The 227085-nt window shown below is 62.8% G+C and carries 211 protein-coding genes, 4 tRNA genes and 7 pseudogenes (1 of these 222 only partly in view); 125 read left to right on the top strand and 97 right to left on the bottom strand.

All coding sequences use genetic code 11. The features are described 5' to 3' along the window. On the bottom strand, positions 1 to 484 hold the beginning of the coding sequence (locus tag A9D13_RS03805) for a 2-hydroxyacid dehydrogenase (RefSeq protein ID WP_066770331.1). Its footprint begins 545 nt before the window's first position; only the first 484 of its 1029 coding nucleotides appear in the window; the start codon lies at positions 482 to 484; the stop codon falls past the left edge of the window. Between the two features lie 169 nt (positions 485 to 653). Between A9D13_RS03805 and A9D13_RS03800 the strand changes: the two genes are divergently transcribed. From A9D13_RS03800 to A9D13_RS03700, 23 genes are all read left to right on the top strand, one after another. Beyond that, positions 654 to 1145, top strand: a complete 492-nt coding sequence (locus A9D13_RS03800; RefSeq protein WP_066770328.1) for an SH3 domain-containing protein — start codon at positions 654 to 656, stop codon at positions 1143 to 1145. After that, a complete protein-coding gene (locus tag A9D13_RS03795) occupies positions 1124 to 2026 on the top strand; it encodes a prepilin peptidase (protein ID WP_066770325.1) in 903 nt (300 codons plus the stop codon). Before A9D13_RS03800 ends, A9D13_RS03795 begins: the two co-directional genes overlap by 22 nt. Before the next feature lie 126 nt (positions 2027 to 2152). Beyond that, positions 2153 to 2527, top strand: coding sequence for an NADH-quinone oxidoreductase subunit A (gene ndhC, locus A9D13_RS03790; RefSeq protein WP_066770319.1), 375 nt, complete (start codon positions 2153 to 2155; stop codon positions 2525 to 2527). Next, on the top strand, positions 2518 to 3069 hold the full coding sequence (locus A9D13_RS03785; protein ID WP_066770317.1) for a NuoB/complex I 20 kDa subunit family protein: 552 nt from the start codon (positions 2518 to 2520) through the stop codon (positions 3067 to 3069). The genes ndhC and A9D13_RS03785 overlap by 10 nt, the downstream gene beginning before the upstream one ends. Continuing rightward, positions 3069 to 3944, top strand: coding sequence for an NADH-quinone oxidoreductase subunit C (locus tag A9D13_RS03780; protein ID WP_066770314.1), 876 nt, complete (start codon positions 3069 to 3071; stop codon positions 3942 to 3944). The genes A9D13_RS03785 and A9D13_RS03780 overlap by 1 nt, the downstream gene beginning before the upstream one ends. Further along, entirely contained in the window at positions 3941 to 5152 is a 1212-nt protein-coding gene (locus A9D13_RS03775) for an NADH-quinone oxidoreductase subunit D (protein ID WP_066770311.1), read from the top strand. Before A9D13_RS03780 ends, A9D13_RS03775 begins: the two co-directional genes overlap by 4 nt. Further along, positions 5149 to 5499, top strand: a complete 351-nt coding sequence (locus tag A9D13_RS03770; protein WP_066770496.1) for a nuclear transport factor 2 family protein — start codon at positions 5149 to 5151, stop codon at positions 5497 to 5499. The genes A9D13_RS03775 and A9D13_RS03770 overlap by 4 nt, the downstream gene beginning before the upstream one ends. Beyond that, on the top strand, positions 5499 to 6167 hold the full coding sequence (locus A9D13_RS03765) for a complex I 24 kDa subunit family protein (protein WP_066770307.1): 669 nt from the start codon (positions 5499 to 5501) through the stop codon (positions 6165 to 6167). Before A9D13_RS03770 ends, A9D13_RS03765 begins: the two co-directional genes overlap by 1 nt. Then, positions 6167 to 6343 (top strand): hypothetical protein, encoded by a 177-nt coding sequence (locus A9D13_RS20410; RefSeq protein WP_156521907.1) that lies wholly within the window; start codon positions 6167 to 6169, stop codon positions 6341 to 6343. The genes A9D13_RS03765 and A9D13_RS20410 overlap by 1 nt, the downstream gene beginning before the upstream one ends. Further along, positions 6343 to 6477 (top strand): hypothetical protein, encoded by a 135-nt coding sequence (locus A9D13_RS21235; protein WP_268235850.1) that lies wholly within the window; start codon positions 6343 to 6345, stop codon positions 6475 to 6477. The genes A9D13_RS20410 and A9D13_RS21235 overlap by 1 nt, the downstream gene beginning before the upstream one ends. A gap of 3 nt (positions 6478 to 6480) precedes the next feature. Further along, positions 6481 to 7770, top strand: coding sequence for an NADH-quinone oxidoreductase subunit NuoF (nuoF, locus tag A9D13_RS03760; protein ID WP_066770304.1), 1290 nt, complete (start codon positions 6481 to 6483; stop codon positions 7768 to 7770). Beyond that, a complete protein-coding gene (gene nuoG / locus A9D13_RS03755) occupies positions 7770 to 9776 on the top strand; it encodes an NADH-quinone oxidoreductase subunit NuoG (protein ID WP_066770299.1) in 2007 nt (668 codons plus the stop codon). Before nuoF ends, nuoG begins: the two co-directional genes overlap by 1 nt. After that, complete coding sequence (gene nuoH / locus A9D13_RS03750) at positions 9773 to 10819, top strand: NADH-quinone oxidoreductase subunit NuoH (RefSeq protein WP_066770296.1); 1047 nt, start codon at positions 9773 to 9775, stop codon at positions 10817 to 10819. Before nuoG ends, nuoH begins: the two co-directional genes overlap by 4 nt. Next, positions 10816 to 11301 (top strand): NADH-quinone oxidoreductase subunit NuoI, encoded by a 486-nt coding sequence (gene nuoI, locus A9D13_RS03745; RefSeq protein ID WP_066770289.1) that lies wholly within the window; start codon positions 10816 to 10818, stop codon positions 11299 to 11301. The genes nuoH and nuoI overlap by 4 nt, the downstream gene beginning before the upstream one ends. Before the next feature lie 27 nt (positions 11302 to 11328). Next, complete coding sequence (locus A9D13_RS03740; RefSeq protein WP_066770286.1) at positions 11329 to 11946, top strand: NADH-quinone oxidoreductase subunit J; 618 nt, start codon at positions 11329 to 11331, stop codon at positions 11944 to 11946. A gap of 13 nt (positions 11947 to 11959) precedes the next feature. Continuing rightward, positions 11960 to 12265, top strand: coding sequence for an NADH-quinone oxidoreductase subunit NuoK (gene nuoK, locus A9D13_RS03735; protein WP_066770283.1), 306 nt, complete (start codon positions 11960 to 11962; stop codon positions 12263 to 12265). 15 nt (positions 12266 to 12280) lie between these two features. Next, entirely contained in the window at positions 12281 to 14278 is a 1998-nt protein-coding gene (gene nuoL / locus A9D13_RS03730) for an NADH-quinone oxidoreductase subunit L (protein WP_066770280.1), read from the top strand. A 1-nt stretch (position 14279) separates the two neighbouring features. Further along, positions 14280 to 15833 (top strand): NADH-quinone oxidoreductase subunit M, encoded by a 1554-nt coding sequence (locus A9D13_RS03725; protein ID WP_066770277.1) that lies wholly within the window; start codon positions 14280 to 14282, stop codon positions 15831 to 15833. Next, entirely contained in the window at positions 15833 to 17317 is a 1485-nt protein-coding gene (gene nuoN, locus A9D13_RS03720; protein ID WP_066770274.1) for an NADH-quinone oxidoreductase subunit NuoN, read from the top strand. The genes A9D13_RS03725 and nuoN overlap by 1 nt, the downstream gene beginning before the upstream one ends. Before the next feature lie 40 nt (positions 17318 to 17357). Next, positions 17358 to 18062 carry a biotin--[acetyl-CoA-carboxylase] ligase gene (locus tag A9D13_RS03715; protein ID WP_229665515.1) on the top strand — a complete coding sequence of 235 codons (705 nt, stop codon included), beginning with the start codon at positions 17358 to 17360 and terminating at the stop codon, positions 18060 to 18062. A 3-nt stretch (positions 18063 to 18065) separates the two neighbouring features. After that, positions 18066 to 18860, top strand: a complete 795-nt coding sequence (locus A9D13_RS03710; protein ID WP_066770258.1) for a type III pantothenate kinase — start codon at positions 18066 to 18068, stop codon at positions 18858 to 18860. After that, entirely contained in the window at positions 18850 to 20505 is a 1656-nt protein-coding gene (locus A9D13_RS03705) for a ribonuclease J (RefSeq protein ID WP_066770256.1), read from the top strand. Before A9D13_RS03710 ends, A9D13_RS03705 begins: the two co-directional genes overlap by 11 nt. Before the next feature lie 62 nt (positions 20506 to 20567). After that, entirely contained in the window at positions 20568 to 20867 is a 300-nt protein-coding gene (locus tag A9D13_RS03700) for a DUF1467 family protein (protein WP_066770247.1), read from the top strand. Between the two features lie 75 nt (positions 20868 to 20942). Here A9D13_RS03700 and A9D13_RS03695 read toward each other — a convergent pair whose 3' ends face one another. Further along, positions 20943 to 24386 (bottom strand): coiled-coil domain-containing protein, encoded by a 3444-nt coding sequence (locus tag A9D13_RS03695; protein WP_066770245.1) that lies wholly within the window; start codon positions 24384 to 24386, stop codon positions 20943 to 20945. A 289-nt stretch (positions 24387 to 24675) separates the two neighbouring features. On the opposite strand from A9D13_RS03695, the gene A9D13_RS03690 reads away from it, so the two are divergent. The 3 genes from A9D13_RS03690 to A9D13_RS03680 all read left to right on the top strand — a co-directional run bounded on the left by A9D13_RS03690 (position 24676) and on the right by A9D13_RS03680 (position 28292). Beyond that, positions 24676 to 25905, top strand: coding sequence for a hypothetical protein (locus A9D13_RS03690; RefSeq protein ID WP_156521906.1), 1230 nt, complete (start codon positions 24676 to 24678; stop codon positions 25903 to 25905). 62 nt (positions 25906 to 25967) lie between these two features. Further along, positions 25968 to 26924: a hypothetical protein gene (locus A9D13_RS03685; RefSeq protein WP_066770240.1), complete on the top strand. Its 957-nt coding sequence runs from the start codon at positions 25968 to 25970 to the stop codon at positions 26922 to 26924. Positions 26925 to 26933: 9 nt separating this feature from the next. After that, a complete protein-coding gene (locus A9D13_RS03680; RefSeq protein WP_156521905.1) occupies positions 26934 to 28292 on the top strand; it encodes a sensor histidine kinase in 1359 nt (452 codons plus the stop codon). 21 nt (positions 28293 to 28313) lie between these two features. On the opposite strand, the gene A9D13_RS03675 is transcribed toward A9D13_RS03680, so the two are convergent. Genes A9D13_RS03675 through gltX form a run of 3 tightly spaced genes read right to left on the bottom strand, consistent with a single transcriptional unit; the run spans position 28314 to position 31365 of the window. After that, positions 28314 to 28517, bottom strand: a complete 204-nt coding sequence (locus A9D13_RS03675) for a hypothetical protein (protein ID WP_216635482.1) — start codon at positions 28515 to 28517, stop codon at positions 28314 to 28316. Between the two features lie 18 nt (positions 28518 to 28535). Next, a complete protein-coding gene (locus A9D13_RS03670) occupies positions 28536 to 29819 on the bottom strand; it encodes a citrate synthase (protein WP_066770236.1) in 1284 nt (427 codons plus the stop codon). Positions 29820 to 29850: 31 nt separating this feature from the next. Continuing rightward, positions 29851 to 31365, bottom strand: coding sequence for a glutamate--tRNA ligase (gene gltX, locus A9D13_RS03665; RefSeq protein WP_066770234.1), 1515 nt, complete (start codon positions 31363 to 31365; stop codon positions 29851 to 29853). A 189-nt stretch (positions 31366 to 31554) separates the two neighbouring features. On the opposite strand from gltX, the gene A9D13_RS03660 reads away from it, so the two are divergent. Beyond that, a complete protein-coding gene (locus tag A9D13_RS03660) occupies positions 31555 to 33624 on the top strand; it encodes a ComEC/Rec2 family competence protein (protein WP_172808088.1) in 2070 nt (689 codons plus the stop codon). A gap of 27 nt (positions 33625 to 33651) precedes the next feature. On the opposite strand, the gene lexA is transcribed toward A9D13_RS03660, so the two are convergent. The 8 genes from lexA to A9D13_RS03620 form a co-directional block, all read right to left on the bottom strand. Continuing rightward, positions 33652 to 34353: a transcriptional repressor LexA gene (gene lexA / locus A9D13_RS03655; protein ID WP_066770232.1), complete on the bottom strand. Its 702-nt coding sequence runs from the start codon at positions 34351 to 34353 to the stop codon at positions 33652 to 33654. A gap of 136 nt (positions 34354 to 34489) precedes the next feature. Further along, a complete protein-coding gene (locus A9D13_RS03650; protein WP_066770230.1) occupies positions 34490 to 35692 on the bottom strand; it encodes a molybdopterin molybdotransferase MoeA in 1203 nt (400 codons plus the stop codon). After that, a complete protein-coding gene (gene moaC, locus A9D13_RS03645) occupies positions 35689 to 36183 on the bottom strand; it encodes a cyclic pyranopterin monophosphate synthase MoaC (protein WP_066770228.1) in 495 nt (164 codons plus the stop codon). Before moaC ends, A9D13_RS03650 begins: the two co-directional genes overlap by 4 nt. Beyond that, positions 36183 to 36998, bottom strand: a complete 816-nt coding sequence (trpC, locus tag A9D13_RS03640; protein WP_066770222.1) for an indole-3-glycerol phosphate synthase TrpC — start codon at positions 36996 to 36998, stop codon at positions 36183 to 36185. The genes moaC and trpC overlap by 1 nt, the downstream gene beginning before the upstream one ends. Beyond that, positions 36995 to 37984, bottom strand: coding sequence for an anthranilate phosphoribosyltransferase (gene trpD / locus A9D13_RS03635; protein WP_066770220.1), 990 nt, complete (start codon positions 37982 to 37984; stop codon positions 36995 to 36997). Before trpD ends, trpC begins: the two co-directional genes overlap by 4 nt. Beyond that, positions 37981 to 38598, bottom strand: a complete 618-nt coding sequence (locus A9D13_RS03630; RefSeq protein WP_066770217.1) for an anthranilate synthase component II — start codon at positions 38596 to 38598, stop codon at positions 37981 to 37983. The genes trpD and A9D13_RS03630 overlap by 4 nt, the downstream gene beginning before the upstream one ends. A gap of 71 nt (positions 38599 to 38669) precedes the next feature. Further along, positions 38670 to 40211: an anthranilate synthase component I gene (trpE, locus tag A9D13_RS03625; RefSeq protein WP_066770213.1), complete on the bottom strand. Its 1542-nt coding sequence runs from the start codon at positions 40209 to 40211 to the stop codon at positions 38670 to 38672. A gap of 28 nt (positions 40212 to 40239) precedes the next feature. After that, positions 40240 to 42177, bottom strand: coding sequence for a peptidylprolyl isomerase (locus A9D13_RS03620; protein ID WP_066770211.1), 1938 nt, complete (start codon positions 42175 to 42177; stop codon positions 40240 to 40242). Between the two features lie 317 nt (positions 42178 to 42494). Here A9D13_RS03620 and tpiA point away from each other — a divergent pair, with 317 nt between their 5' ends. From tpiA to A9D13_RS03605, 3 genes are all read left to right on the top strand, one after another. After that, complete coding sequence (gene tpiA, locus A9D13_RS03615; protein ID WP_066770202.1) at positions 42495 to 43241, top strand: triose-phosphate isomerase; 747 nt, start codon at positions 42495 to 42497, stop codon at positions 43239 to 43241. 135 nt (positions 43242 to 43376) lie between these two features. Next, the gene (gene secG, locus A9D13_RS03610) at positions 43377 to 43745 is read left to right on the top strand and encodes a preprotein translocase subunit SecG (protein WP_066770201.1); all 369 of its coding nucleotides are present in this window, start codon (positions 43377 to 43379) and stop codon (positions 43743 to 43745) included. A 113-nt stretch (positions 43746 to 43858) separates the two neighbouring features. Then, complete coding sequence (locus A9D13_RS03605; protein WP_066770199.1) at positions 43859 to 45490, top strand: CTP synthase; 1632 nt, start codon at positions 43859 to 43861, stop codon at positions 45488 to 45490. Positions 45491 to 46060: 570 nt separating this feature from the next. Here A9D13_RS03605 and radC read toward each other — a convergent pair. Then, on the bottom strand, positions 46061 to 46828 hold the full coding sequence (radC, locus tag A9D13_RS03600) for a RadC family protein (RefSeq protein WP_082922072.1): 768 nt from the start codon (positions 46826 to 46828) through the stop codon (positions 46061 to 46063). A gap of 141 nt (positions 46829 to 46969) precedes the next feature. On the opposite strand from radC, the gene A9D13_RS03595 reads away from it, so the two are divergent. The 9 genes from A9D13_RS03595 to A9D13_RS03555 all read left to right on the top strand — a co-directional run bounded on the left by A9D13_RS03595 (position 46970) and on the right by A9D13_RS03555 (position 54662). After that, complete coding sequence (locus A9D13_RS03595) at positions 46970 to 50260, top strand: intermembrane phospholipid transport YdbH family protein (RefSeq protein WP_082922071.1); 3291 nt, start codon at positions 46970 to 46972, stop codon at positions 50258 to 50260. 92 nt (positions 50261 to 50352) lie between these two features. Next, positions 50353 to 50526, top strand: coding sequence for a YnbE family lipoprotein (locus A9D13_RS03590; RefSeq protein ID WP_066770196.1), 174 nt, complete (start codon positions 50353 to 50355; stop codon positions 50524 to 50526). Continuing rightward, entirely contained in the window at positions 50526 to 50924 is a 399-nt protein-coding gene (locus A9D13_RS03585) for a YdbL family probable chaperone protein (protein WP_229665512.1), read from the top strand. The genes A9D13_RS03590 and A9D13_RS03585 overlap by 1 nt, the downstream gene beginning before the upstream one ends. Before the next feature lie 184 nt (positions 50925 to 51108). Then, positions 51109 to 51426: an AtpZ/AtpI family protein gene (locus A9D13_RS03580; RefSeq protein ID WP_066770189.1), complete on the top strand. Its 318-nt coding sequence runs from the start codon at positions 51109 to 51111 to the stop codon at positions 51424 to 51426. Positions 51427 to 51533: 107 nt separating this feature from the next. Continuing rightward, positions 51534 to 52319 (top strand): F0F1 ATP synthase subunit A, encoded by a 786-nt coding sequence (locus tag A9D13_RS03575; protein WP_066770187.1) that lies wholly within the window; start codon positions 51534 to 51536, stop codon positions 52317 to 52319. 42 nt (positions 52320 to 52361) lie between these two features. Beyond that, entirely contained in the window at positions 52362 to 52589 is a 228-nt protein-coding gene (locus A9D13_RS03570) for a F0F1 ATP synthase subunit C (RefSeq protein WP_066770184.1), read from the top strand. A 77-nt stretch (positions 52590 to 52666) separates the two neighbouring features. Next, positions 52667 to 53155 carry a F0F1 ATP synthase subunit B family protein gene (locus tag A9D13_RS03565; protein ID WP_066770181.1) on the top strand — a complete coding sequence of 163 codons (489 nt, stop codon included), beginning with the start codon at positions 52667 to 52669 and terminating at the stop codon, positions 53153 to 53155. Continuing rightward, entirely contained in the window at positions 53155 to 53760 is a 606-nt protein-coding gene (locus A9D13_RS03560; RefSeq protein WP_373288765.1) for a F0F1 ATP synthase subunit B, read from the top strand. Before A9D13_RS03565 ends, A9D13_RS03560 begins: the two co-directional genes overlap by 1 nt. A 248-nt stretch (positions 53761 to 54008) precedes the next feature. Continuing rightward, positions 54009 to 54662, top strand: a complete 654-nt coding sequence (locus A9D13_RS03555; protein ID WP_066770178.1) for a YoaK family protein — start codon at positions 54009 to 54011, stop codon at positions 54660 to 54662. Positions 54663 to 54675: 13 nt separating this feature from the next. Here the strand turns inward: A9D13_RS03555 and gloB are convergent, their stop codons facing one another. The 6 genes from gloB to aroA form a co-directional block, all read right to left on the bottom strand. Further along, positions 54676 to 55434 (bottom strand): hydroxyacylglutathione hydrolase, encoded by a 759-nt coding sequence (gloB, locus tag A9D13_RS03550; protein WP_066770170.1) that lies wholly within the window; start codon positions 55432 to 55434, stop codon positions 54676 to 54678. A 142-nt stretch (positions 55435 to 55576) separates the two neighbouring features. Then, positions 55577 to 57274 (bottom strand): 30S ribosomal protein S1, encoded by a 1698-nt coding sequence (rpsA, locus tag A9D13_RS03545; protein WP_066770168.1) that lies wholly within the window; start codon positions 57272 to 57274, stop codon positions 55577 to 55579. A gap of 384 nt (positions 57275 to 57658) precedes the next feature. Beyond that, positions 57659 to 58297, bottom strand: a complete 639-nt coding sequence (locus tag A9D13_RS03540) for a YSC84-related protein (protein WP_172808087.1) — start codon at positions 58295 to 58297, stop codon at positions 57659 to 57661. Between the two features lie 138 nt (positions 58298 to 58435). After that, entirely contained in the window at positions 58436 to 59065 is a 630-nt protein-coding gene (locus tag A9D13_RS03535) for a (d)CMP kinase (RefSeq protein ID WP_066770470.1), read from the bottom strand. 58 nt (positions 59066 to 59123) lie between these two features. Next, on the bottom strand, positions 59124 to 59564 hold the full coding sequence (locus A9D13_RS03530; RefSeq protein WP_066770162.1) for a nucleoside deaminase: 441 nt from the start codon (positions 59562 to 59564) through the stop codon (positions 59124 to 59126). Continuing rightward, a complete protein-coding gene (gene aroA, locus A9D13_RS03525) occupies positions 59561 to 60934 on the bottom strand; it encodes a 3-phosphoshikimate 1-carboxyvinyltransferase (protein ID WP_066770468.1) in 1374 nt (457 codons plus the stop codon). Before aroA ends, A9D13_RS03530 begins: the two co-directional genes overlap by 4 nt. Before the next feature lie 186 nt (positions 60935 to 61120). On the opposite strand from aroA, the gene A9D13_RS03520 reads away from it, so the two are divergent. The 4 genes from A9D13_RS03520 to A9D13_RS03505 all read left to right on the top strand — a co-directional run bounded on the left by A9D13_RS03520 (position 61121) and on the right by A9D13_RS03505 (position 62653). Beyond that, on the top strand, positions 61121 to 61444 hold the full coding sequence (locus A9D13_RS03520) for an FYDLN acid domain-containing protein (protein WP_066770466.1): 324 nt from the start codon (positions 61121 to 61123) through the stop codon (positions 61442 to 61444). Between the two features lie 189 nt (positions 61445 to 61633). Further along, positions 61634 to 61709, top strand: a tRNA-Ala gene (locus tag A9D13_RS03515). 57 nt (positions 61710 to 61766) lie between these two features. Continuing rightward, positions 61767 to 62195 carry an EVE domain-containing protein gene (locus A9D13_RS03510; protein WP_066770159.1) on the top strand — a complete coding sequence of 143 codons (429 nt, stop codon included), beginning with the start codon at positions 61767 to 61769 and terminating at the stop codon, positions 62193 to 62195. A 218-nt stretch (positions 62196 to 62413) separates the two neighbouring features. Further along, positions 62414 to 62653, top strand: a complete 240-nt coding sequence (locus tag A9D13_RS03505) for a hypothetical protein (protein ID WP_066770158.1) — start codon at positions 62414 to 62416, stop codon at positions 62651 to 62653. Between the two features lie 15 nt (positions 62654 to 62668). On the opposite strand, the gene A9D13_RS03500 is transcribed toward A9D13_RS03505, so the two are convergent. Next, entirely contained in the window at positions 62669 to 63973 is a 1305-nt protein-coding gene (locus A9D13_RS03500) for an MFS transporter (RefSeq protein WP_066770157.1), read from the bottom strand. Positions 63974 to 64135: 162 nt separating this feature from the next. Between A9D13_RS03500 and pgsA the strand changes: the two genes are divergently transcribed. The 6 genes from pgsA (at position 64136) to A9D13_RS03470 (ending at position 70770) form a co-directional block, all read left to right on the top strand. Next, complete coding sequence (gene pgsA, locus A9D13_RS03495; protein ID WP_066770154.1) at positions 64136 to 64702, top strand: CDP-diacylglycerol--glycerol-3-phosphate 3-phosphatidyltransferase; 567 nt, start codon at positions 64136 to 64138, stop codon at positions 64700 to 64702. A gap of 4 nt (positions 64703 to 64706) precedes the next feature. Further along, positions 64707 to 65453: a tRNA (guanosine(37)-N1)-methyltransferase TrmD gene (gene trmD / locus A9D13_RS03490; RefSeq protein ID WP_066770152.1), complete on the top strand. Its 747-nt coding sequence runs from the start codon at positions 64707 to 64709 to the stop codon at positions 65451 to 65453. Further along, complete coding sequence (rplS, locus tag A9D13_RS03485) at positions 65450 to 65818, top strand: 50S ribosomal protein L19 (protein ID WP_066770149.1); 369 nt, start codon at positions 65450 to 65452, stop codon at positions 65816 to 65818. Before trmD ends, rplS begins: the two co-directional genes overlap by 4 nt. Before the next feature lie 124 nt (positions 65819 to 65942). Further along, positions 65943 to 67142: an APC family permease gene (locus A9D13_RS03480; protein WP_229665510.1), complete on the top strand. Its 1200-nt coding sequence runs from the start codon at positions 65943 to 65945 to the stop codon at positions 67140 to 67142. 168 nt (positions 67143 to 67310) lie between these two features. After that, on the top strand, positions 67311 to 69524 hold the full coding sequence (locus A9D13_RS03475; RefSeq protein ID WP_066770464.1) for a S9 family peptidase: 2214 nt from the start codon (positions 67311 to 67313) through the stop codon (positions 69522 to 69524). 142 nt (positions 69525 to 69666) lie between these two features. After that, entirely contained in the window at positions 69667 to 70770 is a 1104-nt protein-coding gene (locus A9D13_RS03470) for a branched-chain amino acid aminotransferase (RefSeq protein ID WP_066770140.1), read from the top strand. Between the two features lie 37 nt (positions 70771 to 70807). Here the strand turns inward: A9D13_RS03470 and A9D13_RS03465 are convergent, their stop codons facing one another. Together A9D13_RS03465 and A9D13_RS03460 are read right to left on the bottom strand one after the other, a co-directional pair. Further along, complete coding sequence (locus A9D13_RS03465) at positions 70808 to 71338, bottom strand: hypothetical protein (RefSeq protein ID WP_066770137.1); 531 nt, start codon at positions 71336 to 71338, stop codon at positions 70808 to 70810. A 99-nt stretch (positions 71339 to 71437) separates the two neighbouring features. Then, complete coding sequence (locus tag A9D13_RS03460; protein ID WP_066770134.1) at positions 71438 to 72490, bottom strand: DNA topoisomerase IB; 1053 nt, start codon at positions 72488 to 72490, stop codon at positions 71438 to 71440. Positions 72491 to 72618: 128 nt separating this feature from the next. On the opposite strand from A9D13_RS03460, the gene A9D13_RS03455 reads away from it, so the two are divergent. The 3 genes from A9D13_RS03455 to A9D13_RS03445 all read left to right on the top strand — a co-directional run bounded on the left by A9D13_RS03455 (position 72619) and on the right by A9D13_RS03445 (position 75207). After that, positions 72619 to 72693 (top strand) — tRNA-Gln (locus A9D13_RS03455). 286 nt (positions 72694 to 72979) lie between these two features. Further along, positions 72980 to 74686 (top strand): cation:proton antiporter domain-containing protein, encoded by a 1707-nt coding sequence (locus A9D13_RS03450; RefSeq protein WP_066770458.1) that lies wholly within the window; start codon positions 72980 to 72982, stop codon positions 74684 to 74686. Positions 74687 to 74769: 83 nt separating this feature from the next. Then, positions 74770 to 75207 (top strand): CBS domain-containing protein, encoded by a 438-nt coding sequence (locus A9D13_RS03445; RefSeq protein WP_066770132.1) that lies wholly within the window; start codon positions 74770 to 74772, stop codon positions 75205 to 75207. 27 nt (positions 75208 to 75234) lie between these two features. Here the strand turns inward: A9D13_RS03445 and A9D13_RS03440 are convergent, their stop codons facing one another. After that, positions 75235 to 75891, bottom strand: a complete 657-nt coding sequence (locus A9D13_RS03440; RefSeq protein WP_066770129.1) for a (d)CMP kinase — start codon at positions 75889 to 75891, stop codon at positions 75235 to 75237. 438 nt (positions 75892 to 76329) lie between these two features. Here A9D13_RS03440 and A9D13_RS03435 point away from each other — a divergent pair, with 438 nt between their 5' ends. The 5 genes from A9D13_RS03435 to A9D13_RS03415 all read left to right on the top strand — a co-directional run bounded on the left by A9D13_RS03435 (position 76330) and on the right by A9D13_RS03415 (position 84888). Next, positions 76330 to 77415, top strand: coding sequence for a LuxR C-terminal-related transcriptional regulator (locus A9D13_RS03435; protein ID WP_066770126.1), 1086 nt, complete (start codon positions 76330 to 76332; stop codon positions 77413 to 77415). Positions 77416 to 77493: 78 nt separating this feature from the next. Next, a complete protein-coding gene (locus tag A9D13_RS03430; RefSeq protein WP_244884879.1) occupies positions 77494 to 80799 on the top strand; it encodes a hypothetical protein in 3306 nt (1101 codons plus the stop codon). Beyond that, positions 80799 to 81695 carry a mechanosensitive ion channel family protein gene (locus A9D13_RS03425; protein WP_066770112.1) on the top strand — a complete coding sequence of 299 codons (897 nt, stop codon included), beginning with the start codon at positions 80799 to 80801 and terminating at the stop codon, positions 81693 to 81695. Before A9D13_RS03430 ends, A9D13_RS03425 begins: the two co-directional genes overlap by 1 nt. Before the next feature lie 49 nt (positions 81696 to 81744). Beyond that, on the top strand, positions 81745 to 83613 hold the full coding sequence (locus A9D13_RS03420) for an ABC-F family ATP-binding cassette domain-containing protein (protein WP_066770109.1): 1869 nt from the start codon (positions 81745 to 81747) through the stop codon (positions 83611 to 83613). A gap of 51 nt (positions 83614 to 83664) precedes the next feature. Further along, positions 83665 to 84888 (top strand): MFS transporter, encoded by a 1224-nt coding sequence (locus A9D13_RS03415; protein ID WP_156521903.1) that lies wholly within the window; start codon positions 83665 to 83667, stop codon positions 84886 to 84888. Here the strand turns inward: A9D13_RS03415 and A9D13_RS03410 are convergent. After that, complete coding sequence (locus A9D13_RS03410; RefSeq protein ID WP_066770106.1) at positions 84880 to 86844, bottom strand: tetratricopeptide repeat-containing sulfotransferase family protein; 1965 nt, start codon at positions 86842 to 86844, stop codon at positions 84880 to 84882. The two genes, A9D13_RS03415 and A9D13_RS03410, sit on opposite strands and share 9 nt — an antisense overlap. Positions 86845 to 86925: 81 nt before the next feature. Next, positions 86926 to 89595, bottom strand: a complete 2670-nt coding sequence (locus tag A9D13_RS03405) for a TonB-dependent receptor (RefSeq protein ID WP_066770103.1) — start codon at positions 89593 to 89595, stop codon at positions 86926 to 86928. Positions 89596 to 90001: 406 nt separating this feature from the next. Here A9D13_RS03405 and A9D13_RS03400 point away from each other — a divergent pair, with 406 nt between their 5' ends. The 3 genes from A9D13_RS03400 (at position 90002) to A9D13_RS03390 (ending at position 94363) form a co-directional block, all read left to right on the top strand. After that, on the top strand, positions 90002 to 91567 hold the full coding sequence (locus tag A9D13_RS03400; protein WP_066770099.1) for a BCCT family transporter: 1566 nt from the start codon (positions 90002 to 90004) through the stop codon (positions 91565 to 91567). A gap of 173 nt (positions 91568 to 91740) precedes the next feature. Then, positions 91741 to 93090 carry an MFS transporter gene (locus tag A9D13_RS03395; RefSeq protein ID WP_229665507.1) on the top strand — a complete coding sequence of 450 codons (1350 nt, stop codon included), beginning with the start codon at positions 91741 to 91743 and terminating at the stop codon, positions 93088 to 93090. A gap of 55 nt (positions 93091 to 93145) precedes the next feature. Continuing rightward, a complete protein-coding gene (locus tag A9D13_RS03390) occupies positions 93146 to 94363 on the top strand; it encodes an MFS transporter (protein ID WP_229665505.1) in 1218 nt (405 codons plus the stop codon). A 7-nt stretch (positions 94364 to 94370) separates the two neighbouring features. On the opposite strand, the gene trxC is transcribed toward A9D13_RS03390, so the two are convergent. After that, positions 94371 to 94817, bottom strand: a complete 447-nt coding sequence (gene trxC / locus A9D13_RS03385; protein WP_066770080.1) for a thioredoxin TrxC — start codon at positions 94815 to 94817, stop codon at positions 94371 to 94373. Between the two features lie 73 nt (positions 94818 to 94890). Beyond that, complete coding sequence (locus tag A9D13_RS03380; RefSeq protein WP_172808086.1) at positions 94891 to 95097, bottom strand: hypothetical protein; 207 nt, start codon at positions 95095 to 95097, stop codon at positions 94891 to 94893. Positions 95098 to 95324: 227 nt separating this feature from the next. Here A9D13_RS03380 and A9D13_RS03375 point away from each other — a divergent pair, with 227 nt between their 5' ends. Beyond that, positions 95325 to 96593 (top strand): cation:proton antiporter, encoded by a 1269-nt coding sequence (locus A9D13_RS03375; protein WP_229665500.1) that lies wholly within the window; start codon positions 95325 to 95327, stop codon positions 96591 to 96593. Between the two features lie 7 nt (positions 96594 to 96600). Here A9D13_RS03375 and A9D13_RS03370 read toward each other — a convergent pair whose 3' ends face one another. The 6 genes from A9D13_RS03370 to A9D13_RS03345 all read right to left on the bottom strand — a co-directional run bounded on the left by A9D13_RS03370 (position 96601) and on the right by A9D13_RS03345 (position 103145). Continuing rightward, positions 96601 to 96957, bottom strand: coding sequence for a PilZ domain-containing protein (locus tag A9D13_RS03370; protein WP_066770074.1), 357 nt, complete (start codon positions 96955 to 96957; stop codon positions 96601 to 96603). Positions 96958 to 97091: 134 nt separating this feature from the next. Next, positions 97092 to 97391, bottom strand: a complete 300-nt coding sequence (locus tag A9D13_RS03365; protein ID WP_066770072.1) for a polyhydroxyalkanoic acid system family protein — start codon at positions 97389 to 97391, stop codon at positions 97092 to 97094. Positions 97392 to 97415: 24 nt separating this feature from the next. Further along, the gene (locus tag A9D13_RS03360) at positions 97416 to 97889 is read right to left on the bottom strand and encodes a PaaI family thioesterase (protein WP_229665498.1); all 474 of its coding nucleotides are present in this window, start codon (positions 97887 to 97889) and stop codon (positions 97416 to 97418) included. After that, positions 97879 to 99669 carry an acyl-CoA dehydrogenase C-terminal domain-containing protein gene (locus A9D13_RS03355; protein ID WP_066770070.1) on the bottom strand — a complete coding sequence of 597 codons (1791 nt, stop codon included), beginning with the start codon at positions 99667 to 99669 and terminating at the stop codon, positions 97879 to 97881. The genes A9D13_RS03360 and A9D13_RS03355 overlap by 11 nt, the downstream gene beginning before the upstream one ends. 24 nt (positions 99670 to 99693) lie before the next feature. Continuing rightward, positions 99694 to 102012 carry a 3-hydroxyacyl-CoA dehydrogenase/enoyl-CoA hydratase family protein gene (locus A9D13_RS03350; RefSeq protein WP_066770068.1) on the bottom strand — a complete coding sequence of 773 codons (2319 nt, stop codon included), beginning with the start codon at positions 102010 to 102012 and terminating at the stop codon, positions 99694 to 99696. After that, the gene (locus A9D13_RS03345) at positions 102012 to 103145 is read right to left on the bottom strand and encodes a thiolase family protein (RefSeq protein ID WP_066770066.1); all 1134 of its coding nucleotides are present in this window, start codon (positions 103143 to 103145) and stop codon (positions 102012 to 102014) included. The genes A9D13_RS03350 and A9D13_RS03345 overlap by 1 nt, the downstream gene beginning before the upstream one ends. Positions 103146 to 103449: 304 nt before the next feature. Here A9D13_RS03345 and A9D13_RS03340 point away from each other — a divergent pair, with 304 nt between their 5' ends. The 6 genes from A9D13_RS03340 (at position 103450) to A9D13_RS03315 (ending at position 109670) form a co-directional block, all read left to right on the top strand. Beyond that, positions 103450 to 103854 carry a DUF2147 domain-containing protein gene (locus tag A9D13_RS03340; protein ID WP_066770063.1) on the top strand — a complete coding sequence of 135 codons (405 nt, stop codon included), beginning with the start codon at positions 103450 to 103452 and terminating at the stop codon, positions 103852 to 103854. A 47-nt stretch (positions 103855 to 103901) separates the two neighbouring features. Then, the gene (locus tag A9D13_RS03335) at positions 103902 to 105200 is read left to right on the top strand and encodes an OmpP1/FadL family transporter (protein WP_066770059.1); all 1299 of its coding nucleotides are present in this window, start codon (positions 103902 to 103904) and stop codon (positions 105198 to 105200) included. A gap of 17 nt (positions 105201 to 105217) precedes the next feature. Continuing rightward, a complete protein-coding gene (locus tag A9D13_RS03330; RefSeq protein WP_172808085.1) occupies positions 105218 to 106882 on the top strand; it encodes a long-chain-fatty-acid--CoA ligase in 1665 nt (554 codons plus the stop codon). A 152-nt stretch (positions 106883 to 107034) separates the two neighbouring features. After that, a complete protein-coding gene (locus A9D13_RS03325) occupies positions 107035 to 107397 on the top strand; it encodes a MerR family transcriptional regulator (RefSeq protein ID WP_066770444.1) in 363 nt (120 codons plus the stop codon). A gap of 113 nt (positions 107398 to 107510) precedes the next feature. Next, positions 107511 to 108548, top strand: coding sequence for a sodium:calcium antiporter (locus A9D13_RS03320; RefSeq protein WP_066770054.1), 1038 nt, complete (start codon positions 107511 to 107513; stop codon positions 108546 to 108548). Between the two features lie 321 nt (positions 108549 to 108869). After that, entirely contained in the window at positions 108870 to 109670 is an 801-nt protein-coding gene (locus tag A9D13_RS03315; protein WP_066770052.1) for a universal stress protein, read from the top strand. Between the two features lie 75 nt (positions 109671 to 109745). Here the strand turns inward: A9D13_RS03315 and A9D13_RS03310 are convergent, their stop codons facing one another. From A9D13_RS03310 to A9D13_RS03275, 8 genes are all read right to left on the bottom strand, one after another. Beyond that, positions 109746 to 110429: a response regulator transcription factor gene (locus A9D13_RS03310; RefSeq protein ID WP_066770051.1), complete on the bottom strand. Its 684-nt coding sequence runs from the start codon at positions 110427 to 110429 to the stop codon at positions 109746 to 109748. Beyond that, positions 110419 to 112308, bottom strand: a complete 1890-nt coding sequence (locus tag A9D13_RS03305; protein ID WP_172808084.1) for a PAS domain-containing sensor histidine kinase — start codon at positions 112306 to 112308, stop codon at positions 110419 to 110421. The genes A9D13_RS03310 and A9D13_RS03305 overlap by 11 nt, the downstream gene beginning before the upstream one ends. A 316-nt stretch (positions 112309 to 112624) precedes the next feature. After that, complete coding sequence (locus A9D13_RS03300; RefSeq protein ID WP_066770043.1) at positions 112625 to 113305, bottom strand: phosphoribosyltransferase; 681 nt, start codon at positions 113303 to 113305, stop codon at positions 112625 to 112627. Further along, entirely contained in the window at positions 113302 to 113961 is a 660-nt protein-coding gene (locus A9D13_RS03295; RefSeq protein ID WP_156521902.1) for a dienelactone hydrolase family protein, read from the bottom strand. Before A9D13_RS03295 ends, A9D13_RS03300 begins: the two co-directional genes overlap by 4 nt. Positions 113962 to 113964: 3 nt before the next feature. Beyond that, positions 113965 to 115302, bottom strand: a complete 1338-nt coding sequence (locus A9D13_RS03290) for an erythromycin esterase family protein (protein ID WP_066770041.1) — start codon at positions 115300 to 115302, stop codon at positions 113965 to 113967. 340 nt (positions 115303 to 115642) lie between these two features. Further along, positions 115643 to 116923: an OmpP1/FadL family transporter gene (locus A9D13_RS03285; protein ID WP_082922063.1), complete on the bottom strand. Its 1281-nt coding sequence runs from the start codon at positions 116921 to 116923 to the stop codon at positions 115643 to 115645. 151 nt (positions 116924 to 117074) lie between these two features. Continuing rightward, on the bottom strand, positions 117075 to 117527 hold the full coding sequence (locus A9D13_RS03280) for a tRNA (cytidine(34)-2'-O)-methyltransferase (protein ID WP_066770038.1): 453 nt from the start codon (positions 117525 to 117527) through the stop codon (positions 117075 to 117077). Between the two features lie 98 nt (positions 117528 to 117625). Beyond that, on the bottom strand, positions 117626 to 117943 hold the full coding sequence (locus tag A9D13_RS03275; RefSeq protein ID WP_066770035.1) for a phasin family protein: 318 nt from the start codon (positions 117941 to 117943) through the stop codon (positions 117626 to 117628). Between the two features lie 268 nt (positions 117944 to 118211). Here A9D13_RS03275 and A9D13_RS03270 point away from each other — a divergent pair, with 268 nt between their 5' ends. Beyond that, complete coding sequence (locus A9D13_RS03270) at positions 118212 to 119327, top strand: DUF5671 domain-containing protein (protein ID WP_066770032.1); 1116 nt, start codon at positions 118212 to 118214, stop codon at positions 119325 to 119327. Positions 119328 to 119352: 25 nt separating this feature from the next. On the opposite strand, the gene A9D13_RS03265 is transcribed toward A9D13_RS03270, so the two are convergent. Next, positions 119353 to 119442, bottom strand: a tRNA-Ser gene (locus tag A9D13_RS03265). Positions 119443 to 119581: 139 nt separating this feature from the next. Between A9D13_RS03265 and A9D13_RS03260 the strand changes: the two genes are divergently transcribed. Genes A9D13_RS03260 through mazG form a run of 9 tightly spaced genes read left to right on the top strand, consistent with a single transcriptional unit; the run spans position 119582 to position 127642 of the window. Then, positions 119582 to 120622: a lytic murein transglycosylase gene (locus A9D13_RS03260; protein WP_066770434.1), complete on the top strand. Its 1041-nt coding sequence runs from the start codon at positions 119582 to 119584 to the stop codon at positions 120620 to 120622. A gap of 37 nt (positions 120623 to 120659) precedes the next feature. Next, entirely contained in the window at positions 120660 to 121856 is a 1197-nt protein-coding gene (locus A9D13_RS03255) for a D-alanyl-D-alanine carboxypeptidase family protein (protein WP_172808083.1), read from the top strand. A gap of 1 nt (position 121857) precedes the next feature. Further along, positions 121858 to 122493 carry a dTMP kinase gene (gene tmk / locus A9D13_RS03250; protein WP_066770030.1) on the top strand — a complete coding sequence of 212 codons (636 nt, stop codon included), beginning with the start codon at positions 121858 to 121860 and terminating at the stop codon, positions 122491 to 122493. Then, complete coding sequence (locus tag A9D13_RS03245; protein WP_066770027.1) at positions 122490 to 123455, top strand: DNA polymerase III subunit delta'; 966 nt, start codon at positions 122490 to 122492, stop codon at positions 123453 to 123455. The genes tmk and A9D13_RS03245 overlap by 4 nt, the downstream gene beginning before the upstream one ends. Positions 123456 to 123513: 58 nt before the next feature. After that, positions 123514 to 125079, top strand: a complete 1566-nt coding sequence (metG, locus tag A9D13_RS03240) for a methionine--tRNA ligase (RefSeq protein WP_066770024.1) — start codon at positions 123514 to 123516, stop codon at positions 125077 to 125079. Then, entirely contained in the window at positions 125079 to 125855 is a 777-nt protein-coding gene (locus A9D13_RS03235) for a TatD family hydrolase (protein WP_066770020.1), read from the top strand. The genes metG and A9D13_RS03235 overlap by 1 nt, the downstream gene beginning before the upstream one ends. Next, complete coding sequence (locus tag A9D13_RS03230) at positions 125852 to 126619, top strand: MBL fold metallo-hydrolase (RefSeq protein ID WP_066770017.1); 768 nt, start codon at positions 125852 to 125854, stop codon at positions 126617 to 126619. Before A9D13_RS03235 ends, A9D13_RS03230 begins: the two co-directional genes overlap by 4 nt. Then, positions 126616 to 126789, top strand: a complete 174-nt coding sequence (locus A9D13_RS20405; protein ID WP_156521901.1) for a hypothetical protein — start codon at positions 126616 to 126618, stop codon at positions 126787 to 126789. Before A9D13_RS03230 ends, A9D13_RS20405 begins: the two co-directional genes overlap by 4 nt. A 58-nt stretch (positions 126790 to 126847) precedes the next feature. Further along, positions 126848 to 127642: a nucleoside triphosphate pyrophosphohydrolase gene (gene mazG, locus A9D13_RS03225; protein ID WP_066770013.1), complete on the top strand. Its 795-nt coding sequence runs from the start codon at positions 126848 to 126850 to the stop codon at positions 127640 to 127642. On the opposite strand, the gene hflX is transcribed toward mazG, so the two are convergent. The 7 genes from hflX to dusB form a co-directional block, all read right to left on the bottom strand. Continuing rightward, positions 127639 to 128916 (bottom strand): GTPase HflX, encoded by a 1278-nt coding sequence (hflX, locus tag A9D13_RS03220; protein ID WP_229665494.1) that lies wholly within the window; start codon positions 128914 to 128916, stop codon positions 127639 to 127641. The two genes, mazG and hflX, sit on opposite strands and share 4 nt — an antisense overlap. Positions 128917 to 128997: 81 nt before the next feature. Next, positions 128998 to 129660 carry an RNA chaperone Hfq gene (gene hfq, locus A9D13_RS03215; RefSeq protein ID WP_172808082.1) on the bottom strand — a complete coding sequence of 221 codons (663 nt, stop codon included), beginning with the start codon at positions 129658 to 129660 and terminating at the stop codon, positions 128998 to 129000. Positions 129661 to 129842: 182 nt separating this feature from the next. Then, positions 129843 to 131225 (bottom strand): nitrogen assimilation response regulator NtrX, encoded by a 1383-nt coding sequence (ntrX, locus tag A9D13_RS03210; RefSeq protein WP_066770003.1) that lies wholly within the window; start codon positions 131223 to 131225, stop codon positions 129843 to 129845. Between the two features lie 40 nt (positions 131226 to 131265). After that, positions 131266 to 133527, bottom strand: a complete 2262-nt coding sequence (locus A9D13_RS03205) for a sensor histidine kinase (RefSeq protein ID WP_082922061.1) — start codon at positions 133525 to 133527, stop codon at positions 131266 to 131268. Positions 133528 to 133629: 102 nt separating this feature from the next. Then, positions 133630 to 135078, bottom strand: a complete 1449-nt coding sequence (locus tag A9D13_RS03200) for a sigma-54-dependent transcriptional regulator (RefSeq protein ID WP_066770000.1) — start codon at positions 135076 to 135078, stop codon at positions 133630 to 133632. Beyond that, complete coding sequence (locus A9D13_RS03195) at positions 135075 to 136235, bottom strand: two-component system sensor histidine kinase NtrB (RefSeq protein WP_229665492.1); 1161 nt, start codon at positions 136233 to 136235, stop codon at positions 135075 to 135077. The genes A9D13_RS03200 and A9D13_RS03195 overlap by 4 nt, the downstream gene beginning before the upstream one ends. Then, positions 136232 to 137284 (bottom strand): tRNA dihydrouridine synthase DusB, encoded by a 1053-nt coding sequence (dusB, locus tag A9D13_RS03190; protein WP_066769998.1) that lies wholly within the window; start codon positions 137282 to 137284, stop codon positions 136232 to 136234. Before dusB ends, A9D13_RS03195 begins: the two co-directional genes overlap by 4 nt. Positions 137285 to 137357: 73 nt before the next feature. Between dusB and A9D13_RS03185 the strand changes: the two genes are divergently transcribed. Next, positions 137358 to 138542 carry a bifunctional 2-C-methyl-D-erythritol 4-phosphate cytidylyltransferase/2-C-methyl-D-erythritol 2,4-cyclodiphosphate synthase gene (locus A9D13_RS03185; protein WP_066769995.1) on the top strand — a complete coding sequence of 395 codons (1185 nt, stop codon included), beginning with the start codon at positions 137358 to 137360 and terminating at the stop codon, positions 138540 to 138542. Positions 138543 to 138596: 54 nt separating this feature from the next. Next, positions 138597 to 139100, top strand: coding sequence for a CinA family protein (locus A9D13_RS03180; protein ID WP_066769992.1), 504 nt, complete (start codon positions 138597 to 138599; stop codon positions 139098 to 139100). Here the strand turns inward: A9D13_RS03180 and A9D13_RS03175 are convergent. Continuing rightward, entirely contained in the window at positions 139061 to 139522 is a 462-nt protein-coding gene (locus tag A9D13_RS03175) for a type II toxin-antitoxin system RatA family toxin (RefSeq protein ID WP_066769990.1), read from the bottom strand. The genes A9D13_RS03180 and A9D13_RS03175 overlap by 40 nt on opposite strands. A gap of 1 nt (position 139523) precedes the next feature. Next, a complete protein-coding gene (gene lipA / locus A9D13_RS03170) occupies positions 139524 to 140510 on the bottom strand; it encodes a lipoyl synthase (RefSeq protein ID WP_082922060.1) in 987 nt (328 codons plus the stop codon). Positions 140511 to 140657: 147 nt separating this feature from the next. Between lipA and A9D13_RS03165 the strand changes: the two genes are divergently transcribed. From A9D13_RS03165 to cysK, 3 genes are read left to right on the top strand one after another with little or no spacing between them, the layout of a single operon-like run. Further along, on the top strand, positions 140658 to 141305 hold the full coding sequence (locus A9D13_RS03165) for a carbonic anhydrase (RefSeq protein WP_066769987.1): 648 nt from the start codon (positions 140658 to 140660) through the stop codon (positions 141303 to 141305). A gap of 28 nt (positions 141306 to 141333) precedes the next feature. After that, positions 141334 to 142650, top strand: a complete 1317-nt coding sequence (locus tag A9D13_RS03160; protein WP_066769980.1) for an MFS transporter — start codon at positions 141334 to 141336, stop codon at positions 142648 to 142650. Continuing rightward, positions 142647 to 143564: a cysteine synthase A gene (cysK, locus tag A9D13_RS03155; protein ID WP_066769978.1), complete on the top strand. Its 918-nt coding sequence runs from the start codon at positions 142647 to 142649 to the stop codon at positions 143562 to 143564. Before A9D13_RS03160 ends, cysK begins: the two co-directional genes overlap by 4 nt. Positions 143565 to 143603: 39 nt before the next feature. Here the strand turns inward: cysK and A9D13_RS03150 are convergent, their stop codons facing one another. The 3 genes from A9D13_RS03150 to A9D13_RS03140 all read right to left on the bottom strand — a co-directional run bounded on the left by A9D13_RS03150 (position 143604) and on the right by A9D13_RS03140 (position 147004). Next, positions 143604 to 145406: an acyl-CoA dehydrogenase C-terminal domain-containing protein gene (locus tag A9D13_RS03150; protein ID WP_066769976.1), complete on the bottom strand. Its 1803-nt coding sequence runs from the start codon at positions 145404 to 145406 to the stop codon at positions 143604 to 143606. A gap of 70 nt (positions 145407 to 145476) precedes the next feature. After that, the gene (gene hisI, locus A9D13_RS03145; RefSeq protein WP_066769974.1) at positions 145477 to 145851 is read right to left on the bottom strand and encodes a phosphoribosyl-AMP cyclohydrolase; all 375 of its coding nucleotides are present in this window, start codon (positions 145849 to 145851) and stop codon (positions 145477 to 145479) included. Positions 145852 to 146230: 379 nt separating this feature from the next. Then, positions 146231 to 147004 carry a ComF family protein gene (locus A9D13_RS03140; RefSeq protein ID WP_066769971.1) on the bottom strand — a complete coding sequence of 258 codons (774 nt, stop codon included), beginning with the start codon at positions 147002 to 147004 and terminating at the stop codon, positions 146231 to 146233. Between the two features lie 172 nt (positions 147005 to 147176). Here A9D13_RS03140 and A9D13_RS03135 point away from each other — a divergent pair, with 172 nt between their 5' ends. Next, the gene (locus tag A9D13_RS03135; RefSeq protein ID WP_244884878.1) at positions 147177 to 147872 is read left to right on the top strand and encodes a methyltransferase domain-containing protein; all 696 of its coding nucleotides are present in this window, start codon (positions 147177 to 147179) and stop codon (positions 147870 to 147872) included. 29 nt (positions 147873 to 147901) lie between these two features. Here A9D13_RS03135 and ppdK read toward each other — a convergent pair whose 3' ends face one another. The 3 genes from ppdK to A9D13_RS03120 all read right to left on the bottom strand — a co-directional run bounded on the left by ppdK (position 147902) and on the right by A9D13_RS03120 (position 153725). After that, positions 147902 to 150568, bottom strand: coding sequence for a pyruvate, phosphate dikinase (gene ppdK / locus A9D13_RS03130; RefSeq protein WP_066769967.1), 2667 nt, complete (start codon positions 150566 to 150568; stop codon positions 147902 to 147904). Between the two features lie 116 nt (positions 150569 to 150684). Continuing rightward, a complete protein-coding gene (gene glyS / locus A9D13_RS03125; RefSeq protein WP_066769964.1) occupies positions 150685 to 152829 on the bottom strand; it encodes a glycine--tRNA ligase subunit beta in 2145 nt (714 codons plus the stop codon). After that, positions 152826 to 153725: a glycine--tRNA ligase subunit alpha gene (locus A9D13_RS03120; protein ID WP_066769962.1), complete on the bottom strand. Its 900-nt coding sequence runs from the start codon at positions 153723 to 153725 to the stop codon at positions 152826 to 152828. The genes glyS and A9D13_RS03120 overlap by 4 nt, the downstream gene beginning before the upstream one ends. A gap of 203 nt (positions 153726 to 153928) precedes the next feature. Between A9D13_RS03120 and A9D13_RS03115 the strand changes: the two genes are divergently transcribed. The 8 genes from A9D13_RS03115 to A9D13_RS03080 all read left to right on the top strand — a co-directional run bounded on the left by A9D13_RS03115 (position 153929) and on the right by A9D13_RS03080 (position 160321). Beyond that, positions 153929 to 154852: a TraB/GumN family protein gene (locus tag A9D13_RS03115; protein ID WP_066769960.1), complete on the top strand. Its 924-nt coding sequence runs from the start codon at positions 153929 to 153931 to the stop codon at positions 154850 to 154852. 83 nt (positions 154853 to 154935) lie between these two features. Beyond that, positions 154936 to 155766 (top strand): TraB/GumN family protein, encoded by an 831-nt coding sequence (locus A9D13_RS03110; protein WP_172808081.1) that lies wholly within the window; start codon positions 154936 to 154938, stop codon positions 155764 to 155766. 137 nt (positions 155767 to 155903) lie between these two features. Next, positions 155904 to 156551 (top strand): 50S ribosomal protein L25/general stress protein Ctc, encoded by a 648-nt coding sequence (locus A9D13_RS03105; RefSeq protein ID WP_066769954.1) that lies wholly within the window; start codon positions 155904 to 155906, stop codon positions 156549 to 156551. A gap of 95 nt (positions 156552 to 156646) precedes the next feature. After that, positions 156647 to 157213 (top strand): aminoacyl-tRNA hydrolase, encoded by a 567-nt coding sequence (pth, locus tag A9D13_RS03100; protein ID WP_066769951.1) that lies wholly within the window; start codon positions 156647 to 156649, stop codon positions 157211 to 157213. Continuing rightward, positions 157210 to 157632 carry a GNAT family acetyltransferase gene (locus A9D13_RS03095; RefSeq protein WP_066769948.1) on the top strand — a complete coding sequence of 141 codons (423 nt, stop codon included), beginning with the start codon at positions 157210 to 157212 and terminating at the stop codon, positions 157630 to 157632. The genes pth and A9D13_RS03095 overlap by 4 nt, the downstream gene beginning before the upstream one ends. 127 nt (positions 157633 to 157759) lie before the next feature. After that, positions 157760 to 158149 (top strand): VOC family protein, encoded by a 390-nt coding sequence (locus tag A9D13_RS03090; RefSeq protein ID WP_066769945.1) that lies wholly within the window; start codon positions 157760 to 157762, stop codon positions 158147 to 158149. Between the two features lie 183 nt (positions 158150 to 158332). Next, positions 158333 to 159433 (top strand): redox-regulated ATPase YchF, encoded by a 1101-nt coding sequence (gene ychF, locus A9D13_RS03085; protein ID WP_066769935.1) that lies wholly within the window; start codon positions 158333 to 158335, stop codon positions 159431 to 159433. An 87-nt stretch (positions 159434 to 159520) separates the two neighbouring features. Next, positions 159521 to 160321: a DUF1206 domain-containing protein gene (locus A9D13_RS03080; RefSeq protein WP_066769933.1), complete on the top strand. Its 801-nt coding sequence runs from the start codon at positions 159521 to 159523 to the stop codon at positions 160319 to 160321. An 18-nt stretch (positions 160322 to 160339) separates the two neighbouring features. On the opposite strand, the gene A9D13_RS03075 is transcribed toward A9D13_RS03080, so the two are convergent. After that, entirely contained in the window at positions 160340 to 160837 is a 498-nt protein-coding gene (locus A9D13_RS03075; protein WP_172808080.1) for a hypothetical protein, read from the bottom strand. 57 nt (positions 160838 to 160894) lie between these two features. Continuing rightward, positions 160895 to 162742, bottom strand: coding sequence for a DNA mismatch repair endonuclease MutL (gene mutL / locus A9D13_RS03070; RefSeq protein ID WP_066769930.1), 1848 nt, complete (start codon positions 162740 to 162742; stop codon positions 160895 to 160897). 224 nt (positions 162743 to 162966) lie between these two features. Between mutL and A9D13_RS03065 the strand changes: the two genes are divergently transcribed. The 6 genes from A9D13_RS03065 (at position 162967) to A9D13_RS03040 (ending at position 168960) form a co-directional block, all read left to right on the top strand. Beyond that, positions 162967 to 164013 (top strand): rod shape-determining protein, encoded by a 1047-nt coding sequence (locus tag A9D13_RS03065; protein WP_066769924.1) that lies wholly within the window; start codon positions 162967 to 162969, stop codon positions 164011 to 164013. Between the two features lie 48 nt (positions 164014 to 164061). After that, positions 164062 to 164931: a rod shape-determining protein MreC gene (locus tag A9D13_RS03060; RefSeq protein WP_066769920.1), complete on the top strand. Its 870-nt coding sequence runs from the start codon at positions 164062 to 164064 to the stop codon at positions 164929 to 164931. Positions 164932 to 164986: 55 nt separating this feature from the next. Further along, entirely contained in the window at positions 164987 to 165544 is a 558-nt protein-coding gene (locus A9D13_RS03055) for a rod shape-determining protein MreD (protein WP_066769918.1), read from the top strand. Then, positions 165544 to 167610 (top strand): penicillin-binding protein 2, encoded by a 2067-nt coding sequence (gene mrdA, locus A9D13_RS03050; protein ID WP_082922057.1) that lies wholly within the window; start codon positions 165544 to 165546, stop codon positions 167608 to 167610. The genes A9D13_RS03055 and mrdA overlap by 1 nt, the downstream gene beginning before the upstream one ends. Beyond that, on the top strand, positions 167607 to 168725 hold the full coding sequence (gene rodA, locus A9D13_RS03045; protein WP_066769909.1) for a rod shape-determining protein RodA: 1119 nt from the start codon (positions 167607 to 167609) through the stop codon (positions 168723 to 168725). Before mrdA ends, rodA begins: the two co-directional genes overlap by 4 nt. 159 nt (positions 168726 to 168884) lie before the next feature. Further along, positions 168885 to 168960, top strand: a tRNA-Lys gene (locus A9D13_RS03040). A gap of 77 nt (positions 168961 to 169037) precedes the next feature. Here A9D13_RS03040 and A9D13_RS21405 read toward each other — a convergent pair. The 7 genes and pseudogenes from A9D13_RS21405 to A9D13_RS03025 form a co-directional block, all read right to left on the bottom strand. After that, entirely contained in the window at positions 169038 to 169478 is a 441-nt protein-coding gene (locus tag A9D13_RS21405; RefSeq protein WP_373288764.1) for a transposase, read from the bottom strand. 4 nt (positions 169479 to 169482) lie between these two features. After that, positions 169483 to 169731: pseudogene (locus A9D13_RS21400) on the bottom strand (transposase); the annotation flags it as partial. Positions 169732 to 170121: 390 nt separating this feature from the next. Continuing rightward, positions 170122 to 171126 carry an NADP-dependent oxidoreductase gene (locus A9D13_RS03035; protein ID WP_066769906.1) on the bottom strand — a complete coding sequence of 335 codons (1005 nt, stop codon included), beginning with the start codon at positions 171124 to 171126 and terminating at the stop codon, positions 170122 to 170124. Positions 171127 to 171361: 235 nt separating this feature from the next. Next, positions 171362 to 171556 (bottom strand): annotated as a pseudogene (locus A9D13_RS21395) (integrase core domain-containing protein); the annotation flags it as partial. A gap of 232 nt (positions 171557 to 171788) precedes the next feature. Then, a pseudogene (locus A9D13_RS20000) lies at positions 171789 to 172171 on the bottom strand (transposase); the annotation flags it as partial. 67 nt (positions 172172 to 172238) lie between these two features. Next, a complete protein-coding gene (gene ltrA, locus A9D13_RS03030) occupies positions 172239 to 173684 on the bottom strand; it encodes a group II intron reverse transcriptase/maturase (RefSeq protein ID WP_268235851.1) in 1446 nt (481 codons plus the stop codon). A 700-nt stretch (positions 173685 to 174384) separates the two neighbouring features. Continuing rightward, positions 174385 to 174940 (bottom strand): annotated as a pseudogene (locus tag A9D13_RS03025) (IS3 family transposase); the annotation flags it as partial. Between the two features lie 107 nt (positions 174941 to 175047). Between A9D13_RS03025 and A9D13_RS20395 the strand changes: the two are divergent. After that, the gene (locus tag A9D13_RS20395) at positions 175048 to 175356 is read left to right on the top strand and encodes a hypothetical protein (protein ID WP_156521899.1); all 309 of its coding nucleotides are present in this window, start codon (positions 175048 to 175050) and stop codon (positions 175354 to 175356) included. 53 nt (positions 175357 to 175409) lie between these two features. On the opposite strand, the gene A9D13_RS03020 is transcribed toward A9D13_RS20395, so the two are convergent. From A9D13_RS03020 to ligK, 3 genes are read right to left on the bottom strand one after another with little or no spacing between them, the layout of a single operon-like run. Beyond that, positions 175410 to 176300 (bottom strand): amidohydrolase family protein, encoded by an 891-nt coding sequence (locus A9D13_RS03020; RefSeq protein WP_066769904.1) that lies wholly within the window; start codon positions 176298 to 176300, stop codon positions 175410 to 175412. Next, positions 176293 to 177354, bottom strand: coding sequence for a 4-oxalomesaconate tautomerase (locus tag A9D13_RS03015; protein WP_066769898.1), 1062 nt, complete (start codon positions 177352 to 177354; stop codon positions 176293 to 176295). Before A9D13_RS03015 ends, A9D13_RS03020 begins: the two co-directional genes overlap by 8 nt. Beyond that, a complete protein-coding gene (ligK, locus tag A9D13_RS03010) occupies positions 177354 to 178028 on the bottom strand; it encodes a 4-carboxy-4-hydroxy-2-oxoadipate aldolase/oxaloacetate decarboxylase (protein ID WP_066770420.1) in 675 nt (224 codons plus the stop codon). Before ligK ends, A9D13_RS03015 begins: the two co-directional genes overlap by 1 nt. Before the next feature lie 92 nt (positions 178029 to 178120). Between ligK and A9D13_RS03005 the strand changes: the two genes are divergently transcribed. From A9D13_RS03005 to A9D13_RS02970, 8 genes are all read left to right on the top strand, one after another. Then, positions 178121 to 179272 carry a LysR family transcriptional regulator gene (locus tag A9D13_RS03005; protein WP_066769896.1) on the top strand — a complete coding sequence of 384 codons (1152 nt, stop codon included), beginning with the start codon at positions 178121 to 178123 and terminating at the stop codon, positions 179270 to 179272. Positions 179273 to 179336: 64 nt separating this feature from the next. Beyond that, on the top strand, positions 179337 to 180197 hold the full coding sequence (locus A9D13_RS03000) for an NAD(P)-dependent oxidoreductase (protein ID WP_066769894.1): 861 nt from the start codon (positions 179337 to 179339) through the stop codon (positions 180195 to 180197). 4 nt (positions 180198 to 180201) lie between these two features. Then, entirely contained in the window at positions 180202 to 181227 is a 1026-nt protein-coding gene (locus A9D13_RS02995; protein ID WP_066769884.1) for an amidohydrolase family protein, read from the top strand. Next, a complete protein-coding gene (gene ligA, locus A9D13_RS02990) occupies positions 181224 to 181640 on the top strand; it encodes a protocatechuate 4,5-dioxygenase subunit alpha (protein WP_066769882.1) in 417 nt (138 codons plus the stop codon). Before A9D13_RS02995 ends, ligA begins: the two co-directional genes overlap by 4 nt. Before the next feature lies 1 nt (position 181641). After that, the gene (locus tag A9D13_RS02985; protein ID WP_066769880.1) at positions 181642 to 182487 is read left to right on the top strand and encodes a class III extradiol dioxygenase subunit beta; all 846 of its coding nucleotides are present in this window, start codon (positions 181642 to 181644) and stop codon (positions 182485 to 182487) included. A gap of 44 nt (positions 182488 to 182531) precedes the next feature. Beyond that, complete coding sequence (locus A9D13_RS02980; protein ID WP_172808079.1) at positions 182532 to 182879, top strand: hypothetical protein; 348 nt, start codon at positions 182532 to 182534, stop codon at positions 182877 to 182879. A gap of 31 nt (positions 182880 to 182910) precedes the next feature. After that, positions 182911 to 183867, top strand: a complete 957-nt coding sequence (locus tag A9D13_RS02975; protein ID WP_066769875.1) for a Gfo/Idh/MocA family oxidoreductase — start codon at positions 182911 to 182913, stop codon at positions 183865 to 183867. A gap of 3 nt (positions 183868 to 183870) precedes the next feature. Continuing rightward, entirely contained in the window at positions 183871 to 184854 is a 984-nt protein-coding gene (locus A9D13_RS02970; RefSeq protein WP_066769872.1) for an aldo/keto reductase, read from the top strand. Between the two features lie 58 nt (positions 184855 to 184912). Here A9D13_RS02970 and A9D13_RS02965 read toward each other — a convergent pair whose 3' ends face one another. The 4 genes and pseudogenes from A9D13_RS02965 to A9D13_RS02955 all read right to left on the bottom strand — a co-directional run. Continuing rightward, positions 184913 to 186100, bottom strand: a complete 1188-nt coding sequence (locus tag A9D13_RS02965) for an acetyl-CoA C-acyltransferase family protein (RefSeq protein WP_066769869.1) — start codon at positions 186098 to 186100, stop codon at positions 184913 to 184915. A gap of 53 nt (positions 186101 to 186153) precedes the next feature. Further along, on the bottom strand, positions 186154 to 187023 hold the full coding sequence (mmsB, locus tag A9D13_RS02960) for a 3-hydroxyisobutyrate dehydrogenase (RefSeq protein ID WP_066769866.1): 870 nt from the start codon (positions 187021 to 187023) through the stop codon (positions 186154 to 186156). Positions 187024 to 187026: 3 nt separating this feature from the next. Further along, positions 187027 to 187200, bottom strand: a pseudogene (locus A9D13_RS20940) (enoyl-CoA hydratase); the annotation flags it as partial. Then, positions 187195 to 187611 (bottom strand): annotated as a pseudogene (locus A9D13_RS02955) (aldehyde dehydrogenase family protein); the annotation flags it as partial. The pseudogenes A9D13_RS02955 and A9D13_RS20940, both read right to left, overlap by 6 nt. A gap of 87 nt (positions 187612 to 187698) precedes the next feature. Here A9D13_RS02955 and A9D13_RS21335 point away from each other — a divergent pair. Then, positions 187699 to 187881: a helix-turn-helix domain-containing protein gene (locus tag A9D13_RS21335; RefSeq protein ID WP_342341738.1), complete on the top strand. Its 183-nt coding sequence runs from the start codon at positions 187699 to 187701 to the stop codon at positions 187879 to 187881. Beyond that, positions 187848 to 188603 carry a LysR substrate-binding domain-containing protein gene (locus A9D13_RS02950; RefSeq protein WP_308420401.1) on the top strand — a complete coding sequence of 252 codons (756 nt, stop codon included), beginning with the start codon at positions 187848 to 187850 and terminating at the stop codon, positions 188601 to 188603. The genes A9D13_RS21335 and A9D13_RS02950 overlap by 34 nt, the downstream gene beginning before the upstream one ends. A 30-nt stretch (positions 188604 to 188633) precedes the next feature. Here the strand turns inward: A9D13_RS02950 and A9D13_RS02945 are convergent, their stop codons facing one another. The 5 genes from A9D13_RS02945 to A9D13_RS02925 are packed head-to-tail and all read right to left on the bottom strand — an operon-like array spanning position 188634 to position 193875. Further along, positions 188634 to 190082 carry an MFS transporter gene (locus A9D13_RS02945; RefSeq protein ID WP_156521898.1) on the bottom strand — a complete coding sequence of 483 codons (1449 nt, stop codon included), beginning with the start codon at positions 190080 to 190082 and terminating at the stop codon, positions 188634 to 188636. Positions 190083 to 190084: 2 nt separating this feature from the next. Continuing rightward, positions 190085 to 191089 (bottom strand): MDR family NADP-dependent oxidoreductase, encoded by a 1005-nt coding sequence (locus tag A9D13_RS02940; protein WP_156521897.1) that lies wholly within the window; start codon positions 191087 to 191089, stop codon positions 190085 to 190087. Positions 191090 to 191106: 17 nt separating this feature from the next. Further along, complete coding sequence (locus tag A9D13_RS02935) at positions 191107 to 191637, bottom strand: DUF1993 family protein (RefSeq protein ID WP_066769862.1); 531 nt, start codon at positions 191635 to 191637, stop codon at positions 191107 to 191109. Between the two features lie 37 nt (positions 191638 to 191674). Next, a complete protein-coding gene (nadC, locus tag A9D13_RS02930; protein ID WP_066769860.1) occupies positions 191675 to 192541 on the bottom strand; it encodes a carboxylating nicotinate-nucleotide diphosphorylase in 867 nt (288 codons plus the stop codon). Continuing rightward, on the bottom strand, positions 192538 to 193875 hold the full coding sequence (locus A9D13_RS02925; RefSeq protein ID WP_066769850.1) for a Rieske 2Fe-2S domain-containing protein: 1338 nt from the start codon (positions 193873 to 193875) through the stop codon (positions 192538 to 192540). Before A9D13_RS02925 ends, nadC begins: the two co-directional genes overlap by 4 nt. A 141-nt stretch (positions 193876 to 194016) precedes the next feature. Here A9D13_RS02925 and A9D13_RS02920 point away from each other — a divergent pair, with 141 nt between their 5' ends. Together A9D13_RS02920 and A9D13_RS02915 are read left to right on the top strand one after the other, a co-directional pair. After that, the gene (locus tag A9D13_RS02920) at positions 194017 to 195204 is read left to right on the top strand and encodes a Gfo/Idh/MocA family protein (protein ID WP_066769848.1); all 1188 of its coding nucleotides are present in this window, start codon (positions 194017 to 194019) and stop codon (positions 195202 to 195204) included. Further along, the gene (locus A9D13_RS02915) at positions 195201 to 196193 is read left to right on the top strand and encodes a substrate-binding domain-containing protein (protein ID WP_066769846.1); all 993 of its coding nucleotides are present in this window, start codon (positions 195201 to 195203) and stop codon (positions 196191 to 196193) included. The genes A9D13_RS02920 and A9D13_RS02915 overlap by 4 nt, the downstream gene beginning before the upstream one ends. 63 nt (positions 196194 to 196256) lie before the next feature. Here the strand turns inward: A9D13_RS02915 and A9D13_RS02910 are convergent, their stop codons facing one another. After that, positions 196257 to 197315, bottom strand: a complete 1059-nt coding sequence (locus A9D13_RS02910; protein WP_066769841.1) for an alcohol dehydrogenase catalytic domain-containing protein — start codon at positions 197313 to 197315, stop codon at positions 196257 to 196259. A gap of 224 nt (positions 197316 to 197539) precedes the next feature. On the opposite strand from A9D13_RS02910, the gene A9D13_RS02905 reads away from it, so the two are divergent. Beyond that, positions 197540 to 198076: a TetR/AcrR family transcriptional regulator gene (locus A9D13_RS02905; RefSeq protein WP_172808078.1), complete on the top strand. Its 537-nt coding sequence runs from the start codon at positions 197540 to 197542 to the stop codon at positions 198074 to 198076. Between the two features lie 7 nt (positions 198077 to 198083). Here A9D13_RS02905 and A9D13_RS02900 read toward each other — a convergent pair whose 3' ends face one another. The 5 genes from A9D13_RS02900 to A9D13_RS19995 form a co-directional block, all read right to left on the bottom strand. Next, the gene (locus A9D13_RS02900) at positions 198084 to 198833 is read right to left on the bottom strand and encodes a glutathione S-transferase N-terminal domain-containing protein (protein ID WP_229665487.1); all 750 of its coding nucleotides are present in this window, start codon (positions 198831 to 198833) and stop codon (positions 198084 to 198086) included. A 16-nt stretch (positions 198834 to 198849) separates the two neighbouring features. Beyond that, entirely contained in the window at positions 198850 to 199614 is a 765-nt protein-coding gene (locus A9D13_RS02895) for an SDR family NAD(P)-dependent oxidoreductase (RefSeq protein ID WP_066769835.1), read from the bottom strand. A gap of 80 nt (positions 199615 to 199694) precedes the next feature. Then, positions 199695 to 200072, bottom strand: coding sequence for a nuclear transport factor 2 family protein (locus A9D13_RS02890; protein WP_066769829.1), 378 nt, complete (start codon positions 200070 to 200072; stop codon positions 199695 to 199697). Between the two features lie 68 nt (positions 200073 to 200140). Next, on the bottom strand, positions 200141 to 201781 hold the full coding sequence (locus A9D13_RS02885; protein ID WP_082922053.1) for a TonB-dependent receptor: 1641 nt from the start codon (positions 201779 to 201781) through the stop codon (positions 200141 to 200143). 63 nt (positions 201782 to 201844) lie between these two features. Further along, the gene (locus tag A9D13_RS19995; RefSeq protein ID WP_172808077.1) at positions 201845 to 202474 is read right to left on the bottom strand and encodes a TonB-dependent receptor plug domain-containing protein; all 630 of its coding nucleotides are present in this window, start codon (positions 202472 to 202474) and stop codon (positions 201845 to 201847) included. Positions 202475 to 202736: 262 nt separating this feature from the next. Here A9D13_RS19995 and A9D13_RS02875 point away from each other — a divergent pair, with 262 nt between their 5' ends. From A9D13_RS02875 to A9D13_RS02860, 4 genes are all read left to right on the top strand, one after another. Then, the gene (locus tag A9D13_RS02875; RefSeq protein ID WP_229665485.1) at positions 202737 to 203840 is read left to right on the top strand and encodes an NADP-dependent oxidoreductase; all 1104 of its coding nucleotides are present in this window, start codon (positions 202737 to 202739) and stop codon (positions 203838 to 203840) included. A 94-nt stretch (positions 203841 to 203934) separates the two neighbouring features. After that, a complete protein-coding gene (locus tag A9D13_RS02870; RefSeq protein WP_066769821.1) occupies positions 203935 to 204360 on the top strand; it encodes an organic hydroperoxide resistance protein in 426 nt (141 codons plus the stop codon). Positions 204361 to 204366: 6 nt separating this feature from the next. Further along, positions 204367 to 204867, top strand: coding sequence for a MarR family winged helix-turn-helix transcriptional regulator (locus tag A9D13_RS02865; protein ID WP_066769819.1), 501 nt, complete (start codon positions 204367 to 204369; stop codon positions 204865 to 204867). Positions 204868 to 204997: 130 nt separating this feature from the next. Continuing rightward, a complete protein-coding gene (locus A9D13_RS02860) occupies positions 204998 to 205717 on the top strand; it encodes a TetR/AcrR family transcriptional regulator (protein WP_066769818.1) in 720 nt (239 codons plus the stop codon). Positions 205718 to 205780: 63 nt separating this feature from the next. Here A9D13_RS02860 and A9D13_RS02855 read toward each other — a convergent pair whose 3' ends face one another. After that, the gene (locus A9D13_RS02855) at positions 205781 to 207688 is read right to left on the bottom strand and encodes an FAD-dependent monooxygenase (protein WP_066769816.1); all 1908 of its coding nucleotides are present in this window, start codon (positions 207686 to 207688) and stop codon (positions 205781 to 205783) included. Positions 207689 to 207831: 143 nt separating this feature from the next. On the opposite strand from A9D13_RS02855, the gene A9D13_RS02850 reads away from it, so the two are divergent. Next, the gene (locus tag A9D13_RS02850; protein ID WP_066769813.1) at positions 207832 to 208263 is read left to right on the top strand and encodes a MarR family winged helix-turn-helix transcriptional regulator; all 432 of its coding nucleotides are present in this window, start codon (positions 207832 to 207834) and stop codon (positions 208261 to 208263) included. A gap of 44 nt (positions 208264 to 208307) precedes the next feature. On the opposite strand, the gene kce is transcribed toward A9D13_RS02850, so the two are convergent. The 4 genes from kce to A9D13_RS02830 all read right to left on the bottom strand — a co-directional run bounded on the left by kce (position 208308) and on the right by A9D13_RS02830 (position 210815). Then, a complete protein-coding gene (gene kce, locus A9D13_RS02845) occupies positions 208308 to 209234 on the bottom strand; it encodes a 3,5-dioxohexanoate:acetyl-CoA acetone transferase (RefSeq protein ID WP_066769811.1) in 927 nt (308 codons plus the stop codon). A 93-nt stretch (positions 209235 to 209327) separates the two neighbouring features. After that, a complete protein-coding gene (locus A9D13_RS02840) occupies positions 209328 to 209954 on the bottom strand; it encodes an FMN-dependent NADH-azoreductase (protein WP_229665483.1) in 627 nt (208 codons plus the stop codon). A 62-nt stretch (positions 209955 to 210016) separates the two neighbouring features. Further along, positions 210017 to 210418 (bottom strand): nuclear transport factor 2 family protein, encoded by a 402-nt coding sequence (locus A9D13_RS02835; protein ID WP_066769805.1) that lies wholly within the window; start codon positions 210416 to 210418, stop codon positions 210017 to 210019. Continuing rightward, the gene (locus A9D13_RS02830; protein ID WP_066769804.1) at positions 210408 to 210815 is read right to left on the bottom strand and encodes a VOC family protein; all 408 of its coding nucleotides are present in this window, start codon (positions 210813 to 210815) and stop codon (positions 210408 to 210410) included. The genes A9D13_RS02835 and A9D13_RS02830 overlap by 11 nt, the downstream gene beginning before the upstream one ends. A 97-nt stretch (positions 210816 to 210912) precedes the next feature. Here A9D13_RS02830 and A9D13_RS02820 point away from each other — a divergent pair. Further along, positions 210913 to 212273 (top strand): IS3 family transposase gene (locus A9D13_RS02820; RefSeq protein ID WP_145206737.1). Its coding sequence is split into 2 segments (ribosomal slippage): positions 210913 to 211257 and positions 211260 to 212273, totalling 1359 coding nucleotides; the frame shifts between segments, so codons are not numbered across the junction. 210 nt (positions 212274 to 212483) lie between these two features. On the opposite strand, the gene A9D13_RS02815 is transcribed toward A9D13_RS02820, so the two are convergent. Next, positions 212484 to 213431: an NmrA family NAD(P)-binding protein gene (locus A9D13_RS02815; RefSeq protein WP_066769802.1), complete on the bottom strand. Its 948-nt coding sequence runs from the start codon at positions 213429 to 213431 to the stop codon at positions 212484 to 212486. A 13-nt stretch (positions 213432 to 213444) separates the two neighbouring features. Next, a complete protein-coding gene (locus A9D13_RS02810; RefSeq protein ID WP_066769801.1) occupies positions 213445 to 214419 on the bottom strand; it encodes a 3-keto-5-aminohexanoate cleavage protein in 975 nt (324 codons plus the stop codon). Between the two features lie 226 nt (positions 214420 to 214645). Between A9D13_RS02810 and A9D13_RS02805 the strand changes: the two genes are divergently transcribed. The 6 genes and pseudogenes from A9D13_RS02805 (at position 214646) to A9D13_RS02785 (ending at position 218363) form a co-directional block, all read left to right on the top strand. Then, entirely contained in the window at positions 214646 to 215104 is a 459-nt protein-coding gene (locus A9D13_RS02805; RefSeq protein ID WP_066769800.1) for a MarR family winged helix-turn-helix transcriptional regulator, read from the top strand. Positions 215105 to 215339: 235 nt separating this feature from the next. After that, positions 215340 to 216071, top strand: coding sequence for a class II aldolase/adducin family protein (locus A9D13_RS02800; RefSeq protein WP_066769792.1), 732 nt, complete (start codon positions 215340 to 215342; stop codon positions 216069 to 216071). A gap of 98 nt (positions 216072 to 216169) precedes the next feature. Next, positions 216170 to 216904, top strand: coding sequence for an SDR family NAD(P)-dependent oxidoreductase (locus A9D13_RS02795; protein ID WP_066769791.1), 735 nt, complete (start codon positions 216170 to 216172; stop codon positions 216902 to 216904). 120 nt (positions 216905 to 217024) lie between these two features. After that, positions 217025 to 217204 (top strand): annotated as a pseudogene (locus A9D13_RS21390) (TetR/AcrR family transcriptional regulator); the annotation flags it as partial. A gap of 24 nt (positions 217205 to 217228) precedes the next feature. Further along, complete coding sequence (locus tag A9D13_RS02790; RefSeq protein WP_229665481.1) at positions 217229 to 217615, top strand: hypothetical protein; 387 nt, start codon at positions 217229 to 217231, stop codon at positions 217613 to 217615. Between the two features lie 37 nt (positions 217616 to 217652). After that, a complete protein-coding gene (locus A9D13_RS02785) occupies positions 217653 to 218363 on the top strand; it encodes a glutathione S-transferase family protein (protein WP_156521896.1) in 711 nt (236 codons plus the stop codon). Positions 218364 to 218387: 24 nt separating this feature from the next. Here the strand turns inward: A9D13_RS02785 and A9D13_RS02780 are convergent, their stop codons facing one another. The 5 genes from A9D13_RS02780 to A9D13_RS02760 form a co-directional block, all read right to left on the bottom strand. Further along, positions 218388 to 219248 (bottom strand): pirin family protein, encoded by an 861-nt coding sequence (locus tag A9D13_RS02780; protein ID WP_082922049.1) that lies wholly within the window; start codon positions 219246 to 219248, stop codon positions 218388 to 218390. A gap of 42 nt (positions 219249 to 219290) precedes the next feature. Continuing rightward, a complete protein-coding gene (locus A9D13_RS02775; protein WP_066769781.1) occupies positions 219291 to 220076 on the bottom strand; it encodes an SDR family oxidoreductase in 786 nt (261 codons plus the stop codon). A gap of 31 nt (positions 220077 to 220107) precedes the next feature. Beyond that, a complete protein-coding gene (locus tag A9D13_RS02770; RefSeq protein WP_172808076.1) occupies positions 220108 to 220671 on the bottom strand; it encodes a YceI family protein in 564 nt (187 codons plus the stop codon). 174 nt (positions 220672 to 220845) lie between these two features. After that, positions 220846 to 222114 carry an MFS transporter gene (locus A9D13_RS02765; RefSeq protein ID WP_066769769.1) on the bottom strand — a complete coding sequence of 423 codons (1269 nt, stop codon included), beginning with the start codon at positions 222112 to 222114 and terminating at the stop codon, positions 220846 to 220848. Between the two features lie 2 nt (positions 222115 to 222116). Then, a complete protein-coding gene (locus tag A9D13_RS02760) occupies positions 222117 to 224471 on the bottom strand; it encodes a TonB-dependent receptor (RefSeq protein WP_066769768.1) in 2355 nt (784 codons plus the stop codon). 232 nt (positions 224472 to 224703) lie between these two features. Between A9D13_RS02760 and istA the strand changes: the two genes are divergently transcribed. Together istA and istB are read left to right on the top strand one after the other, a co-directional pair. Next, a complete protein-coding gene (istA, locus tag A9D13_RS02755) occupies positions 224704 to 226197 on the top strand; it encodes an IS21 family transposase (RefSeq protein WP_011950768.1) in 1494 nt (497 codons plus the stop codon). Beyond that, positions 226194 to 226961, top strand: a complete 768-nt coding sequence (gene istB / locus A9D13_RS02750; RefSeq protein WP_007686288.1) for an IS21-like element ISSsp5 family helper ATPase IstB — start codon at positions 226194 to 226196, stop codon at positions 226959 to 226961. Before istA ends, istB begins: the two co-directional genes overlap by 4 nt. The last annotated feature ends 124 nt before the right edge of the window (positions 226962 to 227085 follow it).

Genomic DNA, 227085 nt, shown 5'->3' with positions numbered 1-227085 from the left:
TGGAGCGGCCCAGCATGCCCGTCGGAGTCCAGCCGCCCCATTCGCCGTGGCGCACGATCCGCGTCCCTTCACGCATGCGGCGCATCACGCCGATAATCAGAGCCATGGCGAGATCGGCGGTATCGTCGGTGAAAACGCCGGGCGTATTGGTCACGACGATCCGGCGGGCCCGGGCCGCGGCAAGGGCGATGTGATCGGTGCCCGCGCCGAAATTGGCCAGCAGTTTTAGCCGGTCGCCTGCCTTTTCCAGCAGGTCGGGGTCGATATTGTCAGTCACGGTCGGCACCAGCACGTCGCAATCCTTCACCGCTGCCGCCATCTCCTCGTCCGAAAAAGGATGGTCGTCGGAGTTGAGTACCGCGTCGAAAAGCTCGCTCATGCGGCTCTCGATTTCGGGCATCAGGCGGCGGGTGACGATGACGCGGGGCTTGCCCTCGATCCGGCGGGTTGTGGCCGCGGTGGTCATGGAAGGCGAAGTCGGCATCAGGTCTCTCTCAGCATTCGGGGGTGGCAGCCGCGACAGCATTGGCGCTACGCTGCGCGAGGGCGCACGGTCAACCGTTCAATTGGCTAACTGCTGCGCGCATATTGGATGTGCGTTAGCGTGCTGGCACTGCTTGGCGAGGCGGCCCGCCGGGGGTATGGCATAAGGCATGAAGACGCTTCGCTTCCTCTTCCTCCTGCTTGCGCCCGCTGCCATGCTGGCCGCACCTTCGGCGCCTGCGCAGGACACGGACGACGTGCCTTATTGGGCCTCGCTTACCACCGATAAGGCGAACATGCGCGTGGGGCCAGGCGGCAGCTACAGGATCGTCTGGGTATATCAGCGCAAGGGGCTGCCCCTCAAAGTCGTTCGCCGCCTTTCGGGCTGGCGCATGGTGGAGGATCCCGACGGCGAAAGAAGCTGGGTCGTCTCGCGCTTCCTCAGCCGCGAGCGCACCGCTTTCGTGATGGGGGAGGGCAATGCCGAGATGCGGGCCGAGGGCAGCGAATCGGCCAAGCTTCTCTGGAAGCTTGAGCCGGGCGTGACGGGGCGGCTTGGAGATTGTGGCAATGGTTGGTGCCGTTTCTCGGTCGGGGAAGAGGATGCGGCGCGACGCGGCTTTGTGCGCGAGGAACGTCTTTGGGGCGCGGGCGAGCCCTGAGCTACGCCACCGACGATTTCGGCATGCCGTTCTGGTCGCCGCACTGGCCGGTCTATCTGGCATTCGCGGTCGTCGGCGCGGTCATCGGGAGTTTCGCCGGCGCTGCCGCGATCCGCATGGCGCGCGGCGAGGGGGTGGCCCTCGAACGATCGCACTGCGATTCGTGCGGGCGCGTGCTGGGTGTGGCGGAGCTGGTGCCGCTGCTTTCCTTTATTCTGTTGCGTGGTGCGTGCCGGGAATGCGGAGCGCGGATCGACCGCTGGCAGCCGTTCGCGGAAATTGTCGGGACGGGAATCGGCCTTGTCGCCGTCTGGGCCGCAGGCGATTTGCGCGAAGCGGTTCTGCTGACGATCTTCGGGTGGCAATTGCTGGTGCTCGGCCTGTCGGATGCGCGCAGTTTCCACCTGCCGCCTGTTGCCATCGCCGTACTGGCCCTTTGCGCGGCGATCGTGCCGATTTCCGCGCCGCTTGGTGCGAATGACGTTCTGCCCCTGTCGCTGCAGCAGGCGATGGGTGGCTCATTGGGTTTCCTGATGCTCGCCGTGCCCGCATTGGCTTATCGCGCAGTGCGCAAGGCAGAGGGAATGGGTAGCGCCGACCCTGCGCTGTTTGCAGCGATCGGCCTGTGGCTCGGCCCGCTGGGCGTGTGCATCACATTGCTGCTCGCGGCAGGTAGCGGGATCGCGCTTGCGCTGGCATGGCGGCGGCTTCGTGCAGGAAATGATGCAGTGGCGGATCCGGAGTCGGAATCAGTAGCCAATGAATCGGGAAAAGGGGTGGAAACCGGCTTGCCGGACGGGGCGCTGCCACTGGGCGCGCTGCTTTGCCCTTGCGCTTTTCTCACGGCAGTTGCAGGATTTTCAACGTTCAGTGCCGTTTGATCGTCACCTTACCCCATCAGCCCCCTTGCGCATATTAACGCCAGTGCCTAGGGCGCTCTTCGCGGATGCAACGATGTATTCGCATCCTTTCAGTCCGTCGTTTCCGGCGAAGCCAGAGAGGGCCTTTTGGTCGAGCTGTCACAATATCTGCCGATCTTCATTTTCATGGTGATCGCGCTGGGGCTTTCAGCCCTCTTCGTCTTCCTTCCCATGGGTGTCGCCCGATTGACAGGCGCGCATAATCCGGATGCGGAAAAGCTTTCGGAATATGAGTGCGGTTTCCCCGCGTTCGAGGATCCGCGCAGCCAGTTTGACGTGCGCTTCTATCTCGTGGCGATCCTGTTCATCATCTTCGACCTGGAAGCGGCTTTCCTCTTCCCGTGGGCGGTGAGCCTGGACCTGACCGGATGGCCGGGCTGGATCACGATGATGGTGTTCCTGTTCGAACTCATCATCGGTTTTGCCTATGCGTGGAAAAAGGGAGCGCTGGAATGGGAGTGAACGAAACTCTTCCGGCGGCTGCACAGCCCGGAGAAGTCCGCCAGCCGGACGCAGATTATTTCAACGCGCTTCAGACCGAAGTGAACGACAAGGGCTTCCTGCTGACCAGCACGGAAGAGCTGTTCCAGTGGGCCCGCACCGGTTCGCTGTGGTGGATGACCTTCGGCCTTGCCTGCTGCGCGGTGGAGATGATCCACGTGAACATGCCGCGCTATGACATGGAGCGTTTCGGCGCTGCCCCGCGCGCTTCGCCGCGCCAGAGCGACGTGATGATCGTCGCGGGCACGCTGTGCAACAAGATGGCCCCTGCGCTCCGCAAGGTCTATGACCAGATGTCGGATCCGAAATATGTGATCTCGATGGGGTCGTGCGCGAACGGTGGCGGCTATTATCACTATTCCTATTCGGTCGTGCGCGGCTGCGACCGGATCGTTCCGGTCGACATCTATGTTCCCGGCTGCCCTCCCACGGCTGAGGCGCTGCTTTACGGCGTCATGCAGTTGCAGCGGAAGATCCGCCGCGAAGGTACGGTGAAGCGCTGATGGCTGTCGTTCATTCCGCCCCGAAATTCACGTCGAACGACGGTGTGAAGGATGCGCTGTCCGCAGCGCTGGGTTCCATGCTGGTCTCCGCCACGGAAGAGCATGGCGAGGTGCATCTGCGCGTCGTCCGTTCCGAGCTGAATGCCGCGCTGCGCCTGCTTCGCGACGCGCATGAATACCAGCAGCTGATGGAAATCGCGGGCGTCGACTATCCCTCGCGCGCGGAGCGTTTCGAGGTGTGCTACTGCCTCCTGTCGCTGACCAAGAACCATCGCATCGTGGTCAAGACCTCGACCGATGAGGCGACGCCGGTTCCGACCGTGACCGACATCTGGCCAGTCGCAGGCTGGCTGGAGCGTGAGGTCTTCGACATGTTCGGCGTGCTGTTCGCAGGCAATCCCGATCTTCGCCGCATCCTCACCGACTACGGCTTCGAAGGGCATCCTTTCCGTAAGGATTTCCCGCTGTCCGGCCATGTCGAGCTGCGCTATTCCGAAGAAGACAAGCGCGTCGTCTACCAGCCGGTTACGCTGGCGCAGGATTTCCGCAGCTTTGACTTCATGAGCCCGTGGGAAGGTGCCGATTACGTGCTGCCGGGTGACGAGAAGGCAGCCGAAACGCCCGCTCCGCCGCCGGTGGACAAACCGCAGACCACTGACAGTCCCAAGGAAACCGGCGCTGGCGCCAAGACCGACGCGAAGGCTGCGGACAAGGCTCCCGAAGGTGACGCAGGCAAGGATGCCGATGCTCCGGCCCCGACCGAGAGCCGCGACGATCAGCCCAAGCGCGAAGGCAAGACGGCCGACACCGAAGGCGCGACCGAGATCGACAAGAGCGATCCTGACGCTGACGGCAAGGAAGGTAAGGACGCATGAGCATGCAGCTCGAAGAGTCGCCGACCACTGGCGACGAGGTCATCACCAACTACACGATCAACTTCGGTCCGCAGCACCCTGCGGCGCACGGCGTTCTGCGCATGGTGATGGAGCTTGATGGTGAGCTCATCGAGCGTATCGACCCGCATGTCGGCCTGCTTCACCGCGGGACCGAAAAGCTGATCGAGTACAAGACCTATCTGCAGGCGCTGCCGTATTTCGACCGGCTCGACTATTGCTCGCCGCTCTGCATGGAGCACAGCTATGTGCTGGCGGTCGAAAAGCTGCTGAACGTCGAAGTCCCGATCCGCGCGCAGTACCTGCGCGTGCTGTTCGCGGAACTGACGCGCATCTGCAATCACATGCTCAACATCGGCTCCCACGTCATGGACGTTGGCGCGATGACTCCGAACCTGTGGGTGTTCGAACTGCGCGAGGATTGCCTCAACTTCTTCGAACGTGCCTCGGGCGCGCGCATGCACAGCGCCTGGTTCCGCCCCGGCGGCGTGCACCAGGACGTGCCGCTAAAGCTCCTCACCGACATTGGTGACTGGATCGACAAGCGCCTGCCCGAACTGTTCGGCGATGCCATGAGCCTTGTCATGGACAACCGCATTTTCAAGCAGCGCAATGTCGATATCGCCATCGTGTCGAAGGAAGACGCGGTGAAGTGGGGCTTTTCCGGTCCGCTGATCCGCGGCAGCGGCATCGAATGGGATCTGCGCAAGTCGCAGCCTTACGATGTCTATGACCGCATGGACTTCGAAATTCCGGTTGGCACCAATGGCGATTGCTATGATCGCTTCATGGTCCGCGTGGAAGAGGTCTATCAGTCGGCCAAGATCATCAAGCAGTGCATCGCCGAGATGCCGGGTGGTCCGATCTGCTCCGACGACCGCAAGGTTTCGCCGCCCAAGCGCGGTGAGATGAAGCAGTCGATGGAAGCGCTGATCCACCACTTCAAGCTCTACACCGAAGGCTTCCACGTTCCCGCGGGCGAGGTTTACGTGGCGACCGAAAGCCCGAAGGGTGAATTCGGCGTCTATCTCGTCTCCGACGGCAGCAACAAGCCCTATCGCTGCAAGATCCGCCCGACGGCGTTCTCGCACCTGCAGGCGATGGACATGATGAGCAAGGGCCACATGCTGCCCGACGCAACCGCCATTCTGGGCGCGATCGACGTGGTGTTCGGGGAGTGCGACCGGTGAGCAACCTCGCAACCGCCGAGGCCATGATCGCGGCCTATAATGCCCAGGATGTCGACGCCTATGTGTCGTACATGACCGACGATGCCTGCGAAGCGGGCTATCGCGGCGATGTGGTGCGCGAAGGCAAGGAAGGCACGCGCTCGGGCCTTGCCGCCGCTTTCGCCAAATGGCCGCAGAACCACGCCGAGATTGTCGATAAGCAGGCAGTCGGCGATTACGTCATCTTCCGCGAACATGTCACGCGCGGCCCGGCCTCGGACGGATCCGAGCTGGTCGAGCCGTTCGACGTGGTCGCCATCTACAGCTTCGAGGGCGACAAGTGCTCTCGCGTGGAGTTCGTCCGCTAATGGCCGACCGTTATATCGAACCCGAAACCCCCGAAATGCGTGAGCGTTGGGGCAGCTTCACGTTCAATGAAACGTGGGATGCCAAGGCGAAGGCCGCGATCGCGCGCTATCCCGACGGGCGGCAGAAGTCGGCCGTGATGGCGCTGCTCGACTTCGCGCAGCGGCAGGTGGGTGAAGAGACCGATACGCAGGGCTGGCTGCCGATCCCGGTGATGGAATATGTCGCTGTCTATCTCGACATGCCGGTGATCCGCGTGGTCGAGGTCGCGACCTTCTACACGATGTACAACCTCGTTCCCGTGGGCAAGTTCCACGTCCAGCTGTGCGGCACCACGCCGTGCTGGCTGCGCGGCAGCGACGAGATCATGGAGCGTTGCAAGGCGCGCGGCATGAAGAAGGGCCATACGACCGAAGACGGCCTGTGGACGCTGACCGAGGTCGAGTGCATGGGCAATTGCTCCAGCGCGCCCATGGTCCAGATCAATGACGGCAATTACGAGGATCTGACGGCAGAGCGTTTCGACGCCGTGCTCGACGCGCTCGCCAAGGGCGAGACGCCCAAGGAAGGCACGCAGGATCCCGACCGCCACACCGTGGAGCCTGTTGGCGGCCCGACTACGCTGACCGCGATGGTCGGCGAAAATCACGACTATCGGGGTGAGTGGTGATGGCTGCGCAGGATACCCGCAATTACCGCTTTGCCGGCATCGCGTTTCTCGCGGTGGCGCTGATGTTTTTCTACACGAAGAACGCGGCCATGGGCGCGACCTTCCTGGCGTTGGGCGCGGTCTTCGTCGCGCTCTCCCAAAAAGGGGCGCAAAAGGGGAAGAAGGATGGCGAGTGATGGAGCCGTTCATCCCGATCATCGTCGCGCTTGTTGGTGTGATCATCGCGTGGAAAGTCCTCAAAGGCCTCGTGAAGACAATCGCGCTCGTCGCGATACTCGCCGTCGCCGCAATTTTCGTATTCGGAGTATGATCCATGCTTGAAGACAAGGATCGCATCTTCACCAATGTCTACGGCTACCAGCCGTGGAACCTCGACGCGGCGAAAAAGCGCGGCGACTGGGACAACACCAAGGACATTCTTGCCAAGGGGCAGGACGCGATCATCGAGGAGGTCAAAGCCTCGGGCCTGCGCGGCCGGGGTGGTGCGGGTTTCCCGACCGGACTGAAATGGTCGTTCATGCCCAAGGAAAGCAAAGACGGTCGTCCCAGCTTCCTGGTGATCAACGCCGACGAATCCGAACCCGGTTCCTGCAAGGACCGCGAGATCATGCGCCACGATCCGCACAAGCTGATCGAAGGCGCGCTGGTCGCGGGTTTCGCGATGCGCGCACGCGCTGCCTATATCTACATCCGCGGTGAATACATCCGTGAAGCCGAAGTGCTCTTCGCCGCCGTTCAGGAGGCGTATGACGCTGGCCTGATCGGCAAGAACGCGTCCGGCTCGGGCTATGATTTCGATGTCTTCGTTCACCGAGGCGCAGGCGCCTATATCTGCGGCGAAGAAACCGCGATGATCGAAAGCCTTGAGGGCAAGAAGGGCCAGCCCCGCCTCAAGCCTCCGTTCCCGGCAGGGGCGGGCCTTTACGGCTGCCCGACGACCGTGAACAATGTGGAATCGATCGCGGTCACGCCCACGATCATGCGCCGCGGCGGGGCATGGTTCTCCAGCTTTGGGCGCGAAAACAACAAGGGCACCAAGCTCTTCCAGATCTCGGGCCATGTGAACAAGCCCTGCGTCGTCGAGGAAGCCATGGGCATCCCCTTCGGCGAGCTGATCGAAAAGCACTGCGGCGGCATTCGCGGCGGCAAGGACAATCTCCTCGCCGTGATCCCCGGCGGTTCGTCGGTTCCGCTGGTTCCGGCTGAGCAGATCTGGGACGCGCCGATGGATTTCGACGGCCTCAAGGCAGTTGGGTCTGGTCTGGGTACGGCAGCGGTGATCGTGATGGACAAGTCCACCGACATCGTGAAGGCGATCAGCCGGATCAGCTATTTCTACAAGCATGAGAGCTGCGGCCAGTGCACCCCCTGCCGCGAAGGCACCGGGTGGATGTGGCGCGTGATGGAACGCCTGCGCACCGGCGATGCCAATGTCGAGGAGATCGACATGCTTTTCCAGGTGACCAAGCAGGTCGAAGGCCACACCATCTGCGCCCTTGGCGACGCGGCCGCATGGCCGATCCAGGGCCTGATCAAGCATTTCCGGCCCGAACTGGAGCGCCGGATCAAGGAAGCCGGTAACATGGCAGAGGCGGCGGAATAATGCCCAAGGTAACCGTAGACGGACAGGAAATCGAGGTCCCCGCAGGGGCTACCGTGCTGCAAGCGTGTGAGCTTGCCGGCAAGGAGATCCCGCGTTTCTGCTATCACGAGCGGCTTTCGATTGCCGGGAACTGCCGCATGTGCCTCGTCGAGGTGAAGCCGGGACCGCCGAAGCCGCAGGCTTCGTGCGCGCTTCCGGCCACTGACGGCCAGGAAATCCGCACCGATTCCGAAATGGTGAAAAAGGCGCGGGAAGGGGTGATGGAGTTTCTCCTCATCAACCATCCGCTCGATTGCCCGATCTGCGACCAGGGCGGCGAATGCGATCTGCAGGACCAGTCGGTGGCCTATGGCCGCGGCGCCACGCGCTATGAGGAAAACAAGCGTGCGGTGACCGAAAAATACATGGGTCCGCTCATCAAGACGACGATGACGCGCTGCATCCACTGCACCCGCTGCGTACGCTTTTCCGAAGAGATCGCGGGCGTGGACGAGATCGGCGCGCTCTATCGCGGCGAGAACATGCAGATCACCACCTACCTTGAGCATGCGGCCAAGCATGAACTCTCGGCCAATGTGATCGATCTGTGCCCGGTGGGCGCACTGACCAGCCGCCCTTATGCGTTCGAAGCGCGTCCGTGGGAGCTGAAGAAGACGCTGGGCATCGACGTGATGGACGCGGTTGGCGCGAATATCCGCATCGACAGCCGTGGCCGCGAAGTGCTGCGCATCCAGCCGCGCATCAACGATGACGTCAACGAGGAATGGATCGCCGACAAGTCGCGTTACGCGGTCGATGGCCTGACGCGTCGCCGTCTGGACAAGGTCTGGATCCGCAAGCGCGGCAAGCTGGAGGCATCGAGCTGGGACGAAGCCTTCAAGAAGATCAAGGCTGCCAAGGCCGGCGACGCGATTGCTGCCGTCTATGGCGATCTCGTCGATTGCGAGACCATGTTCGCAGCCAAGGCGTTGCTGAAGGCCTGCGGCTCGACTTTGATGGAAGGCCGTCAGACCGGTCTGGTCTATGACACTTCCAGCCTGCCTGCGGTGAACTTCAACACCACGCTGGCAGAGATCGAGAACGCCGATGCCGTGCTGGTGATCGGCAGCCAGATCCGTCATGAGGCTCCGCTCCTCAACGTGCGCCTGCGCAAGGCTGCGAAGAAGGGCGCGAAGTTCTTCCATGTCGGTCCGGAATACGACACGACCTATCCGGCGACCTTCCTTGGCAACGATCTGTCGGTGCTGAATTCGCTTTCCAGCGAAGTGGTCGACGCGATGAAGGGGGCGGAGCGCCCCGCGATCATCGTCGGCGGTGCCGCGCTGGGGCGCGGCGCGCTGAACAAGGCGTTGGCGCTGGCAGCGGAATTCAACGTCGTGAAGGACGGCTGGAACGGGTTCAACTCGCTCCACTTCTCGCCCTCGCGCATGGGCGGGCTGCTGCTCGGCCTCGCGCAGAAGGGCGGCATGGCGGACATCGTGGCGGCAAAGCCGAAAGTCCTGCTGTCGCTTGGCGCGGACGAGATGGACTTCACAGTGTTCCCCGATGCGCTCAAGGTCTATATCGGCCACCACGGCGACAAGGGCGCGCATGCGGCAGACATCATCCTGCCGGCCGCCGCTTTCCCTGAAAAGGCGGGCACTTACGTCAATATCGAGGGCCGCGTGCAGCGTAGCGAGAAGGCGGTATTCGCCCCCGGCGACGCTCGCGAAGACTGGACGATCCTGCGCGCGCTTGCCGATGCGCTGGGCGTTTCGGTCGGCTTCGACAGTTACAATGAACTGCGCGCTGCCATGTTCGCCGATACGCCGGCATTGGCGAATGAAGGGCTTGCCGTTAGCGGCGGCACGCTTCCGGCAGGCGGCGGCGATGCTTCGGGCGTAATCGGGAACTACCCGATTGCCGACCCCTATCTTACCAATCCGATCCTCCGCGCCAGCCCGACGATGCAGCGTTGCTCTGCCGAACTCTGGCATGGTGAGGAAATCGCGGAGGCCGCGGAATGACCGACTTCTTCGTCAATCTTGGCATGAGCTATGAGTGGGCGTGGTTTGTCGCGACCGTTTGCGGCATCCTGCTCATCGCCCTCCCGCTGATGCTGGGCGTGGCCATGATCATCTATGCCGACCGCAAGATCTGGGCCGCCATGGCATTGCGCCGCGGGCCCAACGTGGTCGGGCCGTTCGGCCTGCTCCAGTCGTTTGCTGACGGTCTGAAGGTGTTCCTGCAGGAAACCATCGTCCCGACCGCCGCGAACAAGGGTCTGTTCCTGATCGCGCCGATCATAACCTTTACCGTCGCGCTGATGGCCTGGGCGGTGATCCCGTTCAATTCGGGCGCGATCCTTGCCGACATCAATATCGGCCTCCTCTACATCCTCGCGATCAGCTCGCTGGGTGTTTATGGTGTCGTGATCTCGGGCTGGGCCTCGAACTCGAAATATCCGTTCTTCTCGGCCATGCGCGCTGCCGCGCAGATGATCAGCTACGAAGTCTCGATCGGCTTCATCCTTGTGTGCGTGATCCTCTATGCCGGGTCGAGCAACATGTACCAGATCGTCGAGGCGCAGCGCGGCTTTGGCCTTGGCATCGTCAACGGCTTTTTCTTCAACATCCTGCTGTTCCCGATCTTCGTGATGTTCCTCATCTCCTCGCTGGCTGAAACCGCGCGCGCGCCGTTCGACCTGACCGAGGCGGAAAGCGAGCTGGTGGCAGGCTATCAGACCGAATATTCCTCGATGAGCTTCGCGCTGTTCTGGCTGGGCGAATATGCCAACGTGCTGCTGATGTGCACGTTGAACGCGGTGCTGTTTTTCGGTGGCTATCTGCCGCCGCTCGACATCGGGTTCCTCTATGTGATCCCGGGCTTCGTGTGGCTTCTGCTCAAGATCCTGTTCTTCTTCTTCGTCTTCTCCTGGGTGAAGGCGACCGTCCCCCGCTTCCGCTATGACCAGCTGATGCGTCTTGGCTGGAAGGTGTTCCTTCCCCTGTCGCTGCTGTTCGTCGTGCTGACCAGCGGGTGGCTCATGTTCACGAGGTTCGCAGCATGACTGCCGCACAGCTCATAAAATCGTTCACCCTCTGGGAGTTCGTGAAGGCGCACGCGCTGACGCTGAAGTATTTCTTCAAGCCCAAGGCGACGATCAACTATCCGTTCGAAAAGAACCCGCTGTCCCCGCGTTTCCGCGGCGAACATGCGCTGCGTCGCTATCCGAACGGTGAGGAACGCTGCATCGCGTGCAAATTGTGCGAAGCGGTGTGCCCGGCGCAGGCCATCACGATCGAGGCCGAACCGCGCGAGGACGGCAGCCGCCGCACCACGCGCTACGACATCGACATGACCAAGTGCATCTTCTGCGGCTTTTGCCAGGAAGCATGTCCGGTCGACGCCGTCGTCGAGGGGCCGAATTTCGAATACGCGACCGAAACGCGTGAGGAACTGCTCTATGACAAGGCGAAACTGCTGGCCAACGGGGACAAGTGGGAGCGTGCCATCGCCGCGAACCTTGAAGCCGATGCGCCCTATCGCTAGGGGCGCGCACGCGGGATATCCGAAGCCATGATCCAGACCATCACCTTCTACCTCTTCTCGGCCCTCGTGATCGCATCGGCCTGCTTCGTCATCATGGCGAGGAACCCGGTGCATTCCGTGCTGTGGCTGATCCTCGCCTTCTTCAACGCGGCCGCCCTGATGGTGCTCGTGGGGGCGGAGTTCATCGCCATGCTGCTGGTCATCGTCTATGTGGGCGCGGTCGCCGTGCTCTTCCTCTTCGTGGTCATGATGCTCGACATCGACTTTTCGGAGCTGCGGGCAGGGTTCATCAAGAATGCCCCGCTGGGTGCGCTGATCGCGCTTGTCCTCTTCGTCGAGCTGTTTGTCGGCCTCGTCGCATGGAACGCGGGCGGCGTGACGCTTGGCACGCCCGACGGCACGTCGGCTGCGGTTGAGGGCGCAAGCAACATCCAGTCCATCGGTGCGCTGCTTTACGGCAAGTATCTGTTCCTGTTCGAAGCTGCTGGCGTAATCCTGCTGGTCGCCATGGTCGGCGCCATCGTGCTGACCCTGCGCCACCGCCCGAATCCGCGCAGCCAGAACATTGCAAAGCAGGTTTCGCGCCGTCCGGAGGACGCCACCATCAACACCCGCCCCGAAGTGGGCGCGGGCGTGAAACTTTGAGGAAGGACGACCGATGATCGGTATCGAACACTACCTCGTCGTCAGCTCGATCCTGTTCGTGCTGGGCGTGCTGGGGATCTTCCTCAACCGTAAGAATGTCATCGTCATCCTGATGGCGATCGAACTCATCCTGCTTGCGGTAAACCTCAATCTCGTCGCGTTCAGCGCCTTCCTCGGCGATCTGACGGGGCAGGTCTTCGCGATGTTCGTGCTGACCGTTGCTGCTGGCGAAGCGGCGATCGGTCTTGCGATCCTCGTTATCTACTTCCGTGGCCGCGGCACGATCGCGGTGGACGATATCCACCGGATGAAGGGTTAAGGGCGGCTCCTCGACATGATCCAGATACTCGTATTCCTGCCCCTTCTGGCGGCGATCGTTGCAGGGCTGTTCAATCGGCAGCTCGGCAATCTTCCGGCCAAGATCATCACGACGGGCGCTCTGTTCATCTCCTGCGCGCTGGCGTGGCCGATCTTCATCGGCTTCCTCACCGGCAGCGCTGAGGCCTATGTCGCACCCGTGCTGAAATGGGTGCAGTCGGGCGACATGAGCTTTGACTGGGCGCTACGCGTCGATACGCTGACCGCGGTCATGCTGGTTGTCATCACCAGCGTCTCGGCTCTCGTCCACCTCTATAGTTGGGGCTATATGGACGAAGAGCCCGATCAGGCGCGGTTCTTCGCCTATCTCTCGCTCTTCACTTTCGCCATGCTGATGCTGGTGACTGCCGACAACCTCGTCCAGATGTTCTTCGGTTGGGAAGGGGTGGGCCTTGCCTCCTACCTCCTCATCGGGTTCTGGTTCCGTAAGCCCAGCGCCAATGCGGCCGCGATGAAGGCATTTGTCGTCAACCGCGTCGGTGACCTTGGCTTCATGCTCGGCATCTTCGGCACGTTCCTCGTCTTCGGCACGACCTCGATTTCCGAGATCCTGTCGGCAGCGCCCGGCATGGCCGGCTCGTCGATCACCTTCATGTCGATGCGCCTGCAGACGATGGATATACTGTGCCTGCTGTTGTTCGTCGGCGCGATGGGCAAATCGGCGCAGCTCGGCCTTCACACCTGGCTGCCCGACGCGATGGAAGGCCCGACCCCGGTGTCGGCGCTGATCCACGCGGCGACCATGGTGACCGCAGGCGTGTTCATGGTGTGCCGCCTCTCGCCGATGTTCGAAGCGGCTCCGGTCGCGCTGGCCTTCGTCACCTTCATCGGTGCAGCGACCTGTTTCTTTGCCGCGACGATCGGCACAACGCAGACCGACATCAAGCGCGTGATCGCCTATTCGACCTGTTCGCAGCTCGGTTACATGTTCTTCGCGGCGGGCGTCGGCGCGTATAACGCGGCGATGTTCCACCTGTTTACCCACGCTTTCTTCAAGGCACTGCTGTTCCTCGGTGCGGGCTCGGTGATCCACGCGATGCACCACGAACAGGACATGCGTTACTATGGCGGCCTGCGTAAGAAGATCCCGCTGACCTTCTGGGCGATGATGGCGGGTACGCTTGCCATCACCGGCGTCGGTCTCTGGTTCGCGCATGCCGGTTTCGCAGGCTTCCATTCGAAGGACGCGATCCTCGAATCCGCCTTCGCAAAGGGTACCGAACTGTCGCAGTTTGCCTTCTTCATGGGCATCGTCGCGGCGCTGCTCACCAGCTTCTACAGCTGGCGCCTGATGTTCCTCACCTTCTGGGGCAAGCCGCGCTGGATCGAGAGCGAGCACATCCAGCACAGCGTCCACAAGACGCCGGAAGAAGCGGGCGAGGATACGACGGGCGGCTATCACCCGCATGAAAGCCCGCTGGTCATGCTGATCCCGCTGATCGTCCTGTCGATCGGCGCCGTGTTCGCAGGCTTTGCCTTCACGCACAGCTTCCTGGATAGCTCGGATTTCTGGGACAACTCGCTGTTCTATAACGAACATCTGGTGCATGCGATGCATGAGGTTCCAACTTGGGTGAAACTGGCTCCCGGCATTGTGATGCTCATCGGTCTCGCCATCGCGTGGAACAACTATATTCGCGATCCGGGCGCACCGGCGCGTTTCGTGGGCCAGTTTGGCTTCGTGTACACGTTCCTCAAGAACAAGTGGTACTTCGACGAGCTGTATCACACCATCTTCGTGAAGCCGGCTTTCTGGCTGGGCCGCAAGTTCTGGAAGATCGGCGATGTCGGTATCATCGACCGCTTCGGCCCGAACGGCGCGGCCTGGGTCGTCGCAGCCAGCTCGCGATTCGCGAGCAAGGTGCAGACCGGTTATCTCTATTCCTACGCCTTGATCATGCTGCTCGGCCTTGTCGCCGCGGTCAGCTGGATCATCGCAACCGCGGGGCAGTAAGTTGGACGGCTTTCCCATCCTTTCGTTGATGCTTCTCGTGCCGCTTGTCGGCGCGGTGGCATGCTATTTCGTGTCGGCCAATGCGGCGCGGATGATCGCCTTGATCACCACTCTGATTGAGCTTGTCCTTGGCGTTGTGCTCTGGGTCAATTTCGACATCGGCGGCGCGCAGTGGCAGTTCATGGAGCGGGCCGACCTGTTCGCAGGCTTCCGCTATGCGCTGGGCATCGATGGCATCGCGCTGATGCTGATCATGCTGACCGTGTTCCTCATGCCGATCTGCATCGGCGCCAGCTGGAATTCGATCAACAAGCGTGTCGGCGAATACATGGCGGCGTTCCTCCTCATGGAACTCCTCATGGTCGGCGTGTTCGCGGCGCAGGATCTGTTCCTGTTTTACATCTTCTTCGAAGCCGGCCTCATCCCGATGTATCTGATCATCGGCATCTGGGGCGGGGACAACCGCATCTACGCCGCGTACAAGTTCTTCCTCTACACGCTGATCGGCTCGGTGCTGATGCTGATCGCGATGTTCTGGATGGTGCGCGAAGCGGGTACGACCGATATCCCGACGCTGATGAACTATGACTTCCCGGCGGATGCTCAAAAGCTGCTTTGGCTTGCTTTCTTCGCCAGCTTCGCGGTGAAGATGCCGATGTGGCCGGTTCACACCTGGCTGCCCGATGCGCACGTCCAGGCGCCGACGGCGGGTTCGGTCATTCTGGCCGGCGTCCTGCTCAAAATGGGCGGTTACGGCTTCATCCGCTTCTCGATCCCGATGCTGCCCGAAGCGTCCGTCTATTTCGCATGGCTCGTCTTTGCGATGTCGATGATCGCGGTGGTCGTCACCAGCCTGATCGCGCTGGTGCAGTCCGACATGAAGAAGCTGATCGCCTATTCCTCGGTTGCCCACATGGCGATCGTGACCGCAGCGCTCTTTGCTTTCAACGTGCAGGGCTTCGAAGGCGCGATGATGGTGATGCTGGGCCACGGCCTCGTGTCGGGAGCGTTGTTCCTGTGCGTCGGCGTGATCTATGACCGCCTGCACACGCGTGAGATTGCGCGCTATGGCGGCATCGCGATCAATATGCCGAAATACGCGACTTTCTTCCTGCTGTTCACCATGGCCTCTATCGGCCTGCCGGGGACCAGCAACTTCATCGGCGAATTCCTGGGCCTTGCCGGGATCTACCAGGCGTCGAGCTGGGTGGCGTTCGTCTGCACCACGGGCATCATTCTGGGTGCGGCCTACATGCTCTATCTCTATCGCCGGGTCGCTTTCGGCGAGCAGAAGAACGAGGACGCGGCGGCCATGCCCGACATGGACGCGCGGGAGTGGATCATGATGATCGCGCTTGCCGCAGGTACGCTGTGGATGGGTATCTATCCCGAAAGCTTCCTTGCGCCGATGCGCACGGATATCGAATGGCTCGACCAGCGGCTTGAGGCCGTTGCCCCGGCGGGCGACGCGCATCTCGCCATGCCGAGCGCGGAAGAGCAGGCGGCCGCCGCAGCCGCTGCCGAACACCATGATGCGGGTGAGGGTGCCCACTGATGACCGATTTCTCTCACTCCCTTGCGCTGATCGTCGCCGAGGAAGTCCTCACTGTTGTGGGCCTCGTCCTGCTGCTGGCTTCGGCCTGGCTGGGCGACAAGGCTTCCCGCGGAATTTCCATCGTCGCGGTTGCCGCGCTGGTCGCTTGCGCCTTTCTGGCGGCACCGACGCTGGCAGGCGGGCTGATGGGCCCGGATCGGCTTGCCTTTGGCGGCCAGTATATCGGCGATGCCTTTTCGGCTTTCGCCAAGATCCTGATCTATGTCTCCGCCGCGGTGACGCTGATTTTCGCGCCCAATTTCCTGAACCGCTTCGTCGTGAACGGGCAGGGGGCGATGCGGGCCGAATTCCCGGTCCTCGTGCTCTTCGCCGTGGTCGGCATGAACCTGATGGTCTCGGCCGGCGATTTCATGACACTGTATATCGGTCTCGAGCTCAATTCGCTCTCGGCCTATGTCCTTGCCGCGTTCCTGCGCACGGATGAGCGCTCTGCCGAAGCGGGCCTCAAATATTTCGTGCTGGGCGCGCTTGCCAGCGGCATCATCCTGTTTGGCATGAGCCTGACTTATGGCTTTGCGGGCAGCACCGACTTCATGGCCGTTCGCGGCGCGATGGCGGGTGAGCTTGCTACTGGCGCAATCTTCGGTCTCGTGTTCGTGCTGGCAGGTCTTGCGTTCAAGATCAGCGCCGTGCCGTTCCACATGTGGACGCCCGATGTTTACGAAGGCGCGCCGACACCTGTCACCACCTTCTTCGCCACCGCGCCCAAGGTTGCGGCGCTGGCGCTGACCATGCGTGTCGCGCTGGGTGCGTTTGGCGGTGCGGTAGATGCGTGGCAGCAGATCGTGATCTTCGTGGCGCTGGCTTCGATCATCGTCGGCGCATTGGGCGCCATCGGTCAGTCAAACATCAAGCGACTGCTCGCTTTCTCCTCGATCAACAACATCGGCTTCCTGCTGATCGGCCTTGCCGCCGCGACGGAGCAGGGTGCTGCAGCCATGCTGGTTTATCTCTTCATCTATGTCTTCATGAGCATCGCCGGTTTCGCCGTCATCCTCATGCTGCGCGATGTCGATGGCAATCCGGTCGAGGCGATTGCCGATCTCGCGGGCCTCAGCTCGGTTCGCCCGGCGATGGCATGGGCGCTCTTGGCCGTGATGTTCAGCCTTGCGGGCATTCCGCCGCTGTTCGGCTTTTACGGCAAGTTCGTGGTGTTTCAGGCCGCGGTCGATGCCGACATGATTGCGCTTGCCGCGATCGGTATCGCTGCCAGCGTCATTGGTGCGTTCTACTACATCAAGGTCGTGAAGATCGCATTCTTCGATGAACCCAGCGGCCGTATCGTACCGGAAACCGGACCGATCTCGCACAAGATCGTGCTGCTGGTCGCCTGCCTGATCATCTCGCCGCTTGGCTATTTGCTCGGCCCGTGGCTTGGCGGGCTGACTGAAAAGGCAGCGGCTTCGCTGTTCCTGATCGGCTGATCGGCAGATGGCTTCCGGGCCATCCCCTTATCTTGAATGCGTGGCCAGCATCGCCTCCACCAATGGAGAGATGCTGGCCCGACTTTCACGCGGCGAAACCGTGGGCGAAGGCGCTTGGCTGATCGCCGATCGTCAGACTGCCGGGCGTGGCCGATTGGGTCGCAACTGGCAGGATGGCGCGGGTAATTTCATGGGGTCGACCGTGGTGGCTCTGCGTGGGAGCGATCCGGTGCCGCATACGCTCGCGCTCGTGGCCGGTGTCGCGGTCCATTCGGCTGTCGCCGGGTTGGCACCGGATGCGATGCTCAAATGGCCCAATGATCTGCTGGTCGGTGGAGCAAAGCTGGCCGGGCTTTTGCTGGAACGTCAGGGTGATTGCATCGTGATCGGTGTCGGGGTCAATCTGGCCAGTGCGCCCGAATTGCCGGACCGCGCGACGGTTTCACTGGCAGAACTGGGGGTTGCGGTCGAACGCGACGCATTCGCTGCGGATCTCGCTTCGCGGCTCGCCGCCGAACTGGCGATCTGGCGCAGTGCCGGCCTCACCGAAACTTTGGCGCGCTGGACGGCCCGGGGTCCACGGATCGGCGCGCGCATCGCGGCCAATCCCCATGGCGATGAGCGGCTGACAGGGACCTATCGGGGCCTCGATCCCGAAGGCGGTCTGTTGATGCGCTTGGACACCGGGGCCATCCGTGCCATTCACGCGGGCGAGGTCGAACTTGTCCGGCCCGAGGAGGACTGACGCATGCTGCTCGCCTGCGATGTCGGCAATACCAATATCGTCTTTGCCCTGCTTGAGGGGCGGGAAACCCGCGCGCGCTGGCGGATCGCGACCGATGCACGGCGCACAGCGGACGAATATGCCGTGTGGCTGATGCAGCTCTTCACGCTGGAGGGGCTGCAGTTCGGTGATGTGGACACGATGATCATCTCCACCGTGGTCCCGCGCGCACGCCATAACCTGACGGTGCTGGGCGAAAAATATTTCGGTGGCACGCCATTGTTTGCAGGGGAGCATCCGGCAAGTTTCGGCATTACGGCCGATGTGGATGAGCCGCAGTCGCTGGGCGCGGACCGGGCGGTCAACATGGTCGCTGCCTTCGATCGCTTTCAGGGCGACCAGATCATCGTCGATTTCGGGACGGCTACGACGTTCGACGTTCTCGACTTCTCCGGTGCCTATAAGGGCGGGATCATCGCGCCGGGGATCAACCTGTCGCTGGACGCGCTGGTCAGTGCAGCTGCCAAATTGCCGCGGATCGCCATCGAATCTCCGGGTGATGACCGTTCGGTGATCGGGAAAAACACCGAATCCCAGATGCATATTGGTGTTTTCTGGGGCTACGTGGCAATGATCGAAGGGCTTGTGGCGCGGCTGCGGGCAGAGGTTGGTCGACCTGTGAAAGTGGTGGCGACCGGCGGGCTGGCCGTCCTGTTCGACGAATGCAGCGATATTTTTGACGAGATCGATGTGGATCTCACCATAAGAGGTCTCGCAATATTGGCTGCGCGTGCCGATATGGGCCCCGATGAAACCTGAAAACGAACTTATCTTCCTGGCCCTGGGCGGGTCGGGAGAGATTGGCATGAACGTCAACCTCTACGGCACCGGCGGCAAATGGCTGATGGTCGATCTTGGCATGAGCTTTGCCGATCCGGCCTATCCGGGCGTCGATCTCGTGTTCGCGGACCTCGACTTCATCGAGGAGCGCGCCGACGATCTCGTCGGTATCGTGCTGACCCATGCGCATGAAGATCACATCGGCGCGGTCCCCTATTTTGCCGCCGATCTCGGCGTGCCGCTTTATGCGACGCCTTTCACGGCTGCGCTGGTCAAGGAAAAGCTGATCGAGGCCGGTGTCGAGAATGACGTTGAGCTCAATGTCATCGACCATCTCGATAGTTTCCGGCCCGGCGGCTCGGCATCGCCGTTCCACGTGCGCTATCTCCCGCTTGCTCATTCGATTGCAGAAGGCAATGCGGTGCTGATCGAGACGCCTTTTGGCCGCGTATTCCATACCGGCGACTGGAAGCTCGACGACGATCCGCAGATTGGTGAGCCCACGACATCCGAAGAGCTGACCGAAATTGGCGATGAGGGCGTTCTCGCGCTGGTCTGCGATTCGACCAATGTGTTCAATCCTAATCCCTCGGGCAGCGAAGGTGCGGTGCGGGCGGCGCTCGATGCCGAGATCGCGCGGCATCAGGATAAGCGCGTCGTCGTCACGACCTTCGCCTCCAACGTGGCTCGGCTTCAGACCTTGGGCCAGGCTGCGCGCGATACCGGGCGTCAGCTTTGCGTCGCCGGACGTTCGCTCGACCGCATCATCGGTGCGGCGCAGGCAAACGGATATCTGCAGGATTTTCCCGAAACGGTCGATTTCGACACCGCCATGCGTCTGCCGCGCGGCGAAGTGCTGATCATCGCCACCGGCGGGCAGGGCGAACCGCGTGCGGCGCTGGCCCGCATCGCGGCGGAAAACCACCCGATCGAGCTTGTCGCAGGCGATGTCGTGCTGTTCTCCAGCCGCCAGATCCCCGGTAACGAACTCGCCATTGGCCGCATCATGAACCAGTTGGCGGCGCGCCGGATCGAAATGGTAACCGACCGGCAGGAACTGATCCACGTCTCCGGCCATCCGGGCCGGCCCGAACTGGAAGCGCTCTATGGCTGGTTGAGGCCCGAAATCCTTGTCCCCGTGCATGGCGAGATGCGACACATGGCCGAGCAGGCGCGTGTGGGGAAGGCTGCAGGCATCCGCAGGCAGGTGGTGCAAAAGAACGGCGACATCATCCGCCTCGCACCCGGCAAGCCTGGCAAGATTGGCGAGAGCAGGGCAGGGCGGCTCGTCCTCGATGGCGATATCATCGTGCCTGCGGATGGCGATTCCATCGTCGAGCGTCGGCGCCTTGCGCATAACGGTCATATCACGGTTATCCTGCCGCCTTCGGATTCGGATGCCGATATCCTCATCAGCGCGATCGGCCTGCCGCTGGTGGAGGATATGGAAGACTTCCTCGAAGAGGCTAAGGACGACATTTCCAGCGCGATCGCCCGGTTGAAGGGCCGCGCCCGCACACCCGAGGCGGTGCAAGAAGCGGCAAGGCTGGCGGTGCGCCGCGCTGCCCGGCGCTGGTCGGGCAAGAACCCGCAGGTCGCCGTATTGGCGATGGATGCGGCCTGAGTCTTCGCATGGGGCAATTCGCCGCCTTTTCTTGAAGGCGCGCAGCGGCTAGGGCGGCGGTCATGCAACTGACCTCCGCTATCGCGATCTATTTCCTGCTCTGGATCTTCAGCGCCTTCGTGGTGATGCCTTTTACCGTGCGCACCCATGACGATGTCGGCACGACGCCGGAAATCGGCCATGCCGACAGCGCGCCGGTCAATTTCCAGCCCTGGCGGATCGTGGGCTTTACCACCCTGGTGGCGACAGTGCTCTTCGTGCTGTTCTATCTGAACTATAGCTATGACTGGATCGGGATCGAGGATCTGGACATCATCCCGCTCCCAGATGATCTCGCCAATCAAAAGATGCCCGGCGAATAGAGAAGCGGACGGACCAGAAAAAAAGGGCCGGAGCGACTATGCTCCGGCCCCTTTTTCGTGTCGGCACTCGCGCGGTCAGCGGCGCAGGCGCTCGATCGATTGGGCCATGGCGACATAAAGCTTGCCCATGTCGCTCGACAGCATGGTGACGGCTAGCGTGTTGCCTTCGCGCGTTGCCAGCAGATTGCGCAGCATCGCCTCGAAGTCGTGGATGTAGCGGTTCACATGCTCCCGGAATTCGCCATCGGCTTCGTAATGGTCGACGATAGTGCGCGCATCCGAATTGTCGACCAGACGCACAGCACGGCGCGTGAAGATCCCGCGCTCGCCCTTAAGGTAAGCCTGCCACGCGCTGTCGCTGACCTCGGCGGAAAGCACCTTGTCGATGTCGATCGCGGTGGAATTCAGCGATTCGGTGATCTGCGCGACGCGGCGGGCGAAGTGGTCGTCAATGTCCTCTTCGGCGCGGCGGCGTGCCTCGGCGATGCGATATTCGAGGTGGCCGGTGATCTCGTTCACCTTGTTGAGGTGATCCTCCAGTTCTCCGGCCGCGTCGCGGGCCGCACCGGTCGCGCGCGAAACCGCGGCGTCGAGGTTTTCCAGCGTCTCACGCGTGCTTGCCTCGACAGCCTCGCGAACAACGGTGCCGCTTTCGGTCGCCAGCTTTTCGGCAATGGCGCGCACGGCATCAGATGACGTGCCCTCGATATTGGCGACCGCCTCGCGGCTAGCCTCGGCGAGCTTGGCGATAGCGCCGCCCAGCGTGGCTTCTGCAGCTTCGGCCATGGCCTCGCTGTCGTTGCGGGCCTGCGCCAGCACTTCGCGCAAGGATCCGATCTGCTCGGCATGCTCACTGCCGCGGGCCTTCAGCGTATCGTGCAGGGCGACGATATCCTCCAGCGTGCCGCGCGTGGTGCTGCGGGCGGCTTCCACCGCTTCATCCAGCGACTTGCTGTTCTCGCCAGCCTCGCGCATCGCGTCGCCCAGACGGTCCATGCGCTCGGTCACTGCGGTCAGCTTGCCTTCGGCTTCGCCGATCGCTTCGGGCAGCGCCTCGCGCGTATGGCGGGAGCTGGCCTCGATCAGTTCGAGCAGGCGGACCGAGCTGTCGGTCAATGCCAGCACGGCCTTGTCGGTGCCCGAAAGCGCATCGCGGCTCTCGGTCAGCTTTGCCGACAATGCGGCAAGGCTGGCGCCGACCATCGCTTCGGCATCGCGGCCGCTGTCGGCCACTTCTTCCATTTTCTTGGCGTAATCGGCGACGCGGCCCGAAATGATCTCGGCATGGCGGGCAAGCGATTCGCTGGTCGCCTGCTGGCGGCGGCGGCGCTCGTCCAGATCGGCGTCGATTTCCTCAAGCTGGGTGGCAAGTGCGGCAATGCCTTCCTGACCCAGCGCGATGCGGGCAGCGGCACGTTCGTCCATGGCGCGGTCGATCGCGGCGATGCGTTCGTCCACTTCGCTGACGATCTGCTCGCCGGCGGCAATGCGGGCGGCAGCACGTTCGGCGATGGCGCGGTCGATATGCGACAGCCGGTCGTCGACATCGCTGACGGCCTTTTCACCGGCAGCAATACGGGCTGCGGTGCGATCCTCGATCTCGCGGTCGAAACGGGCAAGGCGCTCGTCGATGTCGGAAACGGTCTGCTCGCCAGCGGCGATGCGGGCGGCGCGGCGCTCGTCAAAGCTGCGGTCGATGGCGTCGAGCTGCTCGGCAACGGCCTCGTTCAGCTCACGGCCTGCGGCCAGCTGGCGGATGCGGCGTTCCTCGAACGCTTCCTCGATCGCGGCGAATTGTTGCGCGACCTTTTCGCCAAACTCGCGCTCGATATCGAGATAGGCCTGGCGGCGCTGGGCGATGCGGTCGTCGACCTCGTCCAGCTGGGCGGCCAGCGATTCGGTAAGCGCGCGGCCCGCAGCCTCGTTCTTCTGCCGGCGCTGATCGATTTCGCCGTCCAGAGCCTCAAGCCCTGCCGACAGGCGCTCACCCAGCGTGCGAGCGGCGGTTTCGCTGCGCTCGATCCGCTCGGCGATCTCGCTTTCCAGATTCTCGCCGTGCTGGAGGAGTTCACCGTGCAGGCGGCCGATTTCCATCGAAAGCGTGGCAACGCGCGAACCCACGGTTTCCAGCGTCTCCTCGCTCTTGCGATCAAGGCCAGAGAACATGGAGGCCGCCTCGCGCCCGCTTTCGGACATGCGCTCCCGCCAGCCGGTCACGGCATCGCCGCCGATCTCGGTAAAGCGGGTCATCAGCGAATCCGCCTCATCATTGGCGGCGGACAGGCGGTCGCGCCAACCGGCAAGCGCGGAATCGCCCGAAGTGCCGAAGGCTGCGAAAACGCGCTCCGCCTCATCGCCAAGAGCGGCAAGATTGGTGCGCAGGCTGAGCAGCGCATCGGCCTCACCGCGAGCGACGCGGCCCGCGATATCGCCGCTTTCGTCTTCCAGCTTGGCAAGACGGTCGCGCATGGCGTTGATGGCGAAATTCTCGGCATCGGCCATCTTCGCACGTGAACTTTCGAGCATGCGCTCGACTTCCTCGGCCCGGTCGCGGACCGCGGCAAGCGCCTCGATTTCCTGCTGGTCAAGCCGTTCGCGCAGGGCTTCGCCTTCGGCGTCCAGCGCCGCGAAACGGTCGGAAGCGATGGTGCCAAGCTGATCGGCACAGCGCTCGAACTCGGTCAGAGCCTCGTTCACGCGGGCGCGCATTTCATCGACCTTAAGCGTCGACATTTCGCCCGCTTCGCCAATGCGGCCAAAGCCTTCGCGCAGACGTTCGATCTGGGTCTGCGCACCATCGCCCGCCCGACCGATCGAATTGACGAGATCGCGCGCGGCGTTGGTGACAACCGGCAGCTGACCGCGGATCTTCTCCATATTGTCGAGCGCGGCAGAGGACACGCCATGCAGGCGGTCGACCTGTTCGCCATTATGGCCGATCAGTTCCTGCAGGCGGCCCGCATTCTCCGACAGGCGCTCGCTCGCCACGCGGCCCAGCGATTCGAGATCGCGGCCCTGCGAGGTCAGGAATTCGCGCGCGATCGACAGTTCGGCATTCACCTTGGACAGGCGATCTTCCAGCGCGATCGATTCATTGCGGAGCGAGGCGGCGGCATCGGCAAAGCGGCCAGCCTCTGCGCGGCTGTGACGCAGCGCCAGCATCCACAGGGCGATGATCAGTGCGGCGGGCATCGACCACTGGCCTATCAGCGCAGCCCATTCGGCGGGGCCTGCGGGCAGGGAGAGGGCGGTGCCATCATAGAAATTGGCCCAGGCGAAAAACCCGGTCCAGCCAGCCAGCGCGGTTATGGCAAGGCCCGGTACGACCCAGCCCCGGCGGCTTTGGGGCATGTCTTCGTAAGCCATCTCGTCGCTCAACTCGTAATGCGAGGGTGCGTCAGGCTCGTGGCCCTGCGCCCCGTACTGCGCCCCGTACTGCGCAGAGTCCTGCGTTTCGTCGTGCTGTTCGACAGGTTCGCCGTCCTGCCCGAAGCGGATGATATTGCGCCGTCTTTCCATTATTTTCGCCCGTCACCGTCCTGAACGGAATCCTCTAACACGAAATCCATTATCAAACAGGCCCGCAGGAGTGATTTTTCGCGTGTGCGAGCGGGTAAAGACGGTGGATAATCCGTTGATGAATCCCCAGCCTCGGCAGGGATGGGGCAAAATCCCCTGCGAACATCGCCCAAGGGTCCCTTGCCGGACCCCCGGCGAAGGCTGCATGAACGCTCTGCCGCCATTCCTGCACATGTCTGCGCCGGAAGGCTCTGCATCAGCGTCTAACCGGGAAATCAGGTCCAGCCCCTTGCGTATTGCCGTCATCTCCATGCTCGACACGGTCGAGGGCGTTGTCCCCGGTCGGGCGACCCTGCGCCCATCGGCATCGCTGCGCATCGCGGGCGAACAGGTCGCAAGGCACCAGATCGAACTGGCCGCCGCTGCCGGGGCTGCCCGCGTACTGGTGCTGGGCGACAAGGCGGACGACCGGGTGGAAGCGATGCTGGGCGCAGGAAGGGCGGCGGGACTCCCGGCCAAGATCGTGCGCGACGCCCCCGAACTTTGCGCCGAAGTGACGGCGGCCGACGAATTGCTGGTGATCGCCGATTCGCTGATGGTCGATCCCGCCACCGCGCTGGCGCAGCTGGGCGGGCAAGGCATCGCGACGCTGCCTGTCGAAAAGGGCATCGCCGCCGGGTTCGAACGGATTGATGCCGATCATGCATGGGCGGGCATCATGCTGGTACCGGGAAGCCATGCCGAACGCCTGCGCGAACTGCCACGCGATGTCGACACGGCCTCAGCCTTGCTGCGTATCGCATTGATGACGCGGCTGAATATTCGCCGGGTCGACCCGGCTGCATTGTCCGACGGGCGCTGGGTTCTGGTGCGAACCGACGAAACCGCGCAGGCCGTGGAGACGGCCCGGCTCGAACGTTCAATCCGTAAGGCGAGCGGCGTCACGCCGGGGCCCCGTATTGCCGGTTTCGCGGCGCGCCGCTTCGGCGGGCGGCTTTTGGAAAGCGATCACGGAGATCTGCTCGTCGGCACGATGGCGGTGTTGCTGGCCGGGGCGGCGCTGGCCGCGACGGGGTTCCAGCAGGGCTGGCTCGCCTTTGTCTTCATGGGGCTGTGCTGGATGGCTTTGCGTGGGCAGCGCGTGTTGCAGGCGGTGCGCAGGCAGGGCCGACTGCGGCGGCGCGGGCGCGATCTGGGGCAGGTGCTGCTGCTTGCCTATGACGTATTGCTGGTCGCAATCATCGCGGTGAATGGCGGGCCGGGATTCGCGCAGCCATCGCAATGGTTTGCAGCCTTGATGCTGGTCGCGATGCTCAGGCTGGGTGCGCAGCAGTATCCCTATCACCCGATTCGCCCCTGGCTCGAAGATCGCCCGCTGTTGTGCGCTGGCCTAGCCCTTTCGGCATTCTGGGCATGGCCGGTAACGCTTTCGATGCTCCTCGCAGGAGTGCTTGCCCTTACATGGATCGGCTTTACGTTTCAGTCCGGAACGGGGGCCACGAAACTAACGCGCCCTTAACCACACGGTGATAGTCCGAACCCATGGGCGATTTGGAAAAAACAGGCGGAATAGCCTCTGCCATGCGTTCCGAGCTGAAGCGCGGTGATCGTGTGCTGGGTGCACGCGGGGTTGTCCTGCGCCACATCATCGGTAGCGAAGACAGGGCGATGTTCTCGGATTCGATTGTGGCGCGCGTGCGTGGCCTCGCATCGGATCTTGCGGCGCAACTGGCTGTAAAGCTTGCAGAAGCTGCCGGGGAGAAAGACCCCGAAGCGTGGGTTCCGCATCTTTCCGATCCACTGTCGGGCGCTCTGATCGACGAACCGATGCTGCTGGAACATCTGCATTCCGTGGCGATGGAATGGCAGCTGACTGAAAGCCTTGAGCGGCGAATCGGTATGGACCCGGCGCTTTCGCCGCTGCTTCAGGCGCTTATCAGTGCCGATGACCCGAATGCATCGACTCTGGCAATGGATCTTTTGACGGGGCAGGCCAGTTTCGTGCGCCACATGCAGCGCATGACCCTGCCGATCATCGAGCTTCCAGCCGAAGTTCTGTTCGCCGTGCTCAACACGCTGCGCTCCGCCGTGGCCGGCGACATGAATTTCGAAGAGCATGCGCGCACCGCCGAACATGCGATTCGCCGCGATTATGATGAGGCGCAGACCCGCATCGCCACGGCGAACCGGCTGGTCGGCGCCTTGGGTGCGGGCGCATTCGCCGCGCTTTCGGTTACCCATGCGGGTGTTGCCGTGTTCCTCTCGGCGCTTGCCGCGACCTCGGGGGAAACCCGCGACAATGTCGCTTCCTCGACCGGGGAGAGCCAGCTTGCTCGCCTTGCACTGTCGCTGCGCGCAGCGGGGCTGGGCGACAAGGAGATCGAGCGCGAATTCTTTGCCATTCATCCCGATATCACTCTGCCCGATAATTTCGCGGCCCTGCGCGGAAATGATGCGCAGGCCCTGTTGACCGGCACCGCCCCGGCACTGGATGGCCCACAGTCGGGCCGCCCGCAGACCAAAGAATACGGGACGTAGGGACGGGCCGTGGGGGACACAGTCGCAATCACCGGGGCCAAGGCGCCATTGATCGCTCGCAGCGACGCGGCGGATCGCATGGTCGAGGCGGATGATCGCCTTGCCGCGCTTCAGCGCGCGTGCGGCGGTGACATTCCCGGCATGATCGCCGTTCCCGAACTGCTGCAGCTGGTGCGCAAGGCGCGCGGCTACAACATGAAGCTGGGCCGTTCGCTGACGATGATCCATCCGGCAGGCTCGCTTTCGGGCTGGGCGGAAATCGAGCCGGGCGAAAATGGCTGCACCATCCGCCTGTCTGACTGGACTGCGGCCGAGAATGAGGCCGAACCGGCCCATGCCCCCAGTGACGAGGCCGCCGAAACGCGCCTTGCCATCGAACAATTGCTGGCCGAGGCCGTGCTGTGGCTCGACGAGCGGCAGAATATCGTCGCGCTGGAGACCGAATGCGTGGAGCTTTCGCCACTGGTCGGCAAGGCGCGGCAGATGCGTGGGCAGAACTGGGCGAGCCTTTTCGAACTCGATGGCGGCAAGCCCCCGCAATGGGGTGTGCGTAGCGGTATCGTCGGCGGGATCGAGGGATCGCAGCGGCGCTGGCACCTGATGATGGCAGGCGGCGCGGGGCAGGGCGGTAACCAGCTCTTGATCCGCCGGCATGAGGAAGTGATCGCCAGCGAACCCGCCAATGACGAGGATCTGCTTCCCGACAAGCTGCTCGCCGATCAGCTGGCGCCCGCGCTCGATGCGCCGGTCCGGCGGATCATCCGCAATGGAGAGATCATGCGTGACCGGCTCGCCGGGCCATTGGCGCGCGAATATGTGAGCTATGCAGGGGATATCGTCAGCGCCGGGCAGCATCTTGCCGGTCTGGCGCAGGCGCTGGTCGATGGGGATGAGGCGCCGGAGCCGGAACTGACCACGCTTGACCTGTGCGAAATCGCCGAAGGCGCCTGCCGCCTGCTGACAACGCGCGCGGCGCGCAGGCAGGCGCGTTTCGCCCTGCGATTCCACCCGGCGCATGCCCAGGGTGACAGGCGCTGGTGCATGCAGATCCTGCTGAACCTTTTGGGCAATGCCGTGAATTACGGGCCGAAGGGCGGCGAAATCTTTATCGACTGTTCGGTTGAGGGTAACCGGGCACGCGTCAGCATCACCGATCAGGGCACGACTCTGTCAGCGCAGGAGCGTGAGCTGATATTCGGCAAATACGAACGCCTGGGCCGCGAAGAGGGCGGGACCGGGTTGGGCCTGCATATTTCCCGCCGTCTGTCCGAAGCGATGGGCGGGACGCTGGAAGTCACGCCTGCTGATGGTGGCGGTAATTGCTTTACCCTCCGCCTGCCGGTGGCGGGCAAGGAAAGCCAGACATAAAAAAAGGGCCTCTACAGCCCTTTAGCTTCCATTCTTGCGGCGCCGTGCCAGCCAGATCAATATGACCCCGACTGCCATGGTGATGACGCCATAGGTGGCCCATTGTCTCTGCCCCAGCATGAAGCTTGAGGCGGGCCACATGACGAGCCCCAGCCCCTGAAGGGTCCAGAGCCCGCCCATGACGAGGACGACGACGCCGATGATGGTGAAAACCGTCCGCAGCATCGTCGCCCCCTTATCCGCTTAGCGCTGGCCGATCGGCACGTAATCGCGCTGCGCCGGGCCAGTGTAGAGCTGACGCGGACGACCGATGCGCTGGCCGGGATCGGAGATCATTTCGTTCCACTGCGCGACCCAGCCCACGGTGCGGGCAAGGGCGAAGAGCGCGGTGAACATCTCGGTCGGGAAGCCGATCGCCGAGAGGATGACGCCCGAGTAGAAATCGACGTTCGGGAACAGCTTCTTGTCGACGAAATAAGGATCGTTGAGAGCCATTTCCTCAAGCTGCAGCGCCACGTCGAATACGGGGTCGGTGACCTTCAGCGCGTCGAACACTTCGCGCACGGTCTTCTGCATGACGGTCGCACGCGGGTCGTAGTTCTTGTAGACGCGGTGACCGAAGCCCATCAGGCGGAACGGATCGTCCTTGTTCTTGGCGCGGGCGATATATTCCGGAATGCGGTCGGGGGTGCCGATCTCGCGCAGCATGTTGAGCGCCGCCTCGTTGGCGCCGCCATGTGCCGGGCCCCACAGGCAGGCGATGCCCGCCGCGATGCAGGCAAACGGGTTCGCGCCCGAGGAACCGGCCAGACGCACGGTCGAGGTCGACGCGTTCTGTTCGTGGTCGGCATGCAGGATGAAGATGCGGTCCATCGCCTTTTCAACGGCGGGGATCACCTCATATTCCTCGGCCGGAACGCCAAAGGTCATGCGCAGGAAATTGCCGGTGTAGGACAGCGAGTTGTCCGGCTGCATCATCGGCTGACCGATCGAATACTTATAGGCCGCTGCCGCGATGGTCGGCATTTTCGCGATCAGGCGGTGCGAGCTGATTTTGCGGTGATCAGGGTCCGAGATGTCGGTGCTGTCGTGATAGAATGCCGACAGCGCGCCGACGACGCCGCACATGATCGCCATGGGGTGCGCATCGCGGCGGAAGCCCTGGTAGAATTGGCGCAGCTGGTCGTGCAGCATGGTGTGGCGGGTGATGGTGAACTCGAAATCGTCAAGCTCAGTCTTGTTCGGCAGTTCACCATTCAGCAGCAGGTAGCTGACTTCCATGAAGCTCGAATCCTCGGCCAGCTGGCCGATGGGATAGCCGCGGTGCAAAAGCACGCCTTCTTCGCCATCGATGAAGGTCAGGCCCGAATCGCAGCTCGCCGTGGAGGTGAAGCCCGGGTCATAGGTGAACATGCCCGATTGGCCGTAGAGCTTGCCGATGTCGACGACATCGGGTCCCAGGGTCCCGCTCTTGACGGGAAATTCGTATTCATCGCCCCCTGCGGTCAGTTTCGCGGTATCGCCCACTTAGTCACTCCTTCAGATCGGGTTTTCTTGCTTATTGTCCTGCCAGCGCGTCCGTGTCGAGCGCGTCGGCACCGGTGCAATGCGCGATGCGCGCAAGGGATTCCTCGCGGCCCAGCAGCACCAGAACGTCGAAAATGCCGGGGGAGGTTGCCTGCCCCGTCAACGCCGCACGCAGCGGCTGTGCAATCTTGCCAAGGCCCAGCTCGCGTTCCTCGGCCATGGATTTGAGGTCCGCTTCCAAAAGCTCGGCATTCCAGTCCGGCGCGGCGGCAAGGCGCGCGGCGGCATCGGACAGGATCTGCCCGGCGCCCTCGGCCTCCAGCAACTTTTGCGCCTTTTCGTCCATGGGCAGCGGCCGCTGGCGGAACAGGAAAAGCGCGCCTGCGGCCAGCTCGTCCATGTTCTTCGCGCGCGCCTTCAATGACGGCATTGCGTCGATCAGCAGCGTCATGTGCTTGCCCGCATCGAACTGCGGCTCCAGCGCGGCGATGCGCGGGGCGGCCAGCTTCGCGAGATGGGCGTTGTCCGCCTCACGCATGTACTGGCCGTTCATGTTCGCGAGCTTCTTGAAATCGAAGCGCGAGGGGCCCTTGCCCACGGCGGGCAGGTCGAACAATGCGACCGCTTCCTCGCGGCTGAAGATTTCCTGATCGCCATGGCCCCAACCCAGACGCAGCAGGTAATTCACCACCGCTTCGGGCAGCAGGCCCATCTCGTCGCGATAGGCATCAACGCCCATCGCGCCGTGGCGTTTGGACAGCTTGGCGCCATCGGCGCCGTGGATCAGCGGGATATGCGCATAGACCGGCGCTTCCCAGCCATCCTCGATCGTCTGCATCGCCTTGTAGATCGGAAGCTGGCGGAAGGCGTTGTTAAGATGATCGTCGCCGCGGATCACATGGGTCACGCCCATGTCGGCATCGTCGACCACCACGGCCAGCATATAGGTCGGCGACCCATCGCTACGAAGCAGGATGTAATCGTCGACCTCGGAATTCTTGACCTTCACCGTGCCCTGAACCGCGTCATCGATCTCGGTCACGCCCTCGGTCGGGGTCTTGAGGCGGACGACGAAGGGCGCGCCTTCGGGAGCCTCTGACGGATCGCGGTCGCGCCAGCGATTGTCATAGCGCAGCGGCTTTTTCGCGGCGCGCTGCTCGGCGCGCATCTGCTCCAGTTCCTCGGCCGTGGCATAGCAGCGATAGGCGTGGCCCGCTTCCAGCAGCTTGTTCGCGACTTCAGCATGGCGTTCGGCGCGGGCGGACTGGAACACCGGCTCTTCATCATAATCGAAGCCGAGCCAGCCCAGACCATCGAGAATCGCGTCGATCGCTTCCTGCGTCGAACGCGCCTTGTCCGTATCTTCGATGCGAAGCAGCGCCTTGCCGCCATGATGGCGAGCGTAAAGCCAGTTGAACAGCGCCGTGCGCGCACCGCCGATGTGGAGAAATCCGGTGGGGGAAGGCGCGAACCGCGTTACGACCGGCCGATTTGCGGAAGTCTTTGCTCCGCTTTCGTTTTTGCCGTTATCGTCGCCGCTTGCCATCTGCGCGTGCTTCCTCTTTCTTGCATGTCATGAGCGAGCCACCAGAACCGGACTACGAACTTTATGGCTGACTCGCGCCGGGCCGCAGGTCGCGCCCTTGCCAGTGAAGTCGCCGTTCCGTTCGGGGCCGGGGGTGAGGGTGATTCCCACCCCCCTTCGCGGGTGCGGAAATGGGGTACGAAAGCCCATTTGTCCAGTGCCCCCGCCGGATTAGAGCAGTTCCTGGCCGAACGAGGCTTCGAACGCATGCCGTGGCTGGCGGTCGCGATGCTGGCCGGGATCGGGTTGTGGTTCGCATTACCGGGGCCGGGGGACTGGCTGATCGCACTGGGTCTGTGCGGTTTCGTCGCCGGGGGCGCGCTGATCTGGCGGGGCGGAGACGATGCGCCGCTGCTGAGGGGAGCGGTCATCGGGGTGGCCTTGATGGTGGCGGCAGGGCTGTCGCTGATATGGGCGCGATCGGCCCTGCTTGGCACGACACCGATTTCGGGGCCGCGCGTCGCCGTGGTCGCGGCGCATGTGCTGGAGCGTGAGGAACAGCCGGCGCGCGAAAGGGCGCGTTTGATCGTCGCCACCCGCGATCCGCGGGATGGCAGGGCGATCCGCGCTCGGCTGAATGTGCCCGACAAGTTCGACGCTCCGTTCCTGCAACCGGGCATGCAGTTTCGCGCCAAGGCCCGCCTCGCGCCGCCGCAGCGCGCCGCGGTGCCCGGCGGTTACGATTTCGCGCGCTCGGCATGGTTCGATGGGCTTGCCGCCAGCGGATCGTTGCTCGAACGGCCCCGGACCTCTGGCATGACGGACGATACCGGCAATGGCGCCAGCTGGCGGACCAGGCTTGCGAGGCACGTCAGAGAGAAAGCCGGAGCATTCGGAGGCGATGCCTCTGCCGCCATCGCGGCGACACTGGTGACCGGAGACAGGGGCGCGCTTGCCCATGATGACGCGCAGGCGATGCGCGACGCCGGGCTGGCGCATATGCTCTCCATCAGCGGCATGCATGTGGGGGCGGTCATCGCGATCTGCTGGTTCCTGGTCATGAAGCTGGGCGGCCTGTGGCCATGGCTTGCGCTGCGCGTCCGGTTGCCATTGGTGGCGGCCAGCGGGGGCGCATTGGCCGGCATCGGCTATACCGTGCTGACCGGTGCTGCCCTTCCGACCATCAGGGCCTGTATCGCCGCACTGCTGGTGCTGGGGGCGATGGCGCTGGGGCGGCAGGCGCTGTCGTTGCGGCTGATCGCGCTGGCGGCGATCGCGGTGATGCTGTTCTGGCCCGAAGCTGCGGTCGGGGCCTCGTTTCAGCTGAGTTTCGCGGCTGTCGTCGCGATCGTCGCGCTGCTCGACAGTGATTTCGGTCGCGAACTGGCCAAAAGGCGCGGAACCACGCGGTGGCAACGCTGGCGGCATGCGCTGCTTATCCTTTTGCTGACGGGCATCGTGGTCGAAGCGACGCTTAGTCCGCTGGTCCTCTATCACTTCCAGCGGTCGGGCATTTTTGGATGGATGGCTAATCTTGTGGCGATCCCCTTGATGACCGTGGTGATCCTGCCTGCACTGATCGCCGCGCTCGTGGCTGACCTGATCGGCCTTGGCGCGCCCTTCTGGTGGCTGGCGGCGCGCTCGCTGGACCTGATCGTGGGGCTGGCGCATGGCGTGTCGGGGTTACCGGGCGCGGTCTTGCAGTTGCCGCAACTGCGGCTTTGGGCAATTCTGGCCTGCGTTGGTGGAGCATTCTGGCTGGCGCTATGGCGCGGTCGGCTGCGGCTTTTCGGCCTTTCGGCGGTTGCCGTGGGCACCCTTGGCATCGCCATGGCAAGGCCTGCCGATCTGCTCATCCTGGCCGATGGTCGCAACGCCGCGCTTAGTGCCGGGGGCGGGCTTTACCTGCTGCGTGACAGCAGCAGCTTTGGAACGGAGGCAATGATCGAGGCTGCCGGCATGGAAGCGGGCGATCCGGCGATCATGACATTTCCGGATTGGCCCGGTGCCAATTGCAACGCCAGCTTTTGCGAAGTGCAGGCAGAGGGGCGCACGATATTGGCGGCGCGCCGCCGTTTCAGCGGTGATTACGCGGCACTGGCAAGGGCATGCGCGCGTGTCGACATCGTCATCGCACAGCAGCGCCTGCCTGCCGATTGCCGCCCCGCGTTGCTCAAGGCCGATGCCAGCCTGCTGTCCCGTCGGGGCGGAATGGCGGTAAATCTTGAAAGCGGCAATATCCGCGCCGTGCGCGAGGCGGGCGACCAGCACGGCTGGTGACCTGCCCCGCGTTCATGCCAAGCGCGATCAGTGATAGCGACGCAGCAGTCCCGCCAGCTTACCCTGCACCTTTACTTCGGCAGGATCATAGACCTGCGCTTCATACATGGCATTGGCGGGGTCGAGGCGGACCTTCCCATTTTCCCGGCGCAGATATTTGAGCGTCGCCTCCTCACCGCGAACCAGCGCCACGATGATTTCGCCATCGCGAGCGGTATCGGTGCGGCGTACCAGCGCGAAGTCGCCATCGAAAATCCCGGCTTCGATCATGGAATCGCCTGAAACTTCCAAGGCATAATGGTCGCCAGCGCCCAGCAGGGCGGCGGGCACGGGCAGCGTTTGCGTGTCTTCCATCGCCTCGATCGGGACACCGGCAGCAATGCGGCCATGCAGAGGAATTTCGATCACGTCATTGGCCGGAGCACGAGCGGGCGCGGTCGGCTTCTTGAACTCGACGACATTGTCGCTCTTCGCCGGAACATCCTTGGCCGCAGGCTTGCCGCCGCTGACCACGTCGTCGGGCTGGCGCAACACTTCCAGCGCGCGGGCGCGATTGGGAAGACGGCGGATGAAACCGCGTTCCTCTAGCGCAGAGATCAGGCGATGCACGCCCGATTTCGACTTGAGGTCAAGCGCCTCCTTCATCTCCTCAAACGAGGGGGAGATGCCGGTCTCTTCCAGCTTCTTCTGAATGAAGAGGAGCAATTCGTGCTGTTTGCGCGTAAGCATTGGCGTAGTCCTGTTCCGCTTGCACCGGTCCCGCCTGGGACCAGTCGTGAACGAATAAGGAACAATTAAGAAACATTTCGTGCCTCGTCAAGCACGGGCAATTGCGTAACCCACAGGCCCAAATCCACGGGGCTCTCTAACTTCGGTTGCGAGGAGCCAGCGGCAAAACGCGCACGACGTCGCCTGCCTTGGCGGCAGGGCTGTTCGCAAGGCGAAAGACCAGTGCATCTGCCGCAGCGAGGGGTGAAAGCGCGCCGCTATCCTGCAGGCGGATTGGCATGACGCCCTCGCTGGTAAATTCGGCACGCAGGAATTCGCTTCGGCGACCGGTTGCGGGAAGGTCGGCCATCAGGAAAGCGGGCTGCAGGGCAGGGAGCGGTGCCGCATCTCCCATCAGCGCCCGCGCGAAGGGCATGGCGAAAAGATGCGCCGTGACGAAGCTGGAAACGGGATTTCCAGGCAGGCCGATGACCGTGGCATTGCCCAGCTTTGCGACCAGCAAGGGCTTCCCTGGCTTTATCGCAACGCGCCAGAAATCGATCTCGGCGCCCATTTCCTCCAGCACCGGCAGCACCAGGTCGTGATCTCCGACCGACGCACCGCCGCTGGTGACGATCAGCTGCGACGCTGTCGCCTCCTCGAACGCAGCGCGCAAGGCTTCGCGGCGATCGGGCACGGGGCCGCGGCGCGTCACCTTGCAGCCGAGATCGCCGAATAGTGCCGCCAGCATCGCGCCATTGCTTGCGGGAATCGCGCCCGGTTGCAGTGCTTCACCCGGTGCGCGTAATTCATCGCCGCCTTCGATCACGGTGACATGGGCCGTCTCGCGCACGGGGGCGCTGCCATGGCCCGCCGTGATCGCCAGCGCCAGCCGGGCCGGGGTCAACCGCTCGCCGGCGCGAGCGACCATTGCCCCTTCGCTGAAATCAAGGCCACGCGGGCGGATATGCCGATCGAGGGGGCGGGGCGGCTCACCTTCGAAATGAAGCGTGTCGCCATCGCGGCGGCAGTCTTCCTGCACGGCGACCATGTCGGTGCCAGCGGGAACGACCCCGCCGGTGGCGATGCGCACGGCTTCTCCGGCGCCGACGGTGCCGGGAAACGGATGGCCCGCCGCGCTTTCGCCGATGATGGCCCATGGGCCGGGCATGTCGGCCTGTCGCACGGCCCAGCCGTCCATTGCGGACATGGGCTGCGGCGGCTGCGTCCGCAGGGCGAGGAGATCACGGGCCAGCCAGCGACCGGCGGCCTGCTCGATGGGAAGCGAAACCTCGGGCAGGGGGGTGGCGAGGGCGAGCAGCCGCGCCTGCGCTTCATCAAGCCCCAGCAGCGGTTTCAAACCTCGAAATCTCCATATCCCTCGGCGCGCCAGCTGCCCGATTTACCGCCTTCCTTCGCGATGAGACGGATGCCGCCGATCTCCATGCCCTTGTCCAGCGCCTTGGCCATGTCATAGATCGTGACCAGCGCGACCGAGACGGCGGTGATCGCTTCCATCTCGATCCCGGTCTTGGCCGAGATGGTGGCGATGGCCGTAACGCGGATGGCACCATTTTCGAATCCGAAATCGACATTGACCGCATCCAGCGCCAGCGGGTGGCACAGGGGGATGAGATCGCCGGTCTTCTTTGCCGCCATGATCCCGGCGATGCGCGCGGTGCCAAGGACGTCGCCCTTTTGCACATTGCCTGCGCGGATGGCGTCCAGTGCCTCGCCGCTCATCTCGATGCGGCCGGTGGCGACAGCGGTGCGTTTCGTCACCTGCTTGGGGGAGACGTCCACCATGCGCGCATTGCCCGCATCGTCGATGTGGGTGAGCCTCTCCGGCATCAGTTGGTTTCTCCGCGTTCCGGCATCGTCAGGCCCAGCAGCGTGCGGGTTGCGGCGGTGACATCGGGCTGGCGCATCAGGCTTTCACCCACGAGGAAATTGCGCACCCCCGACTTTGCCAGCAGTTTCAGATCGTCGTGCGAATTGATGCCGCTTTCGCCCACCAGCAGCGCGCCTTCGGGTGCGAGCGGGGCAAGGCGGGTCGTATTCGACAGATCGGTGACGAATGTGCGCAGGTCGCGGTTGTTCACGCCGATCAGTCGAGATTTCAGCCTGTGGGCGCGCTCCATCTCGGCCTCGTCATGTACTTCGACCAATACGTCCATGTGCTGTTCGATGGCGGCGGCCTCGATCTCTGCCGCAAGCGTGTCGTCCAGCGCGGCGACGATGATCAGGATCGCATCGGCACCGATGGCGCGCGATTCCAGCACCTGCCATGGATCGACCATGAAATCCTTGCGCAGCACCGGCAGGGTGCACGCGGCGCGTGCGGCGACCAGATAATCCTCATGCCCCTGAAAATGGGGTGCGTCGGTCAGGACCGACAGGCAGGTCGCGCCGCCTGCGGCATATTCACGAGCATGCTCAGGCGGATCGAAATCGTCGCGGATCAGGCCCTTGGATGGCGAAGCTTTCTTGATTTCCGCGATAAGGCCATAGCCCTTGGCCGACGCTTGCTTGAGGCGCTTCAAGAACCCGCGTGGCGGTTCCTGTGCGCGGGCGAGCACCTGAAGGTCGGAAATCGTGCGCTGCGATTTGCGGGCGGAGACTTCCTCGCGCTTTACGTCGCAGATCTGAATGAGGCGATTGCTCATGATTTTACCGTGTCGATCCAGCAGTCCAGCAGGGCTTTGGCCAGCCCCTTGTCGATGGCTTCGCGCGCTTCCTCGGCCCCTTCGCGCAGGGTGGCCGCTTCGCCTGCCACGACCAGCGCGGCGGCAGCATTCAGCACCACCGCGTCGCGATAGGCGCCATTGTCGCCCAGATCCTCACCCCGCAAAAGGGCGCGCAGGGCATTGGCGTTATGCTCTGGATCACCGCCGCGGATGGCTTCCAGCGAATGGCGTGGCAATCCTGCATCCTCAGGCACGATCTCTTTCGGGAAATCGAAGCCGATGGCTTCCACCCGGCTCGGCCCGGCGATCGAAATCTCGTCCAGCCCTTCCATACCCGAAACGATCATGGCCCGTTCGATGGCGAGCATGCGCATGGCATCGGCAATGAGCGGAACGAGTTCGGGACTGGCAACGCCAGCCAGCTGCCGCGTGACGCGGGCCGGATTGGCCAGCGGGCCGGTGAGATTGAAGATCGTCCTGCGACCCAGCGATTTGCGGATCGGTGCCATGCGGGCCAGAGCGGGATGATGCGCCTGCGCGAAGAGAAATGCGATATGCATGTCGCCCAAGGTCGCTTCGGCCTTTGCGCCTGCGCCTGCCAGGTCAAGGCCCAGCTTCTCCAGCGTATCGGCACCGCCTGCCTTCGAACTTGCTGCCCGATTGCCATGCTTTGCGACGGGAACCCCGCATGCGGCCACGACCAGCGCCACGGCGGTCGAGACATTGAGCGAATGCTGCCCGTCGCCGCCGGTGCCGCAGACGTCAATGGCGTTTTCGGGCGCCGCCACCGGCTTCATCCGGGCGCGCATCGCCCGCACCGCGCCAGCCACCTCCGCCGCAGTCTCTCCGCGATCGGCCATGGCGACAAGCTCCGCAGCGATGGCTTCGTCGGCCATTCCGCCATCGAGCATGCTGCCGAACAGCGCCTCGGCTTCCGAAAGGGAAAGACTGGCCGTTGAAGTCATACGGCAAGGCCCTGATGTTCGGGGATACGCGCGTTCACGCCGCAAAGCGCGAGGAAGTTCGCCAGCATCGCGTGGCCATGTTCGGTCGCAATGCTTTCGGGATGGAACTGCACGCCATGGATCGGCAGGCTTTCATGGCGAAAGCCCATCGCATGGGTGCCTTCCTCGTTCGGCATCGGGGTCGTGGCGTTGACCAGCAGGCAATCGGGCACATTCTCGACCACAAGGCTGTGATAACGCGTCGCGATGAAGGGCGAGGGCAGGCCCGCGAACACGCCGGTCCCGTCATGATCGACCGGCGATGTCTTGCCATGCATCAGCCCGCCGCGCACGACGCGGCCGCCGAAATACTGCCCGATCGACTGGTGGCCAAGACATACGCCCAGCAGCGGCTTCTTCGCTTCGGCGCAGGCGCCGACAAGATCGAGGCTGACGCCAGCCTCCGAAGGGGTGCACGGACCGGGTGAGATAAGAAACCCGCTTGCCCCGGTTGCCAGCGCCTCTTTTGCAGTGATGGCATCATTGCGCACGACTTCGACCTTTGCGCCCATTTCCATCAGGTAATGGACGAGGTTCCAGGTAAAGCTGTCGTAATTGTCGATGACAAGGATCATGGCGCTGCCTTTGCGCTTTTGCGGGTCGCGATCAAGTAATTCATGGCACGAACAGCGCCAATTCCGGTCAGTTATTGTCCGTAACCCGGTTCGCTTGCCTGTCGAAACGCTTCCTTTGCCGCTGCCAGCAATGCGCCAGCCTTTGCCTCGCACTCGCGCTGTTCATAGGCGGGCTCGCTGTCGGCGACGATGCCCGCACCTGCCTGCACATGCATGGTGCCGTCTTTCACCACCGCGGTTCGAAGCACGATGCAGCTGTCGACCGAACCGTCGGGCGCGAAATAGCCGACGCCGCCCGCATAGGCGCCGCGCGTTTCCGGCTCCAGCTCGGCAATGATCTGACAGGCGCGGACCTTGGGCGCACCCGAAACCGTGCCTGCCGGAAAGCCAGCGAACATGGCGTCGACGGCGTCGGCCTGTGACGAAAGCTTGCCCACAACGTTCGACACGATGTGCATGACATGACTGTAGTTCTCGACCGTGTAGCTCTCGGTCACCTTTACCGTCCCAGCCTCCGCCACGCGGCCCACATCGTTGCGGCCAAGGTCGAGGAGCATCAGGTGCTCGGCGCGTTCCTTGGGATCTGCCAGCAGGCTTTCCCGGTTTGCCTCGTCCTCCGCCGCGTCCTTGCCCCGCGGGCGGGTGCCCGCGATCGGGCGAATGGTGACTTCGCCATCACGAACCCGCACGAGGATTTCGGGACTGGACCCCGTCAGCGCGAAGCCAGGGAGGTCGAGGAAATACAGGAATGGCGAGGGGTTCACCCGCCGAAGCGCGCGATAGAGCGACAAGGGCGCAAGCGGGAACGGGCAGGTAAATCGCTGCGCCAGCACGACCTGAAAAATGTCGCCTGCAGTGATGTAGTCCTTCGCCTTCAAAACCATTTCGCTATAGCGCCCGTCGGGCAGCTGCGGCGTGAGCGCGGGGTTTTCAGGCAGTTCGGGGATCGGCTCGCCGCTCGAAAGCCTCGCTCCTGACAGCTTGGCAAGGCATGCCTCGATCCGCTCTCCTGCCGCGTCCACTGCCTGCGCCGGGTCGGCATCCGAGGGCCAGACCGGCGCGACGCAGAACAGCATGTCCTTCAGCCGGTCGAAGACGAGGATCAGCGTCGGACGCGCAAAACACATGTCAGGCAGGTCGAGCGGATTGGGCGCTGGGCGCGGGATCTTCTCGACCAGGCCGATGGTCTCATAACCGAAATAGCCGACGAGGCAGGCCAGCGCCGGGGGCAGTTCGGCAGGCACCTCGAACCGGCAGGAATCGGCCAGCTGGCGCAACGCGGTCAGCGGTTCGGCGTCGACAGGCTCGAACGCGTCCCGGTCGCGGCGCCAATTGCGATTGACCTCTGCCGTGGTGCCGCGCGCGCGGAACAGCAGATCGGGATCGAGGCCGACCAGCGAATAACGCCCACGGATCTCTCCGCCCTCAACCGATTCGAGCAGGAAATCGCCGCGACCCGGTTCGATCAGCTTGACCGCGGCGGCCACCGGGGTTTCGCAATCCGCGATGACGCGGCGCCAGACCACGCCCGCACGCCCGGCCTGAAGTTCGGCAATGGCGCGGGAGTCGCGTTCGCGCTCCTCAGCTGGGCGAAGGGTCGTGGTGTCGCTCACCGGCGGGTTTCCTCGGCTTTCCTGAAATTTAGTTCTGGCTGGGGTTCAGCTGCTGGCGCACCACTTCGATCGCGGTTTCGTTCCTGCTGACCGGCACGCTTTCGGTAATGGCAAGGCGCAGCTGGTCCTGCAATTCCTGCCCGCGCAGACGCGCCAGTTCCTGCGCGGTCTGGGCGATGGTCGGATCCTCGTCGGTCACTTCCGGCACGTCGATGCTGTCCAGAGAGATCACGAAATAGCCAAGGCCCTGCGGCGCCTCCAGCATCTTCGCGGTCTTGGGCGCCATGGTGAACATCAGTGCGAGCGGCGGCGGCACGCCCTGCTGCTGGCGCGAGGCCATCAGCTGGCGGCGCGTCAGGTCGATATTGTCGACAGGGGGCGTACGGATGTCGAGATCGGCCAGCGCCTCGGTCAGCGACTTGCCGCCCTCGACCGCCTTCATCACCTTGTTGGCCGCGGTCTTGGCCTGCTTGGCCCCCTCGGCGATCTTGTAGTCGCGGGTGAGGCGCTCCTTCAGCTCGGCAAAGGGCGGGGGTGCGGATGCGGTGACCGTGCCGGGGGCATAGACCACATAGGTTTCGCCATCGCTGCCCGCAGTGATCTGCGCATCGCCATTGGGGCTCATCGCAAAAACCGCTCCTGCAAGGCGGGCGACTTCGGGGCCGACTTCGCTGCCGTCATAGGCGCTGCCGTCTTCCAGCAGGGCGGCGCTGGTCTGCACTGCGACGCCCAGCGATTTCGCGGTGTCGGCAATGCTCTGGCCTGCCTGCAGATTTTCCTCGATCGCGGACGCCTTGTCAGCAAGCGCGGTGCGGGTCTTTTCGGCGACGATCTGGCCGGCCAGCGTATCGCGCACCGAAGCCAGCGTCGTGGCCGGGATGGCGCTGACATCGGCAATGCGCACCAGATACCAGCCGAGCGGGCCGCGCACCGGACCGACGATATTGCCCTCGCTGCCTTCGTAAACCGCCTGCGCCACGGCAGAGGAGGTGGATGAAGCGAGCGCGGCGCGGCTGTTCGCCGTGGCGGTGTTGGTCTCAAGCCCCGTATCGCGCGCAGCCGCTGCGAGCGAGCTGCCGGCATTCGCCTTTTCCAGCACGGCATTGGCGGCGGCCTCGGTCGGCAGGATCAGCTGCTCGATGGTGCGCTCTTCACGGGCGGCATATTGCGCGGCGTTCTGCTGGAAACGGGCTTCGATCTCCGCATCGGTCGCGGTGATTTCGTCGCCCAGGGCATCGACGCCAAAGCGGGCGTAGCGCACGGTGCGGCGTTCGGGCAGCGTATAGCGGGCGCGATTCTCGGCGAGATATTTCTTCAGCGTATCATCGCTCACCTCCTTGTCATCGACGAAGGAAGGGCTGGGAATAAGCGTGATGCCGCCATGGCGCGTTTCATTAAGAAGCGCGGTGTAACGCTTGGCGATCTTGTTAGGGGCGATGTCCCCGCTGGTCGTCGGCACCAGCAGCATGCGCGCGACCAGGCCCTGCGAGATATCCTCGCGCACCAGCTTGTCCGAGAGGCCGCGCCGGGTGAGGGCGGTATTGTAGAGTTCCTGGCTGAACTTGCCATCGGGCCCCTGAAATGCGGCCATCTGCGACAATTCGCTGCCGATCAGCGATTCGCCGATCCGAATCCCATGGTCCAGACCGAACTGATACAATGCGTTGCGCTCGATCTGCTGGTCGAGCAGTCCCTCGGCAGCGCCTGCCTCAAGGAAGTCGGCCATGGTCAAAGAAGGGTTATCGGCGCGCGCATTTTCGTAGGAACCGTTGATGGTGGTGCGCAGATCGGATGTGGAAATCCGCTGGTCGCCCACGGTCGCGACCCGTTCGGACCCGCCGATGCCGCCAAAGCTTCCGCCCGTGATATCGGCGCTGGCAAAGGCGAGCGCGATCAACGCCACAAAGCCCAGCGTCAGCGCCAGCCCGATAGGCGATTGAAAAATCTTACGAAATCCCTGGATCATGACTTTATAAATTCCGTTAGGCGTGTCCCGCGACCGATAAAGGCATGCGCGGCGGGTCTTGTTATCGGGCCCGGCTTTAGGCGGGTGATGGCGAGGCTGCAACACTATCGCCGCAAAGCGGGCACGAAGCATCCGCTACCGTTTTGACACAGGGCCAAGCTTGGGCTAGCCGCCGCCCGCCGGTGTCGCTAGCCCGGCACCGGTGCGCAAGCGGCCCGACAAGGGCGGCATGGGGTTCCGCACGGGTTCGAATTCTTCTGGACGGGTCGGTCCGCATCGGATCGACCGGTCTCATGTACAGGGGCGAAAGCAGTACCATGGCGCAACGTTGCTATATCGTGGGCAACTGGAAGATGAACGGCATGCGCAGCGACCTGAGCGAAGCGCGCGCCATTGATCGCGCGTCCTCGCGCTTGCCGAAGGTCGAGGTGGCGCTGGCGCCGCCCTCGACCCTGATCCTCGCCATGCGCGATGCGGTAAACCATATCGGCGTGGGCGCGCAGAACTGCCATGCGGCGGACAAGGGCGCGCATACGGGTGACGTGTCGGCCAACATGCTGCGCGAGGCGGGGGCCGATTTCGTGATCGTGGGCCACTCCGAACGCCGCGCCGACCATGGCGAGACGAACGAGGACGTGAAAGCCAAGGCCGAGTCTGCACAGGCGATCGACATGGGCGTCATCCTTTGCGTCGGCGAAAGCGAAGCCGAACGCGATTCGGGCGAGGCCGAGGAAATCGTCGCGCGCCAGCTGGCCGCTTCGCTTCCCGATAGCTGCGCCCGCCTGTCGGTCGCATATGAACCGATCTGGGCGATTGGCACGGGCCGCGTACCCTCGGTGCAAGATGTCGGCACCATGCACAAATGGCTGCGTGCCGTTCTGGTCGACCGCTATGGCGAGGATGGCCGCGAAGTGCGCATACTTTACGGCGGTTCGGTCAAGGGTGAGAACGCGGCCGAACTGCTGGCGGCCCCGGAAGTGGGCGGCGCGCTGGTTGGCGGCGCCAGCCTTTCGGCGGATGGCTTCGTGCCGATCATCGTCGCTGCATCGCAACTCGACGACTAACCGGATCGCGGGGCCGGGCTGCTTGCCAGCCGGGCAAGCTGCGGTTAAGAGGCGCGGCGATAGAGGGGCGCGGACTTGAGCGCGTCCCCGCGCAACCCATCTGACTACTAACGCAAGACTGGCTGGATCTACTTCATGTCGCTTTTCCTGTTTCTCACCATCGTCGAGGCGCTTGTCGGCGCGGCGCTGGTCGGCGTGATCCTGATGCAGCAGTCCGAAGGTGGCGGTCTTGGCGTGGGCGGCAGCCCGTCGGGCCTGATGAGCGCGCGTGGCGCAGCCAATTTCATGACCCGCGCGACCGGCATTCTGGCATTCCTGTTCGTCGTGCTCGCCATCGTGCTTGCCGCCGTGTCGGTGGAGCAGTCATCGGTCAGCGAGATCGACACGTCGCTGGATCGCACGATCCCGGCAAATAATGATCCGCTGGCTCCCGCTGCAGCGCCTGCCGCTCCGGCGGCGCCCGCAGACGCTCCGGCCGATCCGCTAGCCGGCAGCGCCGAATAATTCGCCGCGCCGCCGAAATGGGGCGGCGCATCATCAAAATCTGTGAAAATCGGGTGCGCTGCGTCACGCGGCGCTTGCCCATTTTCGATTCGTTCGATTAAGGCCCGACTCCCATGGCGCGGTTCATTTTCATCACCGGCGGCGTGGTCTCCTCGCTTGGCAAAGGTCTCATGGCGGCATCGCTTGCCGCTCTCCTGCAGGCGCGTGGCTACAAGGTCCGCATCCGCAAGTTCGATCCCTATCTGAACGTCGACCCGGGAACGATGTCGCCGTATCAGCACGGCGAGGTTTTCGTGACCGACGACGGGGCCGAGACCGACCTCGATCTCGGGCACTACGAACGCTTCACCGGCGTGTCGGCGCATCAGGGCGACAACATCACCTCTGGCCGGATCTACCAGTCGATCATCGCCAAGGAACGCCGCGGCGACTATCTGGGCGCGACGGTTCAGGTGATCCCCCACGTGACCGACGCGATCAAGGAATTCGCGCTGGCCGATACCGAGGGGCTCGACTTCGTGCTCTGCGAATTCGGCGGCACGGTCGGCGACATCGAAGGCCTGCCCTTCATCGAAGCGATCCGCCAGCTCAGGAATGAACTGCCGCGCGAACAGACCGCCGCGATCCACGTCACGCTGGTCCCCTTCATCAAGGCCGCGGGCGAGCTGAAGACCAAGCCGACGCAGCACTCGGTGCGCGAGCTGACTTCGCTGGGCGTGCAGCCCGACATTCTGCTGACCCGCTGCGAACATCCGCTGCCCGACAGCGAACGCCGCAAGATCGCGCAGTTCTGTAACGTGCGGACAGAGGCGGTCATCCCCGCTTTGGACGCCAGCAGCATTTATGCCGTGCCGCTGCAATATCATGCCGAGGGGCTGGACGCCGAAGTGCTCCGCCACTTCCGCATGGACGCGCCCGCGCCCGAGCTTTCGACCTGGCACGACATCGTCGACCGGTTCGAAAATCCGGAAGGCGAGGTCACCATCGGCGTTGTCGGCAAATATGTCGGCCTGCCCGATGCGTATAAGTCGCTGAACGAGGCGCTGGTCCACGGCGGCATGGCCAACCGGACCAAGGTCAACGTCAAGTGGATCGACGCTGAACTCTTCGAGCAGGACGAATCCGACATCGTCGCCGCGTTGGAGCCGATGCACGGCATTCTCGTCCCCGGCGGTTTTGGCGAGCGTGGGAGCGAGGGCAAGATCTCGTCCGTCCGCTTTGCGCGCGAACGCAATGTGCCGTTCCTCGGCATTTGCCTCGGCATGCAGATGGCCTGCATCGAGGGTGCCCGGAACACCGCCGGGATCGACGCTGCCAGCTCAACCGAATTTGGTGAGACCAGCGAGCCGGTCGTGGGCATCATCACCGAATGGATGACCAAGGAAGGCCTTGAGACCCGCGCCGAGGGCGGCGATCTGGGCGGCACCATGCGGCTTGGCGCCTATGACGCGAAGCTGGCAGGCAACAGCCGCGTGGCATCCATGTACGAAGCAACCGAAATTTCGGAACGCCACCGTCATCGCTACGAGGTGAACGCAGCTTACAAGGATGCGCTGGAAGAGGGCGGGCTGATGTTCTCGGGGATGTCGCCCGACGGCCTGCTGCCCGAAATCGTGGAGCGGCCCGAGCATCCCTGGTTCATCGGGGTGCAGTTCCACCCCGAATACAAGAGCCGTCCGTTTGCTCCCCATCCGCTGTTCGCAGGGTTCATCAAGGCCGCGCTGGAACAATCGCGCCTGGTCTGATCGACAGTCAGCTGACTGCCCCGGCACCTGATCGGCGCTGGGGAACGGTCTGCCGCAGAAAAAAGCGCCCCATGTCCGATTTTCGGACGTGGGGCGTCGTGCTTTGATTTACCGTGTTTTTTAAGCGCATATCCCGTATTCGTTGCGGTGATGCCCTTGCCATTGATTAAGATTTTCCTTGCTTTCGCGTGCGATGAAGCGTTAGCCAATACATGAAATGATACAGGCCAGTCGCCATACCAAAGGACTGGTTGGCGAATTCGGGCCTGACGGGTTGGGGATGGTCTGGAAAGCGGTTCTTCCGCTCCGCCATGTTGATGGGTCGTCTCGCAATTCTGCACCTTTGGTGCGGTTCGTGCGGTCGCAGCTCTCCACATGGTATCCGATCCTCCCGACCCATGGGGTTTCGCAGTGCAAGCCTGCGGAGCCGACAGAAATTGAGCTTGCCGATGGAATGACTGTCTTTCTGCGACCCGGATGGTCATTATCAAAGGCAAGGCGGCGGTGACGCCGCGGGGGCGGACAGTTTCCGATGTCCGCCCCCGAATGATTCCAGGGCGCTGACTTCTCTCAGATCAAACCCTTCGACCGCAGCGAAACATGGCTGCCGCGCCCGACGATGATGTGGTCGTGGACGGTAATGCCCAGCAATCGCCCGGCTTCGGCAATGCGATTGGTGATCTGGATGTCGGCGCGGCTCGGTTCTGGATTACCGCTGGGATGGTTGTGGACAAGGATCAGCGCCGCCGCGCCCAGATCCATCGCCCGTTTGATGACCTCGCGCGGGTGGATCGCGGCTTCGTCCAGCGAACCGTCGCCGACGTGTTCGTCGCGGATCAGCCGGTTCTGCGCGTTGAGGTAAAGGACGCGCACGCGCTCCACCGTCAGATGCGCCATGTCGATGGACAGATAATCGATCAGCGCCTGCCAGCTGCCCAGCACCGGCTGATCCTGCACCTGCGCACGCGCCATGCGGCGGGCGGCGACACCCACGATCTTCAGCGCCGCGGCACTGGTCTCACCCATGCCGGGATGATCGGCCAGCGCCTTCCGGTCGGCGTTGAACACGCCGGGAAGCCCGCCGAACCGCTGCAGCAGCGTGCGCGCGATGGGCTTTACGTCCTTTCGCGGGATTGCGGTCATCAGCAGATATTCGACGACCTCGTGATCGCCCAGCGCGTCGATGCCGCCCGACAACAGCCTTTCACGCAATCGCGCGCGGTGGCCGCGGGGGTCATTGCCCGCGTCCGGTTTCTGCCTGTCCGCCGTCGGCTCCGCGCTTTCCGGTGCGCCGAGCGGCAGATCGTCCTGATTACTGGACCTTGGCCCTTGCGCCATCAATCTTGCGTCCCTTTGCGGCAGGGTGCGCCAAATTCCGCCCTGCGGCACAAGTCATTGCCTTTCGCGGGCTTGTTGCGCAAGCATGGGCGTGAAACTCCGGTAGCCGCTGCGGCTCTTTCAGGATAATGCGTGAGCGGCATGAGCGACAGCGAGTACGAGACGGGAAGCGGGGAGGCCGCAGAGGTGCCGCCGCGCGTGGCCCGTTCCGCTCGGCGTCGCTGGCGTAAAAGGCGTCTTGCCGCCGATATCGCGCTGGTCTGCTTCGCGGTTTCGCTGGGCATCATGGCGGGCCTTTATGTCACCCGCGAACGGCTCGCCACCGATCTGATCGAATCGTCGCTCGACGATTATGGCGTGCCCGCCCAATATGACATTGCCTCGATCGGCCCGCAGGAGCAGGTGATCGAGAATATCGTAGTTGGCGATCCGGCATCGCCCGATCTCACCGTAAAGCGCGCGATCATCGCGGTCCGATATCGTTTCGGTACGCCCACCATCGGCGGCATCACGCTGGAAGAGCCGCGCCTCTATGGCCGATGGGCCGATGGGCAGGTCAGCTTCGGTTCGCTCGACAGCGTTATCCATGGCGGTGACAGCACCGAGCCGATGAGCCTTCCCGATCTTGCGCTTACCATCAATGACGGGCGGGCGCTGGTAATGACGCCTGCGGGCGATATCGGCGCAAAGATCCAGGGCGGGGGCAATCTCGCGGATGGGTTCAGCGGCGTCATGGGCGCTGTCATGCCTGATCTTGCCATGGCGTCGTGCCGGGGTGAGGGCGGCAGCCTTTACGGCAGGCTTGCCAGTGAAAAGGGCACGATCAGCTTTACCGGGCCGCTGCGCCTTGCCGCGATGGCGTGCGACGGCGCGACCATGGGGGCAAGCGCACTGCAACTGCGCGTGACCAGCAGCGATTTTGCCAGCTTCCGCCTTCGCGGCAAGCTGGATGCGCAGCGACTGGCCAGCGGCGAAGCGAAGATCGACAGGCTGCTGGGCGACCTCGCGCTGACCCGCGATGCAGAGGACGAGACGCTGGTCAGCAATTTCGACCTCGTCGCCAGCAAGGCGCAAGCGATGGGGGCGGATGCTTCGCGGCTGCGTTTCAGCGGCCGGGTGCGTTCGGGTGAGAATCTGTCCCGCCTTGCCTTCAATGGAGAGCTGGAGGGCGAGGGGCTGCGCCCGGGCAGCGGCATCGACGCCATGCTGGCAGGCTGGCAGCAGGCGAGCGGCGGCACCATGGCAGAGCCCTTGCTGGCCCGCATGCGCAAGGGGCTGCGCGAGGAGGGGGAGAACAGCACGCTTCTGGCAGAGCTGCAGGCGCGCGGATCGGTAGATGGCCGCATGACGCTTACCATCCCCAGCGCGCGCTGGCGCGGAAGCGAGCGCGACACGCTCTTGTCGCTGTCGCGCATGCAGATCAGCATGGGCGGCGATGCGCCGATGCAGATGACAGGCAATTTCGCGACCGGGGGCAGGGATCTGCCGCGGATCACCGGCCAGATGGAGGATGGGCCGAACGGTTCGCGCCGCATGCGACTGGTGATGGCCGAATATGGCGCTGGCGATGCGCGGCTCTCCATCCCTGAACTGCGCCTGCGGCAGAATGCCTCTGGCGGGATCGCGATGGATGGCACTCTGCGCGCCAGCGGCGCATTTCCCGGCGGCACGGTTGAAGATCTCGTCCTGCCCGTCACTGGCGGCCTGTCGCCGGGCGGCACGTTCGCCCTTGGCACGCGCTGCATGGACGCCAGCTTTGCCCGAATGACGGTGGCAAGTCTTGTCATGCAGGAACAATCGCTGCGACTATGCCCGCCGTCCGACGGAGCCATGCTGGTCAGCCGCGCGGGCGATACCCGCATCGCGGCCGGCACGCCTTCGCTGGACCTTGCCGGCATGCTGGGGGAAACGGCAGTCAAGGCAAGCGGCGGCCCGGTCGCCATCGCGTTCCCCGGCGTTGTCGTCGCGCGCGACATGGCGGTCCAGCTGGGTGAGGGCGAGGCCGCCACCAATTACCTGTTGAGCGAGCTGACGGTCGAGACAACGGGCGAATTGCGCGGCAGCTTCGACGATACCGAGATGCGGATGGTGGCCGTGCCGCTCGACGTGACGCGGGCTTCGGGTGACTGGGTTTACGAAAATGACGCGCTGACGGTCAGCGATATCGCCATGCGCGTGACTGACCGGCAGACAACAACCGGTGATGGCGCGCGCTTCAACCCGATGGTCGCCAGTGGCGCGACGGTGACGCTGGCCGAAAATCGTATCGTGGTCGATGCCGATCTGGCCGAGGAGACGACCGGTCGGAAAGTCAGCGATGTCGCCATCGTGCATGATCTGCCCAGCGGAATTGGTCATGCGGATTTCGATATCGCCAATCTCGAATTCGGCGACGAATTGCAGCCGACCGACCTTTCACCCCTGGCGCTGGGCAACATCGCCAATGCCGAAGGCGTGGTGACGGGCGATGGGCGGATCGACTGGTCCCCTGCTGCCGTCACCTCGACAGGCACGTTCACGACCGATTCGCTCGATTTCGCGGCTGCCTTCGGGCCGGTGAAGGGCATGGCCGGGACGATTCGCTTCACCGATCTGCTGGGCATGGTGACCGCGCCGAATCAAAAGCTGACGGTGCAGGAGATCAATCCCGGTATCCCGGTCGAGAACGGCGTGATCGACATCGCACTAGAACCCGGTTTCGTGCTGGCCTTCAACGAGGGGAAATGGCCTTTCCTTGGCGGTACGCTGGAGATGCGGCCGGTGAAGCTAACGATCGGTGCGGATGAAACGCGGCGCTATGAATTCGTTATCGACGGGCTGGATGCTGCCAAGTTTCTCGCCCGGATGGACATGGCCAACCTGTCGGCGACCGGCACGTTCGACGGCACGATCCCTGTTATCTTCGACGCCAAGGGCGGGCGGATCGAGGGCGGTTTCCTGCAGTCGCGCGCTCCGGGCGGCAATCTTTCCTATGTCGGGGCGCTGACTTATGAGGACATGCCCGCCATGGCCAATTTCGCCTTCGATGCGCTGAAATCCATGGATTACGACAGCATGACCATCGCCATGGACGGCAGCCTTGAAGGACAGATCGTCACCCGCGTTACCATGGACGGCGTCAGCCAGGGCGAGGGGGCCTCGAAGAACATCCTCACGCGCCGGATCGCCAGCCTGCCGATCCGCTTCAAGGTGAATATCCGCGCGCCTTTCTATCAGCTGCTGACCAGCCTCAAGTCGCTCTACGATCCGGCAGCGGTGCGCGATCCGCGCACGCTGGGCCTGCTGGATGCCGAAGATGGCGCGCTGGTGCCGAATCCGGATGCGCCGGATGCACCCGTTTCCACAACCGATCTGCCGCCTGTAACCCTTCGACAAGAGGTTACGGGCGATGAACCCGCCATTCAGACTGCCGAAAGCGAGATTGATCCATGATCCCTCACAGATTGACGCGGATGCGCCGTGGTGCGACTGCCCCGTTCATGGAGGATATGAGTTCTCTTTGGGAAACTTTGGGGGAGGCAGCGATGCGACGGATTGCCGTGCTGGCAGGGTTTATGGCCCTGTCCGCCTGCATAAACGTGAACGCGCCGGCCGAGCCGATCGTGATCGAGCTCAATATCAACATCAAGCAGGAAGTGCTCTACCGCCTGGTCGATTCCGCCGAACAGAACATAGAGGCCAATCCGGAGATCTTCTGATGACCGCCCATATGCTGACAAAAACCGCCATCTCGCTGGCTGCCGCCGCGATGATCGTCGCCCCTGCCGCTGCCAGTGTGCAGCGCGACCCGGCCTATGCCGCGGCGCGCGCCAATGGCACGATCGGGGAAAAGATCGACGGTTATCTGGGCTTTGTCGGCTCGCCCGACGGTTCGCTGCGCGCCAAGATCGACGACATCAACATCCGCCGCAAGGCGAGCTATGCCGAACGCGCCCGCGCCGAGGGCGTCACGATCGAGGAATTCGCTTTCGCACAGGGCTGCATCCTGATTGCCCGCACCTCGCCGGGAGAGAAGTACCAGGCGCCCGATGGCAGCTGGCAGACGCGCGGCAGCGGCGCCGCCCGGCTCGATCCGCGATGCCCCAGCGTCGGGTGATCGCAGCCACGGTATTCCAGCAGGGGCGAAGGCGCAGGCTTTCGCCCCTTTTCATATCACCAACAAGTATAAGGCCGATTGGCGGTTTGGCTGTGTTGACTTGCCCAAACCCCTTTCCTAAAGGGTCCGCGCCCTCGACGGGCAGCTTTGCCGCTTGTGACGGGGACTTTTAGGGGAGCCTGGCATGAGCGAAGAGCAGTCCGGACGGGAGCCACTGGGCGAAGATGAACGCATCGACGCGCTCGACAAGCGGCTGAAAGCCGCGAAAGAGCGTGAAGAGGCGCGTAATCGTTCGCAGGTGCAGGGGACCGACGAAAACTATCGTATGGGCTCCCGCGTGCTTGCGGATCTGCTGGGTGGGCTTGTTGGCGGCACGGTGATCGGTCTTGTGATAGATCGATTCGCCGATACGGCGCCCTGGGGTCTGTTGGTGATGCTCGGTCTCGGGATCGTGGTCGCCTTCAGGAACATCATTCGGACCGCGAACCGGCGCCCCGACTGAACCTTTAGGTGGGTTCGCAAAGGGGCGTTATTCGCATCAAGGTCGCAGAACACGCAAACCGTCCCGATGGGGCAACACCCCGTTTGGGGCATGAGGGATTTCAGAACGTGGCAGCTGAAGCCAAAGTCGATCCGATGCACCAGTTCACCATCCAGCCGATGTTCGGCACGGATGCATGGAATGTCGGCGGCTACAACCTCGCTTTCACCAATAGCGCGCTGTGGATGGCGATCTCGATGGTCGTCCTCTGGGTCTTCGTCGCCGGCGGCATGAAGCGTCAGCTGGTGCCCGGTCGCTGGCAGATGGCGGTGGAAAGCTTCACCGGCTTTATCGACGACATGCTGGAAGCGAACATCGGCAAGGGCGGGCGCAAATACGTGCCCTATATCTTCTCGCTGTTCATGTTCATCCTGTTCGCCAACATCCTCGGCCTGCTGCCGCTGGGCGTGATCGGCCTGCATCCCTTTACCTTCACCAGCCATTTTACCGTTACGGGCGTGCTGGCGATCATTTCCTTCTCGATCGTGCTGATCGTCGGCTTTGCCAAGCACGGCCTGCACTTCTTCTCGCTGTTCGTGCCGCATGGCACGCCGGTTCCCATGATCCCCGTGATCTTCGTGGTCGAACTGATCAGCTTCATGGTGCGCCCCTTCAGCCTCGGCCTGCGTCTTTTCGTGGCCATGATGGCAGGGCACGTCCTTCTCGAAGTGCTGTCGAGCTTCGTGATCGGTTCGGGCAATTACAGCGCGGGCATCTTCGCTCTCGCCGGTATCCCGAGCTTCATCCTCATGGTGGGCATTTGCGCTCTGGAAATCCTGGTTGCCGGGATCCAGGCCTATGTGTTCGCCCTGCTGACCAGCGTCTATCTCAACGACGCCGAAAATCTTCACTGATCCATCAATCGCTTAATCAAGTTTTCCAAAGGAGTTTTTGAAATGGACGCAGAAGCCGCAAAGCTGCTCGGTGCCGGTCTCGCCGCTCTGGGTGCGGGCCTCGCCTCGATCGGCGTGGGTAACGTTTTCGCCAAGTTCCTCGAAGGCGCGCTGCGCAATCCGGGCGCTGCCGACGGCCAGCAGGGCCGCCTCTTCATCGGCTTCGCCGGTGCTGAGCTTCTCGGCCTGCTTTCGTTCGTCGTCGCGATGATCCTGATCTTTGTCGCCTGATCGAACTTGCTGAATTACGCCCGGCTGCATTCCGGCAGCCGGGCGACCAGATTTTGATCCGTCGTTAGGGCCCCGCCATGCCTCAGATATCCCAGCTAGCCGCTACTTATGCGAGCCAGGTCTTCTGGCTGCTGATCTTCTTCGGCCTGACCTATTTCGTCATCGGCCGCGGCATGGTGCCCAAGGTGATGGATACCGTCGCCAAGCGCGACAAGCAGATCTCGGACGATCTTGCTGCCGCCGAAGCTGCCCGCACGGCAGCGGACGAGCAGGAAGAGGCGTGGCGCAAGCGCGAGAATGAAAATCGCGCGCGTGCCCATGACCTGATCGCCGAGGCCAAGAACAAGGCCGCGCTCGAAACCGAGGCTCGCCTCGCGACCGCGCAGACCGGCATTGATGCCAAACTGGAAGAAGCCGAGGCCCGCATCGCCGATGCGCGCGCCAAGGCCGCTGCCGAGATCGAGGACGTTGCCGCCGAGGCGACCCAGTCGATCGTGGCGCGTATCGCCGGCCTCAACATCGACGACGCGGCTGCCCGCAACGCCGTTCGCAAGGAACTGGTGTGATGGCCGCTGCTGTCGAAACCGCCGGCGCCGAAGCGCTGCCGCCTGCATCGCAGGCCGTGGAGGAACATTTGGAACACGCAGCCACCACCGAGGGCATGGCCGAAGAGCATCACGCAGAGCCGCTGCTCTGGGGCATCGCGCCTCCGGCTGCGGTCGTCAGCTCGGCCATGATCGTGCTGCTCGCCATCGCATTCCTCTATGCGAAGGCGCACAAGAAGATCGCAGGCGGCCTTGATGGTCGCATCGCCGAGATCAAGCATCAGCTTGACGAGGCGAAGAAGCTGCGTGCCGAGGCTGAAGCCCTTCGCAAGGAATATGCCGACAAGATCGCTGGCGCCGAAAAGGACGCCGAGGCGATGCTCGAGCATGCCCGCACCGAAGCTGCGACCATCGTCGAAAAGGCCGAGGCCGACACGGCAACGATGATCACGCGCCGCGAAAAGATGGCCGAGGACAAGATCGCCGCTGCCGAGCGCGGTGCGATCGACGAACTGCGCCGCAAGGCTGCTGCCGCATCGGCTGCTGCTTCGGCTGACCTGATCGCCAGCAATCACGGCGCTGCCGCTGACAAGTCGCTGGTCGATCAGACCATCACAGGTCTCTGATCGGGCATTAGGATCGGACCGGTTTTATGTCCGGTCCGTTGCCTGTCGCAATTGAAAGGGCGCACCGATGGTGCGCCCTTTGGCGTTTGGAGGTGGATGGCCCTTATTGGTTTGCGATGCGGCCCTCTCGACGATCAGCGCCGCCAACGCTAGCCTTGCCACCTTGGCGGAACGCTCATCTTGCGGGTGAGGATATGAGGGCGGGTCTCATTTGCATTTCTGACGCCTGGAAACGGTAGCGTAGACAGATGCATCGCCATGACCAGCGTTCGCAGTGGCTTGCCATGGCCCTTTCGGCATTGGCGGGAATGGTCGATGCGGTCGGCTTCCTCGGCTCGGGCGGGTTTTTCGTTTCCTTCATGAGCGGCAATACCACGCGGCTTGGCGTGGGGCTGGGCCGGGCGAACTGGGCTGATGGCGCGCTCTTTGCCCTGATGGTAATTACCGTCTTCGTTTGCGGTGTCGTGCTGGGGACGCTGGCGAAACGTCGCATTCGCCTGTTCGCGAACGCGAGCGCGATCCTGATCGCGGTTGCCGTGCTGTTGACGCTTGCAGCCTTGTTAACTCAGCTTTCGGAACCGGACCTTGGCGTTTTTGCGCTTCTGGCGTTTTCGATGGGGGCGATGAACCTCGTCTTTGAAGACAAGGGAGAGGTCCGGATCGGTGTCACCTACATGACCGGTGCGCTCGTGAAGCTTGGCAGCCATATAGCCGATGCCCTGCTTGGCACGGCCGAGCGGAACTGGCTGCCGTTCCTGTTGCTTTGGCTTGCGCTCGCCATGGGGGCAGGGGTGGGCACGCTGCTGTTCGTATATCTGTCGCTTGGCGCGCTATGGGTCGTGGCGGGTCTTGGCTGGCTGGCTGCCGCCGCATCCTTGATGCGGCGGGACGGATTGGGCTGAGAGTGGCCAGAAGCTAGAAATTGTCCTTCGCGCTGCGCAACGCGGCAAATGTCGCAATGGCGTCACCGCCGCCCCACCGAGCCTGCATCGCCGGGTCGTCGGCGCGTAGAAACGGGTTGGTAGCCAGCTCAAGTTCCAGCTTGGTCGGCACGGTGGGCTGATGCGCGGCGCGGCGTTTCGCGATATCGTTCGCATATTGAGCCAGCGTGGTATTGTCAGGATCGGCATGCAGCGCGAATTCAGCGTTGGCTGCCGTATACTCATGCGCGCAATAGAGCATGGTCGGTCCGGGAAGCGCCTTGATGCGCTTCAGGCTCGCCCAGAACTGGTCTGCTGTGCCCTCGAACATGCGACCGCACCCCAATGCGAAAACGCTGTCGCCCACGAACGCCATCTCGGCATCGGGCAGGTAAAAGGCGATATGGCCCATGGTATGCCCGCCGACGTCGATCACATGTGCATCGACGTTGCCGATCATCACGACATCGCCGCCTTTCACCTTGCGGTCGATTCCCGCGATCTTCGGGGCATCGACCTCAGGCGCGGTGACCGTGCAGCCGGTGGCCGCCTTGATCGCCTCGTTTCCGCCTGCGTGATCGGGGTGCCAGTGGGTGTTCCAGATCTGCGTGATCTGCCAACCCTTGTTGGCGGCCTCCCGCATATAGGTGTCCGCATCGGGTGTATCGATGCACACCGTTTCCTCGCTGTCGGTATCGTGGAGAAGATAGCCGTAATTGTCTGACAGGCAGGGAAACTGGTGGACTTCGATCATGGGGCTCTCCTTGAGAGGAGAGATAGGGATTGAGAACGCGGAAAGCAAAAGGCCCGCACCGGTATTGCCGGGCGGGCCTTTCGTTTTTGTCTGGCTCTGCGCCGGTGAGCCGTCACGGGAGTAAATCCCGTGACGTCGCGGCTCAGCGGTTCTTCAGAGCTTCGCCGAGGATGTCGCCCAGCGATGCGCCCGAATCGGACGAACCGTACTGCTCGACAGCCTGCTTCTCTTCGGCGATCTGACGCGCCTTGATCGAGAAGTTCGGCTTCTTGGTGCGGTCGAAACCGGTGACCATCGCGTCGACCTTCTGGCCGGTCTGGAAGCGGTCGGGACGCTGTTCGTCACGATCGCGGCCCAGGTCCGAACGCTTGATGAAGCCGGTCGCGCCATCTTCGCCGACCTGAACCTCGAGGCCGCCATCGCGGACTTCGAGAACGGTGACGGTGACGACGTCGCCACGCTTGAGGCCCGAAGCCGACGGCGCGCCGCCAACTGCCGGTGCACCCTTTTCAAGCTGCTTCATGCCGAGGCTGATGCGCTCCTTCTCGATGTCGACATCGAGAACGACGGCTTCGACTTCTTCGCCCTTGCGGTGCAGGGCCAGCGCGTCTTCGCCCGAGATGCCCCATGCGATGTCCGACATGTGAACCATGCCGTCGACGTCGCCCGGAAGGCCGATGAACAGACCGAATTCGGTCGCGTTCTTGACTTCGCCGGTGACGGTCGAGCCGACCGGGAACTTCTCTGCGAAATCGTCCCAGGGGTTCGACTGGGCCTGCTTGAGGCCGAGGCTGATGCGGCGCTTGTCGGCGTCGACTTCCAGCACCATGACTTCGACTTCCTGCGAGGTCGAAACGATCTTGCCGGGGTGGACGTTCTTCTTCGTCCACGACATTTCCGAAACGTGGACCAGGCCTTCGATGCCCGGCTCCAGCTCGACGAAGGCGCCGTATTCGGTGATGTTGGTGACAGTGCCGTTCAGCTTCATGCCGACCGGGTACTTGGCGGCAACGCCATCCCACGGATCGCTCTCAAGCTGCTTCATGCCAAGGCTGATGCGCTGCGTGTCCTGGTTGATGCGGACGATCTGCACCGTGACGGTCTGGCCGATCTCGACAACTTCCGAAGGGTGGTTGACGCGCTTGTAGCTCATGTCGGTGACATGCAGCAGGCCGTCGATACCGCCCAGGTCCACGAACGCACCGTAATCGGTGATGTTCTTGACCACGCCGTCGATGACCTGACCTTCGGCCAGCTCGCTGATCAGCTCCTGGCGCTGTTCGGCGCGGGTCTCTTCCAGAACGGCGCGACGCGACACGACGATATTGCCGCGGCGACGATCCATCTTGAGGATCTGGAACGGCTGCGGAATGCCCATCAGCGGGGTGATGTCGCGAACCGGACGGATGTCGACCTGCGAACCGGGCAGGAAGGCCACGGCGCCGTCGAGGTCGACGGTGAAGCCGCCCTTGACGCGGCCGAAGATCTGGCCCTCGACGCGCTTGCCTTCGCCGAACTCGCTCTCAAGGCGGTCCCATGCGGCTTCGCGGCGGGCGCGGTCGCGCGACAGCATCGCTTCGCCGTCGGCGTTTTCGACGCGGTCGACGTAAACTTCGACTTCGTCACCAACCGACAGGCCGTGCTCGTCCGAATTGCGGGCGAACTCGGAAAGGCGCACGCGGCCTTCGCTCTTCAGGCCAACGTCGATGACGGCCTTGTCGTTTTCGATTGCGGTGACGGTGCCCTTGACGACGCGGCCTTCGAAGCCGCCATCGGCCTCGCTGCCCAGCATGTCGTCGAGCATTTTCGCGAAATCATCGCGAGTGGGGTTACTTGCCATTGGGTGTATATTCCCGTTCATCGATTTTTTCCGGCCAGGCGGTTTTTCCGCCGGTCTTCCTCCGCCTCCGCACCATTGCATCGACGGGCCAAAAGGGCCGAACTGCCCGCGGGGCCGAACGCCGCCACGAGCGTCTTTCGGATAATGTCAGGAGCGGGACGGCCAGAAGCCATCCGTGATCGATCCATTCAAAACCCGTCAGACGGGCGCGCGACTAGGCCAGATACCGGCAAAACGCAAGGAATAAGCGGCATAGGGGCCAGGTGAAACTTTCTCGCAGTCGCCACATCGCGGCAGCACATCGCGGCAGGTCCTTGATACAGGAGCGGCCGACATCCGCGGGTGGAAGCCGGCCGTTCGCTGTCACTAGATGGTGTAGGCCGATTACATGGCCGTATCGGTCGTGTCGGTGGCGGTCATGTCGGTGCTGGCATTGCCGCCCGTCGCCACCTCGTTCGTGCGCCAGATCTTCATCGCGTCGATCGAGGCATCGGCCATCAGGCCTTCGGCGTTGAAGATATAGGCCATCGATTCCTCGCTGTCGCCGGTGGCATTGGCGTCGGCCTGGGCGATGGTGATGCCGCTGTCGGCGCCGATGCTCCATTCGCCGCTGTCGGTGTACTGCTTCAGCGTAGCGGCATCGGGGACCTTGAAGACATAGGAGGCAGCCTGCACGCCTGCTTGCAGGCCGACGCTGCCTTCGCCCATGCGCCAATAGCTGACGATCTGGCCGTTCTGCACCAGCGCGCCGTCACCGCCGCCGCCGCCAACGCCCAGCGCCACTTCGGTCACGTCGGGGAACACGAGATAGCCGGCCGGATCGCCGGTGCCGCAGCTTTCCTGCGTCTGCTGGCACTGTTCAAGCGCGGCCATGACCTTTGCGTCAAGATCGGCGGCGACCGGGTTCTGCTCGCCATCGGTTGCGGCAGCAGCTTCGGTGTCGGCCTCGGCAGCCGGTTCCTGCGAACAGGCGGCAAGGGCAAGCGAAATCACGCCAAGGGCGACGGGGGTACGAAACTTCATCATGTAGACGGACTTTCTATTCTGCGTTTCACGGCCTCTGGCTTGAGGGGCGGGCCGTTTGTGGCAGAACGGGGGCATGCCGCTCGTGTTCCTGTAAAGATGGAGCTTTCAGGTGGCCTGTCGTGCGTGATGAACGCTTCAGCCTGCTCGTTCGCGGGCCTCTTCGACCAGCGCGATGGCAGCTTCCAGCGATTCCGCGGGCGTCAGCTGCGAATTGTCGAGCAGCAGTGCATCGCTTGCCTGCACCAGCGGCGCTTCGGCGCGATTGCGGTCACGTTCGTCGCGGGCGGCAAGGTCGTCGGTGACCTGCTCCAGCGTGACATCGTCGCCGCGCTTGATGCTCTCGGCATAGCGGCGGCGGGCGCGGGCGGGCAGGCTGGCGGTGACGAAGAGCTTTACCGGGGCGTCCGGCACGATGACCGTGCCGATGTCGCGCCCGTCGAGCACTGCGCCGCCTGCCTGCGCCGCGAATGCGCGCTGCCGTTCGAGGAGGGCTGCGCGGACGCGCTTGTGCACCGAAACGCGGCTAGCCAGCGCGCCCACGGCTTCGCTGCGCAGGTCCGGTTCTTCCAGCAGTTCGTCGGGAAATCCCGTCGCACGGGCTGCGTCCAGCGGATCGTCGGGGTCGCCGCCCGACAGGCGTACCTGCTTGCCCACGGCGCGATAGAGGAGGCCGGTGTCGAGATGCGGCAGGCCATAATGTTTCGCGAGGCCCCGGGCGATGGTCCCCTTGCCGCTGGCGGTGGGGCCGTCGACGGCGATGATCAGGGCTTTGGTCATGGATGCAGGATACTCTCGGATTGTTACGTCAGGCAGGCGATCGCTGTCATTCGGCGATGTCCTCGTCCCACAGCGCGGGCTGCTCTTCAATAAAGCGGGCCATCATGTCCACGAAGCGCTGTTCGTTCAGCACCTCGACCGTGACGCCGCGTTCGATCAGGAATTGTTCGTTCCCGCCAAAGTTCAGGTTTTCGCATATGACGACGCGCGGGATCTTGAACTGCACGATCGTGCCCGCGCACATCATGCAGGGCGAAAGAGAGGTATAGAGCACTGTGTCGCGGTAGCTTTCCTGACGCCCCGCATCGCGAAGCGCATCCATCTCGCCATGCAGGATCGGATTCCCTTGCTGTACCCGGCGATTATGGCCGCGCCCGATGATTTTGTCGCCGCGAGCGAGCACCGATCCGATCGGAAGCCCGCCTTCGCCCCGGCTTTCCATCGCCAGATCGAAACAGGCATCGATGCAGGCTGTGTGGATGCTCATTCGGCGGTGTCGGCTTCCTGCGCCTGCTCCAGCAACGCCATGAAATTGGGGAAGCTGGTAGCGATAGGGCTGATATCGTCGATGTCGACCCCGTCCTTGCTGGCCAGGCCTGCGACCGCCATGCTCATGGCGATACGGTGATCGAGATGGGTCGTGACATGGCTGTTCGCCGTGCCGCGCAGCGGTTCGCCGCCGGTGCCGGTGATGATCAGCCCGTCCTCGCGCTCCTCGATAGTCGCGCCAGCCGATGTAAGCGCCTCGGCCATGGCGTTCAGACGGTCCGATTCCTTGACGCGCAGCTCTTCCAGCCCCGTAGTGACGGTGCGCCCCTTTGCCAGAGAGGCTGCGACGAACAGCACGGGGAATTCATCGATCATGGCGGGGGCGAGGGCGGGATCGACCTCCACGCCGGTCAGCTGCGAATGACGCACCCGCAGGTCGGCGACCGGCTCACCACCGATTTCGCGGCGGCCCAGTTCCTCGATGCTGCCGCCCATCTGGCGAAGCACGGTGAAAAGCGCGGCGCGGGTGGGGTTGAGGCCGACGTTTTCGATAATGAGATCGCTGCCCTCGACCAGCAGGGCGGCGACTACGAAGAAGGCGGCTGAAGACGGATCGCCCGGAACGGTGATGTCCTGCGCGATCAATTCCGCTTCGCCGCGAATCGAAATGATGCGCTCGCCGTCCACCTCTTCGACTTCCAGCTCCGCGCCGAAGCCTGTCAGCATGCGTTCGGTATGGTCGCGGGTGGCGACAGGTTCGATCACGCGGGTAATGCCCGGCGTGTTGAGGCCGGCGAGCAGCACCGCGCTTTTAACCTGCGCGGATGCGACCGGCAGGCGATATTCGATCGGCACGGCGGGATAGGCGCCGCGCATCGTCAGCGGCAGCGTCTGCGCGCCTTTTGCGCCGGGGGTGGCAGTGAACTCGGCGCCCATCAGCGTGAGCGGATCGATCACGCGCCCCATGGGGCGTTTTGACAGGCTGGCATCGCCGATAAAGGTCGCAGTGATCGCATGGCTCGCCACCAGCCCCATCAGCAGGCGCGTGGATGTGCCCGAATTGCCCATGTCCAGCGCGGTTTCAGGCTGCATAAGCGCGCCGACGCCGGTACCTCGGACCAGATATTCCTCACCCTCTGCCGTGGCGCGGGTGGTGATATGCGCGCCCATCGCGGTCAGCGCGCGGCCCGTCGCCATCACGTCCTCGCCCTCCAGCAATCCGCGCACGCGGGTCTCGCCGCTCGCCAGCGCGCCGAACATCAGCGATCGGTGGCTGATCGATTTGTCGCCGGGCACGCGGATGCGACCGGTAAGGGGGGCGCCTGCCTTGAAAAGGCGCGGCGAAGGGGCAAGATTAGCGTGGCTCACGTGGTCAATGTCCATTGGGATCGGCGCGGGGCTTTTGACAGCGCGCAAGCCCTATGGCAAGGCGCGCGGCTCCTGCCGGGGCTGCGGGGTGGTTTTCCCATCCGATTCTGTTCCGGCACACGGTTTTCTATTCAAGGTAATGGCGCTGCTGGGATTGTTCCCATGGCGCACAGCGACGAGGTTTTCATGGTCAAGCCCGAATGGGGTGCCAAGCACACCTGCCCGAAATGCGGCACCCGCTTCTACGATCTCGGCAAGGACGATCCGGTTCACTGCATCGAATGCGGTAACGAATGGACGCCCGAGCCCGTGCTGAAGTCCAAGCAGCCAATTCCCTATGAGGAGGCGAAGGACAAGAAGCAGGAGAACGACGAGGATCTGGGTGACGACGATCTCGACATCGATGTCGACGATGACGACGATTCGCCCGACAATGACGTTGATCTCGGCGGCGACGACGATCTTGGCGTGACCAAGGCGAGCGACGACGACGACGACCGCGACAACTGATCCTTCGCGGGATCGGGCGGCTCTCGAAAAGGATTTTCGCCACAGTGCATTTTGCACTTGCAAGCTGCGAAAGGCCTGACTAGAGAGCCGCTCTCCGCACCGGACACCACGTTCGAAACGCGGAAAAAACATCGGCATCCCCCCACGGATGCCTGCCACGCCGAAAGGCGGCGGCGCGATGGAAAGAATGGGGCCGTAGCTCAGCTGGGAGAGCGCTACAATGGCATTGTAGAGGTCAGGGGTTCGATCCCCCTCGGCTCCACCATCGCTTCTTTTCAGGCCGATCCGGCCACCCGATCATGACCCGCAGGGAGACGCCCCGATGGCAAAGCGCTACTGGCTGATGAAGTCGGAGCCCAATGTCTATTCATGGGATGACATGGTCGAAGAGGGCGAGGGCACCTGGGACGGGGTGCGCAATTATCGCGCCCGCAACAACCTTCAGGCGATGAAGAAGGGCGAGAAGTTCTTCTTCTACCACTCCAACATCGGGCTTGAGATCGTCGGTATCGGCGAGATTAGCGAGGCGGGCATCGGCGATCCCACCGATGACACCGGCAAGTGGGCCGCGGTCAAGGTGAAGCCGGTCGAGAAGCTGCCTGCACCGGTGACGCTGAAGGAGATCAAGGCCGAGGATTCGCTGGAAGAGATGGAATTGCGCAAGCTCATGCGCCTCTCCGTCTGCGAAGTCCGGCCCGATGAGTGGAAAAAAATTCTCTCCATGTCCAAGGCGAACGCCAAGAAGGGCTGATCTTCGGCGCAGGGCCGGTCCGGACTGCGTGTAATTCCGTGCATCATAATGGTTAACGCTGGCCCCGGTGCGCCCATGTCCCGGTTCGGGGCAGTGGAGGCATAACCCCTTCGCGTGCTTGCCCGTTAAGCTTGGTTAAGGAAACGTTACCGCCGTGGCTCGTTGTGAAGGGCGAGACGCGAGGGAACGAGTTCAAGCCAAGAGGTCGAGTGCCAGCCATGATCCATGCCGCCACCCCCGCCATTCGCGTTCCGCTTCGCATGCCGCTCAATCAGCCGCTGGCGCGTCGCAGGGCTGCCGTGCAGGGCTGGTTCGGTCGTAAGATCGCGCCGCATCTTCCTGAAATCAAACAGGAAGAGCCACAGGAGCTGTTCTGGGGCATCAATACCAACGATGCGAAAGATTTCCTGATGGCCTATTGCGCTTGCTTCATGGCGGTGATCGGCTTCTTCGCCTGATCCCACCTTAAGGCATTACGCAGGGGCGAGCCGCAGCTCCGCCTTGTGCAGCACCCAGCCGAGCCATGCCGACACGATGCACATGGCCGCTGCCAGAAGCAGCTGGTCGACAATGCTGATGCCGATGAAGTTGAGACCGATGGCAACGCCCGATCCGCCCACCATCGCGAAGCTGTTCACGAAATTATTTGCCGCCACCGCGCGCGCGGTCTGCGATTTGTCGACCACGGTCGTCAGGAAGGCATAGAGCGGCACCACGAACATGCCGCCAGCGATCGAGATACCCAGCAGGCTGAGCAGCAAAGGCGCGGCCAGCGGAAGCTGGATGAATTCCATCACGCCATAAAGCCTGTCATGCGGCACCCACGCCTTACACACCAGATGAAAGGCGACGACGAACGCGCCCATGGCCAGCACCGAAATCGGTGCAAAGCGGGCTGACACGTCGCCTTTCAGCAGCGCGTTGATCGAGACCGAGCCGATGGCGACCCCGATCGAGAACACGACAAGGAACAGGCTCGCCACTTCCTTGCTGGCGGTCAGCACGTTCTTGGCCAGTGGCGGGAATTCGATGAACAATACCGCGCCGATGGTCCAGAACAGGCTGATGGCGAGAATGGCGTAATAGACTCGCGCATCCTCCATCGAACCCTTCACCACGTTGATGGAGGAGCGGATGATGTTGAAGTCGATCTTCTCCACCGCGCCCTGCGCCGGGGCGGGGGGGACCTGCCTGCCGGTCGCATAGCCGACCATGGCCAGCAGGATGACGAGGATTGCGGCGACCTCTGCCGAGATCCAGCCCGCAAGGATCGTGCCGCCCAGCACCGCGAGATAGGTCCCGGCCTCGACCAGTCCGGTGCCTGCCAGCACTTCGCTGCGGTCGAGATGCTGCGGCAGGATCGCATATTTGATCGGGCCGAAAAACGTGGAGTGCAGGCCCATGGCGAATAGCGCGAGCAGCAGCAGCGGAATGGCGATGGCATGGACGCCGATCCCCAATGTCGCGAGCACAAGGCCGGTTGCGCCGACGCTCATGATCCCGATCTCCGCGATCTTGACCCAGCGGATGATCATCGCCTTGTCGCGCATGTCCGCGAGCTGGCCCGAAAGCGCCGAGAACAGCACGAAGGGCAAGGTGAACAATGCCTGCGCGATGGCCGAGAACCAGAACTCCTGCTCTGCGCTGGAGTACACTGCGTACACCACGAACAGCACCATCGCGTTCTTGTACAGATTGTCGTTGAACGCCCCCAGAACCTGGGTGACGAACAACGGCAGAAAACGGCGCCGGCGCAGAAGATCGGTGGAAGTGAGCATGATGAACTTGTCGCGTCGTCCTTAACCGTGATGCCCGCCGGCACAAGCCCAAGCGTGCCGGGTTGGCCCTAAAAAGCGGTATTTACCCAGAAAGCGGTTAAGGAGGCGTCGCGTTCCCTTTGGCACGGCGAGCGGCGTGCGCTACATGCTGGCGCGACTCTTATGCTGACACTTCCGAACCTTCTCACGCTCTCGCGCATTTTTGCCGTCCCCTTTTTTGTCGCGCTGCTGTGGTGGCCCGACTGGGTGCTGGGGCACGCCATCGCTTTCGTGCTCTATGCGCTGGCGGCGATAACCGATTATTTTGACGGTTATCTGGCACGCGCCAGTGGGCGGGTGAGCCGTCTGGGCATCTTTCTCGATCCGATCGCGGACAAGCTGATGGTCGGCGCGGTGATCCTCGTGCTCGCATTGAAGGGCGGAATGTCGGGCCCCTATGTCGGCGATCTTCACGCGCTGGCCGGATTGGTGATCCTGTTGCGAGAGATCGCGGTGTCGGGCCTTCGCGAGTTCCTTGCAGGCGTGCAGGTATCGGTTCCGGTGTCGAAGCTGGCGAAATGGAAGACCACGGCGCAGCTGATCGCGCTGGGCGCGCTGATCCTTGCAGGCGCGCTCCCGCATCTGGAATGGGTGCGATTGACCGGGCTCGCGTGCCTGTGGACGGCAGCGGCGCTGACGGTGATAACCGGTTGGGATTACCTGCGCGTCGGCCTCAAGCACATGGATTGAAGCCATGGCTTTCGCTGCCACCGTATTGACTCTCTACCCCGACATGTTTCCGGGTCCGCTGGGCCACAGCCTAGCGGGCCGCGCGCTGGGCGAGGGCGCATGGTCGATGGATGCGGTGCAGATCCGCGATTTCGCGACCGACAAGCATCGCACCGTCGACGATACGCCTGCAGGCGGCGGCGCGGGCATGGTGCTGAAGGCCGATGTACTGGCCGCCGCGATCGACCATGCGCGCAGCACGAACCCCGATAGCCCGGTGCTGGCGATGACGCCGCGCGGCAAGCCGATCACGCAGGCCCGCGTGCGCGAACTGGCCGCAGGGCCGGGCGCGATCATCCTGTGCGGACGGTTCGAGGGTTTCGACGAGCGCATCTTCGAGGGGCGCGACGTGGAAGAGGTGTCGATGGGCGACATCATCCTGTCGGGCGGCGAATGCGGCGCGCTGATGCTTCTCGACGCTTGCATTCGGCTCATTCCCGGCGTAATGGGCGCCGCTTCTAGCGGAGTCGAGGAATCGTTCGAGAACGGCCTCCTCGAATATCCGCATTACACCCGGCCCGCTGAATGGGAAGGGCGCACGATCCCTGAAGTGCTGCGATCGGGGGATCATGCGAAGATCGCTGCTTGGCGAAAGCAGAGAAGCGAAGACGATACACGGTTACGCAGGCCGGACCTTTGGGAACGTCATGGTGACGTTCGGGGCCAGCCTGCCTCTGGCGCGCGGCAAAAAGATGAAGGCACAGGCAAATGAACCTGATCCAGCAGCTTGAAGCTGAAGCCATCCAGGCTCTCGGCAAGGATATTCCGGAATTTCGTGCGGGTGACACCGTGCGCGTCGGCGTGCGCGTCGTGGAAGGCACGCGTGAGCGTGTGCAGAACTACGAAGGCGTGGTGATCGCGCGTTCGAACCGCGGCATGGGTTCCAACTTCACCGTTCGCAAGATGTCGTTCGGCGAAGGCGTGGAGCGTGTTTTCCCGCTGTACTCGCCCAACATCGACAGCATCACCGTGGTCCGCCGCGGTGTCGTGCGTCGTGCCAAGCTGTATTATCTGCGCGGTCGTACCGGCAAGCGCGCTCGCATCGCCGAGCGCAAGACGGTGCGCGAGGAGGCATAAGCCTCTTTCGTTTCGCGGGCCCCTTGGTCCTGCGCAACGAGCGACTAGATTGAGGGCGGCTCCCGGCAGGGGGCCGCCCTTTTTCTTTGCCCGGATGCCGGGCGCGTATTTCCCGGAGTTTCGCGTGACCGACCAGTCCACCAACCGCACCGGGGGCGTCCTCGGTTTCGGAGGCGCATGGGCGATGGCGGTGGGCGGCATGATCGGTGGCGGAATCTTTTCGACGCTTGGCGTCGTGATCTCGGTCGCGGGGCGCTATGCGGCGATTTCCTTCCTGATCGGCGGGCTGATCGCATTCGGCACGGGCCATAGCTACTCACGGCTGACGGTGGCGAGGGACGCGCCCGGTGGCTCTTACGGTTTCCTTCGCGATCTTGGCCATGTGCGGCTTGCCCGCGCAGTGGTGTGGACGCTGATCGCGGGCTATGTGCTGACGGTCGCGGTCTATGGCTTCACCTTCGGCGCCTATGCCGCGAACGCATTCGGCGCACCCGCCTGGGCAGCCAAAGCGGCCTCGATTGCGGCCATCGCGATCATCGCAGGCGTTAATCTCCTGGGCGCGCGGCAGGCCACCATCGTCGAACTCGTCGCGGTCTGGGCGAAGCTTCTCATCCTTCTCGGCCTTGCAGGGCTGGGCCTCTGGCACTGGGCGCCCGAACGGCTCGCGCTGCCTGCCCACGAAGCGGTTGGCCCGCTGGGTGCGCTGGCAGGCGTAGGCGTGGTTTTCATGGCTTATGAAGGGTTTCAGCTCCTTTCCTACGACTATGACGAAATGAAGGACCCGCCCAGAACGATCAGCCGCGCCATGGCTTGGTCAATCGCGGCGACGACGCTCACCTATATCCTTGTCGCCATTGGCGCGCCCATGCTGGCCGGCGCGGACCAGATCGTCGCGCGCGAGGAGATCGCCCTGGCAGAGGCAGGGCAGGCTGCCCTGGGCGCGTTGGGCTTCGTTCTCGTCACTATCGCCGCGGTATTTTCCACCGCCAGCGCCATCAATGCGACCGTTTTTGCCACCGCGCGCCTTGCGGGCGGGGCAGCGAAGGATGGCGAACTGCCTGCTGCATTTGCCCGCACTTCGGGCAGCGGGGTGCCGCATGTTGGCGTTCTGGTCATTTCCGCGCTCGCGATGGTGCTGGCCATCATCGGTGGGATCGAACAGCTGGTGGAGGGCGCGAGCTTTGTATTCCTGCTTGTCTTTGCGCTGGTGAACGGCATCGCGTGGCGGCAGCGCGTGGCGCACAGATGGATGAGCGGGGCTGCCTGTATGGCCGCGATCGCTTCAGCTGTGGTTCTGGTTCTCTATGTCACAGGGGGCATCTGATCATGGCGTATGTCGATAGACGAACTATGGTTGCAATTGGTACCAATCGCGTCAAGAAAGCGCCAATCCCTCAAGCAAGTACACGGTTTCCCCCACATGCTCGGTTTCAAGAATGCATTTCCCATCGTTTCTGCAATCGCCCTCGGGGCTAGTCTGGTGAGCCCTGCCATGGCGCAAGATTACAAGATTCCCGGTACCGCCGAAGCGCCGATGCCGGTGCCCGATGTCCCGCAAAAGGAGCTGACGCTGGAGCGTATCGCGGGCAGCCCGTCGCTGAACGGTGCGTCGCCGCGTTCGATGCGCCTGTCACCCGACGGCCGCTACCTCACGCTGCTGCGCCCGCGCGACGATGATCGGTATCGCTACGATCTGTGGGCCTATGATCGCGAAAGCGGCGAATGGTCGATGCTGGTCGATTCCGAAAAATTCGGCACAGGCCGCGAATTGTCCGAAGCCGAAAAGATGCAGCGCGAACGTGGGCGCATCGGATCGCTGAAGGGGATCGTCTCGTACAGCTGGGCCGACGATGCGAAATCCATCCTCGTGCCGCTTGATGGCGATCTGTTTCTGGCCAAGCTCGATGGCACCGTCACCCGCCTGACCGATAGCGAGGAGGGGGAACTCAACCCCGTCATTTCGCCCGACAGCAAGCACGTCTCCTTCGTGCGCGAAGGCCGCCTTTATGTCGCGCCGATCGGCGGCGAACCGGTCGCCGTAACGCCAGAGGAAACAAGCGACACCGTCCACTGGGGCGAGGCCGAATTCGTCGCGCAAGAGGAAATGGACCGCGACTACGGTTACAAGTGGAGCCCGGATGGCAGCCGCATCGCGGTGCTGCGCTATGACGAGGCGCCGGTGAATATCGTCACCCGCACTTCGATCGGCGCTGGCAGCACGCGCACCTATGATCAGCGTTACCCGGCCGCGGGCACGCCCAATGTGCTGATCGACCTGTATGTCATGGATCCCGATGGCAGCGATCTTGTAAAGGTCGACATCGGCACCGATCCCGACATCTATGTCACCCGCGTCGACTGGGCACCGGGCGGCGTGCTTTACCTCCAGCGCGTGAACCGCGCGCAGGACACGCAGGACATGCTCAAGATCGACCCTGCCACTGGCAAGAGCGAGGTGATCTTCAGCGAAAAGGCGGCGGAAGGGCACTGGATCAACCGGACCTCCAATTACAAGTTCCTCAAGGACGGTTCGGTCATCTGGTGGTCGGAGCGTAGCGGTTTTGGCCATCTCTACCGCTTTGCCAATGGCAAGATGACCCAGCTGACCAAGGGCGACTGGGTCGTCACCGATCTTGTCGGCGTGGATGAAAAGGCGGGCACGCTCTGGTTCGAAGGGCGCATGGACGGCCCGCTCCAGAACCAGCTCTACAAGCTCGACTATGCGAACAAGGGCAAGCCCGACCGCCTGAGCGAGCTGGGCTGGAACTATGGCGTTTCCATGGACGGCGAGGCGCGCACGATGGTCGTGGCGCGGTCCAACACCAACCAGCCCACGCAATATTTCCTGGCCGATAATCAGGGCAAGCCCATCACCTGGCTGCTGGAAAACAAGATCGACGCGGCCCACCCCTATGCGCCCTATGCCGCCAGCCACGCGGCCGCGCATTTCGGCACGCTCAAGGCCGAGGATGGGTCGACGCTCTATTGGAAGATGCTGGTGCCCCCGATGGAGGAGGGCAAGAAATACCCGGTCATGTTCCATCACTATGGCGGCCCGCACGCGCAGGACGTGACCAAGGCATGGGCCAGCTCTGCCGAGCAGTTCTGGGTCGACAAGGGCTATATCTATTTCGAGATCGACAATCGCGGCTCGAACAATCGCGGCGTCGAATTCGAAAAGCAGATCCGCGAAGCCATGGGCACGGTGGAGGTTGCCGACCAGAAGACCGGCGGCACCTTCCTCAAGTCGCTGGCCTTCGTCGATCCTGACCGGATCGCGATCTATGGCGGCAGCTATGGCGGTTACATGACCTTGAAGATGCTGGAGGCCGATCCCGGCTTTTACGCCGCGGGCATCGCGGCCAGCTCTGTCACCAAGTGGGAAATGTACGACACCAATTACACCGAACGCTATATGGGCGATCCGCGTAAGGTGCCCGAGGCTTACAAGGCCTCGAACACGATAGAGGACGCGGGCAAGATCAGCGACCCGCTGCTGATCACCCACGGCATGAGTGACGACAATGTGGTGATGGACAACACCACTGCCATGGTTGCCGCCATGCAGGAAGAGAACGTGTCGTTCGAGATGATGCTTTATCCCGGTTTCGGCCACGCGGTCGGCGGGCCGGTCATCACTCAGCACGTGCTGGGCACGATCCTGCGATTCCTTGAACAGAACGGAGTTCCGCCGGGCGGTCGCTGATACAAGATTGCGCAATTTAAATTGCGCGCAAAAACAGTTGGGTGAATTAATATTTCTTCGTTGCTTACGCGCGGGCTTGCCAGAGCCCGCGCGTGGGCCTAACCGGCTGCGTCCGCAATTTAAGACAGGAATCAGGTGAATTATGGCGAGTGAAGCCGCCGCGCAGATGAATTTCCAGACCATGGAACATCCTGCACCCATGCCTATCGATCAGCGCACGCAGGTGCTGCTGACGCCGGGCTTCGGCACGCAGTTCACCGACCACATGGTATCCATCGAATGGAGCGACACGCGCGGATGGCACAATGGCGTCATTGGCCCGCGCCATCCGATCCAGCTCGATCCCGCCGCTGCGGTCCTGCATTACGCGCAGGAAATATTCGAAGGTCTCAAGGCCTATCGCCACCCCGACGGCACCGCCGCGCTGTTCCGCCCCGAGGCGAATGCGAAGCGGTTCAACGATTCCGCCCGCCGCATGGCGATGCCCGAATTGCCTGAGGAGATGTTCCTGGAAGCGATCCGCCTGCTGGTCGAAAAGGACAATGGCTGGATCCCGGAGGAGGAGGGCTCCTCGCTCTATCTGCGCCCCTTCATGTTCGCGTCAGAGGCTTTCCTCGGCGTGCGTCCGGCCAAGCGTTACAAGTTCCTCGTGATCGCCAGCCCTGCGGGCAATTACTTCAAGTCGGGCGCGCCCGCCGTCTCGATCTGGGTGTCGAGCGATTATACTCGTGCAGCCCCCGGCGGTACCGGCGCTGCCAAATGCGGGGGCAATTACGCCGCCAGCCTTGTCCCCCAGGCCGAAGCGATCGAGCGCGGGCATGACCAGGTGGTCTTTCTCGACGCGGCAGAGCGGAAATGGATCGAGGAGCTGGGCGGCATGAACCTGTTCTTCGTCTTTGATGACGGGCGCGTGCTGACGCCCGCGCTGACCGGCACGATCCTGCCGGGCATCACGCGCAACTCGCTCATCACCCTGCTGCGTGAAGAGGGGCTGACGGTCGAGGAAGGCCGCTACAGCCTTGAACAGTGGCGCGAGGATGCGACGACCGGGAAATTGGTCGAGACCTTCGCCTGCGGTACGGCAGCGGTCGTCACCGCGGTCGGCAGGGTTTCGGGCCATGATGGCGAATTCACGATCGGCACCGGCGGCCCCGGCCAACTCACGCAGAAGATGAAGGACCGCCTGACGGGCATTCAGCGCGGGCTGGTGGCCGATAGCCATGGCTGGGTGAAGAAGCTGGGCTAGCCGCGCGCACAAGGCAGGGCGGGGCGCTGTCAGCGTATTACCCTTCGCCCCGCAGTGATGGTTCGGGGTGACGGCGGTTCGCGAGTGAGAGCAGGTCGCCCGAATTGGCAAGGTAACGCTCGAACTCAAGCTCCCGATCACCGCTGAACGACAGGGTCACGCTGGTCGACAGCGCCGGTGCGCGTATCGCCACAAGGTCGGACATATCGACGCGCGCCTCACCGCCGGCATCGCGCAGTACGATGGCGTCCATGGACCATGCGACGACGCGTTCATAAAGCTGGTCATGAAAATCATGCGCCCAGATGGCGCAGGCCAATGCCGTGATAAGGGCGCCAAGGTTGCGGATGAACGCGCCGTCCTGCCCCCAGCCGCCTGCCAGCAGAAAGCCCGCCATGGTCGCCGTAACGATGCACATGACGGATAGAACGAAGCGGCCGATCATGCCCGGTTGCAGGCAGTCATATCCGCCGAGGCCCTGTCGCATGGCGCGATGCCGCCTTTCACCCCGCACGATCAGGGCTACGGCGATGGCAAAACCGAAAAGGGAGAAATAGGCGGCGATCATTAGGTGTCGGTCAGATAGCATTCTTCAAATTAAAGATAAATCCGCCGGAATCCCAATTCCGACCATTCCGGATGAAGTCTGCTTCAGGCCCGACCGCGTTCAGGCTGCCAGCAATTCGGCGGCGCTGGGGCTTTCTTCCAGCAACGCGATCAGCGCGCGTTCCTCGCGGGTCTGCCAGCGGGTCTTGCGCGGCAGCTTCAACGCCGCGCGCCATCGCTGCTGCCTGTCGACAAGAGCGATCACGGCGGGATGGATATAGGCCTTACGGGTGACCGCAGGGGTGTTACCCAGCCTTGTCGACACTTCTTCGAGCAGGGTTTTGATCGGGACCCGCCCGGTCGCGCCCGCCAAGGCGCCAAAGGCGAGCACGCTGCCATGAAAGGTCCGGAAATCCTTGGCCGAGAAATCGTCGCCCATGGCTTCGCGCAGATATTCGTTCACGTCGCTTGAACAGACCTTATGGGCGTTGCCGTCGTCATCGACATAGCCAAACAGGTGCTGCCCGGGCAGTTCGTGCATTTCCTCGACCACTTGGGCAAGGCTGCGGTCGGTCAGCGTCACTTCGCGCTCCTGTCCCGACTTTCCCTTGAAGTGCAGGACGAGACGCTTGCCTTTTACCTCGGCATGGCGATTGCGAAGAGTCGTGGCGCCAAAGCTCCGATTGCGCTTGGCATAAGCCTCGTTCCCGACCCGCAACCGACCGAGGTCGAGCAGGCGAACGACGCTGGCCACCGCGCGTTCGCGTGTAAGCCCCTGCGTCGCAAGATCGTCGGCGACACGCTTCCTGACCAGCGGCAGCGCCTTGCCAAAGGCGAGGCAGCGGTCGAATTTCTCTCCGTCCTGGTGACTGCGGAAATCGGGGTGATAACGATATTGCTTTCGGCCGCGTGCATCGATCCCGGTTGCCAGAATGTGGCCATTGGGAGCCGGGCAGAACCAGCCGTCGGTATAGGCGGGGGGCAGGGCGATGGCGTTCAGTCGGTCGATCTCGTCCCGGTCCTCGATGCGATCGCCTTTGGCATCGTAATAGGCCCATCCGCGTCCGCAGCGACGGCGAGAAATTCCCGGCAGGTCGTCATCGACGAAGATAAGCTTGGCAAGCCCGGCATTTCCCCCGGCATGTCCCTGAGATGGTTGTGTTCTACTTGCCATTATGGCCGTTGGAACGTTGATGTGGGGCGAGGGGTTCCACAGCAGTTGTGCTTTTCACGCCCGGAGGCCTTTTCAAAGCGGTCAAAGGGTTTATATGGCGGCCCCTGCAACCCATCGCGTTGCTCTGCTGGGGCGTAGCCAAGCGGTAAGGCACCGGTTTTTGGTACCGGCATGCGCAGGTTCGAATCCTGCCGCCCCAGCCAGCACAGTCTTCAGGCAGGGTTTTCTGCGGGTTTCGGGCGTTTACGTCCCAGCCAGCCCCTGTGTGCCGACAGACCGTACCGGCAATCTGTATAAATTCTCTGTCCCGGTCAGGTGTGAGCCCTGGCCTCAATCTCTGAAGCGGGGGGCGATCCCGGCGGGCATCGGATTGGCGTGCTACAGTCGGGAGCGCGACTCTATTCGCCTGATGAGGGCAGGCCTCGCCCCATTTCCCAGTCGACGGCAATCGCGTAAACTGCCCTGACGCACGTGGCCACGGAGAAAGCGGTGCATGCCACCATCCCCTATCTGCGCGAGATCCTGATCTTCCTTGCCGCAGCCGGATTGATCATGCCGGTTGCGCGCAAGATGCGGATCAGCCCGGTGCTCGGTTTTCTTTGCATCGGCTTTCTCGTGGGGCCCTATGGCCTCGGACGGCTCACATCGCAGTTGCCGGGTCTCAGCCTTGTCGTCATCACTGATATCGAGGGGGTCGAGGCGATTGGCGAATTGGGGGTGATTTTCCTCCTCTTCAGCATCGGGCTGGAAATGTCATTTCAGCGTATCTGGTCGATGCGGCGCGACGTTTTCGGGCTTGGGCTCTCGCAGATCATGGTCAGCGCTTTCGGGATCGGCGCTGCCGTGCTCTGGCTGGGGGGCAATGCCGAGAGTGCGATCCTGCTGGGCCTGTGCCTTGCGCTCTCTTCCACCGCGATCGTCATGCAGCTGTTGTCGGAGCAATTGCGGCTCAGCTCCTCTGCCGGCAAGGTGTCTTTCAGCGTATTGCTGATGCAGGATCTGGCAGTCGTGCCGATCCTGTTCCTGATAGGCCTGTTTTCCGGCCGGTCTGATGCAGCTTTTGCCGAAGCGATGCTGGCATTGGCGGAGGCCGCCGGTGTCATCCTCGCCATTTTCCTCGCCGGACGGTTTCTCGTACGCCCCCTGCTGCGCTTTGTCGGCGGAAGCGGGAGCCAGGAACTGTTCATGGCCTGCGTCCTGCTGCTGATAATCGGAACCTCGGCACTTACCGCGCTCGCAGGGCTTTCAATGGCACTGGGCGCATTTCTGGCCGGTCTGCTTTTTGCCGCGACCGAATATCGCCATCAGGTCCATAATGACATCGAGCCGTTCAAGGGGCTCTTGCTCGCGCTATTCTTCATATCGGTCGGCATGCGGCTTGACGTGGTTTCGATCTGGGATGACATCGGCCTGATCCTGCTGGCCGCTCTCGCACTGATCGTGTTCAAGGCCGCCGTCCTGTTCATCCTGGCGCGTTTGTTCCGACATTCGCGCGCGGTTTCTGCCGAAACCGCGATCCTGCTGGGGGAGGGCGGGGAATTCGCCCTGATCGCGGTGTCGGCGGCAACGGTCGCGGCGGTCATCCCGATGTCGATCGCCTATTTCGTCATTCCGGTCGTGGTGGTCAGCATGTTTGCGGCGCCGCTTCTGGCGGTCATCGGCAGGCGTGTCGCCCGCATCTTGTCGGTACGGGAAGCGGGCAGCGCAACCGGCAGCGATGGCGAGACCGCCGAGGGCCGGGTCATCATCGGGGGCTTTGGCCGGGTGGGCCGCGCCATCGGACGCATTCTCGAAGACCAGCAGATCCCCTATCTCGCCATTGATTGCGATCCCGATCTGGTGATGCGCCACCGCAATGCGGGCATCCCCATCCATTTCGGCAATGCCAATAACGATCGGTTCCTGCACCAGATCGGCATCGAAAAGGCGATCGCGTTCATTTCCACCATGGATGAACGCGACGGCGCAGCCGCAGTGGTAGAGGATCTTCATCGCTTTCACCCGCATCTACCCATCCTCGCCCGGGCGCGCGATCCGGCCCATGCGCGAGCTTTAAGGAACAAGGGGGCAGAACTTGCCATCCCGGAAACCACGGAGACCGGACTGCAACTGACCGAGGCAGTTCTGCAGGCCAGCGGCTTTCCGGACGAGCTCGCGCGATCGATTATCGAGAAGGAGCGTTCGAGCAGCGCATGAATTTTTCGGGAACTGTCGGCGGCTAAACTCGTTATTCAAGGTAAGGGTCGCGTTAGTGGCATCTGGGATGCCGGGCATTGGCCATGACAAGCGCACTCGAAATCATCACGAACAAAGGCAACGAAATCTGGTCCATCTCGGCTGGCGAGATGGTGCTGGAGGCGCTGAAACGGATGGCGCAGCACGACATTGGCGCGCTGATCGTTATGGAGGACAGCAAGCCGATCGGCCTGTTCACCGAACGACACTATGCCCGCAATGTTTTCCTGAAGGGACGTTCCTCTCCAGAAACGCCAGTCCGCGACGCGATGCGCGAGGGGTTTATCCATGTCCGTCCCGATCAGGACATTGACGAATGCATGGCCCTGATGACGCGTTGCAAGGTTCGGCACCTGTTGGTGATGGACGGGGATCGCCTGCTCGGCGTGCTTTCGATCGGCGACCTTGTCAAAAGCACCATCGCCGATCGCGAATTCACCATTGAGCAGCTTTCCAATTACATTTCGGGCAATGCTGCCTAAACGCCAAGGGCCGCCTGACCGGCACGGTCAGGCGCCAACCTCCAGCCCCTGCCGGGGTGGGGGCCATGCCAGCAGCCCCTCGACGATGCGCAAAGCGGCCTGATTGGCTTCCTCGTCATCCAGGTGGGACGTGTCGAGCAGCACGGCGTCGACAGCCTGCCGCAGCGGCGATGCCTCGCGCATGGTGTCGCGATCGTCGCGCAGGCTGATGTCGATGGCCACCTCCTTGATGCTGAGCGGATCCTCGCGCATGCGATAGCGCCGGTTGATGCGCCGCAGCCGCGCGTCGAAATCGGCGGCGAGGAAAAGCTTGGCGTCGGCGTCTGGCGCGATGGCCGTGCCGATGTCACGCCCATCCATGATGCAGCCGCCGGGGCGATGGGCAAATCTCCACTGGCGCTCGAACAATGTCTTGCGCACGCGCGGGTGCACGGCGATGCGGCTGGCCAGTCCGCCGATATATTCGGCTTGAAGTTCAGGCTCTTCCAGCATCAGTGGGTCAAAGTCGCATGCGGCCAGGGCATCCGCTTCGCTGTCGGCATCGCCCTCGATCTGCATGAGCTGGAAAGCTACCGCGCGATACAAGAGGCCGCTGCTGAGGTGAGGCAGGCTGAAATGGCGCGCCAGAAAGAGCGCGATTCCTTTCTTTCCCGATCCGATGGGGCCGTCGATTGCAATGATCATGTCACCACCGCTCCTTTCCGCCGATCCGGCGGGCGCTGTCGCGGCCTTGTGATGGTGGCGTGGCGCTTTTCCGCCCCGTCGCCAGAGCGCCAGGTCGGACCAGCGCCTTGTCCACGGACCATAGCATAAGTTGGCGCAGAACCCAATCAAAACAGGGAGATGCCTGTCATCGCCGGGGGATGCGAATGTTTCCCACCGTCTTATGGATTGCAAGTATTGGCATGAAGCCTCGTGCGTCACGAATGTGCGGATATTTAATCAACAGGCCCAAACGACCTTCATTTTTTGCCCATTTTTTGTAATAATGTAACAAGGTCGAGAGGACTTATTGGATTGAAGATATTATTTTTCCGAAATGACCTCATCTACCCTTGTAAAAAGAGCAGGAACCGGGTCACGTCCCAGTAATGGACCTTCATCGCGAAGCAGGACAAGCTTTTGGATATCATCGACCAAATCTATGACGCACTGGACGATGATGCCGTTTTCGCAAACCTCCCCGATGTCATCTGCAGAGAGATCGGGGCCCGAAGCTGCACCCTGCAGATCTTTGCGCCGGACGGGGCGATCATTCATCAGGCGATCAATTATTTCCCGGAAGAGATGGGGCGATACTACCTCGAACACGGCTTCGACAAGATGGATGCGTGGGCCGATGTCATGACGCCCGTGTCGCTGAGCACGGGCAGGGCCTGCCGGGCGAGCGACATGATGAAGCCGCAGGAATTCATGGATTCCCGGATGTTCAATGACTTTCTCCGAGCCTTTGGCGACGATAGCCTGTGGTGCGTGGGCACGATGGGGAAGCTGCGCGATGGCAGCCTGTTCCTGATCGGCAGCCACCGCGGCAAAGACGACGCCGATTTCGATGATGAGGCGATTGCCCGGATCGACCGCCTCGCTCCGCATTACCGGCGGATGATCAACGCGCGAAGCCGTCTGATCGAAGCCGAGCAGTCCGCAGCCATCGCGCAGAGCGGTCTGCATGCGGTGGGCGTGGCGATGCTCCTGCTCGACCATTGCGGGCGCATATGTTTCATGAACGAAACGGCTGCCTCTTTCGCCAAGAGCGGTTTTCTGTTCACGGCCACTGGCGGACGGATCGGATTTCCGGCGCCTGGTGTCCATTCGGCGTGGGAGCGTACCTTGCGCAGCGCGACGACGCGCACGGGAATGCGCGGCGGATCCTTCCTTGCCGACGACATGAATGGAGAGCGCTGGCACGTGCATCTCCAGCCCCGGCTGGTGGAAGGGCGCAGCCTTACCATGGCGATCATGGAGCGGGGAGCGATCGCACAGGATGCAGGCGTGATGCTGGCGGAAATGTATGAGCTGACCGATGCGGAAGTGCGGGTGGCCGTTGCCGTGGCGAAAGGCATGAGTGCCAAGCATATCGCGCAGGAGCTGGATGTGCGCGAACCCACCGTGCGGACCCATACGGCGCATATTTATGCCAAGATGAACATCAACAAGGCGAGCGATCTTGTCCGCCTGATAGCGGGGCTTCCGCTGCTGCGCAGATAAGCGCGGCGACATCTTCGCCAGACAGCATGTGAAGAAGGCGGAGGATCATTGTGCGCTTCCTGTTGCAGCGCCAGCAAGTTGATTGCATCATCCACCGCGATGAAGCCGCTTCGTTTCCTGCTTGCGCCCGCGCTTGCCGCAGCGGCGACGATCTTTTCGGTGATGCCCATATCGCCCGCCATGGCGCAGGGGCAGGGCGCTGCGCCATCCGCACCGGCGGGTGAGGCCGATACGCCGGCGCGACGGGCGGCGCGGATACGCGCTCTGGCCGATGGCGATCTTTCCCCTGCGATCGCAGCGCCGGACCTGTTTCGCTATTCACTCGGCGGGCCCGATGTGCTGCGGCTTCGCGCGGTTAAGCGGATGGTGGCGGAAAAATCCGTATTCGATGCCGCTGCCGCCGACCCGACCGCTCTTACCACGCTGTCGCCCGAACAGGCCGCGCTTGCCGTGGCCGAGGCATCGTTTCTGCGTCTGCCCGAGGCACGGCGCGAGCAATTGCTGGAGCAGCACGCACAAAAGCATGCCGCGTTCCAGCGCGAGCAGGACGAGGGCCGCAGCGATACGCGCGAAATCGAGGCGCTGACGCAGCAGCTTGGCGAATTGAGGGCGTTTCTAGATGGCAGGCCGACCAATCCGCTGGTGCTGAACGTCAATCCGCTGGCCGACGGACGAAGCGTGCTGGCAGGCGAGGCACCTGACGATGTGCCGCAGCCGGGCGAAAATGCCTCTGCCGATGATCGCATCGCCTGGCTGAAGGACCAGATCGTCCTCGCCAAGCGGCGCATCCTGCAATTGCCCCCTGAAAGGCTGGCGATGCTGGCCGCTGCATCCGGGATCAATTCCGGGGCTGGCGACGCGATCGCCCTTGCCGAAGCGCAGCTCGACCGCGCGCGCATGCAATTGAGCGATGCGCAGCTTGCCGCCATCAATGCCGCGAGCGAGCACGAACGCCTGATCGCGGGCGAGCATGCACGACTCTTGAAAGTGAAACAGGCGCAGGCGCAGTTCCGCTCCGATCTGGCGCGCAGCGTCAATCGCCCCGATGCGATCATGGAGGAAGCCTATAGCTGGCGCCGCCGCTCGCAGGACGCGGCCAGCGGGGTCGAGACCGGGGCCGATACGCTATACGGTGAGCTGGTGGCGGAATTGACGCAGGTCCGCCGCGACCTGCGCGCCGCCTTGAATGCGCCCGACATTCCCGCTTCGGCGCAACTCGATCCCCCTTCGCTTGATCCCGCGCTGCTGCCCGATGCCCCTGAAACGCGGGCTCTGCGCGGAGAGGTTGCCGGGCTCGTCGCCGATGCGGCCAAGCTTCGTGCCGCCTATCTGGAGCAGCTATGGGAACGGCGCGAGGCGCTGCGCAATTCGATGAACCTGCTCAACGATGCGCGGTTGACGCTGCTCACCTCGCTAAGCGTGGGCAAGCGCGCGCGGGTTACCGGATTCGGCGCGGAAGGCGTGGCGCAGGTCCGGCGCGAGATTTCCGAAATCGTGCTCGAATTGCGCTTCAACCTGCAGTCATGGCGGCGCACGCTCATGGACCTCGCCGACCGGGTGGCAACGCCCAGCCCCGGTTTCGTCCTGGCGATGCTGCGGATATTCGTGCTGCTGCTGTTTTTCGCATGGTGGCGCAGGCGCGGCGATGTCATCCTTACGCGGGCTGAGGTGGAGGCGGCGCGAAAGCGTCCGCGGACCATGGCACTGTCACTTCAGACTGCGGCGCTGCGGCATTGGCGCGGCATTCGCGGTCCTCTCGACTGGCTGATTTTGACAGCACTGCTCTGGTGGCTCTGGCCAGACGAGCTGGTCGTATCGGGCCTGCGCTTTGTCTGGATCGTGCTGTTCTGGTCGCTGGCGACGGTGGTGCTGGTGCGGCTCGTCAATGAATTGGCAAGCGGGCGGCGGCGCGAAGATCCGCGCGCGGCGCTGCGCTGGCGGTCGCTGAAGCTGTTGGCGGGCTCGCTTCTGGTGATCGGCCTGATGCTCAACCTGACGCGCGCGGTCGTCGGGCGCGGGGCAATCTATAACTGGGTGGTGACGGCGGCGTGGCTGCTGGTGCCGGTCGTCGCGGTCCTGCTGGCCCATTGGTGGCGCGAACGCATCGTGCGGCTTGCCGATGCGCAGGCAAGCGATAGCGCGCTGCTGCGCTGGGTGGCGCGCGATCCAGGCGGCATTACCGGCAATCTGGGGCGGATCGCCGTGGGGCTGCTCCTGCTTTTAAAAGGCATGCGGCTGATCATTGCGCGCCGCATTCGCGACGTCGCGCTGGTGCGCGAAATGCTGGATCAGCGTTCACGCCTTGCTGCGGAAAAGCAGGTCGCGCAGGACAAGGCGAGCGGTCGGTTCCACCGCCTGCCGCCGGAAACGCTGGCGGTATTCGAACCGCATCGCCTACCCGCAAAGCTGCGCACGGGCCGCGAGAGGCCGGGGCAAAACCCGCTGCCGCAGGTTAAGGCGGGATCGCTGACGCTGGTGATTGGCGAACGCGGGCTTGGCAAATCTTCTTTCCTGCACGACCTTGCCGAGAATTGCGGTGAGGAATGCCGGATCATCTCGCTCGAAATTCCGCAATGTCCGGGGCCTGATGCGCTTGACGCCCTGCTGGCAGATGCAGGCGTGGGCGCGGGTTTCATCTCGGGTGAGGGCGAGCATCTGTTCATCATGGTCGATGACATCCAGCGCCTGATCGTGCCCGCGATTGGCGGGCTGTCGGAACTGGACCGGCTGATCACGCTGGCCCGCGCCAGCGGACCGCGCTGCCGCTGGGTGTTCACGATCTCCGAAGCGTCGTGGCGTTTCCTCCAGCGCGCGCGCAGCGACCGGATCCTGTTCGACACCATGATCGAATTGCCGCACTGGTCTGCAGCCGAGCTGCGTTCCCTGATCGAACGGCGGACGGCGCAAGCCGGGATCGACCCCGATTTTTCCGACATGATCGACGATGGCGTCTTTGAATTCGGTGAGGACGTGTCCCCCATCGAACGCCGCAAACGCGGCTATTTCGAGCGTTTGACCGATTATGTCAGCGGCAACCCGGCGATCGCGCTGGACACATGGCGGCGATCCCTGTTCGTGGATGGCCGCGACCAAAGGGTGACGGTGCGGACCTTCGACACGCCGCCGGTCGATACGCTGGCGGCGCTTCCCATGCCTGCGCTATTCGTGCTGCGCGTGATCCTGCAAATGGATTTCGCCGATGTGCGCGCCATTCGCGCCAGTACCGACCTGCCCGACATGATGGTCAGTGACGCTTTGCGCAGGTTGGAACGCATGGGCGTCGCCGTGGAAACCGACGGCGGTTACCAGATCGCGCTGCACTGGTGGATCGAGGTGGTGCGCCTGCTTGCCCGCCAGAACCTGATCGTCAGGGAGAAAAGGTGATGGTGAAACAATCCCTTCGCCGCATCGCGTGCGCCTTTGCCGGACTGGCCGCGATCTGGGCGGTACCGGCGCTGGCGCAGGAAGATATCGACGTCAATACGATCAACCGGCTGGCCGATGTGGTGCGCTGGGGCGGGGTCATCAGCTCTGTCTTCGTAATCGCGGGCGCGTGGGCGCTGCTGCGCCTGCTTTCGCGCTTCGTCACGGCATTTGGCTCGGAATTCTCTTCCCGCCGCCTGACGCTGCACAAGGTTTCGACCATCGGGCAGTTCATCGTCTATGTCGCGACGACGGTTATCGTCCTTCTGCTCTCGTTCCGGTTCGATGAAACGACGCTGGCCCTGATCGGCGGTACGGTCGCGGTGGCGGTAGGTTTCGCGATGAAGGATCTGGTGGCATCGTTCATCGCGGGCGTCATCGTCATGCTCGACCGTCCGTTTCAGGTGGGCGACCGGGTCAATTTTGGCGGCGAATATGGCGACATCACCGCCATCGGCCTGCGTTCCGTGCGCATGCAGACTTTGGACGACAACACCGTCACCATCCCCAACAGCAAGTTCCTGTCCGATGTGACATCGTCGGGCAATTACGGCGCGCTCGACATGCAGGTGGTGATGGACTTTCTTATCGCCGCCGATCAGGACATTGAAAGAGCAAGGGAAATCGTGAACGAGGCCGTGTTGTCGAGCCGGTTCGTATTCCTTGCAAAACCGGTCGTTATCCTCGTCAATCAATGGTCGACGACGCATCTTGTCGGGGTGCGCCTGCGGCTCAAGGCCTATGTCCTCGACACGCGGTTTGAAAAGGCGTTCGAATCCGATGTGAACCTGCGCGTGCTCCGCGCTTTCCAGCAAGAGGGCATCGCCACCCCCGGAAGTGCGGTGATTTCGGCCTGATGGCGCTTCCGCTGTTTCGCAGTCGCGAAAGCACTGCTATCGGGCCGCGATGCTTACGATTGATGCCATTACCGTCCGGCTTGGCGGCCGACCGATTATCGAGGGGGCGAGCGCCTCGATCCCGCAGGGCGCGCGCGTCGGTCTGATCGGGCGCAATGGCGCGGGTAAGTCCACGCTGATGAAGACGCTGATCGGAGAGCTTGAGCCGGACGAGGGCGAGATCTCGAAGCCCAATCGCGCCCGTCTTGGCTATATCGCGCAGGAAGCGCCCGCCGGACAGGCCACGCCCGAAGAGGTTGTGCTGGCCGCCGATACCGAACGCGCCGCGCTGCTGGAGGAATCCGAAACCTGCACCGACCCGAACCGTCTGGGCGATGTGCACGAACGTCTTCTCGCCATCGATGCGTATAGCGCCCCGGCTCGCGCGGCGAAGATTTTGAGCGGTCTGGGTTTCGACGAAGAGATGCAGAAGCGTCCGCTCGATAGCTTTTCGGGCGGGTGGAAGATGCGCGTTGCCCTTGGCGCGCTGCTGTTTTCCGAACCCGATGTGCTGCTGCTCGATGAACCGTCGAACCACCTCGACCTCGAGGCGACGCTCTGGCTTGAGAATTTCCTGAAAAGCTATCCCGCGACGCTGCTGGTGATCAGCCACGAACGCGACCTGCTCAACAAGGTCGTCGACCATATCCTGCATCTGCAGGGCGGCAAGCTGACGCTCTATTCGGGCGGCTATGACGCGTTTGAAAAACAGCGGGCCGAACGCGCCGCGCAGCTTGAGGCAGCGCGTGCATCGCAGGAAGCGCAGCGCAAGAAGCTGCAGGATTACGTCGCCCGCAATTCGGCGCGTGCATCGACTGCGAAACAGGCGCAGTCGCGTGCCAAGATGCTCGCAAAAATGCAGCCGATTGCGGCACTTGCCGATGATCCTTCGCTCAGCTTCGATTTTCCGTCGCCGGGTGAATTGCGGTCCCCGATGATCAATCTGGATGGCGCGGCTGTCGGCTATGGCGATGCGCCGCCGGTATTGAAGCGGCTCAATCTTCGCATCGATGCGGATGACCGCATCGCGCTGCTGGGCCGCAACGGCAATGGCAAGACGACGCTGGCGCGCCTGCTGGCATCGCAGCTTGCGCCGGCAGAAGGGGAGATCAATGCGCCCGGCAAGATGAAGGCAGGCTATTTCACCCAGTATCAGGTGGAGGAACTGGCGAGCGACGAGACCCCGCTGCAGCTCATGACCCGCGCGATGGAAGGCAAGACGCCCGCCGCGGTGCGCGGGCAGCTCGGCCGCTTCGGCTTTTCCGGGCCAAGGGCGGAGCAGAAGGTCGAAAAGCTGTCGGGCGGCGAACGCGCGCGTCTGGCGCTTGCCATCATCACCCGCGATGCGCCTCATCTCCTCATCCTCGACGAGCCGACGAACCACCTCGACGTCGATGCGCGTGAGGCCTTGATCCAGGCGCTGAACGATTATTCGGGCGCGGTTATCCTCATCAGCCACGATCGCCACATGGTCGAACTGACCGCCGACCGGCTCGTGCTGGTCGATGAAGGCACGGCGCGCGAGTATGCGGGCAGCATGGATGATTACATCGACTTCGTGCTGGGCCGGAACCAGCCGAAGGCCGATAAAAAGGCGCCTGCGAAAAAGCCTGCTGGCAACACCGCAAAATCGCGTGCGAAGGCGCGCTTCGTCAAATCCGAGCTGTCGAAGGTCGAGAAGGCGATGCAAAAGCTCCAGTCCGAAATCAAGGAACTGGACCGCGCCATGTACGAACCGGCCAGCGCCGACCCGTCGCTTTCGGGCATGAAGATGAGCGATCTACTCTCGCGCCGCGCGCAAAAGGCCGAAAAGCTGGAAGCGGTCGAGATCGAATGGCTTGGCCTTGGCGAAGAGCTTGAGGAAATCGAGGGCGAATAAGGGGCGCGACTGTCCTTGCCCCATGGCAAGGCGGTTTATAAAGGGGCCGCCGTGCGTAACCCGGTGATCGATATTCGCGGGCTGTTGTTCGCCGTCCTCGTGCTGATGACGGGCAATGGCTTCATGCCAACGCTTCTGGCCGTCAGGCTGGAAGGGGCAGGCGCAGCCGCGCCGCTGATCGGCGTGATGGCGTCTGCCTATTTCCTCGGCCTTGTCGTCGGATCGATCCGCATGCCGCGGCTTGTGCGAGAGGTCGGGCATATCCGCCTGTTTGCGACGGTGGTGACGGTGCTGTCGGCCAGCACGCTGATCTATGCGTTGTGGCAGAACGTGGCGCTTTGGACGATGCTCCGGCTTGTCGACGGCATGTGCGTTGCCGGTGTGTTCATCTGCATCGAAAGCTGGCTCAACCATCGCGCCGATGCGACGACGCGCGGCAGTATCCTCGCTGCATATATGATCGCGGTCTATGCCGGTCAGGCGGCGGGGCAGTTCCTGCTTAAGCTGGAGGGCGGGCCCATGCTGCCCTTCATCGTGTCATCCGTGCTGGTGTCGCTGTCTGCCGTGCCCGTTCTGCTGACGAAGATCTCCGGCCCGCCAATCCATGAACCCGTGCCGTTTTCGATTTTCGCGCTCTATCGCGCGTCGCCGCTGGGCACGGTTGGCGTGGCGATTACCGGGCTGGTGCTGGGGGCTTTCTATGGCCTTGGCGCGGTGTTTGCGCGTCGGTCGGGCTTTTCCTTTACCGACGTGGCGTTGTTCGTTTCGGTCGTCATTGCCGGAGGGGTGGCGCTCCAATGGCCGCTGGGGCGGCTTTCGGATCGGTTCGATCGGCGGCTTGTCATTACCTTCGTGCTGGCGGGGCTGGCCGTCGTGTCGGTGCTGCTGGCCTTTGCCAGCGGGCGGCTGCCGGTATTGGCGCTGAGCGGGCTGTTTGGCGGGCTGGCGTTCTCACTCTATCCGCTATGCGTCGCCCATGCGAACGACCGACTGACGGTCGAGGAGCAGCTGAGCGCGAGCAGTGTGCTGATCCTCGCCTATTCCGCCGGAGCGGCGGCGGGGCCGTTGCTGGGCTCTGCAGTGATCGCCGGGCTTGGGGCAGGGGGATTGTTCCTGTTCACCGGCGCATTGGGCGCAGGCGGTCTGGCCTTTGCCTTGTGGCGCATGGCGCGGGCCGAGGCCGTGCCCGAGGACGAGCAGCAGCCCTATCAGATCCTGCCGCGCACCACGCCGGTGGCATCGGCGCTCGAACCGGCGTCCGAGACTTCAGACTAGCGGCCCAAGCGCCGTTTTCATTTCGCCAAGCCATGGTTCGAAAGGCTTCCACGCGCCCTGGCCGCTGCGGTTGATCGGGCGGCGGACCTGTTCGGAACTGGCGGTGCGCACGGCGCGATCGGTCTGGTGGAAAGCGAGGCATTGCTCCTCGAACTCCAGCCCGAGGTAATCGAGCATGCGGCGCACCTGTCCCTCCAGATCGTCGAGCACGTCCTCATGGCTCACGCGCAGCACCTTGCCCGGCAGCACGCGGTCCCAATGCTCCATCAGATCGACGTAATCGGCATAATAGCGCCCGATCTCGGTCTGGCCGTAGGTGAATTCCTGTCCCTCTGCGAACAGTTGCTTATAGCCTGAAAAGCAGCAATCCATTGGCGCGCGGCGCGCATCAATGATTTTCGCATTTGGCAGGACCATGTGGATCAGCCCGACATGACGGAAATTGTTCGGCATCTTGTCGATGAAGAAGGGTGCGCCCTGCCGGTGGATGCGCGTGTTCTCAATATAGTCACGGCCGAATTTCTCCCGCTGCTGCGGGGTCAGTCGGTGCAGGACCTGCGGATATTCCGACACCCCGGCGCGCCGTCCACGCAGGCGATGGGCCAGCGCCAGCATGTCCGGCAGTTCCAGGGTTCCGTCTATTTTCGAATGGCTTGCAAGGATTTGTTCAAGCAAGGTCGAGCCGGCACGAGGCAGCCCGACGATGAAGATAGGATCGGGCGCGGCGTGGCCTGAATGCTGGTCATTGGCGAAAAGCTGTGCCGGGCAGGCCTCTTTCTGCCTCGCCAGTTCCTCGCTCATCGCATCGGCGCTGTAGCGGGTCTGCTGGCGCTTAAGCAGATTACCGGTTTCGTAATGGCGGAAGGCGGCTTCGTATTCACCGCGCTCCTCCTGCGCCTTGGCCAGCGCGAAGCTGATGTGCACGCGGTCCATCAGCGCCATGCCGGGCTGATCCAGCGCGGATTGCATGGCGGCAAGATCGGCGTCTTCGAACCTGACCGTCTTCAGATTGGCGAGCGCGTACCAGGCATCGCCCTTCATCGGCTCAGCGGCAATGGCAGAGCGATAGGAGGCGATGGCATCATTCTGTTTGCCATAGGTTTTCAGGGCGTGCCCGCGTGATGTCAGCGTCGCGGCATCGCCGGGAAGTTTCGCCAGTACATCATCGAACAGATCAAAGGCCCGCTCATAATCGCCGGTCTGCATGCTCTCGATGGCGAGGTGCGATGCGAACAGCGGGCTTTCGGGATCGCGGGCGTAAAGCGCCTCGGCCTCTTCGCGCGCCTTGGCGAATTTCTGCCGCTTCCTCAGCGCCTGGATGTAGTCGAGCCGCAGCTGGATATTGTCTGGCTCGAACGCGACCGCGCTTTCCAGCAGAAATTCGGCATCGTCGGTAATGCCGAGCCGGCTGCCAATGTCGGCCAAGAGGCGCATCGCCTCGACATCCTTCGGGCTGCGGCGCAGATAATGGCGGCAGATCTCCTCGGCGCGGATCAGGCGGCCTTCGTGAAGATGGTTCGTCACCGCCAGCAATTCGCGGGGCAGGGTGCGCAGCCTCTCCGCTTGCGCCAGAGCGGCCTGCGCCTCGCCAGCACGCCCGGCTTCGGTCAGGAGTTCCGCCTGCGCCCGCCAGCTTGCCTCAAGCGCGGGGTTGAAACGCACGGCGCGGGCATAGGCGTCGATCGCAGCGTCCAAATGGCCGCGTGCACGCAGCAGGTGCCCCTGTTCCTGCCAGCCGCGTCCATATTCGGGCATGGCGGCATTCAGGCGGTCAAGGAAGCCCTGTGCATCGTCATATCGCTTGAGGTATCGGCAGGCGACGGCGGCGATATAGAGCGCGTCGCTGTCCTCCTCATCCTGAGTCAGCAGGGCCTTTGCCGCCACAAGTCCCTCGGCAAAGCGGGTTTCGCGAAGCGCGTCCTGCGCTGATTTGAGGATGTCGGACCGTTCAGCCATGCCGTCCCTCGTTGCAGAAAAGCGAAGCGGCGGGCAAGCCAACTGGCCTGCCCGCCGCCCTTTTTTGCGGTGTCAGTCCGGTCAGTAGTCGAACTTGACGCGCATGCCGACCGTCAACGGACGGTTGGTGGTGATGCGCGCGCGGTCGTAATTGAAGCTACCCGCGATCTGCGCACGGGTGTCGGACAGGTTCTCGCCAAAGATTTCAGCCGACCACATGTCGCCTGCGATACCGGCAGTCGCGCTAAAGGTGGTGTAGCTGTCGAGCTTCAGGCGGTTGATGCGGATGATGTCGGAATACTTCGACGCCGAATGCGTCATCTGCGGCATCACATGCGCGGTGAGGTTGGAATTGAGATCCCACTCATAGCGCACCCGCAGATTGCCCTGGAACTTCGGCGCATAGGCAAGCTCGTCGCCCTTCACCACGTCGTCGGTCGGGGTCAGCACCTTGGTGATCTTCGTATCGAGGAACGAGAAGGCGCCCGCGACGGTCAGGCCCGGTACCGAATAGGGTGCGAAGGTCAGATCGCCTTCCACGCCCATGATCCGTGCATCGGCCGCATTGTCCGAGAAGAACAGATTGGTGATCGAGGGATCGAAGATCGTGGTCTGCAGGTTCGAGATGTCGACATAGAACGCGCTGCCGTTGAAGCGCACCTGGCGATCGAACAACTCGGTCTTCCAGCCGATCTCGTAGTTCTTGACCTCGTCGGTCTCAAGCTCGAACGGCACGGTGTAACCCGATCCGTTGGTCGCGCCGCCGGGGCGGTTGAGGAGGCCGGGGCGGAAGCCTTCGGAATAGGTGGCATAAAGCATCACGTCCTCGACCGGGGTCAAGGTGACGGTGCCCTTGAGGATCACGCCATCGGTCTTGGCCTTGTCGGGCGCGGACAGGGCGTTGAACACCTGGATCGCCTGAGCTTCGGAAAGACCGGTGGCCATGATGTCATCGACGCTGTCGCCTTCGTTGAAGGTCTGGCGCAGATCGGCATTGCACGAGTTGATGAAAGTGTACTGCCCATCGCCGTTGTAAAGGTCGCTGATGTTGGTGCCGTAGGCATTGGCATCTTCCGCCGCGCCAGAGTTACAGAACGAACCATTGGCGCTGCCGGTGAAATCGACTTCGACATTGTAATAGCGCGCGCCCGCCGTGACGGTCAGCAGGTCAGGAACAACGTCGAAGCTGGCTTCGCCGAAGATGCCGAACTGCTTGTCGGTGCGCTTGATGTCGTTCCGGAAGATCGTGCCATAGGGATAGGCCTCGCGGGTCGACGCCCATGCGGTCGGCTGCGAGTAATTATCCGCGAACGGGCCGAACGGCTCTGCAATCTCGCTGCCGAGATAGTTGAAGTCGTTCCGCTCTTTCAGCGTCAGATCCGAGAAGAAACCGCCCACGGTTGCCCGGATCGGCTCGTAATCGGGGGTGGAAACGCGCAGTTCGTGCGTCATCACCTTGGTCGAACCGGTCGAGGTCACATTGGCGTAAGGCGCCTGACAGGTGCCGCTGGGGGCCGCGTCGCCCGGATAGGTTACCGAACCGTCGCAGATGTAATACGGCAGGTATTGCCCGGCGAACATGTAATCGGTGTAATCGATCTTCTGATCGGTCTGGCGATCGGTATAGGCGCCGGTGTAAACGATATCGAGCATGGCGAGGCGGCCTTCGACCGTCCATGCCGTGTTCGAGAAATCGTCCTCCAGCCGGTCGTCCTGATAACGCTGGATCTCAAGGTCATCGAGGCCGTCGAGTTCCGGATCGGCAAAGAACACGCCGTCCGACTCCACGCTCTGACGCATGTGGGTGACGGTCAGCTTCCAGTCGGCGTTGAATTCATACAGCGCGCCGACGCGGAAACCGGCATATTGCGTGTCGTTGAAATCGTTCTGGACGAGCGGATCGTTGTCAGCCGCGATGAAGTTGACGCCCGACAGGTCCGATGTGCTCTGGAAACCGGCACGCGATGCGCTGACCGGAACGCCATTGGAGCGGACCGTGCCCTCGGGGCGGAAGCGGGCGCTTTCCTCCAGCGTGCGGGTGCCCGCGACATTGTCGACATAGCCGCCCTGATCGTCGAGGAAGCCGACGACGCGCAGCGCCAGCTTGTCCGTCACCGGGAAGTTCAGCATCGCCTCGCCCTTGTAGCTGGCTTCGCCGCCCTTGGTGAAGCTGGTCTCCAGCTTGGCCGATGCGTCGAACCCGGCAAGGCTCGGCTTGTTGGTGATGAGGCGGACGACGCCTGCCTGCGACGATGCACCGAAGAGCGTGCCCTGCGGTCCGCCCAGCACCTCGATACGTTCAAGGTCTGCTGCATAGACGTCGAGGTTGCGGCCCGGCTGCGCCAGCGGCTGTTCGTCGAGATACATCGCGACATTGGGCGCAAGCCCCGCAACGCCTGCCGTAGTCAGGTTCGGCGTGGTGGAGGCGAGACCGCGAATGTAGATCGTGCTCTGCCCCGGGCCCGAACCGCCAGCGGTCACGCTCGGCAGCTGGTCGAGATAGTCGCCAAAGGTGTCGACGCCGAGGTTGTCGAGCTCTTCGGAGCCCAGCGCGTTAACGGCGACCGCGACATCCTGCAGGCTTTCGGTGCGCTTGGTCGCGGTGACGATGATGTCGGCAACACCGCCCTTGCGCGGAGACGTGGCCTGCTGCGCGTCGGCGCCTGAAGCGGGAGCTTCCTGTGCCTGTGCGGTGACGGCCAATGCCATGGAGAGGGCGCCTAGAGACGCGGCGCTACCCAGCTTCAACATGCTATATTTCCTGTTCCCGGGCGTGTTCATGGTCCCAACGCACCTGTCGGCCAGCCCGGGAGGGCGCGCGGCGCGGCGCGGGGAGGGTGGACTTGTAGGAGCGACCGCTTGCGAATGGCTAAGTAAGCGATCTGATAAACGAGGTCCCCACCCCGAATGCCGGGCAGCTAAGGTTCGATGAACGCGATTTCCACCCCCGTATCGGCAAATGGCACCAAAGAATGATAATCGCGTTGCATAAACAGCACACACGCCATATTCGGTTGTTCTATATCCGACACATTCACGGGAAAGACCGACAATTTTTGTCGAATGTGCCATAACAATATAAGATCAAATATGTTCGATAGTAATATTAAATATAGAGCGACTATTGGGCTTGATAAACTTTACGGAGTAAATTGGTTTGGCAAGTCAAGCAGGTGACCCGACAAGTTCGGACGCCAATTTTAAACCCAGCGTCTTTTTTGGCGCGATCGCAGCGATCGGCGGGCTTATCGTTTTCGCGGTCCTCGATTCCGGAACAGCGAGCGAGGATTTCGGCGCCGTCCAGTCCTTTGTTACCCATAATTTCGGTTGGCTTCTGGTACTTACCGCAAACATCATGCTGATATGCTGCGCGTGGCTGGCTTTCACGCGGGCAGGGCACATCAGGCTTGGCGGCACCGATGCAAAGCCGCACTACAGCCTGCCGACATGGTTCGCGATGCTGTTCAGCGCAGGCATGGGAATCGGGCTTTTGTTCTATGGCGTTGCCGAACCGATCACCCATTTCGCCAATCCGCCGTCATCGGCCTTTTCCAATCCCGATGCTGCACTGCCGCGCGGCATTGCCGGCAATGCGCAGCATGCGATGGGGCTGGTGTTTCTGCATTGGGGCCTGCACGCATGGTCGATCTATGCGATCATCGGGCTGGCGCTGGCCTATGTCGCATTCAACCGGAACCGGCCGCTCAGCCTTGGCGCGTTTCTCGAACTCGCTTTCCCGAAGCTGCCGTCCTTTCTTGTCGACCTTATCGACATTCTCGCCATTACCGCCACGGTCTGCGGCGTGGCGGCGTCGCTGGGCTTTGGCGCTTCGCAGATCAATGCCGGGCTCGAACTGCTGCTGGGTGTTCCCGATACCGGCATGGTCAAGGCGATCCTGATCGTCGTCATCACGGCGCTTGCCACGCTGTCGGTGGCGCTGGGCCTCGACAAGGGTATCCGCCGCCTGTCGGAAGTGAACATGGGGCTGGCGGTGATGCTGGCGATCTTCGTGCTGATCGCCGGGCCGACGGTATTCCTGCTCGACGCATTCGTGCAGAACATCGGCTATTACCTTCAGCGTTTCCTGTATCTGTCCACCTGGACCGAAACCTATTCGCGCGGTGACTGGCAGAGCAACTGGACGATCTTCTATTATGCGTGGTGGGTCAGCTGGTCGCCCTTTGTCGGCATCTTCATCGCCCGCATCTCCTATGGCCGGACGATCCGCGAATTCATTGCCGGCGTGCTGCTGGTGCCCACACTCTTCACCTTCGCGTGGATGACCATCTTCGGCGATAGCGCGCTATATATCGAGCTGTTCGGCGCAGGCGGCCTGTCCGAAGCGGTTCAGCAATCCATGCCCGATGCGCTGTTCGCCTTCCTCGCGCACTATCCGCTTTCGCAGCTTTTCAGCGGCCTTGCCGTCGTCATCATCGCGACTTTCTTCGTGACCTCTGCCGATTCCGGCGCGCTGGTGACCGCGATGATCGCATCGGGTGGGCATCATCATGCAGGCTTCGTGCCGCGCGTCACATGGGCGATCGCGATCGGTGTGTTGGCCGGCGCGTTGCTTTGGTCCGGCGGTCTGGGTGCGCTACAAACCGCAGCCATCGTCACGGGTCTGCCATTCGCGCTGGTGTTGCTGTCGATGACATGGGGTCTGCTGCGGCTTGTCGCGGAAGAAAAGCCGACCAAGCAGGAAGTCCTCGACATGGGCAAGTAAACATGCCGGAACCCGCCCCTGTCCGGCGGTGTTCGGGCAGGGCATCCGGCGTCTGGAGCCGTTAACGACGGAGCATCGCCATCGCATCTTCATCCGGTCCCGCCAGTTCGATCCAATCCAATTCAATCCACCACCGCCTCGATCGCCTGCCGTGGAGCCGATTCCACTGGCTGGTGGTCATCGGTCTTGGCATCACCTGGATCCTTGATGGGCTGGAAGTCACCATTGCCGGTTCCGTGGCAGGTGCGTTGCGCGAAAGCCCGGTGTTGCAATTCAGTGCTTCAGATGTGGGGCTGGCCAATTCGGCCTATCTGGTTGGCGCGGTGCTGGGGGCGCTGTTTTTCGGCTGGTTGACCGATCGCTGGGGGCGCAAAAAGCTCTTTTCGATCACGCTGGGCCTGTATCTGCTGGCAACGGCGGGCACTGCCTTCAGCTGGGACCTTACCAGCTTTGCCACGATGCGCTTTCTGACAGGCGCGGGTATCGGCGGTGAATATTCCGCCATCAATTCCGCTATACAGGAACTGATCCCCGCTCGCCGCAGGGGCTGGACCGATCTTGCCATCAACGGCAGCTTTTGGGTGGGTGCCGCGCTTGCCAGCGGGGCCTCTCTGCTGCTGCTCAATCCCGCGATCATCGACCCGGAAATCGGCTGGCGCATTGCCTTTTTCGGCGGCGCGGCGATCGGCCTCGTCATTCTTGGCCTGCGTCGCTTCCTGCCCGAAAGCCCGCGCTGGCTGGCAACCCATGGGCGGGAGGACGAGGCCGAACAGGTAATCGAGAGCATCGAGCAGCGCATAATGGATGAAGGGCATCACCTGCCCGATCCGCCCCAGGCAGGTTCCCATATCAATCCACGCCGCGCGACCCCGCTGGGCGAGGTATTCATCACGCTCTTGCGCGTCTATCCGCGCCGCACCGCATTCTGCATCATGCTGATGGCGGCGCAGGCTTTCTTCTACAACGCGATCTTCTTTACCTATGCCATGATGCTTACCGATTTTTATGGCATCGCATCGGGCGCGGTGGGGTTATATATCCTGCCGTTTGCCGCCGGAAACGTTCTGGGGCCGCTGCTGCTGGGGCGGCTGTTCGACAGCTGGGGGCGGCGTCCCATGATCATGCTGACCTATGCGATGTCGGGCATATTGCTGATCGCGACGGGGCTTTTGTTCAAGGCAGGCCTCCTCACCGCCACAACGCAGACATTGTGCTGGAGCGTGACCTTTTTCTTCGCATCCGCTGCTGCCAGTGCGGCCTATCTGACCGCGGCGGAGAGTTTTCCGCTGGAGATCAGGGCGCTGGCCATCGCGATATTCTATGCCCTGGGAACATTGCTGGGGGCCGCGGCGCCATGGTTTTTCAGCCATCTGATTGAGAGCGGCTCGCGCGGGCAGGTGCTGATCGGCTATCTGGTCGGGGCGGGGCTGATGATCGCGGCGGCCATCGCGGCCTTTTTCTTCGGCATCGCGGCCGAACGAAAATCGCTTGAGGATGTCGCCCGGCCTCTAAGCTGGGATTGAGCGCGAAGGGCAAATTCAGTTGGTGAGGGCGGGGCCATCGTCTAACGCTCGCGGCATGGAGAGTGATGACGGGCACGGCGCAATTCGCGGCGCGATGACGGGTGGCAGGCAAAGCGTGCGCTTTCTTGCGCTCTATGCGCTTGCGGCGGCGGGAGGCTCGGTGTCCTATGCCCCCTTTCTCAGCCTGTTGTTTCCCGCGCGGGTTGCTGCCGAATGGGGCGATCAGGGACTTCAGGTCCTCTCGCTCACCGCTTTCGTTGGCGCGATTTCGGCCAGTCTTGCCAATATCGCGTTCGGCTGGCTCAGCGATCGCACGGGCGGGCGGCGCGGGTGGATCTTTGCCGGGGTCATTCTGTCTGGCATCCTGCTGGTTGCAATCCAGATGGTGCAGGATCTTACCGCCATCATCGCGATGATCGTGATCTGGCAGGTGGCGCTCAACATGATGCTCGCTCCGCTGGCCGCATGGGCAGGCGATTGCGTCCCGCATGAACAGAAGGGCACGCTGGGCGGGCTATTGTCCATGTCGCCCGCGATGGGGGCGGTCATGGGGGCGATCGCGACGGTGCCGGGCTTCCTTTCTGTTGAGATGCGGCCCGCGTTCATCGCTGCCTGCGTCGCGGTCATGGTGCTGCCGGTGGTGTTGCTTGGCCGCCCGCGCCCGATGCCGCAGCTGATGATCGACCTGCCCGAGGACGAGCGGATGAGCGATGGCCACTCGCACACGCAGGTCGTGCGCATGTGGATCGCGCGCCTTCTGGTCCAGATCGCGGAGGCGGCCTTGTTCGCTTTTCAGCTGTTCTGGTTCCGCAGCATTGCCGAGGATTTCACCGAAAACGACACCGCGCTTGTCTTTGTCCTCGTGCTATCGGGGTCGGTGCCGATGGCGCTGTTGGCGGGGCGATGGTCGGACAGGATCCGCCGCCCGGTACTGCCACTGGAAATCGCTGCAGGCTGCAGCGCTGTCGGGCTCCTGTTCATGGGTCTGTCGGCAGACATCATGTCGGGCGTTATCAGCTATGTTTTCTTCGGCATTTCGAGCGGGGTCTTCCTCGCTCTCCATTCCAGCCAGACGTTGCGGGTTCTGCCACGGCCTTCGACGCGCGGGCGCGATCTGGGCCTGTTCAACCTGACCAACACCGTGCCATCGCTGATCATGCCATGGTTGGCATTGGCTCTGGTGCCCGTATTCGGTTTCGACGCCCTGTTCCTGGTGCTAGGCGGCCTGTGTGCGCTCGCCTGCCTGCTGCTGCTGACGATGCGAAGGCTTTAAAGCGGGGTCAGCCGCCCACCGACTGCCGCGCCCACTGCACGATGACATTGGGCGGCATGACGCCGGACTGGCGGGCAATCTCCCGCCCTTTGCGCAGCAGGATCATGGTCGGGATGGACCGGATGCCATAGCGCCCCGCAATGGCCTGCTCCGCTTCTGTGTCCAGCTTGCCAAGGCGCATGTGCGGTTCAAGCTGGGTTGCCGCGGCGGCGAAGGCGGGGGCCATCTGACGGCATGGGCCGCACCAGCTGGCCCAGAAATCGACGAGCAGCGGCAGATCGCCCTTCGCCGCATGGGCGTCGAAACTGGCGGTGGTGAGATCGAGCGGCTTGCCCGTGAACAAGGGCGAGCCGCATTTGCCGCACGTGCCGCCTGCACCCAGCCTGGCCACAGGCACACGGTTCAGTGCAGTGCATGACGGGCAGACGACGATGCGGCTTTCGGTGGTGGTCATTTCACGCTCTTTGTGGCCATGCGACCGATATGGAGAGCGCGCCTCAGGCGATCAAGCCGGATGAATGTCGACCCTATCGCGCAAAGCGCGCATCGGCCCGCCATTCGGCGAACAGCAATACGTGGCAAAGCAGGCCGATGACAGCCATCAGCCCCAGCACGCCCATGTCCGCATCGACACGCTTCATCGCTTCAAGGATCATCGCAAAGGCGAATTGTCCGGCGGCCAGATAGGCCAGGGCTTTGAGGGTGCGGCGCAGGTTTTCGTACATGAGCGACAATGCTCCGGTTTTTGGGGGTAAAACGATCCGCTGTTCGCACTAGCAGCAAAAAATGAACATCACCCAAAGATCAGCCTATTAATCCCCTCATATCGGATCAGCCGTGCTGGTGTGGCGACAGGACGCGGCCGGGTTCGGGAACCGATCTAGAAATGCGTGCCTGGCAAGGGGCTTCTCGGCCCGGATACCCCTCTTGCGCCTCAGATGCGTGTTGCAGGGGCGGGGCGGTGACCTATCTCGGCGCCATGCATGAAACCGCCGCGTCTCTGTCCGCATTCGATATCGCCGCCATCCTTGTCGTTGCGACCGCAGTATTCGGCTGGTTCAACCACCATTTCCTGAAGCTGCCCCATGTCATAGGGCTGACGGTCATCGGGGCGGTCACGGCGATCGGCGTGCTCCTGCTCAATTCCTTCGTTCCCGCGATTACGCTGGACGATAAGGTGGCAAGGCTGCTCGGCGAGCTGAATTTCACCGACACGCTTTTGCAAGGGATGCTGAGCTTCCTGCTGTTTGCCGGCGCTCTTCACGTCGATCTCAAGCGGCTGCGCGCAGACTGGCTGCCCGTGCTGCTGCTCTCCACTATCGGCGTGCTTATTTCGACCGTGGCTGTCAGCTTGGGTGCATGGGGCGTGGGGCTGCTGATCGGTATCGATATCGCACCCATCTGGTATTTCGTTTTCGGCGCGCTAATCGCGCCGACCGATCCGGTCTCGGTCCTCGGCGTGCTGAAAGAAGAAAAGGTGGATGAAGGGCTGCAGGCATCGGTCGCGGGGGAAAGTCTGTTCAACGACGGCGTGGGCATCGTCGTATTTACCATGCTGCTGGGCGTTGCCGTCACCGGCAAGGACTTCACGATCGCCGAAGGGCTGGAGATGTTCGCACTTGAAGCGGGCGGCGGCATATTGATCGGGCTGGCCTGCGGCTATGTCGCGTTTCGCGCGATGCGATCGATGGATGAATATGCGCTCGAGGTGATGATCACGCTCGCCGTGGTGATGGGCGGTTATGCACTGTGTTCATACCTCCATGTCTCGGGCCCGCTGGCCATGGCGATGGCGGGGCTGCTGATCGGCAATCAGGGCATGGCCTATGCGATGAGCGACACAACGCGCGATTATGTCGTCAAGTTCTGGGAGCTGGTCGACGACCTTCTGAATTCAGTCCTGTTCCTGCTGATCGGGCTGGAGATGATCGCGCTGGTGCCGGGGATCAGCCATGCGCTCATGGCCCTCGCGGCCATCCCGGTCACGCTGCTCGCCCGCGCATTGTCGGTGTGGATCTCCACCCGCATCGTGCCTGCGGCCAAGCCCAAGGCCCAAGGTGCGGGCAGAGTGCTGTGGTGGGGCGGACTGCGCGGCGGCATCTCGATTGCGCTGGCGCTGTCCTTGCCAGAAGGGGCGACGCGCAACCTGCTGCTGGCAGCCACGTTCGGGGCGGTATTGTTCAGCGTGCTGGTCCAGCGTTCGACGCTCAGCCATTTCATCAAGCGGTAAGGGCGTTTCAGACGCGCAAGACCATCGGCTGGCGCGGGCGATGAATGCCATGCGGTCCGGCAAACGGGTCCGGCATGCCGCGCAGGTCGGACAGCAGCCGGTGGAACACCGATTGCATGAGGGGCAGGTCGAACTGAAGCCCCGCCGCCTCGCCCTTTCTGACCCATCGGACCGTGGCGGGCAGGGGAGCAAGATCGCAAATCGTGACCCTTATCCGATCGCCGCAGCGCAGGCTTCTCGGGATACAGGTCAGCAGGCACCCGCCCGCCGTAAGATCCTCTATCAGGACCGGCCATGCGACGCCCGCCCGCGTGCGAAAGCGACACAGGGCCTCGACAACTTCCCTGTTCTCACGCGCTTTCATCGGCTTACCGTCTATCGGGATTGACGCATAAGCCTCTGCCAGCCCGGAATTTGAGCGCGGTTAACGCAAAATCCCGTTTGTTTTCGTGGTCTTGGGCGAGGATGCTGTTAACCATCCCCGCCGCGCCACCGCCTTCAGCCGCTGGCGAGCATCTTTTCCGCACTGAGCCGGACGAAATCGCCGATCTGCCCCGACATCATCTTGAGGAAGGGCGGAATGGTGACATGAGTGTCGAGCCGGTCGTCCAGCACATGGATTATCACCGGCACCTTTTGCCCCATTGCCTTGATCTCCATCGCAAGTTCGGTTTCGGTCTTCCATTCGGCATCCAGCGATCCGCCGCCGGGGATATGCTGTTCCAGCTTGGGCAGGCCATTCTCGATCCGGCGGCGCGCTTCTGCAGCGCCAAGGTCGTGGGGTATCTCGATATCCATTGATTAGCTCCTCAGACGCCGATGTCAGCCGCTGTTGGCCTGCTTGCGATCGGTCAGCAGCAAGGTCGATGTCGCGCTGGCATAGATGCGATCGTTCTCGTCCACCAGCCTTGCTTCGGTGTGGGCGACGCGGCGGCCCATGCTGACCACCGTGCCGATCGCGCGCACCTTGCCCGTCGCGTCGTGCATCGGCGCGTGATAGCTGACCTTCAGCTCCAGCGTGATGCAGGCGGTCGGTACCTTCGTCGCAGAGTTGGCGGCCAGCCCGCAGGCACTGTCGAGCAATGTCGCCGCATAGCCGCCATGCACGATGCCCAGCGGATTGTAGTGTGATGCGCTGGGCGTGCCGGTAAATACGACACGCCCCTCGCTCACCTCGGCCAGATCGAGGCCAAGAAGGTCCATCATAGGCGGCTTGATGCCGCGCGCGATCATGGCCCTGATCTCGTCCAGACCATTCATGGCCGCCTGTTCGCTGGGCGCTGCCTCAGAACTCATCGTCGGCCAGCGCCATCATCGATTTCTTGCCCGACTTGATGGCAAGGAAACTGGCCGTCGCCTGCGGCAGGATGCGTTCGAAGTAGAAAGTCGCGGTCTTGATCTTCGCTTCGTAAAAAGCCTTGTCCTCGGTCCCGAAGAACAGTTGCAGCCCCGCTACCTTGGTCGCCTTGGCAAAGCAGTAGCCCATGGCGACAAGACCCATGAGGCGCAGGTAATCGGTCGCGGCTGCGCCCGCTTCTTCCGGATCGGCAAGGCCCTTTTGCGCGATGGTCGCGGTCGAAAGCTGCAGTGCGCCAAATGCGCGCTCCAGTCCCTCGATCATCTTTTCCATCGGGCCATCGCCCTTGCTCTCCTCGATAAACTCGGAGACCGGGTGGAAGAAGCTGCGCAGGTTGCGCCCGAAATGAGCGCCCATCTTGCGCCCGACAAGATCGAGTGCCTGAATGCCGTTGGTGCCTTCATAGATCTGGCAGATACGGGCATCGCGGGCATATTGCTCCACCCCGCTTTCGCGGATGTAGCCGTGGCCGCCATAGACCTGCACCGCCAGATTCGCGCTCTCACTGGCGAGGTCGGTGAAAAGCGCCTTCACAACCGGCGTCATCAGCGCAGTGAAGTCCTCCGCTTTCGCGCGCACATCCGCGTCGGGCGAATGCTTCTGCGCATCCAATGCGCGCGACACCCATGCCGAGAGCATGCGGCACCCCTCGTTATAGGCGCGCATCGTCATCAGCATGCGGCGCACATCGGGGTGGACGATGATCGGATCGGCGGCCTTCTCGGGATATTTCGTGCCCGACAGGCTGCGGCCCTGCACGCGGTCCTTCGCGTACCAGACGGCGGACTGATAGGCCGCTTCGCCGACGCCCAGGCCCTGGATGCCTACCGAGACGCGCTCGGTGTTCATCATCGTGAACATAGCGGCCATGCCCTTGTTCGGCTCACCCACCAGCCAGCCGGTGGACCCGTCGAAATTCATCTGGCAGGTGGCAGATGCCTTCAGGCCCATCTTATGCTCGATCGCCGCGCAATTGACGCCATTGGCATCGCCCGGTTCAAAATCCGCGTTCGGCAGGAATTTCGGCACGAGGAAAAGGCTGATGCCTTTCACGCCCTTGGGCGCGTCCGGCATGCGTGCCAGCACGAGGTGAACGATGTTCGGCGTCAAATCATGATCGCCCGAAGAAATGAAGATCTTCGAGCCCGTGATCTTGAAACTGCCATCCTCCTGCGGCTCCGCTTTTGTGCGCAGCATGCCGAGGTCGGTGCCGCAATGCGGTTCGGTCAGGCACATGGTGCCGGCCCATTCGCCGCTCACCATCTTGGGCAGCCATTTCTGCTTCAGCTCGTCCGAGCCATGACCCTCGATCGCGGTGGTGCCGCCATGGGTCAGGCCGGGATAGAGGCTGAATGACAGGTTGGCCGAACAGATCATCTCCTCGACCAGCTTGTTCACCGCCTCGGGCAGGCCCTGTCCGCCCCATTCGGGATCGGAGGCGAGGGCGGCCCAGCCTGCTTCGGTGAACTGGTCATAGGCTTCCCTGAAGCCCTTGGGCGTACGGACGGCACCATTTTCATGGGTGCAGCCTTCCTCGTCGCCCGAACGGTTCAGCGGCAACAGCACCTCGCGGCAGAACTTGCTTGCTTCTTCGAGGATGGCGTCGGTCAGGTCGGGGGTGAACTCCTCGAAAGCGGGGAGATCGCCAAAGCCGTCGTCATTGTGCAGCTCGTTCAAGACAAAGCGCATGTCGCGCAGCGGAGCATCATAGACTTGCATGTTCTTATCCTCTCTGGCGCGTGATCAGTTGCGGAGCGGCTTGCCGGTTTCGAGCATGTGCTCGACCCGGGCCTGCGTGCGCGGGTCATGGACCCGTTCCATGAACGCCTTGCGCTCCAGCGCCAGCATGTCCTCTTCGGTCACGGTGTCGGTGATGTCGGCATCGCCGCCGGTCAGCACTTCGGCCAGGGCTTCGGACACGACCACGTCGTAATCGGTCGCCTTGCCCTGCTTGTGGAAGGTCTCCACCGCCAGCATCAGCGCAGCCTTGCCGCTGGGGCCGGGCAGGGTGAATTCGGGCGGCTCGGGCGGGCTATAGCCATCGACCAGCGACAGCGCCTTTGCCTTGGCATCGGCCAGCAGACGGTCGCGGTTCATGGTGATGCCGTCGCTTGCGCGCAGGAAGCCATAGCCCTGCGCTTCGGCAGCCGATTTCGCGACCGTGGCGGTCGAGACGATCTCGAACACCTTGGCGACCGCGGGCATCGGTCCCTGCGGTCGCTTTGGCATTTTCTTCCAGCGGTCCACCATTTCACCGCAGCCGCCCCAGCCGGGGACGAGGCCGACGCCGCATTCGACAAGGCCGACATAGCTTTCGGCATGCGCCTGGATCGCATCGGAATGGAGCAGGATCTCACACCCGCCGCCCAGCGCCATCCCGGCCGGAGCCGACACGACAGGGAAGGGGGCGTATTTCAGCGCCTTGTACGCTTCCTGCCCACCCTTAACGAGCTTCTCGATCTCGCTCCATGCCGCGATATTCAGCGCGAACATGGCAAGGCCGAGATTGGCGCCGGCGGAGAAATTGCTGCCTTCGTTATAGACGACCAGCGCCTTGAACTTTTCCGCCACCAGCGGAACGGCCTTGCCGATCAGCTTCATGACTTCGCCATCGAGCGCATTCATCTTGCCAGTGAATTCGAGGCAGGCGACGCCATCGCCCACATCCCACAAAGCGGCGGAAGCGTTCTTGATGATCGGCTCGGCACCCAGTTTCACATCCGCCAGCATCAGAACGCCGTCGGCACGCACCACATCGTGATATTCGCCATCAAGGCCAAGATACTGCCGCGTGCCGCCTTCCACCCGGTAGAACGGGCGGTCGCCTGCGGTCTTCAGGATGGCGGGCACATCGCGGCCTTCGGCTTCCAGCCGCTCGGCAAGCTTACCGGGGCCGAGCCGGTCGATCAGTTCGAACGGACCATATTTCCAGTTGTAGCCAAGCTTCATCGCATCATCGATGGCGACGATGTCGTCAGCCGCTTTGCCCACCAGCATGGCGGAATAGCTCAGCACCTTGCCGAGAACTTCCCATGCAAAGGGGCCGACCTTGCCGGACGCGGTGGTCAGCGCATGCAAATCGCCTTCCGCGCGCGGCGGGAGGCGTTCAGGCTTGATGGGGTCGCGGTATTCGCCGGTGTTGAGGTCGATGCCGCGCTTCGTTCGCGTCTTTTTGTCGAAGGCGTAGAAGCCCGACCCGGCCTTGCGGCCCGTGCGGCCCTCGGCGATCATCCGGTCGATCAGCGGCAGGTCGCGCACCGTGTCGAAATAAGGGTCGCCCTCCGGAAGATTCTGCGTGAGGCTCTGCGAGAGCAGCGGCATCAAATCGACACCGACAAGGTCGATGAGGCCGAAAATGCCGGTCTTGGGAATGCCCATCGGACGCCCGCCGATCTGATCGGCTTCCTCGATGGTCAGGCCCTGGTCCATCGCCGCATTGATCGCCACCGCCAGCCAGTATGTGCCGATGCGATTGGCGATGAAGCCGGGTGTGTCCTTGGTCGGCACGACGCGCTTGCCGAGCTTGCGGTCGACGAAATCCTCGACCCTGTCAGCAACGGCGCTGTCGGTGTGCGGCCCACGCACGATTTCGATCAGCCGCATATAGCGCGGCGGATTGAAGAAATGCGTGATGAGGAAGTCGCTGCGGAACTGTTCGCTGCGGCCCTCGACCAGCTTTTCGAGCGGGATCGTGGACGTGTTCGACGACACCGCCGTGCCGGGGCGCTTCAGCTCTTCCAGCTTCGCATAAAGCGACTGCTTGATATCGAGCCTTTCGACAATCGCCTCGATCACCCAGTCGCATTCGGCTACGCGGGACAAATGATCGTCGATATTGCCGGTCTCGACCAGCTTGGCCGCCTGCTTCGACATGAAGGGAGCGGGGTCGGTCTTGAGCATTTTTGCGACCGCGCCCTTGGCTACTGCATCGCGGTCGGAACCTTCCTTGGGCAGGATGTCTAGCAGCAGCACCGGGATGCCGGCATTGGCAACCTGCGCCGCAATGCCCGCACCCATCGTGCCCGCGCCGATCACGCAGACTTTCTGGATTGCGTCAGTCATTACACAGCCTCCAGTACCGTGGCGATGCCCTGACCGCCGCCGATGCACTGAGTGGCGAGAGCATATTTCCCGCCCTCGCGCCTCAGCAGCGATGCGGCCTTGCCGACGATGCGCGCACCGGTCGCGCCAAGCGGGTGGCCGATCGCGATGGCGCCGCCGTCGATGTTGATCTTCGCTACATCAAGGCCAAGGTCGCGGATCGATGCCAGCGACTGGCTGGAAAAAGCCTCGTTCAATTCGACCACGTCAAGCTGGTCGGCGGTGATCCCGGCGCGCTCCAGGGCCTTGCGGCTCGACTGGATCGGGCCAAGGCCCATGACCGAAGGTTCGCAGCCCGAAATCGCGACCGACTTGATGCGCGCATAGATGGTGAGACCTTGCTCCTTGGCGTAGTCCTCGCTCGTCACCAGAACAGCGCTGGCGCCATCGGTGAGGGGGGAGGCGGTACCTGCCGTTACCGTCCCGGCGGCATCGAAGGCCGGCTTCAACCCGGCCAGCGTTTCCGCCGTTGTGCCGGGGCGAGGAGTGCCGTCCTTGTCGACAACGCCGTCCTTGGTCTTGATTGGGATAATCTCGTCATCGAAGTGACCGGCGGCCACGGCTGCCGCGGCCTTTTCCTGGCTCTTAACGGCGAAGGCTTCCTGCGCCTCCCGGCTGATCTCGTATTGCTTCGCCACGTTTTCCGCCGTCTCGCCCATGCTCATGTAAGCGGCGCTCTTTTCGGCAAGTTTCGGATTCGGCATCGGGTTGAAGCCGGTCATTGGCACGCGGCTCATGCTCTCGATCCCGGCGCAGATGAAGGCTTCGCCCGCGCCCAGCTGAATCTGCCCTGCGGCGTAATGGATCGCGCTCATCGACGAACCGCAGAAACGGTTCACGGTCATGCCGCCGACCGAAAGCGGCAGATCGGCCAGCAGGCCGACAAGGCGTGCAATGTTGAAGCCCTGCTCACCCTCGGGAAAGGCGCATCCCATCACGATATCCTCGACGGTTTCGGCTTTCACGCCGGTGCGATCGACAAGGCCGCGAATGGTCTGGGCAGCAAGATCATCGGGTCGGACCCGCGCAAGCGCGCCCTTGCCTGCAAGGGTGAAGGGTGAACGGGCATAACCCGCGATGACGACATTACGCATGAATATGGACCTCTCCGGTTCAGCTCGGGAATCAGTTATTTCCCTTAAGGTATTCCAAATGACCTATACGTCAAGCGGTGTTGAAGCGTTCTATTATCCCAACGAGCGAAGCGCACTTGGGTTGCGCTTGAATTTGCGCCGGATCGTGCAGCCGGAACGATTAAGAGACCACGGTGACGCAATGAGCGCTTGACTAACCTATAGGTCATCTTGATTTTGAGCGTGGGTCGAATCGGCACTTCCTTCGCCGAACCGTCCCCCATGCGACGCACGAAAAGACGGCGCGCGAAAGGAGAGGAATTTCATGTCCATCATGCTTGCCCTGCTGGCAGCTGGCCCCGCGCTGGGCGCCAATGACGTCATCGGGCGCTGGAAAACCGAAAGCCGCGGTGGCGTTGTCGAGATCACGCGCTGCGGTGAATCCATCTGCGGAAAGCTCGTCTCCTCCGAGGGGCTCAAGAGCAACCCGCAACTGACGGATCAAAACAACAAGGACGAGGCGCTGCGCAATCGCCGCCTCATGAACCTCACCATACTCAAGGGCTTCGACTGGAAGAAGAACAGCTGGTCGGGTGGCACGATCTATAACGCCCAGGACGGCGGCACCTACAAGGCGACGGTCACGCTGGAGGACAAGGATCACCTCAAGCTCAAGGGGTGCATCGTATGGCCGCTGTGCAAGACGCAGGAATGGACCCGCATCCGCTGAAGAGCGTTCAACCCATAAGAACAACAGAATTTTTTGGAGAGAGTTCAGTGCATCACGGCCTGAAAAACTTTGTCGCAATTTCCGCCCTTGCCGCCGGCATCGGCCTTCCCACTGCCGCCCACGCAGGCGGTTTCTATCTGCAGGAACAGTCCGTGCGCGGCGCAGGTCGTGCCTTTTCGGGCGAGGTCGCCGATACTGGCGCGCCTTCGCTATGGTGGAACCCCGCCGCCATCGGCGGTCTGGATGAGATCGAGGGGCACTTCGCCATCAGCGCGATCCGGCCCAAGGGCGATATCGAGAATATCAATACGCTGATCGTGCGCCCCGCGCAGGAACCGGCGCCGGTGGGCGGCCAGCAGAGCAGCGCCGATCCGATCGAGAACGGCGTGCTCCCCTCGGGCGCGATCGCAGCGCCTATTAACGAGCGCCTGTCGGTCGGCCTAGCCGTGACCTCGCCCTACAGCTTCACCACAAATTACGATGCCGACAGCTGGGTCCGCTATACCGCGGACAAGACCAAGCTGCGCACCTATGACATCCAGCCTTCGGTCGCCTACATGATCACGCCGGAACTGTCGGTCGGCGCGGCGCTCAACATCGAATATGCCGATGCTTCGCTTTCGAACGCGCTGCCGAACCTGTCGCCGCTGCTGCCTGACGGGCATCAGGAGCTGAAGGGCAATGGCTGGGACATCGGATGGTCGGCGGGCATGCAGTATCGCTCCGGCCCGGTTACGTTGGGCGCGGCCTACAAATCGGCGATCGACCATGATTTGTCGGGTACCCTGACTACGACGGGGCTGGTGGCGCCGCTCGATACACAGAATGGCGAGATCAAGACCAACGCGACCTTCAGCACTCCGTGGCAGGCGAGCGTGGGTGCACGCGTCGCGGTCACCCCGCGGCTGACGCTGAACGCGCAGGCCGTTCGTTTCGGCTGGTCGGAATTCGACGCGATCCGCCTTGGCGATCCGATCAACGCTGCGATTCCCGAAAACTATCGGGATACCTGGAGCTTTGCCGGCGGTTTCGATTACGCCGTTTCGCCGAAGTGGACCGTCCGCGGCGGCATTCAGCATGACCAGACACCGACCCGCAATGACGAGCGCGACGCCCGTGTGCCCGATTCCAATCGCTGGAACTTCGCGGCAGGCACCAGCTACGCCGTTTCGCCCGGTTTCACCGTGGATGCGGCGTTCAACTATATCGCCTTCAAGGATGCTCCGATCAACCGCACCACGGCAGCCTATGCCGGGACTGGGGCGCAGACACCGATCCTCGTCGACGGCGAGGTCCGCAATGCCAGCGCGATGGTCTTCTCGCTTGGCGGTCGCTTCAAGTTCTGATTGGGGAGGATAGTCACGTGCCGCACAGCGGGGGAGAGACGCAGAAATTGACCGATGGGCCGCTCGTGCATGAGCGGCTCATCACCGACCTCCTCGACCGGGCGGTCGAGCGCTGGCCCGAAAGGACCGCGATCGACTTCCTGGGAAGGACATGGACCTATTCCCAGATCGGCGATCTCGTCACCCGCGCGGCACGCGGGCTTCAGGATGCGGGGTTGAAGCCGGGCGACCGGTTTGGCCTGTGCCTCCCCAACTGCCCCTATTTCGTCGTGCTCTATTTCGCGGCGCTAAAAGCAGGGGCGGTCATCGTCAATTTCAACCCGCTCTATACGGAAAGCGAGCTTACTCATCAGATCCGGGATTCGGGCACGCGCTTCATGGCGGTGCCCGATCTCGCCATGATTCACGACAAGGTCGAAAATGTCGCCCGCGCCTCTGGCGTAGAGAAAATCGTGCTGTGCCCGATGCGCGACATGCTGCCATGGCTTCAGGGCGTGGGTTTCGAACTGTTCAAACGCCGCGACAAGGCGAAGATCCGCGAAGAGGGCCTGCATCTTCGGATGAAGCAGCTGCTCGCCAGCTCGCTCTACCCCGATCATGTCGATCGCAGGCCCGACGACGTGGCCGTGCTGCAATATACCGGTGGCACGACCGGCGTGCCCAAGGGCGCGATGCTGACCCATGGCAATCTGGCCGCCAACAGCGAGCAGATGCTGATCCATACCGGCGGCTGCGGATCCAGGCAGGAGCGGACGCTGGGCGTGCTCCCCATGTTCCATGTCTTCGCTTTGACGACGGTGCTCAACTACACCATCGAGATCGGAGCGGAGATGGTCCTCCTGCCGAAATTCGACATGGAGCAGGTGCTCGGCACCATCAAGCGCAAGCCGCCGACGCAGTTCTTCGGCGTGCCCACGATCTATATCGCGTTGAATGCGCTGGAAAAGGAGCGGATTCCCGATCTCTCCAATGTCCACGCCTGCATATCGGGCGGCGCGCCGCTGCCGCTGGAAGTGCGTGAGGCTTTCGAGGCAAACACCGGCGCCCGCGTGGTGGAAGGCTATGGCCTTTCGGAAACCGCGCCGATCATCACCTGCAACCCCATCGACGGGCTGATAAAGGACAACAGCTGCGGTCCGGCCTTTCCGGGCACGATCATCGAGATCCGCGATCCCGATAACCCTGAAACGCTGATGCCGCAGGGCCAGCGCGGCGAAATCTGCGCGCGCGGCCCGCAGGTGATGAAGGGGTACTGGAACCGGCCTGACGATACCCGCGATGTCTTCGTCGATGGCGCGCTGCGCACCGGCGACATCGGCTATCTCGATGAAGACGGCTATCTCTTCATCGTTGACCGGATAAAGGACGTTATCTTCTGCGGCGGCTATAACGTCTATCCCCGCGTCATCGAGGATGCGGCCTACCACCATCCGGCGGTAATGGAAGCGGTCGCCATCGGCATCGACGATCCTTATCGCGGCCAGTCGCCAAAGCTCTTCGTCGCCCCCCGCGAAGGCGAGACGCTGACGGTCGAGGAATTGCAGGCTTTCCTGAAGGAACGGCTGAGCAAGATCGAGATGCCGCGAGAGTTTGAGATCCGCGAGAGCCTGCCCAAGACCATGATTGGCAAGCTATCCAAGAAAGAGCTTGTCGAAGAAGAGCATAAAAGGCTCGCTTCATAGGGGACTGCATGCCAGTCTGATCGCGCCGCGCAAGGGATCGGGCGCGCGGGGAACGGACGGAAGCTGACGTGACGATGGAAGACACAGGTTTCAGCCCGCGCAATGATAGCGGGGAAGGGGAAGGCGACCAGGCTTCCGGCAATGGCAAGGCTATGCTGGGTATCCAGGAAGTCGCCAGCCAGCTCGGCGTGACCCTGCGCGCGCTGCGCTTTTACGAAAAGGAAGGGCTGATCAAGCCCGAACGGGTCGGCACCACCCGCGTCTATACCAAGCGCGAGATCGGGCGCATGCAGCTGATCCTTCGCGGCAAGCGGCTTGGCTTTTCGATCAGGGAGATCAAGGAGTTCCTCGACCTCTACGATGCCGACCCCAATCACCAGGAACAGATGGAACGGCTGGCCGAACGCGTTCGCGAACGGCTGGACGAGCTGGAGGAGCAGCGCAAGGCGCTGGAGCAGACGATCGAGGAATTGACCACGATCGAGCGTGAAGCGCGTGCGCGGCTACAGCCCTGACCCTACTTTCCAGCGGGGGAGGGGTTTCTGCCGCGCGCGGACAGATCGCCGCTGCCGCGCCCTGTATAACCCCCCATTGCAAATGGCGATGATCTGGCGTTGTCTCGACCCGTATGCTGGCAGGGTTTCCTGATCTGATTGTCGCGGTCCCCGTATTTGTCGGGGCGGCGGCACTTGTCTGGATCGCGGGGACCCGGCTGCCGAGCTATGTCGTCGCGCTTAGCGAAAAGACCGGCCTGGGCCATGGTTTTGCAGGATTGCTGGTGCTGGGAAGCATTACGTCGCTTCCCGAACTGGCCACCGCGACCAGCGCGTCGGCGATGGGTACGCCGCTGATCGCGCTCAACAATATTCTTGGCAGCGCGAGTTTTAACATACTGCTTCTCGCCTTTGCCGACCTGATCATCGGGAAGCGGCCCCTGACTTCGGTCGTGGCGCGGCCAGTGGTGCAGGTGCAGGGGGTTCTCGGCATGCTCTTGCTGGTGGTCGTGACAGCGGCCATCGTCGCGGGGGCGGGGGGCTGGCCGGGCTTTGTCGGCCCGTGGTCAAGCGGAATACTGGTGCTGTGCATCGGGGCGCTGGCGATTGCCAGTCGGGCAGAGCGCCGTCCGATGTGGCTGGTGGTGGACCCCGTCGTCCCCGACCTGGCCGAGGCTTCCGCCCCTGCCGCGATCGCGTGGCGAAAACTGATCGCGGTCATCGCAGCATTGGCGGCGGTGATACTCCTGGGCGGCCTGCTGCTTGCCTGGTCGGCCGACATCATCGCGCGCGACAGCGGTCTTGGCCAGCAGCCGGTCGGCTTTCTGTTCGTGGCCGCCGCAACCTCGCTTCCCGAACTCAGCGGAATCGTCGGGGCCATGCGGCAGCGGCATTATGAACTCGCCGTGGGTGAGATATTCGGGTCGAACCTGTTCAACATCGCGATCATCTTCGTCATCGACCTTGCCTCGCCCGGCGGTCCGGTCCTCGCTCTCGCTGGAAATTTCGAAGCGATGGCGGCATTGCTGGCGATGGCACTGACGGGGATCTATGTCCTCGCCCTGATCGAGCGGCGCGACCGGTTGTTCCTGCGGATGGGGGAGGGGTCGCTGGCCGCGATTGCCGTCTATCTGGCGGGGGCAGCCTATCTTTTCGCGGTTCGCACGATGTGAGGCGGGCCGGACACCGGTTTCCTACGTAATATTCCCAATGTCATAATTGGCGCCACGCCACCAATGTGGCCGGCAAGCCCTGATCGTTATCGCGCCGGGGTCCTTATATTCGGGCATCGGGCCATGCGGAGGAGAGGATGCATGCCGGTCGGTTGCCCGACAGGCGGCCGCACAGCATGGCGAGGGGGCTTCATGCTTTCATGCTGAAGCGGCCGCCCATTGAAGGACGCTTCTTCCACCCGAACGCAGCTCCGTACATTTCCCAATACCGGCCATCGCGCCGCATCCTAGGCTGATCGGCGATAACAGGAGAGAACGGCCATGAAGAACATCCTTCTCCTCGTCCATGACGATGATGGGCAAGAAGCCCGCCTGCAGGCGGCGCTTGATGTGACGCGCGCACTCGATGGGCATCTCACTTGCCTGGAAGTGGTGGCCCTGCCGATGATCGTTTCAAATTACTATACCGGCGGTGGGGCCGAAGCCTTGCTCGTCGAAGAGCTTCGTGAAGACGAAACCCGGTTACGCTCCGAAATCGAACGCCGCCTTGCGGCCGAAGATGTACCTTGGTCACTGAAGGAATCGCACGAGCCGCTGGCCAATGCGATCGAGAGCCATGCGGAACTTGCCGACATGGTTGTCGTGTCCTCCCGTTCACGCGGTCCTGACGGGGATAAGGACAGGCGTCCCGAACAATTGCCGCTGAAAGGCGGGCGCCCGATGCTGGCCGTACCGCCCGAAGGTCGCGGCGTCGATGTCACCCGACCGGTGGTCATCGCTTGGGACGGATCGGCCCCCAGTAACGCGGCATTGCGTGCCGCCGTTCCGCTTTTGAAAAAGGCGCGCGAAGTCAGCATGATCGAGGTCAACAACCCCGACGGTGCCTTCGCCATGCATGATGCGGCAAGCTATCTTTCGCGCCATGGCATTTCGGTCAGCCTTGTAGAGCGCGAGACGCGCGGCACGATCGCGCATATCATCATTGACCATGCCATGGCCGTCGATGCCGGATATATCGTGATGGGAGCCTATGGCATGCCCAGCGCCGCCGAACGGATATTTGGCGGGGTCACCCGCACCATGCTGACAGAGTGCACCTTGCCGCTTTTCCTCGCTCATTAGCTTGCGCAACCCCGTCCAGCGCAAGTTTCGCCCGCCGAAGCGTCCCCTTCGGCGGGCGAATGCGTTCGGGGCGGCTCAGTCGCTGCTGCCGGCAGGTTCGGCGGACTGGCCGTCGGCATTGTGCTCACGCTGCCATCCACGCTCTGAACCGAGGCCCGCGGCAAAGGCGATACGCAGGGCATCGGCGAAATTGCCGACATTCAGCTTGGCCATGACATTGGCGCGATAGACCTCCACCGTGCGCGCGCTGATGCCAAGGTCGAAGGCGATGGTCTTGTTCGGAAAGCCACAGGCCAGACCATCCAATACCTCGCGTTCGCGCGCGGTGAGGTGGCCGATCTGCACCTTGGCCCAATCGGCCTGATTGCGCTGCCGTTCCTCATCGGAGAGCCTGCTGAAGGCGGATTCGACCGCTGCCAGCAATTGCTTGCGGTCGGCCGGCTTCTCGATGAAGTCGCTGGCCCCTCCTTGCATCGCCTGCACCGCGACCGGAATATCGCCGTGTCCGGAGAGCACGATGACCGGGAAGTTGAAGCCCAGCCGCTGCATCTCGCGCTGTAGTTCGAGGCCGTTCATTCCGGGCATTGCCATGTCGATCATTGCGCAAGCCGGCTCGAAGCGGTCGGCCCCTTTCAGAAAGGCATCTGCGCTTTCCCAGCGCTGCACGCGATATCCCGCATTGCTGAGGAGGAAATCGAGCGATCTGCGGATCGCCTCCTCGTCGTCGACGACATGGACGAGTTTCCGATCAGGTGCCATCCACGCTCTCCCCGTCATGGGCTGGAATGGTGAAGAGGAAGCTTGCCCCCCCGCTCGCGACCCGTTGATGCCACATCGATCCGCCATGCGATTCCACGACCGTCCTGCAGATGGCGAGGCCAAGCCCCATGCCGGTCTGTTTCGTGGTCGAGAAGGGCGTGAACAGCTTGTCCTCCCGGTCCGGCGCAATGCCTGGGCCGTCATCGGTGACGCTGAAGCATATGTCGTGGCCATCACGGGTGACGGCGACTGCGATATGGCCGCCATGGTCGATCGCTTCTATCGCATTGCGCACGAGATTGATCAGCACCTGCTGGATCTGGACGCGGTCGATCAATATCCGGGCGGGATTGTCATCGAGATAAAGCGACCACTCGATCCCGCGATATGTCGCATCGCGCGTGGCCAGTTCGCACGCCTCGCGCGCAATGGCGGCGGGGTCCTCCTCCGTGCGCTCCAGCTCTCCGCGTGACAGGAAGCGCCGCAGCCGCTTTATCATCTCGCCAGCTCGCATCGCTTCGGCGCCCGCCTCGTCGAGCGCGTCCGCCATGTGCGCCAGCGCAGCCGCATCGCCATCGCGGATCGTTTGGGCGCACGTCTGGACGATATTGCCGATCGCCATCAGCGGCTGGTTGAGGTCATGCGCGATCGCCGTCGCGAGTGTCCCCATTTCGCTAAGCCGGGCCATCTGGGCAAGCTCCCTGCGGGTTTCGTGCAGCCGCGCCTCGGTTGCCTCGCTCGTGCTGAGATCGTGCAGAAAGCCCGCGAAAAGCCTGCGACCACCGCCAAACGCTTCGCCCACCCGGAGCTCGAGAGGGAAGATCGCCCCGTCCTTGCGCTGCCCCATAAGGCGGCGATGGCTGCCGATGATATGCGGCACGCCGGTCTGGCGATAGCGCGCCAGATAGCCGTCGTGCTCCTTGCGTTCGGGCATGGGCATCAGCATCGATACATTCTGCCCGACGGCTTCGTCCGGCCCATAGCCGAACAATTCCTCCGCCGCCTTGCTGAATGACAGGATGATGCCGCGTTCATCGATCACGATCAGCGCATCGGGCACGGTTTCGAGGATGGAGTTCAGCAGAACCGAACTCGCCTCCAGCGAGCGGGACTGCGTGTCCTCGACGGTGATGTCGCGCACGATCTGGCCAAACCCGCCCGGCAGGGCTCCATCACGCTCGATCAGGCTGATGGTGATGTCGGCCAGGAATACCGACCCGTCCTTTCGCACGCGCCAGCCGCGATCGCGAAACGTTCCATTGCTGCGCGCAAGATCTAGCTGCCTTTGCGGTACCTGCCGGTCGCGTTCGCCGGCCTCGAACGTTCGCGAAAGCGGCATGCCCAGCGCCTCGGCCTCGCTCCATCCGAACATGCGCTCCGCGCCCGCGTTCCAGATCGTCACATGCCCGCTGTCGTCCAGCATGCAGAGCGCGAACTGGTCCGCGATGTCGATGAACAGCGACAGTTCCTCGTCAAGGAGATGGGTGCGCAGCTGATCTTCAAGCGAGGCGGTCGGCACTTCATTGGTGATGAGAATGCCCGCAACCTGCCCGTCGCTTCCATGCCATGGTGCCATGCTCCAGCGCAGCCAGTCGATCCGGCCATCGCGCCGACGACATCGTTCAAGCTCGCTGCTGACCGTCTCACCCTTCAACACCGCCTGGTGGCAGCTGCGCAGGGCCTCTGCATCGACGGGGCAGATTTCATAGAGTGAGTGGCCGGCCGGATCGCGGCCCTCCAGCTGGTTCTCGATCAGCCAGCGATCGCTGCAGCGGATATAATTGAGGTCGGCATCGAACAGCGCGAAAGACGCCGGGACCTGCCCCAGCATCAGCCCGACAAGCTCCTCCGGGAAGAAACTTGGGGCGGTCTCTTTCAAGTCTGCACGCATGCCTGACCCGCTGTTGCCTGACCTGCTTACGATCGCGGTGACCATACACGATTATCGGCGCGCCCGGCAGGGGCGCCCCGTTTTTTCCCTGCGGGCGTGCACGATTGCCATCGGGGCAAAACGCCCCGCACGGCCCATCACGGAAGAGGGCTGGAAAACGTCTTGTTCGCGAAAGGCTTGCCGGCAGGTCACCGGATATCCGCACATGGCGGGGCAGCGGATCGTGCCTCGCGAAACAAGCTCATGGCCTGAAATGCGCGGGGCGGACAGGGTGCATGATATCGCCCGGGCCATGCCGTGGGTATCAGCTTTCGCGCCCTTGCCCGTCCAGAGTCGCGGCGTTGAGCAATTGCACGACCTGATCGTCTGAAACCTGGTCGAAATGACGGTAATGCCGACCCACCGCAAAGAACGGCTCGGGCGTGGCCAGCACCACGATCTCGTCGCAAAGACTTTCCAGCCTTCGGACGACGTCAGCGGGCGCGACCGGGACGGCGAGCACCAGCCTTGCCGGACTTCGGCGTCGCGCGCCCTGCAATGCTGCGGTAATGGTTGAGCCGGTCGCGATCCCGTCGTCGACGATGATGATCGTTCGGCCTGCCAGGGACGGCATCTTCCGCGACCCGATATAGGCGCGGCGGCGGCGTTCCATCTCGACGAGTTGGCGCCCCAGTTCCGCCTGCAGATATTCACGGCCCGGTCGGATGATCCTGACCGCCTCTTCATTCAGGATCATTTGCGGCTCGTCGCCATCGACGACTGCGCCGATCGCATATTCGGAATGGCCCGGCGCACCCAGCTTACGGACCATCAGCAATTCCAGCTGCGCATCCAGCGCGCGAGCGATTTCAAAGCCGATCGGAACGCCCCCGCGCGGCAGGGCAAGGATGATCGGATGTTCAGCCCTCAGATGCTCCAACCTATGCGCCAGCAGGCGGCCTGCCGTCTGGCGGTCTCGGAAGGGCAGGGGGATCTGCGCGCTCATGGCTCTCTTCGCCCTGCCAGATGCAGCAGGAACCATCGCTTCGCTTCGGCGATGACTTCAGCCAGAGCGCCCGGCTCCTCGAACAGGTGCCCGGCCCCCTTTACGATCACGAGTTCATGCGGGCAGCGCAGGTGGCGGGCCGCCGCCTCGTTCAACGCGATAACCTGCGTGTCGGCGCCGCCGACGATAAGCTGCGTGGGCGCGCGCACATGTTCCAGCGCATCGCGTCCGGCCAGGTCGGGCCTGCCCCCGCGCGATACGACGGCGCCAAACAGTTCTGGCCGCTGCCCCGCAGCATAAAGAGCCGCGCCTGCGCCAGTGCTGGCGCCGAACAGGCCGATGGGGAGATGTGCGCAGGCCGGTTCAAGCCGCATTTCGCGGACTGCCTCGATCAGCCGCGATGACAAGAGCGCGATGTCGAATATATTTGCGCGATTGCGCTCTTCATCCACGGTCAGCAGGTCGAACAACAAAGTGGCAAGACCAGCATCGCCCAGCGCCTCGGCCACGTAATTGTTGCGCGGGCTGCGATGGCTGCTGCCGCTGCCATGGGCGAATACGACGATGCCATGCGCCCTGTCGGGCATGCGCAGCACCGCAGGCAGGCCGCGCCGGCCGAGTTGGAAGAAATGCGGGCTATGGGTCGCGACATCCATGGGTCAAAGTCCGAATGGCCAGATTTCGGGGGCGCCGTGCGGATGTTCCTTCCCCAGCGGAGAGACGGGGGTTGTCTCCTCGAACCAGACGAACGCATCGAACTGCTCGCACATCACGGCTTCAAAATAATGGCTCAAAAGCTCGGTTTCCGGTCGATAGACGACGCCGATCGCGCGTTCGAGCATGGGGCCGCGAAGCGCCTCGGCCAAGTAGCGGTGGGCGGGGCCGCGCCAGTCGGTGAGCGAGCGGGCCTGCCCTGCGTGGCGGAACGCATGTTCCCAGCTATCAGGGCGGGCCGGGCGGACCGACTTGATTTCCATGTCGCCGCCCCAATCGCTGGCGGCGGCGACATGCCCACGGTCGGTGCCAAAGCCGATGGCGACCGCTTCGTCGCCATGCGCCATGTGGCACAATTCACCGATGTTGAATTCGCCGCGCCAGCCCATCGCGGTCGCCGCAGCATTGCCGATATGCGAATTATGCGCCCAGACAACGGCCCGTGCATGATCGCCGCGATGGGCGAGCAGTGCCTCAAGCGTGCCGAACATGTGCCGGTCGCGCAGGTTCCAGCTGTCGACACCGCCGCGATACATGGCGCGGTAATAACGTTCTGCCGCAACGACGATGCGCGCATTCTGCACGGCGTCGAACCAGCTTTCCCCATCCTCGCGCATGCGGCCAAGCCGCTCGTCCAGCATGGCGCGAAGCTGTGCGACGGCCACGTCTTCGCAGCTGTCCATCCCGGCGCGCATGACGGCATGGCCATAGGCAGCAGGTTCTTCTGCCCAAGGTTCGAGGCAGCCATAGCGCCTGCGCGCTCTTTCGGCGGCAGCGGGATCCGCCTTGTCGAGGTAGGCGATAACCGCATGCATGGATTCGTCGAGGCTATAGACGTCGAGGCCATGGAACGAAGCTCGATCCTCTTCCGCGCGGGATGCATTGTGCCCCTTCAGCCAATCGGCAAATTCCAGCACTTCCAGATTGCGCCACATCCATGTCGGAAATCGCGCGAACACATCCCCGCGGCGCGGGCGCGGCGCGCGGTGGCGGACATATTCGTCGATGCGAGCGGCGTCGGGCCAGTCGGCCTCTACCGCGACGATGGAAAAGCCGTGCCTCTCTATCAGGCGGCGCGTGATGGCGGAGCGGGCGCGATAGAATTCGCTGGTCCCATGGGTGCATTCGCCCAGCAGCACGACGCGCGCATCGCCAAAGCGGTCGAAAAATTCGCCAAAGGCTTCGGCGTTTGACGGGTTGGGCAGCGGTTCGGCGACACGGTGCAGCAGATGATGCAGGGCCTTGTTGTCGCGTGCATCTCCGGTTCTTGTCTCGATGCCCATGATCGGCCTCCTTCCCATGACCATTTAGGCCGGAGGCGGGCGCGGCTGCATCTGGTGAATATACGGATGTAATGGGAGGAGGGGCGTGAAATGCGCCCAAAGACAAAACCTGCGGCTTCCCCCGGCCCGTGATGCCCATGTCGGGGCATCATGTTTTGGGGATCGCCGCAGGTTCTATCGACCGATTATCGCGCAATCTCGGTCCAGGACCTTTCCTTTTCGGTTTCGGTCCAAAACGACATTGTCGCTCCTGGTCGGTAATTACTTGCCTAGCGCGGTTATGCGGACCGCGTTATCCGTAATGTTCCGGAAGCCAAGGGTTTATCGCAGTCCCGCTGCTTTAAAGCGACAGGCCGAAAGACAGCCCGACCGCGGTTTCGGCAAGATATACATCGGCCTCTCCGCCGCCAAAGCTGGCCGGGATCGATCCGGACCCGCGCACGGTCTGACGCGGTGCGCGCATCGCATAGGCAGTGACATCGGCGCCATCACCGATCTTTACCGTTGCGCCCAGCGTGTAATGGCCGCGCACCACGCCGGGTGCAAAAACATTGAGCAGGGTCTGCGAACGGGGCACCGGATTGTCGGAACGGCCGTAGCCTGCGCGCAGGGTCAGCGCCGGGGAGGCGCGATAGATCGCGCCCACTTTCCAGACGTCGATGTCGCGCCAGCCGAAGCCGGGGCCGCCATCGGCGCCAAAGGGGACGCCCTGAAAAAGGCTGTCGACCGGATTGCCCACCGACTGGACATCCGAATAGTCGATCCGCTTGTAATCGGCCCCGACGGTCAGTGCGTCGCTTGCCTTTACCGAAGCGCCAAAGCCCCAGGAAGCGGGAATGTCGAACCCGCCCTTTTCGGCGAACAGCCCGGCATAATCATCGAAATCACCGGCATTGATCTTCGACTGGTAAAACGCGCCGATCTTCACGCTTTCGCCGATCGAACCGAGATAGCCGACGCGAACGCCGACGCCAGCGCTCCAGTCCGTGCCATTGTTCGTGAAGTTTTCGGGATCCTGCGAGTAGGCGGCAAAGGGCTGCGCGCCATGCATCTTGAAGCTTTGCAGAACGATGACCGGTGAAACGCCGACCGAATGCCCCTGTGCCACCTTATACGCGGCGGTGGGGGAAATCATGATCTGGCGCAGGTTGACGCCCGCCGGACCGCTGGCGCCAAAGCTGGCGAAGGGGTTGGTCTTGTAATGGGTGTTCATCCCTCCATTGCCGTTAATGGCGATGCCCACGGCAAGACGGTCCGACAGCGGACGGACATAGGCCGCTTCCGGAAGGACGAAGGGATTGGCGCCATTGCCCGAATATTTACCGTCAAGCCCGGCTGCATTGCCCGAAATGCTGGCGCCGCGGTCGGGGACGAAAATCTCTACGCCGACGTCGAGGCGGTGTCCGATTTCCATCGCTGTCGCCGGGTTGACCGAAATGGCAAGGGCATCCTGCGGCATCGCGATCTCGACCCCGCCCGCGCCCTTGGCCTTGGCGCCTGCTCCGTTGAGGAAATAGCCATCGGTTGCATTGGCTGCAGTGGGGGCGGCAGCCGCCAGAGTGATGGCGAGCGCGGTGAAAGGCAGGCGGCGGCCATTATGGCCGAAAAAGGAAAGCGACATGGTTGGTAGATGGTCCCGGATAGAATGGCTTGCCGGGTGTCAGAGGGTCCGGCTTCTTGCAGCAGCACTTAATGTGCGCTGCCGCGCAATGAAGCGAGATATCCTTGCCGACCCCCAATACCAGCTTTTGCTGACTCCGATGTCGATAGCCTCAGCCCGGTAGGGTGGCGGTCTGCCGCAGCGCCTCACCCAGCGCCAGCCCGGCCGACATGGCGAGGTTCATCGACCTGACGCCAGGGCGCATCGGAATGCGAATTCGGGCGTGGCAGGCTTTGGCGATTTCCGCTGGCACGCCTGCGCTTTCCTTGCCGAAAAGCAGCACGTCATCGGGCGCGAAAGTGAAATCATAGGCCGACCCCGAACCCTTCGTCGTGAACAACAGCAGTCGGCGGTGACCTATGGTTTTGCGGAAGGCATCGAAGCCGGGGTAGCGGGTGACGCTGACGTGATCGATATAATCCATGGCCGTGCGGCGGACACGGCGATCATCCCACTCGAAACCCAGCGGCTCGATCAGATGCACATCCGCGCCCATGCAGGCACCCAGCCGCATGACGGCGCCGACATTTCCGGCGATTTCAGGTTCGAAAAGGGCGATATGCATGGGCGGTCACTGGCAGTAGCTCCCTGCCTGCGCAAGCTTTCCCATCAGCCGGCGGTTTGCCCGAAAGGCCGAGCGAGACGACCGCCATGCAGGCCCAGTCAGACCTTCGGCGATGTGCTCCCGGCAAGGCCGATGCCGTTTTCGACGATGCCTTGCGCGCCCATCATGCCAGCCGCGACCGCTTCGGCCGTCATTGCCTGCAATTTCTGGGCTTCGTGCTGATAGTCGCTCACGATTTCCTTGCCGAAATCGCTCCACAGGCTGAAGGCCGCCATCGGTTCGCGGCAACTCATCAGCTCTTGTCCGAATTCGGCATCCTTGCGCAGCCTGTCGGCGAGAAAACCATAATATTCGCGGAAACATTCCACGCCCTGCTGCATGAACTCCGGTGTGGTGCCGGTCTTCTTCGCTGCCATGATCTTGCCTTTCCGGGGAATGAAGAGATCCGATTATTATCGGGAACGGCAGACATCATCGCCAAAGCCGCGATCAGGTCATATCGGTAAACCTCCCAGTATCGTGCAGACGCGGCACGCCGCTGAGATGCGTATATTTACGGGTTTCGACGCGGTGGTTGCAGCGTCAATCCTGTTCGACCGCCATGGCCGGTTTGCTGCGAATGCGACCATATCCCACGGGTTTCTTCGAGTTTCCGGCTGATGCGGCAGGAAGGGGAGTGTGGCGATGGCTTGGTCAGTGCTGACCGATTTTCTGCGGAGGGCGACGCGGGCGGGAATCGGTCGTGACAAAGCGGCAAGCGCGCTGGAGGATGCAGGCTGGCCGCCCGCCCAGGTGAAATCGGCCATAGAAGCCTTTGCCGACAGCGATCTTCCCGTCGCGGTGCCGCGCCCATCCATATCCCCCACACCGAAAGAGCTGTTCCTGTATCTCACGGCCTTTTCATGCCTCTACGTGGCGGTCATGGGGCTGGGCACGATCCTGTTCCAGCTGATCAATATCGCCCGACCTGATCCTGCAGACTTCTATGCGGGCAACTATTTTTCAATGATGGGCAATGTGGAGGCAAAGCTGCGCTCCGGCGTTTCCAGCGTGGTCGTCTTTCTGCCGGCCTATCTCTTCGTCGATTTCCGGATCGCGAAACTGCGCCGCTCGAGTGCCGGGGGAGGCGCTTCCGCCGTCAGGCGCAAGCTGACCTATCTGACCTTGTATTTCACCGCTTTCGTCCTGCTTTTCGATGCCAGCTTTCTCGTCTCCTACTGGCTGAACGGAGAGCTGGATTCGCGCGTACTTCTAAAGATCCTGGTCGTGGCTGGCATCGGTGCGCTGGTATTGGGGCGCTATCTTTATGAAATGTCCTGCGAAGAGCATTTCGGGGCCGGGCATGTGCGCCTTGTCCGGATGGCTTCGCTGGGATTTCTGGTCGCTGTTTCCCTTGCCGCGGTCATCGCGGCCTTTGCCAATTTCGATCCACCGGGTGAAGAGCGCAGGAAGCAGGCCGATGCGGCGCGCGAAGCGGCACTGGCGCAGATTGATGTAGCGGTCCTGACCTATTTCCGCGCCTATGACGAATTGCCCGATAGCCTGAAGGCGGTCGCGAAGTTCGAGCATGTGCGTCTGCCCCGTGATCCGGAAACGGGCAAGCCTTATGGCTATGAAGTAACTGGTGAGCGCACGTACCGTCTGTGCACGCGGTTCCGCACGGCGCGGACCGAGATGGACTTGGTGGCCGAAGGCGCGGCCTATGGCGGCTATTACCAGACCTCCGCCTTTGTCGAACACCCCGCGGGTGATCATTGCTTTGACATGGAGGTGAAGGAGGCCGTGCCCTATGGACAATGAACTGTGCCGGGCCTGACCGGGGATTTGGCGGACAGGGTGGGATTCGAACCCACGGTGAGCGTGAACCCACGGCGGTTTTCAAGACCGCTGCCTTAAACCACTCGGCCACCTGTCCTTGTGAAAAGCGCCGCTAGCGGCTTTCGCATGGCTTGTCATCAGTGATGCGAAAGCTTTGAACGCAAATCGTCGTCATCCGCTTCACCATTTGTCGCATAAGCCATGAGCGGGGATTCCCACGGCCCATGGGCTGTGGCATGACTTGGCTCATGAACAGATTTGCCCGCGTATCGCTTGCCTTCTCCGCCCTGACCGCCGTTTTCACTGCCGCGCCTGCCAGCGCGCAGGTCTATACCCAGGCGGGTTTTGAGGAATATCTCCAGCAGGTCGGAAACAGGGCGCGGGCCGAGGGTGTTTCGGCGCGCTCGGTGGCGAATGGCCTGTCGGGCCTGACGATCAACGACCGCGTGGTGGAACTTGATCGGCCGCAGGCGCCCGATCCCGTCGGCACGCCATTTCCGCCCTTTGCCCCCTACCGCGCGCGCCATGTCGACAGCGCGCGCATCAATGGCGGGCGCAACACCTATGCCGCCAGCGCGTCGGTCCTGCCGCAGATTGAGCAGCGTTATGGGGTGCCAGGGCAGATCCTGATTGCCATCTGGGGGCATGAGACCAATTATGGCAGCTATACTGGCAGCTTTGACACGATCCGTTCACTGGCGACATTGGCCTATGAAGGGCGCCGCCGCGAATTGTTCGAAGGCGAGCTGATCGCTGCATTGAAGATGATGGATCAGGGCGTCACGCGCCAGCAGCTGACCGGCAGCTGGGCCGGCGCGATCGGCAATCCGCAGTTCCTGCCCAGCGTTTGGCTGCGTGTTGCCGCCGATGGCGACGGTAACGGCACCCGCGATATCTGGAGCAGCCGGGCCGATACGCTGGCCTCCATCGCCAATTATTTCGTCGATGCCGGATGGCGGCGCGGCGAACCCTGGGGTGTGCCCGCCTATGTGCCGAGCGGCTATAACCGCTCTGCCGATAACACGAAGCTTTCGGCCCCGCGCTGCGAACGCGTGTTTGAACGGCACAGCCAGTGGAAGACGATCCGCGAGTGGAAGGCGCTGGGTGTCGTGCCGCAAAAGCCGATCGGCGACGATGCCATGGCATTTCTGTTCGAGCCCGATGGTCCGGGCCAGCCAGCATACCTCCTCACCAGCAATTACCGGGTGATATTGGACTACAACTGTTCCAACTATTACGCCCTTTCGGTAGGGCTGCTGGCCGACGCGATCCGTTGATCGGGCATATCGGCCGGGCGAAGGCAGGAGCAGTATGATGATGGGCAAACCGCGGCGTTTTGCGGCGGCTTCGGCGGCAATCGCGCTGGCGCTGACGCCTGCGCCGCCCTTCGCGCAGACCTCGGCGGTACAGGTGGAGCAGGCGGTCCCCGCTTATGAAAACCCGCCGCTTGGCAATATTCCCATCGCGCTGATCATGGATGCCGATGGCGGCGCGCCCTTTTACGAAAAGGATGCGGATCGCCGCTTTATCCCCGCTTCGCTGACGAAGCTGATGACGATGTACACCGCGTTCGAACTTTTGGATGCAAAGCGGATCACGCTCAATCAGCGCATGCCGGTGACGCGCCAGATTTTCAAGGAATGGGGCGGGGTGGGATCGACCATGTTCGCCTCTGCCGGGGAAACGATCAGCGTCGATACGCTGCTGCAGGGGATCACGACGGTCTCCGCCAATGACGGCTGCGTCATTCTGGCCAGCGGCGCTGCAGGCAGTGTCGAGGGCTGGACCGCGCTGATGAATGCCAATGCGAAAAAACTTGGCATGGTGAACAGCCATTTCAACACGCCCAATGGCTGGCCGGACGAGGGGCGCACCTATACCAGCGCGCGCGATCTCGCCATTCTGGCCCGTGCGTTAATTACCGAGCATCCGACGCTTTATCGCCGCTATTTCTCGATCCTGAGTTTCACCCACAACGACATTACGCAAAAGCATCACAACCCTATCCTTGAGGCTGTGCCGGGGGCCGATGGGTTGAAAACCGGCTTCACGAACGAGGCGGGCTATGGCTTCGTCGGTTCGGCGGTGCAGGGCAATCGCCGCCTCATCATGGTGCTGGGCGGCGCGGAAACGAGCCGTGAGCGCAAGAAGGTCGCGCGCGAGTTCATCCAGTGGGGTTTTGACGAGTGGGACGCCGATTACGTTTTCGGCCACGGCCAACCCGTGGGTAAGGCCCGCGTTCAGGGCGGCGCGTCGCGTCATGTCCCCGTTGCCGCGGCGCAGGGCGTGAAGATTTCCGTGCCCCGCGGCCAGCAAGCCGAAGCCAATGTGATCATGCGTTACGAAGGCCCGCTCATGGCCCCGATCCGCAAGGGGCAGCCCGTGGGGCAGTTGATCGTTCAGCGCGCCGGCGAAGAACCTGCGAGTTTCGATCTGGTCGCGACGGAGGAAGTGCCGGCTGCCAATGGCTGGCAGCGCCTGCGCAACGGTTTTCTGGGCCTGTTCGGCTGACATGACGACACGCGGACGCTTCATCGCTTTCGAAGGCGGGGAGGGGGCGGGAAAATCCACCCAGTCCCGCCTCTTGGCCGAGGCGTTGACCGCGCGCGGTCTGGATATCGTGACGACCCGCGAACCCGGCGGCACGCCCGGTGCCGAGGCTTTGCGCGCGCTGTTGCTGGATACGGCGCTTGACTGGAACCCGAAGGCAGAGGCGCTGTTGTTTGCCGCTGCGCGGTCCGATCATGTGGAGACGCTGATCCGGCCGGCGCTGGCTGCGGGTAAATGGGTCATCTGCGACCGCTTCCTCGACAGCTCGCGCGCCTATCAGGGCGGGGCGGGGGGCATTGGTGACGAGGCCGTCCTGGACCTGCACCGCATCGGCAGCGATGGCCTGCTGCCCGACTGCACGATCCTGATCGAGGTTGACCCGGCCGAGGCCGCCGCCCGCGCCCATGCGCGCGATGGCGATGCCGCCGACCGGATCGGGGCGAAGGGAAAGGAATATCACGCGGCCGTGCGGGCCCGTTTCGCTTTGCTGGCAAAGCAGGACCCGGATCGCTTCGCGCGCATTGACGGCGATGCCACAGCCGACGAGGTGCACGCCCGCATCATGGCCGCGCTGGCTCCGTTGATGGAGGGGGCGTGAGCGAGACACCGAAGCTTTTGGGCCATGAGGCTGCGTGGAACAGCTGGCATGCCGCGATGCGTAGCGGCAAGATGCATCACGCCTGGCTGCTGGCGGGAAAGCGCGGTCTGGGCAAGGCAAGCTTTGCCTTGTCGGCAGCCGCCGAACTGGTGGCCGAGCCCGGCGTGCCGCAGCCCGAACCGCTGTCGCATCCCGACATCATCCTGCTCCAGCGCCCACCCGCGACCAGCGATGACGAGAAGAAGCGCGACGAAGGCAAGCCTTTCAACCGCAAGCGTAACATAAGCGTCGACCAGATTCGAACGATGCAGCGCCGTCTGACAACGCGCCCGACGCTGGGGCCGCGCCGCGCAATTATCATAGACGCATCCGACGATCTGGAGAAATCCGCCGTCAACGCGCTTTTGAAAAGCCTTGAGGAACCGCCGCAGGGCAGCTTCTTTCTGCTCGTCGCGCATCGGCCCGGTGGCCTGCTGCCCACTGTGCGTTCCCGTTGTCGCCAGCTGCGCTTCCACACGCTGACCGACATGCAGATTGAGGAAATCGTGGCCGCGCGCGAACCCGATGTCGGCATCGAAACCCGCAATGCGGCGGTGGAGGCTGCGCAGGGATCTCCGGGCGCGGCATTGTCCTTTGTCGAGGACGAGCTTGCCCCGATCGCCCGCGAATTGCGCGCCATCATGCGTCATGGCGATCCCGATTTCACCCGCCGTGGCGCTCTGGCCAGTGCCATCGGTGCAAGGCCGGACCGCGAACGCCTGCTGGCAAGCGTCCGTCTGGCCCGCGACATTTGCGCCGAAAGTGCCCGCATGGCTCCGCGTGCTTATCAGGCGCGACTGATCGACACGCACGGGGCGTTGGTAAAGCTCGGGGCGGAGATCCCGTATGCCAATTTCGATGCCGGGCTGACCGTGGTCGAAATTGGCGGGTTGCTGGCAGCCGCCTCGGCACCTAAGGGTTAGCGCAAAGCTGACGGGCCATGCCCGCAGATCCATTCCAGATCAGAAAGTCAGGGGCCTGATGGCCGATCCTTTTTATATCACCACCGCGATCCACTATCCCAATGGCAAGCCGCATATCGGTCATGCCTATGAAACCATCGCCGCCGACGTGATCGCCCGCTTCCAGCGCGCATCCGGGCGAGAGGTGCGGTTCCAGACCGGCACCGACGAGCATGGTTTGAAGATGGCGCAAAAGGCACGTGACCTTGGTATCTCACCGCGTGAGCTTTGCGATGAAATGTCAGGTCATTTCAAAAGTCTGTTTGATCTTCTTGATATCAGCTATGACAATTTCATCCGCACGACCGAGCCGCGCCACCACACCGCCAGCCAGGCGATCTGGGAGGCGATGGAGGCCAATGGCGACCTGTACCTCGACCGTTACGAAGGCTGGTATTCGATCCGCGACGAAGCCTATTACGACGAGAGCGAGCTGAAAACGGGCGAGGGGGGCGAGAAGCTTTCCCCGCAGGATACGCCGGTGGAATGGACGGTCGAGGAAAGCTGGTTCTTCCGCCTTTCCAAATATGCCGAACCACTGCTCGCGCTCTATCGTGACAATCCCGAATTCATCCAGCCCGATAGCCGCCGGAACGAGGTGATGCGTTTCGTCGAAGGCGGACTGCGAGACCTGTCGGTTTCGCGCACCAGTTTCGACTGGGGCGTAAAGGTGCCGGGTGCCGATAATCACGTGATGTATGTGTGGGTCGATGCGCTCACCAACTATCTCACGGGTCTTGGCTACCCCGATGAAACAGATGACTTTTCCAAGTTCTGGCCGGCCGATCTGCACTTGATCGGCAAGGATATCGTGCGCTTCCACGCGATCTATTGGCCCGCCTTCCTGATGAGTGCGAAGCTTGCATTGCCGAAACAGGTCTTCGGGCATGGCTTTTTGCTGAACCGTGGTCAGAAGGAATCGAAAAGCCTTGGCAATGTGACTGACCCGGTGGCGCTGGTGGAACAGTTCGGTGTTGATCCGCTGCGCTATTTCCTGATGCGCGAAATCGCTTTCGGACAGGATGGCAGCTATTCCGCCGAAGCCATCGTCACCCGCGCCAATGCCGAGCTGGCCAATAGTTTCGGCAATCTGGCACAGCGCACTTTATCCATGATTTTCAAAAATCTGGACGGAGTTATTGAGAGCGGTTTGCCAGAGGATGCGGCCGACACGGCACTGCTTTCGGCGGTCTCGGATGCGATTGCTGGCTTGCGCGACAATTTCGGGAAACTCGACTTCAGTGATGGCCTCGATGCATGGATGCGCGGCGTGTTCGCCTGCAACGCCTATGTCGACGAGATGGCGCCCTGGGCCTTGCGGAAGACCGATCCGGATCGGATGAAGGCGGTGCTGAATGTGCTGTTCCGCTGCGTTCGTGATCTTGCCATTGCGGTGCGGCCAGTCGTGCCCGGTTCGATCGACAGGCTGCTTGACCAGATGGGCATCGCCGCAGATGCCCGCGATTATTCCGCCTTGGCCGACAATGACTGGTTTGCCGCGCTCGCGGCTAGCGATTACAAGGTAGAGAAGCCGGTCGGCGTTTTCCCGCGCCTCGAACTGACCGAAACCGAGGGTGCGGCCTGATGTTGATCGATTCCCATTGCCATCTCAATTACAAGGGGTTGATCGAGCGGCAGGACGAGATCCTCGATGCCGCGCGTGACCGCGGCATTGGCGGCTTCCTCAACATCTCGACCCGTCAGGGTGAATGGGGCGATGTCATCGCCACGGCTGAGCGCAATGACGACGTCTGGGCCAGTGTCGGCATCCACCCGCATGAGGCTGACCAGCACCCCGATCTGGGCGCCGACGAGCTGTTGAAAGCGACCGAGCACGACCGGGTGATCGCCATCGGTGAAACCGGCCTCGATTATTATTACGACCATTCCGACCGCGATGCGCAGCGTGCGTTGTTTCGCATGCATATCGGCGTGGCGCGTGAAACCGGTCTTCCTCTGATCATCCATACGCGCGATGCGGAAGAGGATACGCTTCAGATCCTGCGCGAAGAGAAGGGGAAGGGCGAGTTTCCCGCCCTGATCCATTGCTTCACCGCATCGGATGCCTTCGGCAAGGCGGTCCTGGAACTCGGCCTCACCATATCGCTTTCCGGTATCGTGACCTTCAAGAATGCCAAGGAGCTGCAGGAAACCGCGCGCCACGTTCCGTCCGACCGCCTGCTGGTCGAGACGGATGCGCCGTTCCTCGCGCCGATCCCGCATCGCGGAAAGACCTGCGAACCCGCGTTCGTGGCTGACACCGCGCAATTCGTAGCCGATCTGCGCGGTGAGGAGCTTGAGCGATTGGCGGAAACGACATCGGCCAATTTCACGCGCCTGTTCTCAAAGGCGGCGCTGTGAAGGTCACGATACTGGGTTCGGGCACTTCGACTGGCGTGCCGCGCATCGGCAACGACTGGGGCGCCTGCGACCCGAACGAACCGCGCAATCGACGCAGTCGGGTTTCCATCGCGATCGAGACGGCCGAGGGGCAGCGCATCCTCGTCGACACGTCTCCCGATCTTAGAAGCCAGTTGCTGGCGAACGACATCGGCAGGATCGATGCGGTGTTCTGGACGCACGACCATGCGGATCACTGCCACGGTATCGACGACCTTCGACCACTGCGTTTCGGGCGCGCGGGTCCGATACCGGGCTATGCCAACGAGGTGACGGTGAGGCGTCTGCGGCGGCGTTTCGATTATGTTTTCGCCGGGCAATTCGGTTATTCGACCATCGTCGACATCGATTCCCTTGACCGGCTTCGCATGGTCTGCGGGCTGGGCGTGCGCTGGTGCGAGATGCCGCACGGTCCCGTTTTCAGCACGGCATTCCGGTTTGATAATGGTAAAAAATCAATTGGATACGCAACGGACTTCAGTGAGATTACCGATGATATGGTCAATCTCATGCAAGGCTGCGACCTCTTGATCGTCGATTGTCTGCGGCGTGATCCACATCCGACGCATGCGCATCTGGGCATGGCGCTCGAATTCGCCAAGACTGTTCGGGCGGAGCGCGCCGTTCTGACGCATCTCGATAAGAGCATGGATTATCGCACCTTGTGTGACGAGGTGCCATCCAACGTGCTGGTCGGGTATGACGGCATGGAGCTTGGCTTTTGAACACGCTTGCGATCGTCTCGTTGATAAGCCTGTTGGGCTGGCTGATCCTTATGATAGGCACCTGGCGCAGCCATAAGGTCAGCCAGTCAGGGACGATCAAGATGGCGTTGGTGTGGGTCGCCATATTCCTCGCGGTAACGCTTGTGATGGGAATGTTGACCGGCTCCTGATGCCCGCTTTTATTTTACATAATATTGATTATCACTCTTTCATTCGAGGCAATCCGGCATGATCGAGAACCGCTCCCCCATCGAACGGCTTCTCGCCATTATGGCGCAATTGCGCGACCCCGTGTCGGGCTGCGAATGGGATCTGGCGCAGGACTTTGCGTCGATCGCGCCATACACGTTGGAGGAAGCGCATGAGGTCGCCGACGCCATCGCCCGCGGAGCAATGGACGAGTTGAAGGACGAACTCGGCGATCTTCTGCTTCAGGTCGTCTTTCACGCCCGCATGGCCGAGGAAAAAGGCCTGTTTGCCTTCGACGACGTGGCCGAAGCTATCTCTGCCAAAATGGAGCGTCGCCATCCGCACATCTTTGCCAATGGTGAGAACGCCGACGCCGAAAGCGTCCGCACCAATTGGGAGCGGCTGAAGGCTAACGAACGTGCCGAGAAAAATCAGACGGGCGCGCTTGATGGCGTGGCGCTAGGCCTGCCGGGCTTGCTCCGTGCCGAAAAACTACAAAAGCGCGCAGCCCGTGTCGGCTTTGACTGGCCAGATGAAAGCGGCGCTGCTGACAAGCTGCACGAAGAGATCGACGAATTCGCCGAAGCCACCGACGAAGCGCACAGGTTCGAAGAAGCCGGCGACATGCTCTTCGCTGCTGTGAACTGGCTCAGGAAACAGGGCATCTCTGCCGAAGATGCGATGCGCGCGGCAAATCGGAAATTCGAGCGGCGCTTTGCCGGAATGGAAACATTCGCCGCGGAAGATCGGGTCGATTTCGCAGCCCTCGATCTTCAAAGCCAGGACGCGCTATGGAACCGCGTAAAGGCCAGCGAAAAGGCGCATAATCCTTAACCGTCCAATGCGACGAAACGGCCGAATTCGCGGTCCTCGATCCTGACCGTGATCCGAATCTGCGGCTCTTCACCGGTTTCGGTATCGCTCACCTCTTCCTCGCCCAGAACCTCGCCATGGGCGTGGAGCCATGCGATCCGCTTGCCGTCGCTTGTCGGAACGATGATGTCGTGCACACGCGCATCACGCGTCAGTATCGCCGAAATCGCCCGCTCCAGCGCATCGGTTCCAAAGCCCGTGAGCGCCGAGATCGGCACGACCGGAATATCGGCACGCTCGGCCTGTTCGGCCAATTCTTCGCGGCGTTCGTCCGCGATCTGGTCCCATTTATTCCACGCCTCGATCACCGGAATCCGAAGGGCACCCTCCTCTTCCGTGTTGATATCGAGATCGGCCAGGATCTGTTCGACTTCCACCTTCTGGCCGTCGGCCATCGCGCTCGACATGTCGCGCACATGGACGATGATGTCGGCGCCGGTCACTTCCTCCAGCGTTGCGCGGAAAGCGGCGACCAATTGCGTCGGAAGGTCGGAGATGAAACCCACGGTGTCTGACAGGATCGCCTTTTCGACGCCCGGCAGACCTATGGCGCGCATGGTCGGATCGAGCGTGGCAAAAAGCAGATCCTCCGCCATCACATCTGCACCTGTCATGCGGTTGAAAAGCGTGGATTTTCCGGCATTGGTGTAGCCGACCAAAGCGACCACGGGCCAAGGCGCCCTTCCCCGGCGCGCGCGGTGCAGGGCGCGGGTGCGGCGCACCTGTTCCAGTTCGCGGCGCAGGCGCGCCATGCGATCGCGGATCATGCGGCGGTCAGCCTCGATCTGCGTTTCGCCGGGCCCGCCGAGGAAGCCGAAGCCGCCGCGCTGCCGTTCAAGGTGGGTCCAGCTGCGCACGAGCCGGCCTGCCTGATAATCCAGGTGCGCCAGCTCGACCTGCAGACGCCCTTCCGCCGTTGCCGCGCGTTCGCCGAAAATCTCGAGGATCAGCCCGGTCCGGTCGATCACCTTTCGCTTCAGCGCGTCTTCCAGATTGCGCTGCTGGATCGCGGAAAGCGCGCCATCGACGATGACGAGCTCTGCCTCCGCCATTTCACAATCGGCGCGGATCCGGTCGATCTGGCCCGACCCGAACAATGTGCCGGGGCGTACGTCGCGGATCGGGATGATATAGCTTTCGACGACCTCGATCCCGATGGCGAGCGCAAGCCCCCTTCCCTCTTCGAGCCGGGATTCCGGATCGGGCAGGTTGTCCTTGCGGATATCGGGCAACACGACGAGGGCACGCGCACCGCGCGTAACCTCGCCGGCTACGTCGTCATTACCAAAAATGTCGTCGGCCAGGGGGCCTCTCCGTTATTCGTCTTCCGACCAGTCGCCCGAAAGGTCGACATGGGTGATCGGCTGTACGGTGGAGATAGCATGCTTGTAGGCGAGTTGCACATAGCCTTCGCGTTCGAGCAGCATGCAGAACAGGTCATAGGCCGCGATCCGGCCCTGAAGCATCACGCCGTTGATCAGGAACATCGTCACCTGAGCGCCAGCGTCGCGGACCGATGACAGGAACACGTCTTGAAGCATGCGCTTGCCGCGCGCTTCCTCGGCGAATTCGAACAGTTCCACATCGACGGGCTGCGTCGGCATGATCGTGCTTATCGCATGCTTGTAAACAAGCTGCGACTGCCCATCGCGGCGCAGCAGGATCGAGAAATTGTCGAACCAGGTCACGATGCCCTGCAGCTTTACGCCTTTCACCAGGAACATGGTCACAGGCGTCTTCTGCTTACGCAGGTGATTAAGGAAGATGTCCTGAAGATTCTGTCCCTTGCCAGCCGGTTTGGCAGCTGCCTTGGCCGGTGCCTTCTTGGCGACGGGGCGAGCTTTCAGCTTTTCGGGCTTTGCCGCAGGTGCATCTGCTGGCGCGGTTTCAGCGGGTTCGATTGCTTCGGGGGATGCATCTGCTGCCTCGGTCTCGGGGGTTTCCGACTTGGTGCGGATGCTAAGCGTCTTGCCGGCCATTCTCATGGACTCCTGTTTTTTGTTGGCGGCAGGCATTTTTGCCCGTCCGCGTTCTGGCCGGCGGGGGCCGACCGATGGGCGCGGGTACATTCGCCCCGTACGCAATGTGAATTCTAAATGCTGCTATGCAGCAAAGCAATCCCGAAAAAAGCGATGATCGCAATCGAATATGCCGCAAACCCTTAGGCGGGTTCATCCTTTCGGTCGGTCAGGCCCAGCGTCTTGAGCTTACGGTGCAGAGCCGAACGTTCCATCCCGATAAAGGATGCAGTGCGCGAGATGTTCCCCGAAAAGCGCCGGATCTGCACGCGTAGATATTCGCGTTCGAACTGTTCGCGTGCTTCACGCAGGGGGATGCCCATCATGGCCGAAATGCCACTCGATTCGCCGCTTTCCTCCTGAGTGATCTCGGGCGGCAGCATGTCGGCGTCGATCTGGCCCAACCTTTCGCGCGGAGCGAGAATCAGCGTGCGTTCGACCACATTCCTAAGCTGACGGACATTGCCGGGCCACTCATAGCTTTGCAGTACGGCCACGGCCTCGTCGCTGATCTCAGGGGGGTTATAGCCCTGGCTGCGGGCGTAGCGGGCGAAAAAATGGTCGGCGAGCACGGGAATGTCCCCTCGCCTTTCGGCAAGACCCGGTACGCTGACGGGTACGACGTTGAGGCGATAATAGAGATCTTCGCGAAACCGCCGGTCCGCAATCGCTTCCGACAGATCCTGCGAACTTGACGAGGCAACGCGCACATCGACGCGGATCTGCCGGTTGCCGCCAACCCGGACAAAGGCCTGATCGGTCAGCACGCGCAGGATGCGGGCCTGCGTCGATTCGGGCATGTCCGCCACCTCGTCGAGATAGAGCGTGCCGCCATCGGCCATCTCAAGCAGCCCGGCGCGCACCAGCTTACCATCGGACTCTTCGCCGAAAAGCTCCTGCTCGAAACGTTCCGGGGTGATGCGGGCGGAGTTGACCGTCACAAAGGGCTTTTCGGAACGCGGGCTCCAGTGGTGCAGCAGGCGCGCCGCCATTTCCTTGCCCGCGCCCGCCGGGCCGGTGATCAGCACGCGGCTGCCGGTATTGGCAACGCGCTTCAATGTGGCGCGCACGGCGTTGATTGCGCCCGAATTGCCGTTGAATTCCTCGAACCCCGCGCCGCCGTCGTGACGCAGCTGCGCGTTTTCGCGGCGAAGGCGCTCGGTCTCGGTCGCGCGTTCGACCATGATGAGCAGTCGCTCCGCCTCGAACGGCTTTTCGATGAAATCGACCGCGCCGCGGCTGACTGCGGAAACGGCCGTGTCGATATTGCCGTGCCCGGAAAACACGATGACCGGCAGGTCAGGTTCACGCTGCTTGATCGCATCCAGCACTTCCAGCCCGTCCATGGGCGATCCGTGCAGCCAGACATCAAGCAGCACAAGGCTCGGCCGCCGCTCGTCAATGGCGGCAAGCGCGGCGCTGGAGTCGCCGGCGGTACGGCATTCGTACCCCTCATCCGAAAGCACGCCGGCGACCAGTTCGCGGATGTCGCGTTCATCATCGACGATAAGGATATCGAGTGCCATCAGATGTCTTCCTGCTTTTTCATTATTGTCATAAGCGCGCTCATTCGGCGGCCTGCTTGCCCTGGCTGGCTTCTTCGGCCAGCGGGTCGCGCGCGAAACGCAGGCGCACGGTGGTGCCTCCGGTTTCCGCCGCTTCGAACCCGATATGGCCGCCATGCTCACCCAGGATCTTTTGCACGATGGCAAGGCCAAGGCCCGTGCCCTTTTCGCGCGTGGTCATATATGGCTCGACGATCCGGTCGCCCTGTTTTGGAAGGCCCGCTCCATTATCGGTAACGGTGATGGTCACGCCTTCCTTGTCGGGCCGGAGCCGCACCGCGATGTGCCCGCGATAATCCTCACCTTCGGCCAGCTTCTTCGCCTCGATCGCCTCGGCGGCGTTTTTCAGGACATTGGTCATCGCCTGACCGACCTGGTGGCGGTCGCAATCGACCGCGGTGTCGCCCTCTTCCGCCTCGAACCGATAGGCGATTTCGGGGTGCCCCACTTCCTGCAGGAACATCGACTGCCGCACGAGGTCGAGGATGTTTTCCCGCCGGAAACTGGGCTTGGGCATTCGGGCGAAGGAGGAAAACTCGTCTACCATCTTCCTCAGGTCGCCGACCTGCCGGATGATTGTCGCGGTCAGTTCGTCGAACAATTCGCCATCGGTTTCGATCTGGCGGCGATAGCGGCGGTTCAGCCTCTCGGTCGCAAGCTGGATCGGGGTCAGCGGGTTCTTGATTTCATGCGCGATGCGGCGCGCGACGTCGGACCATGCGGCACGGCGCTGGTCGAGCAACTGGCGCGTGATATCCTCAAACGTCAGCACGTGACCGTGGGTCGTGCGCGCGACCTTCACCGCCAGCGTGCGCATGTCGCCGCCGCGCGGGATCTGGGCAATGCCGCTGGGGGCGCCATCGGCGACGCGCTCTGCCAGCGCGGGCGCGATATCGGTCAGCGTCTTGCCGATCGGCTCCTCGCCCTCTTCCCCGACCAGCAGCATCTGCGCCGATCCGTTGATCAGCTGCACCGTGCCGCGATCGTCGATCGAGATGATGCCCGCGGTCGCGGAATCCAGCACCGCCTCGATAAATGCGCGGCGTTCGTGAAGCTGTTCGTTGGCCGTCAACAGTGCCGCCGTCTGCCGCTCGATCTGCGCGGTCATGCGGTTGAAGGCGCGGTTGAGCAGGCCGATCTCGTCCGATCCGGTGCGCCCTTGCACGCGGCTTGCGAAATTGCCCGCGCCCACGTCTTTCGCCGCGTCGACCAGTTCGGCAAGCGGTCCGACCTGCCGGTCGGCAAAGCGCAGCGCGAACCAGACTGCCAGCCCGACCAGCGCCAGCGACACCACCAGCAGCGCGATGTTGAAGCGCAGTTGCAGGGTGCGGACATTGCCGGTCAGCGCATTGTAATTGGCAAGCACGCTTTGCGCGCGGCGCCACTGGTTCAGTGCCAGCGGATCGCTTTCGCGTGAGGTATAGAGATAGATGCCGCGTTCGAGATCCAGCGGGGCAACCGCCTCGGTCCGTTCCGCCACGGCGTTGACGACATAACGTTCGCCGGCGGCAAGCCGCTTGAAGACATCGGGTTCGATCGTGGCGGGCGTGAAATCGCTTTCCGGATCGACGATGGCCGCGGTGCGCAGATTGCCATCGGAACCGCGCTCAACGATGGCGGAACTGTCGAATTCGCGCAGGATGACCTGCCGCGTATAGGCCTCGGCAAATTCGGGCGAAGTGATGGGCGCGCGGTCGAGATAGAAGCGGATATCGTCCGCCATCGCGATCGCATTGTCGCCGATGTCGCGGAAATTCTCTTCATAATAGCCGCGGGCAAGATCGTTGGCATCCTCCAGCAGGCCGCGTGATCGTTCGGAAAACCAGAACTCCACGCCCGACTGGAACATGAAGGACGCGAAGACCACGACCAGCAGTGTTGGCACCGCCGCCAGCAAAGAGAAGAAGAAGACGAGGCGCACATGCATGCGGCCCGTGCTTCCCGTCAGCTTGCGCGAATGGCGCAATGCCAGCCGCCGACCGATCAGCACGATCAGGCCCATGGCCGGCACCAGCGTCAGGACGAGCAGCGCCGTGGTAGTGCCGACAGGCAGCAATGCGCTGCCATTCGAATCCTCCAGCGAGAGCCAGCCGAAAATGACCACCAGCACCAGCGCCAGCCCTGCCGCGATTTCCAGCAGGGTGAAGCCATTGGCGCGGTGCCACATGATGTTGAACCGTCGCAGCAAACGCTGCCAGTCACGCCCTCCCTGTGGGAGCGCGTGCTTCTGCTGCTCGTCGGTCTGCTGCGGGTCGCCAGTCATCGTTGCGGATATACAACACTGCTGTTGCGCAAACTCAAGCCCCCGCTTTGTAACAGTGGGATAAGTGCTGCGCTTTCACGGACGGGCGGTTGGCCCGGTCGATCAGCTGCGCGTTCGTGCGGCAAAACGCTCCGGGTCGATATCCAGTTCGTCGAGGCGTTTGCGCAATGTGTTCCGGTTGATCCCCAGCATGCGCGCCGCCCGCAGCTGATTGCCGCCGGTCGTGTCGAGCATATGGGTCAGGAGCGGGCGTTCAAACGCGGCTATGGCCTTGGCATAGATCTGGCCCGGCTCGGGCGCATTGGCAGCCAGCCATCGGGCCAGTGCGGTTTCGAGGTCGCTCGCGCCCGAGAAGGGAGGGGTCGGACTGCCCAAGCTCGGAGCCGGAGTGGGGATCTCCTCTGCCAGCATGGATTGCACTGACGCGCGGTCGATCAGGTCTTCGCGCGCCAACAGGGCAAGACGATAGATGAAGTTCCTGAGTTCGCGAACATTACCACGCCATGGCTGGGCACGCAGCAGGGCCGCGGCATCGTCGGTCAATGCGCGGCGCGGCAGGCCTTCGCGCGATGCCTTTGCCAGAAAATGGCGGGCCAACGCGTCGATATCCTCGCCCCGCTCACGCAGCGGTGGCAGCATGATCGGGACGACGTTCAGGCGATAATAGAGATCCTCTCGGAAACGGCCCTCCTCGATCAGCGGAGCCAGGTCCTTGTTGGTCGCAGCGATGATGCGCGCATCGATCGGCACTTCCTCGCGCCCGCCGACCCGCAGGATGCTGCCCGATTGCAGAGCGCGCAGCAGACGTGTCTGCGCCTGCATGGGCATGTCGCCGATCTCGTCGAGGAAGAGCGTGCCTCCCCTCGCCTGCTCGAACTTGCCGATATGGCGGGCGAACGCGCCGGTGAACGCGCCCTTTTCATGGCCGAACAATTCGGATTCGATCAAATCCGCCGGAATGGCCGCCGTGTTGACCGCGACGAAGGGGCCCTGTGAACGCTGGCCCAGCTTGTGGATCGCTTCTGCCACCAGCTCCTTACCGGTGCCGGATTCGCCCAGAATCAGCACGGTCAAATCGTTGCGCAGCACGCGCGTGATCATGCGATAGACCGCCTGCATCGGGTTTGATCGCCCGACGAGAGGAAGTTCCGTGTGCTCCTCGCCCTCTGCCGGGTGGATTTCCGGTTCGCTCGCCGCGATGGCGGCGGTCACGGCGCGGATCAGCTCGTCAAGGTCGAAGGGTTTCGGGAAATATTCGAACGCCCCGGTGTCGCTGGCGCGGACGGCCGTATCCAGCGTGTTCTGCGCCGACACCACGATCACCGGAATATCCGGCTGCCGATCCTTTACCGCAGGCAGGGTTTCGATGCCGTCGCCATCCTTCAGCACGACATCGGTGATCAGCGCCGAATAATGCTCGCAATTCAGCAGCCGGTCGCGCTCGGCAATAGTGTCGCAGCGCACGACTTGCAGGCCCTCGTCCTCAAGCGCGGTGGTAATGACCACGGCGATCGAGATATCGTCCTCGACCAAAAGGACCGGAGCGCTCATGCCTTGTTCTCCCTGCCGGTCGGATCTTTGTCCGCCGTTGTTATGGTCGCGCTTCGCCGCCGGGTTTCCACCATCGGCAGGCGCAGGCGAAAATGGGTAAGCCCGCGCAATTCGTCGCGCTCATGCGTAATACGCCCGTTCATGTCGCGCACCAGCTTCCTGACTAGCGCGAGACCGAGGCCCTGGCCCTGCTTCTTCGAAGAAACGAACGGTTCGAAAATATGGTCGCGCAAAGCGGGATCGACGCCGGGGCCGTTATCGGTCACGCGGATCTCGATCGGCAGGCGGATCGGTGCGCCGTCGCCAGCCTGACGCAGCAGAATGCCGCTGGCAAAGCGGGTGTGTAGCGTGACTGTCGGCTTCTCACTCTCTCCACACGCTTCGGCAGCATTGGTAAGAAGGTTCAGCAGCACCTGCGCCAACGCATCGGCGCTGACGAAAACTTTTGGCAGCGACGGGTCGAACTCTTCCCGGATCCTGACGCCATCATGGCCGCCCGCTTCCAGAACGGCGCGGGCGCGGCGGATCGCGCCATGCAGGTTCACAGGTGTCGCCGGCTGGGTCGAGCGACTGGAAAGCGACTGCATCTGGTCGATCAATGCCGCGATCCGGTCGACCTCATCCGCGATGAGAGAGGTAAGCGCCCGGTCCGCAGGTTTCGCCTTGCGCGCCAGCAATTGAGCGGCGCCGCGAATGCCGGCCAGCGGGTTCTTGATTTCATGCGCCAGGATCTCGGGCGCGCGCAGTGCGGCCTCCTGGTGATCGCCGCCGCCCTCTTCCAGGGCCTCCACCTCTGCCGGTTCGATCAGCGTAAGCGTCTGCCAGCCTTCCCATCCTGCGACCGGGGATACGATGACATGCAGACGGCGGGCATCCGATTTGCCGATCCGGGCAGCCATGTCGCGGGCGTTGATCTGGACATCGGTGTCCTCCATCATCGCCAGCAGCCGCGTTTCGCCGAAATCGATGACCGATTTCAGCGCCTTGCCCATCAGGCGGCGGGCACCCTGCCCCAGCAATTGTTCGCCCGCGCCGTTGACGGCGGCAATGCGGTGGCCGGGGCGCAGCATGATGACGGCATAGGGAAGGCTGGCGATCTGGCGCGCGGCGTCGGGCGATGCCCGGACCGCCTCGCCGATCGCGCCGGTCAGCGTCACGCGGCGCGAACCTTGGCGGCTTCGCTGCTGTCGGCAGCGTCGATCAGCGGCATGTAGAATTCACGCAGCGAGGCCAGCACCTTGTCCGCATCGTCGATGAAATTGACCATGTTGCGGAATTCGGCAGAGCCTTTCAGCCCCTTGGTGTACCAGCCAAGATGTTTGCGCGCCATCTTGACCGCCGTGTCGGTGCCGTAATGATCGAGCATCAGGCGGTAGTGCTCGTTCACCAGCTCGAATTGTTCGAGCAGCGTCGGATCGGGGCGCACGTCGCGCCCTTCCAGCCAGTCCATCACCTGACCCAGCAGCCACGGGCGGCCATAGGCGCCGCGTCCGATCATCACGCCATCGGCGCCGCTCTGATCCAGCGCATGAGCGGCGTCCTCGATCGAACAGATGTCGCCATTGGCGATGACCGGGATCGACACCGCTTCCTTCACATTGCGGATGAAAGCCCAGTCGGCGCTACCCTTATACATCTGATTACGCGTGCGGCCGTGCACGGTGACCATCTTCGCACCCAGATCTTCGGCGATGCGCGCCATTTCGGGAGCATTCAGTGACGCATGGTCCCAGCCCATGCGCATCTTGACCGTGACCGGCACGTCCACTGCCTCGATCGTCGCTTTCATCAGCGCGGTGGCCAGCGGCAGGTCGCGCATCAGCGCGGAGCCTGCCATGCCGTTGACGACCTTCCTGACCGGGCAGCCGAAATTGATGTCGATGATTGCCGCGCCGCGATCCTCGTTCAACTTCGCCGCTTCGCCCATGGATCGCGGGTCGCAGCCCACCAGCTGCATCGAGACGGGGTTCTCCGTTTCGTGCCATGCGGCCTTTTGCACCGACTGGCGGGTTTCACGGATGGCCGCCTCGCTCGCGATCATCTCGGTCACGTTGAGGCCGCTGCCATAGCGGCGCACCAGCTGCCGGAACGGCAGGTCGGTCACGCCCGTCATCGGGGCGAGAACGACAGGCGTTGCCACGGCGACATTGCCGATATTGATTGGGGCCAGTTCAGGAGCCGGAGGGAGTGTCTGCGGTTTAATCATCAATCTGCCTAAAATATAGGCAAGGCGCATAGTCGATTGCCCAGATGGCATCAAGGCTGTAGCGGCTCCGTCCATGGCCGAAACAGCGGACATTCCCATTGCGCGCGATTGCGCAGGCATCATCGTTGCAGGCGGCAGCGGCAAGCGCGCCGGACTTGGCTTGCCCAAGCAATATGCGCGCTATCGCGGCACAACGGTTCTGGGCTTTGCCGCAAAGGCGCTTCGTGAAGCGATGGACGGCCCGATCGTAGTGGTGATCCCGGCGGGCGAGGAAAAGCGCGCCAGCGATGCGATCGGCAATGTGGAGGGTATTGTCTTCGCGACCGGCGGCGAAACGCGGCAGGCATCGGTGCAATCGGGGCTGGAGGCGCTTGCCGCCATGACACCGCGCCCCGACCGCGTGATGATCCACGATGCCGCGCGGCCCGACCTTCCCCCGGATGTCGCGCATCGCCTGCTGGCCGCGCTTCGGGAAACTCCGGGTGCGATACCCGTTCTTCCCGTCGTGGACAGCATGATCGAAACCGATGGCGAACTGATGGGCGCGCCTGCCGAGCGTGAACAGTTGCGCCGGGTCCAGACCCCGCAGGCATTCCGCTTCGATGCGATCCACACAGCCCAGCAGGCCTGGCAGGGCCAATTGACCGCTGGCGATGATGCGCAGGTCCTGCGCGCCGCCGGTATGGGCGTGGCGCTGGTCGATGGCCATGCGCGCCTTGCCAAGCTGACCTATCAGGAGGATTTCGTGACCGAGACCACGGTGCTGCCCTTTCGCAGCGGCAGCGGATATGACGTGCATCGGCTCGTGCCCGGCGATGGCGTGTGGCTTTGCGGCGTGCATGTCGCGCATGACCACGCGCTTTCGGGCCACAGTGATGCCGATGTCGCGCTGCATGCCCTGACCGATGCGATTCTCGGCGCAATCGCCGAAGGTGACATCGGTGATCATTTTCCGCCCAGCGATCCACAATGGAAGGGCGCGGCCTCTCCGATATTCCTTGCGCATGCGGTGAAGCTGGCTGCGGCAAGAAAATATGCGATCGGCAATGTCGATCTTACCATTATTTGCGAAGCGCCCAAAGTCGGCCCTCACCGACAGGCGATGCGCGAAAGGCTGGCGGAATTGCTGGCTGTTGACACGGACGCCATTTCAGTGAAGGCGACCACCACGGAACGGCTGGGCTTTACCGGCCGGGGCGAAGGTATTGCCGCGCAGGCGCAGGTGCTGTTGGTGTACCGCCCCGATACTGCGGCTTGATTGTTTTGATGCCCGAGCCTTTCTGACCCCTCCCCCCAATTTCTCGGATTTCCCATGGATTGCACCCTCCCCCAAGAGATGATCGAACTTGCGACCCGCGTTGTCGAGGCGCATCGCGAGGCCGGTACGAAAATCGCGCTGGCTGAAAGCTGCACCGGCGGCCTCGTCTGCGCGGCGCTGACCGAGGTGCCCGGATCGTCCGCCGTGTTCGACCGCGGTTTCGTGACCTATTCCAACGAAGCCAAGATGGAAGAGCTGGAGGTTCCCAGCGACCTGATCGAAACCTTCGGCGCTGTTTCGGTCGCGGTCGCATGGTCGATGGCGCAAGGTGCGATCAAGCATTCCGAGGCCGATGTCGCCGTGGCGATCACCGGTATCGCGGGACCCGATGGCGGCACCGAGAAAAAGCCCGTGGGCACCGTCGTATTCGCCAAGGCGAAGCGCAGCCAGGGCGCTGATCAGGAACCCGAAGCGGAACTGAAGAAATTCGAATGCAACGGTCGCGGCGACGTGCGCCGTCAGGCCGCGCTATGCGCGCTGGAATTGTTGCTGCCGTAAAGCTTGCCGGCGCGTTCTTCGAATGCGCCGACCATTTTCCGGAACGCGCGGTCGAGATATTGGCCAGCCAGCGCCTCGAACACGCGGTTGCGGAAGGTGAAATCCACGCAGAAATGGATACGGCTGCGGCCGCCTTCCAGCGGTTCGAAACGCCAGCTGTTTTCCAGCTTGGACAGCGGCCCGTCGACATATTCGACGACGATGCTGTCGGGACGGTTCTTGTGAACCTTTGATGTAAAGCGTTCGCGCAGCGCCTTGAAGCCGACCATCATGTCGGCGACCATCTCGGTCTCGGTGTTCGATTTCACCCGCGTCGCCACGACCCAGGGCAAAAACTCCGGATAGCGGGCGACATCGGCGACAAGATCGAACATCTGCTCGGCTGAATAGTCGAGCTCTCGCGTTTCACGAATGCTGGGCATATCAGGCGGCGGGAGCCTCGTCCTCGCGGTTCCACTGGCGCTTGGACGGCACCTTCTGCGTATCGCCGCCCTTGGCCAGCTTCGCTTCGCGCGCGGCCTTCATCTCGGCGAAATCGTCGCCTGCGTGATAGCTCGAGCGCGTAAGCGGGCTCGATGCGACCTGCAGAAACCCCTTGGCCCGCGCGATCGAACCCAATGCGTTGAACTGCTGCGGGGTGACGAAATCCTCGACCTTTGCATGCTTGGGCGTGGGCTGCAGATACTGGCCCATGGTCAGGAAATCGATGTCGGCGCTGCGCATGTCATCCATCACCTGATGGATCTCAAGCCGCTGTTCGCCAAGGCCCAGCATGATGCCCGACTTGGTGAAGATCGTCGGATCATTCGCCTTCACCTCCTCCAGCAGGCGGAGCGAGGCGTAATAGCGGGCACCGGGACGGATAGTCGGATACAGGCGCGGCACGGTCTCAAGATTATGGTTGAACACGTCGGGACGCGCTTCGCAGATGGCTTTCAGCGCATCCTTCATCTTGCCGCGGAAATCCGGGGTCAGGATCTCGATCGTGGTGTTGGGCGCACGTGTACGAAGCGCATTGATCACCTTCACGAACTGGCTGGCACCGCCGTCGGGCAGGTCGTCGCGGTCGACCGAGGTGATGACGATATGCTCGAGCCCCATTTCGGCCGCGGCGGTCGCGACATGTTCCGGCTCCAGCGGGTCGACCATGCGCGGCATGCCGGTCTTGACGTTGCAGAACGCGCAGGCGCGGGTGCACACATCGCCCAGGATCATCACGGTGGCATGCTTCTTGGTCCAGCACTCCCCGATGTTCGGGCAGGCGGCCTCTTCGCAAACGGTATTGAGCTTCAGGTCCCGCATCAGCTTGCGCGTCTCGGCATAGCCTTTGCTGACGGGCGCTTTCACGCGGATCCAGTCCGGCTTGCGGCGGATCGGTTCGCGGGCGGGCGTGTTGCTGATGTCGTTCATGCCCCTCCACATAGTCACCAAGCGCGAAAGCCGCAATGCACGTCATTTGCATTGCGCGCATTGATCACGCCCCCGATGGCAACAGGGACTATGGGTCGATGTCAAACCGCTCTTGCAAGGGGGCGAAGGCAGGTCCACAGAACCCTCATGCCCGATTCTATCGTACAGAGCTCCCTTACCGAAGGGTACCGCCGCTTCCGTGAAAAGAGCTGGCATCCCCAGCGCGAACGCTGGATGCAGTTGAAAGAAGGGCAATCGCCCAAGGTGATGGTCATCGCGTGCTCTGACAGCCGCGTCGATCCCAGCCAGATCTTCGATGTCGATCCGGGAGAGATCTTCGTGGTGCGCAATGTCGCAGCCATGGTCCCCCCGTTCGAGACGAATCCCGGTCATCACGGCGTTTCCGCCGCACTGGAATTCGCGGTGCAGGTTCTGCAGGTCGAAGAAGTGCTGGTGCTGGGCCACGGCATGTGCGGCGGCTGCAACGCGGCACTTACGCAGTCGATGCATGGCAATGAACCGGGCCGCGGCGGGTTCATCGCTGACTGGATCGACCTGCTCGACGATGCGCGTAACGAGGTTGCCTCCGAATACGGCACCGAGGGGCGCGAAGCAGAGCGCGCGATGGAACAGGCAGCGGTCAAGGTCTCCATCCAGAACCTGCGCACTTTTCCCTGCGTCAAGGCGAAGGAGGAAAAGGGCACGCTGGCCCTGCGCGGCGCGTTCTTCGCGATTTCCGATGGCCTTCTTCACTGGCTCGACGAAAATACCGGAAAATTCAGCCCCGTCCGCTGACGGACGATAGCGAAACTCACGACGCACGATGACAGACGATCGCAGCGCAGCCGGGGGAGCGGGGCCTACCCACCCGCTCCAGATCGGTGATTATCGCCTGTTCATGGCGGTGCGCTTCGCAGGCTCGATCGCTACGCTCTCGGTAGTCGTGGTGCTGGGCTGGCAGGTCTATGACGTGGCGCGCTCCGCTTATGAAATGAGCCGCGCCGCCGCCGCTTTTCAGCTGGGCATATTGGGCGCGGTGCAATTCGTGCCGATCTTCCTGCTGACCCCCTTTGCGGGGGTGGCATCCGATCGTTTCGACAGGCGCAAGGTCGCGGCGCTGTCGGTTCTGGTCGACAGCGGTGTCGCAGCGGTGCTGGCCTATGCCACCCACATGGAATTGCTGAGCCTGCCGCTGTTGTTCGTGATGGCGGCAATGCATGGCACGGCGCGGGTGTTCTTCAACCCTGCAATGTCCGCACTTGCGCCCAATATCGTGCCTGCAAAGCTGATCCCGCGTGCCATCGCGACCAATTCCATCGCCGGACAATTCGCTCGCGTGCTGGGTCCGGCGGCAGGCGGATTGCTTTATACCGTGTTCCCCAGCTTCCCCTATTTCGTGGCGCTGGTCCTGCTGGCGTTGAGCGCGGGCATCCTGCTGATGATCAAGCCGCCGCGACGTCCGCATTACGACCGCCGCATCAATCCGTGGAAGCAGGCGCTTGGCGGGCTTTCCTTTGTCTGGCGCGACCGTTTTCTTTTCGGTGCGATCTCGCTCGACTTGTTTGCGGTGTTGCTAGGCGGGGTGACGGCGCTGCTGCCGGTGTTCGCGCGCGATATTCTGCAGGTCGGGCCCGAAGGTCTGGGCTGGATGCGCGCCATGCCCGCTGCGGGGGCCGGCATCGTGGCGCTTTGGCTGTCGTGGAAACCCATGGAGCATAATGTCGGGGTCAAAATGCTCTGGGCCGTCGGTATCTACGGGCTTGCTACCGCCCTGTTCGGCTTTTCGCACAGCTTCGCCCTGTCCTTGCTGCTACTGCTCGTGCTGGGGGCGGCGGACATGATTTCGGTATTCGTGCGCAATTCGCTGGTGCAGCTGAACACGCCCGATGAAATGCGTGGGCGCGTCTCGTCCATTTCCGGTGTGGCCATCTCTGCGTCCAACGAACTGGGCGAACTGCAATCGGGCATCGCGGCCTCGATCCTGGGCGCGACCGGGGCGGTTGTATTCGGCGGCGCGGGGGCGATATTGATCACATTGATTTGGGCCGCGATCTACCCTGAGATCCGCAATGCCCGCACATTCGCACCCGCCTATCGTGAAAAGAGCAAAGGCGCGGCAGAGGAAGGAGCCAAGACATGAAGGCCATGAGCGTACTCGAAACCGTCGGCAACACGCCGCACATCCGCCTCTCTCGCCTGTTTCCGGATCATGAGGTGTGGATCAAGTCCGAACGCGCCAACCCTGGCGGATCGATCAAGGACCGCATCGCGCTGGCCATGGTCGAAGCCGCGGAAGCGGACGGCAGCCTGAAGCCGGGCGGCACCATCATCGAGCCGACTTCGGGCAATACCGGCATCGGGCTTGCCATGGTCGCGGCGGTAAAGGGCTACAAGCTTGTCCTCGTCATGCCCGAATCCATGTCGATCGAACGCCGCCGCCTGATGCTGGCCTATGGCGCTAGCTTCGACCTGACGCCTAAGGAAAAGGGCATGAAGGGTGCGCTTGAACGCGCCAAGGAACTGATCGAGGCAACACCCAATTCGTGGATGCCGCAGCAGTTCGACAATGAAGCCAACCCCGCGATCCACGCCCGCACCACGGCGAAGGAGATCGAGGCCGATTTCGCGGACAGCCCGATCGACGTTATGATCACCGGCGTCGGCACCGGCGGCCATCTCACCGGCTGTGCCGAGGCGTTGAAGGCGGCTTGGCCCGAGATGAAGGCCTATGCTGTCGAGCCCGCGCTATCTCCCGTCATCTCCGGCGGGCAGCCCGGCCCGCATCCGCTGCAGGGTATTGGCGCTGGCTTCATTCCCGGCAATCTGCACACCCGCGCCATCGATGGCGCAATCCAGGTAGATGCCGATGCGGCCAAGGACATGGCGCGCCAATGCGCGACCAAGGAAGGTTTGCTGGTCGGCCTCAGTTCCGGCGCAACCCTTGCGGCTATTGCAAAGAAGTTGCCCGAATTGCCGGCAGGCACGCGTGTGCTGGGCTTCAACTACGATACGGGTGAGCGTTACCTGTCGGTGCCGGACTTCCTGCCCGAATAAGCGAAAGGCCCCGGCGATGCCAGCCGCCGGGGCTATTTCTCAGGTCCGCAGGAAGCTTTCGGCGGGCATTTTCATGATCGTTTCGGCCCCGGCCGAAAGCTTGCGGCGCAGCGCGCCTGCGTCGGGAAGCTGGCCGTTGGCGAAGTGCCGTGCGCATAACAGTTTCGCCTGCATGAAGGCGGCATCGCCCTCACCCCCGTCCAGCGACTTTGCCGCTGCCGCGCCCATCCGCAGCCACATCAACCCCATGGCGACCAGCCCCAGGATCTGCATGTACATATAGGCGGCGCTACCGGCGTTATTCGGGTTTTTCGGCGCATTTTCCATCAGCCACATGGATGCCGCTTTCAACTCGCCATTCGCCTTTTCAAGCGCGCCTGCCAGATCTGAAAGTGATTTGGTTTCCTTGGCTTGAGCGACTTCCTTATCGACCATTGCGAAGAAAGACTGCACCGCGCGCCCGCCATGCATGGGCAGCTTGCGCCCGACAAGGTCCATGGCCTGAACGCCGTTGGCGCCCTCATAGATCATGGCGATGCGGGCATCTCGCACGAACTGTTCCATGCCGTTTTCCGCGATATAGCCATGCCCGCCCCAGACCTGCTGCATCTGGGTCGCGACATCATAGCCGATGTCGGTGCCGATCGCCTTAACCACCGGGATCAGCAATTGGACGAAATCATCGGCCTGCTGCCGCTCCTCCTCGCTTTCGGCGTGGAGCGCGAGATCGGTCTGTAGCCCGATCCAGATGATGAGCGCGCGCAAACCTTCGGTCTTGGCCCGCGCATCCATCAGGAGGCGGCGGACATCGGGATGGACGATCAGTAGATCGGCAGCTTCCTCAGGGTCTTTCGCCCCGCTAAGCGCCCTGCCCTGCCTGCGATCCAGCGCATAGGCCGCGCCATTCTGATAGGCGACCTCGGCCTGGCCCAGACCCTGCATCCCGACCCAAAGGCGGGCCGCGTTCATCATGATGAACATGGCGGCAAGGCCCTTGTTTTCCTCGCCGATCAGCCATCCCTTGGCCCCATCGTAATTCATGACGCAGGTGCCGCTGCCGTGAATGCCCATTTTTTCTTCGATTGAGCCGCATTGCAGGCTGTTGCGTTCGCCCGGCTCGCCATTTTCGTCCGGCAGGAACTTTGGCACGATGAACATGGAAATGCCCTTGGTGCCCGGTGGCGCATCGGGGGTTCGCGCCAGGACGAAGTGGACGATGTTAGAGGCAATGTCGTGCTCACCGCAGGAAATGAAGATCTTCGTCCCGGTGATAGCAAAGCTGCCGTCGTCATTCGGCTCGGCCCGGCTGCGCAAAAGCCCGAGATCCGTGCCGCAATGCGGCTCGGTCAGGTTCATGGTGCCGGTCCATTCGCCCGCGATCAGCTTTGGCAGGTAGAGCGCCTTCTGCTCATCGCTTCCGCGTGCGAGCAGCGCGCGAACCGCGCCATCGGTCAGCCCCGGATACATCGCCAGCGCCATATTGGCAGACGACAGATATTCTTCCACCGCAACGCCGAGGACATGTGGCAGAGCCTGCCCGCCATAGGCCTCGGGAGCAGTCAATGTCCCCCAGCCCGCTTCACAATATTGGCGGTAGGCGTCGGCATAGCCGTCAGGCACGGTGACGCTGCCATCGTCGTGACGGGTGCACCCCTGCGCATCGCCAGGGGCATTGAGCGGGGCAAATATCTCGCTCGCGAACTTTCCTGCTTCCTCCAGAATCGCGGCGACCATGTCAGGGTCGGCCGATTCGAAACCGGGTTTTCCGGCGCGATCGCCGAGCTTCAACACGTTCTCCATGATGAAGCGCGTATCGCGAACGGGGGCGGTGTAACTGGCCATAGTCCTCTCCTGCGGTCTAGGGACCGTCTCATTTACATCTCTGTCAATTTAAAGGGGGTTAGACCACCCTTCAACCATTCACCAACGTCAGACCGTCGTCCCCGATCCTGCGATAGAAGCAAGATTTGCGACCGGTATGGCAGGCGGGGCCAGCCGGCTCGACCCGCACAAGCAGGCAGTCCTGATCGCAATCGACCAGCATTTCCTTTACTTGCAGCATGTTACCAGAGGTTTCTCCCTTTTTCCAAAGGGTCTGGCGTGAGCGTGACCAGAAATGCGCAAAACCTGTATCGCGCGTCATCTGCAAAGACTGCGCATTCATATGGGCGACCATGAGGATGGTATCGTCCTCGGTGCTTTGGCAGATGGCAGTAATCAGCCCGTCGGGATCGAAGCGCGGCCGGAACTCGAGCGTTTCATCAATGCGATCGGCGCCATCGGCCATTAACAGGATCCTTTTTAAAGTTTCATCGCGAACGATTGTTGCACTTCCACCACAGCGTTGCATATTTTCCATGTCGCGCGCGGTTTCACCCTTTCCAAATTGCATCGGACAGGCAAGAACGCAATCACGGCTTGAGGGAGCCGGACCCGCTTGCAACGCACGAGAATCGTTGCCGCGGTGATCGTTGTCGCCAAGCGGATGCTCTAAGCGGTCAACGTTCAGGGAAAATGATAAGCCGGGGGGCTTATCAGACGGGAAAGACGGGCAGCAGCTCGGGACGAAAAGTCTCTGATGCGCACTCGAACGGAACGTCAATCTGGCGCTCGGGGATTTCGCTCCCCGGGCGCCAACTTTTATCCGGCACTCATTTAGCGGGCCTTCAATCCCGCAAGGCACCCGCCCGCCAAGGCGATCGCACCCGCGCATAGCAGGAAACCACCACGCGATCCGCGCCCGCATCCTTCAACGCCCTGACACATGCATCCGTGGTCGCGCCGCTGGTCACCACGTCATCGACCAGCACAATATCGCGCCCCGCCACGCTTAGGGCGTGCGGCACGACGATGGCCCCTGCCAGCATTTCAAGTCTCTCGCTTCGATCCAGCCCGCCAAGCGCCCGGGTACGCCGCACGCGGCGGAGCGCGTCGGGCGCAACGCTCCATCCCCGTGCCTTTGCCAGTCCGCGGGCAAGCAAAACCGACTGGTTGTACCCGCGCGACCAGAGCCGGGTCCGGTGAAGCGGAACCGGCACGACCAGCGGGTCCGGTGGCAGAACCGCGCCGGATGCCTCCAGCCGCATAGCCATCAATCGACCCATCGGCCCTGCCAGCGCAAAGCGCCCGGCATGTTTCAACGCCAGGACGACATCGCGCGATGCATCGCCATAGATGGTCGCCGCGCTCATCCCGTCATGGACCGGCGCAGCCTCACGGCAGGCCACGCACAGCCCGTCGTCGAGATTGCCTTCGGGCGCGAGCGGATGCTGGCACAGGCGGCAGGATGGATGACCGGGCATTTCAAGCCTGCTCCAGCATGACGGGCACAGCGCATCGTCCTGTCCGGGGGCGCCGACGACTTCATCGCCGCAAGCGGGGCAGCGCGGCGGGAAGGCGAAATCGATGATCGGCGCGAATTTCTGGCGCAGCGAAATCATGGGTGTTGAATTGCGACCTGTTACACATGCGTTTTTTCGCACATCGCCACGCTTGCACATTCCGGACGCGCACGGCAACAGGCAGGCCATGGCTTCCGCCCCTACTCCTCCCCGCATTTTCTCACGCTCCCGCCGGATTGCCGCACGACAGCGCATGGCGCGGATTGATGGTGTGTCCACAATTACCCGCGAATTGGCCGAGGATGTGGTCGATCGACTCGGCTTCCTGCGCGAGGATTTCGCCAAGGCGCTTGTCATCGGTGATCGCACCGGCGCACTGATCCGGCATCTGGAAGAAACAGGAGGCGATGTGACGGCCGCCGATCCGGCGCCACTGCCCGGCAAGGTGCAGATCGATGAGGAAAAGCCGATCTCGGGCGGACCCTATGACCTGATCGTCACGTTCGGCCTGCTGGATACGGTGAACGATCTTCCGGGCGCATTGGTGCTGATGCGCCACGCGTTGAAACAGGGTGGGTTGATGATCGCGAGTTTTGCCGCTGCCGGGTCGCTGTTGAAGCTGCGCGCCGCGATGCTGGCGGGCGACGGAGAGCGCCCTGCCCCGCGCATTCACCCGCAGGTCGATGTGCGAGCCGCCGGGCAGTTGCTGACCCGCACGGGTTTTGCCGATCCGGTGGTGGATGGCTGGGGCTTTGATGTCGGGTTTGACAGTTTCGACCAGATCATCGGCGATCTGCGGGCGCAGGCCATGGGCAATGTACTGGCCAATCCCGGCCCTGCCCTGACGCGTTCTGGTCTGGATGTCGCCCGCAGCGCATTCGAAGCGCAGCGTGACGATGACGGAATTATCCGCGAACGGTTCGAATTCGTGACCTTGACGGGCCGGAACCCGAAACCCCGCTTTTAAAGGGGCTTCGGGCTCCGTTCCATATCAGATCAGTCGGCCAGCGCGGCCTGCGCTGCGGCCAGACGCGCGATCGGCACGCGGTAGGGCGACGCCGACACGTAATCGAGGCCGGTCTTTTCACAGAAAGCGATGGAAGCAGGATCGCCGCCATGCTCGCCGCAGATGCCGAGCTTGATGTCCGGGCGGGTCTTGCGGCCGCGTTCGGCTGCCAGTTCGACCAGCTGGCCCACGCCTTCGATGTCGAGGCTTACGAACGGATCGCGCGGGTAAATGCCCTTGTCGACATAAGGGGTCAGGAAACGCGCTGCGTCATCACGGCTAACGCCGAGCGTCGTCTGCGTCAGATCGTTGGTGCCGAAGGAGAAGAACTCGCCTTCTTCCGCGATCTCACCCGCCATCAACGCGGCTCGCGGCAGCTCGATCATCGTGCCGACGAGATATTCGAGCGTGCGGCCTTTTTCCTCGAACACCTTCTTGGCTTCGCGTTCCACGAGCGCGCGCAGGATTTCCAGTTCCTTCTTGGTACCGACCAGCGGGATCATGACTTCGGGAACCGGAGCCTCGCCGCTTTCCTCGGCCACTTCGCAAGCGGCTTCGAAAATGGCGCGGACCTGCATCTCGTAGATCTCGGGGTAAGTGATACCAAGGCGGCAGCCACGGTGGCCGAGCATCGGGTTGAACTCATGCAGTTCACCCGCGCGGCGTTTGAGGTGGTCGACGCCATAGCCGGTGATCTCGGCCAGCTCTGCAAATTCCTCGTCGGCATGCGGCAGGAATTCATGCAGCGGAGGATCGAGGAGGCGGATGGTAACCGGAAGGCCGGCCATCTCGGTGAAGATCGCCTTGAAGTCCATGCGCTGCTCGGGAAGCAGCTTGGCCAGCGCCTTGCGGCGACCCGCCTCGTCCTCGGCAAGGATCATCTCGCGCACGCTGGAAATGCGGCCTGCGTCAAAGAACATGTGCTCCGTCCGGCACAGGCCGATGCCTTCGGCGCCGAACTGGCGCGCCATCTTGCAGTCGGCGGGCGTCTCGGCGTTGGTGCGCACCTTCATGCGGCGCTTGGCGTCGGCCCACTCCATCAGCGTTGCGAAATCGCCGACCAGTTCGGGCTCGATGGTCGGGACAGCGCCCTTCATCACTTCGCCGGTCGCACCGTCGAGGGTGATGACATCGCCTTCCTTCAGCTCGTTCGCACCTATGCGGGCAACCTTGCTCTTGCGGTCGATCGACAGGGCCGACGCACCCGAAACGCAGGGACGGCCCATGCCGCGGGCGACAACGGCCGCGTGGCTGGTCATGCCGCCGCGTGCGGTCAGGATACCCTTGGCTGCGTGCATGCCGTGGATGTCTTCGGGGCTGGTTTCCACGCGGACGAGAATCACGGCCTCGCCGCGTTCGGCCAGCTGTTCGGCAGTATCGGCATCGAACACGACCGCGCCCGACGCCGCGCCCGGTGATGCGGGCAGACCGACGGTCAGGATGTCGCGCGGCGCATCGGGATCAAGCGTCGGGTGAAGCAACTGGTCCAGAGCCATCGGGTCGACGCGCTTCACGGCGGTCGCCTCGTCGATAAGACCTTCGTGCACCATGTCGACCGCCATCTTCAATGCAGCCTTCGCGGTGCGCTTGCCGGTGCGGGTCTGAAGCATCCAGAGCTTGCCCTGCTGCACCGTGAACTCGATGTCCTGCATCTCGCGGTAATGGTTTTCGAGCAGGTCGAACACCTTGGCCAGTTCGCCATAGGCTTCGGGCATGGATTCTTCCATCGAGGGAAGCTTCGCGCCCGCCGCTTCCTTGGCGGCCTTGGTCAGGTACTGCGGGGTGCGGATGCCGGCGACAACGTCCTCACCCTGCGCGTTGATCAGATATTCGCCGTAATAATTGCGGTCGCCGGTCGCGGGATCGCGGGTGAAGGCAACGCCGGTGGCGCTGGTCTCGCCCATGTTGCCAAAGACCATGGCCTGCACATTGACCGCGGTGCCCCAGCCACCGGGAATGCCGTTCAACCGGCGATAGACCTTGGCGCGTTCGGAATCCCAGCTGCCGAAAACTGCCGAAATCGCGCCCCAGAGCTGATCGTTAACGTCCATCGGGAACGGGCGGCCCAGTTCGCGCTCTGCAATCGCCTTGTATTCGGCGACCAGCTTTTTCCAGTCATCGGCCGAAAGCTCGATGTCGGCGGAAAAGCCGTTGTCTTCCTTGCAGATCTCCAGCGCTTCTTCGAACAGGCCGTGGTCGAGGCCAAGGACGACGTCGGAATACATCTGGATGAAGCGGCGATAGCTGTCCCAAGCAAAACGCTCATCACCCGAAACGCTGGCAAGACCCTGCACCGTTTCGTCGTTAAGGCCGAGGTTGAGGACCGTGTCCATCATGCCCGGCATCGAAACGCGCGCGCCCGAGCGGACCGAAACGAGCAGCGGATCGGCGGCATCGCCAAACTTCTTGCCCACGGTCATTTCGATATGATTCAGCGCAGCGGCAACGTCGGCACGCAGCTGGTCGTCGAAATTCGCACCTTCCGCCAGATATTTCACGCACATTTCGGTGGTGATGGTGAAACCGGGAGGCACCGGCAGCCCGATCGAGGCCATTTCAGCAAGGTTGGAACCCTTGCCGCCGGTGATGTTCTTGTCCTTGGCCCTCGGATCGTCGGAAACGGCGCCGCCGCCGAAGGTGTAGACATATTGGGTCATGTTTTAACGAGCCCCCTGGGTGTTCTATCTAGGGTTGTTGCGTCGCGAAATCCGACGCTGGAATAGGCGATATTTCGTTACGATGCGACCTTGTAACCTGTAACAAACGCTACAGATCAATTCTCGATCCGCGAGAAATCACTAACATTGTGCACTGCAACGCGGAACCGATCCAAAAGGGCAAGACGGGCTGCCCGTTTGGTGGGGTTGTCATCATTGACGGTGACATCATCAAAAAACGCGTCGATCGGCCCGCGCAACGATGCGAGCGCGGCCATGGCGGCTTCGAAATCCTCCTCCGCGACGGCGCATGATGCGGCAGGAGCGGCCTCGTCCAGCGCCTCGACCAGCCGCTTCTCGGCAGGCTCCATGGCATAGTTCGGCGAGGTGTGACCGCGTTCGGCAAGGATGGGGCCGAGATCGGGATCGTCGACCAGCGACATCGGATCTTCTTCCCCCGTGCGGGCAATGCGGCTCTCGGCGCCTTCGAAGCCTTCCTTCTTCAGGATGTTGGCCGCGCGCTTATATCCGGCAAGGAGGTTCGCGCCATCTTCGGTGCCGAGGAAGCTGGCGAGCGCCCTCGCCCGCGCCTCGACCCGGTCGATGCGGAAATCGATGTGGCCCCGCCAGTCGTGCGAGGCGCTGATGTAATCGTGGCGCACGCCTTGATCACGTAACTGCACGGCAAGCCGATCGAGCAGGAACTCGGTGACCTTTTCCGCCAGCGCCGCGTTCGGGCGCCCTTCCCACGCACGGACTACGGTGTCGAGCGACAGTTCCAACCCGTTGGCCTGTACCAGGCGGATATAGCCCAGTGCGGCCCGGCGCAGCGCGAAGGGGTCCTTAGAGCCGGTTGGCAGAATGCCGATCTTGAAGAAGCTGAAGAGATTGTCGAGCCGGTCGGCCAATGCCACTGCGACGGTGGTCGGCGCGGTGGGCACGTCGTCGTTCTGCCCGGCAGGCTTGTAATGATCGCGGATCGCATCGGCGACCTCGGTCGGCAGCCCTTCGATCCGGGCGTAATATCCGCCCATAAGGCCCTGTAGTTCAGGGAATTCCCCGACCATCTCGGTGACGAGATCGGCCTTCGCCAGTTCGGCCGCCTGACGGGCGAGCTTATGATCGCCATTGGGTGCCTTGGCGTCGAAAACCAGCCAGTCGGCCAGCTTGGCGATGCGCTGCACCTTCTCGGCCACCGTGCCCAGCTTTTCGTGGAAAGTGATGCGCGACAGTTTCTGCGCGTGCTGGCGCAGCGGTGTTTTCTGATCGACTTCCCAGAAAAAGCGTGCGTCCGAAAGGCGCGCGGCCAGCACCTTGCGGTTACCATCGACGATCACGGCGGGGTCATCGGCGCTGATGTTCGCGGTGCAGACAAAGGCATTGGCAAGCTTGCCCGCCTGATCCTCGCACACGAAATATTTCTGGTTCACGCGCGCGGTCAGCTGAATCACCTCTGGCGGCACGGCGAGGAAGTCTTCGTCGAAGCGGCCCAGCAACGGAACCGGCCATTCGGTGAGGCCTGCGTTCTCGATCACCAGCCCTTCGTCATCGACCAGCTTCAGTCCGGCGGCCTCGGCAGCGGCGCGGGCCTCGCTACGGACGATGTCCTGCCTCTCCTCGTGATCGACGATCACATGGCAGGCGCGAAGCTTTTCAGCGTAATCATGTGCGCCGCCGATGGTGACTTCGCCCGAATGATGGAACCGGTGCCCGACCGTGGCATAACCCGACTGCACGCCGCCGACTTCGCACGACACGAGGTCTTCGCCAAGAATCGCAACAATACCCTGCAGCGGGCGGACCCAGCGCAGGCTTTCGGTGCTGATCGAGGCTGCGCCCCAGCGCATCGACTTCGGCCATGGGAAAGCGCGAATGATTGCGGGGATCGCTTCGGCCAGCACGTCGCTGACAGCGCGGCCCGGCACGTTCTTCACCGCGAAATAGGTATTGCGGCCTTTCACATCGCGAAGCTCAAGCTGGTCGCGGGTCACGCCGTTCTTCTTGCAGAACCCGTCGATGGCAGCGTCGGGTGCGCCTTCGGGCGGGCCTTTCGCTTCTTCGGAAACCGCTTCGGTCTCGGTCGGCACGTCGCGTGCGATCAGCGCAAGGCGGCGCGGGGTCGACCAGACGGTGATGTCACTCGTAACAACGCCAGCGGCATCCATTTCCGCCTTGAACAAACGTTCAAGATCGGCGCGCGCGCCAGCCTGCATGCGGGCCGGGATCTCTTCGCACAGGAGTTCGAGCAGGAAATCGCTCATGCCGCCCACTCCGGATATTGCGCCGCCCAGCGGTCGGCTTCCTTCGCCATATGCGCCTCGCACGATCCCCGCGCGAGATCGCGGACCTGCCCCATGTAGCTGGCGCGTTCCTGCACGGAAATCACGCCGCGCGCCTGCAGCAGATTGAAGATATGGCTGGCCTCGATCGCTTGCTCATAGGCCGGAATCGGCAGACCCTTGTCGAGGCACAGCTTGCATTCGGCCACCGCTTTGCGGAACAGGTCGAACAATGCGTCGGTATCGGCGACCTCGAAGTTCCAGGTCGACATCTGGCGCTCGTTCTCAAGGAATACGTCGCCATAGCTCACGCCCTGCTGGTTGAAGGCAAGGTCATAGACGTTGTCGACGCCCTGGATATACATGGCGAGGCGTTCGAGGCCGTAGGTCAGCTCGCCTGCAACCGGCTTGCAGTCATAGCCGCCCATCTGCTGGAAATAGGTGAACTGCGTCACCTCCATCCCGTCGCACCACACTTCCCAGCCAAGACCCCATGCGCCCAGCGTCGGGCTTTCCCAGTCGTCCTCGACAAAGCGGATGTCGTGGCGAAGCGGGTCGATGCCGATCAGCTTCAGGCTTTCCAGATAAAGGTCCTGAATATCGGGCGGGCTGGGCTTCAGGATGACCTGATACTGGTAATAGTGCTGAAGCCTGTTCGGGTTCTCGCCATAGCGGCCATCGGTCGGACGGCGGCACGGCTGGACGAATGCCGCGTTCCACGGTTCGGGGCCCAATGCCCGCAAGGTCGTTGCCGGGTGAAACGTGCCCGCACCCATGCGCATGTCATAGGGCTGAAGGATCAGGCACCCCTTGCTGCTCCAGTAGTCGTGGAGCGTGAGGATCATGTCCTGAAACGACTTTGTCGGATCGCGTGTCATGCGGGGCCAATGGCGCAGGTGCGAAACGGCGTCAATGGCGCGCAGGGCCTATATCACGGCAGATCGTGCGTCTTTTCCCATGGCAAAACGATATGGGCCTCAGCGGCGGCGTTCATGCCTACCAGTTCTTTACCAAAAGCTGCGCATCTTCAGTTTGGAGACAGAAGAGCCTATCTAATCTTTTCCTGCATGAGAGGATCGCAATGAAGCTGAAGAAAATCCTGCGTCAGATCGTACCTGCCACCGCGGCCCTTCTGGGTCTGGGCGCTCCGATCATGGCGCAGCCTGCCATGGCAGAGGAAGTGGTGCTGGACCGCAGTGATGCCGATCCGGCGTTGTGGAAACTGTCGGATGACGACACCACCATCTATATGTTCGGCACCATGCACCTGCTCAAGCCCGACCTCGTCTGGTTCGACGACGCGGTGAGCGAGGCGTTCGCCGCCTCGGACGAGCTTGTTGTCGAGATGGTGGAGCCGGGTGATGACGTCGTGCAGCAGGAGATGATGACCCATGGCATCCGCACCGACGGATCGACCATGTCGGGCGCATTGTCGGCGGAGCAGAACGCGCGTCTGGCCGCGGCGGCCGAAAAACTGGGCATGCCTGTGGCGATGATGGAGCCCATGCAGCCGTGGTTTGCGGGCCTTATCCTCTCGCTCGCCCCGATGGAAAAGCTGGGATATTCGGGTGAAGCCGGTGTCGAGAAGGTGCTTGAGGCGCAGGCTGAAGAGCGGAACATGCCGATCTCGGGGCTGGAAGGCTTCTCCGAACAGCTGGGCTTCTTCTCCACGATGACCGAGGAGGCGCAGATCGGTTTCCTGATGGAAGCTGTCGATCAGCTGGACGAGGCCGAGGCCATGTATGCCGAAATGGAAGATGCCTGGGGCCTTGGCGATGTGAATGCTACTGCGGACCTCATCAACGAGGGCATGGAAGCCACTCCCGAAGTTTATGAAACGCTGCTGGTCAATCGTAACGCCAACTGGGCCGACTGGGTGGTGGGCCGCATGGCGCAGCCGGGCACCGTGTTCATGGCGGTCGGCGCGGGCCATCTTTCGGGCGACGACAGCGTGCAGGCCATGCTGGCCAAGCGCGGTCTGAGCGTCGAGCGGGTGCAATACTGAGCCGTTTTATCCCATCGACACGTGAACTGGCGGCATGGCTGCTGGCGCCTTTCGCGGCGCTGGCGCTGTCCGCCTGCAACCTGTTGCCGGGTCCTGAGGGGGACCCGGCGCTCTATCGCGTCGACCGCAGCGATGCCGATGCCGATGCCGAACCTGCCGGCTGGCTATTCGGCACGATCCACGCCCTCCCCTCGCGCAGTCGGTGGAAGAGTGATGCGCTGAAAGATGCGCTGGCGAAATCGGGGGTGCTGATTGTCGAGGTCGCCGATCTCGACGATGCGCAATTGCGTGATACGTTCAATCGCATGGCCTTTACCAATGGGCTGCCCCCGCTGGAACAGCGCGTTTCGCCCGAATTGCGCGACGATCTGGACGAGCTGATCGATAATGCCGGAGCCAATCCGGCGCAGTTTCGCAATCTCGAGACATGGGCCGCGGCGCTTACATTATCGAGCGCGATGCAGGCCAATTCGGGCATCGATCCGGCCGATGGCGTGGACCGCGTTCTTATCGGCGAATATGCCTCCGGTCCGGTTCTGGGGCTCGAAACTGTCGAGCAGCAATTCTCCCTCTTCGACACGCTGGCTGAAAAGGAACAGCGCGAACTCCTCGAATCCATGCTGACCGAGGGGGATGAGGATGCCGAGGAAATGAGCGATGCGTGGCTGTCGGGCGATACGGAGCGGCTGGCGACCCTGATGAACGAAGGGCTCGGCCCGGCGGGAGATCCGGGCAATCTGCTGCGCAATCGCCTGCTGACACGCCGCAACGAAAGCTGGGTGGCGGCCATTGCCGCGCAGTTGTCATCGGGCGCCCGCCCCTTTGTCGCGGTTGGCGCAGGCCATGTTGGCGGCGAGGATGGATTGATCGCCCTGCTGGAGAGCGAAGGCTGGCGCGTCACGCGGGTCGAATAAGGCTCGCGTCGCAGCTCGCGCTTGCATTTCTCCGGCTTTGCGCGTAGGCGCGCGCACTTCCCGCACCGTATGGTCATCCCTGGAGGCGTGCTGCGCGGGATTTGTTGAACCCAATATCTATATAAAGGTCCAAGGTAATGAGCGATCAGCTGACCCTGGCGGCCGAGACGCGCGACAAGGCAGGCAAGGGAGCCTCCCGCGCACTGCGTCGTGAAGGCCGTGTCCCCGCTGTGATCTATGGCGGCAAGGAAGAACCCACCACCATCCACGTCGAAGAGCGCGCACTCGTGAAGCTCCTCGGCACCGGCCACTTCTCCAACTCGGTCGTCATGGTCGAAGTTGGCAAGAGCAAGGTGCGCACCCTTCCCAAGGACGTCGCGTTCCACCCCGTGACCGACCGTCCGCTCCACGTCGATTTCCTGCGCCTGACCAAGGACGCCAAGGTCGATGTGAACGTGCCCGTCGTCTTCGTGAACGAAGAAGCGAGCCCGGGCCTCAAGCGCGGCGGCGTTCTGAACATCGTTCGCCACGATCTTGAACTGGTCTGCGAAGCGGACAAGATCCCCGACCAGATCGAGATCGACGTCACCGGCAAGGATGTGGGCGATTCGATCCACATCAGCCACGTGACCCTGCCCGCTGGCAGCGAAAGCGCGATTACCGACCGCGACTTCACCATCGCGACGCTGGTTGCCCCCTCCGCTCTCAAGAAGAGCGAAGGCGCGGAAGCCAACGCCGAAGATGCCGACGAAGTCCCGGCCACGGAACAGAACGGCGAGGATTGATCCTCTCCGGCTTTTCCGCCGATTTCATGAAACGCCGGTCCTGTCCGCAGGGCCGGCGTTTTCATTTGGGGATTTAGGCGCTAACGGCTTTGCCCATGCAGCTTTGGGTCGGTCTCGGAAATCCGGGCGCGAAATATGCGCTCAATCGCCACAATGTTGGCTTCATGGCGGTGGACACCATTGCCGAGGTGCACCGCTTTGCCCCCCCGCAAAAGAAATTCCAGGGCTGGCTGTCGGAAGGCCGCATCGGGAATGAGAAGATCCTCCTCCTGAAACCGGCGACATTCATGAATGAAAGTGGCCGTTCCGTTGGTGAAGCCATGCGCTTCTACAAGCTTTCCATGGATGACCTCACTGTCTTTCATGACGAACTCGACCTTGCGCCGATGAAGGTGAAGGTAAAGCAGGGCGGCGGCACGGCCGGGCAGAACGGGCTTAAAAGCATCGTCCAGCACCTTGACCCCGATTTCCGCCGCGTGCGCATCGGGATCGGCCATCCGGGGCACAAGGACCGGGTGACGGGCCATGTGCTGGGCAATTACGGCAAGGCGGAGCAGGACGAGCTGATCACCATGCTGGGTGCCATAGCGTCAGAGGCGGAGTGGCTGGCCAAAGGTGACGATGCCCGCTTCATGAATGACGTGGCGCTACGCCAGCAATGACCGCGATCCGGCATGCGACGCTGGACGATCGCGAAGCGGTCATCGCCCTGTGGCAGGCCTGCGCCCTCACCCGCCCATGGAATGACCCGGCCGCAGACTTCGATCGCGCCGTCGGATACGCCGGATCGGGTGTACTGGTCTGTGAGACTGGTGGCAGGATCGTCTCTACCGCCATGACGGGGTTCGACGGTCATCGCGGCTGGATCTACTATCTTGCGACAGCGCCCGGCCATGAACGCGCCGGACATGCCCGCCGGATCATCACCGCCTGCGAGGAATTCCTGCGCGGTCTGGATTGCCCAAAGGTCGAGATCATGGTCCGTTCCGGCAATGCGGCCGAAGGGTTTTACCCGGCCCTTGGCTGGGAAAGACAGGAGGTCGCCGTCTGGGCGCACAGGCTCGATGTGGATCAAGGGTAACGGGAGCCATCGGAATGGCGCTACGTAATTTCTACCTTGTGATGGCGAAGGGATTTACCGTGGGGCTTGGGCTGCCCCTCTATCCCTGGCTGCGTCTGGCTTCCGCGAGCCGTACGGGCGAAGCGGCATGAGGCTTAACCAGGTCACGGTGGGCTGCACCGACTATGCCGCCTCGGTCGATTTTTACACGCGGCTCGGCCTTCTCCAGATTGTCGATTCGCCGCCGCGCTATGCCCGCTTCGAGACACCATCGGGAGAGACATTGTCGATCTATGCCGTGACTGACGCGCCCTCGCCCGGAACGGTCATCTATTTCGAATATGACGATCTCGATGCCGAGGTTTCGAGGCTGAAACACAAGGGCCTTGTGTTTCTCTCTGGCCCGGCAGACCAGCGTTGGCTGTGGCGCGAGGCGCGTCTTTGCGATCCTGCCGGAAACGAAATCTGCCTTTTCCAGGCAGGTGAGAACCGCCGCTTTCCGCCATGGCGGATCGAAGAAGCGCCAGGGAAAGAATGATGTTGCGTTTCATTGCCGCCCTTTCCACCATCACATTGATCCAGGCGGTGACGATTCTGCTCAGACTCCTTGGCGTCAGCACCTGAGGCAGGCGAACTTCCCCGCTTCTTCCCGAACTCTGCTCTGGCCTTTCGGGCCGCGCCCCTATATCGGCGCGGCACGAGTTTTTAACTGGAGTTTCCCATGGGTTTTCGTTGCGGCATCGTCGGCCTCCCCAATGTCGGCAAGTCGACGCTTTTCAACGCGCTGACCGAAACGCAGGCGGCGCAGGCGGCGAATTACCCGTTTTGCACGATCGAGCCCAATGTCGGGCAGGTCGGCGTTCCCGATGAACGACTGGACAAGATCGCCGAGATCGCCGGATCGCAAAAGATCATCCCGACGCAGTTGGCCTTTGTCGATATCGCCGGTCTGGTGAAGGGCGCGTCCAAGGGCGAAGGCCTCGGCAACCAGTTCCTCGGCAATATCCGTGAGGTCGATGCCATCGTGCACGTGCTGCGGTGTTTCGAGGATGACGATATCCAGCACGTCTCGAACAAGGTCGATCCGCTTGCCGATGCAGAGGTTGTCGAAACCGAACTGCTGATGAGCGATCTGGAATCCCTCGAAAAGCGGGTTCCGGCAGCGGAAAAGCGCGGCAAGACCGGCGACAAGGAATCGAAGATCATCGCCAGCGTCCTGGGCCAGGCGCTGGAATTGCTGCGTGAGGGCAAGCCCGCCCGCCTGACCGAACCCAAGGATGACGAGGAAGCCCGCGTCTTTGCACAGGCGCAGCTGCTGACGGCAAAGCCTGTCCTTTACGTCTGCAATGTCGCTGAGGAAGACGCAGCCGAGGGCAACGCCCTGTCCGCCACCGTTTTCGAAAAGGCGAAGGCAGAGGGCGCACAGGCTGTCGTCGTCTCCGCCGCGATCGAAAGCGAAATCGTGGCCATGGACCCCGCCGACCGCGCCGAATTCCTTGAAGAGCTGGGGCTTTCCGAATCCGGCCTCGCCCGCGTGATCCGCGCTGGTTACGACCTGCTTGGGCTGAAGACCTTCTTCACCGCAGGGCCGAAGGAAACCCGCGCATGGACCTTCCCCACCGGGGCAAAGGCACCGCAGGCGGCAGGCGAGATCCACACCGATTTCGAAAAGGGCTTTATCCGCGCCGAGACGATTGCCTACGGCGATTATGTCTCTCTGGGTGGTGAAAGCGCGGCGCGTGAAGCGGGCAAGCTGCGCCAGGAAGGCAAGGAATATGTGGTGCAGGACGGCGATGTCATGCATTTCAAGTTCAACGTCTGATAACCATCTAGCCGACCGCCATCGGGCACTTTTCGCCGTGTAGGCCGTTCCCCCTTGCAAACCGCCAGAATGCAAGGGGACACCTAAATGGTCGACAAATCCGAAAAATTCCGATGGCTCGTACGGGTCGGCTACTTCTCACGCGCCGTCCTGTATTTCGTGCTGGGGCTGATCGCGCTGACCAGCGCGGGAAGGATCAGCGAAGGGACGGATGGCGTATTCCGCGCCATCGAGGAATTTCCCGCGGGAACGGTTATCCTCTGGGTGCTGGTCGTCGGACTCGTCGCCTATGCGCTGTTCCGCTTCTGCTCGACCTTTTTCGATATTGAAAACAATGGTAGCGACAAGCACGGCATCGCCAAGCGTATCGGCCATGCTGGTAGCGCCATCGGTCACCTTGCGCTCGCTTACAGTGCGTTCAAGTTCGCCACGACCTCCAGCGGTGGCGGCAGCGGCGGTGGTGCACAGGAGGCAGCCGCCGGCGTGATCTCGATGCCGCTTGGCCCGATCCTTTTGGGTATCGTCGGTCTTGGCTTTTTCGGCGCGGCATTCTCACAGGCGAAAAAGGCCTATACTGGCAGCTTTATGCATCGCATCAGCGGTCAGGCGCCCGATATGACGCGCTATCTGGGCGGTGCAGGCTTCTCCGCCCGAGCAGTGGTGTATGCGATCGTCGGCATTTCGCTGGTGAAATCGGCCTGGTTCAGCAGCTCTTCCGACGTAAAATCGCTTGGTAGCGCCGTTGCCTCGCTTAGCGGATCGGGCATCTGGTTCACGCTGGTCGCGATCGGGCTGCTGCTGTTCGGCATCTTCAGCCTGGTACTCTCGCGCTACCGGATCATCCCCGATCTCGACGCGTCGGGCAATATTCCGGCCTTCCGCGCCTGATCCATCAGTATCCGGGGGTCACGCTCCGCACTGGAGCGTACCCTCGGCCTGATAGACTGTCTGGTCCTTGGCATTGGTGATGGTGAGCGCGCCCGGCCAGCTGGTCGATTCCACACCGCTTTCCTCACCTTCGCCGGGCAATTGCTTCAATTCGAATGCGAATTTCTCTCCGGCATAATTCTGCCAGCTGCTCATCGGCAGTTCGGCCCCGCCCTTGTCCGGGGATAGATGGATGATCTCGCCCTTCAGCTTGAGATAGCCGTTTTCCGGTTGCGCCAGAGCGATGACCGACAGCGAATTGGCTGGTGCGAAACCGCAGCCTGCACCGAACAGATTGTTCTTCTCTATGTCGTTATAGCTGATGCGTTCCGGATCGACCGGAACCGGAGGCGGATTGTCATGAATCTCGCGCACCTGCGCGACATCGGCGGCATCTTCGGCCGGCGTGCTTTCTTCCCCACATGCGGCAAGCGCCAGCAGCGGCAGGGTGGCGGTGATCAACGATCCGAGTTTCATGACCATTTGCGAAATCTGACCTCTATCCCTTTGAATCGCATGCGAGTGTGCCGACGCCTAATGGCGACCGAACAGCTTTTCGACATCGCCCATCGACAGCTTCACCCATGTCGGGCGACCGTGGTTGCACTGGCCTGAACGCGGGGTTCGCTCCATCTCACGCAAAAGCGCGTTCATCTCGGCAACCGAGAGGCGGCGCCCTGCCCTCACCGATCCGTGGCACGCCATGGTGGCAAGGACGAGATCGAGCTTTTCACCCAGCAGCAATGCCTCGCCGTTCTTGGCAATATCGTCTGCGATGTCCTGCAGCAGCTTCTGGCAATTCGCGCCAGAAAGAGCGGCAGGCAATGACCGCACCAGCACGGCATCCGGTCCGAAACGTTCCACCGCGAGACCCAGTTCGCCCAGTTTTTCCGCCGCGATCTCGATGCGCTCGGCATCCGCCTCGTCCAGTTCGACGACTTCGGGCATCAGCAGCGCCTGCGCCCGCGACACGCCGCTTTCCGCGCCCGCTGTGCGCAGCCGCTCCAGCGTCAGTCGCTCATGCGCGGCATGCTGGTCGACGATGACAAGCCCGTCGGCGGCTTCGGCCACGATATAGGTTTCCGCGATTTGTCCACGCGCCGCACCCATTGGGAATTCCTCGGCATCTGGCGCGGTAGCTTCCGCCGCCTCTGCCCGGGCGGAGGGTTCGAGCAGCGCCGTTTCCATATCGCGCCACATCGTCTGCGCCGGGCTGTCATGGCGCGGCATGGCGGGCGGGTGCGATGCGAACATCGACCTCTGCTCGCGCAATGCCAGCGACAGGCTGTCGGCGCTGGGCGGCGACACGGGCTCGCTCTGCCACGCGGCCATCGCCTGCGCCGACGGCTGCTGCGCCGAACGCCGGTCGCCTGCCGATAGCGCGTCGCGCAGACCGCCGACGATCAGCGAACGGACCAGTGCCGCATCGCGAAAGCGCACTTCGGTCTTGGCCGGGTGCACGTTTACATCGACCTCGCTTGGCGGAACCTCAAGAAACAGCGCCAGCACCGCGTGGCGATCGCGCGCCAGCATATCGGCATAGGCGCCGCGCACCGCGCCGGTCAGCAGCCGGTCCTTTACCGGGCGGCCATTGACGAACAGATACTGGTGATCGGCCACGCCACGGTTGTAAGTCGGCAGCCCCGCGATCCCTGTCAGCCGGATCGGCGCATCGACCGGCCCGCGCGCGCAATCGATGGACACGGCATTATCGGCGAGTTCGCGCGCGACAAGGCGCGATACGCGGGTTTCAAGGCTCTCTTCCGGCTGCACCGCGAAGATCCGGCGCCCGTCATTCTCGAACCGGAAGCCCACTTCCGGGCGCGCCATGGCAAGGCGGCGCATGACATCGTGGCAGGCCATATACTCGCTGCGCGCACTGCGCAGGAACTTGCGTCGCGCAGGCACGCGCGCGAAAACGTCCTCCACCCGGATGCGCGTGCCGGGCGGCAAGGCGGCGGGCCCTTCGGCAATCGTCTCGCCGTGATCGGTGACGCGCTTCCACCCCTGCGCGCTATCGGCGGGGCGGCTCTCTATGGTCAGCCGCGCAACGCTGGCGATGGAAGGCAATGCCTCGCCGCGGAAGCCGAGAGTGACGACCTGCTCGATCGCCCCTTCTTCGCCCACCAGTTCGACTGGAAGTTTTGAGGTCGCATGGCGCTCCAAAGCCAAAGCCATTTCTTCGCTCGACATGCCGCAGCCATTGTCGGTGACTTCTATCGATTCGAGGCCGCCGCCCGCCAGCACCACCGAAATTTCGCGCGCGCCTGCATCGATTGCATTCTCAACGATTTCCTTCAAAGCGGCGGCCGGACGCTCCACCACCTCGCCAGCGGCGATGCGGTTCACCAATCCTTCGGGAAGTCGTCTTATAAGAGGCATTTCCAAACGCTAGCGCCGAGTGGCCCGGTTTTCGAGGTCAGTTGCCACGAAGCGGTGTGGAAAAGCGGCGATAACCGGGTGAATCATTTTTCAAAGTGGCCCGCTTTGGGCTAGGCACAGACAGGCATTTCTATCTAGAGAGCGGGCAGCACCCGCCCACACGCAGGGTCAGCCACAGGCGTATGGGCACAGCGGCGCAGCACCGACGAGGGACGATACCAAAAATGGCAAATTTCTTTTCGCGTCTTTTCCAGCTCGGTTCGCAGAACATGGCGATCGACCTCGGCACCGCGAATACGCTGGTTTATGTGGAAGGGCGCGGCATCGTTTTGAACGAGCCTTCGGTCGTCGCCATCGAGACCGAGAACGGCATCAAGCGCGTGCGTGCCGTCGGTGACGATGCGAAAATGATGATGGGCAAGACCCCCGACAGCATCGAGGCGATCCGCCCGCTTCGCGACGGTGTCATCGCCGATATCGAAGTCGCCGAACACATGATCAAATATTTCATCAAGAAGGTGCACGGCAAGCGCTCCGTCCTGCGTCACCCGGAAATCGTGATCTGCGTTCCTTCGGGTTCGACCTCGGTCGAACGCCGCGCAATCCGCGATGCGGCCAGCAATGCCGGCGCGAGCCAGGTCTATCTGATCCTTGAACCCATGGCTGCTGCCATCGGCGCGGACATGCCGGTGACCGAACCGGTCGGCTCGATGGTCGTCGACATCGGCGGCGGCACGACCGAAGTCGCGGTGCTGTCGCTGCGCGGTCTTGCCTATACCACCAGCGTGCGCGTCGGCGGTGACAAGATGGACGAAGCCATCGTTTCCTATGTCCGCCGCCATCACAACCTGCTGATCGGCGAATCCACGGCAGAGCGCATCAAGCAGGAATATGCCGTCGCGATCCCGCCGGCAGACGGCGAAGGCGCGATCATCCACCTGCGCGGCCGCGACTTGGTCAATGGCGTGCCCAAGGAAATCACGATCAGCCAGGCGAATATCGCCGAGGCCCTGTCCGAACCGATCGGCGCCATTGTCGAATCCGTTCGTATCGCGCTGGAAAACACCGCGCCGGAACTCGCTGCCGATATCGTCGACCAGGGCATCGTGCTCACCGGTGGCGGCGCACTGATCAAGGGGCTCGACGAACATCTTCGCGAAGAGACCGGCCTGCCGGTCACCGTGGCCGAAGATCCGCTGTCCTGCGTCGCGCTGGGCACGGGCCGCGCATTGGAAGAGCCGGTTTTCCGCGGCGTTTTGATGACGGCGTAAGGGGCGCTCGATTGTAACGGCCCGATGGGCTGAAGGGAGTATCAGGTCATGGCGCCCGCCGAGCGGCGTCCGGGGTTTTCCAAAAGGGCGCACATCTCGATCTTCACCAGCTACGTCTTCGCGATCGTGGGCGTTTTGCTGGGTGTCGTGCTGTTGATTGCGTCCTTCGTCAGCCCCGGCAGCTTCGCCTTTGCGCGCAGCGCCGCGACCGATGCGGTTCGTCCCGCAGGGGAAGCCTCGGCCGTCACCCGCAATTCCGGGCGTTCGGTGATCGACATCATCTCCGGCTATATCGCCGCGGGCAGCCAGAATGCGGAGTTGGCCGAGGAACTGCACCTCGCCCGCGCCAAGCTGGCCGAGATGGAGGCGATCAGCGACGAGAACCGTCGGCTGAAGCAACTCCTCTCCCTGCGTGAAAAGGACATTCGGCCTGTCGCCAGCGCGCGCCTGATCGGATCAAGCCCCGCCAGCACGCGTCGTTTCGCCCTGATCGGTGCCGGACGTAAGGATGGCGTGCTCGTGGGCATGCCGGTGCGCTCGGCAACCGGGCTGGTGGGGCGCGTTCTCGAAACCGGTCGCCGCACCGCCCGCATCCTGCTTGTCACCGATGGGCAGAGCATGGTTCCGGTGCGCCGGATCAAGGGCAATGTCACGGGCTTTGCACAAGGACAGGCGGATGGCACGCTGATCGTTCGCTTGATAGAAATGGGTATCAACCCATTGGAAAAGGGCGATCTTCTCGTCACCTCCGGTTCGGGCGGCCTGTACCGGCCGAATGTCCCTGTCGCGATAGTCGAGAACCTCACCCGCGACGGTGCGGTGGCGCGGATCATATCGGACCCGGCGGCGACCGATTTCGTCATGGTCGAACCTATCTGGCAACCGATGACAGAGCTCGACATGGAGCCTGAGCAGTGAGCGCCGGCCTGCGCGTTGCGGACGGTCATTGCAGCCACGCCATCGGGGAACCGTCATGCCGCTGAAGGGCGACCGCCTTCCGGGGCAGGACATGTTCCAGCGGCGCCTGAACCGTGCGCCCTCCCCCATCATCGCGACGATCGTGCCGTGGATCTCGATCGCCCTGTCGTCACTGGTGCCGCTGTCCCCGATCATTGCCTCGGCCCCGGTACTGCCACCGGTCTCATATATGCTGCTTGTCGCATGGCGGCTGTTTCGCCCCGGCCTGCTGCCCATATGGGCGGGCGCGCCGCTGGGGCTGGTCGACGATCTGTTTTCGGGTCAGCCATTCGGCAGCGGCGTGCTCCTCTGGTCGATCACGATGATCGGGCTCGAAGGACTCGACAACTGGCAGCGCGATCGCACATTCTGGATGGACTGGCTGATCGCGATCCTTCTCATCGCGGCCTATCTCGCCATTGGGCATGTGTTCACCTGGTTGGCAGGCTCGGTGTGGTATCCATCGCTGATGCTCCCCCAATTGCTGCTTGCGATGTTGTCCTTTCCGCTCTTCACGCGCCTTGTCGCCATTCTTGATCTGCTTCGCCTTGCCCGCGTGAAGGTGCTGGGCTGATGGTATCCCTCAGATGGCGACGCCGCCGCCCTCGCCTGCCGCAGCGGGTCAGTGCGGGCGAATTGTCGAACGCTTTCGAGCGGCGTACCTTTTTGCTGGGTGCCGTGCAGGGAGGGATCGGCCTGTTGCTTGCCGGCCGCATGGGCTGGCTCGCGGTGGAGCAGAACGAGAAATATCAGCTCGCATCGGAATCGAACCGCGTCGATCTCACGCTGATTCCGCCGCGCCGGGGCTGGATCCTCGACCGCCGCGGCGTGCCGCTGGCCTCGAACCGCGCGGATTTCCGCGTCGACCTTATCCCCGAACGCGTGATCGACCGCGAGCGGACTTTGGCCGTTCTGGGCGAGGTGCTGGAACTGTCGCCAGCGCAGGTGACCGATCTTCGCGACAAGCTGGATGAAGTGCGCGGTTTCCGTCCGATCGAGGTATCGACCGGCGTCAACTGGGAGCAGTTCGCCGCACTCTCCGTGCGCTTGCCCGATCTTCCCGGCGTCGTGCCGCAGCGCGGGTTTTCGCGCTATTACCCGACCGGCCCTTCCGTCGGGCATTTGCTCGGCTATGTCGGCACCGTTTCGGCAGAGGAATATGAGGAAGAGAAGAACCCGCTCCTCATCACCCCGGGCTTCAAGATCGGCAAGGACGGGGTCGAGAAATATTTCGAACAGGAACTGCGCGGCGAACCTGGTGCCCGCCGCGCCGAGGTGACCGCCAGCGGCAAGATCGTGCGCGACCTTGAAATGCGCGAGGATGTGCAGGGCGATCCGGTCCAGCTGACCATCGACGGGCCGCTACAGGATTATGCCGCGCGGCGCCTGGGGCATGAATCCGGCTCGGTGGTGGTGATGGACCTGGAAAACGGGGACATCCTCGCGATGGCCTCGATGCCCAGTTTCGATCCGAACAGTTTTTCCGACGGCATCGGCCGTATCGAATGGAAAATGCTGTCCGAGGACGATCACGTTCCCTTGCGCAACAAGGTGCTCTCGGGCCTGTACCCGCCCGGATCGACGGTTAAGCCCTATGTGTCGCTCGCCTTGCTCAAGGAAGGGATCGACCCTGCGGAGTCGGTCTTTTGCGGTGGCGGCCTGCGCGTCGGCAACCGCGTATTCCGCTGCTGGAAACGCGGCGGACATGGCACGACCGACATGGCCAAGGGGATCTACCAGAGCTGCGACGTCTATTTCTATGCCATGGCGCAGCGGGTCGGCATGGACCCGATCGCCGCCATGGCGCGCCGTCTCGGCCTTGGCTTCAAATTTCCGCTTCCCGTTGCCAGCCAGTCATATGGCACGGTTCCCGATCCGGCCTGGAAGCTCAAGAAATATGGCCGCGAATGGCAGACCTTCGATACGGTGAACGCCACCATCGGTCAGGGTTACATGCTTGTGAACCCTTTGCAGCAGGCCGTGCAGGTATCGCGCATCGCCAGCGGCAGGCGGCTTCAGCCGCGCCTGCTAAAAACCGCCGATCCTCGCCCTGCCCCGATGCTCGGCGTCCCGCAGGAACATCTCGACATCGTGCGCCATGCCATGTGGGAAGTCGTTAACGGGCGCGGCACGGCTGGGCGCGCGCGCCTGCCACTCGACGGGATCGAGATGTCGGGCAAGACCGGTACCGCGCAGGTCGTGTCGCTGAACTACGGCCGCGGCGGCAAGGACGTGCCGTGGAAATATCGCGACCACGGCCACTTCATCGCCTTCGCGCCCTATGACAATCCGCGCTACGCCTGCGCCGTTGCTATCGAACATGGTGCGGGCTCGTCGTCCGCCTATCCGGTCGCGCGCGATGTCATGACCTATATCTTCGACCCGCAAAAGGCGCTGGACGTGCTCCACCGCTTTGAAGAGGAATGGGGCGGCACCGCGCAGGAACGCCTCGCCCGCAAATATGCTAGCTATGAAGAGGCCTATGGCGGGTCGGCGCCTAAGCCGAAGAAGAGCGAGATCGAGGACGCAGTAAGCGGCGGCGAGGCAACCGACGCCCCTGCCCCGGTCAATGCCGCTCAGTCGCAGCGCGCTGCCGAAGGCGATGCCGCCACCGGTAATGGCGGGGGGGCGGGCCAATGAACCGCAAATTCCTGCCCCGGATCATCTCGCAGCAGCCATGGGGCATCATCATCCCCTTGTTCCTGCTGGTCTGTTTCGGCGGGGCCGTGCTCTATTCGGCCGCCGGCGGCAGCCTGCAGCCATGGGCGCTGATGCATGTCATCCGTTTCCTCATGTTCTTGGCCATGGCCATGGTCATCGCTCGCATGCCGCGCGACTTCGTGCGCATGATGGCTCTACCGGCCTATATCGCCATGGTACTGCTCTTGATGGCGGTGGAGGCGATGGGCTTCGTGGGCGGCGGCAGCCAGCGATGGATCAACCTCGGCCCCCTCACCCTACAACCTTCCGAACTGATGAAGCCAGGCATCGTCATCATACTTGCCCGTTATTACGACATGCTGCCCCCGGCCGCGACAAAGGAGTTTTCTTCGCTGCTCGTTCCTGGCGTGTTGATCGGCGTGCCGGTCGGTCTGGTGCTGATGCAGCCCGATCTCGGCACCAGCCTTGCCATCATTTTTGGCGCGGCAATCGTCATGTTCCTGGCTGGGCTTCCGATGGTTTGGTTCGTTAGCTGCGGTGTCGCGGCCCTCGCGGCGATCCCTGCCGCGTTCTTCTTTGCGCTTCACGATTACCAGCAACGACGGGTGCTTACTTTCCTCGATCCCGAAAGCGATCCACTGGGGGCGGGTTACCATATCACCCAGTCTAAGATCGCGATCGGATCGGGCGGCCTGTTCGGCAAGGGCTTCGGGAATGGCTCGCAGAGCCATCTGAACTATCTGCCAGAACCGCATACCGACTTCGTCTTTGCCACCATGGCAGAGGAATGGGGCATGCTGGGCGGCTTCTTCGTGCTGCTTGTTTTCGGTCTGCTACTGCGCTGGGGCCTGAAGGTCGCGAATAATTCGAAGGACCGCTTTGCCCGTCTGATGGCGGCGGGTCTGACAGCGACGATATTCTTCTATGCCGCCGTCAATCTGATGATGGTCATGGGGCTGGCTCCGGTCGTGGGCATTCCGCTTCCTTTCATGAGCCATGGTGGATCGTCGATGATGACCATCATGATCTGCGTTGGCCTCATCATGGCGGTGGAACGCTGGGACACGCGCGAACCTGGCAGTTTCGCGTCATAGGGGCCGATTGTCGCTTGGGCACAAAGCGTCCCTGAAAAGAAATTTTCAAAAGCTGCAGAAACCCCCTTTCGCGAATCAAAAGAGGCTTTATATGGGGCGCTCCACAGCGGGGGTGCCCACCGGGCAACACGCTGTAATCGTCAGCAAAAGCGGCGATGTGGACGCATAGCTCAGTTGGTAGAGCAGCTGACTCTTAATCAGCGGGTCCTAGGTTCGAGCCCTAGTGCGTCCACCATTTTTTCACTATATATCAATATGTTAAGTCACTTCTCAGGAGTGGCTTTTGCTTTGCTTCCAGCGCTAGGTAGCTTTCTAGGTAGCAGGCAAGATTTCCGCATGTCCTAACGCGGCGCGCGCCTGGCCGTTGTCTATCGAACGTAGTGGTATGTAGACTCGTATGGAAGCGTGCGGATGGAAGCGGAGGCGGGATCCACCAACTTCCACTAGGTGTTTGATCCCACGGTTTGATGGTGTGATCCTTTCGTTGGAATGGAAGGAAGCCATATGGGACAGGTTCGTCACGGGAGCGCCACGACCACACACGCCGTCCGAGCCGCGATCCGCCAACGACCGCAGGAAGGCTTTCCAGAACGGTTCTGCCTCCGAAGGGCCGGTGGCTACGCCCAGCACTTCGCGCCGGCCATCGGTGTTGACGCCAACGGCGATTATCGCCGCCGTCGAAGACGATGCGTCCGCCCTCGCGCACCTTGAAGTAGGTGGCGTCGATCCACAGGTAGGGCCACTGGCCTTCAATCGGGCGCGTCAGGAACGCGCTCACCCTCTCGTCGATCTCGGCAACCAGGCGGCGCACCTGGCTCTTCGATACGCCGCTGGCACCCATGGCCTTGACCAGATCATCGACCGAACGGGTCGACACCCCGTGGACGTAAGCTTCCTGGATTACCGCCGCCAGCGCCTTGTCCGCCGTCCGGCGCAGTTCCAGAAAGCTCGGGAAGTAACTACCCTTGCGCAGCTTGGGAATCGCCAGTTCAATCCAACCAGCGCAGGTGTCCCAGCCCCGTTCGCGGTAGCCGGGTTGCGACTGCCAGCGGCAGCACCCGTTCTCGCCTCGATCTCCAGATCCATCATGCGCTCGGCGGCAAACGCCAGCATCTCGCGCACCAAATCGCTATCAGCCCCTTGCCTAATGAGCTCGACAAGGGCCATTCTGTCATCGGTCATCGTCTTCTTCTCCAGGTTCGAGTTCGCATCCGAACCCTACCAGAAGATCGACGGTGGCCACCCACTCAGGGAAACCTTCCTACACCCCCCGTGGGACACGACAAGTTCAACGGCTCCTCAGGATGAGCGGGTCAGAATGTTTTTAAGCTTTACGATGTGCCAATCATATCTTGCGGCCCCACGGGTGAGCCGCGGACTCGGCCACTTTCATCCGTCAATGCAATCGGATGATCCGCTTCCCCATATTCCGGCCCGCGTAGAGATCTTCAATCGAAGTCAGGCAGCATTCCATCCCGCCCATGATTTCTTCCCTGTAAACCAGGGAACGGTCGCGCACGAATTCGGCAAGCCGCTGGCTGGCTGACTCAAATTCGTCCAGGTAATCCAGCACGATAAAGCCGGTCACCGATGCGCGTTTTACCAGTATATTGCGCTCCAGGCGCGGCCCCGTCGGGGCAGGGTCCCAGGCTTCGATGGAAGCCGTGCCGCAGACCACTACGCGGGAATTCAATGCCAGAAGGCCATGAACTTCGTCGCTGATGGGGCCGGCGGTGTTGTCGAAATAGACGTTGACGCCGCGCGGGCATGCCTGGGCGAGGGCGTTGCGGAAACCGGCGGACCGATAATCGACTGCGGCGTCGTATCCGAACTCTTCTATGCAAATGGCAACCTTTTCCGGGCCGCCGGCAATGCCGACCGTGCGGCAGCCCATGCGCCTGGCGATTTGCCCGACTGCGGAGCCGACCGCCCCCGCTGCGGACGACACCACAACCGTGTCTCCGGGGTGCGGCCGCCCGACCTTTTCGAGGCCCAGCAGCGCGGTAACGCCGTTCAGGCCCAGAACCCCCAGGGCAAGGGACGGCGGCAGGTCGACTTCCTTGCACTTGCGGATAATGGCGCCTGGAGAAACCGCCGCGAATTCCTGCCATCCGAACCAGCCGGTCACGACATCGCCGGGTCTGTAGTCTGGCGAACGGCTATCCTTCACCCGCCCGACGGCGAGAGATCGCATGACCGAGCCCAACGGGATCTGCTCGGTGTAGTTTCCCTTGTCGGAAAGCCACCCCCGCATGGCCGGTTCGACCGAAAGATACTGATTTCGTATGAGGACTTGCCCATCCAGCAATTCCGGCAGCTTTCCATCGACGATCGCGAAATGCTCTGGGCCGGGCACACCGCTTGGACGGCTCACCACCAGAATCTGCCTGTTTCCCCCCATCGACTTGTCCCCTTCGAGCCTTCTGCGCGATCGCAGGGCAATCCGTGCAGATCCGACCCTTGCCCCTCTGGCCTTGACGCCTGCAATTGCGCCAAGTCCTCCAGCCCGGCGCTCACCAGCAGCGGTCTCACGCAGGACTTAGACTCACATTGCCTATGACCTGCCACGGGACTTTCATCCAGTTCTGATTAGAGCCACGGCGGTTGTGACCTGCCCCCCGCTGGTCCTGCGGGCATAACGAGAGTCTGCTGGTTTGATATTCGTGCTGCTCCACCGGCACAAGCGCGTCGGGTGTGACGCTTCCATCATGCAGGAACGCCCGACGCGCTTGTCCAGGTGTTTGGTTCCCCAGGGATGAGCGCGGCCGGACATTGTTGTAGTCGTAGCGCCAGACAGCCAGCTTGCGTCGGGCGCCAGCCAGGCTGTTGAACCGCCCCGGGATTGCCGGAGGCCATTCGGTTTAAACTATGCAGCCATTGGAGTGTCGTCCAGCATGGCGTAATAGCGCTCTGAGGTGGTCTCGCCTTCTTGGACAGTTTGGCGGCTGAGTTAAGCTAATCCCGGTTGTCGTTTATGCCGCCTGTTTGATCATCAGATCATGGGGGGCATGCCCCCCATGATCTGATTGCCCGATCCGCCGATAGGCCTCGACCGGGGTTCTCCCGGCCAAGGCCAGCCCGCAGCTCCGATCCGGTCTCGAAGGCATGGAGATAGACGCATTCGTACTTCAGGGATCGCCAGAGGCGTTCGATGAAGACATTGTCCATCCACCGGCCCCGACCGTCCATGCCGATCCGGACCTCGGCGTCGCGCAGCAGGCTGGTGAAGGCGAAGCTTGAGAACTGGCTGCCCTGGTCCGTGTTGAAGATTTAGCTGCGCTGGCCGGTGGCTCCGGCTTGCCGAACCGGGCCAGCGCCTCCTCCAACGCCGCAACGCAGAAGCCGGCGTCCATCGTGTTCGACAGCCGCCAGGCGAGCACCTTGCGGGTCGCCCAGTCCATGATCGCCATCAGGTAGAGGAAGCTCCGGCGCATGGGGAGTGGAGTAGGAAGCGCATAAGCGCTTCCCCTCCCCGAACCGTACGTGCACCTTTCAGCGCATACGGCTCTCTATTCAACCTTGGCCCAAGGCCATGGCGACATCACGATAGCGGGAGGTGACGGTGTTTCGGAGCTCGTCCCGATAGATGTAGGGATTTCGCTCCGGATTCCGCCACCGGAACTGCATCTTCTGGCTTGTGACCAGTCGTCGCAGCGCCTTGCCGACGGCATTGCCCTGATTGCTTCGACCGTAGACCAGCCACGTCTTCGATTGGCCGGTTTCCGGTATGCGGTACCATTTACGCATCAAAGGCTTGATACGGGACCGGTACTTCTGCGCCAACCAGTGCGCCATTTTCCAGAACACGACGGTGTCGATGCGCCGGAATGTGCGCGCCGTGAAGTCGGTGAACCTGTAAAACGCAGCCCATCCCGCCAGCTGGCGGTTCAGACCGTCGATCATGTCCACCGCGGCAACCTCAAGATTGCCGGAGAGTGCCTCGACCAATCGGCGAGCGAAGGTCTTGGCCTTCTCCTTGGGTATCGTTGAGACCACGGACATGCGTCCGCTCGGTCCCCGCCTGCGGATAATCCGGTGCCCGAGGAACACGAACCCGTCGTCGACGTGGGTGATATGGCTCTTGTCCATATTCAACGTCAGCTTCAGGTCGTCTTCGAGAAAGGCCCGGCATTCCTCGCGGATGGCCTCGGCATGTGCCTTGGTGCCCTTGACGATGACAACGAAGTCATCGGCGTAACGGCAGTAGGCGACAGCAGGTTTCCATTGCCGGTTCTCGCGAACCGTGATGGGGCGCCCCTGCTGGATGCCGAAGTTCCATGCCCAGCGATCCTTTCGCGCCTTGTCGCTCAGGTATTTCGCCTCCAGCCACGCATCAAACTCATGGAGCATGATGTTGGACAGGAGCGGCGACAACACGCCGCCTTGCGGTACACCTTCGCTTGAGGCGACGAACAGGCCACGGTCGATGTGGCCCGCCTTCAGGAATCGCCAGAGCAGATCAACAAACCGATCATCCCGGATTCGCCGCCGAACGCAGCGAAGCAGAAGCCGGTGGTGGACCGTATCGAAGTAGCTCGCCAGATCACCTTCGATGATCCAGTGGCCCCGCGCTCCGGCACCACTATCCTGCAACTGTATCTTCACGGTCCGGACAGCGTGATGCACGCTGCGTTCCGGCCTGAAGCCGTAGGAGAGGCGATGGAAGTCGCTTTCCCAGATCGGCTCCATGGCCATCAGCATCGCGCGCTGGACGATGCGGTCTTTCAGGGTCGGGATACCAAGTGGTCGTTTCTTGCCATTGGCTTTCGGGATATAGATTCGCCTGACCGGCTGCGGGTGATAACTCCCCGTCAGCAAGTCCGTTCGCAGACTAGCCAGCTGTTCTGCCAGTACGGCCTGCATCCGTCGCTTGTCCATTCCGTCGATGCCCGGCGTATTGGCGCCACTCGACGCCAGCACGATCCGAGCCGCCTCGGCAAGCCACGCCCGATCGGCAATGAGCCGGAGAAGGCGATCGAACTTGCGGTTCTGGTCGCTCTCGGCCTACATCGCGAGCTTGTGCTGCATTTCGCTGATTATCAAAGGTCTTCACCTCGTTTGGTCAGGTAGTTTGCACTTCAAGCTGATTGAACTGTCCCCCTTCGCCATGTGACAGGCTTTCCCTGTCGCGGACTACTACGGGGACTCCGCCAGCACGGTGGACATCGGGGCCAACTCCCTTGGCATTCCATCATCCCTTCCCTCGTTCATATGCTGGACTTTCGCGCGCTGGGGAGGCTGCCGGTCGCAGTCCTTGTCCTTGCGTCCCGCAAGTCGATGCCGATGCCATGGCCTGGCTGCATTCTCTCCATGGCTCCATGCGGACGGGCTACATTTCCGGCCACATTCGGATGTCGCCGACATACGTCTCCGGTGCCATCATCAGCATTCCGCCTGTTAAGCCGTGTAGGCGAAGGCGACATTTCAGCCCTCGGATGCGGATTAACCGGTTCGTGTTCCTCAACCTTCCAGCGCTACAGCCTCGGGGACCATCTCGGCGTAACGGCTTCGCCTCAATCCCCTTTACCTGCGGGCTACGTCACCCTGCCAGTTGACAGCAGGTCACCGCCGCTTGGGCTCATGCCCCCTCACAGCAGAGGGCAAGGCATTCGTTCAATTCCTCCTTGCTCCTTTGCATTCCAGTCATATGCACCCCGGACCATCCGGGACGAGGCGCACTATAGGTCACGTCGGCGCACCAGACATGGTTGGGCCGCTCGATCGCAGCCCCACGCAGCAGATACGGATAGACCCGGTGCTGCGGGTGCGGATCGCTCGTCCGTGGTCGCTGGTAGATCGGCGTCAGGCCCATCTTCGCCATCAGCCGCCGCACCCGGCGGCGACCGACTGCGTGGCCCGCTCGCCGAAGGTGCCGCGCCATTTGGCGGCTGCCGTACCATGGGCATTCCATGAAGGTCTCGTCGATCACCGTCATCAGCGCCAGCGTCTCGTCCGTCTCCGGCACCGGGGCGTAGTAGTAATAGGACGAACGGCAGCTTCTCCACCTCGCTCTCGCTGACGGCCTTGGCCGCATCGCCGCCGCCGGAGCACGTGCTCGCCATCCCGTCGATGGCCTGCCGTTTCCACGATGCGATCATCGTGTGGTGCACGCCGTGCTTGGCTGCCAGCCCCGCCAGCGTCAGGTCGCCGCGGATCGCTTCCAACGCCACCTTGGCCTTGAAATCTGCGCTGTAGCGCTTCCTCGTCGTCTTCATTCCCGTACCAATCCATCAGGTCGGGATTAGCTTAGCATCCTGTCCAGAAAACCGGCACCACCTCAAGGATCACACCATCAAACCGTGGGATCAAACAACTAGTCCAAATGTTCCGCCGCGAACAGTGGTTGAAACAATTGCATATTCCCTTGGAAGGCCCGACATCGGCCGGGAAGCCGCACTGGCGCCAACCGGACTTCAGCGGAACAAAGCTCGATAACACGCCGATCATCAACCCGCGGACCTCCCGGCCAGTTCTTCGAAAAATCGTGGCGCCACAGCACTTCGCCGCGCAACGCGGCCTGACCGAAGCACACCGACGGGCGATGATGCGCTTCGGCGTAGAAGTTGAATTCGGGCGCCTGTGCCGCGCAACAATGCCCCGGGATGTCAGATTTCCTGGCAATCGGAACTGATGTCACCGAGAAGGCTTCACTTAAAGACGTGAGAGCTTGGCGAATGCAGCGGTTCAAAGCTCCTCGGGCCAGTAGAGCCGCATCGGATTGACGACCAGCAGCTTGCGCTGCAACTCCATTGTCGGCGCTATGCGGGGAATCATGTCGGTAAGATGCCCGTCGTCGGGGATCTCGTCGTCCATATTGGGATGCGGCCAATCGGTCCCCCAGATGCAGCGATCGGGATAATCGGCGATCAGCGGAGCGACCGCGCGCGCGAAATTGTCCCACGGATCGCCCATCCCGCCTTCCTTCAACGCATCGAGCCGGTCGGGACAAGTCGGCTTGAACCAGATGTCCTCGCGGCTGTCGAGAAGCGCGCGGAAGGCGCGCATATCCGGTCCGTCCGGCCCCTGGCTAACGTCGGGCCGGCCCATGTGGTCGACAACAACGGGCACGGGAATTGCGTCGATGAAGGGGCGCAGTTCGGCAAGGATATCGGCCTCGAAATAGATCACCACGTGCCAGCCTTCGGGAAGCCTCCCGGCAACTTCGAGGAACCTGTCCTTGGGAGCGTTGTCGACAAGCCGTTTCAGGAAATTGAAGCGCACGCCGCGGATGCCGCCTTCGTGCAGCGACACGAGGTCGGCATCGGTAATCGCGGGATCGACCACAGCGACACCCCGCGCCTTGCCACAGGATTTCGCAATTCCGTCGAGCGTCGCCCCATTGTCCGTGCCATGACAGCTCGCCTGGACGATGACGTTGCGGGCAAAGCCCAAATGATCGCGTAGGGCGAACAGCATCTCCGGTCCGGCGTCGGCGGGCAGGTACTTTGCCTTGGGGCTGAAGGGAAAGCGCGCCATCGGCCCGAAGACATGGCAATGCGCATCCACCGCGCCCGGAGGCGGGACAAAGCGCGGCTTGCTCGGGTTCGTGTGCCAGCTGGTGATGCGGTCAGACATAGACAGTTCCATCCATCAGCTTGCGCGCGGTGCGCAGCAGCGCGGCGCTGACGACCTCACCCTGCGCGTCGGTTTCGAGCACGCAGCTCATCTCGCCCGACGGATGCTCGACGCTCAGCGTCTTGCGCGTACCCTCGGGAATTTGGGCCACGGCGTGGGCTGGCGATCCTTCGACCAGGCACGCCGTCGCGGCGGTCACCGCACCCAAAACCCCGATCGATGCATGCGCGCGGTGGGGAATGAAGACCCGTGTGGTCACGGCGCCGCCATTCCTCGGCGGGGCGACGAGAGTCATCTTGGGCACGGTCTTGTCGGTCACGTCGCCCAAATTCATCAGCGGCCCGGCCGCAAGCCGGATCGCTTCGATCTTTTCGCGGACCGGCGCGAAGCCCTCGCTCTCCAGTTCCTCGCGGCTCTCGTAGCCGGTCGCCCCGACATCTTCGGCCCGGAAAACGACGCAGGGCATCCCGTTGTCGATCAGTGTGCAATCTACTCCCTCTACGAGATCGACCGGCTTGCCGGTGGGCAGCAGCGCGCCGCAGCTGGAACCGGCGGTGTCGCGAAATTCGACCGAGATCGGCGCGTGGCTTCCCGGCACACCGTCGATCCGGGCATCGCCCTCGTAGGTGACGCGCCCGCCAGGGGTCCGCACGGTTTCGATCGCGACCTGCCCGGTGTTTTCCATGTAAATCGCGACCCGGGTTTCCTCGCCGCTAACCGCGACGAGGCCGCGCTCGATCGCAAAGGGGCCGACCCCTGCTAGGATATTGCCACAGTTCTGCTGATCGGACACTAGCGCCTGATCGACGAAGACCTGCAGGAAGAGGTAGTCGACATCGATTCCCTCCCGATCGGATTTGCGCACTACCGCGACCTTGCTGGTCAGCGGATCGGCCCCGCCCATGCCGTCGATCTGGCGCGGGTCGGGGCTGCCCATGACGCGCAGCAGGAACGCGTCGCGCGCGGCTTTGTCAGCGGGCAGGTCTCGGGCTAGGAAATAGCCGCCCTTCGACGTGCCGCCGCGCATCCACATGACCGGGGTAGACGACGGCATCAGACGTACTTCAGCCCTTCGGCCGCCAACCGCTCGCGCATCTTGTACATGTCGAGACCCAGTTCGCCCGAGGCGAGCCTATCGCGCTTCGACGCCTCGTTGGCCTCGCGAGCGCGCGCCCTTCCCAGCACCTCGGCGGCCTCCGCGCGCCTGACCACGCAGACCCCGTCGTCATCGGCCACGATCACATCGCCCGGTTCGACATGGGCGCCGGCGCAGACCACCGGCACGTTGACGCTGCCGAGCGTGTTCTTGACCGTCCCTTGCGCGAATATCGCCTTTGACCACACCGGAAATCCCATTTCGGTCAGGTCGCGCACGTCGCGCACCCCTGCGTCGATCACAAGCCCGCGGCACCCGCGCGCCATCGCACTGGTGGCAAGCAGGTCGCCGAAATAGCCGTCTTCACAAGGGGACGTGGGGGCTAGCAGCAGGATGTCGCCTGCCTTCAGCTGCTCGATCGCGACATGGACCATCCAGTTGTCGCCGGGGGGTGCGCTGATCGTCACCGCGCTGCCGGCGATCCGTGCCCCGGCATAGATGGGCCGCATGTAGCTGGCGAGCAGCCCCTTGCGCTCCTGCGCCTCGTGGACTGTGGCGACCCCGCAGGCTGCCAGCGCGTCGATCACGGCGGGATCGGCCCGCTCGATATTCTGCACCACGACTGCCATCATCGTCTCCTTTGCCGTTTCGCACATGTACGCGCGCCCCGCGGCGCGCCAATGCGAAGCTGTCGCTTCCCATAATTTTTTGCTAAATGACTCTCATGAACATCGATCTTCCCAATGTCCGGCACTTGGCCGCCTTCGCCGCGACCGTGCGGCACGGCAAGGTGACCGCAGCCGCCGATGCCATCGCCTTGACCCAGCCAGCGCTGACCCAGGCCATCGCGCACCTAGAACATCGCCTCGATTGCCGCCTGTTCGACCGCGAACCGGGCGGAATGCGCCCGACGCAGGCGGCGCTGCTGCTGGCCCCGCGAGCCGAACACGCGATGGCGCTGATCGGCTCGCCACGAGTCACATCGACCCAGATCCGCGCCTTCCTCGCGCTTGCGCGCAAGGGCAGCTACGCCGAGGCGGCCGAGCATCTCGGCTTGGCCACCGCGTCTGTCCACCGGGCGATCGCGGATCTCTCGCTGGCGCTGGGCGAGCGGCTGGTTGAACGGCGCGGGAGGCGCGTCTCGCTGACCCGGAAGGGCGAGGCGCGGGCGCGCAGCTTCGGGCTGGCCATGGCCGAACTGCGCAGCGGCTTTGCCGAGGTCGCGGAATGGCGCGGCAAGGAGGGCGGACGGATCGTCATCGGCGCCATGCCGCTGTCGCGGGCGCGTTGGCTGCCGCGCGCTATCCTGGCCTTCGCGCAAGCGCGCCCGGGGATCGCCATCGCCGTGATCGAAGGCAGTTATACCGAGTTGGTCGGCCCCTTGCGCGATGGCGAGATCGACCTGCTGCTCGGCGCGCTCAGGCCCGAGGCGCAGATACCCGACCTGGTCCAGTCGCCCGCTTTCCTCGACCGCCCGCAAATCGTCATGCGCAGTGGGCACCCCCTGGCGCGCGGCGACGACTTCCCCGCGGTAGATTTGGGCGCACACCCGTGGATTCTCCCTTCTGCCGATACGCCGCTGCGCGAATACTGGCGCGCGATGATGACAGCGGCCAGGTACACAGTCCCCGATGTCGCGATCGAGTGCGGATCGGTCCTTACCATCCGCGAACTCCTGCTCGAAACAGATATGCTGAGCCTGCTATCGCCCGACCAACTGCGCGTCGAGATCGAGGCCGGGCTGATCGCCTACGCCGCGCCGCCGCACCCTATCGAAAGAACGATCGGCATCACCACAAGGCGCGACTGGCGGCCCACCCCGGCCCAGGGCACCATGCTGTCGATTCTCGCCGGAGAAGCGCAAGATACTTCGTAAAACCTTATTCCCCGGCCACGTTATTCATTGGGCCGCGAACGCCGCATCCGCGACAGTCGCGACCATGGCACCCGCGCATACTCTCATCGGCTTCGGCGAAGCGGCATCGACATTTGCCGCCGCGGGCGGCTGGGCGACGCCTGTCCGTGCCTTCGACATCGATCTGGAGCGCGGCAAGGCGATCCGCGCCGCCGGGCTCGAAGCCGCTCGCGACGCGGGCGAAGCGGTTCGCGGCAGTTCACTGGTGCTCTCGCTCGTCACCGCCGACCAGGCCGTCTGCGCAGCCGAAAGCGCCGCCCCGCACCTTGCCCCGGGCGCGATCTGGTGCGACATGAACTCGCTTGCGCCCTCGACCAAACAGCGCGTGGCTCACGCGGTCGAGGCGGCGGGCGCGCGCTATGTCGATGCGGCCATCCTCGCCCCGGTCCAACCTGCCGCCCTTGCGGTGCCGATATTGCTCGCAGGACCTGCGGCGATGGAGGCGCAGGTCCATCTCAAACGCATTGGCTTTGCGAACATCCGTGTGGTTGGCGATCAGATCGGAATGGCCAGCACGATCAAGTTGTGCCGCTCGATCGCGGTCAAGGGGATCGAGGCGATCTGTGCCGAGATGGCGATCACCGCAACCAAGGCCGGGGTTCTTGACCAAGTGCTGGCGTCGCTCGACGCGAGCGAAAAGGCGCTCAGCTGGGCCGAGCGGGTCGACTACAATCTCGACCGGATGCTCGTTCATGGCCGCAGGCGCGCGGCAGAAATGCACGAAGCAGGCAAAATGGCGCGCGACCTCGGTATCGCGCCGCTCGTGACCTACGGGACTGCGCAATGGCAGCAAGGCCTGGGCGAGCTGGGGCTGGAACCGCCACCCGCTCTAGCCGCGAAGCTGTCCGCCATTATCCAGTCCCGTGAATTCAAGGGGGAGCTCTGAGTCCATGAGCCTGATCATCGATTGCCACGGCCACTACACCGTGCTGCCCAAAGCGCACGACGAATGGCGCGAGGCACAGAAGGCTGCTTACAAGGCCGGGACCGTGTGCCCGCCCTACCCCGAAATCTCCGACGACGAAATCCGCCGGACGATCGAGGAGAACCAGCTCAAGCTGGTAAAGGAACGCGGCGCGGACTTCACGATCTTCAGCCCGCGCGCCAGCGCCATGGCCCCGCATGTCGGCGACCAGGCGGTGGCTACCCAGTGGGCGCGGCGCTGCAACGACCTGATTTATCGCGTCACCCAGCTGTTCCCGGACACCTTCATCGGCGGCTGCATGCTGCCGCAGAGCCCAAAATCGGATCTGTCGGAAAGCGTACGCGAGTTGCGCCGCTGCGTCGAGGAACTGGGTTTCGTGGTCTGCAACCTCAATCCCGATCCGGGCGGCGGCCATTTCCAGCACCCACCGCTGACCGACGAATACTGGTTCCCGATCTATGAGGCGATGTGCGAGCTTCAGGTGCCCGCGATGATCCACGTATCGGGCAGCTGCAATCCGGCGATGCACGCGACCGGGGGCTATTATCTGGCGGCGGACACGGTCGCCTTCATGCAGCTGCTGCAGGGCGACCTGTTCAGCCGCTTTCCGGACCTCAAGCTGATCATCCCCCACGGCGGTGGCGCGGTGCCCTATCACTGGGGCCGCTATCGGGGCCTTGCCGACATGCTCAAGCAGCCTGACATCGAACAGCACCTGATGAACAACGTGTTTTTCGACACCTGCGTCTATCACCAGCCGGGCATCGACCTGCTGGCCGACGTGATCGCGAACAAGAACATCCTGTTCGGCAGCGAAATGGTCGGCGCGGTGCGCGGGATCGACCCGCAGACTGGCCACTATTTCGACGACACCAAGCGCTATGTCGATGCGCTCGACATCAGCGAGCAAGAGCGCCACGCGATTTTCGAAGGCAATGCGCGCAAGGTCTATCCGCGGCTCGACGCGATCCTAAAGGAGAGAGGGTTGTGACCGCCACGCCGCAAACAGACATCCACGCCTATCTGGCCGAGCTCGAGGACATTCCGGGCACCCGCGTTTTCACCGCCAGGCGCGCGCGGGCCGGATACTGGATCAACCAGTTCGCGATGAGCCTGATCAAGCCCGAGAACCGCGACAGGTTCCGGGCCGACGAGGATGCCTATCTGGCCGAATGGCAGCTTTCCGACGATGCCCGAGCGGCGATCCGCAGACGCGATTACAACGCCTTGCTCGAACTTGGCGGCAACATCTATTTCCTGTCGAAGATCTTTTCCACCGACGGCCTCCCCTTCGCGGAAGCAGTCAGCACCATGACCGACATGAGCTGGCCCGAATACCGTCAGATGATGATGGATGGCGGCCGCTCGCCCGAGGGCGTACGCAGCATCAAGGGAGGCTATTGAGATGGCCCGCATCACCTCCGGCATCGGCTCCAGCCACGTCCCCCTGCTGGGCGTTGCGATCGATCAGGGCAAGTGGCAGGACGATTACTTCGGTCCGATCTTTGCCGGCTACGAATGGACCCGCGCATGGGAAGCGCGCGAGAGGCCCGACGTCGTCATCCTGGTCTATAACGATCACGCATCGGCCTTCGACGCCAATATCATCCCGACCTTCGCGATCGGCTGCGGCGAGCGCTACAGGCCCGCGGACGAGGGCTGGGGGCCGCGCCCGGTGCCCGACGTCGAAGGCCACGCCGATCTCGCCTGGCACATCGCGCAGAGCCTGATCCTCGACGATTTCGATATGACCATCATCAACGAGATGGACGTCGATCACGGGCTTACCGTGCCGCTGAGCATGATGTTCGGCCAGCCAGAGCGCTGGCCGGTCAAGGTCGTGCCGCTGGCGGTCAATGTCGTCACCTATCCGGTGCCATCGGGCAACCGCTGCTGGGCGCTGGGCGAGGCGATCGCGCGGGCGGTGGCCAGCTTCCCCGAAGACCTCAAGGTGCAGGTCTGGGGCACCGGCGGGATGAGCCACCAACTGCAGGGCCCGCGTGCCGGGCTGCTCAACCGCGAGTGGGACAACCGCTTCCTCGACATGCTGGAAGCGGATAATGACGACGTAAGGCACATCTCGCATATAGAATATCTGCGCGAAACCGGCAGCGAAGGAATCGAAATGGTAATGTGGCTCATAATGCGGGGTGCGCTTGGCATGAAAGTAAAGCGCCTTCACCGTCACTACCATATTCCGTGCTCCAATACGGCAATCGGTCATATCGTTCTCGAACCGCGCACGGACTGAAAAACCCGAACGGGGAAAAGCCAATCTCAAGTAAGGGCGTCATTTTGTACCAGATGTTGCTCGTGAAGAATCTGCACAAGGAGCTGACTCGGCTCACTGTCGACAAACCTGAGGACTGGATGAAATCGTATGGAACAGCGCGGCAGGAACACCGCCGGGAGGTGACGATCCTGATTGACATGGCGGCGCGCGAATTTGCTGCCGGCCAACCTACCCTTCTGGCCAAATTCGATCGCCAGCGACGCGCGTTCTTCGAAATGCTTGATCGTCATCAGGCGAAATGGCCCGTCCTGATCCTGGGCAAGGAACGGGCCGAGGATTATCGCGCCTCGGTAACCAAGGTGCAGGTCCAGCACAGCGAACTTCTGCGATTCATCCGGTCACGGGTCTGATTGCCAACCTGACTTTCACGCGGAGAACACAATGAGAATTGCACTCGCCGGCGCCGGCGCTTTCGGGGAAAAGCATCTGGACGGGCTCAGGAATACCGATGGCGTCGAGATCGTCTCGATCATCAGCCGGACCGCGGAACAGGCCGCCGCCGTCGCTCAGAAATACGGCGCACGCCATTCCTCAACCGAACTGGGTGACGCGCTCGCCCGCGACGATGTGGACGCCGTCATCCTGTGCACACCAACGCAGTTGCACGCCGCCCAGGCGATCGCCTGCATGGAAGCAGGCAAGCACGTGCAGGTCGAAATCCCGCTGTGCGACAGCTGGGCTGATGCCGAGGCGGTGCTAGCCAAGCAGCGCGAGACCGGCCTCGTCTGCATGGTCGGGCACACCCGCCGCTTCAATCCGAGCCACCAGTACGTCCATAGCCGGATCGTCGCGGGCGAGCTTGCACTCCAGCAGATGGACGTCCAGACCTATTTCTTCCGTCGCAAGAACATGAATGCCAAGGGCGAACCGCGCAGCTGGACCGACCACCTGCTATGGCACCACGCCGCGCACACCATCGACCTGTTCGCCTACCAGGCGGGCCGGATCGTCTCGGCCCACGCGATGCAGGGGCCCAGGCACCCCGAACTCGGCATCGCAATGGACATGTCGATCCAGCTCAAGAGCGAGAGCGATGCGATCTGCACATTGTCGCTGAGCTTCAACAACGACGGACCGCTCGGCACCTTCTTCCGCTACATCGGCGACACCGGCACCTATATCGCGCGCTACGACGATCTGGTGAACGGCAAGGAAGAGCCGATCGACCTCAGCGGGGTGGCGGTGAGCAACAACGGGATCGAATTGCAGGATCGCGAATTCATCGCTGCCATCCGCGAGGGGCGCGAGCCGAATTCGAGCGTGGCGCAGGTGCTCGACTGCTACCGCGTAATCGGCGAGCTTGCCGCCAGCCTGGAAGCGCAGGACGGCTGGAGCTGATCGATGCGGCGGCTGTGCGGACGTCTCGTAAACCCGGTCGGTCTGGGCTGCATGAGCCTGTCATGGGCCTATGGCGATCCGCCCCCGCATGACGACAAGGTGAGGTTGCTGAACGCCGCGCTCGATGCGGGCTACGACCATCTCGACACCGCCAATATCTACGGCGCCGGCACAAACGAGGAATTGCTGCGCGATGCGGTGATGCACCGGCGCGCGGAATTCATGCTCGCCAGCAAGACCGGGATCATCGTCGATGGTCCCCGGCGCGGGATCGATTGCTCGCCCGATGGAATCGCGGCCTCGCTCGATGCCAGCCTTCGCCGGCTCGGCACCGATCACCTCGATCTGTTCTACATGCACCGCTTCGACCCCAAGGTGCCGATTGCCGACAGCGTGGGCGCGATGGTGCGCGCGATCGAGGCCGGGATGATCGGCGCCTATGGCGTGTCGGAATGGTCGTCGGCCCATATCCGCGAGGCGCACAGCGTGCATCCGATGGCGGCGGTGCAGACGGAAATGTCGCTGTGGACGCGCAATGCCGAACTGGGCGTGCTGGAGACGACCCGCGCGCTCGGCATTGCGCTGGTCGCCTTTTCCCCGGTCGCCCGCGGCGCCCTTGGGGGGGAGCTCAGGGACCCTTCGGCGCTGGGAGAGAGGGACCTGCGTCGTACCCACCCGCGCTTCAGCGCCGACAACTGGCCCAAGAATCTGGCGTTGATCGAGCGTTTCGAGGCGCTGGCGGCAAGCGCCGGGCTGGCGCCGGCGCAACTGGCTCTGGCCTGGGTGTTGGCGCAGGGCGACCATCTCCACGCGATCCCCGGCACGACCAGTGTGGCTCACATGCGGGAAAATATCGCCGCGGCTTCCATCGAGGTTGCCCCGACCGTGCTGGAAAATGCCGGTGCGCTGATAAACCAGCTGAGCGTTGCGGGACACCGCTATCCCGACGCGATGCTGGCAACCATCGACACCGAAGAATTCAGCTGAAGCGTCGCGCCGATGGCGATGCGCGCCGGCATTCCCGGGCGCGCGCACGCCGTGACGGTCACATCGCCTCGATCACCATCGCGATGCCCTGCCCGCCACCGATACACATCGTCATGAGGCCGTAACGGCCACCGGTGCGGCGCAGTTCGTACATCGCCTTGATGGTCAGAATCGCGCCCGTCGCGCCGATCGGATGACCCAGCGAGATGCCCGAACCGTTGGGATTGGTCTTCGCCGGATCAAAACCGAGCAGTTTGGCCACCCCGCAGGCCTGCGCCGCGAAGGCTTCGTTCAATTCGATCACGTCGATCTGATCGAGCGTCAGGCCCGCGCGGGTGAGCGCCACCGGAACCGCCTTGACCGGGCCGAGCCCCATCAGCGACGGTTCGACGCCGGCGTGCCCCCAGGACAGGATGCGCGCCATCGGCTTGAGGCCCCGCTCGGCCACGACCTTGCCGCTTGCCAGCACGATCGCGCCGGCGCCATCGTTGATGCCCGAGGCATTGCCGGCGGTGACGGTCCCGTCTTTCTTGAACACCGGCTTCAGCCCGGCCATCGCCTCCATGCTGGCATCGCCGCGGACGTGCTCGTCAGTGTCGAACACGACCGTGCCCTTGCGCGATGCGATTTCGATCGGGACGATCTGATCCTTGAAATAGCCGCCCGACACCGCCGCTGCGGCGCGGCGATGGCTTTCTACCGCGGCCTCGTCCTGCGCGGCGCGCGAGATGCCGACCTTTTCGGCGACGTTTTCCGCCGTCACGCCCATATGATAGTCCCCGAACGGATCGTGCAGCGCGCCCAGCATGGCGTCGAGCAGCACAAGGTCGCCCATCTTGCGGCCCTTGCGACCGGTCAGCAGCATGTGCGGCGCATTGGACATGCTTTCCGCGCCGCCGCCGATGGCGATGTCGAATTCGCCGAGCGCCAGTCCTTGCGCCGCCGAGACGATGGCCTGCAGGCCCGAACCGCACAGGCGGTTGACGTTCATCGCCGGCGCCTCAATCGAGATGCCTGCATTCACGGCGGCCATGCGGCTAATGTAGACGTCCTTGGGCTGGCTCGGTACGACGTTGCCAATCACCACATTTTGGACGTCGCTCGCGGCGATGCCGGCGCGGGCGATGGCTTCGCGGATGACGATCGCACCCAGCTCCGCCGGCCGGAACGACGACAGCCCCCCGCCGAAACTGCCGATGGCAGTGCGGACACCGGACACGATGTAGATGGCTTTGTCTTCGTTCACGGCGGGTTTCCCTTCCGAAATGCTGCGCAGGGCTGACCTTCGCGCAAGAGATGTCAAAGGCTCTGGATGATGCCCGAGAAATCGACGTCGCCGTTCCCCGCTGCGACCCAGGCGCTGTAAAGCTCGAAGGCGCGCTTGCCCATCTCGGCATCGATCCCGGCGGTCCCGGCCGCCTCCATCGCCAAGCCGAGGTCCTTGAGCATCAGCGCCCCCGCGAAGCCCGGCTTGTAGCCGTTGTCGGCCGGGCTCTGCGGCCCGACACCGGGCACCGGGCAATAGCTGGTGACCGACCAAGACTGGCCCGAAGAAACCGAGATGATTTCGTAGAAGCGCTGCGGATCGAGGCCCAGCTTCTGCGCCATCGCGAAAGCCTCGGTCGTGCCGATCATGTGGATGCCGAGCGCCATGTTGTTGCAGATCTTGGCGGCTTGCCCCGCGCCGGCACCGCCAGCATGGATCACCGCCTTGCTCATAATGGCAAGGATCGGTTCGGCGCGGGCAAAGGCCTCGTCCGATCCGCCGACCATGAAGGTCAGCGTGCCCGCGTTGGCAGCGGCAATCCCGCCCGAAACCGGCGCATCGACCGCCTCGTAGCCCGCGGAGCAGGCTGCTTCGCCCACCGCCTTGGCGGTGGCTACATCGATGGTCGAACAGTCGAGCAGGAGCGCCGAGACTGGCGCCACGCCGATCACGTCGGTGCGGTAGACGCTGTCGACGATCTTGCCGTTGGGCAGCATCGAGACCACCGCATCGACCCCGTCAACCGCCTCGCGGACCGAGGTGAACGCGGTGCACCCGGCCTCCTCGGCCCGCGCCAGGGCAGTGGGCGCAAGGTCAAAAGCGCGGACCTCGTGGCCCGCCTGGGCCAAATTCGCGGCCATTCCGCCGCCCATGTTGCCAAGTCCGATGAATGCGATTTTCATGTCCTATCGTCCTTTCCACTCGCCGGGGCGCCTCTCGACGAAGGCCGCCATGCCTTCGCCCTTGTCTTCGATCGCCGTCAGGATCTGGAATATCCGGCGTTCGGCCGGCAGGCCCTCGTCGAGCGTCGTCTCGAGGGCGATGTTGACCATTTCCTTGTTCATCATGGCGGCGAGCGGCTGGTGTATCGAATAAACGTCGATGCCGGACCCGGCGCCCTGGGTGTACTCGCCCTTCAGCACCTGCGGGATGCCGCAGGCGAACGCGATCACTTCGAGCCCGCGCTGGATATCGCCATGCGCGTCGTCTACGACCTTGCCATGCTCGCCCGACAGCAGCTCGGCGAGCACCTGTTTGTTGGCTTCGACCAGCCGCTTGAATTTGAACATCACCCGGGTGCGCCTTTGCGGATTCGTCGCGGCCCCCTCGGGCTGGGCTGTCTTCGCCGCATCGATCGTACGCTGGAGGAGCTCGGCATCGCCAATGGCGACCTCGGCCTGCACTTCGCCGGTCGACGGGTTCCAGACCTGGTGCTTGCGTGCGCCGGTGGCTTTGGATCCGCCGACAGCGAAATGATCGATCTGACTGATGGTGAATTCTCTCCGAAAAGTATCCGGCCCCCTGTCATGCGATATTTTTGCAGGCAAGGTGAGATTTTGCGTTTATAAACTGCATTTATGCAGGTCATAACTGACTGGTACGATCTTCAGGTCTTCCTCGCGCTTTCGCGAACCAACCGGCTTGCCAGCGCGGGCGCCGCGCTCTGCGTGGACGGCACAACCGTCAGAAGGCGGCTCAGCAGGCTCGAGGCGCGGCTGGGACGACCTTGTTCGAACAGGGCAATTCCGGGCAGGTGCTGACCGAGGCGGGCGAGCGGCTGCTGCCTTTCATCGAGGCCATGGCCCAGGCGGCCGCGGTGGTGAACGAGGCGAACCGCCCCGGCGCAAGCAATCGCCTGACAGGCATCTTGCTGCTCAGCGTCAGCGAAGGCTTCGGCAGCTGGTTTCTTGCCGCCCACGTTCCCGAATTCGTCGCGGCCCATCCAGACCTTGTCATCGACCTCGTTGCGACTACCGGCTTTCTCAGCCTGACCAAGCGCGAGGCCGACATGGCGATCATGCTGTCGCGCCCGAAGGGCGGCCCGGTGATCGCCAGCAAGCTCAGCAATTACGCGCTTCGCCTCTATGCCAGCAAAGACTACCTGGCTCGCCACGCGATGCCGCGCGAAGCGGGCGATCTGGTCGCCGGCCACCATCTCATCGGCTACATCCCGGACCTGATCTACGCGCCGGAACTGCGCTACCTCGACGAGATTTATCCCGACCTTCCCCTGTCCTTGCGCTCGTCGAGCATCAATACCCAGCACCAGCTCATCGCGGCAGGATCGGGCATCGGGGTGCTGCCGTGCTTCATCGGCGATCTCGATCCCCGGCTGGCCCCGGTCCTGCCGGACAAGCGCATCGAACGCACATTCTGGCTCGTCACCCACAAGGACACACACCAGCTTGCCCGGATCAAGGCGGCGCGCGAATGGATCATCGGTGTGGCGGCGAGCCAACGCCACCGCCTGTTGCCGCCCTGATCCTGCGCTTGCCGCTATGAACGCTTCGGTTCAGCCCTTGCGCTTCGCCAGCAGCCGGGCATTGGCGGCGGCGAAGGCCAGCATCACCAGCACCAGCGCGGCCCACAATGGCACGACACTTCCGGTGCCGAACAGGCCAAGACACAACGCGGCCAATGCGGCCCCAAGCATCTGCCCGGTCACGCGCGCGGCCCCTTGCATCCCGGCTGCCGCGCCGCTGCGGCGGACGTCGCTGGCCAAGATCATGATGCTGTTGTTGGGGGTCTGGAACAGCCCGAAGCCGGCACCGCTGACGAAAGCGCCGGCGGCCAGCAAGGCCACTCCTCCTAGGCCTGCGAATGCCGCCAGCAGCGCCATGCCCGCGGCAAATACCGTCAACCCGCCCAGCCCGATTGTCGAGAGCGGATATTTAAGCCGGGCCGAGACCAGCGCCCCCAGCGCGATCCCTACTGGCCAGGCGGACAGGATCGTGCCGATCGTCGTCGCGCTGTAGCCGTGGACGGCGTGCAGGAAGAAAGGCAGCGCGATCATCGCCACCATCTGCGCGGCAAAGACGCAGATCGACGCGGCATAGGACAATCTGAGGGCCGTCACCCTGAGCAGGTCGAGCGGGAGCAGCGGTGCCGGATCGTTGCGCAAGCGGCGTACAAGGAGCGCGATGCCGCCGCAGCCGAGGGCCAGCGACGAAGCGGCAGACCAGTGGATCGCGGGCTGAACCAATTCGGTCAGGCCATAGCCGATCAGGCCCATCGAGAGCGCCGTCAGCACCGCGGCACGACCGTCGATCCGATCGACCGAACCGGACTGGCCCGGCAGGGTGCGCAGGCCCAGTAGCAGCGACAACAGCGTCAGCGGAATCTCCAGCCCGAACAGCAGCCGCCAGCCACCCATCGTCAGCAGCAGCCCCGCTGCCGCCGGCCCTGCCGCCGAAGAGATTGCCGCCATCATCGCGTTGACGGATATCCCCTTACGCAGATCGGGGCCAGGATAGATGAACCGCACGAGCGCGCCGTTGACCGCCATGACCCCGGCCGCACCCAGGCCCTGAGCAAGTCTTGCCATCATCAGCAGCGCGAAATCCGAAGACAGATAGCACGCGACAGATCCGGCCAGGAACAGCCCCAAGCCAGCGAGGTAGACCTTGCGATAGCCAATCGCCTCGCCCAGCGCGGCAAGTGGCAGCAGGGTGGCCACGATCACGATCAGGAAGCTGTTGACGATCCAGGTCGATGCCGCTGCCGAAAGGCCGAGGTCGCGCGCCATCGCCGGCAGGGCGACCGCGATCATCGCGGTGTCGAGCGTCATGATCACGACCGCCAGGATCACCGCCGAAGCTGCGATCGCGCGGCGCGGCATCGGCAGGCCGTCGATCTCCGGGGGAATTGCGCTGCTGGCGCCGCCAGCCTCCGGCGCGCCGGTGCTCACCGGTCCGCCATCCTCGCGGCGGTCGATCGGGGCATCGGCGGGATCGCGCAACACGGTCAACCGACCCTCACCAGGGTCTTGCCCTGGCGAACTCCGGCCAGCAGATCAACGAAAGCGTCGGGCACGGCTTCGATCCCGTCGAGCACATGGATCTGCGCGCTGATCGCCCCGGACCGCAGCCAGCCGCCGACCGCGCGCTGGAACTTGGGCCACAACCTCGTGTGCTCGAAGGCATCGAAGGAGCGCAGCGAAACCTGGCTGGTCAGCATCTGCTTGGTCCAGCCGCCGTGACGCTCGCTAAGCGGCTCGAGCGCATCGTAAGCCGAAACCATGCCGGCAATGACGACCCGTCCGCCCTTGGCCATGACGCCCAGCGCGGCGTCGAGTTGCTGCCCGCCGACATTGTCGAAGAACAGGTCGATGCCGTCGGGCGCGGCGGCGGACAACTGCCCGGCGATCTCGCCATCGCGGTAATTGATCGCCGCGTCCGCGCCCGCGACCTCGCGCAGCCAGGCGCATTTCGCCTCCGACCCGGCGCTGGCGATCACCCGGCAGCCCGTGATCCGCGCCATCTGCGTCACGAGGCTGCCCACCGAGCCCGCGGCCGAGGAAACGAAAACCGTCTCACCCGGACGGAGCTGGCCGATCTCGAACAGGCCGACATAAGCGAAGAAGCCGCCGACCCCGAGCGCGTCGGCGTGCCATTCGAGCGGATCGTCGGTCGGCGGGATGAGGCGCGCGTTGGCGCCGGTCGATATTGCCCAGTCGCGAAACCCGCCGTGGTGCGCGACGATCGCGCCCTCGGGAAAGTCAGGGTGGCGGCTCTCGGTCACGGTTCCGATCGCGAAGCCGAACAGCGCGGCGTTGAGCGGCGCAGTGCCGTCGGCGAAGAACACCCTGCGGACCGGATCGAGCGCGATCAGCCGGTTGCGAACCAGGAACTGTCCCGGCTGGAGTGGCGGCACCGCGACCGTCGCGATGCCGAGATCGTCGGCTGCCATGCGCGCACCGGGACGGCGCAGCAGGTGGACTTCCCGCGCCGTCGCCGGCCTCTGCGCCATGTCCGACGCCCCGGCGCTCACGCGACCTTGAACCGGGCGAAGGGCATGTAATCGGCTTTGCCGATTGCGATCCCCGCGGCGCGCAGGATGGCGTAGGCAGTCATCACATGAAAGTAGAACTGGTGCATGGCCCAGTCGCGGACATATTGCTCGCCGGTCATGGCGAAGGTGCCATTGGGCTGCTCGATCCGCACCATCGCATCACCGAGCGGGGTCGGGTTTGCCGCGGGTGCAGTTTCGAGGATGGCGATGGCATCCGCAACCCGCGCGCGCGCAGCAGCGAGGGTTCCGGGATTGTCGGGATCGAGCCCGGCCATCACATGGGCGACGACACTTTCGGGGACCGGTTCGCCGCGCAGGCGATGGGGAATTTCCAGCGCATGGTAGACCGCGAAACAGACCTGCGTGGCCAGAGGATACATGTCCGGGGCTAGCCGCGCGCTCATCAGTTCATCGGCGTCCTTGCCGCCCTGATCGGCGGCCTTTTCCAGCAGTGAGTCCAGCGTGCGCAGGGTGCCGGAAAAGGTTTCGGCGACGGAGAGCTGCACTGTATTATCCTTGGTTGGAGCCGTGACCGGCTTGCGGTCAGGCGGCTGTCGGCGAGTAGTCGAGACCGATGTCGGCTGCCGGGGAACTCTGGGTAATCCGGCCGACCGAGACGTAGGTCACCCCGGTCAGCGCGATATCGCGGATTGTATTGAGCCGGACGCCGCCCGACGCCTCAATCGGCACCCGCCCGGCAACCACCCGGACCGCTTCGCGCAATGTGGCAAGGTCCATGTTGTCGCACAGCAGCCGGTCGGCGCCTGCCTTGAGCGCCGGTTCGATCTGGTCGACCGTATCGACCTCGACCTGAACCTCGAGCCCGGTGTTCGCCGCCTTGGCGGCTGCGACCGTCGCGGCCACGCCGCCGCGCGCCGCGATGTGGTTGTCCTTGATGAGGATGCCGTCGTCGAGCCGCATCCGGTGGTTCTGCGCGCCGCCCATGCGGGCCGCATATTTCTCGATCACGCGCAGGCCCGGAATCGTCTTGCGCGTATCGAGCAGAATGCAGCCGGTGCCCGCGATGGCGTCGGCATATTCGCGCGTCACCGTGGCGATGCCGCTGAGGTGTTGTAGCGTGTTGAGCGCCGAGCGTTCGGCGGCGAGCATCGGCCGCGCCAGCCCGGCAAGGCGCAGGATCGGGGTTCCCGCATCCACAGCCTCGCCGTCCTTGGCGACAAATTCGATTTCGACCGCGGGATCGAGCCTGCGGAAGAACGCCGCTGCCAGCTCCAGCCCGGCCACCACGATTGGCTGGCGGGCGGCCAGAACGGCCGAAAAGCGCATGTCCGGCGGGATTGTGGCGTTGCTCGTGGCATCGCCCGCGCCGAGGTCTTCACCGAGAACCATCTCGACGAAGGCAGAAAGAGCGCCATCATCGAGACCGGCAGCGGTTGCCGCTTCCATCATGCGACGCTTTCGGCAGCTTCTACCGTGCGACCCTTTCGGGCGGCTTGATTGGCCCGGATGCGCAGTTCCTCGTCGGAAACATTGAGATTGCGCCAGTCGTCGCCCTTGGGGACCATGCCCTCGAACGACATCAACTTGCCATGCGGGACGCGCGGCTCAACCGTGCCGATCGCGGCTTCGCCTTGCTGCACCGCCTGGGCGGCGCGGTACATCTGGGTGCGGAAGGTGAAGATCGCCTTGTCGCTCGACCCGAGGCGATCTTCGCTGCGATCGGCGATGGCGCCCATTGATTCCCACATCGCCATGTCCTGCGTCGGGATGCCGTAGATGCCGGTGAAGTCCCCCTGCTTCATCGCGTCGCGGTCCTGCAGGTAGTTGTTTTCTGCGTTGCGAACCTTGCGGAAGGTCACAGGCTCGACGTCCTTGCCCACTTCCGCCCCGCAGAAGCGGCGCCATTCGTCCTGTCCGATGCCCTTGGTCGGATGCCAGGCGATCCAGTAAAACATGGTGTTCACATCGTCGATCGGCACCAGCATCTGGCTGAGGTGATAGCGGTCGTTCGAGGGAATATGCACGGTGAACGGCGCGACGAACAGCGTCATGCGGACATAGTCCTGCTTGTCGGCATCGACGATCGGCTTGCGGATCGCGACATAGCGGAAACCGAACGGCGTCTTCTCCACCTCGATCCGGGGTGCCTTGTCGGCCGACGGGCGCAGCCAGGCGGTGTCTGTCGCGGTCGACCCGGCGACGTCGAGCGCGGCCGGCATGTTGGAGGAATGCAGGCTCGAACTGTGCGCGGAATCGATCGAGCCTTCGAGCACCTGCGCCCAGTTGCACGCGCCGTGCATCTTGACGATGCTGATCTTGTCGTCCGGGGCGGCGGCCCAGTTCGGCGGATCGAATTCGGCAACATTGCCGGGATCGCCCATCCACACCCAGATGAAGCCGCCAGCTTCGCGGACCGGATATGCTTTGGTCTTCATCGTGCTGCGCAGCTTGGCGTCGACCGGTTCGGACGACATGTCGACTGCGTTGCCGTCAACGTCGAACTTCCAGCCGTGGTAGAGGCAGCGCAGGCCGCATTCCTCGTTGCGACCGAACGAGAGCGACGCGCGGCGGTGCGGGCAGAATTCGTCGAGCGCGCCGACGCGACCATTGGTGTCGCGGAACACCACCATGTCCTCGCCCAGCAGCCGCACCTTAAGCGGCGTGCCGTCGGGTTCGGCCACTTCCTCGATCATGCAGGCTGGCATCCAATGCTGGCGCATCAGCTGCCCCATCGGCGCAGCGCCTTCGACACGGCAGAGAAGATCGTTCTGTTCGGGCGTCATCGAGACCTCCAGAGGCAAAATTGCGCGGACCGTGTACCGACTCGCTCACGCTCCTTGCACATACTTCTATATAGATGTATTGTGCTTTGCAAGCACCCGCATTCTCGGGCGTCGTCGACTTCTTCGCGAAAGGACAGTTGCGTGAACACCATCCGCCTGGGGGTTGTGGGCCTAGGGCGCGGCTTTGTCCTCACCCTGCCCGCGCTGCGCCGCGATCCGCGCATTGCCCTGGGCGCGGCGTTTGACCCGCGGCCCGAAGCAAGCGACCGGTTCGCCGCCGAATTTTCCGCGACGGGGTATGCCTCGCTCGACGACCTGCTCGCCGATAGCGCGATCGACGCGGTTTACATCGCCTCCCCGCACGAATGGCACGCCGCACAGGCGATCGCTGCACTGGCGGCCGGCAAGCACGTCCTTGTCGAAAAGCCGATGGCCGTATCGGTCGCTGAATGCGCCGCCATGGTGCGCGCTGCCGAAGATGCCGGACGCTTCCTGATCGTCGGTCCCAGCCATGGCTTCGACGAGCCTGTGCGCAGCGCCGCGACCCTCATCGCCTCGGGCCGGTTCGGACGGGTGCGCATGGTCACGGCGCTCAACTTCACCGATTTCCTGTACCGGCCGCGACGCCCTGCCGAACTCGATACCAGCCGCGGTGGCGGCGTCGTCTACAGTCAGGCCGCGCACCAGGTCGATGTCGTGCGCCGCCTGGTCGGCCAGCCGGTCACCGGCGTGCGCGCGTTCGTCGGTTCCTGGGACGCGGCCAGGGGTTGCGAGGGAGCTTACCAGGCGCTGCTCGATTTCGCCGACGGCAGCGGCGCGTCGCTGACCTACAGCGGCTATGCCCACTATGACAGCGACGAACTGGTTGGCTGGATATCGGAGCTGGGCTACCCTAAACAACCGGGACGCCACGCCGCCACACGCGAGGCCATCGCCGGGCTCGACAGGGCCGGACAGGAAGCCGCGAAGCTCGGCCGCACCTTCGGGCCGCGTTTCGCCGAAGATCCCCCCGCCCCGCATCACGAACATTTCGGCTTAATCATCGCCAGCTGCGAACGGGCTGACCTGAAGATCCTCCCGACCGGGATCGAGATCCACGGCGACGAGGGGACGGATTGGCTGGCCGTCGATCCGCCTGCCGCCCCCCGGGCCGCGGTGATCGACGAACTGGCCAAGGCGGTTCTCGATAGCGCACCACCGGTCCACGGGGGGCGATGGGGCCTCGAAACCGTGGCTTGCTGCGCGGCGATCCTCGAATCTGGCCGTTCGGGCGCAGCGGTCGATCCGCAAACCATCATTTCGAACGCATTGGAGCAAACGACACCATGAGCAGACTCAGTCTTTCCTTCGCCTGCTGGGGCTATGATCGCACGCAGGCCCTGCAGAACGGCACGGTCCGGCCCGATGGCATCGACCTCAACTTCCAGGTGCTCGACGTCGAAGAGACGTTCTTCCGGATGCTGCGCAACCGCGAGTTCGACGTCGCCGAACTGTCGATGTCGTCCTATTGCGTGACCCTCGGCCGCGACAATCCGGACTTCATCGCCATCCCGGTGTTCCCGTCGCGCTTCTTCCGCCATTCCTGCATCTTCGTCTCGAGCCGCAGCGGCATCGAAAAGCCGCAGGATCTAGTCGGCAAGCGCATCGGCGTGCCCGAATACCAGATGACCGCGCCGGTCTGGATTCGTGGGATATTGCAGGACGAATACGGGGTCGAACCCGCTTCGGTCACCTATCTGAGCGGCGGCGAGGAGGAGCCGGGGCGCGAGGAAAAGCTCAAGCTCAATCTTCCGCCCCACTTCAAGCTGGAGCCGATCGGCCCCACCCAGACGCTCAGCCGGATGCTGGCCGACGGCGAGATCGACGCGTTCTACACCGCGCGGGCACCATCGACCTTCTACAGCGAGCCGCAGAACGTGCGCCGCCTTTTCCCCAATTTCGTCGACGTGGAAAAGGCCTATTTCGCCAAGACGAACATCTTCCCGATCATGCACGTCGTCGCCATCCGCCGCGACGTCTACGAGAAGAACCGCTGGATCGCGCAGGCGCTGTACAAGGCCTTCAGCGAGGCCAAGCGGCTGGCGAGCGAGGAACTACTGATTTCGGCCTCACTCAAGACTATGCTGCCTTGGCAGATCGCAATGGTGGAAGAAACGATCGCCACCATGGGCCGCGAGTGGTGGCCCTATGGCATCGAGAATAACCGCCATGTGGTGGAAACCTTCACGCGCTATCACCACGAACAGGGGCTGTCGCCACGCGTGCTGACCATCGAGGAAATGTTCGCGCCGGAGACCTTCGCAGAATTCCGAATCTAATCCTGACAAAAGCGCGTGATGATCCCTCCACCACTGGGCGGAGGGATCATCTTCACGGTCGGATCATGGCCTGATCAGTGCTTTGATGATCCCGCTGTCCTTGGCACTGAAGTCGGCCCAGGCCCCGTCGATGTTCTCCAGCGCGTATTCGTGCGTGAAATAATCGCGCGGGCTGACTTCGCCATCGAGCAGCATCTGCAGGGCCTGTTCGGTCGCCATGGCGACATTGGCGGTGCCTTCCATGCGAATGTTGATGTTGCGCAGCGAGGCGATGAACGGGTCCATGCGGATCTCGGGCACCGCAAAGCAGCCCAGGCCGACGATCGTACCGCCGGGCCGAATCAGCGACAGGGCCGCGCCGATGCTTTCGTTCGAGCCGACGACCTCGATAACCCGGTCGAACCCGCTCCGGCCGGCTTCCGCGCGGGCGCGGTCCAGCCAGTCCGCCTCGTCGATATTGATGGCGACCACTCCCTTGGCGGCGGCCACGGCAAGGCGATGCGGCACCCGGTCGAGCACCACCACCCGGCCGGGCTGACGCTTCAGGACGAGATCGAGCGTCATTAACGCGGTCGGCCCGCAGCCGACGATGGCGATGGTTTCACCCGGCTTGAGGCCAGCAGCCTCAACTCCGAGGAGGGCGGTCGGCAAATTGCAAGAAAGCGTGATGGCATCGGCTGCGGCGATGGAATCCGGCACGATCCGGGCGTTAACATCGGCAAGATGAACGATTGCCGCCTCCGCGTGGCTGCCGCCCAGATTGCCCGAGGCAGGGCCGTATCCATAACAGGCATTTTGAGTCGTTTCGCAGTGCCCAGTCATGCCGATCTCGCACATCGCGCAGTGATGGCACGCCAGCGAGAACGGCGTGGTGATGCGGTCACCCTTGCGGAAGCGGGCGACGTCCTTGCCGACGTCGATTACCCTGCCGAGGATTTCATGCCCGGTGACATGCCCGCCCGGGACCAAGGCATCGAACGGCCCCTCGTAAAGGTACAGGTCCGACCCGCAGATCGAGGTCGCTTCGATCGCGACGATCATCTGGTCGGGGGAGGAAATGACCGGATCGGGAACGTCCTCGCAACGAATGTTGCCGCGGCTGTGGAAGATGGATGCTTTCAAGATAAGGCTCCCGATTGGTTTAATGTAGCGCTCGCTATATTAATTGCTGGCGCGGCCATCAAGCTTTATGTATCAAGCATTACATTTTTCTGGCGGGTGACGTTCCCCGCGCAACGAGCGAGGTCGCGCAGGTGTCATCCCCAGGCTCGGACCCGAAACCTTCCTCGGGCACGACCCTACCGCGCAGGCGGGGCCGGCCCCAGCAATTCAATGCGCAGGACGGCGTGGCAATCGCCGCCCGTCTGTTCCACCGTGCCGGTTATGAAGGCGTCAGCGTCGCGGATCTGACGCAGGCGCTGAAGATCAACCCGCCCAGCCTCTATGCCGCCTATGGCAGCAAGCTGGGTCTGTTCGAGCGCGCAATCCGGGCTTACGCGGCGGATGAGCTGGCACAGGTACAGCAGGCGCTGCGTGCCGAGCGGTCAGCTGCCGAAGCCCTTGGCGGCCTGCTCGAAACAGCCGCGATCCGCTATTCGTCCCGACCGGCCACCCCTGGCTGCATGATCGCAACGGCCCTGCAATCGCACGATGACGCCGCACGGGGCATTGCGGTCACGCTGACGCGCCAGAACGAAGCTCTACTCGAAGAGTACCTTTGGCCATCGGCATCGCCCGGCAAGGCAAGAACGATCGTGCAGTTCGTCATGCAGAACCTGCGCGGGCTCTCGCTCAACGCGCGGCTTGGCTATTCAAGCGATGATCTGGTGCGCAGTGCACGGATCGCGGCTGGGGCGGTCAGCGACCTGCTCGAGACGCCATAGCCGGAGATCACTGTTGGCACGGCGCTTCAAGCAAGCGTTCGCCGAAAGCATTGGACCACTGTTCCGGCGTCAGCCTCATGCGCTTCTTAAGCATTTCGGGTGGGATCGCGGCATCGCCGTGCAGCACGCGAGCGTAGGCAGGCCGTTCATCGAGCGTCTCCTTCCAGCGTGCGATAGCCGGAAAGTCCGACAGATCGCCCGCACCGGCCGTGATCCAGGGCCAGCATGCGATGTCGGCAATCGAATAGTCGCCGGCAAGGAACTCATTGTCCTGCAGCCGGGCCTCCATTACCCGCAGCAGGCGCGTACCTTCGTTGGTGTAGCGTTTGATCGCATACTCGATCTGCTCCGGGGCATAGCGCAGGAAATGGCCGGCTTGGCCCAGCATCGGCCCAAGGCCGGCCGCCTGCCAGAACAACCATTGCGTCACCGCGCTGCGCCCGCGCGGATCGGACGGAAGGAACCTCCCCTCCTTGTCGGCGAGATATTGCAGGATCGCGCAGGATTCGAAAACGGCGATCGGCTCGCCGCCGACCGCCGGGGCGTGATCGACGATAGCTGGCACCTTGAAGTTGGGATTGATCCGGGCAAATTCCGGGGTGAAATGGGCTCCCGCCAGCAGGTCGTATCCGACGATCCGGTACGGCACCCCCAGCTCTTCCAGCAGGATCACGACCTTTTGCGGATTGGGAGTGATATTCCCATGAAGTTCGATCATGCAGGCATACTCTTTCTCATTACGGCGTCGGCGGCGCAAACGCCAGCCCACTACATCAAGGCACAGAGAAGCCGCCGTCGGCGAACAGCGTCGCCCCTGTGACGAACGACGCGGCGTCTGACAGCAGCCAGACGATGGCCGCGGCGATTTCCTCTGGCCGGCCAAGGCGCCCCACCGGATGCGCTGCCTTCATCGCCTCCAGAAACCCCTCGTAGGCGCCGGTCGCAATGGCATTAGAAACCATCGGCGTATCGACGATCCCCGGCATGACCGCGTTGACCCGAACCCCGGCCCGGGCATAGTCCACTGCGGCAGCCCGCGTGATGCCCACGACACCATGCTTCGATGCGACGTACGGCCCCATATTCGGCGAAGCAGTCGCGCCAAGGGCCGATGCGACGTTGACGATCGAGCCCCCTGCTCCCGCCGCCAGAATGGCGCGTAGCTCGTGCTTGACGCAATAGTACATGCCATTGAGATTGACGCCGAGGACGCGATCCCAGTCGCCGGAATCGATTTCGGCGAACGGAACCGGCGCTGTACCTATCCCGGCGCAGTTCGCCGCACCGTGCAGCCCACCGAAACTTGTCAGCGCCAGATCGACCGCACGTGCCACGTCGTCTTCGCTGGACACGTCGGTTCGCAAAAAGCGCGCCCGCCCGCCTGCCGAAGAGATCTGATCCGCAACAGCCTCACCCGCCGGGTCGAGGTCCGCGAGCAGGAGCGCCGCCCCTGCGGCGTGAAGGGACTGGGCCGTTGCCTTGCCGATGCCGCTGGCGGCGCCGGTCAGAATAATCACTTTCCCGTCCAGCCGTTCCATCTAAACCCACCTTCCAGAATCCAGACGCAACCCAGCCATGGCTCGCCGAGTTCCTGCCTCGCCGCAGGCAAACCCCTGCTTCAAGACCAGAACGCGTCCCATTGCTGCTGGTCGCTCACGCATTCCCAATGCTCGGCGAGCTTGTCGCCCTCGAAGCGCCATACACCTAAACCGAACATCGAGATGGCCTTGCCATCGCGCGAACCGTTGATCGGCGTGACGACCGTTGCCCATGCTCCGTCCGCCATCACCGCCACCGGCGCGCCGAGAGCGAAAGCTCCCTGCGAGCGTTCCTGGTAGGTGCCAAGATGCTCGGCAAAAGCCTTCGCACCGCGAAAGGTGCCGGCCATAGGATTGGGTCCGGGCGAATGGCACACGAAGTCCGGGTGAAGGTGCTCGAAAACGAGCCTGGGCTGCGCATAGATGGCGCGAAGCAGTTGTTCGGTGTCTGTTGCCATCGTGGAAACTACCCAATTCTTGGCCGCAAATGAAAAGGGGCGGCAAATCTGCCGCACCTTTCCCGTAGTCAGTTGCGCAGCGTAACGCGCAGACCCCAAGTCGCCGGACGCCCGGCGAAGCGGGTTATCGTATCGAGCGAGAAGTAGGTCGTGTCGTAATAGTACTTGTCAGTGACGTTGGTGCCGAAAGCCTCCACGGTCCAGGTGCCGTCCGCACCGGTCACACCGGCGCGAAGGTCAAGCAGGGCGCGCGCGGGAATGTCGAACTGGCTTGCCGGCAATGTAGCCGTCTGGAAGGTGGTGTTGCTCTTGCTGGCAAAGGTCACGCTCGCACCAAGATAGGCATCGACAGAATTGCTGATACCCCACTTGTATTGGGCGTCGGCATTGCCGGACCATTCCGGTGTGAAGGGCAGGCGCGAACCCTTGATGTCGCCATAGAGCTGGCTTCCGTTGTAGGTAAGGAAGCTCTTGTCGATTTCGGAATCCAGGTGGGTCACACTGCCGCTCAGCGTCAAGCCTGTAACAGGTCGGGCGTTGATCGACAGTTCCTGCCCGAAGATCCGCGATGAGGGCACGTTGATGAGCTTCTCGAGCAGATTGAAGAACGGGACAAAGATGCGCCCGCGGACCTGCTTGTCCTTGTAGCTGTAATGGAACACAGCGCCATTGACCTGCAGCGCACGTCCGAACAGCGGCAGCTTGAAGCCGCCTTCATAGGCATCAAGGCGTTCCTGCTTGGCCGGATCGAGCTGCGACTGCAGGGTGCCGCTGATGTTCGGGATCACACCACCCTTGTAGCCACGGCTGAACGAAGCATAGAGCAGCCCGCGATTGGCCAGTTTGTAATTCAAGCCGACATTGAACGACGTGCTGTTTTCGTCGAGCGAGACATTGCGCGATCCCGGGGCTGCCCCCGTGATATCGTTGATGAGGTAGCAGCCGCGCGGCGGAATGGTGTAGCCCGAAGCGAACGAGAGCAGCGTGGTCGCCGCCTGGTTGGCGGACGTGTCGCGGGTGCAGACGGCCCCGTTCACCTTGGCGTTCGTATAGCGGATACCACCGATCGCCGTCAGATTGTCGGTCACAGCATATTCAAGATGACCGAAAGCCGCGAGCGTCTTGTGGGTCTGATCCGCAGAGGATTGCACTGCACTCAGGCGCAACGGCAGAAACGGCACATAAGCGATGCTGGCGCCCTCGAAGCGGTAGTCGATGCGATCAGTCACGTCGGAGTGATCGTAGTTGGCGCCGATCAGAGCATGGACCTTGCCGGCATCATAGGCCAGCCTCAGTTCCTGCGAGAAGTACTTGATCGTACCGAAAGGAAGAAGTTCAAGCAGCGAGAGCGCTGTTGAGTCGGTGTCCTGATAACTCGAGTATTTCAGGTCGCTATACGAAGTCAGCGACGTGAGGGTTAGATCGTTGCCCAGGTCATAGTTGGCGGCGAGCGCAATTTGCCAGAACTTGCTATCGTTACGCATCGGCCAATCAGTGTTCCACGCCGCAGCGCGCGCGTCCTTCTTGAGGCCATCGACCGGCTGGCTGAACAGCGGACTGCCGGCACCGCCGATCAATCCCGGAATGCCGGAATTGGACGGGCCGCCCGCCCAGATCGCGGTCAATTGACCAGCTTGCGTATCCGACTTGTCCTGCCACGCCGTGGCCGTGAAATGCAGATCGAGCCTATCGGATGCATCGACATCCACAGACAAGCGCCCCTGAAGCTTGCGCTCGTCACCCAGCTTCTGGCCGGTGGTGCTGTGGCGCTGCTAGGCGCCGCCCTGCACCGAGCGCAAGGCGAGGCGCGCGCGGACCGTATCGCTCAGCGGCCCGCTGACGAAGCCAGAGGCGTCAGTTCGGCCGAAGCTGTCAACGGTCGCCCCCAGGCCATAGGAGAAGCCCGCTGTCGGCTTGGCGGCGATATAGTTGATCGCACCGCCCGTCGAGTTCTGCCCGAAAAGCGTGCCCTGTGGCCCCTTGAGAACCTCGACCCGCTCCAGGTCCAGGCCGACCGCCTGGGTCATTACGGGATAAGGCAGCGGAATTTGGTCAACATAGATCGCCACGCTCGGCACCGAGGAAAGACCCGAGTCGTTGAGACCCACACCGCGAAGTGTGTAAACCGGCGTTCCCTGGTTTGAGTCGGCGGCGGTGAAGCCCGACACGATCTTGACCAGATCCCCCGCATCCACGACATTGCGTTCAGCGAGCGTGGCAGCGCTTTCCGCCGTGATGGACATGCCAACGTCGTTCTGCGATTGAGCGCGCTTCTGCGCGGTTACGACGATCTCCGGCGCTGCAGCCTCATCTCCCGGCGCTTCCTGTGCGTGCACGACCCCGGCCATCGCAAGAGACGACACCTGGACGCCAAGCATGAGTGATTTACGGAACGATTTCATTACCCTCTCCCACCACTGAACCTTACCGACAACAGCAAACCGCCTGGGCCGTTTGCGCCTTGGCCGGAACATTACCGACCGGCTATCCGGCTCGCTTTACTAAGTCAAGATGCCATGTCAATATTCCCCGCAGACCGTGCGACGGCCGCCTGCCCAAGCCGCCAAGCCTTCATGATCGGGGCAGGGTCACCCACCCGGGCTGCGTTCATGGGCGGCGCGGCGTGGGAGGAATTCGCCAACGTCCGGCTCTATGTCGAGTGTGTTGCTGCGCGCCCCGCAGTGCAGGCGGCGCTCAGGGCCGAAGGCCTGGCCTGAGCAGCATCCCGCGCACTCTGACGTATTGGAACGAACGATTATGAAAGCCTCTCGCGAAGTCCGCCTCAAGAAATACGCCAAAGGATCAGTATCGGCCGACAACTTCGAAATCGCGCAAGTGGATCTGCCTGATCTTGCCGACGGCGAAGTGCTGGTTCGCAACATTTGGATGTCAGTCGATCCCGCCACGCGGATCCGCATGGCGGACATGAGCGGCTTCGATTCCCCCATTCCCGCCTTCACAGTCGGCGCGCCGCTCGACGGCGGGGCGATCGGCGAGGTCGTAAAATCGCGCAGCCCAGACTTCGACACCGGTGACACAGTCCAGTCCTGGCTCGGCTGGCGCGAAGCCTTCGTGGCCCCCGGGGCAGCGTTGCAGAAGATCAATGCGCCCGGCATTCCCGTGCAATCGTTGCTCGGGCCGGCCGGTGTGACCGGCCTGACCGCCTACGCCGGCCTCAAGACCGCGCTGCCGAAAGCCGGTGAGACGATCTTCGTCTCGAGCGCCGCCGGCGCGGTCGGCTCGATCGTGTGCCAACTGGCCAAGGCCGGGGGTCTGATCGTAATCGGCTCGGCGGGTGGAGCAGAAAAGTGCGCCTATCTGCGAGAGATCGGCGTCGACCATGCAATCGACTATAAGGCCGAGCCCGACATGCTGGCCGCCCTGCGCCGAGTCGCTCCCGAAGGCATCGACATATATTTCGACAACGTTGCGGGCGCCCAGCTCGAGGCGGCGATCGCCGCTGGCCGCGACAATGCGCGCATCATTCTGTGTGGTTCGGTCTCGACCGTGAACGACGAGGCGCCCTCTCCCGGACCACGCAATCTCATCCTGATGATCGGCAAGCAGATGCGCATGGAAGGGGTGACCGTTTTTCACCACTTCCATGAAATGCCGGAATTCCTGCAAGAGCTGCAACGCCTTGTCGCGGCTGGAAAGATGACATGGCGCGAAACGGTTTTCGAGGGAATCGAAAGCGCGCCCGAGGCGCTCGCTGCCCTTTTCGACGGCAGCGCGCTGGGAAAGGCACTCGTAAAGCTTGGGGCCTGAGCGGAAAAGGCGCCCTTTTGTATAACTTGCAATGATATTGTACGCAATTTATATGCGGCCCCAGCTGCCAAGCAGCTCATGACAGGAGCTTATAATGAACGCACTTTACACGACCAAGGTCACCGCGGTTGGTGGCCGCGCCGGGACCATCCGCAGCGACGATGGCCTGCTCGACATGTCCCTCGCCTTGCCCGCCGGCCTCGGCGGCAAGGGCGGCGCGACCAATCCCGAACAGCTTTTCGCTGCCGGTTATGCAGCCTGCTTCGAGAATGCCGTTATTCACGTCACGCGCGCGCAGACCGACAAGGTCGGCGATGACCAGATCGAGGTCACCGCCGAGGTCAGCTTGCTCTCCAACGGCCAGGGTGGCTTCGCGCTCGACGTGACGCTCGACATCGTGATCGAAGGTCTTGACCAAGCGAAGGCCGAGGAGATCGTCCAGACCGCCCACGCCGTCTGCCCCTATTCCAATGCGGTGAAGGGCAATGTAGACGTCAAGTTGAACGTATCGACGAGATAAGGCGGAATGTTGGTGGCGGACAGGAGCGAAGACGACCCCCTCCTGCTGGACCGGCAGGTCTGCTTCCCGCTCTATGCCGCTACCAATCTGCTGACGCGGCTTTACGGCCCGATCCTCTCCGGCCTCGGGCTGACCTATCCGCAGTATCTGGTGATGCTCGTCCTATGGGAAGAGGACCTCCAGACGGTCGGTGCGCTGGGCGCCCGCCTGTACCTTGACAGTGGTACACTGACGCCCCTGCTCAAACGTATGGAAAAAGCCGGCCTGGTGCGGCGGGAACGGGACCAGAACGACGAAAGGCGGGTACTGGTTTCGCTCACCCCGGCGGGCCGCAATTTGCGCGCCAGGGCGCTCCAGGTACCTGAAGTGCTGGCCAACGGCTATCCGGCCGGCGAACTGGAAAACCTGCGTCTGACGGTTTCTGAAATGGTCACGGAACTGGCGCGGCACCGCGTCGGGAAACTTTCGGACCAGGCGCTGCCGGCGGACAAAGCAGGTAAGGCATGAACGACTCGGCCCCTTCGCATCCCTGCATGGGATGGCTCGACCAGATCGGGAGTCCGCAATTGCCTTGTCAGTGGACTGCCGCTAGAATGAGCGGTGCCGATCAGCATCAGTCACCGGGAGAGATCAGGATTTGACAGATTCAACCCAATCGGGTGGTAACGCAGACAAAAGAGCTGCCAAGACCGTCGGCGCCAAGGCCAAACGTCCTGCGCGCCGCCGGCGGACGCAGGGCGAACGCAGTGCCGAAACCACAGCGAAGCTGCTCGATGCAGCCGTTCAAGTCCTGTTGGAAAAAGGGTATTCGGGCTTTCGCATCGGCGATGCGGCGGAACGGGCCGGCATCTCGCGCGGTGGTCAATTGCACCATTTCGCCACAAAGAACGAGTTGATCGAAGCGTCGATCGCCCACATGTTCGAAAGCGAGGTCGTGCAATCGCAAGCGGACGCCTCGCTGGCCAACGACGACAGCGTGATGTCGGCTGCGGCCGAGCACGCCCGTGAATTTCTCCAGAGCGACCTTTTCCGCCTGAGCTTCAATCTGCTGGTTTCGCTACCTCGGGACATCGAGTTGGCCGATCGGCTGCGCAACATCTCTCGCGCTAGCCGGCCGACGATCGAGGATGCCTGGGTCGGTCGCCTTGTCAAACTCGGGCTCGATGCCACCGATGCGACATCGGCTGTGGGTGCCCTGTGGAGTGTGCAACGCGGCTTTCTGGCGACCAACCACCTAGGGTTCCCCGAGAGCGTATCTTCTTCCGGAAGTGCGGATTTCGCCGAGGCGCTGCTGGCCAAGCACATCGCGCACGGGATCAATCGGCCCGCTGCTGGCAGTCGCGCCGCCAAAGTTTGATAGTGGCAAGCTGCAAAAGCGTGGCCCTCCAGGCAGGCCTCGGCGGTTCCACTCTGGCTTGACTCAGGTCACGTAAAGAATTGGCTCGAATATCGTCGCAAGCTGCTCGCGTGCGTCGAGTGGCAGCACCTGCGATACATACTGATCCGGACGCACAACGATCACGCACCCCCGGTCCCGGCTGATGTCGCGCATCGTGAAGATATCTTGCCCGCTCTTGTGATCGGCACAAAAGACCTTTTCGTAGTCGCAAAGCCCAAAGCGGCCTTTGTGCGGGCGAAGCAGCGACGGCATCTCCCCGAACTCCAAATCGCGAAAGCCCTGCTGGAACACCGCGCGCACATCGATCAGCGCATCGACGTCTTCGCCGGGACGACGATAAAGCGCGAGGGGCGATCCCGGATCGTCTTCGAGATAACGGCACAGCGCATCCACCTGGCCGCCGGATTGCCCCCGGTCAAAGGCCGGTGCGAACATGATCAACCGCCATCGATTGTCCGCCTCCACCACATGGCCCAGTTCCATCGGCATGGCATCGGCCAACCGGATGACAGGCGCCGAATGGAAACGCATACCCAGCGGGTATCCGGTCGCGAGGTTCTGCCACTTGGCGTTGCCGACCAAGTCGGACTGCTCGTAACGCACCGTCAGGCCGGCGGTAAATTCGCCGTTGGCGACGAATTCGCGCTGGACACGCGGAATGGACTGGTCTTCGCCTGCGTCCTCCCTGGTTCCGATGACGCGCGACCAGCGGTGGTCGAAATCGACCAGAGCCTTAGCCGCGGCCCACCGCTCGTCAGTATAGCTGTGCAAAAGCTCGGGCCTTGCGCGGCCGGTCAGGACGTGGATCAACTTCCACCCCAGATTGAAGGTGTCGCCCATCGACACGTTCATGCCTTGCCCGGCCTTCGGACTGTGGGTGTGGCAGGCATCGCCTGCGAGCAAGACGCGCGGGGTCTGCTCGGCCTTGCGGCTGGCGGGGACATCGTCAAAGGTGTCGGTAAGGCGGTGTCCGATCTCATAGATGGACCACCACACCACGTCCTTCACCTCGAAACTGTATGGATGCAGGATGCGCTTAGCCTTGGCGATGATATCTGCCTCGGTCATGCCGCGCTCGGCCACGCGCTCGGTCTCGTGCAGGCGGTCGAGCTCGACATAGAGGCGGACCAGATAGCCGCCTTCGCGCGGCAGGAGCAGGATGGTCCCGTCATGGCTCGCCTGGATGATCGCCTTCATCCGCAAGTCGGGAAAGTCCGTCACCGCCAGCACGTCCATGACGCCCCAGGCCTGATGCGCCGCATCCCCGTGCAGCGCGCCGCCGATGGCCCGCCGGACGGTCGAGCGCGCGCCGTCGCAACCCACAACATAGCGCGCGTTGACAGTCGACCTTTCGCCCGCGCTCCCCGGCGCCGTGCTTTCGAGCGTGACTTCTACAGGATGATCGCGCCCGTCATGATGGACCATAAGACCAACGACCTTGATACCGTAGTCCGGCTCAAGCCGGCTCGGCGCCTGACGCATAACGTCCAGAAACAGGTCGTGCACGCGCGCTTGGTTGATCAGGACATGCGGCATTTCGCTCAGCCCGTCGGCCACGTCCTGCACACGCCCGGCGCGGATGATGCTTTCCGGTCGGTCGGGATCGGGCGTCCAGAAGGTCGTTTCATTGATCCAGACCGACTCCCGCTTGACCTTTTCCGCAAAGCCGAAGGCCTGGAACATTTCCATCGAGCGGACATTGATGCCGTCCGCCTGGCCCTTTTCCATTGGTGCCTGCTTGGGCTCGACAATCATGGTGCGAATTTGCGGCACCTTGGCGAGCTGCGCCGCCAGGCATAAACCGGCTGGACCGCAACCGGCGATGAGGACATCGACATTATCGGGCAAGACGCCCTTCATGCGCCACGGTGGCGCAGCCGCGGCAACGTCCGGATCCCCCGGGCGGAAGCCATCAAGATGGTATTGCATTGTTCTCTCCCGCTCGGAGCAGCAGAGAATTACGTTGCACACTTACTAATTCTGGTCAAACAATTTGATAAGTGCACATCATATTTCCGATTAGCCCATGGCCGGGTCCCGGACTACAAGACCGGAGCGAACGGGGAATCATAATGGAAGCGCACGGCATGGTGGGTCATCTGATCCGCCGCTTGCACCAGATCGAAACGCGGGTTTTCCTCGCACGAACCAGGGCCGCCGGGTTCGATATCACGCCGGTCCAGTTTGCCGCGATGGACGCGCTCCATGCCGAGCCGGATATCGATCAGGCCACGGTCGCGTCCCTGATCGACTACGACCGAGCCACAATAGGCGCCGTGCTGGAACGGCTGGTCGCCAAAGGCCTCGTCCAACGCACCGTCAACCCGCGCGATCGCCGGGCGAGGACGGTTCGATTAACGGCGGAAGGGGAAACGACCCTGACAGCGCTTCTGCCGATCGTTCGCGAGGTGCAGGACGAAATCATGTGTCCCCTCGACAGCGTTCAACAGGCGCTGTTCAAGGAACTTGCGACGAAGGCAACTATGCGCAAAGACGATGGCTGAACGCTGCACTCCGTAATCCTACCGCTCCCTGACTGGGCGGGCGTTTAGAAGCCGACGTTGTCGGCTCCCTTGAGCGCGAGAATCTCGCGCGCCTCGGCAGGGGTGGCGATCTCGAGCGACAACGCCTCCAGGATGCCGCGAATGCGCGTCACCTGCTCAGCGTTAGACCTCGCGAGCTGGCCGCGTCCAAGGTAAAGCGAATCCTCTAGGCCGACCCGCACGTTGCCGCCATTGATCGCGCCCATTGTCACGAAGGGAAGCTGGTACCGCCCCGCCGCCATGACCGACCACTGGTAATCGTCGCCGAACAGCTTGTCTGCCAGCCGCTTGGCGTGAAGCAGGTTTTCTGTATCCGCGCCGGTGCCGCCGAGCAGCCCGAAGATCGACTGCACGAACAGCGGCGGCGTCACCAGCTTGCGATCGAGGAAGTGTGCCAGATTGTAGAGGTGGCTCGTGTCGTAGCATTCGAACTCGAACTTCGTGCCCTTCCCCTTGCCCAGCGTTTCGAGGATATATTCAAGATCCCCGAAAGTATTGCGGAAAATGAAATCCTTCGAGTTTTCCAGATAGGTCCGCTCCCATTCGTAGCGGAATTCCTTCTGGCGCTGCAGCATGGGATAGAGGCCGAAGTTCATCGACCCCATATTGAGAGAGGCAAGTTCGGGCTCGGCGGTCATCGCCGCAGCCAGCCGGTCTTCCAGCGGCATGCCCTGACCGCCGCCGGTCGTGATGTTGAGCACCGCGTCGCACGCTTCGCGGATGCGCGGCAGGAACTGCATGAACAGCTGGGGATCGGCGCTAGGCTGACCGTTCTCGGGATTGCGGGCATGAAGATGCAGGATGGCAGCCCCGGCCTCGGCCGCACCGATCGCCTGCTCGGCAATTTCCGCCGGAGTAACCGGCAGATGCGGTGACATGCTGGGGGTATGGACACTGCCGGTCACGGCGCAGCTGATTACGACCTTGGACATCTTGTCTTCCTCTGTCGCCGGATCGACCCTCCACTATCGGGTGGAGGCGACCTGAAGTCCGGCGTGTTTCCCGTTTGTTGAAACCGCGCGCGGTCAGGCGGGCAAGGCGCCTGCTGCCTCGAGTGCGCCTCCGACCGCCGTTTCACGATGCTCCGGCGAAATCGCAAGACCCTCGGCAATGACCGTCTCAACGTCGAAGATGCCGATAAAACCGAAGATGCCCTTGAGATAACTCTCGGCGAACTCGAGCGGCGCGGCCGGCGCGCCGTTCGAATAAACGGAGCCGCGCGCGATGCACAGGATGACCCGCTTGCCGCCCATGAAGCCTTCTGCTCCCGTTTCGGTATAGCGGAAGGTCTTGCCGGCCATAAGGATCCGGTCGATCCACGCCTTGAGCTGCGAGGGCACCGTAAAATTGTACATCGCGACGCCGATCACGACTACGTCCGCTGCCATGAAGGTCTCCAGCGCTTCCGATGAGCGCGCCAAGTCATCGGCGATGTGCGGAACCTGGTCGACGGGCAAACCCTGCTGCACCGCGATATGGGCACCGGAAAGGTGATCGAGCGGATTTTCGGCGAGATCGAGGTAGCTTACCTCGGCATCGGGATTTGCAGCGGTCAAATTCTTCATAACGGCGGCGGACAGAACGCGACTGGCCGAGTATTCGCCGAGAATGCTGGTGTCGATGTGAAGTATACGCAATTTTCCCTCCCGCAATGATATAGATTGCCCATCCAGCCCTTTAAAAAGCCAGCCAGCCCGACCGGATCGAACCGGAATCAACCCGCCAAAATGTCGATTGCCCGGCTGTCGAAATATTCATCGATCCGCGTGATGCGACCCAGATCGTCGATCGTAATCTGCATCAAGGCATGAAGGCGCAGCACGCCACCTTTCTTCAGTTCGGCGTTCAGGACGTGCTTGGAGAACACGAGGGAACCCGCCTGGGTCAGGGTCTGATCCGTATAGGCTACCCGGTGACTGGCGTCATGCAGCCCCTTGAGAGCGACCGCCGCTTGCGCGACGGTCTGCTCCTTTTCGTCATAATTGTGCCAGATCAAGGCGCCCGGTGCGAAACAGGCCGCCAGGCGGTCCATGTCACCCTGTTCAATCGCCTTGAACTGTTCACATACGAAGACGAGCCGATCGACACCCTCCGCCGGGCTCGATTCAGTGTGCATGCTCGGCGTTCTCGGGCGCTGCAAAGCGCATGGCCTCTGCCAGGTCGGCATCGGACAGATAGCCCAGCTGGCTGAACATCGGCTCGGGGATGGGGCTCGGATTGATCGTTCCGTCGCCCGACGGCTGCGGAACCTCGCCGCCACCCTTGCCGGTAAAGGCCGGCGGATTAACGAAGCGCGCGAGATCTTCCCGGCTGATCCCGATCGTGCCCGCGGCCTCGGCATCGACCCATCCCTTGGGTTCGACCTTGGGGCAGCCTTCGGTAGTTGAATATTCCATCTGCAAGCCTTCGGGCCCGGAGAAGTACATCGAATAGTTCATCCCGTGGCTGACGGGTCCGAACACGGCGTAACCGTTGCTGCGCAGGCGATCGCGCATTTCGAGCAGTTCGGCCATAGTATCGACCTTTGTCCGGCGTCAGCGCCAATGGCACAGATTTGAGGTTGTGAATTAAGGAGGATTTGGGCTTCGTCGTAGTGACGAAGGAACGAAGATGAAGCCCAAATCCTCCTTGAAAAAATCGGTGAAGGCTCCTGCGGAGCAGGTGGTGAAGGACATCCGGCGGGCGACACGCCGGCACTTCTCTGCCGAGGATAAAATCCGGATCGTGCTTGAAGGCCTGCGCGGCGATGACAGCATTGCTGAACTGTGCCGCAAGGAAGGGATCGCCCAGAGCCTGTACTACACCTGGTCGAAGGAGTTCATGGAAGCGGGCAAGCGCCGGCTCGCCGGCGATACCGCCCGTGCCGCAACCACCGGCGAGGTCCAGGATCTGCGCCGGGAAGCCCGTGCGCTGAAGGAATGCGTGGCCGACCTGACCCTCGAGAACCGCCTGCTTAAAAAAAGCATGATCGCGGATGGGGGCGACGACGAATGAGATACCCTGCATCCGAGAAGCTGGAGATCATCCGGATCGTCGAACAGTCGCACCTCCCGGCCTGGCGCACGCTGGAGCAGTTGGGCATCCCGCGCCGGACCTTCTATCGCTGGTACGACCGCTATCTCGAAGGCGGCCCGGAGGCGTTGGAGGATCGGCCATCGGCCCCGCGCCGGGTGTGGAACCGCATCGGCGACGATATCCAGCAGCAGATCATCGACATGGCGCTGGATACAACCGATCTGTCGCCCCGCGAACTGGCGGTGCGCTTCACCGACGAGAAGCGCTACTTCGTGTCGGAGGCCACGGTTTATCGCCTGCTCAAGGCCCATGATCTGATTACCAGCCCGGCCTTCGTCGTGATCAGGGCAGCCGATGCGTTCCACACCAAGACGACGCGGCCGAACGAAATGTGGCAGACCGACTTCACCTACTTCAAGATCATTGGCTGGGGCTGGGTCTATCTGTCGACCGTGCTCGACGACTTCTCGCGCTACATCATCGCCTGGAAGCTGTGCACCAACATGCGAGCCGAGGATGTCACCGACACGCTGGACCTCGCGCTCGAGGCCTCGGGTTGCGACAGCGCAACGGTGCTGCACAAGCCTCGGCTGCTGTCGGATAATGGCCCGAGCTACATCGCGGGTGAACTGGCGGAATATATCGAGGCCCGGAAAATGAGCCATGTGCGCGGCGCTCCGATGCATCCCCAGACCCAGGGCAAGATCGAGCGCTGGCATCAGACCCTCAAGAATCGCATCCTGCTCGAAAATTACTTCCTGCCCGGTGACCTTGAGGCCCAGATCGAAGCCTTCGTCGAGCATTATAACCACCGACGTTACCACGAGAGCCTGAACAACGTGACGCCCGCCGACGCCTACTTCGGCAGGGCCGATGCCATCATCAAACAGCGCGAAAGGATCAAACGGAAGACCATCGAACATCGCCGCTTGCTCCACCGCAAGATCGCCGCTTAATATCAACCCCAGGACGAGGCCCGCACTCCGCTAATTTACGCCGCGAGTTGTGCCAAATGTTCTGACGACGGACACTGGGTGAAAAATTCGATCTGCGCCTTCATGTCCTTGGTGATGAAGGCGGCGTGATGAAGCCCGTTCATGGCCATTTCAGCAAACTCCTCTTTTGTGGTTCAGACTCCATGATCGGTGCCCCGATCTGGACTGATCTCAATTATCTACGAAATCCGATTTATGTTCGCGCAGCCAGCCGAACAACGTGTTGGGCTTGCGGCCTAGGATCCGTTCGGCCGTATCGTTGATCTGCCAAAGCCAGTTTTCGTGCTCCCACTCGAAGTAGTCCAGCAATCCTTCGGCCATGCCGGCGTGACCAAACCGCTGCTCGAAGACCGGGCAATATTCCTTCAGGAACGCCTCGCGACTGGTATCCACGCTGATCCGAACGCGCCACGCATCGCTCATCGCTTCGGCCATCTGCGCGGTGGTCACATAATCATAGCCGTTGTTCATGGTCAGCGAGGTGCCGACGTACCGCTGGTCGGGGCTGAGGAACAGGCGCGCGACGACTTCGCCCAGATCCCGCACGTCGAACATCGGCAAGTGACGATCCGGCCAGATCAGTTTCTTCTGCGACACCAGGGCGGGCCGGGTGAAATAGAAGTTGTCGAACAGCGTCGCGCCGAGATTGACGTAGGTCATCGGCAAGCCGGACTCGTCAAAGATTTCACGCGCGACCCAGTGCTCCCATCCGGTTTTGAGCTCGCCCCAGGGAAACTTCTTGGGATTGTAGTCCGGCGCATAGCCGAGCAGCCGGATTACCTGGCGGACGCTCCCCGCCTGCTTGAGCGCGGCGACAACGTTGGGCATCGCGGTCTTTTCGTCGAGCCCGGGAGGAGTGACGACGAAAACACCCTCGACCCCGGCCAGCGCGCCTTCTAGGGAGGGGGCGTCGAAGTAGTTCGCGTTCACCACCTTCGCGTGCGGAAACTGGCCAGCGACCTTTTCCTGCGACGAGGCCGAGCTTGCGATCAGCCGCAGTTCGAGATCGGGCGCGGCGTAGGACAGAAAGTCCGCCACCTCCCGGCCCATCCGTCCGCTCGCACCGAATATCGCCACCGACCTGAGCGGATCGCGGCGAAATTTTTCGTGGATTGCCATCCGACCTACCTCCTCAGCGCGGCGCAATGCCGAACAGTGCGCGCATTTCGTTGGCGGTTGCCGGGGTGCGGCCGTGCAACTCTGCGATCTGCTTAGCGGCGCGGACCATTTCGACGTTGCTCTTGAACTTCTCGTTTGAATTAGGGTACTTGAACGCCGTGTCTTCGGTCCCGACACGGATGTGGAAACCCATCATTGTGGCCAGCGTGGTCATGTACATGGTGGCGCGACCGGCCGCACAAACCAGAAATTGCGGATCTGGGTCGATCTTGCGGATCTGATGCACCATGAGCATCAACTGGCGGATCATGTCGTCGCAGTCCATCACGCTGTTGCCCGAAATCAGGGTGCGACCGACGTCGAACGGCAGGCCATAGAGGATGCCCCACAGGACCTTGTTCTTGATGATGCCAGTATCGATTAAGCGGCGCTTGGCCAGCTCGATCTCGCCTGAATTGTGAATGGCGGGAACGGCCAAGACGTTGTGATCCATCAAGGTCTGCACCGCGGGGCCGACGAAGCTTTCGGGGTGGCCAGGAGCACATGGCGCGGATTCTGCCAGGCCGGCTGTTATCGGGCTCATGCATTCCTCGAACGTCTTGCCGTTCAGAACGTTGAGATCGGCCATGAAGCTGTAGCCGTAGCGCTTGCGGAGCGGCTCGAGCACCATCGAATAGGCCTCGGTCGGAGGAATCTGGTCGAGCCGGCGGCCCTTTTCATCGGTCACCCACGTGAAATCGATGTGGATCGAGAAGGCCCCTTCCTCGATGACGGCCGACGCTTCGTCCACGTACTTCTCCACCGAGGATTGGTTTGCGCCGTGATCCGCATCGTCGCCGAATCGGTCCGAAACCGCCACGGCAATCCCGATTTTTTCCGGAACGTCCCACTTGGGCTGCTCGTAATTGCCAAGAAAGCCGTAGCCTTCCATTTCCTGCTTGGCGGCTTCCCAAAGCGAGGGAATCGTTTTGGTCGTCACAGCGTCCATCTTCAATCTCTCCCAAAATTGCGCTTCATCGCTTATCCGAAAAGCGAATCATTTTAAACTTGCGGACCGGATGTACGGTATCCTAGCGGCGTCTGCAAGACCGGATTCGCGGATCCTTCCCCAATCCTGTAACCGCCCCCTAAACGGTTGGTATGCCGGCCTTGAATCCGCTAAAGCGGCGGACGAGAGGCGACGCCAGCCACCTTCGCTTCGGAGAGCCGAGCCCATGTCCCTGCAGCTTTTTCCCACCCGCAGCCTTGGCTACCAGGTGCGAAGATGTCACCGCCGGTTCGATCGACTGCTCTCCTCCCGGCTGGCACGTCACGGCCTCGACACTGGCTTCTGGTATTACCTTCGCGTGCTGTGGCACGGCGACGGAGTTAATCAGAAATATCTGAGCGACGCGACGGGCGTGGCTGAAAACACCACAGCGAAACTGATCACTGCGATGGAAAAGCGCGGCCTGGTCACACGAACACGGGATCGCATAGATCGCCGCCAATTGCTCATCGCGCTTACCGACAGCGGCCGGGCTCTCGAACAGGAGCTTCTGCCATACGCCGTTGAAATCAACAGCGCGGCCACCAAGGGGATCGAGCCAGAAGACGTCGAAACGTGCCTCTCGGTACTCAACCGCATGTCGGAAAATCTCGAGCGCGAATTGTTGAGTCAGCCGGAAGGCTGACACTGGCATCTTTCAGCCGGCCACAACCTCCACAACGACAGATTGACATTCCCAATTAATGTGTGCACATCCTATTTTCCCTTTGCGGGCAACGATGTCGTCGGGCGGCTCAATTCCGGTTTTGCGAGCAGGCCACGAATATGCGCATTTTCGCGCTTTGGGCTGCGATGTCGCACGTATCGGGCAAGGACCTGCACGATCGGGATATCTAGCCACGAGAGAGGTTAACATTCAAATGGACATCGGCGCTTTGACAGACTTGATCGAAAAGCTGGTGGTGGCCAACCACATCCTCTTCGACCACGGGGTCGTCGATGCCTTCGGCCATATCAGCGCCCGCCATCCGGCCATCGCCGACCGGTTCTTTCTCGCCCGCAACCGCGCGCCGGGCGCGATCGAGCCAGGCGATATTCTGGAATTCGACCTGAGCGGGGAGACGGTCCAGCCGACCGGGGAACGCGTCTATCTCGAGCGGTTCCTGCACAGCGAAATATACCGCGCCCGGCCCGATGTCATGGCGATCGTGCACAGCCACTCGCATTCGATTGTGCCATTTTCGGTTCTGGAATCGAAGCGGCTGCAGCCCATCTTCCATATGGCTGGGTTCATCGGCACACAGGCGCCGGTTTTCGAAATCCGCGAACGGTTCGGCGAATGTACCGACCTGCTGATCCGCGATCGCGCCAAGGGTGCCGAATTCGCGAAGTGTTTTGCGAACCACGACATCGCCCTGATGCGCGGACACGGTTCCACTGTCGTGGCGGATTCGATCGAACGCGTTGTGTTCCGGGCCGTTTACGCCGAAATCAACGCGCGGATGCAGTTCGCTGCTGCCTCGGTCGACAGCTTCAAGCACCTGACCGAGCAAGAGGCGCGCTCCTGCATGGAGACCAACGAAGGCCAGGTGGAACGGCCCTGGGCCCTGTGGGCGGAACAGGCAGCCGCGAAGCGAGCCAGAAAGGACTAGCGCAGACGTGATAAGCCGTTCATAACCGGCGGCTGAAACAAACAGGATATACGGTTGCTAATCCTTTTGTTCGGGAGATATTGGGAGAGGGTTGACTGATGCAGGAATTTGGCGGGAAAGTCGCGCTCGTCACGGGTGCCGGCAGCGGGATCGGCGAAGCGACCGCAAGGCTGCTTTTTGCGGCAAACGCGCAGGTCATGCTAAGCGATCTCAACCTCGCCGGCGTTGCGCGCTACATTGATACGCTTGGGTCGGAAGCAGGCAGCGTCGCGCACGACGTTTCCGACGAAACGCAATGGCGCCGGGCCGTGGACCTCACCGTCGAACGGTTCGGACGCCTCGACATCCTGGTGAATTGCGCCGGGAACGGTCTCTTCCAGTCGCTTCTCGATGCCGATGCGGCGGCGTTCGATGCTGCGGTCAACGTCAACCAGCGCGGCGTTTTCCTCGGCCTGAAGGCGACGACAGAAGCCTTGAAGGCGACGCGTGGCTGCATCGTCAATGTCGCTTCCGTCGCCGGATTGAAGGCATCGCCCGGAACCTTCGCCTACACGGCCACGAAATTCGCCGTCCGCGGCATGACACGCAGTGCGGCGCTCGACTTGGCGCCATTCGGGATCCGGGTGAATGCCGTCCTGCCTGGCCCGATCGATACCCCCATGTTCCGCGCGACGCCCATTCCCGGCTTCAGGGAAGCAATCGCCCAGGCAACGGCGTTGAAGCGCATCGGTCTGCCGGAGGAGGTGGCCAAGGCCATCCTGTTCCTCGCTTCGGACGACGCAAGCTATATTACCGGCGCGGAACTCGTGGTGGATGGCGGACTTTCGGCTTGAAAACACGCTAGGGACGGTAAACTTGTTTCCGCGAATCCGACAAGGCATAGGGGGCCACTTCCTGCCAGGAGAGCCTTTGCCGAAGGCAAGAGAGCGACCAACCAGAGGTACGACCCGAAAGTGGAAATAAGCCAAACTCTTGAAAACAAACGACTGGCGACACGGGACAAGCTCCTTAAGGCTGCCATCACGCTTCTCAAAAGCGGAGGGCACTCCGCGCTTCGCTTCAGCGCGGTTGCCGATCTGGCGGGAATTTCGCGCGGGGGCCTGCTGCACCATTTCCCGACCAAAGAGGCACTTGTTGCCGCCGTCTTCGAAGTCATCGTGCGCGAGCAGGAAACCGACAGCCTCAAGAGAATCGAATCCTTCGACGGCGGGGACATTCTGCAAGCCCTGATCGACGACGCGACCGCTCGGTTCTTCGATGAATGCTATGACGTCGTTCTAGATATCCTGACATCATGCCCCGACAACGCGGACCTGCAGGTTCGACAAGGCAGCCTCGAAACCGAATTCGGGGATCAGGTGCTTCGCGGTTGGGAAGGTCGCATCGTCGAAGCTGGTTACGCGCCCGAAATGGCGCATGACATCACCTTGTTCCTGTGGAATCTCGTGCGGGGACTGGCGGTGAGAAATCTCGTGGTCGCAGATCCCCGGTATTGCGAACAGGTCATCTCTTTCGGCAAGCGCCTGATCCTGGAAGCCGCATAGGCGCGAGCAGATTTCAACGCAGGGCCTGAAGTTCCGTGTGGACGATTTGTTCGGTCGGGATCAGCAGAGAATTTCAGACATTGCCGCCAGAAGATACAGAAATAAGATCGGACCGACATTTATGAAACTTTACACCTGGGACACGCCGAACGGACAGAAGCCAGTTCTCCTGCTCGAGGAAATCGGCGCACAATACGAGATTGTCCCGGTCAATATTCTGGAGGGCGCTCAGGACGACGAGACTTTCCGGGCGGTCAATCCCAACGGCAAGATTCCGGCTATGCGTGATGCCGATCTGGTCATTTTCGAGTCCGGCGCGATCCTGCTTCATTTTTCCGAAAAGTCCGGCCGCTTCATGCCGCAGGACCCGGCAGCGCGCATGACCGCCCTTTCATGGATATTCTGGCAGGTTGGCGGACTAGGGCCGATGGCCGGACAGTGGGGGCATTTTGCCCGCCGCGAAGAGCGCGATGCATACGCGGAAAAGCGTTATCTTGACGAAACTCTGCGCCTGCTTGCCGTGCTCGAAAAGGGGCTGGAGAACGATGGCTGGCTAGCGGGGGGCGCGTACACGATCGCCGACATGATGGCATGGCCCTGGGCCAACCCGCTCCTAGGCATGTTCGGCGCCAGCGGGGCAATCGGCGAGGGCGAATTTCCGGCCGTCAGGCGCTGGGCGGAAGCGATCGCCAACCGCGAGGCCACCGTTCGCGGAATGGCGAAGCTGAAAGTCGCGATCGCCGGCTGAGAAGGTCTTGGGCCGCTGCGCGCATCAATGCGGCAGCGGCTCCAGACGGCCCATCGCGCCGGACTGGTATCGGGCCGCCGCCGCCCGTACCTGCGCACCGCTCGTCATGATGAACGGCCCGTATTGCACCACCGGCTCGTTGAGCGCCTTGCCGCTGAGCAGGACGAGTTGCGCACCCGATGGCGAGGCAATCTGCAGCACCCCGTTTCGTTCAGGCGCGCTGGCGGCAAGGTAATCGCCCTGCCCGAGATCCCGCATCGTGCCGGATGCCGAGAGCCGCGCCCCACCACTGACGCAATAGGCGACAAGGTTGTGGCCGCTTTCGAGCGGAACGTCGATCACGTCGTTCGCCGCGACGGCCATGTCCAGCAAGCGCACGGGTTCGACAGGTTGAACCTTCGATGACGACGCCCCATGATCGCCCACGACCACGCGGATCCTGCTGCCGCCGCCTGTAATCTCTTCAGGGATCTCGGCGCCCGATGCGCGATGGATTTGCGGTGGCGTTTCCTTTGCGGCCGCGCTCAGGTTGATGAAGATCTGCAAGCCGCGGACCTCCCGGCCATCCTCATCGGGTAGCTCATCGTGCTGCACGCCGGCGCCCGCCTGCGTCCAGACGATGCCGCCCGGACCGACCACGAAATCGTTGCCTAGCGAGTCCCTGTTGCGCAGACCGCCGGAGCTGTCTTCGAAGACGTAGGAGACTGCGGAAAAGCCCGCATGGGGATGCGGCGCAAAGGTCACCGTGCGCATCCGGTAATCGTCGAAGGCCACGATCGGATCGGCTGCGCCGCCAAGCAGCGAAAGTTCGATATGGCGGGCAGAAAAGCCGGACCCCAAGGTCATCGCTTCGGCTTTGTGAACGGATGAAAGCAGAATAGTCATGACAGGAAAGTCCTGATGGAATGTGGGCCGGGGGAGGATCGCTCAACCGACAGCTTCAGGGCCAACTGGGGACAATCCCAGCGAACGCAAGGTTCGCAGCATTTCGGCCTTGTCGGCGCTGGCATAGTCCGTCGCGTCCGCGTCGGGACGTGCGGCTATGCCGGCAGAGGCGAGGCCCACCTGCTCATTGGTCAGCCACTGCGGATCGATCCGGCGTCGCGAACGCGTAACGACCGGCCCGAGGATTTGCGATACCACGCGGTGCCGGCCCGCAACCTCGGCCGACAGCACGCGGCGCATCATCAGCAGGCCTGCCTGGGACATGTTGATGATGGATGCCTTGGGGACGGCCTTCACCGAGGCGCCACCAAGGATAAGCTGGTAAGTGCCGTGCGCGGGCAGACGCGGGCTCCACGCGCGCGCATTGGCGAAGTGTGCGGTCGAGACGTCGATGAAATAGCGATGCCATTCCTCGAACGGGACGTCCCACAGGTACTTGCCCTGCCACCATCCGCCGAGCGCCGCGACGACGTCGGTCACCGCCCCATGATCTTCGACAATCCTGTCTGCCAGGGCTTGCGCCCCGTTGAAGGTGTCATAGACGCCCGTCACGAAGCTCAACCTGTCGGTTTCCGCAATGTCCGCGATGGCTTCGCGAAAGCGGGCGATCTTGCCGTCGGTCCGCGAGGGAACGGTCACCTGCGCCCCGGTCTTCAGCCATGCGCGGACGATGCCTTCCCCTACATCGCCGGTACCGCCGGCGACCACGACGTGACGATCCTTGAGATCGGGGTATTGCAAGGACTCTGCTTCGCCGGACGTTTCCATGAATTCACCTCTTGCTTTCCGGTTTGCCTCGTTACGCCTTGGTAAAGGCCACATTTATATCGAGTTGGACGCGATCGCCCACGACAGGGAGCCCGGTTTCGAACCCGAAATCGCTGCGCAGGATGGTCCCCGTGGCGTGGCAGCCGAAAGTGAGAACCTTGGCCTGCGGGTCGTCGCCGGCACCGACGAACTCGACCGTGAGGTTGACCGCCCTGGTAACCCCCTTGATCGTCAGCTCGCCGGTCACTTCGGCGCCGGTCGGCCCGGTCTGCCTCACCGACCTGGAAACGAAGCGCCCTTCCGGAAATTTCCCGACGTCGAAGAAGCCTTTCCCGCGCAGGTGGCCCTGGAACATCTGGCTCGTTGCGGTGAGCCCGGCGGTGTCGATGACGATCTCCAGCTCTGTGCTGGCGAGGTCGGTGGGATCGACGGTGATCGTACCGCTTTTCGCACCGAACTGGCCCGAGAGGGTCGAAAAGCCCATGTGGTTGAGCTTCCAGGTCACCTGAGTGTGGTTGGGATCGGCATTGTACTGCCCGGGAAGAACCCTTCTCGGATCGGGTGCTCCGGGCAAGGCGTTCTGGCTGTCTTGCATCGGTATCTCCTTGGCCATCCAGCGGTCGGGCTGGATTGTCAGAGCGAGAAACCGGCCTGCTGCCGTTTCGGTTCCACTTGCAGACCGTCTATCCGGTTGTTCGTTTGGATTCTGCGCCGGAATGGGAGCAAGGCAGCGCCCGGGCCACAAGGACCGGCTCGCACCAGCCGCGCTTCAGGGACGGACCCTCGCGCGCTTGATGCCGGCAGCGAAAGCTGGAAGCGCGCCGATCAGGCAGACGCAAGCCGTCAGGATAAGGGCAGGATGCCATCCCGACACATGCTGCGGATCGATCAAGGCACCAATGGCCGGCGGAGAAACCAGCCCGGCCAACGTAATCGCCGACATGACGACGGTGACGAGCGCATTCTTGTGACCTTCTCCCAGCTTGCCGAGCGTCGCGGCGATCGGAGAAAAGACGCCGATCGGCAGACCGGTCGCGAGGATCAGCAGGACGATCAGCAAGGGGATCGATTCTTCCACCTGAAGCGCGGCCAAGGCGAAAAAGCCGGCACCGCCGCCCAACATGCACAGCGCCTGCACGATAGAGCGTGCGCGGTCGGGATTGTCCTGCGCCAGGATCCGTGTCGCCAGGGCCGACAGCAGCACCAGTCCCCCCTGTCCCAGGAAAACCAGTGCGATCATCCAGCCGCTCTGTTTCAGCGAAACACCGGCCATGTCGCGCAAATAGGCGGGGAGCCAGCCCACGGTAAAGCCGACGACCCAATAGGCGCAAAAGCCCATGCAAATGTTCGCAAGCACCTGGCGATTGCCGAGCAAGCTTAGAACGTTGGTGCGCAGAGCGGACTGCGGTTGTCGGCCTAGACCGTACGATCCGTCCCGTAAATGTCCGAAGGGACCGTCTCGCCCGACCGCAAGCCAGCCCGCGAGGAAGCAGGCGCCGACCAGGGCGCACACAAGAAAGGCGCTGCGCCAGCCATATTGCGCGATGCACCAGGTCAGGCCGGGTGCCGCGATCAGAGCGCCGACAGTTCCGCCGACAATCACGATCGAAGCGGGAAAATCGCGTTTGTCGTCGGGGAACCAGTCGTGAACCATGTTGAGAGCGGTCGGCGTGCCGCCGCCCTCGCTCGCGCCAAGGACCAGACGACTGCCGATCAGGACCGGCAGGCTGGCAAAGAACACGACCGGCATGAGCGCGATCGACCACATCGCCAGCATCACGGTCATGATCCAGCGCGGTGCGAAGCGGGGGGCAGCCAGGAATGCCACGGCAATGCCGCCAAGGCTGAACGTGGCATAAAGCGCACCGGCAACCAGTCCGAACTGCGCCGCGGTCAGCTGCAGTTCGGCCATGATCTGCTCGGCCGCCAGGCCGACCACCGCCTTGTCAGCCTGGTTTATGCCTTGGATGCAGGCCAGAAGCAGGACGATGGACCAGGCCCGCCGCCTGCTCGCCGACAAAGCATTGCCGCGCCCCACGTCTAGTAACTTGCGCTCAGACGGATGCCGATCTGACGGCCACGGCCCACGAAGGCGAGGAACGATCCCGGAACCAGCGGCGTTGCGGTGCCGTATTCCTTGTACAGCACATTGCCCAGATTGCGCCCGAACAGCGACGCTGTCACGCGGCCCCCGGCAAAGCCCAGATCGGCATGGGCATCGATGCTGGCATAGCCCTTCTGGTCGCCCAGCGGATCGTCGTTGAGACTGGTGTTATAGCGCGAGCGGTAGACCACCGAGACCCCCGCCTTGGTCGTCAGATCGCCGATCTCTCCCGCATGCTCGACACCCAGCGTGCCCGTGAACTTCGACGCGAACGGCGTGGGATGGCCCGACAGATCCTGTCCGCCCAACGCTGCAGAGCAGGTCCCGGCGAGCGTGCCCCCGACGGTGCAGGTCGCCCCGGGATAATCGAGATATTCGGCATCGAGATATGTCCCGGTGCCGGTCACGCGCCATGCGTCGTCAGGAGTCCAGGCGAGGTCGAGTTCGGCCCCGCGAGTGCGGGCCTTGCCGGCATTTGTGGTGAAGATGGATGTGCCGACAAAGACACCGGTCTGCAGATCCTTGAACGTCGTGCTGAACAGGTTGAACGCATAGGACAGGCGGTTATCCGCCACCCTGCCCTTGATGCCCGCCTCGAACGAGGTTGCCTGCTCGGGCCGGAATTGCGCATCCTGCGGGTTGGCGCCGCGAGCCACCGATCCGTGATAGAAGACATCGACCCCGCCCGCCTTGTCGCCCTGTACGAACTTGGCATAGAGCATGGTGTCGTCCGGCGTGCGGTATTGCACGATGACTTGCGGCTGAAAATGTTCCTCGCGCGTCTTGATGTCGCTGAACGAGTGCGGGATGCCGCCCAGCACCCCCGTATACAGTCCGTTGAGCGAAGGGTTGATCTGCGAGACCCCGGCGCTCAGCGGCGTGTCGAAGGTGATTCCACCGAAAAAGTTCGCCGCCAGCGCCGCCTGGTCGGTCGTCCGTCGCAATATGCTGTAACGACCGCCGGCCGAAACCGAGAGGCTGGGGTCGAGTTGAATCGTCAATTCCCCGAACAAGGAGTAACTGCGCGAATCCTGGTTGGCCGTGCTGACCCGGGTGAAAGGCGCGACAGGCAGACTATAGGCGGCCAGGTCGAGCGGCTGGAAGCTGTAGAAGTCGTAGGAATCCGACTGGAAATATCCCCCGACCAGATAACGCACCATGCCGGCTTCGCCGGACAGCCGCAGTTCCTGGCTGAACTGGTCGTACCGCTGATCGAATGTCGGGATCACCGTCGGCGCATTCGATCCGTTGCTGGAAGCGGAGCCTTGATGATTGACGGTGTAAGCGGTGGTCGAAACGAGTTCGGCTCCGCCGAGGTCGAAGACGACATCGCCCTGATAGATCTCTGCGTTGAGGGCGGCGTATTCCTCAATGAAGAATGGCGCGACGTTGTAGTTCACATTGCGCCGATCATCGAGGACCACGTCCGGCATCTGCCGGATCGGGACGACGGACTGGGTGATCGGCTGCGACGTTGAACCCTTGTCGCGCACCCGGTCAACTTCGGCCTTGAGATTTATCGTGACCGACCCAGAAGGTGCCAGCCTGAGCGATCCGCGCAGCCCCCAGTTGTGGAAGGTCGGCTCCCACCGGCCGTTGCCCGCGTTGTAGATCCAGCCGCGATCGAGATCCTGGTAAAAGCCAGCGACCCGCAGGCTGGCATCGTCGCCTAGCGGCGCGGTTACGCCGCCCTGCACCATCACCTCATTGTTGTTGAATTCGTACGAGACGGACAGATCAGCCGCCAGATCGCGGCCCGGCTTGCGGGTGACCATGCTGATCGCGCCAGCGGTGGCGCTGTTCCCGTAGAGCAGCACTTGCGGTCCCTTAAGAACCTCGATCCGTTCGATATCGTAGACCGGGATGCGAGCCTGGAAATCGCGCGCGAAAGACACGTTGTCGACGAATTTGCCGACCGACTGCTCGAAGGATGGATTGCCGGCACTGCCGAAACCGCGGAGGAAAGTCAGCGGCTGGTTGGCGGCAAGCGAGAGGGTAAATGACGGGGCGAGCGCGACCAGATCGGTCAGCCGGGCGATGTTCTTGTCCGCCAGCTCCTGGCTCGAGAGAACCTCGATCACGGCCGGGACATCGCGCAGGTTTTCGGACTTCTTGCGGGCCGTGACGATGATTTCAGTGCCGATCTGGCTTGCATCGTCGGGCGTGCTCTCCAGGCCATCGGCATCATTGGCGACCGGCTGGTCCTGAGCCTGTGCCTGCCCGGCGATCGCAATCACCGCCAGCGAGGTGCCGATCGCGAACGCACGAATTCCATGCCCCTGACCTCTCATAACCCTCTCTCCTTGGCTGTCGTATGACTTGTTATTGGAACCAAGCTTTAATCTGCACGTTCAGGGCGTCAGGAAAAACCGTACGCCCGGTTTGTAACCTTGCTTGTGCATGTGAGAACGGCGGAGCAATATTCGACCACGGTAGCGGCGGGATAGTCCTGCTGCGGGCGGCGTAAAAGTCGTCCACCTTGAAGCCTTTCTGCCGAGTCAGGGAGGTGTGGGGATCTACAGCGTGGAACTTTATCTTCAGGTCCGTCTGGCTTGCGCGGATGGCATGAGCCAACGGGCGGCGGCGAAGCGTTTCAATGTGTCGCGCGAAACGGTACGCAAGATGCTGTCGTTTTCATCGCCGCCGGGTTACCGGCGCCAGTCCGTACCGCAGCGCCCGAAGCTGGACGGGTTTGTGGCGATCATTGATGGATGGCTTGAGGGTGACCGCAGTGTCCCGCGCAAGCAACGCCATACGGCGAAGCGGGTATTCGACCGTTTGCGCACCGAGCATGGTTTCACCGGCGGCTATACGATCATCAAGGATTACATCCGGGAGCGCGAACAGCGCAGCCGGGAGATGTTCGTGCCGCTGGCGCACCCTGCGGGAGATGCGCAGGCCGATTTCGGGGAAGCGCTGGTGGAGATCGGCGGGGTGGAGCAGAAGGCCTACTTCTTCGCGCTCGATCTGCCGCACAGTGATGCCTGCTATGTGCGGGCCTATCCGGCGGCGGTGGCGGAGGCCTGGGTGGACGGACACGTGCATGCCTTCGCGTTTTTCGGCGCGGTACCGCGCTCGATCGTCTATGACAACGATCGCTGCCTTGTGACGAAGATCCTGCCCGACGGCACGCGGCAGCGTGCCACGCTGTTCAGCGCTTTCCTGTCACATTACGTGATCCGCGACCGCTATGCTCGCCCGGGCAAGGGGAACGAGAAAGGCAATGTGGAGGGGCTGGTAGGCTATTGCCGGCGCAACTTCATGGTGCCGATCCCGAAGTTCCCGACCTGGGAGGCGTTCAACCTGTGGCTGGAGGAGCAATGCCGCAAGCGCCAGCAGGACAAGGTGCGCGGGCAGAGCGAGACGATCGGTGAGCGGCTGCAGCGCGATCTCGCGGCCATGCAGCCTCTGCCCGCTACACCCTTCGAGGCCTGCGATCAGAAAGGCGGGAGGGTCTCCTCGCAATCCCTGGTGCGCTACAGGACCAACGATTATTCGGTTCCGGTGGCCTGGGGCCATCAGGAGGTCTGGATCAGGGCCTATGTCGATGAGGTGGTGATCGGCTGCCGCAGCGAAGTCATCGCCCGTCATCCTCGTTGCTATGCCCGCGAGGAGGTTGTCTTCGACCCGCTCCATTATCTCCCGCTGATCGAGCAGAAGATCAACGCATTCGACCAGGCTGCGCCTTTGCAGGGCTGGGACCTGCCCGAAGCGTTCACGACACTGCAGCGGTTGATGGAAGGGCGCATGCACAAACATGGCAGGCGCGAATATGTGCAGGTACTGCGCCTGCTGGAAACGTTCACCCTCGCCGATCTCCAGGCGGCGGTCGAACAGGCCATCGATCTTGGCGCCATCGGCTTCGATGCCGTCAAGCACCTCGTCCTGTGCCGGATCGAACGCGTACCGCCCAGGCTGGACCTGGACGTCTATCCCTTCCTGCCACGCACCACGGTCGAGAAGACCTTTGCCAGAGCCTATCTGAGCCTGCTCTCCGACCGGCAGGAGGCCGCATGAGCGATCAGGCCCCGGAGATCCTTCTCGCTCACCATCTCAAGGCGCTCAAGCTGCCTACGTGCCTGCGTGAGCATCACAAGCTCGCGCGGCAATGTGCCGCTGAAGGCGTCGATCATATCCGCTTCCTCGCCCGCCTCGTCGAGATGGAAATGATCGACAGGGAGCGTCGCATGGTCGAGCGGCGCATCAAGGCCGCGCGCTTCCCCGCCGTCAAAAGCCTCGACAGCTTCGACTTCGCCGCCATCCCCAGGCTCAACAAGATGCAGGTGCTCGAGATGGCGCGCTGCGAGTGGATCGAGCGGCGTGAGAACGCCATCGCTCTGGGGCCATCAGGCACCGGAAAGACGCACGTAGCGTTGGGGCTCGGACTGGCAGCATGCCAGAAAGGACTGTCGGTGGGCTTCACCACCGCGGCAGCGCTGGTCAGCGAAATGATGGAGGCCCGCGACGAGCGCCGTCTTCTGCGCTTCCAGAAGCAGATGGCCGGATACAAGCTGCTCATCATCGACGAACTGGGCTTTGTGCCGCTCTCCAAGACCGGCGCCGAACTGTTGTTCGAGCTGATCTCCCAGCGTTACGAACGCGGCTCCACCTTCATCACCAGCAACCTGCCCTTCGACGAATGGACCGAAACCTTCGGATCTGAGCGTCTCACAGGCGCGCTCCTCGATCGCCTGACCCATCACGTCAGCATCCTCGAGATGAACGGCGAAAGCTATCGCCTCGCGCACAGCCGGGCCCGCAAGGCCAAAACCAGACCCTGAAAATTACACCAATGCCGGGGGGAGTGGCCCTCGGGCTACGCCCTCACGCCACTCCCCCCGGCATGTAACACGATGGCCTGGTTTTACGCCGCCGAATGGCCGACTTTTGCTCCGCCGTTGACAG

It is taken from the genome of Croceicoccus mobilis (assembly GCF_001661965.1).
In the GTDB taxonomy this organism is placed as follows: Bacteria; Pseudomonadota; Alphaproteobacteria; order Sphingomonadales; family Sphingomonadaceae; genus Croceicoccus; species Croceicoccus mobilis.
Note: the sequence above shows the minus strand (reverse complement) of the source record. Positions and strands in the feature narration are given on the sequence as shown.

What these genes read in the sequence shown, in the direction of transcription:
- A9D13_RS03785 (WP_066770317.1), top strand. Translation starts at nt 2,518, where the DNA reads ATGGGAGTGAACGAAACTCTTCCGGCGGCTGCACAGCCCGGAGAAGTC.
- A9D13_RS03185 (WP_066769995.1), top strand. Translation starts at nt 137,358, where the DNA reads ATGGCCGAAACAGCGGACATTCCCATTGCGCGCGATTGCGCAGGCATC.
- A9D13_RS03270 (WP_066770032.1), top strand. Translation starts at nt 118,212, where the DNA reads ATGGCTTGGTCAGTGCTGACCGATTTTCTGCGGAGGGCGACGCGGGCG.
- A9D13_RS03470 (WP_066770140.1), top strand. Translation starts at nt 69,667, where the DNA reads ATGGCGAGTGAAGCCGCCGCGCAGATGAATTTCCAGACCATGGAACAT.
- A9D13_RS03160 (WP_066769980.1), top strand. Translation starts at nt 141,334, where the DNA reads ATGACAGACGATCGCAGCGCAGCCGGGGGAGCGGGGCCTACCCACCCG.
- A9D13_RS03200 (WP_066770000.1), bottom strand. Translation starts at nt 135,078, where the DNA reads ATGAGCGCTCCGGTCCTTTTGGTCGAGGACGATATCTCGATCGCCGTG.
- A9D13_RS03055 (WP_066769918.1), top strand. Translation starts at nt 164,987, where the DNA reads ATGCCGCTGAAGGGCGACCGCCTTCCGGGGCAGGACATGTTCCAGCGG.
- A9D13_RS03235 (WP_066770020.1), top strand. Translation starts at nt 125,079, where the DNA reads ATGTTGATCGATTCCCATTGCCATCTCAATTACAAGGGGTTGATCGAG.
- A9D13_RS03035 (WP_066769906.1), bottom strand. Translation starts at nt 171,126, where the DNA reads ATGGGGGGAAACAGGCAGATTCTGGTGGTGAGCCGTCCAAGCGGTGTG.
- hfq (WP_172808082.1), bottom strand. Translation starts at nt 129,660, where the DNA reads ATGGCCGGCAAGACGCTTAGCATCCGCACCAAGTCGGAAACCCCCGAG.
- A9D13_RS03080 (WP_066769933.1), top strand. Translation starts at nt 159,521, where the DNA reads ATGGTCGACAAATCCGAAAAATTCCGATGGCTCGTACGGGTCGGCTAC.
- tmk (WP_066770030.1), top strand. Translation starts at nt 121,858, where the DNA reads ATGACGACACGCGGACGCTTCATCGCTTTCGAAGGCGGGGAGGGGGCG.
- pth (WP_066769951.1), top strand. Translation starts at nt 156,647, where the DNA reads ATGCAGCTTTGGGTCGGTCTCGGAAATCCGGGCGCGAAATATGCGCTC.
- A9D13_RS03370 (WP_066770074.1), bottom strand. Translation starts at nt 96,957, where the DNA reads ATGAAAGCGCGTGAGAACAGGGAAGTTGTCGAGGCCCTGTGTCGCTTT.
- A9D13_RS02975 (WP_066769875.1), top strand. Translation starts at nt 182,911, where the DNA reads ATGAGAATTGCACTCGCCGGCGCCGGCGCTTTCGGGGAAAAGCATCTG.
- A9D13_RS03175 (WP_066769990.1), bottom strand. Translation starts at nt 139,522, where the DNA reads ATGCCCAGCATTCGTGAAACGCGAGAGCTCGACTATTCAGCCGAGCAG.
- A9D13_RS03710 (WP_066770258.1), top strand. Translation starts at nt 18,066, where the DNA reads ATGCTGCTCGCCTGCGATGTCGGCAATACCAATATCGTCTTTGCCCTG.
- A9D13_RS02800 (WP_066769792.1), top strand. Translation starts at nt 215,340, where the DNA reads ATGGACATCGGCGCTTTGACAGACTTGATCGAAAAGCTGGTGGTGGCC.
- tpiA (WP_066770202.1), top strand. Translation starts at nt 42,495, where the DNA reads ATGGCGCAACGTTGCTATATCGTGGGCAACTGGAAGATGAACGGCATG.
- ppdK (WP_066769967.1), bottom strand. Translation starts at nt 150,568, where the DNA reads ATGACCCAATATGTCTACACCTTCGGCGGCGGCGCCGTTTCCGACGAT.
- A9D13_RS02795 (WP_066769791.1), top strand. Translation starts at nt 216,170, where the DNA reads ATGCAGGAATTTGGCGGGAAAGTCGCGCTCGTCACGGGTGCCGGCAGC.
- A9D13_RS03325 (WP_066770444.1), top strand. Translation starts at nt 107,035, where the DNA reads ATGCTGGGTATCCAGGAAGTCGCCAGCCAGCTCGGCGTGACCCTGCGC.
- A9D13_RS02895 (WP_066769835.1), bottom strand. Translation starts at nt 199,614, where the DNA reads ATGGAACGGCTGGACGGGAAAGTGATTATTCTGACCGGCGCCGCCAGC.
- trmD (WP_066770152.1), top strand. Translation starts at nt 64,707, where the DNA reads ATGGCTTTCGCTGCCACCGTATTGACTCTCTACCCCGACATGTTTCCG.
- A9D13_RS02760 (WP_066769768.1), bottom strand. Translation starts at nt 224,471, where the DNA reads ATGAGAGGTCAGGGGCATGGAATTCGTGCGTTCGCGATCGGCACCTCG.
- A9D13_RS03520 (WP_066770466.1), top strand. Translation starts at nt 61,121, where the DNA reads ATGGTCAAGCCCGAATGGGGTGCCAAGCACACCTGCCCGAAATGCGGC.
- A9D13_RS03260 (WP_066770434.1), top strand. Translation starts at nt 119,582, where the DNA reads ATGACTTGGCTCATGAACAGATTTGCCCGCGTATCGCTTGCCTTCTCC.
- radC (WP_082922072.1), bottom strand. Translation starts at nt 46,828, where the DNA reads ATGGCGCAAGGGCCAAGGTCCAGTAATCAGGACGATCTGCCGCTCGGC.
- A9D13_RS02915 (WP_066769846.1), top strand. Translation starts at nt 195,201, where the DNA reads ATGAGCAGACTCAGTCTTTCCTTCGCCTGCTGGGGCTATGATCGCACG.
- A9D13_RS02995 (WP_066769884.1), top strand. Translation starts at nt 180,202, where the DNA reads ATGAGCCTGATCATCGATTGCCACGGCCACTACACCGTGCTGCCCAAA.
- A9D13_RS21235 (WP_268235850.1), top strand. Translation starts at nt 6,343, where the DNA reads ATGGAGCCGTTCATCCCGATCATCGTCGCGCTTGTTGGTGTGATCATC.
- A9D13_RS02830 (WP_066769804.1), bottom strand. Translation starts at nt 210,815, where the DNA reads ATGGCCGAACTGCTCGAAATGCGCGATCGCCTGCGCAGCAACGGTTAC.
- A9D13_RS03275 (WP_066770035.1), bottom strand. Translation starts at nt 117,943, where the DNA reads ATGGCAGCGAAGAAGACCGGCACCACACCGGAGTTCATGCAGCAGGGC.
- A9D13_RS03120 (WP_066769962.1), bottom strand. Translation starts at nt 153,725, where the DNA reads ATGACACGCGATCCGACAAAGTCGTTTCAGGACATGATCCTCACGCTC.
- A9D13_RS03165 (WP_066769987.1), top strand. Translation starts at nt 140,658, where the DNA reads ATGCCCGATTCTATCGTACAGAGCTCCCTTACCGAAGGGTACCGCCGC.
- pgsA (WP_066770154.1), top strand. Translation starts at nt 64,136, where the DNA reads ATGCTGACACTTCCGAACCTTCTCACGCTCTCGCGCATTTTTGCCGTC.
- A9D13_RS03500 (WP_066770157.1), bottom strand. Translation starts at nt 63,973, where the DNA reads ATGCTCACTTCCACCGATCTTCTGCGCCGGCGCCGTTTTCTGCCGTTG.
- A9D13_RS03440 (WP_066770129.1), bottom strand. Translation starts at nt 75,891, where the DNA reads ATGATCATTGCAATCGACGGCCCCATCGGATCGGGAAAGAAAGGAATC.
- A9D13_RS21335 (WP_342341738.1), top strand. Translation starts at nt 187,699, where the DNA reads ATGCAGGTCATAACTGACTGGTACGATCTTCAGGTCTTCCTCGCGCTT.
- ychF (WP_066769935.1), top strand. Translation starts at nt 158,333, where the DNA reads ATGGGTTTTCGTTGCGGCATCGTCGGCCTCCCCAATGTCGGCAAGTCG.
- A9D13_RS03555 (WP_066770178.1), top strand. Translation starts at nt 54,009, where the DNA reads ATGCATCGCCATGACCAGCGTTCGCAGTGGCTTGCCATGGCCCTTTCG.
- A9D13_RS03020 (WP_066769904.1), bottom strand. Translation starts at nt 176,300, where the DNA reads ATGTCTGACCGCATCACCAGCTGGCACACGAACCCGAGCAAGCCGCGC.
- nuoL (WP_066770280.1), top strand. Translation starts at nt 12,281, where the DNA reads ATGATCCAGATACTCGTATTCCTGCCCCTTCTGGCGGCGATCGTTGCA.
- nuoK (WP_066770283.1), top strand. Translation starts at nt 11,960, where the DNA reads ATGATCGGTATCGAACACTACCTCGTCGTCAGCTCGATCCTGTTCGTG.
- A9D13_RS03180 (WP_066769992.1), top strand. Translation starts at nt 138,597, where the DNA reads ATGGATTGCACCCTCCCCCAAGAGATGATCGAACTTGCGACCCGCGTT.
- A9D13_RS03355 (WP_066770070.1), bottom strand. Translation starts at nt 99,669, where the DNA reads ATGCAAGTCTATGATGCTCCGCTGCGCGACATGCGCTTTGTCTTGAAC.
- mrdA (WP_082922057.1), top strand. Translation starts at nt 165,544, where the DNA reads ATGGTATCCCTCAGATGGCGACGCCGCCGCCCTCGCCTGCCGCAGCGG.
- A9D13_RS03285 (WP_082922063.1), bottom strand. Translation starts at nt 116,923, where the DNA reads ATGTCGCTTTCCTTTTTCGGCCATAATGGCCGCCGCCTGCCTTTCACC.
- A9D13_RS03530 (WP_066770162.1), bottom strand. Translation starts at nt 59,564, where the DNA reads ATGAGCATCCACACAGCCTGCATCGATGCCTGTTTCGATCTGGCGATG.
- A9D13_RS02770 (WP_172808076.1), bottom strand. Translation starts at nt 220,671, where the DNA reads ATGCAAGACAGCCAGAACGCCTTGCCCGGAGCACCCGATCCGAGAAGG.
- A9D13_RS02870 (WP_066769821.1), top strand. Translation starts at nt 203,935, where the DNA reads ATGAACGCACTTTACACGACCAAGGTCACCGCGGTTGGTGGCCGCGCC.
- A9D13_RS03505 (WP_066770158.1), top strand. Translation starts at nt 62,414, where the DNA reads ATGATCCATGCCGCCACCCCCGCCATTCGCGTTCCGCTTCGCATGCCG.
- A9D13_RS03695 (WP_066770245.1), bottom strand. Translation starts at nt 24,386, where the DNA reads ATGGAAAGACGGCGCAATATCATCCGCTTCGGGCAGGACGGCGAACCT.
- A9D13_RS03280 (WP_066770038.1), bottom strand. Translation starts at nt 117,527, where the DNA reads ATGCATATCGCCCTTTTCGAACCTGAAATCGCCGGAAATGTCGGCGCC.
- A9D13_RS03340 (WP_066770063.1), top strand. Translation starts at nt 103,450, where the DNA reads ATGTCCATCATGCTTGCCCTGCTGGCAGCTGGCCCCGCGCTGGGCGCC.
- A9D13_RS03460 (WP_066770134.1), bottom strand. Translation starts at nt 72,490, where the DNA reads ATGGCAAGTAGAACACAACCATCTCAGGGACATGCCGGGGGAAATGCC.
- A9D13_RS02940 (WP_156521897.1), bottom strand. Translation starts at nt 191,089, where the DNA reads ATGGCGCAGAGGCCGGCGACGGCGCGGGAAGTCCACCTGCTGCGCCGT.
- kce (WP_066769811.1), bottom strand. Translation starts at nt 209,234, where the DNA reads ATGTCCAAGGTCGTAATCAGCTGCGCCGTGACCGGCAGTGTCCATACC.
- A9D13_RS02815 (WP_066769802.1), bottom strand. Translation starts at nt 213,431, where the DNA reads ATGGCAATCCACGAAAAATTTCGCCGCGATCCGCTCAGGTCGGTGGCG.
- metG (WP_066770024.1), top strand. Translation starts at nt 123,514, where the DNA reads ATGGCCGATCCTTTTTATATCACCACCGCGATCCACTATCCCAATGGC.
- A9D13_RS03105 (WP_066769954.1), top strand. Translation starts at nt 155,904, where the DNA reads ATGAGCGATCAGCTGACCCTGGCGGCCGAGACGCGCGACAAGGCAGGC.
- gloB (WP_066770170.1), bottom strand. Translation starts at nt 55,434, where the DNA reads ATGATCGAAGTCCACCAGTTTCCCTGCCTGTCAGACAATTACGGCTAT.
- A9D13_RS03620 (WP_066770211.1), bottom strand. Translation starts at nt 42,177, where the DNA reads ATGATCCAGGGATTTCGTAAGATTTTTCAATCGCCTATCGGGCTGGCG.
- A9D13_RS03000 (WP_066769894.1), top strand. Translation starts at nt 179,337, where the DNA reads ATGGCACCCGCGCATACTCTCATCGGCTTCGGCGAAGCGGCATCGACA.
- A9D13_RS03465 (WP_066770137.1), bottom strand. Translation starts at nt 71,338, where the DNA reads ATGATCGCCGCCTATTTCTCCCTTTTCGGTTTTGCCATCGCCGTAGCC.
- A9D13_RS02985 (WP_066769880.1), top strand. Translation starts at nt 181,642, where the DNA reads ATGGCCCGCATCACCTCCGGCATCGGCTCCAGCCACGTCCCCCTGCTG.
- A9D13_RS03345 (WP_066770066.1), bottom strand. Translation starts at nt 103,145, where the DNA reads ATGCGTAATGTCGTCATCGCGGGTTATGCCCGTTCACCCTTCACCCTT.
- rpsA (WP_066770168.1), bottom strand. Translation starts at nt 57,274, where the DNA reads ATGGCAAGTAACCCCACTCGCGATGATTTCGCGAAAATGCTCGACGAC.
- A9D13_RS02775 (WP_066769781.1), bottom strand. Translation starts at nt 220,076, where the DNA reads ATGGAAACGTCCGGCGAAGCAGAGTCCTTGCAATACCCCGATCTCAAG.
- A9D13_RS03780 (WP_066770314.1), top strand. Translation starts at nt 3,069, where the DNA reads ATGGCTGTCGTTCATTCCGCCCCGAAATTCACGTCGAACGACGGTGTG.
- lexA (WP_066770232.1), bottom strand. Translation starts at nt 34,353, where the DNA reads ATGCTTACGCGCAAACAGCACGAATTGCTCCTCTTCATTCAGAAGAAG.
- A9D13_RS03570 (WP_066770184.1), top strand. Translation starts at nt 52,362, where the DNA reads ATGGACGCAGAAGCCGCAAAGCTGCTCGGTGCCGGTCTCGCCGCTCTG.
- A9D13_RS03315 (WP_066770052.1), top strand. Translation starts at nt 108,870, where the DNA reads ATGAAGAACATCCTTCTCCTCGTCCATGACGATGATGGGCAAGAAGCC.
- moaC (WP_066770228.1), bottom strand. Translation starts at nt 36,183, where the DNA reads ATGCCGGAGAGGCTCACCCACATCGACGATGCGGGCAATGCGCGCATG.
- A9D13_RS03360 (WP_229665498.1), bottom strand. Translation starts at nt 97,889, where the DNA reads ATGAGTTCTGAGGCAGCGCCCAGCGAACAGGCGGCCATGAATGGTCTG.
- A9D13_RS03115 (WP_066769960.1), top strand. Translation starts at nt 153,929, where the DNA reads ATGAAGCTGAAGAAAATCCTGCGTCAGATCGTACCTGCCACCGCGGCC.
- mazG (WP_066770013.1), top strand. Translation starts at nt 126,848, where the DNA reads ATGATCGAGAACCGCTCCCCCATCGAACGGCTTCTCGCCATTATGGCG.
- A9D13_RS02780 (WP_082922049.1), bottom strand. Translation starts at nt 219,248, where the DNA reads ATGACTATTCTGCTTTCATCCGTTCACAAAGCCGAAGCGATGACCTTG.
- A9D13_RS20410 (WP_156521907.1), top strand. Translation starts at nt 6,167, where the DNA reads ATGGCTGCGCAGGATACCCGCAATTACCGCTTTGCCGGCATCGCGTTT.
- A9D13_RS03255 (WP_172808083.1), top strand. Translation starts at nt 120,660, where the DNA reads ATGATGGGCAAACCGCGGCGTTTTGCGGCGGCTTCGGCGGCAATCGCG.
- A9D13_RS03065 (WP_066769924.1), top strand. Translation starts at nt 162,967, where the DNA reads ATGGCAAATTTCTTTTCGCGTCTTTTCCAGCTCGGTTCGCAGAACATG.
- A9D13_RS03685 (WP_066770240.1), top strand. Translation starts at nt 25,968, where the DNA reads ATGCGTTCCGAGCTGAAGCGCGGTGATCGTGTGCTGGGTGCACGCGGG.
- A9D13_RS03350 (WP_066770068.1), bottom strand. Translation starts at nt 102,012, where the DNA reads ATGACTGACGCAATCCAGAAAGTCTGCGTGATCGGCGCGGGCACGATG.
- A9D13_RS03310 (WP_066770051.1), bottom strand. Translation starts at nt 110,429, where the DNA reads ATGGCACCTGATCGGAAACTCGTCCATGTCGTCGACGACGAGGAGGCG.
- A9D13_RS19995 (WP_172808077.1), bottom strand. Translation starts at nt 202,474, where the DNA reads ATGAAATCGTTCCGTAAATCACTCATGCTTGGCGTCCAGGTGTCGTCT.
- A9D13_RS03390 (WP_229665505.1), top strand. Translation starts at nt 93,146, where the DNA reads ATGGAGAGTGATGACGGGCACGGCGCAATTCGCGGCGCGATGACGGGT.
- nuoF (WP_066770304.1), top strand. Translation starts at nt 6,481, where the DNA reads ATGCTTGAAGACAAGGATCGCATCTTCACCAATGTCTACGGCTACCAG.
- mmsB (WP_066769866.1), bottom strand. Translation starts at nt 187,023, where the DNA reads ATGAAAATCGCATTCATCGGACTTGGCAACATGGGCGGCGGAATGGCC.
- A9D13_RS03060 (WP_066769920.1), top strand. Translation starts at nt 164,062, where the DNA reads ATGGCGCCCGCCGAGCGGCGTCCGGGGTTTTCCAAAAGGGCGCACATC.
- A9D13_RS02925 (WP_066769850.1), bottom strand. Translation starts at nt 193,875, where the DNA reads ATGACGCCCGAACAGAACGATCTTCTCTGCCGTGTCGAAGGCGCTGCG.
- A9D13_RS02855 (WP_066769816.1), bottom strand. Translation starts at nt 207,688, where the DNA reads ATGCAATACCATCTTGATGGCTTCCGCCCGGGGGATCCGGACGTTGCC.
- glyS (WP_066769964.1), bottom strand. Translation starts at nt 152,829, where the DNA reads ATGAGCGATTTCCTGCTCGAACTCCTGTGCGAAGAGATCCCGGCCCGC.
- trpD (WP_066770220.1), bottom strand. Translation starts at nt 37,984, where the DNA reads ATGACTTCAACGGCCAGTCTTTCCCTTTCGGAAGCCGAGGCGCTGTTC.
- A9D13_RS03585 (WP_229665512.1), top strand. Translation starts at nt 50,526, where the DNA reads ATGACCGCCCATATGCTGACAAAAACCGCCATCTCGCTGGCTGCCGCC.
- dusB (WP_066769998.1), bottom strand. Translation starts at nt 137,284, where the DNA reads ATGATTAAACCGCAGACACTCCCTCCGGCTCCTGAACTGGCCCCAATC.
- A9D13_RS02835 (WP_066769805.1), bottom strand. Translation starts at nt 210,418, where the DNA reads ATGCACACTGAATCGAGCCCGGCGGAGGGTGTCGATCGGCTCGTCTTC.
- A9D13_RS03140 (WP_066769971.1), bottom strand. Translation starts at nt 147,004, where the DNA reads ATGATTTCGCTGCGCCAGAAATTCGCGCCGATCATCGATTTCGCCTTC.
- A9D13_RS02865 (WP_066769819.1), top strand. Translation starts at nt 204,367, where the DNA reads ATGTTGGTGGCGGACAGGAGCGAAGACGACCCCCTCCTGCTGGACCGG.
- A9D13_RS03445 (WP_066770132.1), top strand. Translation starts at nt 74,770, where the DNA reads ATGACAAGCGCACTCGAAATCATCACGAACAAAGGCAACGAAATCTGG.
- istB (WP_007686288.1), top strand. Translation starts at nt 226,194, where the DNA reads ATGAGCGATCAGGCCCCGGAGATCCTTCTCGCTCACCATCTCAAGGCG.
- nuoG (WP_066770299.1), top strand. Translation starts at nt 7,770, where the DNA reads ATGCCCAAGGTAACCGTAGACGGACAGGAAATCGAGGTCCCCGCAGGG.
- A9D13_RS03800 (WP_066770328.1), top strand. Translation starts at nt 654, where the DNA reads ATGAAGACGCTTCGCTTCCTCTTCCTCCTGCTTGCGCCCGCTGCCATG.
- A9D13_RS03150 (WP_066769976.1), bottom strand. Translation starts at nt 145,406, where the DNA reads ATGGCCAGTTACACCGCCCCCGTTCGCGATACGCGCTTCATCATGGAG.
- nuoN (WP_066770274.1), top strand. Translation starts at nt 15,833, where the DNA reads ATGACCGATTTCTCTCACTCCCTTGCGCTGATCGTCGCCGAGGAAGTC.
- A9D13_RS03205 (WP_082922061.1), bottom strand. Translation starts at nt 133,527, where the DNA reads ATGACTGGCGACCCGCAGCAGACCGACGAGCAGCAGAAGCACGCGCTC.
- ntrX (WP_066770003.1), bottom strand. Translation starts at nt 131,225, where the DNA reads ATGGCACTCGATATCCTTATCGTCGATGATGAACGCGACATCCGCGAA.
- A9D13_RS02970 (WP_066769872.1), top strand. Translation starts at nt 183,871, where the DNA reads ATGCGGCGGCTGTGCGGACGTCTCGTAAACCCGGTCGGTCTGGGCTGC.
- cysK (WP_066769978.1), top strand. Translation starts at nt 142,647, where the DNA reads ATGAAGGCCATGAGCGTACTCGAAACCGTCGGCAACACGCCGCACATC.
- lipA (WP_082922060.1), bottom strand. Translation starts at nt 140,510, where the DNA reads ATGAACGACATCAGCAACACGCCCGCCCGCGAACCGATCCGCCGCAAG.
- A9D13_RS03425 (WP_066770112.1), top strand. Translation starts at nt 80,799, where the DNA reads ATGGTGAAACAATCCCTTCGCCGCATCGCGTGCGCCTTTGCCGGACTG.
- A9D13_RS03005 (WP_066769896.1), top strand. Translation starts at nt 178,121, where the DNA reads ATGAACATCGATCTTCCCAATGTCCGGCACTTGGCCGCCTTCGCCGCG.
- A9D13_RS03410 (WP_066770106.1), bottom strand. Translation starts at nt 86,844, where the DNA reads ATGGCTGAACGGTCCGACATCCTCAAATCAGCGCAGGACGCGCTTCGC.
- A9D13_RS20395 (WP_156521899.1), top strand. Translation starts at nt 175,048, where the DNA reads ATGTTCCGCCGCGAACAGTGGTTGAAACAATTGCATATTCCCTTGGAA.
- A9D13_RS03630 (WP_066770217.1), bottom strand. Translation starts at nt 38,598, where the DNA reads ATGATCCTTGTCATCGACAATTACGACAGCTTTACCTGGAACCTCGTC.
- nadC (WP_066769860.1), bottom strand. Translation starts at nt 192,541, where the DNA reads ATGATGGAAGCGGCAACCGCTGCCGGTCTCGATGATGGCGCTCTTTCT.
- nuoI (WP_066770289.1), top strand. Translation starts at nt 10,816, where the DNA reads ATGACTGCCGCACAGCTCATAAAATCGTTCACCCTCTGGGAGTTCGTG.
- A9D13_RS03675 (WP_216635482.1), bottom strand. Translation starts at nt 28,517, where the DNA reads ATGCTGCGGACGGTTTTCACCATCATCGGCGTCGTCGTCCTCGTCATG.
- A9D13_RS03095 (WP_066769948.1), top strand. Translation starts at nt 157,210, where the DNA reads ATGACCGCGATCCGGCATGCGACGCTGGACGATCGCGAAGCGGTCATC.
- A9D13_RS03765 (WP_066770307.1), top strand. Translation starts at nt 5,499, where the DNA reads ATGGCCGACCGTTATATCGAACCCGAAACCCCCGAAATGCGTGAGCGT.
- A9D13_RS03595 (WP_082922071.1), top strand. Translation starts at nt 46,970, where the DNA reads ATGAGCGACAGCGAGTACGAGACGGGAAGCGGGGAGGCCGCAGAGGTG.
- secG (WP_066770201.1), top strand. Translation starts at nt 43,377, where the DNA reads ATGTCGCTTTTCCTGTTTCTCACCATCGTCGAGGCGCTTGTCGGCGCG.
- A9D13_RS03290 (WP_066770041.1), bottom strand. Translation starts at nt 115,302, where the DNA reads ATGGGCATCGAGACAAGAACCGGAGATGCACGCGACAACAAGGCCCTG.
- mutL (WP_066769930.1), bottom strand. Translation starts at nt 162,742, where the DNA reads ATGCCTCTTATAAGACGACTTCCCGAAGGATTGGTGAACCGCATCGCC.
- A9D13_RS03420 (WP_066770109.1), top strand. Translation starts at nt 81,745, where the DNA reads ATGCTTACGATTGATGCCATTACCGTCCGGCTTGGCGGCCGACCGATT.
- A9D13_RS03015 (WP_066769898.1), bottom strand. Translation starts at nt 177,354, where the DNA reads ATGCCGTCGTCTACCCCGGTCATGTGGATGCGCGGCGGCACGTCGAAG.
- nuoH (WP_066770296.1), top strand. Translation starts at nt 9,773, where the DNA reads ATGACCGACTTCTTCGTCAATCTTGGCATGAGCTATGAGTGGGCGTGG.
- trxC (WP_066770080.1), bottom strand. Translation starts at nt 94,817, where the DNA reads ATGACCACCACCGAAAGCCGCATCGTCGTCTGCCCGTCATGCACTGCA.
- A9D13_RS02810 (WP_066769801.1), bottom strand. Translation starts at nt 214,419, where the DNA reads ATGGACGCTGTGACGACCAAAACGATTCCCTCGCTTTGGGAAGCCGCC.
- A9D13_RS03590 (WP_066770196.1), top strand. Translation starts at nt 50,353, where the DNA reads ATGCGACGGATTGCCGTGCTGGCAGGGTTTATGGCCCTGTCCGCCTGC.
- A9D13_RS03700 (WP_066770247.1), top strand. Translation starts at nt 20,568, where the DNA reads ATGCAACTGACCTCCGCTATCGCGATCTATTTCCTGCTCTGGATCTTC.
- A9D13_RS03300 (WP_066770043.1), bottom strand. Translation starts at nt 113,305, where the DNA reads ATGAGCGCGCAGATCCCCCTGCCCTTCCGAGACCGCCAGACGGCAGGC.
- A9D13_RS03605 (WP_066770199.1), top strand. Translation starts at nt 43,859, where the DNA reads ATGGCGCGGTTCATTTTCATCACCGGCGGCGTGGTCTCCTCGCTTGGC.
- trpC (WP_066770222.1), bottom strand. Translation starts at nt 36,998, where the DNA reads ATGAGCAATCGCCTCATTCAGATCTGCGACGTAAAGCGCGAGGAAGTC.
- A9D13_RS03510 (WP_066770159.1), top strand. Translation starts at nt 61,767, where the DNA reads ATGGCAAAGCGCTACTGGCTGATGAAGTCGGAGCCCAATGTCTATTCA.
- A9D13_RS03705 (WP_066770256.1), top strand. Translation starts at nt 18,850, where the DNA reads ATGAAACCTGAAAACGAACTTATCTTCCTGGCCCTGGGCGGGTCGGGA.
- A9D13_RS03580 (WP_066770189.1), top strand. Translation starts at nt 51,109, where the DNA reads ATGAGCGAAGAGCAGTCCGGACGGGAGCCACTGGGCGAAGATGAACGC.
- A9D13_RS03075 (WP_172808080.1), bottom strand. Translation starts at nt 160,837, where the DNA reads ATGAAACTCGGATCGTTGATCACCGCCACCCTGCCGCTGCTGGCGCTT.
- A9D13_RS03475 (WP_066770464.1), top strand. Translation starts at nt 67,311, where the DNA reads ATGGCGCAAGATTACAAGATTCCCGGTACCGCCGAAGCGCCGATGCCG.
- rplS (WP_066770149.1), top strand. Translation starts at nt 65,450, where the DNA reads ATGAACCTGATCCAGCAGCTTGAAGCTGAAGCCATCCAGGCTCTCGGC.
- A9D13_RS03560 (WP_373288765.1), top strand. Translation starts at nt 53,155, where the DNA reads ATGGCCGCTGCTGTCGAAACCGCCGGCGCCGAAGCGCTGCCGCCTGCA.
- rodA (WP_066769909.1), top strand. Translation starts at nt 167,607, where the DNA reads ATGAACCGCAAATTCCTGCCCCGGATCATCTCGCAGCAGCCATGGGGC.
- A9D13_RS03540 (WP_172808087.1), bottom strand. Translation starts at nt 58,297, where the DNA reads ATGAAGTTTCGTACCCCCGTCGCCCTTGGCGTGATTTCGCTTGCCCTT.
- gltX (WP_066770234.1), bottom strand. Translation starts at nt 31,365, where the DNA reads ATGGCAAGCGGCGACGATAACGGCAAAAACGAAAGCGGAGCAAAGACT.
- A9D13_RS03320 (WP_066770054.1), top strand. Translation starts at nt 107,511, where the DNA reads ATGCTGGCAGGGTTTCCTGATCTGATTGTCGCGGTCCCCGTATTTGTC.
- A9D13_RS02890 (WP_066769829.1), bottom strand. Translation starts at nt 200,072, where the DNA reads ATGGCAACAGACACCGAACAACTGCTTCGCGCCATCTATGCGCAGCCC.
- A9D13_RS03565 (WP_066770181.1), top strand. Translation starts at nt 52,667, where the DNA reads ATGCCTCAGATATCCCAGCTAGCCGCTACTTATGCGAGCCAGGTCTTC.
- A9D13_RS03405 (WP_066770103.1), bottom strand. Translation starts at nt 89,595, where the DNA reads ATGTTGAAGCTGGGTAGCGCCGCGTCTCTAGGCGCCCTCTCCATGGCA.
- A9D13_RS03295 (WP_156521902.1), bottom strand. Translation starts at nt 113,961, where the DNA reads ATGGATGTCGCGACCCATAGCCCGCATTTCTTCCAACTCGGCCGGCGC.
- ligK (WP_066770420.1), bottom strand. Translation starts at nt 178,028, where the DNA reads ATGATGGCAGTCGTGGTGCAGAATATCGAGCGGGCCGATCCCGCCGTG.
- hisI (WP_066769974.1), bottom strand. Translation starts at nt 145,851, where the DNA reads ATGGCCGATGGCGCCGATCGCATTGATGAAACGCTCGAGTTCCGGCCG.
- A9D13_RS03365 (WP_066770072.1), bottom strand. Translation starts at nt 97,391, where the DNA reads ATGGATATCGAGATACCCCACGACCTTGGCGCTGCAGAAGCGCGCCGC.
- A9D13_RS02805 (WP_066769800.1), top strand. Translation starts at nt 214,646, where the DNA reads ATGTCCCTGCAGCTTTTTCCCACCCGCAGCCTTGGCTACCAGGTGCGA.
- A9D13_RS02850 (WP_066769813.1), top strand. Translation starts at nt 207,832, where the DNA reads ATGGAAGCGCACGGCATGGTGGGTCATCTGATCCGCCGCTTGCACCAG.
- A9D13_RS03740 (WP_066770286.1), top strand. Translation starts at nt 11,329, where the DNA reads ATGATCCAGACCATCACCTTCTACCTCTTCTCGGCCCTCGTGATCGCA.
- A9D13_RS03775 (WP_066770311.1), top strand. Translation starts at nt 3,941, where the DNA reads ATGAGCATGCAGCTCGAAGAGTCGCCGACCACTGGCGACGAGGTCATC.
- A9D13_RS03090 (WP_066769945.1), top strand. Translation starts at nt 157,760, where the DNA reads ATGAGGCTTAACCAGGTCACGGTGGGCTGCACCGACTATGCCGCCTCG.